Below are 223,761 nucleotides of genomic sequence, written 5' to 3'. Positions count from 1 at the left end.
CAGCCGGAAGCCTTCGGCCGGAGCTTCGATGTCCGACAACGGAAGCAGACTGGTATCGCCCTGCCCGGTCACCACCGCGTTCCAGCCGGCGATCGCCTGCTCGGCCGCCGCCGCATCGTGGAAACGTGTCGCCAGTTCCCGAGCGAGGCGAAGCTTGGCCTCGCGCGGATTGAGCGCGCCCGAGGCGACATCCGCCTTCATGACGGTCAGCTCGTCCAGCGACACCTCGAAACTCAGCAGCTCGAACCAGCGCCACATGAGGTCGTCGCCGATCTTCATCGTCTTGGTGACGATGTCGATGGCCGGCTCATTGATACCGATGTAGTTGCCCAGGGACTTGGACATCTTGTTGACGCCGTCCAGGCCTTCCAGCAACGGCATGGTCAGAACGATCTGCGGCGCCTGGCCGTGGTGCTCCTGCAGGGCACGGCCCATCAGCAGGTTGAACTTCTGGTCGGTTCCGCCAAGTTCGACATCGGCCTCCAGGGCCACCGAGTCGTAGCCCTGGGTCAGGGGATACAGGAACTCGTGGATGGCGATGGGCTGCTCGGACTTGTAGCGCTTCTGGAAGTCATCGCGCTCGAGCATGCGTGCGACCGTATGGGTGGCGGCCAGCCGGATCATGTCCGCCGCGCCCATCTTGCCGAACCACTCGGAGTTGAAGCGCAGCTCGGTCTTCTCCCGGTCCAGCACCTTATAGACCTGCTCGGCGTACGTTTCGGCGTTGGCCAGGACGTCCTCACGGGTGAGGGCCTTGCGGGTCACGTTCTTGCCCGTGGGGTCGCCGATCATCCCGGTGAAGTCGCCGATCAGGAAAATTACCTGATGTCCCAGATCCTGGAACTGGCGCATCTTGTTGAGCAGCACGGTGTGGCCGATATGAAGATCGGGCGCGGTCGGGTCGAAGCCGGCCTTGATGCGCAGTGGACGCCCCGTCTTGAGGCGTGCCTCGAGGTCTTCCTTCTTGATGATCTCGTCCGCGCCTCGCGCGATCAGCGCCAGGGCCTGCTCCAGCTCGTTCATGCTCACTCTCTATAGGTATGTAGGTGTGCGACCTTCACATTTGTGTGTGAAGACGCCGTGGCGGTTAATTGTGCGTTAACCCCACGATGCGTTGCAAAGCCTTGATGGAAAAGGCGTTGACGGCCTTTACACGAGGCCGTTATGGTACGCGACAACTCGGGGCGAGCGGATATAAGAAAGACAATGGCTGATTTGAACCGCGGAGCGCACAGCGCTCGCAAGCAGGCAATCCGGCGCAAGGCACAGCGCCGCCACGCGCACTTCTACGATACGCGTGCCCATTGGTCGTTCAGCCGCAACGCCTCGGCCGAGCCGCTCAGCTGGAGCCGCGAGCGCTGGATCCTCGCCGGTACCGCTTTCCTGCTGGTCATTCTGTCCGCTCTCGTGATTCCTGCCTGGGCCGGCGCGATGAAGAAGGAGACGGCGATCGTCGCCACCGCCGTCACCGTGCCCGCCGCGGCACCTGGAACGCCGACCGCCAATTCACTTGCGCATGCCGTCGTCCCGCTTGCCCTGCCCAAGATCGATCCCGCGTCGATCAAGCCGATCGCCCCGATCGAAGAATGGCAGACGGTGCAGGTCAAGGCCGGCCAGACCCTCGCCGACATCTTCCTTGCCCAGGGCCTGTCGATGACCGACCTGCAGCACGTCATCGACGGCGCGGGCGGTGCGAAGGTGTTCCACCAGATCAAGCCGGGCCAGGAGTTCCAGTTCCTGGTCGGCGCCGACCACACGCTCAAGGGTGTGCGTTTCGATCAGGACGAGGCCAACATCGCCACCCTGCGTATCGACGGCGACAAGCCGCAGCTCACCACCCAGACGCGTGACGTGCAGCGTCGCGAGCACATCGCGCACGGCGTCATCGACAGCTCGCTGTTCGGCGCGGCCTCGCAGGCCGGCATGAGCAACGCGATGGTGCTGAAGCTTGCGGAGGTGTTCAAGTTCGATATCGACTTCGTGCAGGACCTGCGCGTCGGCGACAACTTCACCGTCGTCTACGACGACGTGTACAGCGATGGCGCGTTCCTGCGGGAAGGCGACATCGTCGCCGCCGAGTTCGTCAATCAGGGCAAGCGTTACACCGCCTACCGGTACAAGAACGGCGACGGCAAATACAGCTACTTCAGCGAGGAGGGTCGTCCGCTCACCGGCTCCTTCCTGCGCATCCCGGTCGATTTCACCCGCATCTCCTCGCAGTTCAGCGCTGGCCGCATGCATCCGATCCTCGGCAAGATGCGCGCTCACAAGGGCGTCGACTACGCCGCACCCACCGGCACGCCGATCCACTCCGCGGGCGATGGCGTCGTCAAGTTCCGTGGCTGGATGAACGGCTATGGCAACTTCGTGGTCATCCAGCACAACGCCACGATCAGCACCGCCTACGGCCATATGTCGAAGTTCGCCAACCTGCGCGTCGGCCAGCGTGTCAGCCAGGGCAGCACCATCGGTTTTGTCGGTATGACCGGCCTCGCCACCGGCCCGCATCTGCACTACGAATTCCGCGTTAACAACGTGCAGCGCGATCCGCAGACGGTCACCCTGCCCAAGCCCGAGCCGCTTCCGGCCGCGCAGCTGGCCAGGTTCAAGAAGGAAGTGGTCGGTCCGCAGCTCGCCCGCCTGAAGCAGGTCGACAACAGCACCAAGCTTGCACGCGCCGACAACGGCACGAAAAGCACCGACTGATTCGTGGCCAACGCTGACGGCCTCTACATCGGCCTCATTTCCGGGACCAGCGCCGACGGCATCGACGCCGCGCTGGTCCGCTTCGAGAACGAGTCGCCGGCGCTTGTCGCCGGACTGACGCATCCCTGGAACGATGACCTGCGCCGGCTGATCCTCGCCGTGGCGCAGGACGAGGAGCGGCTCGACCTCGACCGCTATGGGCGGCTCGACGTCGCCGTAGGCCTGGCCTTCGCGGAGGCGACGCACGCCGTCCTAGGTATGGCGGGCGTACGCGCCGATGAGGTCGTCGCCATCGGTTCGCATGGGCAGACGATTCGTCATCGCCCTAGCGGAGACCACCCGTTCACCCTGCAGATCGGCGACGCCTCCGTGATCGCGGAGCGTACGCGCATCGATACCGTGGCCGACTTCCGCCGCGCCGACGTGGCCGCCGGCGGCCAGGGCGCGCCGCTGGTGCCGGCGTTCCACGCGACGGTACTGCGTCCCTCGGCCGGTTCGCGCGTCGTACTCAATCTGGGCGGCATCGCCAACGTGACAAGGCTGGGCGCGGACGGTGGCGTCACCGGCTTCGATACCGGTCCCGCGAACGGATTGATGGACGCGTGGTGTCTTCGTCATCGCGGCGAAGCGTTCGACAGGGACGGCCGCTTCGCGGCATCGGGCCAGATCGACGAACGCCTGCTTGCCGGGTTGCTGGACGACGCCTACTTCGCCCTCCCACCGCCCAAGAGCACCGGTCGCGAACATTTCCACCTCGCGTGGCTGGACATGCATCCGCGCGTGGGCGAACTGCCTCCTGAAGACGTGCAGGCGACACTGCTCGCCCTGAGCGCGGTGAGTGTCGCCGAAGCGATCGGGCGGCATGCGGCGGATGCCGTCGACGTCATCGCCTGCGGTGGTGGCGTGCATAACGTCGCGCTGATGGGCGCGATCGCCGCCCGCCTCGAAGGGCGCCCACTATTGTGGAGCACGCAGTTCGGGATCGATCCCGACATGATGGAGGCGATGGCGTTCGCGTGGCTTGCCTATCGCCGACTGCGCGGCGAGCCGGGAAACCTGGCGGCGGTGACAGGGGCGACTGGCCCCCGGCTGCTGGGTGCCCTCTACGCGGCACCGCTGAGCTGAATCCATCGAGCGACGGCTAGAACGTCTCGGACGGCTGTGACGCCTGCCGGGTCGCGGCGTCGGCGAGCGACGACGGCGAGGCTTGCGCCAGCGCCGCGAGTGCCTCCTGGAACGCCGCCTGCTCTTCGGCATCCCACGCACCGGTGAGGTGGGCGATGTCACCGGGTTCGAGCAACAGCTCGCTGAACACGTCGCCCGGACTCAGACCCAGCCCGTAACGCAACGCGTGGAGAATGACTTCATTGATCGACCAGCGGCGTTCCCGGGCGAGCGCTTTGATCCGCTCAGCCATTTGCTCGTCGATATGTCTTACAACAATATCTGGCACGTGCGTTACCTCCTCGCGCATGCCCCCTGTGCCGGAAATCTTACACAGTTTTGGCACGTTGCAAAGACAGGCCGTTCGGCCTAATCCGTGTTGACGGCCTCGGGACGCGGCATCTTACGCCACAGCAGACCCAGCAGAACGAGCGTCGGCACGATGGAAACCGTACTTACGATGAAGAGCGCCGCGTAACCGGAATCCTTGACCAGAAAGCCGGAAAGACCGCCCATCAGCTTGCCGGGCAGGTTCGCCAGCGCACTGAGCAAGGCGTACTGCGTGGCGGTGAACTGACGGTTGACCAGCCCCGACATGAAGGCCACCAGCACGGGGCCCGCGAAACCTTGCGCGAAGTTGTCCCCCGACAGCGTCGCCACGAAAGCCCACGTCTGCCCCGGATTCATCGCCATCAGCAGATACAGCAGGTTCGACAACGCGACACCGACAGCGGCGACGGCGAGCAGGCGCCGCATCTCGAAGCGGGTCACGGCCCAGCCGCCCAGCAAGGCGCCGGCGATGCCGATGATGACGCCATACACCTTGGAGACCTCGGCGATCTGCGTCTTGCTGAAGCCCGCATCCAGATAGAACGGATACGCCATGACGCCGAGCATCTGATCCGGTAGGCGGAACAAGGCCACGAAAAGCAGCAGCGCCAGTGCCAGGCCGAGGCCGTAACGGGACAGGAAATCGCGGAACGGACCGACGAAGCCCTCCTGAATGGCGACGCTCAGCGGCACGCGCTCGCGCACGCGGTGCTCCGGCTCGCGCGCCACCAGCACCGCCACGATGGGAATGACGAGCAGCGCGCATATCGCGACGTAGCCGCGCTGCCAGCCGAGCGCATCGGCCACGATCAGGATGCCCGCCCCGCCCGCAATGAGGCCGAGGCGGTAGCCGAGCGTGTACGTGGCCGCGAGGGCCCCCTGTGCTTCCGGCGGAGCGATCTCGACGCGGTACGCATCCACCACGATGTCGATGGTCGCGCCGGCGAAGGCGGCCACCAGCGTCACGCCCATGAAGCGCGCCAGCGAAAGGGTCGGCGGGAAGCTGGCCATGCCGAGCAGGCCGATGCCGAGCAGGATCAGGGCGAACAGCAACCAGCCGCGACGCAGTCCCAGTCGTCCGAATAAAGGCAGGCGCCACTTGTCGACCAGGGGCGCCCAGAGAAACTTGAAGTTGTAGGCAAACGTGACGTAACTGGCGACGCCGATGGCGCCGTAGTCGACGCCCGACTCCTTCAGCCACGCGGACAGCGTATTGCCGACCAGCAGGAATGGCAGGCCGGACGCCAGGCCGAAGAACAGCATGATGACCGCGCCCGGCTGGGCGAACGCGGCGCTGACGCCACGCAGGCCCTTGTAGCGGGACGCGCCTGGCGCCTGGCTCACTCGGCGTAATCCACGATGAAGGGGGCGTGGTCCGAGAAACGCTCGTCACGGTAGATCGAGCAGTCGCGCAGGCGGTCGCGCAGACCCGGCGTCACGATCTGGTAGTCGATACGCCAACCCACGTTGTTGGCGCGGGCCTGACCGCGGTTGGACCACCAGGTGTACTCGACGGCGTCGGGCTTCAGCGCGCGGAAGCTGTCCACCCAGCCGATCTCCTTGAAGAGCAGGTCGAGCCACGCACGTTCTTCAGGCAGACAGCCCGAGTTCTTCTGGTTCGACGTCCAGTTCTTGATGTCGTTTTTCGTGTGGACGATGTTCCAGTCGCCACAGAGCACGTACTCGCGTCCGCTGGCCGCCCACTCACGAAAAATCGGGGTCAGCCATTCCATGATCCGGAACTTGTACTGCTGACGCTCGTCACCGGATGAGCCCGACGGGATGTAGAACGAGACCACGCTGAGGTTGCCGTAGCGCGCCTCGATATAACGCCCTTCGCAATCGAAGTCCTCGCGACCCAGCGACACGCGTACTTCGTCCGGCTCGCGCTTCGAATAGATCGCCACGCCGCTGTAGCCCTTCTTGCTGCGCGCGTCGTGATAGAAGCAGTGATGGCCGTCCGGACGGAACATCGGATCGGTGAGCTGCGACTCCTGGGCCTTGGTTTCCTGCAGGCAGACGATGTCCGCATCCTGTGCGCGAAGCCAGTCGAAGACACCCTTCGTGGCGGCGGAGCGGATACCGTTGGCGTTCAGAGAAATGATGCGCATGGGACCTTGATCGGGTATTCGACGATCCCGCCATCATACCTGCGCCTACAATGAGCGCATGAGCCAGCCCGTCCGCGTCACGCCCGTCACCGCCGAACTCCGCCACGCCGTCCTCGACGTCGCGGTGCACCCGGCCCAGTTGCCCTTTGTCGGACGCGCGGTCGATTCGATGGCCGATGCCGCCGTCTGCCCGGGCAGCGAGGCCCTGGCCCTGCTGGTCGAGGATGATGTCGTCGGTTACGTGCGCATCGACCGTCGCGCGGTGGCCCTGGGCGACCATCCCCTGGTGGACGGCGCGGTCGCGCTGCGCAGCTTCATGATCGATGCCCGCTGGCAGGGGAAAGGCCTGGGCCGTCGCGCCCTGGATGGCATCCAGGCCTATGTCGAAGGCCGGCACCCGGACAAGGAGCGCATCCTGCTGATGGTGAACGTACGCAACGAAGCGGCGGTCCACGTCTACCGCAGCGCCGGGTACCTCGAACACGACGAGCTGTACCATGGCGGCCCGATCGGCCCGCAGTACGTGATGTGGCGCCTGTTGCATCCCTGGAACCCCTGAGAGAGACCGACGTGCACGACTACCAGCGCGAATTCATTGAACTGACCCTTGCCCGTGATGTGCTGCGCTTCGGCGAGTTCACGTTGAAGTCGGGTCGCAGCAGCCCGTACTTTTTCAACATGGGCCGGATCGACTCCGGTGCCGCCCTCGCCCGGCTCGGCCGTTCGTACGCCGCCGCCGCGACGCGCTCCGGCGTCCCTTTCGACATGCTGTTCGGCCCGGCTTACAAGGGGATCGCCCTGGCCGCCGCGACCGCGATCGCTCTGGCCGACACCCAGGACCGGGACGTGCCCTGGGCCTACAACCGCAAGGAGGCCAAGGAGCACGGCGAAGGCGGCACGCTCGTCGGCGCACCGCTCAAGGGCCGCGTACTGATCGTGGATGACGTGATGACCGCCGGCACCGCCGTGCGCGAATCGCTCGAACTGATCAGGTCGCAGGGCGCCGAGCCCGCCGGCGTGCTTATCGCACTCGACCGCCAGGAACGCGGTCAGGGCGAGCTGTCGGCGGCACAGGAAGTGGCGGCACAGTTCGGTATCCCGGTCATCGCCATCGCGACCCTCGCCGATGTGCTCACCTACGCGGGGGAGCGCCCTGAACTGGCCAGCGAACACGGTCGCCTGCTGGCTTATCGCGAACGATACGGTGTCAGCGCCTGACCGAAAACGGCGACTGCGTCACGCGTAAAAGGCCGCTTGCATCCGGCAAGCTGGTCTCTCCCCGCGCGCTGGCTATACTCAGCCAACAGGAGGGGGACATCATGCAGGCAGTTCGTTACATCCTCGCGGGAGCGGCACTGTGCGTTGGCACGACCGCGTTCGCCGCGGGTCAGGACAATACGAGAAACAACAGCGCGTTCCGTTACAAGTGGAAGGATGCGAGCGGCCAGTCGTTTTTCAGCGACAGCCTGACGTCCGATGCGATGAAAGCCGGCTACGACGTCGTCAACTCGCAGGGCGTCGTGATCAAACACGTCGACCGTCAGCTGACCACGGACGAACGCGCCGCCGCAAAGAAGCTGGCCGATCAGCAGGCAGCCGCCCAGGCAGCCGCCGATCAGCAAAAGCGCGACGACGCGCAGCTGCTCAACGCGTATCCCAATGAAGCCGCCTTCGCCACGGCGAAGCAAGCGGAACTGGACAACGTCGAACAGGCGGCGCACACCACGCGGTTGAATCTGCAGGGACAGGAGAAGGCACTGGCCGACCTGCTCAACCGCGCGGGCGACCTCGAACGCGGCAAGCAGCCCGTGCCGCCGTATCTCAGTTCCCGCATCACCGATCAGCGCAACACGGTGGCCGCCCTGCGCGCCACGTTGCAGCGCCAGATGACCGCGAAGGATGCGGCCCAGGTGAACATGGACGCACAGCTGAAGCACTACCGCGAACTGAAGGCCGCCGCCGGCCGCTGAGGCCGACGGCCCGGCGCTCAGAACGGCAGGGGCAGGTTCCGGTCGACCGCCAGCAGACGCTGGCGGAAGGCCTGCTTGATACGCTCGAGCGACTTCGCGTTGTCGGCATCGAAACGGAAGATCAGGGCCGGCGACGTATTGGATGCACGCACCAGCCCCCATCCGTCCGGCCAGTCGACACGGATACCGTCGATCGTCGTGACCCGGGCATCTTCGAAGCTGGATGCGGCGCTGAAGCTTTCCATGAACCGGAACGCCGCGCCTTCCTCCGCGACCGGCATTTTCAGCTCCGGGGTGGACACGCTCCTGGGCAGCGCATCGAACAGTTCCGCCACGCTGCGTTCCTCGAGATCGCCGGCAACGATCTCGAGCAGGCGGGCGGCGGCATAGATGCCGTCGTCGAAGCCATACCAGCGATTGTTGTCCGCGAAGAAGAAGTGGCCGCTCATCTCACCGGCCAGCGCGGCCCCGGTGTCGCGCATCTTGCTCTTGATCAGCGAATGTCCGGTACGCCACATCAGCGGCACGCCGGCGGCATCCTGGATGACCTTGCGAAGATGGCCCGTGCACTTGACGTCGTAGATGACGGTCGCACCCGGATTGCGGGACAGCACGTCCTGAGCGAACAGCATCAGCAGCCGGTCGGCGAAGATGATCTCCCCGCTGGCCGTGACCACGCCGAGCCGGTCGCCATCGCCGTCGAACGCGATGCCCAGATCGGCACCGATGGTATGCACCGCCGCGATCAGGTCGCCCAGGTTACGCGGGTCGGACGGATCGGGGTGATGGTTCGGGAAACGACCGTCGACCTCGCAGTACAGCGGAATGACTTCGCAGCCGATGTCCTCGAGGACACGGGGCGCGACGACACCGGCTGCGCCATTGCCCGCATCGACCACCACTTTCAGGCGGCGCTCCGCGGAGACGTCACCGACGATGCGGGCCACATACGGCTCGATGATCGACTGCTCACGCCAGGTGCCGACGCCGTCTTCCCGCAGCCGGCCGTCTACGATCCGGCGGTACAGATCGGTGATGGCGGCATCGGCCAGCGTCTCGGCGCCGACCACGATCTTGAAACCGTTGTGGTCCGCCGCGTTATGACTGCCAGTGACGGCCACACCGCAGCCGGTACCCAGATGGTAGGCGGCGAAATACACCAACGGCGTGGGAACCAGGCCGATATCGATCACGTCGATGCCGGCGGCACGCAGGCCGTCCGACAATCCCGCGGTCAGCGCTTCACCCGACAGACGGCCGTCCCGGCCGACCACGATCTCGTGCAGACCGCGTTCGGTCATCAGACCGCCGATGGCCTGACCGATACGGCGTGCCACGTCGGCTGTGAGCGACGTGCCGACCACGCCGCGGATGTCGTAGGCGCGGAAGATCGACGGATCGATCGCCGCCGAAGCGGCGGCCGGCGCACGCACCGTCTCGCGGACCATGTCGCCGCCCGCCGATGGCGTCGGCGGGAGGCGCGGTTTCCGCGGCACCTCGGCGACGAGGATCTCGGGCTCGGGCTCGGCTTCGACGACCGTCGGTTGACGACGGCTGGACCAGAGCAGGAAGCCACCGCCGCCCAGCCCGATCACGGTGAGCAACACGGCCAGGAGTTCGGAATGCGGAATGACGATGAAGGCTTCAGGCATCGCCGCCCTTACGTACAAGGAGGTGCCGGCGATGACGGTTTCCTGCCCCTCCAGCCCGACGGATCGCGCGCCTTTCGCAAGCAGCGTCGTGCCGGTGTCTCCTTCGCCTTGCCTCAGGGCCAGACGACCGCCGCCCGGCGAGGAAGCCTCGAACCGCGCCGCCAGGTCGTCGAACGGATATTCGAGCCATGCCCAGGCGCGCACCGTACCGCCGACCGAAATCGGTTCAGCGACCGAGAGATTGCGCTCGCTGCCATGCAGGGTCGTCGCCGCGACCGGCGGCTCGGACGAGCCGAGGGCCGCCATCAGCTGCGCCGCCTTGGCATAGCCGAATTCGCGGAAGTTGGCCCGGACCACTTCGTCCAGCCCGGCGCTGTACACCTCGACGACCTTCGCCGCCGGCAACAGGGCATGTAACCGCGCGGCCGCCGCGGCGTGATCGTCGATCACCGCTTCCACGGATGGGTCGGCGGCCGCGCGCAGGAACTGCTGACGTTTCGCGCCGTAAAGGCTGGCAAGCTCGCTCACGGTCTGCCGCTGCGCCGCACGCGTGCGCTCGGCCGCGGCGCTTTCGTCCGCGATCAGCCAGGCCTGCCACGCACAGAACGCACCCGCCACGATAAGCAGCGTCGCGCCGGCCAGCGGCAGCAAACGTCGCAGATCGGTCCGGGACCCCCGCCCTTCCCCACCCTCTTTCCCAGCCATGGTGCCCCTTGTATCCCTCGGCGAATCAGCCAATACCGGTCGAACCGAACCCGCCTTCGCCCCGCTGCGAAGGTGCGAATCCTTCCACTACGCGCAACCGCGCCCGTCCCACCGGAACCAGCAATAATTGCGCAACCCGGTCACCCGGCGCGATGGTCACATGTGCGTTTCCACGATTCCAGCACGAAATCATCAGCGGCCCCTGGTAGTCGGCATCGATGACGCCCACCAGGTTGCCCATGACCAGACCCTGTTTATGCCCCAGGCCCGAGCGCGGCACGATCAGAGCACACCAGGCCGGGTCGCCGATGTGAATGGCCAGACCCGTCGGTACCAGGAGGCTCTCACCGGGGGCCAGCGTCACGGGGGCATCCACCGCCGCCCGCAGATCCATGCCGGCACTGCCGCCGGTGGCCGGCTCAGGCAAGGGAATGGTGTCGCCGAGCCGCGGGTCGAGGATCTTCAGTTCGATGTCGATCAAGAGGTGTGTCCGTGTGCAGCCAGGAAATGATGGGCGACATGCTGGATCAGCTGGCGCGCCAGTTCGGTCTTCGGCATCTCGGGTAGCGCGATGTCGCCATCGGGCCAGTAGAGATGCAGTGCGTTATCCGCCACCTCGAAGCCCTTGCCCGCCCCCACTTCGTTGGCGGCGATCATGTCCAGGCCCTTGCGACGCAGCTTGTCCTGGGCGTAACCGGACACCTCCCGCGTTTCGGCGGCGAAGCCGACGAGGTACGGATGCACCGGTCGCGCGGCGAGCGCCCCGATGATGTCGGGGTTCTCGGCCAGTTCGAGGCGTAACGGCGCGCCGTCGGCCTTCTTTAGTTTGTGACCGGCGACATCGGCGGGACGGTAGTCGCCGACTGCGGCGGCGCCGATGTAGATATCCGCGCCGTCGGATGCCGCCAGCACGGCGTCGTGCATCTGACGGGCGCTGCGCACATCCACGCGTCGTACGCCGTGGGGTGTCGGCAGCGATACCGGGCCGGCAACGAGGGTGACGTCCGCGCCGGCATCACGTGCGGCGGCGGCCACCGCGAAGCCCATGCGGCCCGAGCTGCGGTTGCCGATAAAGCGTACGGGATCGATGTCCTCGTACGTAGGGCCGGCGCTGACCACGACACGACGGCCGCGCAGCGACTGATCGCCGAACGAGGCGACGAGGATGTCGCGGAGTTCATGCGGCTCGAGCATGCGGCCCGAGCCGATGTCGCCGCAGGCCTGATCGCCGTCGGCGGGGCCGAGGACGCCGACACCTCTGACCCGCAGCGTGCCGACATTCGCCTGTACGGCGAGGTTGGCCCACATCTGCTGGTTCATCGCCGGAGCGACGTAAACAGGCGCGGCGGTGGCGAGCACCACGGTGGTCAGCAGGTCGTCGGCATGGCCGTGCGCGAGCCGCGCGAGGGTGTCGGCACTCGCCGGGGCGATCAGGACGCGTTCCGCCCAGCGGGCCAGTTCGATGTGGCCCATCGCGGCCTCGCCCTGCTCGTCCCACAGGCTGACACGCACCGGCTGCCCCGAAAGCGCCTGGAAGGTGGTCGGTGTGACGAAATGCGTGGCGCCTTCGGTCATTACCACGCGCACCTCGGCCTCGAGGTCGCGCAGGCGGCGGACGAGTTCGCAGATCTTGTAGGCGGCGATACCACCGGTAACGCCAATGAGGATGCGACGCTGGCGAAGGCTCATGGCGAAACGGCGCGGTGGCGAGGGGTCATCAAGCTTAACGGACCGGCTCATGCCTCGCACCCATATTGCCCCGCATTTTCAGAATCGTTCTATCGCCATTCGTCCGCGACGCTCCTAAGTTGGAGGTCACACCGGCCGCGGGCTGGTCACCAGGAAGGACGACTCATGAAGCGGGGGCACCTCCATCGTTCGGCCGTGCGCGACAACGCACCGGCATTCAACGCGACGACCGCCGGCGCGCCCGTCGTACGCGGTCTGACCATCCGGGAGTGGCCGGTCGGCGACCGCCCTCGCGAACGCCTGCTGGCTCACGGCGCGAGCGCGCTGTCGGACGCGGAGCTGCTCGCCGTCGTCCTCGGTAACGGTGTCGCCGGACGGGATGCCGTCGCCACCGGCCGGGCACTGCTCGCCCAGGCGGGCAGCCTGGGCCGCCTGCTCTCGGATCCCGACCAGCTGCCCAGACTCAGCGGCGTCGGGCCGGCCAAGCGGGCACGGCTGGTCGCCACCATCGAACTGGCCCGCCGGTCATTGAAAGAGGAACTCACCGACCTGCCGGCCATCGGTTCCTCGGAAGACAGTGCCGCTTATCTCAAGGCGCGGCTGCGGCACCTTCCTTATGAGGTGTTCGCCTGCCTGTTCCTGGATACCCGGCACCGGGTGCTCGGGTATGAAGAACTGTTCCGCGGCACACTCGACGGCGCCAGCGTGTACCCGCGCGAGGTCGTCCGGGCCTGCCTGCGTCATCACGCGGGGGCGGTGATCCTCGCCCACAATCACCCGTCCGGCGTGGCCGAACCGAGCCGGGCGGACCGCGAGATCACCCGCGTGCTGGTCGACGCCCTCAAACTCATGGATATCCGGGTTCTCGATCACCTGGTGATCGGGCAGGGCGAGCCGGTGTCCATGGCGGACCGGGGACTGATCTGAGTCCGGATTCCAGGCAAAAAAAACGGCGCGAGTGCCGCTCGCGCCGTTGGGGTCACCATTTCGAGGGAGGGGCGTGGTGAGCCCTTTGTGCCGTTGGGCCGGGGAGACACCGGGCACACCAAGAATTGTGACGATGGGCGATGACAGCCCCGTGACGTGGCGGCGCATGACGTGTGACGCGTGCAGTGAAAGCGTCGGAAGACGCCGCCGCGGCACTTGCGGGATTCGACTTATGCACATTCCACCGATTTGCCACTTGGACGTCACAGCTGGTGTCTCGGCGCAAGTCAGTCTTGCAAGTCATTGTTTATACGATATTTTAGTTGTTACGCCATGATGTCAATGAGGCGCCATGTGGCGCGGGGTCGCAGCGCGTCGTTATTGCCCACAGAGTTATCCACAGGCTGTGGAAAACCGGGAGCTACCCTGGACGATCGGCCCATGTGGCCCTTCTGATAGGATTGCCGGTTCCATATCCGCGTCGCCCATCCCGTGAAAGCACAGCTGAAACAACTCGTCCTGCAGGCCATCGGGGCTATGCGTGAGTCCGGCAAACTGCCGTCCGATTTCGTCGCGCCCACGTTCGTGATCGAGCGCACGCGCAACCGCGAGCACGGCGACTTCGCCACCAACGTGGCCATGATGATGGCCAAGGCCGCCGGCCGTAAGCCGCGCGATCTCGCCACGGACCTGGTCGAAGCGCTTCCCGCCTCCTCCCTGGTGGGCAAGGTCGACATCGCCGGCCCGGGCTTCATCAACTTCTTCCTGGCTCCGGCCGCCTTCCACGCCGAGATCGATCGCGCGCTGGCCGAAGGCGACCGCTACGGGCACAACCGCGACGGCGGTGGCCGTACGGCGGGCGTCGAGTTCGTCTCGGCCAACCCGACCGGCCCGCTGCATGTCGGCCATGGCCGCGCGGCGGCGATCGGCGACAGCCTGAGTCGCCTGCTGGCCGCCAGCGGCTGGAAAGTGTTCCGCGAGTTCTATTACAACGACGCGGGCGTGCAGATCGCAAACCTGGCCCTGTCCACCCAGGCGCGCGCCAGGGGCATCGCCCCGGACGAAGCGGGCTGGCCGGAATCCGGCTACCGCGGCGACTACATCGCCGAAGTGGCCCGCGCCTTTCTGGCGAAGGAATCGGTCGAAGCCGACGGCGAGACCGTCGTCGGTACCGGTGACGCCGACAACCTGGACGATATCCGTCGCTTCGCCGTGGCCTACCTGCGCAACGAGCAGGATCTGGACCTCAAGGCGTTCGGTGTCGGTTTCGACGTGTATTACCTCGAGTCGTCGCTCTACAGCGAGGGCCGGGTCGACGAGACCGTGAAGGAGCTCGTGGCCCACGGACATACCTATGAGGAAGGCGGCGCGCTGTGGCTCCGCTCGACGGATTTCGGTGACGACAAGGACCGCGTCATGCGCAAGTCCGATGGCACGTTCACCTATTTCCTCCCGGACGTGGCCTACCACCGCACCAAGTGGCAGCGCGGCTACGAGCGCGCCATCACCGAGCTGGGTTCGGATCACCACGGCTCCCTGGCCCGCGTGAAAGCCGGCCTGCAGGCGCTCGACACCGGCATTCCGAAGAACTGGCCGGAATACGTGCTGCACCAGATGGTGACGGTGATGCGCGGCGGCGAAGAGGTGAAGATCTCCAAGCGCGCCGGTTCCTACGTCACCCTGCGCGACCTCATCGACGAAGCGGGCCGTGACGCCACGCGTTACTTCCTGATCGCCCGCAAGGCGGATTCGCAGCTGGTCTTCGACATCGACCTGGCCCGCTCGCAGAGTAACGACAACCCGGTCTATTACATCCAGTACGCGCACGCACGCGCCAGCCGCGTCTTCCGCGAACTGGCCGACCGCGGCCTGTCCACGGATCGGGGCAACGGTCTCGCGAAGCTCGACCTGCTCGCCACCGAGCACGAGTCGGCGCTGATGGTCGAGCTGTCGCGTTACCCCGAAATGGTCGAGTCGGCAGCCGCCAATCTGGAACCGCACCTGATCGCGCAGTATCTGCGCGAACTCGCGGGCGCGCTCCACAGTTACTATCACGAGCATAAGTGGATCGTGGACGACGCCGATCTGCGTGACGCCCGCCTCGCGCTTGTGGCGGCCACGCAGCAGGTGCTTCGCAACGGTCTGGATCTGCTGGGCATTTCGGCCCCGGAGAGCATGTAAATGGCAACACGCAAGAAGGCGACGAAAGGCCGTCAGGCCGTCCGCAACGGTTCGAGCGGCGGCATGCCCGGCTGGGGCTGGGCACTGATCGGCATCCTCGCCGGCGCCCTGCTCATGGCCTACGCCATGCGCGGCACGCTGATTCCCATGATGCAGAAGCAGCAGGGTCCGGCGCCGAACCCGGAAGCCACCGCGCAGAAGGGCAGCGACCCGGGCGTCGTCGAGCAGACCGCACCCGAGAAACCGAAGAAGCCGTCGTACGATTTCTATTCGGTGCTTTCGGAGAAGGAAGTCCGCATTCCGGACGCCGAGATCCGCGCCCAGGCCAGTGCCGAAGCCCAGCAGCAGAAACAGCAGCAACTGGCCGCGCAACAGACCCAGCAGGCGCAGGCTCAGCAGGCTGCCGCCGCCCAGCAGCAGGCTCAGGTGCAGCAAGCCGCGGCGAATCTGCCGAAGGCCGCGACGCAGACGGTCACCGCCGCTCCGTCACAGCCCGCCGCCCCCGCTGCCGCGACGGGCAGCCCGGGTTACCTGTTGCAGGTTGGCGCGTTCCCGAGCGCCGCCGATGCGGAGGCATTGAAGGCCAAGCTCGCGTTGCAGGGCTTCGTTGCCAACGTCCAGTCGGTGAAGGTCGGCTCGCAGACCTACAACCGCGTGCGCCTCGGCCCGTTCAAGTCCGCGACCGATCTGGAAGGCACCAAGCAGCGCCTGCAGTCGGCGGGCATAAGCGCCATTGCCCTGAAGGAAGGCGGCTGAGGTCACCCCCCGCCGCCGCGAAAAAAATCCCGCCGAAAGGCGGGATTTTTTTGAAGCGATGTACCCGCCTGTCAGTCAGCGCGTTTCAGGCGAATGAGTGCCGAAATGTCGTCATCACCGTAGCCCTGCGACATCAGTTCGGCGAAGTCGGCCAGCGACTGCTCGATGATGGTGTGGTTGGTACCCGCGTCCTTCGCGATACCGCGCACGATGCCGAGGTCCTTGTGCAGCAGCGCCAGCTTGAAGCCCACCGAAAACTCGTTGCGCAGCATCGTCGCGCCGCGCTTGTCGAGAAACCAGTTACCCGCCGCGCCCGCCGCCAGCGTCGGAATGAGGCGATCCGCCTGGAGACCGAGCGCTTCACCCAGCGCCAGCCCTTCCGTCACCGCGTGGGCAATGCCCGCGACCAGCACCTGATTGACCGCCTTGGTCGCCTGGCCACTGCCGACCGCGCCCATGTGCGTGATACGCGCACCGTAGGCTTCCAGCACCGGACGTGCCCGCTCGAGCACCTCCGCGTCGCCGCCGACCATCACGGACAGCTTGCCGTTCTTCGCGCCTTCGACGCCGCCGGACACCGGCGCATCCAGGAACAGCGCGCCCACATCGGCGAGCAGGCTGGCGGCCTTCTTCGCCGTGGCGGGAGCCACGGTCGAGTGATCGATGACGATCGCCCCCTTCTTCAATGACGGAGCCAGCGCTTCCACCACGCCGATGACGTCCGCATCCGCACTGACGCACAGGGCGATCACGTCACATGACGAGGCAATGCCCGCGAGATCGGGCGAGTCAACGCCAAGCTCCTTCGCCAGCGCATCGGCCTTCGCCTGTGAGCGATTGCCGACCGCGGCCAGCAGGCCCTTCGCATGAAGATGTCCCGCCATGGGGGCGCCCATCGCGCCGAGTCCGATGAATGCTGCCTTGAGGGTCATCCCGAAAACCTTTGTCCGATGTCTGAAAAGAGACGCGGCGCCCTGAGGCGCCGCGGTTGGAATCAACGCCCTGCGGTTTCCGCGAGGTACGTGTAGCCGGTGAGGCCCTTGTCCAGCGAGGCGGACAACATCTCCGCCTCGGCGCCGGTAATGCCTGCCGCGGCAAGCCGGTCGGTGTAGGACTGGCGCAGCTGCCTGAGGTCGTAACCCACGTAGTCGAGCATCAGGTCCGTCGTGTCGCCATGACGCACGTGCGCGAACTCGTAACCGTCGGCCGTCGCGCGGACATTCACCGCGTCGGTGTCGCCGAACAGGTTGTGGATGTCGCCCAGGGTTTCCTGGTACGCGCCGACCATGAAGATACCGAGGCGGTACGACTGGTCGTCACGCAGGGCGTGCAGCGGCAGGCTGACGTCCACGCCTTCGGCATCCACGTAATGATCGATACGGCCGTCCGAGTCGCAGGTGAGGTCGGCGATCACGCCCCGGCGCGTGGGTTCCTCGTCCAGACGTGAGATCGGCACGATCGGAAAGATCTGATCGATCGCCCAGATATCCGGCACCGACTCGAACACGGAGAAGTTCACGAAGTACTTGTCGACCAGCTTCTCGTCCAGGTCGTCCAGCGCCTGACGATGCGCGCGCTCCGCCGGCAGCAGGCGCGGACGCACCGCGTTGGCGATGGCGTAGAACAGGTCGTCGAGCTTCGCGCGGTCGCGCAGGTCGAGCTGACCCAGCGCGTAGAGCGCCTGGCCCTCGGCGAAGTGATGCTGCGCTTCGTGGAACAGCTCCAGCGGCGGCCGGCTGTCGAGCTCGGCGTGCGTCTCGCGAAGATGACGCAGCACCGTCGGCTCGTCCGCGCGCGGTGCGGGCACCGAACCCTCGGGTACCTCTTCCACCTCGGTGACGTTGACCACCATCACCGCGTGGTGCGCGGTCATCGCGCGACCGGACTCGGTAAAGATGACCGGCGCCTTCATGCCGTGCTCGGCGACGGCCTCGGCCAGCGGCTGCACGATGCTGGCGGCGTACTGACCCAGGCTGTAGTTGATCGAGTTATAGCTGCGCGAGCGGGTGCCTTCGTAATCCACGCCCAGACCGCCGCCCACGTCGACGACGTCGATGGGCACGCCCAGCCGGTGCAGTTCGACGAAGTAGCGCACGGCTTCGCGCATGCCGGCGGCGATATCGCGCACGTTGGAGATCTGCGAGCCCATGTGGAAGTGCTGCAGCCTCAGCGTGTGCTTGAGGCCCGCGGCGTCGAGGCGTTCGATCAGCTCCAGCACCTGACCGGGGCTGAGACCGAACTTGCCTTTGTCGCCACCGGTGTTCTGCCACTTGCCGGCGCCGATCGAGGCCAGGCGCACGCGCACGCCGAGCAGCGGCTCGACATCCAGCGCCTTCGCCTCGGCGAACACGTGGTCGAGTTCGGAGAGCTTCTCGATGACGATGTGGACGCGCAGACCGAGCTTGCGCCCGATCAGCGCGAGACGCACGTACTCGCGGTCCTTGTAGCCGTTGCACACCACCATGCTGCCGGGGCGGGCATAGGCGAGCACGGCCATCAGCTCCGGCTTGGAACCGGCCTCGAGGCCGAAACCCTCTTCGCCCGCGGCGACCAGTTCGCTGACGACGCCGCGCTGCTGGTTAACCTTGATCGGGTAGATGGCCGTGTAGGAACCGGCGTATCTGGCGTCATCGATCGCTTTGGCGAACGCCTGCTGCAGGCGCGCCAGACGGTCGGCGAGGATATCCGGGAAGCGGACGAGCAACGGCAGGCGCAGGCCCTGGGCCGTGGCCTGATCGACAATGGCCGGCAGGTCGAGGGCCGGGCCCTCGTCGCCGCGAGGGCGCATCTGCAGGTGACCATTGCCGGCCACATCCACGTAGCCATTGCTCCAGTGTGGGATCGCGTAAGTCAGCTTCGCGCGTTCGGTGGTCCAGTTCGTCATGGTGGCGACGATCTCCCTCGTGATTGTGTCGTGTCCCCGTGGGGGGCGCGGAACAGTCGCAGCGGCGAACTTTGACCTGAAGCGAGTCTGGCGACCGGGAGCCTCGCACGCCGCGGGGCCGACCAGACAGGGTCTGCGCCGTCCGGGGAGACGGGGCAGACCGCGTATTGTAGCGGCGACGGATGACATCCGTGTATCGCCCCGCCCGGGGCAACATTGCCGTCAGGGACGACCCACATTTGTGCCAGGGCAAGGACTTGGCCGATTCCGGACCCGGAGCCGGTACAATCCCGTGTTTGGTCCCTTACCTCTTTTCAGGATCCGAGTCATGTCGCAACAGCAGCTCAGCTGGTTTACCGAAGCCCACCAGGCCTCCGGCTCATCCATCGGTTTCCGTGTCGAGCGCCTGCTGCACGCCGAGAAGACCGAATTCCAGACCATCGAGATCTACCAGACCACCGACTGGGGCAATCTCATGGTGATCGACGGCTGCGTCATGCTGACCAGCCGCGACAACTTCCTGTACCACGAAATGATGACCCATCCGGCGCTGTTCACCCACGCCCGTGCCAAGCGTGTCGTCATCATCGGTGGCGGCGACTGCGGCACCCTGCGCGAAGTGCTCAAGCACGAGGAAGTCGAGAAGGCCACCCAGGTGGAGATCGACGAGCGCGTCACCCGCCTTGCCGAGCAGTACTTCCCGGAACTGTGCGACGCCAACAACGACCCGCGCGCCGAACTGCTCTTCATCGACGGCATCAAGTACATGGCCGAGGCGGATCCGGAGTCCATCGACCTGATCATCGTCGACTCGACCGACCCGGTGGGTCCGGCCGAAGGTCTGTTCAACGCCGCCTTCTACGCCAGCTGCTACAAGGCCCTGCGCCACGGCGGCATCCTCGTGCAGCAGTCGGAATCCCCGCTGGCCCACATCGAGCTGATCAAGGCCATGCGTTCGGCCATGCGCACCTCGGGCTTCAAGGCCGTGCGTACCCTGCCCTTCCCGCAGCCGTGCTACCCCACCGGCTGGTGGAGCTGCACCATGGCGCGCAAGGATGGCGACCTGTCCGGTTTCCGCGAGCGCGGCGCCATCAGCAAGGGCTTCCCGACGAAGTACTACAACGCTGAAATCCACAAGGGTGCGCTGGCGCAGCCCGAGTTCATGCGGACCGAACTGGGCGACTGACCGCATCTGTAAGAGCGCGCCCTGCGCGCGATGTAAGGGATTCGCGCGCAGGGCGCGCTCCTACAGGCGGTTCAATAAAAAAACGGGCGCCCATGGGCGCCCGTTTTTTTTGGCTCAATTCAGACAGGCCTATTGCTCGACCTTAGCCGGCTCCCATCCTGCCGGGGCTTCCGCCGGCATACCGTAAGCACGCAGCGAAGCCAGCACCACGCTCATCTCGGTGCCGCCGCTGCGCGCCAGCGACAGCAGCTTCTGCGCCGTCACCTTGTCACCCTGGGCCTGGACGTTGAGCTGCGCGAAGCGCTGCATCTGCCAGACCAGGTTCATGCGAGCGGTCTTCGCGGACTGCTGCTCGGCGGTGTCGGTGGACAGGGTTTCACGCAGATGCAGGCCCAGCGAACGACCGAGCGGACTGCTGCCCCACTCCAGAACCTTCGCGAGCTTCAGGCAGTCGCCCACCACGCCGGCATCGCTCTTGTTGTCTTCGCAGTACTTCGCGGTGACCTGGAACCCAGGCATCGGCTGCGCGCTGGCCAGACCGAAGACGATGACCATCTGCACGCCTGCCGCCCCCGCGCCCTGCAGCGGATTGAAGGTGTCCGGCGGTGGCGGCAGCTGGCTGACCGAGTTGGCCAGCGCCTTGAGGCTGGAACCGAGGTAGTCGTCGTAAAGCCGGGCGTTGGCGGCGCGGGCGAGATCGCTGCGCGTGTCCTTGCCGGCACCGTTATGGTCGTCGACGCCCAGCTTGAGCAACCAGACGGCCGCGTTGTCCGGCGCCTGCTTCTGCAGCGTGGCCAGGGCCTCCGCGTTCGGGCAGGCGCCCGCCTTGGCGTCACAGTCGGCCAGCGAGGCCCAGGTGACCGCCGGGCCCGCGTCGGCATTGCGCGACGCACGCTCGAGAAGGGCGTGGTAGCTCAGCACCTCGGGCGGATTGGCCAGCGGGCGCGCCAGCAGCGCGGCGCCCAGCAGCGGCTCGGCTTCGGTGCGCAGCGCCAGGACGCTGGCCAGATCTTTCTGGAACTGCAGCAGGGCCTTGGTCTGGTCCTTCTGCGCCACCGGCGCCTTGAGCGGCCCCTTCGCCGGACCCTGGGCACCGGCCCAGGGCGTGGCGGCAAAGGCCGGCATCGAGAGCAGACCCGCAAGGGCCAGGGTCAGCACGCGATATCCGCGCATCAGCCATCTCCATGAAATAAAACGACAAGAATACGGTTCAACCATGAACGCAGCCTGCGCCGTCCCGGGGTCATCGACGGCGGACATTGTTACCATCGACATCCAATGTGGGGATCGCCGACTCGACATCGAGCATGGCAGCGACACAATCCTGCGACAGAACAGGAGTTTACGATGGATCAATTCGCACTTTTTAACGACGCGCGCGCCGGCTTCTTCGTAGGCTGGGGTACGCTGTCGCTGATCAACGCAGGGCTGGCCCAGGGCAAGAATCGCGGCGGCCTGCTCTGGTGGTTCCTCTCGCTGTTTCTCGGCCCTGTCGCCACCCTCATTCTCGTGGTCATGCCGAAGGTTCGTACCAAACTGTTCTGATAGGCTAGAACCACTCCTATGGCAGGTGCTCGCGGATGCTTACGACGCTCGTGGCAAGCAGCAAGGGTGGTTGCGGAAAGACGACGCTGGTCACCCAGCTCGCGACCCACTGGGTCCAGTCCGGCAAGCAGACGGCGATCATCGATGCGGATCGCCAGCATTCCAGCCTGCGCTGGGCAGGCCGTCGTCCCGAGAACGTTCCCGCCGTCACCGCCATCGAGGGCAGTCGCAAGGCCTTCGACCGCCTGCCGGGCGACGTGCAGCGGGTGATCGTCGACACGCCCGCCGGCGTCGACGAAAAAGACCTCGAGCCCTATCTGGAGAAGGTGGACGTCATCCTCGTGCCGGTACTTCCCTCGCACTTCGATCTCGACGCCACACTCGATTTTCTTACCGTGCTGCGCGGCATCCCGCGCGTGAAGCGCGGCAAGCTGCCGGTCGGCCTGGTCGGCAACCGGCTCAAGCCGTGGACCAACGCCAGCCAGGCCGCCATCGCCGAACTTGGCGAGCGCGCGCCCTTTCCCGTCGTCGCGGAACTTCGCGACTCACAAGCGTACGTCTTGCTCACGGCGCTCGGTAAGGGCATCTTCGATTACCACTCGGAAAACGTACGCGGACACCAGGACGACTGGGGAAAACTGCTTCGCTGGATCAAACGAAGCACCTGAGCCGACGTGGGACGCGTCATGACCCGCCACGATACGTGGCCTAGCGGAGGACGGTACCCATGCACGAACTCATCCTGTTGCGCCATGCCGAGGCAGAGCCCGGCCATGACGGCAAAGACGACCGCGAGCGAAAACTCACCGAACACGGCCGCAACGAAGCCCGCGCGGCCGGCGAATGGCTCTCCAGCCATGGCGTGAAATACGACCGCATCCTGTGTTCCCCCGCGGAGCGCACCAAAGAGACCGCCGCGCTGGCCCTAGGCCAGGTCGAGCCCACTTACGTACCGGAAATCTACGACGCCACGCCCGGCGATCTGTTCGACGTGCTCGACACGCAGTCGGACGCGGAACGCATCGTGCTGGTGGGACACAACCCCGGCATTGAACAACTGGTCGCTTTCCTTGTCGAAGGACGGTCCGAGGATTACCGCGGCATGCCGCCGGGTGGCATGGCACGACTCGTCTTCACGGGCGAGCTGGGGCCGGGCAAGGCCAAACTCGAGACATTCTGGTCACCTCCCAACTGAGTCCCCCGTTGATGCGTCACCTGTTGTGGGCGATCGCCTTGCTCCTGTCGGCGGCTTCGGCTTCGGCCGCCGACCTGCGGATCGACCCGACCCGTTCGCGGGCCGAGTTCGCCGTTCGCCTGCTGTGGGTGAGTACCGTCTCCGGTAGCTTCGAGGGCATCCGCGGCGACCTGTCCATCGACCGCGAAGCGCGCACGGCCGTCGTGCGCGCCGTGCTCGACACCGAAAGCATCCGCATGGAATCGGCCCGCCTGCGCCGCTGGGTGCTGGCGCCGGAATTCTTCGACTCGGTGCACTACCCGCAGATCCTGTTCACGTCCGACCCGCTGCCCCTCGAACTCATCAGCCGCGGCGGCGAGATCAAAGGCAAGCTGACCATGCGCGGGGTCACCCGGGACGAAACCTTTCACCTGCAGGCCACCCGCTGCCCGGCCGACGCGCTGGCCGGTTGCGTGCTTCAGCTGCAGGGCACGATCGACCGTACGGATTTCGAGATGCGGGGCCGCCGTGGGGCCCTTTCGGACCGCGTGAACCTCGGCATGGCCATCGTCCTCGACCATCCCTGACGAAAACTCACGTGACGTTGGCGTGGGTCGCCTATGATCCCCGCCATGCGCCACCTCCGATTGTTCTTACTCCTTGCCGCCATCCTGGCTGCCACCGGCTGTTCGCTGTCCACGCAGCGCATCCGGAAGGCCGATGCCGTGGTCACGCTGACCGTGGACCGGCAGAGCAATTGCACGCGGGCGGACCACTGCGCCCAGCCCTCGGCGCTGCTCGATGCCGCCGTGGAAGCCGACGCCGCCTCGACCGACGCGCGCCCGGTGCACGTGGCCACGCTGCTGGAAGACGGCGAAACCGCCATGGCGGCGAGGATCAATCTGATTCGCGCCGCGAAGCGGACCATCGACGTGCAGACCTATATCTGGGAGCAGGACGACGCGGGCAAGCTGGTCCTGGACGAACTGGTTCAGGCCGCGCGCCGCGGTGTGCGCGTGCGGATCCTCGCCGACCAGTTGTTCTCCTTTCGCGACGCCGGCCTGCTGGCGGGGCTGGCGCGCGCCAGCGATCACATGGAGATCCGCCTCTACAATCCGACCTTCCACAGCGCGCGTACGCCGCCGCTGGAGTTCGCGGCGGGCATCATCTGCTGCTTCTTCAAGTTCAACCAGCGGATGCACAACAAGCTGATCGTGGTCGACGATCTGATCGGCATCACGGGCGGGCGCAACTACGAAGACCGTTACTTCGACTGGGACGGCACCTTCGACTACGTCGACCGCGACGTGATGATCGGTGGCCCGGCCGCGAAGGCCATGGGCGCCAGCTTCGAGCAGTTCTGGAACCACAAGCGCGCCGTGCGCCTGACCCACCTGCGCGACGTGAACAAGGAGCTGGTTCGCGACACCGACGACCCGCGCCACTGGACGACGCCGCAGTACGAAAACCCGGAACGTGTCGCCACCATGGTGGCGGACGCCGAGAGTCCGGACTGGATCGCCGACCGGATCCAGCGCGAAACCCTGCGCATGAACCGGGTGGAGTACCTGTCGGACCTGCCAGGCAAGACCGACGAGCCCAAACGCCGTGAAGCCCGCGCGCTCACCCGGCACATCATGGGCCTGGTGCGTAACGCCAGGAGCGAAGTGATCCTGCAGACGCCCTATCTGGTGATGAGCAAGCCGGCGAAGAAGATCTTCAGCGGGCTGCATCGGAAGCCGGTCCCGCCGCGCGTCGTCGTGTCGACCAACTCGCTGGCCTCGACGGACGCCTTCGCGGTGTATGCGATGTCCTATAAGCACCGCAAACGCTATCTCACCGACTACGGCTTCGAGATCTACGAGATGAAGCCGCGCCCGGCAAACGGGGATCCCGACGCCCTCGAAGGTCAGAGCAATGACGTGGTCACGCCGCCGCTGCTCACCGGCTCGGGGAGCGGCAGCGGCGCCAGCAAGACCGGACGTCGTGCCGGCAACCGGCTGGTGCCGGCGGGCCCACCGTCGGAATCCACGGGATTCATGGCCCTTGGCGGCCGCCGCGTACGTCAGGGACCGCGCACTCGTCCGGCACCCCTGCTCACGCAGGGCGTGCGCTTCGGCCTGCATGCCAAGTCGATCGTGGTGGACGACACGTTCGCCATGGTCGGCACGCACAACTTCGATCCACGCTCCGACCACTACAACACCGAGTCCGGCGTCATCGTGTACGACAAGCGCTTTTCGGATCGCCTGCGTGACTCGATCATGCAGGACACCCGCCCGGAAAATGCCTGGGTCATCGGACCGAGGGAGAAGAAGATCCCCGTACTGTCGTCGGTCAACGAGTTCATCGGCGACGTCTCGGAACGGCTGCCGTTCTTCGACCTGTGGCCGTTCCGCTATGCCACGAGCTATGAGCTCAAGCCCGGCTGCATTCCGATGCGCTGGACCGACCCGAAGTTCTTCGAATGCTACGAGCCGGTCGGCGACTTCCCGGAAGTGGACGTGTCGCTCAAGCTGATCTACACGCGCATGATCACCGCCTTCGGCTCATCCGCCTCGGGCATTCTCTGACGCTCAGTAAGGGCGGGTGAGCTCGAAACGGACCGGGAGGTCGGCGGTGTAGCGCGGGGCACGGTTCTCCGCACTGGCGAAGCGCCAGTTGCGCACGGCTTCTTCGGCCGCATGGTCCAGATCCATGTCGCCGCTGGAACGCCCCACGGACACCTCGGCGACATCGCCCTCGGGCGTGACGGTCACACTGAGGATGACCTGGCCTTCGCGATTGGCGCGCAGCGCCGACATCGGATAACGCGGCGACGGCGTATAGACCGGCACCAGCGCTTCGGGCACATGGCGTGGCGTGGCGGCGACGCGTGGCGGCATCGGCGCCGGGCGGCTCACCGCCGCGACGGACTCCGGCCGCGCGCGGGGCCTGGCGACCGGCCTGGACGACAAGGGCATGGCTTCGGGCATCACCACTTCGGCGAACGGTCGTGTGGCGGGCGCGCGCTCGTACGTGAGCGCGGTGAGCCAGCTCGTACCGGCGATGCCGAGCACGAGCCCAAGGGCACTGAGGGAAGTACTGGTGCGAAGTGCGAACATGCGGACTCTGGAGCAGGATCAGGGGCGTTCGAGGATCGCCGTCACACCCATGCCGCCCGCGGTGCAGATCGAGATCAGGCCACGGCCCGAGCCCTTCTGCTCCAGCATTTTCGCCAGCGTGGCGACGATGCGCGCACCCGTGGCCGCGAACGGGTGACCGGACGCGAGACTGGAACCGTTGACGTTGAGTTTTGCGGGGTCGATCGATCCCAGCGGACCCTCGAGGCCCAGCCGGTTACGGCAATAGTCGTCGTTTTCCCATGCACGCAATGTGCACAACACCTGGGCGGCGAACGCCTCGTGGATTTCGTAGAAGTCGAAATCCTGCAAGGTCAGGCCCGCACGCCTGAGCATGCGCGGCACGGCCACCGTCGGCGCCATCAGCAGGCCTTCGCCGTGGACGAAATCCACGGCCGAGACCTCGGAATGGGTGAAATACGCCTGGATGCTGAGGCCACGCGCGGCGGCCCACTCGTCGCTGGCCAGCAGCACGGCGGCGGCGCCGTCGGACAGGCCGGTGGAGTTGCCGGCGGTCAGCGTGCCCTGACCCGACGTCCGGTCGAAGGCGGGCTTCAGCGAGCCGAGCTTTTCCAGCGTGGAGTCCGGACGCAGAAAGCCGTCGCGCTTCAGACCGCGGAAGGGCACGACCAGATCGTCGAACAGGCCGGCGTCGTAAGCGGCGCCCAGCTTCTGGTGGCTGGCCAGGGCCAGCTGATCCTGCTCGAGGCGGCCGACCTTCCATTCCTTCGCCATCAGCTCGCAGTGGTCGCCCATGGACTTGCCGGTGCGCAGCTCGGCCACGCCGGGGAAGGACGGCTTGAGCTCCCTGAGCTTGAAGCCGCGCGTGGCGACCTGCAGCTTTTCTTTCAGGGTCCTGGCGCGGTTGAGCGCCAGCAGACGCTTGCGCAGCTTCTGCCCGTAGACGATGGGCACGTCGCTCGTGGTGTCCGAGCCCCCGGCGATGCCCGCTTCGATCTGGCCCGTGGCGATCTTGTTGGCGATCAGGATGGCGTTGTCCAGCGAGGTACCGCAGGCACGGGCCGAGGTAATACCCGGAGTGGTCGGCGCCAGGCCGGACGAGAGCAGCGCTTCACGCGCCAGATTCCAGTCCGAGGAGTGCCGGATGACCGCACCCATCGCGACCTCACCCAGCTCCACACCGTGCAGGCCGAACTTCTCGACCAGCGCGCCGAGCACCTTCACCGACATCCCGAAATTGCCGACATCCGCGTAGGCGGTGTTGTTACGACAGAAAGGAATGCGGACGCCGCCGACCACACCCACACGCTTTTGCGTCTTTTCCATGCTTTTGAGGGACTGTCCAGATCGAAGTGGGAGCCCGACCGGCGGGCCGGATCGAAGGCGAAGGGATCGCGGACGCCGACGATCGCCGACGAACGCGTATCGGCAAGGCTAACCCGCATCCCGTCCCGGCGAAAGCCCGCCGGGTCGCAATGATAGAATCGCGTTCCTTTGCCGTTCGGAAAACGCCGCCGTGAACGAGTCGCTGATCGCCTGCCCCGCTGTCCTGGCCCTCGAACTGGCCGGGGGCGAGATGCCCGATCGCCTCGAGCTAACGCGCGACGAAGCGCAGACCCTCGCCGCGCTGGTGGCCGACGACCTGCGCGCCCTGCTGCCCGGCGTCGAGGCCTCGCGCTTCGCGCTGGCCGGCGCCCTGTTCGACGGCGTCGAGCTGCTTCGCCCCGGCTTCCCGGTGCTGGCCACGCTGGAAGAACTGGCCCGTCGGGTGCCGCGCGTCGTCACCGCCGGTGGCGTGATCGCCTTCGGCACGCACGAAGGCCATATGCCGGCCCAGCCGCTGGTGCCGGACCCGCACTTCGCCGGCGGCCCGATGCGGCTGATTCCGTGGATGCTGCTCGTGCCCGCCGACCAGGTGGAAGACCTGTCCCAGGCCATGGAGCGCGAACTGGCCGCCAAGGGCGAGGCCGGTACCGCGACGTCGGATTTCCTGATGCGCACGCTGGGCATGCGCCTCGAGCACGCCCGCTACCTCACCCGCGACGACCTGCTGGCGCTGACCTGCGTGCAGTACGAGCACGTCAATCTGGCGCCGCTCTGGACGATGCTCGAAGCCGCGCTGCTGACGCCTTACAAGGACGAGACGGCCCTCGGCTCCCGCGGCCTGCCGCTGCGCTACACCGAAGGACGTGTCGAGATCCCGGGTCTGGCCGCTTGGTTCGCGCGCGACGCGAACAAGGGTAGCAACGCCGCTCACGAGCTGGCGGGCACGCTGTTCGAACTGCGCCAGTACGCCGCGCTGCTCGCCGCCCATCACGTGCACCTGGTGATGCAGGACATGCCGGCGACCGAGGGTTTCCTGATCGAAACGATGGCCGACGCGGACCCGTCCGCCGCCGCGCCCCGTATCTATGCACACGAGGCGGCCGGTCTCGGCATGGCGGCGATCACGATCGCCCAGCCGGTTCCCGGCAAGGCCCGCGTTCTGGCGCACGGCTTCCCGCTGGCGCCGGACGCGCTGACTCCGCTGCTGCAGACGCTGGCCGATCGGTACGGTACCGACAGTGAAGTGCACACGCTGGGCCGGATCATGCTGGACGCCGACGGCGCACTTACGGCACCGGCTCCGGCGCTGCATTGAAGGCGGCGGCAAGGCTTCACATTTAAGCCGAGTCCGAATATACGCGGGCAGTTCGACCCATTAGAGTGGGCGAACGTGAACACCCATACCACCGACTGGCCCGCGTACCTCCTCGACCGTGCACCGGCGATGATCGCTTACGTCGGTACGGATGGCTGCTTTCGTTATGCGAGCCCCGCGTTCCTTGCGTGGATGAACGTGACGTCCGATGGGATCACAGGGCAGCGCGCGGAAGATCGCCTGCCGGCCCCCATGAACGAGGCGATCGCGGGCGGCATCCGTGCGGTGTTGACCGGCGAGCCGCTGGTCGGCGACCTGGGCATTGCTCACACGACCCCGGGCCGCTACGCACAGGCGACGTTCTCACCCGATCGAGACGAGGCCGGGCAACTGCTCGGCGTGTCCATCGTGCTCGCCGATATCTCCGGACGTCGCGCGCTCGAGACACGGTTGCGTGAGAGCGAACGGCGGTTCGCGCTGGCGTTCCGATACGCGTCGATCGGTGTCGCGCTCGTCCTCCCCGACGGTCGCTGGCTGCAGGTCAACGAGGCGCTGTGCACCATGCTCGGTTACAGCGAAGACGAACTGCTGGCTTCCGCGTTCCAGGCCGTCACCCACCCCGACGACCTTGCAGCCGACCTGGCCCTGGTCAGGATGGTATTGGCCGGCGAACGCCCGTCCTACACGATGGAAAAACGCTACGTACATCGTGACGGTCACACCGTGCACGGCATGCTCAGCGTGTCGCTGGTGCGCGACGAACACGGCGAGCCGCTCTACTTCATCTCGCAGGTGCAGGACATCAGCGAGCGCAAGGCCTTCGAGGACGCGCTGTTCCGCGAGCGCGAGCTGGCCGAGGTCACGCTGAAGTCCATCGGCGATGCGGTCATCACGACCAATCCCGACATGATCGTGACCTCGCTCAACCCCATCGCCGAAGCGATGACGGGATGGACGAGTCACGAAGCGGTGGGGCGCCCGATGGACGAGATCTTCCAGTTACGCGAGACGCTGTCGGGCCTGCCCATTCCGAATCCGCTGATCGCCGCCGTGCAGAAGAACGCCATCGTCGGCCTGACCACCGATGCGACCCTCATTCATCGCAACGGCTTCGAAAGCCCGATCGAGGATTCCGCGGCGCCGATCCATGACCACACCGGTAACGTCGTCGGCGGTGTCGTCGTGTTTCACGACGTGAGCGAGACGCGCGCGCTGGCGCTGAAGATGGCGCACCTGGCGCATCACGACACGCTGACGGGTCTGCCCAACCGTGCGCTGCTGCAGTCGCGCATGGAGTTCGCGGCGACGGTGGCGTCACGTCGCAACCAGCGCGCCGCGCTGCTCTTCGTCGACATCGATCACTTCAAGCAGATCAACGACACCATGGGCCACGCCGCCGGCGACGCGCTGCTGCAGGAAGTGGCGCGGCGCATCCGTGCGGCAGTGCGCTCCGATGACACGGTCAGCCGCCTCGGCGGTGACGAGTTCGTCGTGCTGCTCCCGCTGATCGACGGACCGTCGGATGCGAGCCTCGTGGCGGAGAAAGTGCTCGCCGCCTGCAGCCAGGCGGTGAGCGTCGACGCCTCCGCGCTGACGATCAGCTTCAGCATCGGCATCAGCGTGTATCCGGACGACGCACCGGATGCCGAGTCCCTGCTGCGCAATGCCGACACGGCGATGTACGAAGCGAAGATGCAGGGCCGCAACGGATACCGGTTCTTCAACCCCAGCATGAACGAGCGGAACACCGCACGTGTGCGCATCGAGGTGGAACTGCGCAAGGCGCTCGCCCGCGGTGAGCTGAGCCTGCATTACCAGCCCAAGGTCGACGTGGACCTGGGTAGCATCGTCGGTGCCGAAGCGCTGCTGCGCTGGCAGGTCAACGGCGAGGATGTGTATACGCCAGAGCAGTTCATCCCGGTGGCCGAGGATTGCGGGCTCATCGTTCCGATCGGCGAATGGGCGTTGCGCGAAGCCTGCCGCCAGGCGGAGATCTGGACGCGCCGCTATCGGCCGCTGTCGGTGTCCGTCAATGTCTCGGCGTTGCAGTTTCAGCACACTCGCTTCTTCGAATCGCTCAGCGGAATCATTGCCGACAGCGGCATCCATCCGACGCTGCTCGAGCTGGAACTCACCGAGCGCACCGTCATGGAAGGCGGCGACCACATCGCGGCGCTGCTGCATCGGATCAAGTCGCTGGGCGTATTGCTGAGCCTGGACGATTTCGGTACGGGCTATTGCAGCCTGTCGTACCTCAAGCACTTCCCCATCGACACGCTGAAGATCGATCGTGCCTTTGTCCGCGATGTCGCCGTCGACAACGACAGTGCCGCCATCGTCAGCGCCATCATCGCGATGGGCAGGGGGATGAACAAGCAGGTGCTTGCGGAGGGCGTGGAGAGCAACGAGCAGGCGCGCTTCCTCAGCCATGCCGGCTGCCCGTTGATGCAGGGCTTCCTCTTCGGGAAGGGGGTATCCGCGAAAGAATTCGAGGCGCGGATCGCGGCGGTGGATACCGGGGATTTGCGGGTCACCGGCACCTGAAGCGGCTTTTGCACGAGCCAGCCTGCTGGCGATATCAGCCCGTCACCGCCCCAACGCCGCCTCATACATGAAGTAATGACACCGCTCCATCCCCAGTCCCGCGTAGGTCCGCTGCGCGCGCTCGTTCTCCAGCTCCACGTAAAGCCTGAGACCCACCGCACCCGCGCCTTCGGCCATCGCCTTCACGTGCCGGTATAACCCGGCAAACACCCCGTTCCGGCGAGCCTCGGCGATCACGTAAACGCTCTGCACCCACCAGAAATCGCCGCAGCGCCAGTCGCTCCACTCGTACGTGACGAGCAGGCAGCCCACGGCCACGCCGTTCAGTTCGGCAACAAGATAGAAGCCCCGCCGCGGCTCATCGAACACCGCGCGCACGCCTCGTCCGATCACCTCCGGATCGAGCCGCTTTTCCTCCGTCTCCCACGCCATGGCGATATTCCAGCCGGCGATCGCGTCGGCGTCTTCGGGACCCGCGCGGCGAATGTCCAGGCTCATGTGTCTTATCCGTTGGAGGGCCGTCGCTTGCGCGACGCACCGAGTTTGCGTGTGAGGGTATTGCGGCCGACACCGAGCGCCGCCGCGGCATGCTGCCGGTGTCCGTCGTTGGCGACCAGCGCCACCTGCAACAGCGTTTTGTCCAAAGCATCGCGGGCACGCGCATGGACGTCCACCTCGCCTTGCGCGAGCGCGTCCTGCGCCCAGAGGCGCAGCGCGTCCGTCCATTCCGCGCTACGCGTTTCGCGTGCCGGCAGGTTGCCGAGATCGCCCGCGAGGATTTCCAGCCCGGGTGCCACGACCGCCAGTCGGCGGCACAGATTTTCCAGTTCGCGGACGTTACCGGGATAGTCGCGTTGCTCGACGAGTTTCATGGCCCCGCGCGAGAAGCGCTTCGGCGGCACGCCGAGTTCGGCCGCCGCCCTGGCGAGGAAATGGCGCGCGAGCAGCGGTATATCGCCGCGACGCTGACGCAAGGAAGGCAGTTCGATACGAACCACGTCGAGGCGATGTTTCAGATCCGCGCGGAACAGGCCCTGCGTCACCCGCGCATCCAGATCCTGATGCGTCGCCGCGACGATGCGCACATTGCTGCGAATGGATTCACGCCCGCCCACGCGGTAGAACTCGCCGCCCGCGAGTACGCGCAGCAACCGCGTCTGCAGACCGATCGGCATGTCGCCGATTTCGTCGAGGAAGAGCGTGCCGCCTTCCGCCTGCTCGAAGCGTCCGGCGTGGCGGCGCGTGGCACCGGTAAAGGCACCCGCTTCGTGGCCGAACATCTCGCTTTCCAGCAGTTCCGAAGGAATGGCCGCAGTGTTCAGCGCGACATAGGGCTTGCCGTTTCGCGCACTCTCTTCATGCAGCGCACGGGCTACCAGTTCCTTGCCCGTGCCGGTCTCGCCGGTGATCAACACATTGAGGTCGCTGGCCGCGACACGACCGATCAGGCGAAACACCTCGCGCATCGCCATGCTCTCGCCAAGCAGGGCGTGCTCGTCGGTGCGCGGCGGCGGTGGGACGACTTCTTCATGCGCGGCGGCGAGTGTGCGCTCGACCGCTTCCACCGCCTGATCGAGATCGAACGGCTTGGCCAGATAGTCGACCGCTCCGGCGCGATACGCCGCCGCCGTCGTCGCCACGTCGGTATACGCACTCATGACGATCACGGGACCGATGTTCCGGCGCGTGAGGTCTTCGAGCAGGCGCAAGCCGTTCTCGCCCGGCATGCGCACATCGGTCACCAGCAAGGCGGGACGACTCTCGTGCAGCGCCGCACGTACCGCCTCGCCCGCGCTGAACTCGCGCACCGTATGACCCGCGTCGCGCAGGGCTTCCGCCAGGACGAAACGCACGCCGCGATCGTCGTCGGCGATCCAGATCTCAGTCATGGTGCCGCTCCATCGGAAGGTACAGGGAGAACACGGTCTCGCCGGGTCGGCTCGTGTAGCGCAGGTCGCCGCCGTGTTCGAGCGCGATTTCGCGCGACAGCGCCAGGCCGAGACCCGTGCCGTCGGCGCGCCCGGAGACCAGCGGCTGGAACAGGGAGTCGCGTAAGTCGTCGGCCACGCCCGGACCATCGTCCATCACGTCCACCCGCAGCGCCGCACGCACCGTGCGCTCGCCCAGACGCGCGCCGTGTTCGACACGCGTGCGCAGGACGACCGTCGACGCACCCGCTTCGCTGGCGTTGCGGGTGAGGTTGAGCAGGACCTGGAGCAGACGATCCGGGTCGCCGACGCTGTCCGGCAGGCTGGGATCGAAGTCGTGGCGGACGCGCGGGGCATCGACCTCCGCCACGACGAGGCCTTCCAGCCGTTCGAGCAGTTCGTGGACGTTGACCGGGCCGAGGCGCGCGGCACCACCGTGCCGGAGCAGGCCGTCGGCCAGTGCGGCGAGACGATCGGCCTCGGAGATCACCATCTGCGCCAGCTGACGGAGGTCGTGGTCGACGACGCGGCGTTCGAGCAGCTGGGCGGCGCCACGCAATCCGGCCAGCGGGTTCTTCACCTCGTGGGCGAAACCGCGCAGGGTGGCCGAGAGCGGCGTGCCGGTATTAGTCGACAGGTCGGGCGCCAGCGGGTGCACTTCGATCAGGACGCGACCGTCGTCGAGGGGCTGGAGGATCAGATCGGCGGTGACTTCGCGGCCCCGGGCCACGCCAAAGGTGACGGCGCGGAGGTTGTAGGCGCGCCGTTCCAGGGCGGCTCGGTCGATCTGGCCGGCCAGCGCGGGCTCGCGCATCAGTGCGGTCAGATGCTGGCCGATGGCGGTCCGTGGGCCGACTTCGAGGAATTCGCCGAGCGCGGGGTTGATCCATGCCACGCGGCCGTCGATGGAAACGACCGCCAGGCCGGTGCCCAGGAGGGTTAAGAGGTCTGCCTGATCGGGTGCATGCATTGCACCAATGTAGGGAGAGGCGGGGGTTGGCGCAATGGGATAAATTCCGGGGGATGACTGGACAAGACAGCAAAGGTTGAATGAGTGGGACCAACCTTGGTGTCAGATTCATAGAAATCGCGCCGCTTCGTCAGCCCTTCTGAAAAAATGGGCGCGGGCGCGCAAACCTTCGCTGCCGAAACCGCATTGTTTGCTTTGGCTACGCGATGAATGCTTCAACGAGCAGTGGCTTCTCAGACTTATGAATGCACTCAGGCGCCGCTGCCGGTCCCACGATTGAAGTGATAATTCCGCCGCGGCGCTGTTGTCCCATCGGGGGCCATGAGCGACTTCACTGCCCGCTACGTCGAGGTCTTTCGCGCGCGGCATGTGCGTCGGAACGCCCCTCGCTGTGAGCATGGGCGCGACCGCGCCGCATGCCCGGCCGGAGCCCCTTGCGCGCCCGATGTCCAGTAGGGCGCGTCGGCCGCGACGCACGAGCCCAGGACGCCATGACCGGCGCAGGTACCTCGCACGCCCAAAGGCCGTGTGCCGTTGCCGACCGCTGCGCCCGGGTCAACTTCCAACAGGTGCTGGCCCAACTGGGTCGCGAATGTCGCGGTACCCCGCAATCGATCTTAGTTCGGGATTTGTGGAACAGCCTCGGCCAGCGCCTTCGGGCTCATACCCGTGTGTCTGTGACACAAAGCAACGAAGCTGCTCACGCTGTCGTATCCCACGGACATTGCGGCGTCGGTAACTGACACCCCAGCAAGCAGGAGGTCCAGTCCGCGCATGAGCCGCGCAAGCTGTCTCCAGCGACCGGCCGACATCCCGGTCTCTTGCTTGAAGGAGCGGGTGAAGGTCCGGCGGGACATGTTGGACTCCTCAGCAAGGTCATCCAGCCCAGACATATCACCTGGCGCCCTTTGCCATCCGGCGGCGATGGCGCGGAGAGTGGGTGATTTAGGCATGGGAAGCACAATGGCCGCACTTCGAGCGACAGCCAGCTCGTCGAAAAGCACCATCAGCAACCGTTCATCCGCTGGAGACAGCGAGCTTACGAGGCCTGGTCGTTCCGCAAGCTTATCGATAACGGCGCGCATGAGCGGGGTCGAGGTCCAAACGCACGGGTGCGCTGGCAGCGACAGGCAAAGATTGTTCGCAAGGTGAATCCGGGTCCAGACAACGTTGACGCTGTCTGCGCCGTGCGGCGCGTGTGGAGGAATCCAGCAGACCTGGCCAGCGGGAATTAACCAGTGCCCAGTCTCGCTTTGGGACGTCAAATGCCCCGATCGGAGCAGAAACAACTCGCCGTGGGGATGAGAGTGCGCGAGGTTCATCAGCGTTTGGTCTGAGCTGCGCGCTATGTGCAAGGCGCCGTCGCTGAGCGAATCCAGCGATGGAAGGGGGGAAGGTGACGGTTGCGCTGGCATATGGCCCGAAATTGTACATTACGCGTCGTTTTCACGTCGCGGGCCGTTCGGCTAACGAAGACACTGAGCTTCCCGTCACCACGATGGACCTACATGCGCCCCCTCCCTTCCCGACTTCTCCATATGTCGAGCGTCGCCATAAGCGTTGCTTTTCTCGCCGGATGTGCGGGCACCAAAGTGCACGACATCGACTCCTCCGGCGACTCCATCCTTGCCTCGCCTCGAACCATTGCGGTGGTCACCGAGGTTGAGCTTAGTACCCCTCCACGCCACGAAACCCCTGAAGCTCAGCGTGCGTCCGCGCACGTGACGGCCGCAGCGCTAGATGAAAAGCTTACCGGGCTTTTTGGTGCCCACGCGTTGAGGGTCGTTCCGCCCGACGCGCATCCTGATTTGATCCTGAGAAACCGCATTGTCGACATCCGCACTGGCAGCAGAGCCCTGCGCCTTTGGGTGGGCTATGGTGCTGGAAAGGCGGAATTACGCGTAAACACCGCGCTTATGGACCCGAACCATGCTGTTCCAGTCAGCTTGCTGTCCTTTCAATCGACCAGCACGTCGGGCGGGATGCCCAGCGGCGGATTGATCGGCCCGGCGCTGCGGAGCTTGAGCCGAGACGGGCTGGATACCGAGGTTGCCGAGACGAGCGCCGCCATCGATAAGCAGGTAGCCCTGTATTTCGCGGAGCAGCATTGGCCGTATCCGGCTCGGGGTACCGTGTCTCCACAAGCCCCTGCGGGAGCCTCGTCGCCGTGATAACACCACCGCGAACCCTGTGTCTTCCTACCGCCTTCGTTGGGGGGCTAGATATTGGAGCTATTTTTCCCGCGTGCGTACTCCGATCTACAGGCGGCCTTCTTGTCGATCTCGGAGATCTGCGTGGCCGGGCTTATCTACTTTTCTACGCGATTGCGCTTCCGAAGGACATTTCGATCAGCGACGAATTGGACAGTGCATTTGCGATCCGGAGTGGAACGGACATGCTTTTGTTTTTCAATCAGGCGCTGCCACTGCTTAAGCGGCTCGGGATCGATGTGTACGGCATCAGCGTGCAGACAACAGGCATTCAGATGACTTCGGCCGAAAGGTTAGGCTTGCGTTTTCCGCTCCTGAGCGACGCGCGCTGTGCGTTGGCCGAGGCCATCAAGCTGCCCATGACTCTGCAGGGCAGGCGCAAGCGCTTTCCTGTCTTAGCCGTCGAGCTAAGAAATGGCGTTATAAGGCGCATCCTGGACCCCGAGCAACTGGTCGTCGCGAGCCGTTGATCTTTAGCGGCTATCGCCCAAGCCCGACTTTGGTGTCCATGTCGATCGAACTATGCTGTTTTGTCCAGACGGAACCCGCAAGGCCAATCCCAATGAACATGTCGCTCAACGACGAACAACTCCTGCGACGCATCGACGAAGTTCTGCACTACCACTGGGACCCACTCGGCGTCTCTGATACTCCCGAGGCCAGAGACGAATACGAAAGCTACGTCCCCCGGACCTTCCAGCTACTCAAAGCCACCACCGATGGCAGCGATGTTGCCGACTACCTGCACTGGTTGAATACCGAACAGATGGGCGTAGGCGCCAACCGAAAGCACGATGCGGAAATCGTCGATTTGCTTCTGCGTTGGCGCGACCAGCTGTCGGACTAGCGTTACACCGGTGGCAGCGACGCAAGCCCGTGCCGTCGCCGCTGCCACCGCTTTGTCTCCGACGCCTTACCTCGACGGCAGGCGCTTTGCCATCTCCAGGTGATGCTGGAGCGTCGGGAGGGTCGTCGTCGCGAAGGATCGGATCGCCCCGGCCCGCTCAGTTGAAGGTGCCGCGGAATTCCTCGGCGGCATCCGCGCGGGTGGTGAATTCGACCATCACCCCGCCCGGCGCGCGCAGGAAGAAGCGCGATCCGCGATCGTTATTGAAGATCTCGGTTTCGGCATCGAAACCATCCGCGGCGAGCTGGTCGCGTAACGCGCGGACATCGTCCAGGGTCGGGAGCTCGAGGCCTATATGAAAGGCCATCGGCCATGTTGCTTCCGTCGGACTTTCACCAACGCAATCGGCGAACGCGTTGCTCCGCGAGGCGCCAAGAGCCTTCACGGTAGGCGCATCCGATGCCGCGCGCTCGATCACGATGTCGAAACCAGGGCGTTTCAGGATCGCGAAGTTCGGCGTCGTCATCGATGCGGAAAAGCCGAGATAGCGCTCAAAAAAGGTCGAAGTCGCAAGGACGTCCTGCGTGGGAAAGCTCATGTGGTTGAACTTGGTGGGGGTGCATACGGGGGTCATGACGATCTCGCTTTCTTTTTGCTGCTGATGCGAGAAGGATGCGAATATAAGCTCGCTTCAGCAACTCGCGTTCGAAAAGGGAGCAGCGATGACCACGCCGCGCGTCAAACCCCGTAAAACACCTGCGCAGGCGCGATCCGCCGAAACCGTGAGGGTCATCCTAGAGGCCGCGGCTCGCATTTTGGAGACTCGTGGACTCGACGGCTACACCACCAACGCGGTGGCCGAGCTGGCAGGGGTGAGCGTCGGTTCGCTCTACCAGTACTTCCCGGGGAAGGATGCTCTGACCGCCTCATTGTTGGATCGTGAGACCGGAATCTTCCTCGCCAGCATGGAATATCCGGACCCGGTGGCCGATAGTCGTGCGGCTCTCGATCACCTGATCGGAGCTTGCGTGAAGCACCAGCTTCGTCGCCCCGAACTGGCACGTATTCTCGACTTCGAGGAACAACGTCTTCCCCTCCGCGACCAGCAGGAGGGACTGGCTGCGCGGCTGACGGGCACAATCACGGAAATATTGACGCGCTTGCCGGTCGACACGGAAGAGGCGCCGAGAGTGATGGCAGGGGACATCTTCGCAATGACACGGGGTATCGTCGATGCCGCGGGCGAACGCGGCGAAACCGACGAAGTGCGTCTGCGTCTGCGCGTTGCGCGCGCTGTCTACGGCTATCTGGGGTTGGCACAGGCGAGATAGCGCCGCCAGGCATGGTCGGGCTTGATCCGTTGGACGGCCGCGTCCAATATCCTGAACCTCGGGCCGTTGATCGACCGAAGCAGAAGGGCGTTCTCGTTCAGACGATGGTTGCGGGCGCAAGGCAATAGGCACGCGAGCGCGGTTCAGATCGCATGCGGATGACGACCATCAACGCCCGCGAAGTGACGCATCGCCACGACGGATCGCGAGATCGCCGAGCGAAGGCTAGCCGGCTGTAACTATCCGATGGCTGGCCCACGACATCGAATACAGCCAGCGCGTGATCCACTCACACTTCGCCAGCTAGGACGCAATCGTGACAGTGGCTGCAGCTGAAACCGCACGGGCCACGAGCGTACGGTTTTAAACATAATCCAGCTTTGCTTCCCAGCTGAACCTTGGATCTGGAAGGCTGTAAAATCAGCCCACGTCCTAGCCCCGGAAGGTCACATATTGAAAGCTGCAGTCCTTGCCGATTTCGGCGCGCCACTTGAGATCCGCGATTTACCCGATCCTAAACTCGGGACGGGCGAGGTTATCGTGGATGTCGCCGCTGCCGCCGTGACGAGCTACGCCTCGCGCGTCTTCAATGGCTCTCGCAACTATCTCTTGGAAACCCCCGTGGCGCCGGGAGCCGGCGGCATCGGTCGCGTGCGCCAGACCGGGCCAGACTCAACCAAGCTAAAGGCCGGGGACTGGGTCTATATTGATGCTACGATTCGCTCGCGCGACGAAATCGCGGAGCCTGAGCAGATTCTTCTTGGCTGGACCTACCGTACCGCAGCCGCGCTACCGCTCCATCGTTTTTATCATCACGGTACCTTCGCCGAGCAGGTACTGGTCCCGACAGAGAACGTGACCCGCATCGGTGACATCGACGCGGCCGACGCGGGAAAGTGGACTGCACTGGGCCAGTTCCTGGTGCCCTATGGTGGACTGCGTGCCGGCGCGCTCTCGGCGGGCGAAACCCTGGTTGTGAATGGTGCTACCGGTGGTTTCGGCAGCGCGGCTGTCGCGGTGGCGCTTGGCATGGGCGCGGCGACAGTGGTGGCAACCGGTCGCAATGAGCAAACGCTAGCCGAACTGGTTAGTCGCTTCGGCCACAGGGTCAGGACAGTGGCAATGACAGGCGTCGAAGAAATCGATCGTCGCGCGATAGTCGTAGCCGCGGGCGCGCCGATTGACATGGTGTTTGATATCCTGCCGCGCGAAGCCTCGGCAACGCTGGTGCGCGCGGCTGCGCTGTCGGTGCGGCTCGGCGGTCGCGTTATTTTAATGGGCGGGCTGCGCGGAAAGGAAGGCGATCTGGGTATCAACTATAATTGGCTGATGCACAACGAAACGACTTTGCGTGGCGTTTGGATGTACTCGCGTGAGGCGATCCCCGCGATGATCCGGATGGTGCGCGCAGGGCTTGTCGATCTGGCACATATCGACGTGACGGAGTTCGCGCTCGACGATGCTAACGCAGCAGTCGCACACGCCGCCGAAGTCTCGGGTCCGCACAAACTAACGGTGCTTCGTCCGGACCGTGGAGGAACGGCCTGACGTGGCGGTACCCACGTCGACGGCCTGCCTGAGCGCGTAGGCAACACTAAGACGGTCGCTATCTACTAGCGCGCCTCATTTCCGATATCAGGTGTTATGGATGATTTTATGATCATTCGACAGGCTACTAACGCCGACCATCCGCAACTGCTCAACATTTGGCTGCTCTCCGTTCGCGCCACGCATCACTTCCTGCAAGAATCCGATATTGAGGTATTGCTTCCTCAGCTCCGTGATATTTACCTACTCGCTGTTGAACTATGGGTCGCGGTAGATGCCGAGGACTGCCCGCTAGGGTTCATCGGGCTCAATGAAAACCACGTAGAAATGCTCTTCATCGAACCAGATCTGCGAGGCAAAGGGATTGGACGTGCGCTGCTGGATCATGTCCGCAAGTCGCACAGTCAGATGAGTGTTGATGTGAATGAACAGAACCCCGAAGCGGTAGGGTTCTATTTACACTACGGGTTTATTCAAACAGGTCGTTCTCCGTTGGACGGCGAGGGCCGCCCCTTCCCCTTGCTGCACCTGAGCCTGCCCGGCTAGCGCTGTAATGGTGAATCGCCCCTAAGCTTTTGCTTCGGGGAAAACGGCGGAACGTCGACTCTAGCCTGTGCCGACGGTAGCAAGTGGCAAGGACCCGTCACCCATCTCGACCGTCCTGCCATCTTCCGGGCAGATCACAGGAACCTGGCCGCCATGCCGGAGGCAGCCAGCGGCTCGACCGTTTGTCTGCATAGCGGCTGCATCGCCGTGATGGATCGCGCACATCGCCGCTGCTACTGCTGTCTCTCCCGATTCGGAGACATCATGGACATCGCCGCCCACCTTATGAGCCCGGAGCCGCTTGGCTGGCTCGCCTCCCTGATACTGCTCGGGACGATCGGGCGACAAATCTGGCGACAGGCGCACGCGCCCACCGTCGAGGGCGTTTCGAAATGGCTTTTCATCGGGCAGATGGCGGCTTCGCTGCTTTATCTCGTCTACAGCGTTCTCGTGAAGAACCCTGTGTTCATCGCGAGTAACGCTGCCTTGCTGATCGCCGGCATCACCGGTCAGATCATTTACCTCAAACGAAAGCACAGGGACGAAGCCGCCAGGGAGTGACTAAGCTTTACTTCGACGGCAGCTGCTTTGCCATCTCGAGGTGATGCTGGAGCGTCGGGAGGGTCTTCGTCGCGAAGGCCTTCAGTTCGGGGTCTTTGCCGGTGCTGGACTCCGTCGTGAACAGCTTGATGACCTTTTCGTGGTCCGCGACCATTTTCGTTTTGAACGCCGTGTCGAAAGCCGCGCCGTCCTTCTTACCGATCGATGCGGCCGCCGTTGCGTCCGCGGGCATCGGCGCGGTCGATACAGGAATGGACTTGGCCGCGGCGATGGTCTTGAGTTCGTCGCCCGCCTTTGTATGGTCGTCCACCATCGTCTGGCCGAACGTCTTGACGTCGCTGGACGCGCCCTTTTCCGCCCCGAGCTTTCCGAGGGTGACTTCAGCAAGCCCTGCCGCGCTGGCCTTCTTCACGAAGGCCGCATCCGGCGCTGTCGACGCTGCCGTGTCGGCAGGGGGTTGGGCGAACGCGGCCGCGCCGAATGAGATTGAAACAGCGGCAGCAAGAATGAGGACGCGCGAACGGGACTGGCTCATGATGAAACTCCGTCGGAAGGTGCATACGGTTTGGCACCTATGGCATGAAGCACCCGTGCACGAACGGTCGTGGCCTGTGACGCGGACGCTCGGCGAATATCCACTCACACAAAGTGAGCCGGCGCAACCGTACCTTTACCTACCGTATTTCATCCATGTCCATGGCGCCGTCACGCGCGTCGTCCCGGTTGAACACACGGCATGGCGGACACTCGGTGCTCAGTCAGCCAGCACACAGGTGCAAGCCAATGTTCAGTCACAACAAGCGACTCCAGTACACCGTTCGCGTTTCGGAATCCAATCCTGCCCTTGCAAATCTGCTTCTCGAGCAGTTTGGCGGACCGCAGGGTGAGTTAGCCGCCGCTATGCGGTACTTCACGCAGGCTCTGGCTGAAGAAGATATGGGCCGAAAAGACATGTTGCTCGATATCGCCACCGAGGAACTGAGCCATCTCGAGGTGATTGGTTCGCTCGTCGCCATGCTCAACCGGGGCGCGAAAGGCAGGCTGGCAGAAGCGGTCGAATCGGAAGCCGAGCTTTTCCGCTCCCTGCAAGGCGCTGGCAATGACAGCCATGTCACCCAGGTGTTGTTCGGCGGCGGTCCCGCGCTGATCAACTCCGCCGGTGTGCCGTTCTCGGGTGCTTATGTCGACTCCATCGGTGAGCCAACCGCCGACCTGCGATCGAACATCGCTGCGGAAGCGAGGGCCAAGATCGTCTATGAGCGCCTTATCAACGTGACCGAAGACGTCGGCGTCAAGGATGCGCTGACTTTTCTCATGACCCGCGAAATCGCGCATCAGAAATCGTTCGAAAAGGCGCTCTACTCCATGGACAAGAGCTTCCCGCCGGGTAAGTTGCCGGGCGATCCGCGCTTTACCAGCCTGTACGTCAACACGTCTACGGGCGAAGGCGACGCGGCGGGTCCCTGGAACCGCGGTGAGCAGTGGGAAGTGATGACGCCGGATGACACGAACATTCCCGTCGATGGTGGCAATGGGAAGGCGTCGGTTGACCTGTCGAGTGACGAGGAATCAGTGGTCGGGCTCTTCGCCACCCGCGGGGCGTCGGATCCGTCGCGGGATCCAGTGACGGGTGCCGATCTGGGCGTCCTTCAGCAGGAACCGAAAAAGTAAGCGCGCGTTCCTCACGTTTGCTTTAAGCGACAGCGCGAAAAAAGGTGCCCGCGATATCGCGGGCACCTTTTTTACATGAGGAGCTGTCCGATATCGGCCGGTGAGCCGTCACTCGATGACGTAGTGGATGGGCTTGAACCGGAAGTTGTTCGACATGCCCGCCGAACATGCGGTCAGTCCGATGATGAGATCCATGTGCGCTCTGAAGCGCGTCTTATCACCTGGTTTACTCAACGGCGGCTCGACAGTAAGCGTACCTGTCTCGCCGTTGACGGGAACATTCATGAAGACGTTGAAGGCCGTCGGAATCTGATCTCCGACGATGCCGTGTGGCTCAAGTGCCGCGCGCAGATTGCCGAAGCAGCCACGATGAGGCTCGGTGTGTCCGTAAAGCTTCCGGAACATCTCCGCCGAGCATGGCGCAAGCAAGAAATCGTGACGCCCCACGTCGTCCTCGGTGATTTCCAGCATCACCGAGCTGCGGTTGGAATAGAGAAGATCGCCGGTGGACAGGTAGATCTTGCTCGCATAATCGAGCGTCCGACCCGATGACAGGACCTCGGCTTTATCCGCCAGGGCAAAGGCGATCAGATCCGCCACCTGCTCACCCTCGGGATCGATGACGGTCAGCGTCTGCCCGGCCCTCAACACGAAGGCGACACCGCTCTGAGGTTCGATCACCGTCGTCATTGCTTGCTCCCCACTGGCTTGAACGGGCACTCCCATGGCCCCTCGATGTGGCGGCCGCTGTATTGCAGGGCCTCGGAGCTCTCGCCATGGACAGCGAGCATGGGGTTTGCGGAGCCATTCAGTTCCACGTCTCGCTCGATGATGGCTTCGCGTAGCCTGTCGTAGCGTCCCTGCTGGCGCAGGAATTCAAATTGAGCGTGCAGATTGAACACCATGGCCGGATGCGCCAGGCGTCGCGCCGCACGACTGGCGCCCGGGTGAAGACCGATCACGTAGAAACTCTTGCCGCCAACGCTCATGGAAAACTTCTCGGAGGTGGGGTCGGCACTGACCGTCTCGTCCCACGCGAAGCGCTTGCTGTCGACCTCATGAATACCCTGAAGGCGCGCGAACAAGTGCGTCTCGAAGGCTTCTTCGTCGAGCGACGGCGTCCGGGGGAAATGCACCACCAGGCTATGAAACACGTGCTCGGGCTTGCGACGCGTGGCAAAGTCCTCGATCGCTGCGGCGATGGCCGCATCGTCTTTGCCGCAGCGCAGGTCGGTCGCCTCGAAGTGAGTGACCTGATCGCGGGCATGTGCCGTTTTTGCGGCAAGACACGGGAACTGCTGGCTGGAAAGGTGCGCTGCGAATACTGAAGTTACTGATGAGACCGACATGAGTGCGCCCGCTTCTGTAAGGTTCTCATGGTCAGGCTGTGCCCGTGAAATGGCGGGCGGCTCGTCGTGAGCGCATCGCGATCAATGTGGTCGCACGCTTTCATCAGGGGCACGCGCTGTTCACATGGGCCGATGCTCTGAGCCGCGCCCGCGTTGCCTCCTCGCGCCCCGGGCAGCATGCACTTCTCCGCCCGTCACGGCCACGGCTGAACAAGCAACCTAGTCTTCTTCCGCCGCCTCACGTCCCTGCTGGCGGATCAGCGCCTCTTCCCGGGCGTCATTGATCGACTGCCGGATACTGTCGAGATCGACTTCGCTTTCGTCCGGCTCGAAATGGCCCGTCAGCTCGGTATCGGGCCGGAGCTCGCCAGCCTGGAACAAAGCCCACATCTCCTCGCCGTACCATGTTTCCAGCAACTCCGGCGCCGAACGCCCAAGGTAGGCCGTGAGATTGTTGACGTCACGCAGGAGCATCGTGCGCGCCGCATTGTTGCCCGCCGCACTGACGACCTGCGGAAAATCGATAACGACCGGGCCATCCGGCCCGATGAGAACGTTGTACGCGGAGAGATCGCCGTGGATCAGTCCGGAGCACAGCATCAACACGACCTGCCGGACCAGAATCCGGTGATATTCCAGGGCATCCGCGGTGCTGAGATCGACCTCGCCCAGGCGGGGCGCTGACAGGCCATCGGCATCCGTAACCAGTTCCATCACCAGCACGCCGTGGAAATACCCAAACGGTTCGGGGACGCGAACGCCTGCTTCGCGCAACTGGTAGAGCGCGTCGACCTCGGCGTTCTTCCAGGCGACTTCCTGCTGCTTGCGGCCGTACTTGCTGCCTTTGCCGATAGCGCGCGCCTCGCGGCTGCTGCTTACCTTGCGGCCTTCCTGATACTGGACACGCTGCTGAAAGCTGCGGTGCGCCATGTCCTTATAGACCTTGGCGCAGCGCACGTCGTCGCCACTACGGACGACGTACACCGCCGCCTCCTTGCCACTTTTGAGGGGCCGGAGCACGTCATCGATGATGCCGTCGTCGATCAACGGCTGCAGGCCTTGGGGGATCTTCAATTTATTTACGGGTCGGTGGCATGGCGGAGACTGCCATTAACCCCTAATTCTCACATTTTCCTGTACTTAGCGCCAATTCACCCCGCGGCGGTGGCGCGGCGCCCATTCAGCCGTTCAAGGCGTCCCTTGGGGGAGCGGCGCTGGCCAGCGAAGAGAGCAGGCAGGTCACGACCAGGACAACCCGGCGGTATCGGCGACAAAACGGCATACTTCCGACCTTGATCTGGCGGTGCGTTGAGCGCGGCTATCGCGCAAATCAGGCGAATCATGCGAACGCGGGTAAATCTCGACATCGATGTGCTACGGACGTTCGTCACCGGCATGGAGCTGGGAAGCTTCGCGCGGGCTGCAACCCGACTGGGCCGGTCGCCATCGGCGATCAGCGCCCAGCTGCGCAAGCTGGAGGACCAGATCGGCCTCCCGCTGGTACAGCGATCCGGCCGGGGACTGGTCCTGACGGAGCCGGGCCATGCCTTGCTGAGCTACGCAAAACGGCTCGTCGAGCTGAACGATGATGCGGTGCGTGCGGTGCGCGCGCCGGACCTAGAGGGCTCGGTCCGGCTTGGCTTACCCGCGGACTTCGCGGAGCGATGGTTGCCTTCGGTGCTCCACCGTTTCGGAAAGACGTATCCACGCGTCAAAGTCGAAGTGCACATCGAACAGAGTGCATCGCTGATAGAGCGGATAAGCCATGGAACGCTCGACGTGGCGCTCGCATGGAGCAGCCACCCGACCTCGAAGCACGCGCGACAGATCGCGGACGTGGATCTGTCATGGGTGGGTCCGACGAGCGGCACGCCCGCGCGGGGCGGCCACTCGGAGCCGGTGCTGCTGGTGGTCGCCGATGGACCATGCGCGATCCGCGCGACCGCGACGTCCCTTCTCGACGACGCGGGCATCCCCTGGCGCATCGCCGTCGCGACGCCGAGCCTTGCGGGCGTCTGGGCGTCCGTGGAAGCCGGCCTTGGGATCACGTTGCGCGCCACGATGAGCGTACCTGCGCATCTCAGCGTCATCGACCCCACACCTGCCGACCTGCCTCACGCCCGGACGCTTCCTCTCTTTCTTCACGTCGCCGACGGGCAGCTGCAAGATGCGGCGGAAGGGCTCACCGAGATGGCGGTCGATGAGGCGCTGCGACTGGTGCTTCCGCAAGGCGCCGCGGTACCGCGCGATCCATGAATCCGAGAACATACCCGGCGATCTCGGCATTCGCCTCCTCCCACGGCCAGTGGCCCGCATCCAGAAGGTGAATCTCGGCCTTGGGCACGTCGCGTGCGAAGGCCTGCGCGCCCGCTGCGACGAAAGACGGATCGTTTTTCCCCCACACCACGAGTGTCGGCGGCTGGTATTGCCGAAGCCACGCCTGCCATGCAGGATAGCCCGCGACGTTGGTGCGGTAATCGAATAAAAGGCTCGCCTGAATCGCGTGCTGACCAGGCAAGGAGAGATGAGTGTACTCGTCGGTCCATGCGTCGGGATCGTATCGCTCCGGATGACGCGTTCCCAATGTGTGACGCTCCCGCGTGGCCTTTTCCGAGAGGAATGCGTCGACCACGTCCTCGTTCGCGTCCGGACGTTCCCAGAACTGAGCAATGCGCTCCCATTTCTTGCCGAGGCCCTCGGTGTAGGCATTCGCATTCGAGACGATGAGTGCCTCGACACGGTCGGGATGGGCTGTCATCAGTCGGAAGCCCACGGGCCCGCCGTAGTCATGGAGGTAAAGCGAATAGCGAGACAGGCCCAGCTGCTCCAGCAGACCGTCCATGGTCTCCGCGAGATGATCGAAGGTGTATGCGTAGTTCGCGGGGTCTGGCGTATCGCTTTGCCCGAATGACGGATAGTCGGGGGCGATCAGGTGATAACGGGGGGCCAATAACGGCATCAACGCACTGAACTGCCGCGAAGACGAAGGAAAGCCGTGCAGCAGGACAATCGTCGGGTTCGATGGCGAGCCGGCTTCACGATAGAAGATGCCGACGCCGCCGACCACCGCTCGATGATAGGTAATGCGCGTGCTTTCTTCGCTTACCGCATGGGGCGACGCGATCATCGCCGCGGCAAGGACTAGCGTGGAAAGCATGGGGTTCACCAGCGTCGTGAATGGGCACCGTCAATGATGACCCCAATTGCTCATCGGTAAAATTCGAAAGTATCGGATGAACACTTCAGATAAATGGAAGCCCGGTTTCAAGGCCCAGGCGACTGGTGGCGAGTGCCTTTACTGTCATGGCTGTGTCCGTCAATAAGAAGGATGGGAGGGGTTCACGCACCACGACAACCTTGCCGATCATGCTTCCGGCTTCGACGAGGGCATGCGCCTTGATCAGACCCGCGGCATCGAAACCGTCGATGCGCTGCGTGAGCGTGTGCACCAGATCACCGCGATCGACGAGCTCGGCGACACGGCGAAGCAACGCATGCTGTCGCGCGATGGTTCGGGTGGTGAAGATCGGCCGGGTGTACATCAGCTCCCAGTGGATCGAGATGGACTTGTTCTTGAACGGTCCGATATCCAGGGCCTTGGGATCGTCGATCAGCGCAAACTTGCCTTCCGGACGCATGACGGCGGCAATCTGCGGGACGTAGGCGGCGCTGGCATTCAGACCGGCGACGTAGTCGACGCTCTCGATACCCAGCGCTTTGAGCTGGTCTTCCCACGGCTGGCTGTGATCGATGACGTGATGCGCGCCATGCTGCAGAACCCAATCGCGTGTTTCAGCGCGGGATGCCGTACCGATCACCGTCACACCGGTCAGCCGACGCGCGAGCTGGGTCAGGATCGAACCGACACCACCGGCGGCTCCGGTCACCAGCAGCACCTGATTCTCGGTGGGGTCGGTCTCGTGGATACGCAGGCGGTCGAACAGCAATTCCCATGCGGTGATCGCGGTCAGCGGAAGCGACGCCGCCTCGGCGAAGTCCAATGACGTCGGCATCGGGCCGACGACCCGCTCGTCGACGGCCTGCAACTCGCTATTGCTCCCCGGACGCGTGATATCACCCGCGTACCAGACCCGGTCGCCCGGCTTGAAGCGTGTGGCCAACGGTCCGGTCGCACGAACGACGCCTGCCGCGTCCCAGCCGATGATGCGCGCACCGTCCGCGGGGATGTCGCCATGCTTGCGGACCTTGGTATCGACCGGATTGACCGACACGGCCCGCACCTCGACGAGGATGTCGTGGTCACGCAGCGTCGGCTCGAGGACCTCGATGTCCTGGAGCGCTTGCGGATGGTCGATGGCCTGATTGCTGTAGAAGCCGATGGCTTTCATGGGTGCACCCTTCTGTTAGCGAGGGGCACATTGTGTCTTTACGTGGATTCAGGAAAAATCCCTAAACATCGTTAACACTTTCTGCGAAATCACGATAATGATCCGGCTCGATGATGTGCAGATATTCGTTCAGACTGTGGACGCGGGCAGCTTCTCCGAGGCCGCCCGGCAGCTCAATATCGCGCCGGGTCTGGCGAGCGTGGCGGTGCAGCGACTGGAAAAGGCCATCGAGGCCCGGCTCTTCACCCGCTCGACCCGCAGCATGCAGCTCTCTGAAGACGGCGAACGCTATCTCCCGCATGCCCGGGCGATGCTCGAAGCGCAGCTTCAGGGCAAGCAGGCCCTGGCGCATGCGCAGGAGGCGCTGTCGGGAACGCTGCGTCTGTCCGTCTCATCCGACCTGGGCCGCAATCTGCTGCTGGGCTGGCTGGACATCTTCCAGCACAGGCACCCCGGCCTGTCGTTGCACGTGCGCCTGAGCGACCGACTCGCCGACCTCGTGAAGCATCCCGTCGACGCCGCCGTGCGCTACGGCCCGTTATCGGACTCGTCGCTGGTGGCCATGCCACTGATCGAGAACAATCGGCGCGCGCTCTGCGCCTCGCCCGCTTACCTGGAACGTCACGGCATACCCTCGGGCGTGGACGACCTGCGCAGGCACAACTGCCTGCGTTTCGTATGGAGCGAGCAGGTCCACGAACGCTGGCGGTTCACCCTGCCTGGCGGCGATAAGACGGTGACCGTAACGGGCAACCGCGTCAGCGATGACGCGGATGCCGTAAGACGCTGGGCCGTGGCGGGTGAAGGCCTGCTCTATAAGTCGCGACTGGACTTGATCAATGACATTGCATCCGGTCGTCTGCGCGAGATATTCCCGCATGCCCACTGCGAGCCGTCACCGCTCAATCTCGTATGTGCGCACCGATCACGACTGACCCCGGCGATCACGCAGTTGAGGGATTTTCTGCGTGATCGATGTGAGGAGCTGGCGGCTAGCCTTTCTCCTGCTGTCTAGTCGGAGTCGCGAGTCAGAGGTGCCGGACACCCCCGACCCGCTAACCGTTACCCATTCAAGCACAGTTGCTCATACATCGAGCGAGGATGTTGGCTGCGCAGCATTCGCCTGTCGCAGCGCCGGCAGCATGTCCTGCGGGTCCGGACGACGCGTGTAATCCGGATTGACCTCGGCATACAGGATCGTTCCGTCGCGGTCGATGACGTAACGTGCCGGCATGGGCAGCGTCCAGCTCGGATCGCCGTTGAACGCGGGGAGGTCATTCTTGAGACCCCGGTACAACTCGATCAGATAGTCCGGCATCTGGAAACGCAGGCCGAACGCATCCGCCACATCGTTATGGCCGTCCGACAGAATCGGAAAACTCAGCTCGTTCTGCCGCGACGATTTCCGGCTGCTGGCAGGAAGCTGCGGCGAGATGGCGACCAGTTTCGCGCCCAACGCCGCGAACTCCGGCAGCGCGGCCTGCAGCGCCTGCAATTCCATATTGCAGTACGGGCACCACACGCCCCGGTAAAAGCTGATCACCAGCGGCCCGGTACGAAGGAGGTCGTCCGAGGACACCGGCCTGCCATCGGGATCGGGAAGAGTGAAGGCCGGCGCTTTGTCGCCCGCCTTCAGGGCGCGGGTGGCTGCGCCGGATGCGATCAGCTCGGCGGTGGCGCGATGCATGGTTTCAATGACCGTATAGGGGACGCTATACGGCGGCTTGCCGGCTTCGAAGTCGGCCTTGAAGGCGTCGAGTCGTTCTTGCAGGGACATGGCGTTGTTCTCCTTAAGCCTGAGCCATCGAACGGGCGACTTCCGCCGCGCTGATACCTTCCAGTGCCAGACCGTAGCCCGCACCTTCATCGACGATGCGGCGCAGTTTCTGGGTCAGCGCGATGCGGGTATAACGCGCGGTCAGTGGCGGCAGCGCGGCCAGCGACTCGGCGATTTCACGTGCACGCGGCAGAAGGTCGGCGGCGGGGACCACCTCGTTCACCGCACCCCATTCCTTCGCGGTCTTCGCGTCGAGCACCTGGCGGGTGAGCACGAAGTAGCGGCCGCGCACGCTGCCGATCACTTCGGGCCAGAGCAGGTTCACGCCGTCCCCCGGGACGATGCCGAAATCGAAATGCGGTTTGTCCTGGAAAACGGTCTCGGGCGTTGCCAGTACGATGTCGGCGAGCAGCGCGTATTCGGAGTGCAACAGCACCGGACCATTGAGTGCGGCGATCAGCGGCACCTCGATGTCGAGGATGTTCATCAGGACCTTTTTCCCCTCACGGAAAATCTTGTCGTACCCGAGCGGGGTGAAGAAGTCGAAACCCTCCGGGCTGATCGCGTCCATGAAGGCATCGCCACTGCCGGTAAGAATGACCACGCGGTTCTCCGGATCGGAACCGATGTCGTGGAAGAGATCGACGAACTGCTCATGGGTGTGACCGTTGAACACCAGTTTGTCGCCATCGGTGTGCAATGCGACTTCGAGGACGCCGGTGTCGGACCGGGTCAGGCGAGCATTGGCGTAGCGGTTGCGGTACGAATCGAAGCGGGACATGTCAGCGTTTCCTGTGGTGTGTGAGTCGGGAGAGTTCAGGCGGAAGGCACGAGGGCGTTGATCTTCGCGATGGCGCGCTGAGTAGCGGGTCGGCTTGCAACGGCGTCGTACCAGCGGGCTACGTGTGGCGTGGTGTCGAATGAGACACCGGCGAATTCGCGGCGCCAGAGCCAGCCGAAGTGCGCGATGTCGGCAATGGAGTAGTCGTCACCGGCGACGAAGGGGCGCAGCGCGAGCACGCTGTCGAGCATGCCCAGCGTGCGCTGCGCTTCTTTGCTGAAGCGCTCGATAGCGAGGGGCTGCGGCTCGGCCGCCTGGCGCTGGAAGAAACCACTCTGACCGAAGGCCGGGCCGAGACCGGATGCGTGGAAGAACAGCTGCTCGAAGACGCGGGCTCGCGCTTCGCCCGTCGCCGGGAGAAGCTTGCCCTCACGTTCGGCGAGGTAAACCAGGATGGCGGCAGACTCGGTCAGCACCAGCGTCTCTCCGGCCCTGGCGTCGATCAGCACCGGCACCTTGCCGTTCGGATTGAGGGCGAGGAAGGCGGGAGCGCGCTGCTCGCCCTGTTTGACGTTGACGCCATGCAGTTCGTAGTCGAGCCCGAGTTCCTCAAGGGCGACAGGCACCTTGATGCTGTTGGGGGTGGCGAAGGCGTGGACGTGAAACATGCGATGGGCTCCTCGGAGGGTCCTGAGCGGCATCGGTTGCCGCCGGATGAGCACATGGTGGCCCTGCGCCCATCGACACGGCAGATGGCGCGAAGCGATAATGCTCATTCCTTTGAGGAATACCCATGGATCGCTTTCAGGCCATGACCGCGTTCGTCCGGGTAGTCGACACCGGCTCGTTTTCCGCCGCGGCGCGCCTGCTGCACGTCGGCCAGCCCACTGTGTCCAAGACGGTGGCGCAGCTGGAAGACCGGCTCGGCGTCCGCTTGTTGAACCGCTCGACCCACGGCCTCAGCCCGACCGAGGCGGGCCTTCGCTTTTACGAACGGGCTACCGCCTCGCTGCAGGAGGCTGACGAGGCGGAACTGGCGGCGCGCGACGCGAGCCTCGGGCTGTCGGGCCGGTTGCGCGTTTCGGCGGCGACGACGTTCGCCCGTCTGCATGTCGTGCCTCACCTGCCCCGTTTCCTCGCGGACCATCCGGAACTGCAGGTCGACATGATTCTCGACGACCGCGTCATTGACCTCGTGGCGGAGGGCGTGGATCTGTCGCTGCGCATGGGTACGCTGAACGACTCCGGCGCCGTCGCACAGAAGCTGGCGACGGGTGGACGCTCGCTCCTCGCGACACCGGCTTACCTCAAACGTGCGGGCGAGCCGAAGCGACCGGCCGACCTGGCGGACCATCAGGTCATCGCTGGCAGCCAGTTCGTCGGGGCATGGGCATTCACGCGTGACGGTACCGAAGTTTCGGTGCAAGTCAGCGGTCGCGCGCGCTTCAGCGCCGCCGAAGGTATCCGCGCTGCCGTGCTCGCGGGCATGGGGCTGACCATCGCCTCGGACTGGATGTTTGCCGACGAGATCGCCAGCGGCGTGGTCAAACGCGTGCTGACCGACTGGACACTGCCATCCATCGATCTGTGGGCCGTCTATCCGTCGGGCCGGCTGGCCAGCGCGAAAGCCAGGCAGTTCGCTTCGTTCGTGCAGGGAGCACTGGCTGGCCATTAGCGAAAGCGCGTGCGATCCTTCGCCCACGAAGACCGCGAAAAACGGCTGCCACGTCCCGATCGGGGCAGCCGAATACACGTCACCCCGCTTTCGCGTGGTCGGCCAGCGTTCCCACCGATATCCGTCGGCCTCAGGAGCGCGCCATGACTATCCAGCACACCTCACGCATCGCCATTGTCGGCGCCGGCCTCGGCGGTCTCACCCTCGCGCGCGTGCTGCACATCAACGGCATCGCTTCGACCATCGTCGAAGCCGAAACCTCGGCGACGGCGAGAGCTCAGGGCGGCTTGCTCGACATCCACGCGTACAACGGTCAGATCGGCCTGAAGGCGGCAGGTCTCTACGAGGCGTTTCTCGCGCTCGCCCTCCCGGGAGAGGATGCGAAGCGCATCGTCGACAGGAACGGCGAGGTTCTGCTCGATAAACCGGGATCGCCCGACACGGCGCGGCCCGAGGTCGATCGTGGCGCGCTGCGCCAGCTGCTGATCGATTCCTTGCCGGACGACACCATCCAGTGGGGCCGCAAGCTGACGCGGGCGAGCCGCCTTGGCGATGGCCAGCACGAGCTCGTCTTCGCGGACGGTTCGACCATGACCACCGACCTGTTGGTCGGTGCCGATGGCGCCTGGTCGAAGGTCCGGCCACTGCTGTCTTCCGCCAGGCCCGCGTACGTCGGTACCACCTTCGTCGAGTTACGCCTCTTCGATGGGGATACGACACACAGAGTCAGCGCCAAGGCCATCGGCAACGGTACGCTGATGGCGGTTCAACCAGGCAAGGGCATCCTCGCGCACCGATATGCCGACGGAACGCTGCATACCTATGTCGCGTTGAACCGGCCGGAAACATGGATCGACGCTCTCGACTTCACCGAGCCAAAGGAAGCGCTCCGCCGTGTGGCGGAAGCCTTCGAAGGTTGGGCGCCGTCGCTGAGAGCTCTGGTCACCGATAGCGACACGCTTCCCGTGGTGCGCGCGATCCACGCATTGCCGATCGATCACCGCTGGGCGCGCCTCGAAGGCGTGACCTTGCTGGGCGATGCCGCCCACCTGATGTCGCCCTTCGCGGGCGAAGGCGCGAACCTCGCCATCCTCGACGGCGCCGAGCTGGCTCTGGCGCTACGCGAGCATCGGGGTGACATCGAGGCCGCGCTCACCGCCTATGAAGCAGCGCTCTTCCCTCGCAGTGCGCACTTCGCCGCGCTGACGGCACACAACCATCGGCGCTTCTTCGGTGACGACGCACCACACAGCGTCGTCGAGCTGTTCAGCGCACACTGACCGCCTCAGAACGCGAGCGCCAGCGACGCCTGCGCCACGTTGTCGTTCAGCCCCTTACCCGAGTGTTCGTGGCGCACGTCGAGCCGAAGATGCAATCCGTTGAGGAACCGGGCCTCCGCGCCCACGGTATAGCGGCTGACGTTGCGCATCGCGCGCGTCGACAGACTCGTATCGTCCATGGCGATCCGCGGCGAGTGGTTGTTGTGGATACGGTCGTAACCCGCATACGGCATCCAGTGCGTATCGCCGATCTGTCGCAGGTCGCCCGCCACCTGCAGGCCCGCAAGCAACTGCGTGTTCGGACGGCTGTCGAACCGGACGCGCGTAGCGCCCGCCTCGACGTGCTGCTCGCGCTGCAGCCGACTTTGCACGGCGGCCAGATGCGGACGGAACACGATCGCCTTGTCGCCGCCCATCGGCCAGCGACTGTCATAGCCACCCTCGACCGTGAGATCGGTGGAGGTGAGCCGGTAGCTCTCGGACGGCAGACCTTGTCCGTGCACTTCGTTGCGGTAGCGTGCGCCCGAAAGTTCCGCCGTCGCCGAGAAGCCGGACAGGCCCTGCGGCTTCTGTCGGTAATCCGCGTAGACGCCCAGCTGCGTCCCCCTGGTTCGACCTGTGGCGTGGAAGCCGGTCAGCGGCGAGCGCGTCGACGTATGGGTATCGCCGAAACCGACGCGAGCGCCGATCGCCAGATGGTCACCGACCATCGCACCCGCGCCCGCCTGGACGACATTGTCCTGTGCCGCGATCGTGCCGCCGTCGGCACTGGCCTCGTAACGACGGTCGCTATGCTGGTTTGTCATCCATACGGAGCCACGCATATCCCAGTCTTCCGGCATGGCACCGACCAGACGGTTGCCCAGCCAGCGACCCTCCTGAAACATTGATCGCGCGGCGACGGACTGGGCCAGGTAAACGTTGCCTTCGGGGCGGATCGCGTTGATCTCCGGAGGCTGCGGGGCATCCGTCGGCGATACGGGGGGCGTAGCCGGTGTGACGACAACCGGGGGCGGCGTCGCCGTGTCGCCGGGCGGCGTGGGCACTGCCGGTACATCCGGTGTCGAACCGGCGCCGGGATCGGGCGTCGCAGGCGGCGTGACCGGCGTCGTGGGCACCGGCGTCAGCGTGCTGCTCAGGTACCAGTTCTTGCTGGCGGCCACACCATGGGTGGTACCGCGCCGCACGAAGTAATCGTATGCGCCCGCGACGACGCGGCCTTCCTGCACGAACTCGCCGCCGGACGTACCGTCGACCTGCGCCAGAAGGTGGCCGTCCTGGCTCGAAGGCGTACCCGCGATCAGTCCGCCCGGACCGCCCGCGTTCGCGATGGCGACGATGGACGTGCCCGTGGTGTTGCCGTGGACGTGCAGCACCGGCGTCCGGGTCGTCGTGTCGTCGCCCAGATAGGTGTTGATCAGCAGCAGGCTCAGATCGTGGCCGGTGTAATCGCCCATGACGTCGAATGTCGTGCCCACGTGCCGCAGCGCGAGGGTGCCCGCATTGTCCAGCGACCCGACCGACATGCCGGCGGTGTTGTCGCCGGACTGGAGGATGGCGCTCTTGCTCACCGCGAACGCCGCGTTGTCGTTGCGCCCATTGACGACGACCATGCCGCCCAGCACGTTGCCCCTGCCGTGATAGGTGTTGTCGCCGTTGAGCACGAGCGTGCCGTCGCCGGACTTGTCGAAGCCGCCCGCGAGCGTCGTGCTGACGTTACCCAGCGTGGCGGCATCGTTGTTGTAGATGCCGGTGGTGACCGCGTCGGCGCGTTCGTCGCCGATATCGTTGTCGAAGTACGCCACCTGTCCCGCGGGAATGACCAGCTTGCTCTGGCCCCAGGCGAACTGTTTGTAGCCGCCGATGGCGGCGTCACGATTGACCTCGCCCCAGCCGGTGTTCTCGTCGATATTGTCGGTACCCCGGGGATCGGCCGTCCCGAGGATCACTTCCGTGAGGTTGCGCGCCGTCATCCACGGATAGCGCTGCACGACTTCGGCGGTGACGCCGTTCGCGTTGGGGGCGGACCAGGACGTGCCGGCACCGTTGCTGTAGAGGTACCGTCCGTTGGCGGAGCGGATGGGGTTACCGTCCGCGTCGCGTTGCAAGGTGCCCTGAGGGGCCGCCACGCAGTAGTACTTCGCGCCGTGGCACGAGGTGAGGTTGGTCGAGAAATCACCCGTGTACTGATTGGTCCCGGTGACCGGGATGACGTGCCCGAAGTATTTGATGTCATAGCTCGGCGACATGCCGACAGGAACCGTGCTCGCCCACGATGGGTCGTTGCCGGCGGCAAGCAGCAGCAGGCCGTCGTTGGCCACGACCTTGTCGAGCGCGGCGATTTCCGAAGGCTGGAGCGAGCCATACCAGACGAGTTCCGACGCGCTCATCACCCTTGCGTGATACCCGTTGGGATCGCTGGCGACGGCGAAGGTCTGCGCCCAGTTGCTGGTCCAGCCTGTCAGCAATGTCACACCCGGCGCCTGCTGGAGCAGGGTGTAGTTCATCCACGGGCCGTGATTGTTCTTCCTGGCGAGCGCGCCGTAGCCAATACCGCCGGGATCGCTGGCGCTGTCGTAAAGCCCGACGTAATTTCCGTCGACCTTGTAGACATTGTTCTTATAGGCGGACATGTCCGGGTAGTCGCCCTGCGAATCGACGACACCCGGCCCATTGAACGACAGCGGGTTGATACCGCCGTCGTAATGAAACACGCGCACGCCGCTGCCATCGATATGCGAGCGCCCGGCATCCGAAGCCTGCTGGTAAATCGACGTCGTCGTCGCGCTCCAGGCGCTGGTCGGCACGGTCGTGGCGACCGCCGCCGTGACGACCAGGCACGCGCCGAGATTGACGGGGCGGCGTGGCGCCTCGGGCTCCTCGGGTGGCTCCCCCGGTACGTATTCGGTAATGACTTCCATGCGCCGCGTTTCGCGGTTCCACTCGATCCGACTGCTGATGTACATGTCGCCCCTGTCCCCTGCCCCTGACGCCAGCCACCTTCACGCCGGACAACAGCGGCGGGGACTTTGCGCATTTTCGGCAAAGTTAGCAAAAACTTGCCAACCGGTACGTGACGGACTGGGCGAAATCGCAACCTGCCCGGACGGCTACGCCAACAGGGAGGCATCGGTGTCGGACATCAGGGTCTGCCGCCGACGCAGCCCAGGGAACCAGTGCATCCACAGCGCCGTAACCAGCAGGGTACCCACGCCGCCGACGATCACCGCGGGCACGGCACCCACCCACGCAGCGAGCATGCCCGACTCGAATGCGCCCAACTGGTTCGATGTATTGACGAAGATCGAATTGATCGCGCCTACACGGCCGCGCATCGCGTCGGGGGTTTCGATCTGAACCAGTGCACTGCGAATCACCATGCTGACCATGTCGAAGCCGCCGAGCAGCACCAGCGCCAGTAAGGACGTCCACAGTTGCGTGGACAAGGCAAACCCGATGGTGGACAGACCGAACCCTGCGACGCAGCCGAACATGAGGTGACCGATGCGCTTGTCGAGCGGATAACGCGCCAGCCACAGACCCACCGCTACCGCTCCGATGGATGGCGCCATGCGCAACATGCCCAGACCTAACGGACCGGTATGCAGGACGTCCTTCGCGAACACCGGCAGCAGGGCCGTCGCGCCACCGAGCAGCACCGCGAACAGATCCAGCGAAATGACACCGATGATGTCGGGACGAGCGCGGATGAAGTGCACGCCGGCGAAAAGGTCCTTGCGCGTGACCGGTATGCGTGGCGCCAGCGCCTGCTGGTAGGGAAGCCGTGTGACCAGCACCCCCGACACGATCGTCAACAGCGCGGCGATCGCGTAGACGGTCGCCGGCCCCGCGAGGTACAGCAGCCCGCCGAAGACGGGCCCCGCGATCGACGCGAACTCATCCACCGCCGCGCTTGCCGCACTGGCACGGGCCAGTCCGCTTGCGGGCACCAGGCCAGGCACCATGCTCTGAAACGCCGGGCCGCGGATCGCGGCGGCGATGCCACTGATATTGACCAGCGCGAGAACGTCGAGGCGGCTGACCGCACCCGTCGCCGAGCATGCCCACAACCCGGCCAACGCAAGGCAGGCGATCGCCTGTGCCGTCCCCACCAGCAGACGCCGGTCGTAACGGTCGGCCATATGCCCGGCGGGCAACACGAAAATCAGCGACGGAAGAAACCGCGCAAGGCCGATCAGCCCCAGGTCGGACGCACGGCCGGTGGTGGCGTAAAGCTGCCAGGCCACCGCGGTCGCGGCCATCTCGATGGCCACGCCCGAACAACAGAAGGCGATCAGGAAGGCGATCAGCCCTTGGCGGGCAGCCTGCGGAGGAAGGTCTCGGATCATCGGATCGACTCAATGGCGTGCTATCGACGCATCGTGAGGCGTGATGTTAGGGTGCCCTTTTCCAGCCTTCGCGCGGCAAATGGGCACTACCTATCGCAAAAAGGACATGGTCCAGTGCCAGCGGCAGCACTACCCTGCGGGAACGGTGATTCCGGAGCATCGCCACGACTACCACCAGTTGCTATACGCAAAGGACGGCCTGCTGGTGGTGCATTCGCCCGTGGGCCGCTGGGTCGTTCCACCTACCCGCGCCATCTGGATGCCTGCGGGCACCACGCACTCCTCGCGCTGTGTGGGCGACGTCCAGCAACGTAACGTGTCGGTCGAGCTCGAGGCCGGATTCGAGCTGCCCTCCACGCCCTGCGCCGTCGAAGTGGGACCGCTGCTCCGGCAGCTGATGCAGGCGGCGGAGACGGTCACCTACCCTTATGACGAGGACTCCCGGGACGGCCGTGTCATGCGGCTGATCGTGGACGAACTGCAGACGCTGGCCGTACTTCCGCTGCACCTGCCCCACCCTACGGACGAGCGCCTCGCAGCGATCTGCGCGCACATCTCGGCGCACCCGGATGACACCGCGACACTCGAGCAGTGGGCCACGCATACGGCCCTGCATGTAAAAACGATTCAGCGCCTTTTTACCCGCGAGCTCGGTATGACCTTCGGGCAATGGCGGCAGCGATCCCGCCTGCTCGCCGGACTGGAGCGTCTGGCGCAGGGCCTGCCGGTGATCGACGTGGCGCTGGGCCTGGGCTATGACAGCCCGAGCGCGTTTTCAGCCATGTTCCGCAGGCACTTCGGGTTGTCGCCTAGTGCGTTTTTCAAACCGACCGGACGGCTTCGTTAGGCAACGGCCCTGGGCCGCGACAGGCGCCTCCACGCTGGCGGCGAGCTCGCCCCACTGGGTTTTCACCGCATGGGTACCCATAGAACGCTGATGCCACGTAGCCAGTCGTGGCCCCCAATCCAGCGGAGCACCATATCCATGAGTGACACTACACCGTACGTACCGCCCAAGGTCTGGACCGTGCCGGACACCGGCGGCGGCGCGTTCGCCAACATCAACCGGCCGGTGGCCGGCGCCACGCATGAAGCGCCTCTGCCGGTCGGTGAGCATCCGTTGCAGCTCTACTCTCTGGCTACGCCCAACGGGCAGAAGGTCGGCATCATGCTCGAGGAGCTGCTGGCCCTGGGTCATGCCGGGGCCGAATACGATGCGTGGCTGATCCGCATCAACGAGGGCAACCAGTTCGGTTCCGGCTTCGTCGAGGTCAATCCCAACTCCAAGATCCCGGCACTGGTCGACCGCAGTACGCCCACGCCGACGCGCGTGTTCGAATCCGGCGCGATCCTGGTGTATCTGGCCGAGAAGTTCGGCGCGTTGCTGCCGACCGAACCGTCGGCCCGTGCCGAAACCATGAGCTGGTTGTTCTGGCAGATGGGGTCGGCACCGTTCGTCGGCGGCGGTTTCGGTCACTTCTATGCGTATGCGCCGGAAAAGCTGGAATACCCGATCAACCGTTATGCGATGGAGACCAAGCGCCAGCTCGACGTGCTCGATCGCCAGCTGGCGACGCATCGCTACGTGGCGGGCGACGACTACTCGATAGCGGATATCGCCATCTGGCCGTGGTACGGCGGCCTCGTGCTGGGGCAGTTGTATGGCGCCGCGGAGTTCCTCGATGTCGGCAAGTACACCCATCTCCAGCGCTGGGCCAGGGAGGTGGCGTCGCGCCGCGCGGTGATCCGCGGCCGGAAAGTGAACCGCGTGACGGGCGATCCCGCCGGCCAGGTGCCCGAGCGGCACCAGGCCAGCGATCTGGACTGACGATGAGGATGCGGAGCCTTGGCCGATGGGGCGACGCCTTCACATAGTTTTCACCCATGTCAAAGTGGCGCGTTTGATGTGGGAATGCCGGACTCTTTCGGGCAACATAAAGCGCTTAGCCGTTGACGCTGCATCAGCTGATTAAGGCCATCGCGGCGGGTGCCGCGTGGTCGGTGTTCTCCACGCGCGGGGCGTGAAGACGATCGGTGGCTGGAGTTTTTATGCAATCGCAAATCGCGACCGCACCGGCGCTGGACTTGTCCAACTGTGCTGACGAACCGATTCGCACCCCGGGCGCCGTGCAGCCGTACGGTGTCGTGCTGGTCATCGACCCCGAAACGCTCACGGTCAGTGAGTGTGCCGTCGCTGACGCCCGCATCGTGGAGGCGTTCGGCGATCCGCTGGGCGCGGCGCTGGACAGCGTGCTGGGCGGCCACCTGTCCGGGTGGTCGGAGTCGATCACCGCACTGGACGTCGGTACGTCGAGCTATCTGGGCATGGTGGCCCTGGGCAGCCATGGCCAGCATCACGCTCTCGCGCATCGCACCGATGCCAATCTGCTGATCGTCGAACTCGAGCAGTCACTGCCGGGTGAGTCCGGCTCGCTCGAGGCGCTGTATCCCGTTATCCGCCGTTTCATGAGTGAGATCGAGCAGGCCTCCAGCGTCGGTAAGCTTTGCGAACTGGGTGCGCAATACGTGCGCCAGCTGACGCATTTCGATCGCACGCTCGTTTACCGCTTCGACGAGGAATGGAACGGATCGGTTATCGCCGAGGACCGCAACGACGTACTGCCGTCCTATATGGACCTGCGCTTCCCGGAATCGGATATTCCGGCACAGGCCCGGGAGCTTTACCGGCGCAACCGCGTCCGCCTGATCGCGGACAATAACTACCGGAGCACCCCGCTCGTTCGCGCGCCACAGTACCGGGCCGCGCCGCCCACGGACCTCAGCCCGTGCGTGCTTCGCAGCGTGTCTCCCATGCACCTGGAATACATGCGCAACATGGGCACGGGCGCTTCCATGTCGATATCCCTGCTGCATGACAGCCACCTGTGGGGTCTGATCTCCTGCCACAACGAGGCGACGAAGCGTGTTCCGTACCATGTCCGTACCGCATGCGAGCTGATCGGGCAGATCCTCTCGCTGCAGATCGCGGAGAAGGAACGCGTCGGCAACGTCGAGGAGCGCGCCATGCGCCGCGCCTCACAGATGCACCTGCTGGGTCGCATGTCGGGTGAACAGGACTTCATTCTTGCGCTCAAGCGCGACCAGAAGAGCTTCCTCGCCGTGACCGGCGCGTCCGGCGCCGCCATCGTGCAGAACGATGAATGCATCCTCATCGGCGAATGCCCCACCGACGACGAAGTGCGCGCGCTGATTCCCTGGCTCACCGAACGCCGGGGCAACGACGATGTCTTCAGCACGGACCGTCTGCCGACCGAATGGCCGGCGGCCGAAGCGTATGCCGAGCGCGCCAGCGGCGTGCTGGCGATTACCATCTCGCAGTTGCACGACAGTTATCTGATCTGGTTCCGGCCGGAGGTCATCCGGACGGTACGCTGGGGCGGCGAGCCACGCAAAGTCATTTCTGGCGAGAAGATTTCGCCGCGACTGTCGTTTGAAGCATGGAAAGAGACGGTGCGACTTCGTTCGCTGCCGTGGACCGATGTCGATCGCGACGCGGCCATGGATCTGCGCGTCGCCATCGTCGACATCGTGCTGCGCAAAGCCGAGGAAATGGCGCTCCTCAACGAGAAGCTCACACGCAGCAACAAAGAGCTGGAAGCCTTCTCGTATTCGGTGAGCCACGATCTGCGGGCACCCTTCCGTCATATCGTCGGCTACTCGGAGTTGCTGGCCTCGGCCGCGAACGACCGGCTGGACGACACGGAGCGACGCTTCCTCGACACCATCGTGGATTCGGCCAAATCGGCGGGCCGGCTGGTTGACGATCTGCTGAGCTTCTCGCAGCTGGGCCGTTCGACCATGGGCACCATGACGATCAACATGGGCACTCTGGTCGAGGACGTCAGGGAACGTCTTGAGATGGAGGCGCTCGGCCGCAACATCCGATGGACCATCGCGCCGTTGCCATCGGTCAAGGCCGACCCGGCCATGCTGCGACTGGTATGGCAGAACCTCATCTCCAATGCCCTGAAGTTCACTCGGGACAGTCCCGAGCCAGCCATCGAAGTGGGCCACGAGCGTGGCGACGAGGAGTCGATCTTTTTCGTGCGCGACAATGGTTGCGGCTTCGACATGCGCTACGTCGACAAACTTTTCGGCGTCTTTCAGCGCCTGCATCACGTAGAAGAATACGAAGGAACAGGCATCGGTCTGGCGCATGTGCGTCGGATCGTCAGCCGTCATGGAGGCAGGACCTGGGCGGAGAGCGTACTCGGCCAGGGAGCGACCATTTATTTTTCCATTCCCGATTCAGTAAGAGGCCATTCGTGAGGGATCTCAGACCCATTCTTCTCGTTGAAGACAGCCCCAAGGACGCGGAGCTCACCCTGGCCGCCTTGTCCCGCTGCCAGCTGCTCAACGAAGTCACTCATGTGCGCGACGGTGTCGAAGCGCTCGAATACCTCCGCAGCGAAGGCAAGTATGTGGACGCCACCCACGGCGGTCCCGTCGTCGTTCTTCTCGATCTGAAGCTGCCCAAGCTCACCGGCCTGGAAGTCCTTGAGGAGGTGCGTCGCGATCCCAAGCTGAGCAGCACGCCGATCGTGATGCTTACCTCGTCCCGCGAGGAACAGGACCTGGTGGCCAGCTACAAGCTGGGCGTAAACGCTTTCGTCGTAAAGCCGGTGGACTTCAAGGAATTCTTCGAGGCCATTCAGGGACTCGGCATGTTCTGGGGCATCACCAACCAGCCGCCGCCGCCCATCCGTCCCATTCTCCCCTCGAGCCGCGACGCATGATCGAAGCGGTACCCGGCACGCCGATACGTATCCTGCTGCTGGAAGACAGCGCGCTCGATGCGGAACTGATCACGGCCCAGCTGCACCTTGCCAGGCTCAGCGTCGCCATCCACAGGGTGTGGACGCGCGACACGTTCCTTGCGGCGCTGTTCGAACGTCGTTTCGATGTCATCCTCTCGGATCACCTGTTGCCCGGCTTCGATGGAGACAGCGCGCTCGTGCTGGCGCGCGAACACGCGCCCGAGCTGCCCTTCATCTTTGTGTCCGGCACCCTGACCGAGGAACTCGCGGTCCAGGCACTGAAACGCGGCGCCCGCGACTACGTGGTGAAGCAACGGCTCCAGCGATTGCCCGATGCCATCCTGCGCGGTCTTCGCGAAAACGAAGAGCTGAACAAGCTTCGCCTCGCAGAGGAAAATCTGCGACTGAGCCAGGAACGCCTGCAGTCGATCGCGGATGCGCTGCCCGCCCTGATCGGACACCTCGATGCCGGACATCGCTATCTGTTCGCCAATGACGCGCACAGGCACTGGGTAGGCCTCGCGCCTGACCGGCTGGTCGGCATGCATGCCGGCGACGTCTTCGGAAGAGACTGGTTCGCCGGCGCCGAGCCGTTCCTCGTACGCGCTATCGCAGGCGAACGCACCACCTTCGAGATCGAGCTGCCCGGACATGCTGGTGAAGCCGCCCGGCACGCACAGATCGACTGCGTGGCCGAAATCGCATCCGACGGCACGATTGCCGGCTATTACATGCTCGCGCGCGATATCAGTGAGCTCAAGCGTGCCGAGCTCGCGCTCAAGGAAACCAACGGCTCGCTCGAGCGCCAGGTGATCGATCACTCCGTGGCCTTGCAGGGCAGTGAGAGCCGGCTGGAGGCCATCTTCGAGTCCAGCTTTCAGCTGCAGATCCTGCTTGCGCCCGACGGCACGATCATCGATGCGAATGTCGCCTCGCTCGCCGCGGTACTGCTGGAAAAGCGCGAAGTGCGCGGCCAGCGGCTGAGCGAGTCCGCCTGGTTCGCGTCGACACCCGGATCGGCGAGCGTCGTGGAGACGGCCATTGCCGGCGCCGCGGACGGTAGATCGTCGCGTCAGGAGTTCGAGCTGCAACTGGCGACCGGCTTGCGCAGTTTCGAGTTCTCCTTCCGTCCACTACGCGACCCCGCGGGCGCGATTACCGCCATGGTGGCCGAGGCTGTGGAAACCACCGCGCGCCGCGAGGCCGAGCGCGCACTGCAGCAGGCTCAGAAGATCGAGGCCATCGGCCAGCTCACCGGTGGCATTGCTCACGACTTCAACAACATCCTGACGATCATCACGGGCAACATCGAAGTCGTGAAGATGCTTCTCGACCGTCCGGACTCGGCGGAGAAGTCCGGGCGGGCGCTCGATAATGCGCTGAAGGGGGTATCCAACGCGGCAAGCCTCACACAGAGGCTGCTGGCCTTCGCTCGCAGGCAACCGCTGATCGCTCAGCCCGTCGACTGCCGGGCCCAGGTACTCGGCATGGGCGACATGCTGCGGCGTGCGCTCGGCGAACTCGTCCAGCTGAAGATCGTTGCGCCGGAGGTGTGGTCCGTGGAACTCGACCCGGCCCAGTTCGAGGCGTCACTGCTGAATCTCGCGGTCAACGCGAGGGATGCGATGCCGTCGGGCGGCGCGCTCACCATCGAGCTTGGCAACGCGCACCTGGGCGAAGGCGATACGGCCCGTCTTCCCGGTCTCGATCCGGGTCAATACGTCATGTTGCGCGTCAAGGACACGGGCGAAGGCATGTCCGCCGAGACCATGGCCCGCGTGTTCGAGCCGTTCTTCACGACCAAGGAAGTCGGCAAGGGGACGGGGCTGGGCTTGTCGATGGTGTACGGCTTCGTCCAGCAGTCGGGCGGGCAGGTGCTCCTCGAGTCGACAGTCGGTGTCGGCACCGTCGTCACCCTGATTTTCCCGCGCTCCATGAGCGCGCTGCCGGTGGCGCACGATGGCGGCATCGGCAGCGGTGAAAACGAGAAGCGGGAGGCGACCATCCTGGTGTCCGAGGACAACGACGATGTCCGTGCCTATGTCGTCGAGGTACTGCGGGATCTCGGGTATCGCGTGCTGGAAGCTCACGATGGCGAGTCGGCCATCAGGCTTCTCGAACGCCCCGACGTCACCGTGGACCTGCTGCTCTCCGACGTGGTGATGCCCGGCATGTCGGGATGGGAACTGGCGCAGCGGGCCCGGCGCATCAAGAGCGGACTGAAGGTGCTCTTCATGTCGGGCTACCCGCGAAACCTCGCCGCGAACGAAGACACGGTCAGGGACGCGGGTATTCTCGCCAAACCGTTCACGCGTTCCGATCTGGCGCATGCGGTAGGTCTCGCTGTCGACGGTGCGCAGGAAAAGGATTCACGGCGATCCCAGCAGAGGGACGCGCGCTGACGAGCGCGCGCCTGCACCTTATGCGACGGTGACCGACCGTGGCGATTTCCTGAAGGTCAGCCACAGCGCCGACAGCAGGAAGTAAAAACCGCCGAAGGCGGCGTACGGAGCGATCTGCGCCACGGACGGCGCGTTGTCGAAGGCCTTGAACACGAAGTGCACGCCCGCGAGTGCCGACTGGGCGCCGCTGATCATCATGAAGGCCTGGCCGCCCAGCTTGCGGCGACGGATGCCCACGGCCAGCTGGAACAGGCCGGCGAGCAGTGCCCACATACCGAAGACCAGCACGCCACCCTCGTTGCCGCGCAACGTAAAGGCGACGGCCATGGCGACCGCCGTGATGATGCTGGTCAGCGCGTTGAACCGCTGGCCCGGATTGGCTGCGAGACCGCCGCTGCGCCGCGCGTCGATGACATTCGCGATCGCGTCCCACGCCGGGTAGATGACCAGCAGAGTGCCGGCGACCAGGGGGGGCGCCTTGGCGGCGGCAAAAACGATGGCGACCCAGGCAAAAGCCACGATGGCGCGGAGATAGTAAAAATTGCGAAGCGTATTCACGGGGAAGTCCATGGCGGGAGAGTCGCCACCCTACTAGTAGGATGGCTGACCGTCAATGTGCCATGCCTAAACCAGCGCGCGCTACCTACCAGCTGGTAGACTTAGCCGATGACTACGCAGCAGAAACTCGTCGATTCCGCGCGCCAGCTGATCCAGATGCGGGGCTACAACGGCTTCAGCTACGCGGACGTGGCCGAACAGGTGCAGGTGAAGAAGGCCAGCATCCACCACCATTTCCCGTCCAAGTCCGATCTGGCGAAAGCCGTGGTCGAGCGGTCGCGCGGCATCATCGCCGAGCAGACCCGGTCGCTCGCCGCCGGGGCGTTCGATCCGGAAGAACAACTGGCGATGTACACCGGTTACTGGGAGAAGTGCATCGCCGATGCATCGGCGCCCTTCTGCGTGGCGGGCATGCTCGCCACCGAGCTGCCGACGCTGCCGGGCGATCTCGCCGACGCCGTACGCGCGCACTTCCGCGACCTGTCGAACTGGCTCGAGACGCTGTTGACCCGCGGCGCGCAGATGGGACGCTTCACGCTCCAGGGATCGGCTCGCCTGGAGGCCGAGTCGTTCATGTCGCTCGTATACGGAGCGATGCTCACGGCCCGCGCGTACGGCGAGCCGAAGGTGTTCGCGGATATCGTCGACAACGGTCTCAGAAAGCTGCTGTTGCCCGAGGCGGGGCGATAGCTCTACCCGAACGGCGTTCCCGCCATGGCCGCCTTGACACCGAGCGTGCCCTGATCGATCAGCGCGAGAAAGGTGGCTGCCGCCCTCGCCGCATCCTGATCGCGACGATACCGGCGGTGTGACTGGACGAGTGCGACGGACCACGTCGCCAGCAGCATATCCGCCGCCAGGTGCGCGTCGGCGTCGTCCGCCTCCCGTCCGGCCCCCTCGGCCATGACCACCGCGATGAGCTGGGCGACCTCGTCGCGCAGGGCGCGCACGCGTGCCTTCAGGGTCTCGCTGGCTTCGATCGTCTCCACCGAACGCTGGCCGCCGGGCGTAAAACGGATATACGGACTGCCTTCGGCGACCAGGTGATGAGCGAGCCTCCGCAACGCCTCGCCCGGGCTGACGCCAGGAGCGCGCTCGCGGAGAATGGTGCGAAGGAGTTCACGGGCCTGTTCGTCGTGATCGAAAAACATGTCCTCCTTGCGCGGGAAGTGATTGAACACCGTCATGCGGCCGACTTCGGCACCGGCGGCGATCTCTTCCACCGTCACGTGGTCGAAGCCCCGCTCGAGAAAAAGGCGGTTGGCAACGCGGGAAATGGTGTTCCGGATGACGAGCCGTCGGCGAGCGCGGAGGTCCATGGTCGCGGAATCATTGGACGTAGACATAGGATATGGATATCACAAAATATGTACTAAGTACATAATGTTACGAAACCTTTCAGCGCGCCTTCCGGCGAGCGGCGCGGCCGGCGGCTAAAACAACTCGCTCTGCTGCGACACCAGCACGTCGAACCGGCCACCTACCTGCGGAAGGATCGCGTCGGCGATCGGCCTCAGCTGATGCTCGAGGTAGTGCTCGTAGTCGATGGAAGAGCGCCTCAATTCTACCGGCTCGGGACCGTTGAGCGTCATGACGTAACGGATCCAGCCACCGTTCTGGTACTGCTGCTGCCGACCTGTCCGCGCATTGTGCTCGTCGGCCATGCGCGCCGCACGAACCTGCGGGGGCGTGGTGCGGTCGTACGAATCGAGTTTTCCGCGAAGACGCTTGCGGTAGACGAGCTGACCGTCCAGACGTCCTTCCCGCATGTCGCGAACGTAGGACTTGATGAAATCGTCGTACGGCTCGCCGCGGAAGATCCTGCGGAACAGATCCTGCTGAAAACGCTTCGCCAGCGGGGTCCAGTCGCTGCGTACGGTTTCGAGACCGCGGAAGACGAGCTCCTCCTTGCCGTCATCATCGACGACCAGCCCGGCGTACCGTTTCTTGCTCCCCATCTCGCTATTGCGGATGGTCGGCATGAAAAACCGCTGGTAGTGCGTGTCGAACTCGATCTCGAGGAACGAGTCGATGTCGAACTCCGCTTTCAGCTTCGCGGCCCACGCGGCATTGATGCGTGACACCAGCCCATCGGCGATGGCTTGTGCGTCTGCTTCACCGTATCGGCGCCCCAGCCAGATGAAGATGGAATCGGTGTCACCATAGATCGCCTCGTAACCTTCGGCTTCAACCCATGCGCGCGTCTGCCGCATGATTTCGTGACCACGCAGCGTGATCGCCGATATCAACCGGGGATCGAAGAAGCGTGCGTCCGGCGAACCCAGCACGCCGGTGAACGCATTCATCAGCAGTTTGAATGCCTGCGACAACGGCGTGTTGCCATCCCGCTTCGCCTTGTCCCGACCCGTCCATAACTGGGCGATCAGGCCCGGCAGACAATGCGTCGTCCGCGAGAAGCGGGTGTCGAGCGGACCGGGAATCGAGGCCGTCGGGTCGGTCGTCAACATGCCCTCGACGAGGCCGATGGGATCGACCAGAAACGTCCGGATGATCGACGGGTAGAGACTTTTATAGTCCAGCACCAGGATCGAGTCGTAGATGCCGGGACGGCTGTCCATCACGAAGCCACCCGGATAGGACTCACCGGTGGGCCTGCCCATCCGCGGCGCGACATAACCCTCGCGGTGCATGCGCGGCAGGTACAGATAGGTGAAGGCGGCGATCGAGCCACCCGAACGATCCACCTGCAGGCCGGTGACGTTGGCGCGCTCGAGAAGGAAGTCCATCAGGCGGGTCTTTTCAAAAATGCGCGTGACGAGTTCGCAGTCGTGCAGGTTGTAGCGGGCCAGTGCCACCTTGTCCTCATGGAACCGGCGCTCGATCTCCGCCATGCGACTGTACGGATCGTCGATGTCCTTGCCCTCGCCGAGCAGTTCCTGCGACACGGCTTCCAGGCTGAATGAGGCAAAGCTCCACGAACCCGACCGCAAGGCTTCGATGCCATCGATGGGAACACGTCCGGGAATGGATGCGAAGACGTAGTTGTCGCGCCTGCGATGGTCACGCCAGTCGATCGGGGTGCCACCCCTGCCGAGCGTCAGTACGAGTCCGGAGCGGTCCGCACATGTCTGCAGCAGGCGCAGGTCGAACTGGATCAGGTTCCATCCGATGATGACGTCGGGGTCGTAGTGTCGGAACCAGTTGTTCAGTGCGGTGATGAGCTGCGACCGGTCATCGACATACACCAGGTCGAAATCATCGGGCGCGGCATCGCCGTCCTGCGGACGGCCGAGCATGTAGACCTGCCGCTGGCCGCAGCCTTCCAGCGCGATGGAGTAGACCTCGCCTTCGGCGCTGGTCTCGATATCCAGCGACACCCATTTCAACGTGGGACGGTATGTGTCGCCGGGGCGAAGACGCGGATTGACGAGCGTCGCCGCCTCGCCGTCTTCCGCCTCGATCGTCACCGCCGCGGTGATGAAGCGCTCCATCAGGTAGCGATCGTCCGGACGGATATCCGCTTCGTGCAGCGCGATACCGCGCTCGGCGAGCTGCTTTTCCAGCGCGAGCATCGTCCGGTAGCCTCGGACGTAGACGCCGAGTACGGGATCCTGGCCGAAGGTTTTCAGCGGGAAGGGCGTCAGTTCCACCGATGCATCGTTGCGCACGACCGCCTCGATAGCATCGCGCGCCGAAGCTGCCGCGAAGGCGACGCTTCGCTGCCCGGTGATGACGATGCGACGCGCACCGGCCTCGGTGGCGACCCACAGTTCGACCTCGCTGCCGTCCTTGGTGTCACGCCAGTTGCGGGTGAGGATGTAGCCGTTCTGGAGGGGCGTGGTCACCGGAATAGTGTAGCGGTAGCATTTGCGGTTTCGGAAACGGAGTCGGTGCATGACCGACGGCGTAAAAATCCCCGAGCGGGTGGTGCCTTTCCCCCGGTCCATCAGCGAAGAGGCCCAGGCCGCGCTGCGGCGGCTGGTCGACGCACAGGGCGTGCCGGTGAATTCGCTGCACGTGATGCCAGCGCCTGAGGATCGCGACGCCTGGATGCAGGTCAAGGCGGCCGCCGACCGGCAATATGCGGCGGGCATGAAAGGTCTCGCCGGCACGCTCAAGGCCAGCGTAGAGACCCGTACCGTCGGCGATGCCACCGTACATGTGGCCACACCGGAAGACATGGCTTCCGCCGAGCGTGCCTATATCGACCTGCACGGCGGCGCCCTGGTATTCGGTGGCGGAGAGGCGTGCCGCGTCGGCGCGCAGATGCAGGCCGTCTTGCACCGTGTGCGCTGCTACGGAGTGGACTACCGCATGCCTCCGGAGCATCCCTGTCCTGCCGCGCTGGACGACTGCATGGCGATCTATCGCCATGTACTGGAGCAATACGCGCCCCACAACATCGTTATCGGCGGACGCTCGACGGGCGGCAACCTCGCCGCCGCCACCGTGCTCCGGGCGCGAGACGAAGGATTGCCGCTGCCGGCTGGCGTCGTACTCCTGTCGCCCGAGCTGGATCTCACCGAGTCGGGTGACAGCTTCGAGGTCAATCGCCTTGTCGACGTGATGCTGACCGGGTCGCTGATGCCGAACAACCTGCTGTATGCCGGCGGCGCCGACCTGACTCATCCTTACCTGTCGCCACTGTTCGGTGATTTCGGCCAGGGATTCCCTCCGGTATTTCTGCAGAGCGGGACGCGCGATCTGTTCCTGTCGAACGCGGTGCGTATGCATCGACTGTTGCGCCGTGCCAACGTGCCTGTGGAGTTGCATGTGTTCGAGGCTATGCCCCATGGGGGATTCATGGGGGCGCCGGAGGACCGGGAGCTGGCTGGGGAGGTTGCGCGGTTTGTGGGCGACCGCTGGGCTCCATCCCAGGAGGGCGATCTGGCGTCGTAGGTTGGTGGCCATCGCAAGTCGCACTCAACTAAGTGAATGATTCAAAATGGACTTCGTTTCAGACCGGTGAGATTCCTAGGACACAACCAGGATCGACTCGGAACCAGATTCAGCAAATCGAAGGAACGGTCGGCAGCGGAACGTCCCAAATCGCGCAATTTCGTGTCACGTCTCCTGCCGAAATTTCGCCTACTATCACGGGATGAACACATCCCTAACGACACAGAACGAGAAACGCCGCGGCAGCATCGCCTGCGTCGGCATGGGTATCACGCTGGGCTCGCATCTGACGCCGCTGTCGCGGAGTCATATCGAGCAGGCGGATGTGGTGTTTGCAGCGTTGTCCGACCATGTGGTCGAGCTCTGGTTAAAGCGCCTGAACCCGGACGTCAGGAGCCTTCAGCCCTACTACAAGCCGGGCAAGTCGCGCATGCGGACTTACCGGGAATGGGTGCAGCTGATGATCGCGGAAGTCCGCGCGGGCAAGAGCGTCTGTGCCGTCTTCTATGGCCATCCCGGCATCTTCGCGTGGTCGACTCATAAGGTGGTCGAACTCGCGCGAGCCGAAGGATATAAGGCGCACATGGAGGCAGGCATTTCCGCGGAAGATTGTCTGTATGCCGATCTGGGGATCGATCCAGGTCGAGTGGGCTGCCAACATCTTGAAGCAAGCCAGCTTCTGTTCTTTGAACGCAACCTCGACACGACGAGCCATGTGATTCTTTGGCAGCTCGGTGTCGTCGGTGACCGATCGCTGGGTCGCTTCCGTACACCGGACGCGTACAGAGAGCTCCTTGTAGAACGCCTGCGGGACGATTACGCCGAAGACCATGAGGTGATCGTCTATCGTGCGCCCACGCTTCCCATTGAGAGCGCGCATATTCAACGAATGCCGTTGAAAGACTTCGTCAATGCCCAGTTCACAGGTCAGGAGACACTTGTGTTGCCCCCGGCGGAGGCCCTCAAACCGAATGTCGTCATGCGGGCCAGGCTTGACGCGCTCGACGCGATCCACGGCACCGGGGCGGAGGTGTCGGTTCCTGCGTAAGCGCGTCAAGAAATCGCCGGTCCTGCCGCTAATGCGTACGGACGGCGAGGATCACCTCACCGGTACAACTGGTCGAGGAAAAGTGTGACCAACTATCAGGGGGAAAACATGCGCGACACTGTTGAACTATTGGAGGCGATTGGCCGGGACGCACGCCTCAGGCACGCATCGCCAGAAGAACTGGCCAAGGCACTCGAAGAGGCGAATGCCTCTGCCGGCCTACGTGACCTCGTCGCCAGTGGTGATAGCAAAGCGCTCACCGAAGAGCTGGGCATCGTGCAAATGCACGTCGAACACCAAAGCCAGACCAGCGGTCACGAGGGCGACGACGACGATCGCCGTCACCATCCGGATCAGGACGACAAGGACGACAAGGACGACAAGGACGACAAGGACGACAAGGACGACAAGTCTACCGACGATTCCGACGACACGTCTCCAACCTGAGAGTACGGCAGTATGGAATTTCGCTGCCCGCGCATCATGCGGTTCTGGCCGGTGTTGGCAGGACTCATGCTGTGTGCGTCGGTCAACCCCGCTCACGCGGGCAGCGCACCCTCAGACGAAGCAGGTAAAAGCCGCCTCGCACAAATCGATGCCATCCGCCTTTCGGATCATCCTCGCTTCGTAGAAGCACTTGCTGAGGTACATCAAACGTCGGCCAATCTATCGGCCCGCGAGAAATGGTATCTCCGTTATCTCGACGGCTGGGAGCTAAACTTCGAGGGCATATACCCGGAGGCGGAGTCTAATATCCGGGATGTGATTGCGCATGCCGACGACGATGCCCTGGTGACGCGCGCTACCGCCATGCTGATGAACAACCTCAGCGAGCAAGGCAAATACGCTGAGGCCTATGCTGTCGCGACTCGCGCCGCCGACACTTTGCCCACCGTCACCGACCCGTTGGCTCGATTCATCCTGCTGGCCAATCTGGCACAGATGCTGACTTTCGCTGGACAACCCGAGCTAGGTCTGAAATATGCCGATATGATGTTGGCTGCCACGCCAGCCGGTCAGTCGCCTTGTCAAGCCATGGTCCAGCAAGTAACGGCGCTGGAAGGGGCGCGCTCCCTCACCTCCCGCAGCCCGCAGCTGTTGAAGACCATCGACGTGTGCACGACAGACCATGAGCCGGTGTTTGCCGACACCATGGCACTGATACTCGTGGACCGGTTGCTCGACGAGCACAAACTCGAAGATGCAATGGCAACGATAGAACGTATTACCCCTGTCATTCAGACGACACGCTATTACCAGCACATTCTCAGCCTGGCAAGTCAACGGGCGCAGATCTTCGAACAGCTTGGCAAGACCAACGAGGCAAAGAAGGCGGCACTCGACGCCGTCGCAATGAGTCATCCAGGTGATATCAACGAGGCTCTTCGCTTCGCGTATCGAGTGCTCTACACAACAGAGAAGCGTCAGGGCCGGTATGCGGCAGCGCTGAACTACTACGAACACTACGTCATCCAGGACCAAGGCTACCTTCGTGACGCCAATGTCAGAAATGTAGCCTATGAAGCTGCGCGCCAGCACTTCCTGGCCGAGAAGCTCGAAACCGAGGGCCTCAGCAAGGAAAACCGCATTCTCCGCCTGCAGCAAGCCCTGGACGGCAAAGCCGTAGAAACCAGCCGCCTCTACATCGTGATGCTGGTGCTGGCCTTGCTGTCGATCGTCTTCTGGATGGTCCGCATCAAACGCTCTCAGCTGCGTTTCAAATGGCTGTCCGCCTGCGATGGCCTTACCGGCATCTTCCACCACCAGCACTTCATGACCGAGGCCGAACGTTCGCTTCGCATCCTGGAAAGGCGCCGTGGTCACGGATGCTTGGTCTCCTTCGACCTCGATCATTTCAAGCAAGTAAACGACACGCACGGCCATGCCGTGGGCGATGCGGTGCTCAAACACGCTGTAGCGATCACGAAGGCACATCTCCGTCGCGCCGACATATTCGGTCGTCTCGGTGGCGAAGAGTTCGGCATCCTGCTGGTGGATGCGCCCTGCCTGCAGGGCATGGTGATCGCAGAGCAGCTGCGCGCAGCGTTCGAGGCGTCGCCGCTGATCGTGGATGACCTCGTCGTTCCGTTTTCCGCCAGCATGGGTCTGGCCAGCACCGAGACACTCGGCTATGAGTTGTCCCCGCTGTGCCGTGCCGCCGACGCGGCGCTTTACGAGGCGAAGCGCGCCGGCCGCAATCGCGTCGTAATCAACGGCGATACGGGCGACACGGCTACCCTTCCGCTTCCTCTTCCCTTCGGACTGCCTGCTCGCCGCGGCACCGCATGACCGGTCGTTTGTGCTTTGCGCTGATAGTTCTGTTGGCCTGTTCCGGCATGGCTGTGGCCGCCGCCTCACCAGGTGACATCGACACGCGCATGACGCAGGCGGAGAAGCTTCGGCTGAAGGATCACGCCCGCTTCGTGACGCTGCTGGAGAAGCTCCACCACGATCTTCCGCAGATGGACCCGAAGCAGACGTGGCGACTGCGCTACAACGATGCCTGGGAAAGCATGTTCGAGGGGCACTATCCGGCCTCCGAAGCCGATTTCCGCGAGATCATCGCGCACTCGGGTGATGCCGCGCTTGTCGCCAAGTCGACGGCGTTGCTGATGGACAATCTCGCGCTTCAGGCGCGTTATGCCGATGCCTATGTCGAGGCGAATCGTGCGACCGACATGCTCCCTCGCGTCACGGATCCGCAGGCACGCTTCACCCTGCTGTCGCACCTTTCGCAGACGCTCAATTTCGCCGGACAGCAGGACCTCGCGCTTAAATACGCCGAGATGATGGTACCGGCGACACCGCCCGGCGAATCGCCCTGCCCGGCCCTGTACATGAAGACCGCCGCGCTGGAGGGCCTCAAACGACTGACGTCGACGAGTCCCGAACTCGCGGAAGCCATCGCCAGCTGTACGGCGAATGGCGAGCCTGTGATCGGAAACGCGGCATCCCTCATCCTTGTCGACATGTACATCGCCGAGCGCGCGCCGACGAAGGCAATGGCGGTGCTCGACCGGATCGAACCGTCCATTCGGGCGAGCGGTTACTTTCCCGCGCTCGTGGCGATGACCAAGCATCGTGGTCAGGCGTACCAGCAGATGGGTAACCTCGCGGAAGCGCGAAGCTGGGCACTGCAAGCCGTCACCATGAGTCACCCTGGCGACTTCAACGAGTGGCTCAGGGATGCGTACCAGGTGCTCTACGAAGTGGAGAAGGCGTCCGGAAATGCCGCTGCGGCACTCCGGTACCACGAGCAATACGTCAGGCAGGAACAGAGCTTTCGCCACGATGTCAACGCACGGGCGATGGCCTATCAGGCGGCACGCCAGCGCGTGCTCGCACAGCGCATGCAGGCGGCGCAACTGATCGAGGAAAACGACATCCTGCGGCTGCAGGGCGAGCTGGACGAAAAGGCGCTGGAGATGAGCCGGCTGCATATCGCCCTGATGGTCATTGCGCTGTTGGCGCTCGGGCTCTGGATGGTCAGGCTGAGACGGTCGCAGCTTCGGTTCAAACGTCTCTCCGCCCATGATGGCCTGACAGGAATTTTCATCCAGCAGCACTTCATCGGCGAGATGGAGCGCATGCTCGGTAAGCTGAAGCGGCGACAGGCGACCGCCTGTTACGTCACGCTCGACCTCGATCACTTCAAGGTCGTCAACGATACCTACGGCCACACCGTGGGCGACGCGGCCCTGAAGCACTCCGTCGAGGTGTGCAAGGCGCAGCTTCGGCCGGTCGACCTGTTCGGGCGACTGGGCGGTGAGGAGTTCGGTATGGTGCTTCCGGCCACGTCACGCGAACAGGGCCGAGCCGTGGCCGAGCGCATGCGATCCTCCATCCATGGCAACCCTATGCCAACCGCGGAAGGTTCGGTCACGCTGGCCGCGAGCATCGGCGTCGCCTGCACCGATACCATCGGTTACGACGTGCAGCGCCTCTGCCGCGCGGCGGACACCGCGCTCTATCGTGCCAAGGGCGAGGGCAGAAACCGTGTCGTCGTCGACGGCGATCCCGAGCCAGACGACGGGTCGCCCTGAACGTGCGGCGCCATCAGACGAGGTCCGTGGCGAAGTATCCGAGATAGTCGAGTCCGGCGACCGCCATGCCGGCGGGCGACGCGTGCGATGCGCCGATCTCGGCCAGCGCATCATGGGTGGGCAGCCGGTTCGTCACCAGCTGCCATGACGTGTCGTCGCCCGGAAAGCGATCGCCATCGGCACCGAGCGTCGCGTTGAGCGCAGCGAGCAGCGCCTCGCGCGACGGCGAATGAATCACCATGCCCTCATTGGACAAGGCTGCCGTCGCGCAGCCGAGCATCGCGCACAGCTGCGGCTTGAGTGCCGCATCGTAGGCATCCGCATCGCGCGAACACACGATCGTCGACGCAAGGTCCGCATTGGCCCAGCGCCCGTCGTCCGCGATGATCGGCGTCTCGCCTTCCCAGGCCTCCGGTGGGCAGAGCTTGGCTCGAGGATCCAGCGCGATGAACGGATTCACCTCGGCGGGATAGATACGGCACGTCGCCGGCCGGCGGTCGTAGATACCGCAGCGCTTGTCCGGCAGCAAGTTGGGGCACGGCCCGTCGAACGACGCCATCAGCGTCACGATGACCCGGATCGGCAGGGAGCCGCTAATCGCCTCGAACGAACGTCGCCGTTTGTGCATGGCCGGAAGGTTGTCGTCGGACGGTTCCGACGGCCAGGGAATGGCTTCGCAGAAGAGCTGCACCTCGTGACCGTCGCGCAGCCAGCCGACGGCCTCCGCCAGGCTCAGTGGCAGGCGGAGGCCGTGGCAGCAGCGGCCACACATCGTGCAGTCGAACCGGACCATCGCTCGATCAGGACATCGCAGGGAGACTGTCGAGGAGTTTATCCAGCGTGACGGGGTATTCGCGAGTGCGTACGCCGGTGGCGTTGTGAACGGCGTTGGCGATCGCCGCTGCGACACCGCACAGACCCAGCTCGCCCACGCCCTTGGCCTTCATCGGTGACGAGATCGGATCGGCCTCGTCGAGGAAGACGACTTCCTGGTGCGGGATATCGGCATGCACCGGAACCTCGTAGCCCGCCAGATCGTGGTTGACGAAGAAACCCAGGCGCTTGTCGACGACCAGCTCTTCCATCAACGCCGCGCCCACGCCCATGGTCATCGCACCGATCACCTGGCTGCGCGCGGATTTGGGGTTAAGGATGCGCCCCGCCGCGCAGACGGCGAGCATGCGCCGCACACGGATCTCACCCGTCGCGGCGTCGACACCCACCTCGACGAAGTGCGAGCCGAAGGTCGACTGCTGGTACTTCTTGGCGAGGTCGCCGTATTCCATGGTGTCTTCCGCGACCAGTTCGCCGTCGCGCGTGGCCTGTGCCAGCGGCAGCGTGCGGCCGCCGGCGGCGACGTGGCCGTTCTCGAACACAGCGGTGGCGGGATCGAGACCCAGCTTTGCCGCGATGGCTTCGCGCAGCTTGACGCAGGCCGCATAGACGCCGGCCGTCGAGCTGTTCGCGCCCCACTGTCCGCCGGAACCGGACGATACGGGCAAGGACGAGTCACCAAGCGTGACGTTCACGGCGTCCAGAGGCAGCCCGAGCATCTCGGCCGCGGTCGCCGCGATGATCGTGTACGAGCCCGTGCCGATGTCAGTCATGTCGGTTTCGACGGTGGCCCGGCCGTCCTTCCCCAGACGAACGCGTGCGCCGGACTTCATCACCAGATTGTTGCGGATGGCGGCGGCGACGCCCATGCCCACGATCCAGCGGCCGTCACGTACGCTGCCCGGGGTCTGGCTCCGTTTGCTCCAGCCGAACCGTTGGGCACCGTCGCGCAGGCACTTGACCAGCTGCCGCTGGGAGAACGGGCGCTCCGGATGCTCGGGGTCGACCTGGGTATCGTTGAGGATGCGGAATTCGACCGGATCCATCTTCAGCTTCTCGGCCATCTCGTCCATGGCGATCTCGAGCGCCATCAGGCCGGACGCCTCGCCCGGCGCGCGCATGGCGTTACCCTCGGGGAGGTCGAGCACGGCGAGACGTGTCGCCGTCATGCGGTTGGCACCCGCGTAGAGCAGGCGCGTCTGCTGGACGGCCGTTTCGGGGCCACCACCGGGCAGATCGCCCGACCAGCCTTCATGGGCGATGGCCTGGATCTTCCCCGCCGTGTCCGTGCCGATGCGAATACGCTGGATCGTGGCGGGGCGATGCGTGGTGTTGTTGAACATGACCGGACGCGGCAGGGTGACCGCGACGGCACGCCGGGCCGCTCGCGCGCCCAGCGCGGCGAGCAGGGCGTCGGAACGGACGAACAGCTTGCCGCCGAAGCCACCGCCAATGTACGGAGAGATCAGACGCACGTTTTCCTTGGGGATGCCGAGCGTAAGCGCGACATCGCCCTTACCCCAGTTGATCATCTGGTTCGATGTCCACAGGGTGAGCTTATCGCCCTCCCACTTCGCGATGGAGGCATGGGGCTCCATCATCGCGTGCGCATGGTCGGGCGTGCGATAGGTCGCATCGAGCTTGACCGGCGACGCGGCGAACGCCCCGTCGAAATCGCCCCGCGAGGTGTCGGCGTCGGGATCGTCCGGTTTGATGGCACCGTCTTTCATCGCGGCCAGATCGAACTGTCCCGGCGTGCGCGCGTAATCGACATGCACTAGCGACGCGGCGGCGCGCGCCTGTTCGAAGGTCTCCGCGACCACGACGGCGATCGCCTGGTGGTAGTGCTGGATCTCCGGGCCACCCAGCAAGGTGGCCGTGTTGTATTTGCCCTTGCCAAGTTTTCCCGCGTCGGCCGCGGTGACGATGGCGAGCACGCCTGGCGCCCGTCGCGCGACGCTGGTGTCGATGTTGACGATGCGGCCGTGGGCGATCGCGGCGGGCACGATGTAACCGTAGGCGTGGTCCGGCGTGGCGGCATGCTGCTCGTAGGCGTAGGGTGCCGTGCCGGTCGTTTTCAACGGTCCGTCGATCCGGTCATGCGGCTGGCCGACGACCTTCATGCGATCGATCGGATTGGTCGTGGCGGGTTTATCGAATTTCATGGCTCAGCCCCTCGCCTCGGCCAGTACCGCGCTTAGTGTGCGCTCCACCAGCGGAATCTTGAACGCGTTCTCCCCGGTCGGTTGCGCGCCGGCAAGCAGCGTTGCAGTGACCGCCTTCGCGCCCTGCGGCATCGCCGCCTCGGCCGCCTCCACGCGCCATGGCTTGTGCGCCACACCGCCCAGCGCCACACGGCCGCTGCCATCCTTCTGCACCACGGCGGCGACGGAAATCAGCGCGAATGCGTACGACGCGCGATCGCGTACCTTGTGATAGATATGCGTGCCGCCTGGCGGCTTTGGCAGTGTCACCGCGGTGATCAGCTCGCCGGGCGCCAGCACGTTCTCGATGTGCGGTGTCGCACCGGGCAGCGTATGAAAGTCCGCGATGGGGATACGTCGTGTCTTGCCGTCCGGCTGAACGGTTTCGACGGTGGCATCGAGCGCCCGCATGGCGACCGCCATGTCGCTCGGATGGGTCGCTATGCAGGAGGTGCTGACACCGACGATGCCATGCGACCGGCTGAAGCCACCGATGGCGGCACAACCGCTGCCCGGCAGGCGCTTGTTGCATGCCTGATTGGTGTCGTAGAAATACGGGCAACGCGTCCGCTGCAGCAGATTGCCGGCCGTCGTAGCCTTGTTACGCAGCTGGCCCGACGCACCCGCGACGAGTGCGCGCGTCAGCAGACCATAGTCACGCCGCACGCGTGTATCGGCGGCAAGATCCGTATTGCGTACCAGTGCACCGATGCGCAGTCCACCTTCTTCGGTCGCCGCGATCGTATCCAGATCGAGACCGTTGACGTCGATGAGATGCTCGGGCTGCTCGATCTCGAGCTTCATCAGGTCGAGCAGGTTGGTGCCGCCGGCGATGAATTTCGTATTCCGCTGGCGAGCCGCGGCGGCAGCGGCGGAGGCGGGACTGGTGGCACGCTCGTACGTGAAGGGCTTCATGCCTTGCTCCCCGCGACTTCGGTGATCGCTTCCACGATGTTCGAGTACGCGCCGCAACGGCAGATATTGCCGCTCATGCGTTCGCGAATTTCGGTCGCACTGACCGTGGCCCGTGTGGTGAGGCTGCCGCTCACGTGACTGGGAATGTCATCGTGAATTTCGTCGAGTACGGCGACGGCGCTGCAGATCTGTCCGGGCGTGCAGTAGCCGCACTGGTAGCCGTCGTGTTTCACGAAGGCGGCCTGCATCGGGTGAAGCTTTTGCGGCGTGCCGAGGCCTTCGATGGTCGTGACCTTTGCGCCCTCGTGCATCACCGCCAGGGTCAGGCAGCTGTTGATGCGGCGTCCGTCCACGATGACCGTGCATGCGCCGCACTGACCATGGTCGCAGCCCTTCTTGGTACCGGTGAGGTGCAGATGCTCGCGCAAGGCGTCGAGCAGAGTGGTGCGCGTATCCAGCGTCAGCGATTGCGGCTTGCCGTTGACGTGCATCGACAGTGTTGCCGTGACCGGCTGCCGGGGCGGTGCCGGCGTCGCGGCCCTGGCGACGAGGGGAGGTACGGCGGTTGCGCTGGCGGTGGCCGCACCCAACTTGAGGAAGGTGCGGCGGGAAAGCTTTGGTGCGTTCACTGTGTCCACTTGGGTGGGCCTCTGTCAGTGTCGATGCGATCGACCGGGATGGCCTGCCTTACTCGCCTGATGTTAAGGCGTAAAATGTCCTGTGATTGATAACAAATTTCGAATGACGCGATGTATGGGTTTCATGAAAGCGGTGGCGCTTCTCGCGTGCCTGACGCTATGTAGCGCGTCATATAGCGCAAGGGCGACCGACGCCACGCGCACGCTCGCCCAGCTGCAGCACACCGCGTTGCGCGGCGAAGACGGCGCGCCCGCCGGCGCGACTGCCATGGCGCAGACCGAGGATGGCTGGCTGTGGCTCAGCACGCCGGCGGGGCTGTATCGCTACGACGGCTTCTCGTTCGAGAAAGTGCCGTTGCTGCCACCGATGTCCAACGAGACCAACGCGACGTGGAGCCTGTTCGCCGCGCCCGGCGGCGACCTCTGGGTCGGACTCGCCAATGGCGGCGTCGCGCGCCTCCGGCACGGCGCCGTCACGCTATACGACCAGGCGGATGGATTGCCGCACGGCGTCGTCGTGCTCGGTATGCGTTCGGCGAGTGACGGCGCGATATGGGGTGTGACCGAAGTCGGCTTGTTCCGCTTCGACGGCGTGCGCTGGAAGCACGTCGATGCCAGCTGGGGTGTGCCCGACAGGCCTAAGCAGCTGTTCGACGACGGTCGCGGCGGGCTGTGGATCGGCGCGCCGGCGGGCTTCTACCGGTTGGCACCGCATGCACGGCACTTCGAACGTATCGAGCTTTCGCCTCACGGCGGCGGCATGTTGTTGCGCGGACCGCAGGGCCGGATCGTGGTCATCGACCATGGCGGCGGTCAGGTACGTCTCGCGGAAGGCGACTGGGGCAAGCCCCATGCCGTCGACCAGGAGCGGCGCGCGAACAGCGATACGGTGACGTTCGACCGCGACGGCAACCTCTGGACCGTGGCGTGCGCCGCCGACCTCTGCCGTGGCAGCTGGCAGGACGTGCAGCGCGAGGGCATTCACGGATTCGACGCCTCGGTGCCGCAGACGTTCGGCGAATCGGCGGGCCTCAGCTCCGAGGCGACGATGACACTGATGGAAGATCGCGACGGGGACGTCTGGGTCAGCACGAAGATGGGCGTCGACCGCTTCCGCGACAGCTGGCTCGCGCGTGTGCGGTTCCCCAGCACGGAGTCTTACTTCGCGCTGGTCGAGGATGGCGACGGCCACGTGTTTACGGGGACATCGGCGCGTAGCGTGCACATGGACCGCCTCTGGGCACTGACGCCCGATCCGGTGGCGCTGTCCGGCTTCGGTGGCGCGGTGGTCAGTGCGTTTCGCGATACCGACGGCACGGTCTGGCTCGGTGGCACCGGCAAGCTGTGGCGCATGCGCGACGGGCGACCCGTGGCCGTCGACCTGCCACGCGGTGCCGCGGCGCGCGATGCCATCGTACAGGCGATCGCGCGGGACGGCGCCGGTCGCCTGTGGATCTCCATGCGCCTGATGGGTGTCTTCGCGCTGGACGACGACGGCTGGGTGCCGGCGGCGCAGATCGCCGCGTTCCCCGAACTGGCCCCCGCACTCATCCACGTGGACCGCCAGGGGCGACCGTGGTTCGGTTACCTGGACGGGTCGGTCGCCCTGCTGGACGGCACGAAGCTGACGCGGTACGGCGCCGACCAGGGCCTTGGACTGGGTCCGGTGACGGCGATCGCCAGTGTGGACGGCCATCTGGTGGTCGCGGCCGAGCACGCGCTTACCTTCCTGGACGGCGACCGGTTCGTGCGCGTCGTGCCCGACCGGGCGGGCGCGCTGGATTCCGCCACCGGCATCGTCGAGAGCAAGGACGGCGGCATCTGGATCTACGGTACGGCCGGTGTCACACACTTTACGCGCAGCGAGTGGCGGGCGGTGCTTGCTCATCCGGAGCGTCCCGCGCATGTCGACCCGCTGACGATGGAAGATGGTCTGGGCGGCCCCGCGCAACTCGTGCGTCCGCTGCCCACCGCCCTTGCGTCGCGTGACGGCCGCCTCTGGTTCGCCGGCGCGCAAGGCCTGGCCTGGCTCGATCCCACGCGGCAGCCAGCGCCAAGGCCGCCGCCGCCCACGGTCATCCGTCGCATCGTGTCCGGCGGCAAGAGCTTCGATCCCGATGCCGTCGTCGTCATGAAACGGAACCGCGACCTGGATGTGTCCTATACCGCCATCGCCCCGGGCTATCCCAATGGCGTGACGTTCCGCTACCGGCTGGACGGCGAAGACGCGGGCTGGCACGACGCCGGATCGCGTCGCGAGGCGTCCTACGGGCAATTACGACCGGGACGCTATACGTTCATCGTCGAGGCCTCGTACGACCGCGTGCGCTGGAATCGCGCGGAGACGGTCGACATCGAAGTGCTGCCGCGTTTCATCGAATCCGTGTGGTTCAAGCTGCTGTGCGTGCTCGTGCTCGGCGCTTTCATCTGGTCGGTGCATCGCTGGCGTGTCGGCGCGCTGACCAGCCAGCTGCGGCTGCGCCTCAACGAACGCCACAACGAACGGGAGCGCATCGCCCGCGAGCTGCACGACACGCTGCTGCAAGGCGCGCAAGGGCTGGTCCTTCGCTTCCAGGCGCTGGTCGACCGCCTGTCCGACGACGACGCATCGCGTGCTGCGCTGGAGCGGGCCATCGACCGCGCCGAGCATCTGCTGGTCGAGGGTCGCGATCGCGTACAGGGTCTGCGTTCGGGACGCACGTCGGGTGGCGAGCTCGCGGACCGTCTGGCCATGCTCGCCCGCGACATGGACGAGACCATCGTCGTGCACGTCTCAGGCAAGCCCCGCAACGTCAACGGCCTGGTGCAGGACGAGATCTACAGCATCGTGCGGGAAGCACTGGGTAATGCGATTCAGCACAGCCACGCGCGGATCATCGCGGTGTCGCTGCAGTTTTCGCGACGGGTCCTGCGCGTCGCGGTGCACGACGATGGCGTGGGCTTTCTGGAAAGCGTTGTCGTACCGCACGAGGACAAGCGCTTCGGTGTCATCGGGATGCGCGAACGCGCGGCGCACATCGGTGCCCGATTCACCCTGCGCACGGCGCCGCTTCGCGGCACCGAGATACGCCTCGCCGTGCCTGCACGGTTCGCGTACCTGCACGGCACTGCCGGCATCCTGCCGCGATGGCGGTCTTCTTGGCGGGCACGACGGGCACGACGGCATCGCGATAGTTGAGCCTCGCCGCCGTCGTTCTACCCGGACATAATAGGCTCATGAGCCGAATAGTCGGCCTATTCGGCTCATTTCGTGAGCCGAATAGGCCGTATAATCGGCTCATGACAGCGTACTCGCCCTGCTGGATCTGGCAGCAACCCGGATGGCCCACCTTCCACTGGGACGAACAGGCGCTGTCCACACCGCTGCGCGAATGCCATCTGCTGCAGGGCAAACTGCTCGGACTTGCAGGCACGGTGGCTGACGATGTCGAAGCCTCTCAAGAACTCGACAGCCTGCTCCGCAACGTCATCACCTCGTCCGCCATCGAGGGTGAGACTCTCAACGCGGCGTCGGTCCGCTCATCACTCGCGCGACGGCTCGGCGTGGTCACCGATACCAGGGGCGCGACGCCACGTAGTGAGGGCCTCGCCTCGTTGATGGTGGACGCAACGCACGGGTACGACTCCCCACTCGATATGGCTCGCTTGCTTCGCTGGCATGTCTGGCTCTTTCCGACGGGCGATTCGATGCTTCCGTCGCGTATTCATGTGGGTGAGCTGCGCGGCAAGGAGCCGATGCAGGTGGTCTCGGGCCGGATCGATCGCCCCATCGTTCACTTCGAGGCGCCGCCCCGCGATGGCCTCGAAGAGCAGCTCACCGCCTTTCTCGCCTGGTTCGATGCCAGCCGCGAGGACCGCACGCTGGATCCGCTGCTGCGTGCCGGCCTCGCGCATTTCTGGTTCGTCACCCTGCATCCTTTTGACGATGGCAACGGCCGCCTGACCCGCGCGCTCACCGATCTGGCACTCGCACAAGCCGGCCATGAGGCGATTCGTTTTCATGCCATGTCGGTGAGCATCCTGGCCGACAGGCAGGGCTATTACGACATCCTCGAAGCGAGCCAGAAGGGCGGGCTGGACATCACCCCATGGCTGCTCTGGTTTCTGACCACGCTGAAGGACAGCCTGGAGCGTGCCCTCGCACAGATCGACCGCGTGCTGGCGAAGGCCCGTTTCTGGAACCGGCATCGGGCCGACCATCTCTCAGCGGAGCAGATCAAGGTGCTCAACCGCCTGCTCGATGGCGGTGAGCGCGGATTCGCGCACGGCATCAGCGCGTCGCAGTACGGCGCGGTCGCCGGGGTTTCCAAAGCCACCGCCACGCGTCATCTCGCCGAGCTGCTCGATAAAGGCTGTCTCGTCCGTCTCCCGGGCGGTGGCCGCAGCACGCGCTACGCCATCCCCTGACTCGGGTATAAGCAGAGCCATGAACATCACCCTCGACGAAATCCAGAACTTCATCGCAGTCGTCGATACCGGGTCGATCACCAGCGCCGCGCAGCAACTGGACCAGACCGTGTCCGCGGCGAGCCGCACGCTCGCACGGCTGGAGCAGAAGCTGAAGACCACGCTGTTGCGCCGGACCACACGGCGGCTGGAACTCACCGATGAGGGCGAGGCGTTTCTCGAACGTGCCCGCGAGATCGTCGCCGCCGTGGAAAACGCGGAAGAGCAGATGGCGACGCGACAGAGCCGACCGGCGGGCCGGCTGCGCGTCGATGCCGCCACGCCGTTCATGTTGCACGTGGTGGTACCGCTGATCGCGGGCTATCGCGAGCGGTTTCCCGACGTCGAGCTCGAACTGCTCAGCAGCGAAGGCTTTATCGACCTGCTCGAGCGACGCACCGACGTGGCCTTGCGCATCGGTCGCCTGAAGGACTCCACCCTGCACGCGCGACCGATCGGAACGAGTCAGATACGTTGTCTCGCCAGTCCGGCCTATCTCGCTCGCCATGGCGAGCCAGGCACGCCCGCGGATCTACCGAAGCACTCATTGCTCGGCTTCACCGAGCCCGAGTCGCTCAACGAGTGGCCGCTGCTCGACGAGAAGCACTTACCCGTACGCATCAAACCGACTATCCGTGCCGCGAGTGGTGAGACCCTTCGTCAGCTGGCGATCGAAGGCAACGGCATCGTCTGCCTCTCCGACTTCATGACGCACGCGGATCGCGCCGCGGGCCGGCTGGTCGAAGTACTGCCGCAACACCGTACCGAGTTTCGCCAGCCGATCAACGCCGTGTATTACCGGAATACCGCGATTTCGGCACGCATCGCGTCTTTCGTGACCTATCTCAGCGAAGCAATCGGCGAGAACGGATTCTAAGAATGACTACCCGAAGTGGGACGCGCATCCCACTTTCAGCATACGGGTGTCCCACGCACGTCATCTGACGTGGCAAGAATGACACCGCTCGCGAACAGGGGAAATCTCCAATCGCCTGGGGAATCAACATGCTCGATCGCTTCGCACGCGTACTCTGCGCCGTCGTCGTCTTCACCGTCGCCGGTGTGGTCCACGCTTCCGACACCGCTTGCCCACAGTTTTTTCAGGGGGAACAGGCGCCCGACCTCATCGACACGTCGCTCGCCGAACGCACCACCGTCGTCTGCAACGATGCCTATGCATTGATCGCATCGGGCGTCACCAAGGGGCCGCTCTGGTCCGCCGAACACCTCACCGCCGCTCAGATCGCCGATGCGCAGAACACGCCGCGAAAGGACGCGTTCCACGCGGAAACCGCCATTCCCGAGGAGGATCGCTCCGAACTGGCCGACTACAAGGGCAGTGGCTACGACCGGGGCCACATGACACCATCAGGCGATGAGCCCAACGCCGCGGCGCAGAAGCAAAGCTTCTCGCTCGCGAACATGGTGCCGCAGAACCACACGCTCAACACGGGCAAGTGGGAGCGCATCGAAACCAGCCTGCGCACGCTGGTGACGGAAGACGGTGAGGCCTGGGTCGTCACGGGTCCCGCCTTCGATGGGCCCACGCCCGATACGATCGGCGCGGATGCCGTGATCGTGCCCAACTACACCTGGAAGGCGGTTTACATTCCGGCCGAGGGCGGCGCCGCCGTATGGCGCTGCTCCAACGTCGACACACCGGTCTGCGCGGTCGTGTCGGTCGACACGATCATCGACGAAACCGGTATCGATCCGTTCCCGACGCTGAGCGCCACGGTGAAGAGCAAGGCGATCTCGTTGCCTCTGCCCAACTGAAGCGCTTCGCGTCAGACGCCCGGCGGGTTCGAGTCGATCACCTCGACCTTCCCGCCGGTGCTCGCCGGCGACACGCTTTCGTCGGTCGCAAGCAACACGGAGCCGGGCGTCAACAGCGGCAGCAGTTTTTCCATGAATTCGCGCGGCACCGCGACGCGGTCGGCGAGGGCGTCATCCACGACCTTGCCCGCTTCGTCGCCGTGCCCGGGGATGCCGATGGTGATCCAGTTGGGCATCCGCAGGCCCGCGCGGTTCGGCGTATCGGCCATATAGCCCTGCCCGACGATGAAGGCGTGCGTACCGGTCAACGGGTCATTGACTTCCACGCGGCTGCGACCGATCTCGATGCCGTTGCGGAAGACCACGACGCGGCCGTCCGGCACGCTGAGCACCATCGAGATGGGCCCCGTGGGCGAGGCATCGGGATTCCAGCGGTATGGCTCGCCCTCGGCCAGCGGTGGCAGATCGAGGTCCGCGCCGTTGCGCGGATCGATCGGGATCACCGCGCTCGGGTGGACGACGGTCACGGGCGCGGTGCCTTCCTTCGCGACCACCACGGTCATGCCCATGTTGGTCGACTCGAACAGCAACCGCGCGAACTCCGTCGGCAGATGCACGCAGCCGTGCGATTCGGGATAACCCGGCAATCCGCCCGCGTGCAAGGCGACGCCGTCCCAGGTAAGGCGCTCCTGGTACGGCATCGGTGCGTTGTCGTACTTCTTGGAGTGGTGGTCCTTGTCCTTCTGCAGGATCGTGAACACGCCGGTGGGCGTCTCGTAGCCTTTTTTTCCAGTGCTCACGGTACTGACACCGATGAGGATGCCGTTGCGATACGCGTACGCGCGCTGCTCTGTCAGGCTCACGATCACGGCCATGGGCCCGGGTGAGGCACCTCGCCCACCCCATATCCATTCGCCCGGTTTCAGCTGCGACGGCGGCACATCGGCCGCGCTGGATTGCTTCGCACCCCACACCGGCACGGCCGCCGTGGCCGTCGAAGCGAGCGACAAGGACAACGCCGTGGTCAGCAGCACACGTTTCATGCGAATTTCCGGTTTCCCGCGCCCCAGTGGCGGAATATATATCTAGCCCGAATGTAATGGCGACGGTTTGGTCCCGCTTGTAGCGGGTGACCGCCGCCGATGCCCCGCTTCGCCGGTGAGGATGCTGAGCATGGGCCGGCGAGCGCCGGGGGCCTTGCCCAGCGGACCGAAGCAGAGGTCGCGCCACCACGCGAGCACCGTGTAATCGGACTGGAACAGCGGGGTCAGCCAGCGGCTCATGCGCTGATATATGCGGACATGCGCGTGGCGCTGGCGGCGGTACGCCTCGAGCGCTTGCCCGACATCGGCTTGCTCATCCAGGCACTCGGCGAGGGCCGCCGCGTCCAGCAGCGCCATGTTGACGCCCTGCCCGAGTTGCGGACTCATGGCATGCGCCGCATCGCCGATGACGACGAGGCGGCCGCGATGAGGCTGACGCAGCACCACGTCGCGATAGCGGGCACGATTGAGTTGTTCCGCCCGGTCCAGATGCGCGATGTGCGGTGTGAGCTCGGGCCACAGCGTGGCGACCTGCGCCTTCAGCCCATCGATGGCACCATCGTCGAACCGTTCGACCGCGTCTCCGGGAAGGCTGTAGTAGAACGTGACCCAGCGCCCCTCGTGCCCTGGCCGTTCACCCACGGGGAGCATGCCGATCATGCATTTCGTGCCAGCGTAGCGCTGCAGCAGGTGTGTGGGCGAATGCCAGTCGTCGATACGCAGGAGGCACCACACAGCGCCCCATGGATACATGCGTTCGCGGCGAACGTTGCCTTCGCAGTGTGTTCGCAAGGCGGAATGCGCGCCATCCGCTGCGATCACCAGGTCATAGGGGCCGTGTACCGTGCCGGCCTCGTCGCGAATCGTCCCCGCCGTCGTGTCGTACGCGACGATACGATATCCCGTACGTACCTGAGCTGCGCCGACATGCGCCTCGCGCAGCAACTCGAAGAGGGCGCCGCGCGTCATACCCAGGCCGAAGCATTCCGCACGACGATCGGCATAGCGCATGGCCATGACCGCCCGCCCGCGTGGCGTGGCGCCGTGGAGTTCGTCGATACGCTGACCCAGCGCGAGCGCGCGTGGAAGCAGGCCCATCCGTTCCAGTATGGCGAGGCCCGTCGGCTGCAACAGAAATCCCGCGCCCACGGGACCCAGTAACGGACTCTTTTCGAAGACGGTCACGTGGTGCCCGCGCTCCGACAAGAGGATGGCGCTGGCCTGTCCGGCCGTTCCGTAGCCCACGATGCCGATCTTCATGCGTCCCTTCCTTCCGATGACGTGAGGATACACGACGAAATGTCCACACTGGACTCGATGTATTGCCGCGGGCGATGATCCGCGCATGTCCGATTTTCTTGCCGCCTTCGTCCCCGTTGCCGATGCGATCGCCACCGTGCTGCGTCCACATGCCGAGGTCGTGATCCACGATCTCGGTACGGGAACCATTCGTCACATCGCCAACCGTCTGTCGCCGCGTCATCCGGGCGATGACTCGCTGACGGAACTGGACGATATCGAATCGCTGGACGAAGCGGTGATCGGCCCGTATTCCAAGACGAACTGGGACGGACGCCGACTGAAGTCGATCACCGCCGTGCTTCGCGACGGGCGCCGACGCGCCGTGGGACTGCTGTGCATCAACGTCGACGTCAGCATGTTCGAGTCGATGCAGGCCATGGCGAAGGACTTCCTGCGGTTCGGTGAAACCGAGGCAAAGCCCTCCGCGCTCTTTCGCAACGACTGGCGCGAGGAGGTCAACGATCTCGTCGGGCAGTTCCTCACGGATCACGGCACGACGCTGGCGGTGATGGCGATCGAGCAGCGCGAGGCCCTCGTGCGACTGCTCGAGAGCCGCGGCCTGTTCGACGTGCGTAACGCCGCTTCCTATGTTGCGCCCCTGCTAGGGCTGTCGCGCGCGACGTTGTACAAGACCCTGAAAGCGGTCCGCGAGACCGTCTGACGGACCACCGGTTGACGTCGGGACCAGGATGCGCTTAGATACTTAGCAACTTTGCTAATTAGCGAAATACATGGCCATCGACAAAGTCTTCGAAGCGCTCGCTTCCCGGCCTCGCCGCGAGATCCTGGCGTACCTGTCCGCCGCGGAGCTGAGCGCGGGCGAGATCGCCAGCCGTTTCGACATGAGCGCGCCCTCCATTTCGCGCCACTTGTCGGTGCTGGAAGGCGCCGGTCTGGTGACCAGCGAGAAGCGCGGCCAGTTCGTCGTTTATCAGCTCAACCGGGACAGCCTGGTCAACACGCTGACCGGCTTCGCCTTCGAGATCTGCCCGGTGGGCAAGCCGCTCAAGCGGGAATCGCGCAAGTTGTCCACGAAGAAAACCGCGGGCTGATCGCCACCGTCACGGGATACAGGGGAGTTTCCATGTCGCATCGTTCGCACGCCGTCGCATCGTTTCCCAGCGTCACCCTGCCCTCGCCGGCGGGTGGCGTACCGGTCGAGATCTCATTGATCGCACAGCTGGGACACGGTGCGGGGAGCCAGCTGGTAGCCGCGTCCTCCGCGCGTCAACGGGCGCATGCCGCGTTCGTCGACGAACTCGACGAACCCTCGGCCAGGCTGGGCGGCACGCATTTCGAACACGGCGACCCGACTTCCCTTTATACCTTCGCCGTGGGCGCGGACGGCCACCCCTTCCACCGGCACGCGGGCCACCGCGTTTTCACGGCGATATCGGGAAGCAGCGGTGCACTGCTGCGCTTCTGCACGGCGACGCCCGCCCAGCTCGAGGCCGACCCGGCGCACTTTCTGCGTGCTCTGCGTCATGTGGAGATCCCGCCGGACTCGATGTTCACCGTGCGCTTCGGCGGTGGTACCTGGCATCAGTTTCTGCCGCTGCGGGCGGGTTCCGGTCACCCGGCCTTCTTCGCGCTGTCGTGCCATACCAACGAGCTCGGTGGCGACCTCACCGAGGAGGCGCGTCGCCGGGTGCTGGCCGATGACGCGACCATCCCCTCACTGACCGAACTGCTTCCGGATGCCGTGCTGGCCCTGCTCGAGCGGACGCCGGCGGCGAGCATGCACGTTCCCGAGGCATCGCTGTCACTCGAGGCGCCGCCCGGCTCGCTACAGGTCACCCTGTGTGGATTCGCCCGCCGCGTCGTGGGTGCGGCGCGCGCCGCGCTCGCCCGCTGGACTCGCCCGGGCGGCTTTCTCGCCAGGACCGACGGTTGGCATACCGTCATCGAACTCGCCGAGCCGGAGGCGGACTCGCTGCTGCGCGACCAGTTCGCCGGACGTATGGATCACCAGGACAGCTTTCGCCTTGCGCTGGCGGACGTGCAGCCCCTCCACGCCAGGGCGTCGGTGCTACTCGCCGATCTGCTCGAAGCCTTCGTGCAACATCCACCGGCGGGCGTCTCGCGGCTGATGGCGCTCCGCAACCTGCTGGTCCGGCCGCTGGGACTGCGCCGCTCGCCGCTGGCATGTCCGGTCTCGTCGCTGCTCGCGCCAGCGGACAAGCATGTCTTCGCCGGGCGCTTTCCGGTACTCGACCAGCGCGTCGACGCAGGCGATACGTTCGCCCAGGTGGTTCTGGGCGCCGATGACAAGCATCTCGCCTTCCGCTCCTGCGTATCGCTGCGCGTCATCGATGGGCGCGTCGACATCACGCTCGGCACCCGCGTGCGCTGCCGCAACGCCTTCGGCCGTGCGTATCTGCGACTGATCGATGGTGTGCACCGGCGCTACGTCAGCCCGGTCGTGTTGCGCAGCGCCGTGCAGTATGCGTTCGCAACGGCCGGCAGGCAGGAGCCGGCCGCGCGTCGGGCGTCCATGCCCGCGGGATGGTGAGCGAGCGTTACGCCGCCTCGCTTTCCAGCACGAAGTAGGCGACCTCGCGGCGAAGGATTTCCGCGCTCTCGCGCATCGCGTGACTGGCCGAGGCCGCCTGCTGCACGAGCGCCGCGTTCTCGCGTGTCGTCTCATCGATGCCACGAATGGCCCCACCGATGCGTGCGATGCCTTCGCTCTGTCCACGGGTGGCGTCCATCACCGAGGCGACGAGACCGCTGAGGGTCACCACGCGGTCCGCGATGCTGTGCAGCACCTGGCCCGCGCGATCCACCGACACGACGCCGGCTTGCACCGCCTCATCGCTGGCCGCGACCAGGGCACGAATGTCCCTGGCGGTTGCGCCGCAGCGTTGCGCCAGTGCGCGGACCTCGGAAGCGACCACAGCGAAGCCACGGCCATGTTCGCCCGCCCGCGCCGCCTCGACCGCCGCATTCAGCGCGAGCAGGTTGGTCTGGAAGGCGATCTGCTCCACCAGATCCAGCATCTCGCTCATCTGCTCGCTGGTGCGCTGGATCTCGCGCATGTTGCCGACCGCATCCTGAGCCACACGGTGGCCCTCGTCCGTCATCTCACGGGTGTCGATGACGGCACGGCTGGCGGCGGTCGCATGGACTAGGCCGTCCGAGACCGCGCCAGCCATCTCGCTCATCGAGGCCGTGGTGAGGTCGACGTGCGCGGACTGCGTGCGCGTGCGCTCGTTCAACGCCTCGTTACCCCGGGCGATGCCGGTGGCCGCGTGAGCGACGTGGTCGGCGCGGTCGCGCACCTGGGTCACCACGTTGCCGAGCTGGGCATCCATCGCCGCCAGCGACGACAGCAGCTTGCCGATCTCATCGTCGCGACCGATCTCGACGCGTGTGCCCAGGGTACCACCGGCGATGGAGGCTGCCACGTCCGCCGCCTGGCGCAGGCGCCGGCCAAGCGAGCGGATGATCGCGACATCCATGACGCTGGCGATCAGCAAAGCGATACCGAGCAATACCGCGGAGAAAACGCCACCCTTCGCAATGTCGGCGCGCTGTGCCGCGGCTTCGGCCTTGCCGTTGTCCAGCGCCAGCGCGAAGAGGTTGGAGAAGTCGCTCTTCAGGGGGCCGACGGCCGACTGGACGTCGTTTGAAAGCTGTAGCTGCGCCAGATCGAACTGCTCCGTCTTGAGCAGCTCGATGACGTCGTCGACCGCCTTATCGGCCGCCTTGCGGTGTTCGGCAGCCAGGGTGACCAGCTTGGCCTGCGCCTTGCCCAGGCCGCTGGCCGTGAGCGACTTCCACTGTTTGTCGATGTCATGGCGGTTGCTGCCGATCGCGGTGACCGCGTCGTCGACGGCGGAGGGCAACCGCATCAGCGTCGCATGCACCAGCGCATCGAGCAGGTCGTTGTAATCGTTCTGGATGTGACCGACATCGGCGACGGGCGCCAGCGTGTCTGTCACCACGGACTGCAGGCGGTCGTCGGCGGTGCGAAGCTGCACCCCGCCGACGATCCAGAGCGTCAGCAGCAAAAAGATCGTGCCGGCGAGACGAAGCGAAAGACGTGCACGCAGGGTGAGCGTCGGCAGGGCGAAGCGAGGAAAGGGCATGACACACTCGGGGAGAGCGGGGGTGCCTCCCTATCGGCTCCGCGTGCCGGGACTTTAGCGAAAATCCGAATATTATGGTTTTATTTCAATGACTTGAAGATGTCATGACAGCACCCGGGGGTGGCTCGTTCTGGCAGTCGCCACGTTCACGCCGTTACGTCGTCGTCGGCGTCGTATGCGCCACGTTTCTGCGTGCGAAGTTCCTCGAGGCGCGCGCTGAGTCCGGCCTCGACGTGGTCGTAGGCGTCGCCGCCCAGCACCAGCCGGCGTGGTGGGTTGTCCAGGTCCACGGTTTCGATCATCGCGCGCGCCATCTTTTCGGGATTGCCACGGATGACGAAGGCGCCTGACACGATGCCGCGGCGAAGCTCGCCCACCGGGGTGTCATCGTAGATGGCCATCGGCTCAGGCGTCACCAGGCCCTTGCCGAAGTCGGTCTTCGACGGACCCGGTTCGACGATGAGGAAATCGATGCCGAACGATGCGACCTCCTGCAGCACCGCTTCAATGAAGCCTTCGATGCCCCACTTCGATGCGTGGTACAGGCTGAAGTTGGGATAGGCGATCTGGCCGCCTTCGGACGACACCTGCACGATACGGCCACCACCCTGCTCACGCAGCCGGGGGATGGCGGCACGGATGACCTGGATGGATCCGATGAGATTGGTATCGATGATGCGCTGGATCTGCTCGTCGGTGACTTCTTCCGCCGCACCGAAGAGCCCGTAGCCCGCGTTGTTGACAACGATATCGACGCGACCTCCGTCGAAGGCTTTCTGGACGCCTTCGCGGATCGACGCGGTGTTCGTCAGGTCCATGATGACGACATCGAGCGCGTCGCCATACCGCGTCTTGAGATCGTCGAGGGCGCCGGGTTGGCGCAGCGTGCCGACGACACGGTCACCTCGCGCCAGCAGCATTTCGGTCAGAAGGCGGCCGAAGCCGGAGGACGTGCCGGTAATGAACCAGGTCTTGCTCATGGTGCCCACCTCGGAGTGCGTCGTCGCGATGCGCGACGGGTCGACTACCAAGCTAGGGGTGGAAGCGAGTGAAGACTATCCGACGAGATGCGGATGAGACGATGCAGGATCCGGGATAATCAGGCCGTCGCGACCTCGACCGGACTGATGTTCCACCGGTCGACGATGAATCCGTCCGAGTTCACCCCCAGCGGCGTGTATCCGCAATTGCCATGCCGGTAACTCGCGTACTCGCCACCGTTCAGAAGCGCACCCAGCGTCGCCGTCATGCAATGCCCGTGCGTCACCACCGCCACGCGCCGGTACGGCAACGCACGGATATCCGCCAGCGCGTCAAGCACACGTGACGCCACCTCATGCAGCGACTCGCCGCCCACGGCGGCGACGGCGGGATCGTGGCCACGCAGCACCGCGACCATCGCCGGATCTTCCTCGAACACGTCCGCGACCGAACGACCCTCCAGCACGCCGAACGCCCGCTCGACCAGACGAGCGTCCACGGTGATGGTGCAACCGACGATGCCCGCGGCGACTTCACCCGTGTGCATGGCCCGCCCCAGCGTGGATGTCACGATGTGCTCCACGCCCCGCGCGGCGAGCACGCGTCCCAGCGACCGTGCCTGTTCGATGCCCGCCACGGTAAGTGGGCTGTCCGCGCGGCCTTGTGCGCGTCCGGCCACATTCCATTCGGTTTCGCCGTGACGGGCGAGGATCAGGTGTTCGAGCATACGGATGTCTGCCGGTACTGCGGGGGAGCCCGCGATTGTACCGGGCGCGGTCAACGCAGCTGACTATCCTTGCTGCCGCGGCGGTTGTAGCCGCTGAAGCTGGCTTCCTCGCGATCGGCCTCTTCCTGGCAGGCCACGCACAGGCGTACGCCAGGCACCGCTTTGCGGCGCGCGTCCGGAATCGGTTTGTCGCACTCCTCGCAGTGCTCGAGACCCGGGCCGCTGGGTATATGGCTGCGCGCCCGTTTTACGGCGTCTTCGATGGTCGCGTCGATCTGGTCCTGTACGGCGGTGTCACCCGCCCATCCGGTTGCCATGACTCACCTCCGGGACTGGCCCTCAGCCCGCTTAGATGGTGGCAAGTGACTGGTTTTAAAGGTGTGAAGGGTATCGCTCCTGCGGCCGGACTCAGTCAGCGCGGCTCGTCGTACAGACCCAGCTCCGTCACCCCGGGCTGCCTGCCGAACACCGTCAGTCGCACCCGTTTCGCCGTGACCCGCCCGATCTCGTGAAACTGGTAAGGGGCCGGGGTACCGCCGGAGGCGATCTCCACCCAGCCACCGTCACGCTCCATCTCCACCTTGTAACGGGTGATCCTGGAAGTATCGCCATAGCCATCGGCATGTATCGGCTCGACGATCGATATCGTATTGAACGACACCGGCTGTTCAGATCGAATCTCAATCCAGCCGTCGGTCTTCCCCTTGTCCGCCAGCCAGTACGAGCGGTAATCATCGTCGAACGCGAGATCGGGACCCACCGCCTCGTCACTGGCGCTGGCCCAGGCGGGCTTGCCGGCGGCCAGGTCGGGCGTGGTGATGAGCACCGCGCGACCCACCTTCGGCGCCGGGCCCGTGTTCTTCCACAGTGAACCGATCTCGGCGAGCCGCGCCACCGCGTTGTCGTCGAACCGGCCGTCGCGATTGGGCGCCACGTTGAGGATCAGGTTGCAATGGTTTTCGTTGAACGGCACCAGCCACTCGTCGACGATGGTCTTCGCCGAGGCGAGCTCGGAGGTGGGGTAGGCCTTCTTCCAGAACCAGTCGCTTTGCAACGTCGTACCTGACTGCGACGGCACCGGACTGTCCGCGGGAATCTTCTGGCCCGCGTGCTGCTCGTACTGTTTGATATCCGTGTAGTAGAGCGCCGTGCCCGGATAGCTTCCCGCGTTATGGTCCGTCACCAGGCAGTCCGGCTGCAGGGACTTCACCAGGTCGTAGATCTCGCGATACGGTAACTCAGCATAAGAAATGCGCGACCACGATGCGTTCCACCCATCGAGAATCAGCGCGGTGAGCGGCCCGTAGCCCGTGAGCAGCTCGGTGAGCTGCGCCTTGATCAGCGCGATCTTCTCGGGTGTGACGGTGCGCGCGCGGATGTCCTGACGCAGGTCGAGGATCGAGAAATACAGGCAGACCTTGAGCCCGGCCTTTCGGAACGAATCGACGTAGCGGCGCACCACATCGTGCGGATACGACGACTGCATGACGTTCGCGCTGCCGGTTTTCGTAGGCCACAGGCAGAAGCCGTCGTGGTGTTTCGTGGTCAGGCACGCGTAGCCCATGTTCGCGGATGTCGCCGCGCGCGCCCACTGGTCGGTGTCGAGATGCTTCGGATCGAACAGCTTCGGCGAGAGCAGCGGATCGCCCCATTCGCGTTCTTCGAAGGTCGCCATATTCAGATGGATGAACATGCCGAAGCGAAGGTCGAGGAAGGACTGCTGCAACTGCTGCATGTGGACCGGATCGACGATGACGCCCGCTCGCGTGCCGATGAGCGGAGCCCCTGTCGACCTGGCAACCGGCCAGAGGCCGCTCCCGATGGTGCCGGCGAAGGCAAGCGCCTTCGCGAAGTCACGACGATTCAAGGGCGCGCTCCCGACATTGGATGACGGTCGACTTTCGTCGGTACAGCGCCACGTGTCAACGCACCGGGGTCTCAGATATCGTCGAAGTGCGACGGCGACGCATCCCTGAACTGCTCGACCAGCATGCCGATGAAGGCGGAGACTTTACGGGAGACATGCCGCTGCGGCGGGTACAACGCCCAGACCTCCAGACCGCGCCCGTCGAGACGCCCCCACTCGACGAGCCTGCCTTCCTCGAGGTCCTTCCGGATGAGCGACGCGGGGAGGATCGCCGCGCCGATTCCCTCGAGCGCGGCGTCGTAAATCATCGCCATCGACGAAAGACGAAGCACCTCGCGCGGCGTCAGCGTGGACACGCCATCGGTCACCCTCACGCGCCAGGGCTCGGCACCCTGGGCCGCGCGCAGGACGATGGCCGGGAACTCGCCGCCGTCGGCCGGGCGCGTCAGCGACGGCACCGCGGCGACCGTCGGCCGGTCGCGAAGGAAGCAGCGTCCGGCCAGATCCGTGCTGGGCTCAGGGTTGGCCCGAATGACCAGGTCGAAGCCATCCTTCAGCGGGTCGACGAAGCGATCGTCGATCACGACGTCCAGCTGCACGCCGGGGTACCGTTGTGCGAAGCGCGCCGCCAGCCGACCCAGCCCGCGATGGGCGAACAGGACCGGCGCGCTGACCCGGAGTTTTCCGCGAGGCGCGCCGGACGCCGATGCGAGGTCCGCCGCCACGTCGTCGATCCGGTCCAGCATGGCGCGCGTCTCGGCATGCAGGGTCGCTCCCTCATCGGTCAGGCGAAATGGCCTTGCGCCGCGATCGATCAGCCGGGCTCCCAGTACATCCTCCAGTTCGCGTACCCGTCGCGACAGGGTCGCCTTGGGTCGCCCCGTGGCCCGGCTGGCCGCACCGAAGCCACCATGCAGCGCGACGGCGTTGAAGTCCGAGAGGGCGTGCAGATCCATGGTGTTCCGCTGACGAGACAGGATGTCCCGATGTTGCGCCTTTCGTCTCATATGCGAAACACCGAGATTAGTGATCATCCCAACCACCAAGGCATCGATCATGAGCATTCTCGTCACTGGCGCCACCGGCAGCATCGGCTCCGCCGTCATCGAACGTCTGGCCGCCGAAGGCGCGCCGGTCCGCGCACTCACCCGTGCACCCGGGAAGTACAAGGCACCCGCCGGCGTCCAGTCCGTCGCCGGCGATATGACCGACATCCCATCCATGCGCGCCGCGCTGCAGGGCGTCGACACCCTGTTCCTGTTGAACGCCGTGGTCCCCGATGAACTCACCCAGGCCCTCGCTACCCTCGGTCTGGCGCGCGAGGCGGGCATCCAGCGCATCGTCTACCTGTCGGTGCTCAACGGCGACCGCTTCACCGACGTCCCGCACTTCACCGTGAAGTACGCCGTGGAGCGCGCGATCGAGCAGTTCGACCTGCCCGCGACCGTGCTGCGACCGTCGTATTTCATGCAGAACGACGCCAACATCAAGGACGTCATCGCCCAGCACGGGGTTTACCCGATGGCGCTGGGCAAGGTGGGCGTTTCGATGGTGGATACCCGCGATATCGCCGACGTCGCCGCCGCGTCGTTGCTTCGCCGTAGCCGCGCATCGGGCGCCCTGCCCCGTGAAGTCATCGAGCTGGTCGGTCCCGACGCGATCACGGGCGAAGGCGCCGCGGCGATCTGGAGCGAGGCGCTGGGACGTCCCGTCGCCTACGGTGGCGACGACCTGGATACCGCCGAAGCCAACATCGCCCGCCAGCAGCCGTCGTGGGCGGCGTACGATCTGCGCCTGATGCTCGCGAGGTTCCACGCGGACGGCATGCTGGCCAAGCCCTCGGCGAACGGCATCATGACCTCGGTGCTCGGCCGCGCACCGCGCAGCTATCGCGACTTCGTCCGTGAAACGGTGGCAGCGATGCAACGCGGCTGATCAGGCGTGGTTTGCCCTACGTTCCAGGGTCCGTAGGTCAACGATCGACGGGCTTATGCTGGGGGTCGCCCGATCCCGTATTGACGGGTTCATCGGGCGATTCTTGCTCACCGTGGCCAGGATCGCCGGAGCCCGTGGTGGGTTCGTCGTACGTTTCGCGATGCGTCATGGCCGCACTCCGGGTATCAGGTCTGGCGAGCAGAGCACTCGCGCCGTCAACAGAGTGTCCAAGATACGGCCTGGTGGACGCGCTACCCTTCGCACATGATCCCGACCGACCATCCCTCCGGAGACGAGGTCGACGCCGTCCCCTGCTCCGCGGCGGCGCGACGCTGGACCCTGGTCGCCGCTATCGTCGGTTCGGGCATGGCCTTCGTCGACGGCACCATCGTCAACGTGGCGCTCCCTGCGATTCAGCGTGCCATGCAGGCGAACACCGCGGATGCGCAGTGGGTCATGGAAGCCTATGCGCTGCTGTTGTCGGCACTCCTGCTGGTGGGCGGCGTACTGGGCGATCGCTTCGGTCGACGCCGCGTGTTCGCGCTCGGCGCCATCGTATTCACCCTCGCCTCCGCGGCCTGCGCGGCCTCGCCGGGCATCGGCTGGCTGGTCGGGGCCCGGGCGGTGCAAGGCCTGGGCGCGGCATTGCTGGTGCCCGGCAGCCTCTCCCTGATCACCTCGGCCTACCCGAAAAATCTGCGCGGTGCGGCGATCGGCACATGGTCGGCCTTCAGTGGCGTCACCGCCGCCATCGGTCCCGTGCTCGGCGGCTTTCTCGTCGAACACGTGTCGTGGCACTGGGCGTTTCTGATCAACCTTCCGCTGGGTATCGCGCTGGTGGCGATCTGTCACGCCCATGTGCCGGAAAGCCGTGGCGCGACGACGGGCCGGGTCGACATCGCGGGAGCGTGTCTGGCGACAGTCGGTCTCGCGGGTATCGTTTATGCGTTGATCGAAGCACAGATAGAAGGGTGGACGGCCGTCGATGTCGTGCTGGCGGCACTCACCGGCATCGCGGCGCTGATCGCCTTCGTCATCGTCGAGCGACGCGTCGCCGCGCCCATGCTGCCACTCGGCCTCTTTCGCGACCGGCGGTTCGCGGGTGCCAATATCCTGACCCTTCTGCTGTATGCCGCGCTGGGTGGCAGCATGTTCTTCGTTCCGCTGAACCTGATTCAGGTGCAGGGCTACGGGGCCACCGCCGCCGGTGCCTCCTTGCTGCCCTTTGTCGCCATCATGTTCGTGCTGTCGCGCTGGAGCGGGCGCCTGGTGGACGTGGTCGGCGCGCGCCTGCCGCTGATCGTCGGTCCGACCGTGGCTGCCGCCGGCTTCGCGCTTTACACGGTTCCCGGTGTGGGCGGCTCGTACTGGACGACCTTCTTTCGGGCGGCCGTCGTGCTCGGCCTCGGCATGAGCATCACCATCGCGCCACTGACCACCACCGTGATGAACGCGCTTGCTCCCTCGCTGGCCGGCACGGCGTCCGGCATCAACAACGCCGTGTCGCGCGTAGCGGGGCTGCTCGCCATCGCCCTGTTCGGTGTCGTGCTGACGCATGGGTTCGACATGGCGCTGGAGTCGGCACGCATGCATACGCGCCTGCCCAGCGAGCTCGTCGAAACGATCTTCGCGCAGAAGGCGAAACTCGCCGGCATCGAGCTGCCGCCCGGTTCGGCCGCGGCCCGCCGTATGGTGGGCGAGGCCTTCGTCGTCGGCTTTCGCCACGTCATGTGGCTGTCGGCGGCGCTCGCCGTGATGGCGGCGGTCGCGGCCGCCATCACGATCCGCGACACGCCGGACGAGCGTCAGAAGCCCTTCTGAATCTGTACCCAGGCGCGGACGTCGTGCGTCTCGCCGACGATCGCGGGACGAGCGCCGATCGGGTGGGCGACGTCGGCGCTGACCGACCACTGGTTCTCACCCTGCCAGCGCAGACCCAGACCGGCGTCCTGCGTGTGAACGCTGTTGGTACCCGGCGCGAACGTGTCCTTATAGATGGATACGCGACCGCCGTCGACGAAGGCCATCGCGATCCACGTACCCGGCATGCCGGGATGCAGCGTACGGCGATATTCCAGGTTGAGCATCTGACCCTGCGTGCCGGCCAGTGCGCCGGTGTCGTAGCCGCGGACGTTGTTGGCGCCACCGAGATAGAACTGCTCGGCGGTGTCGACGTTCTTGTTCGCCCACTGGCCCTGGAAGCCGACGTAGATCGCGTTGTTCTCCGACAGCTGCTGCAGCCGGGCGATGGACAGCGAGTACTTCAGGTAGTGGCCCTTGGTCTGCGCGCTGATCGCGTCGACGAACTCGGCGAACGCGTCGTCGAAGCCCAGCCGGCCGTAGGTCGCGGCCAGGCTGAAGTTGGTCACGCCATGCATGTCGCGCTGGTCGCCGGCGAGCGTGGCCGTCCAGCCGTTCGTGTGACGCCGCGTACGCACGTCGACGATGTCGATCATGTCGTTGAGGCGGCGGCGGTCGTAGCCGAGCTGACCGTACAGGTTGCCTTCCGTGGAACGGATGATGGGCTGGCTGACGAATACGCTCGCCACCTGGGCCGTGCCGTGTGCGTCGAGCACGCGCAGATCGCCCTTGAGCTTGTAGTCGAGCGAGGAGACCGCCGCGCCGACCACGGTGCCCTGGCCATTGAGCAGGTAGCGGTAGCCCAGGCGTCCGTAGTTCATGTTGGAGCCGGCGCTGAGCGCCGTGGCATCGAGCACGTCGCCCTGGTGCAGCAGGCTGTTGACGCTGAACGTACCGGTCGCCCGCGCGCGGCCGGTGTATCGGTTGCCGTAGTCGTCGAGTGCGACCAGACCCGTGTAGCGCGGACGGTCATCCGCACGTACGGCCAGGTCGGAGGTGCCCGGCTCGTCGCCCGGACGCAGCACCGAGCTCTCCGTCACACCCGGAATGTCACCGAACAACAGCAGGCTGCGATCGAAACCGTGCGAGGAGATCGGCATACCGCTGCTCAGCGGATCGAGCGTCGCCTGCAACGGACCGTCGTGCGTGGTGCTGTGATTCTCCAGCGTGACCTTGCCCAGCCGTGCTTCCTGCACGGCGATGCGCACCGTGCCGCCCGACAGCGTCTGCGCCGGCACATAGGCGATCGTCAGCGGGTAACCCTTGTCGCGATAGGCGGCGGTAATCTTCGCCGCCAGTTCGTTGAGCTGGGACAGCGTGAGATCGCGGCCCTCGCCCGGCGCGACCAGGGCGTGCACATCGGCCGCCGGAAGCAACGTGGCACCGGTCACCTCGATCGTCGTGACGTGGAACGGTGCGCTGTCGCTGGTGGCTTCGGCGACGACCGGGGCGACTTTCAGGCCGGTGTCGTCGCTGCGCGTCGGCTGCGGCGGCGCCGGCAGCTGACGCAGCAGGTCGCCGGTCTGAGGCGCGCGCGTCTGTGCCTGCGCGCCGCCGGCCAGAGCAAGGAGAATGCACGCACCGAGAACGTGCGCGGTGCCGCGGGGAAACGAGACTGTCTTCATCGATAAGCCGTTACAAAAGGAAAAGGGAGGTCGGAGGCGGCGGAGCGACGCATCAATGCATCGCATCCGCCGGCGCGCGTACGCCGCCCTCGACCACCTGCAGGGAGAGGCCCGGCACGAAGTCCGCGCGCTGCGCGTTCTTCTCCACCGGCTGACGCGTCTTCTTGTGGTTGCCGCTGTACTGACCCACGGTGACGTTGGAGGCGACACCGTAAGGCGTAGCGATCGCGTCCGGATTGAGCACCGCATCGATCTGCGTCAGCGCGGTAGCCGAGGCACCCTGCGACGAGTTCTGGTTGATGTTCGCCACCGTGTCGGCCGTCGTGTTGAACGCGTAATTGCCCGCATCCACGCCGGTCGCGCCGATATCGCTGACCGACACCGGCTTGCGCAGACCGACCGCCGGATCGGCGAAGAGCGCGCTTCCCGCGACGAAGTTCACCACGTCACCCGGCAGGATGCCGCTGGCACCGAGCAACGCGCGGTCGGTGCTGTTGCCATCGAAGTACTTGTCGGTACCGACCGCGGTGACGACGACGGAACGCTTTGTGATGCTGGCCGTGGCCTGCGGATTGAAGGTCAGCGCGTAGTTCGATGCGTCGCCGCCGGCGATACCGCTGGTCACGTTCACCGTCTTGCCGTTGCCCGCGTTCTTGTCGACGAAGCTCCCCGAGGTCGAGAGGCCGACCTGGTCACCGGCGAGCACGCCGGTGAGCGTCCCATGCGTCACCGCGCCGGTGCCGCCGTCATAGACCTTGTCGTCGGCAGCGATGCCGGCGGTGATGCCCAGCGGCGTGACCGTCGCCACATCGCGGCCACCGACCAGCGTGTAGTTGTCGGCGAGCGTGGTGCCGTTGCCCGTCAACGCGAGCGTGCCCAGACCGGACAGCGCACGCTGGGTCGCGACGTTTTTGCTGGCCAGCACGCCGGCGCCGGAGAGCGTCAGCGACTCACCCGCGATACCGGCGATCACGCCCTGGTTGCCGAACATCGCGGCACCGGCGATGGCCGTCGCGTCGTAGACGCGGGTACCGGTCAGATCGAGCACGACCTTGCCGATGTCGGCGGTGGTCGTGCCGTTGCTGCTCAGCGTGTAGTTGCCCGCATCGACACCCGTGAGGGTACCGGCGACGTTCACCGTCCTGGCCGTGCCCGCGTTCTTGTCGACGAAGTCGCCGCGGGATGCGATACCGAGATCGTCGCCGGCGAGTACACCGGTCAGCGCTCCCTGCGTCTGCGCCGTGGTGGTCCCGTCGTAGGTCTTGTCGTGAGCGCCGATCGTGCCGAGCACGGTCAAGGGCGTAATGTCGCCGGTGGTCAGCGCCGTCGCGTTATACGTGTAGTTGGCGGCGTCGGTACCGGAGGCCGAGATGCCGGTGACGGTAACCGTCTTGCCAGTGCCGACGTTCTTCGTGTCATAGAGCGCGCCGGTGCCGTTGAAGACCACCTGATCGCCACCGATGACGCCCGTGGACGACAGCGCGGCGGTGGCCAGCGTATTCGCGTCGTAGACCTTCGTGGAGCCCTGCGCGTCGACGGTGATCTGCTTCGGCGTGATGGTCGCCCAGTGCGAACCACCGACCAGCGTGTAGTTGGTCGACAGCGCGCTGCCGTTGCCCTGCAGGCCGAGCGTACCCAGCGACACGAGGCCCTTCCCGGTCCCGACATTCTTGTCGGCGACCGACCCCGCGCCCGAGAGCGTAAGGGTGTCGCCGTTGATGCCGTCCACCTGGAAGTCGCCGGCGAACGCGCTGGCGGCGATGACGGTCGAGCCGTCGTAGACACGCTCGCCGTGCAGATCGATGACATACGGCGTGACCGCCGCGAGCGTCGTCGAGCTCGTATTCCAGATGTAGTTGCCCGCGTCGGCGCCGCCAGCGGCGATACCGCTGGTGGTCACGGTCTTGCCGGTACGCGCGTTGGCGTCGTCGAAGCTGGCCCCGCTGCTGGAAAAGGTGACGACGTCGCTGCCGAGCACGCCACTGGCGGACAGTACGCTCGAGGCGCCCGTGTTGCCGTCGTAAACCTTGTCGCTCGCGACCGTACTCACGATGACGCTGGCCCTGGCGATCGACGCCGTCGTCGTCGTGTTGGCGGTGACGACGTAGTTGTTCAGATCGTTGCCGGCCAGTACGCCCGATACGGTCACCGTCTTGTCAGCGCCAGCGTTCTTGTCCGCAAAGCTGCCGGTGGTCGAGCTGTACGACAGGCTGTCGCCGGAAATGACGCCGGTGAGCGTACCGTGCGTGGTCGCGTTCGTCGTGGTGTCGTAGGTGCGGCTGTCGGCGACGATGCTGCCCGTGATGTTCTTCGGGCTGATCCTGGCGATGGCGGATGCCGTGGTGTTCACGGTGTAGTTGCCTGCATCGGCTCCCGACGCACCGATCCCCGTCACGGCGATCGACTTGTTCGCGCCGGCGTTCTTGTCGCTGAACAGCGCACCCGTGTAACCGAGGCTCAGATCGTCGCCGCTGAAGATGTGATCCCCCGCCAGCGACACCGACGCGGTGCGCGAGGCATCGTAGACCTTGTCGACGCCCGTTGCCGTCACGGTCAGCGCATACGGCGTGATGACGAAGCGATCCACACCACCGGCGAGCGAGTAGTTGCCCGCGCTCGCCGTATCGATGCCCGTCAGCGCGAGGCTTCCCAGCCCCAGATTACCCGTGCCATCGGCCGCCCGGTTATAGGTGCCGACGTTCTTCGAGCTGGTCGTGCCGGCGCCGGTGAGGACCAGCTTCTCGCCGTTCACCCCGTTGACCACGCCGTTGGTACCGAAAAGACTCGCCGCCACCGACGTCGTCTGGTCGTAGGCACGCGTGCCCGTCAGGCTGATGATGTAAGGCGTGATGTTCGCATGCGTCGTGGCCGCCGTATTGCTGAGCGTGTAGTTGGCGGCGTCGGCGCCACTTGCGGTGATGCCGGTGAGTGACACCAGCTTGCCGTCGCCCGCGTCCCTGGTATCGAAGGTGTTGGTCGACGCACTGAACGTCACCTTGTCGCCCGGTGCCAGGCCAGCGCTGCCGAGCGTGGCGCCCGACGCCGTGGTGCCGTCATAGACCTTGTTCACGCCGGTGGCGGCCACCGCGATCGCCTTCGCCGTGATGTCGGCGCGGACGTCCGTGGGCTGGACGATCGTGTAGTTGTTCTTGTCGGCGCCGTCGATACCGATGGCCGTGGTCACGACCTTGTTGGTGCCGACGTTCTTCGTATCGAACGTACCGAGCGCCGTGTTGGTCATCGTGACGACATCGGCACCCAGTACGCCTTCCAGGACGGAGCCGTGCAGCGCCGCATCGCGGGTGCCGTCATAGGTCCTGCTGTCCGCGAACGTACCGGTAACCCTCAGTGTCGCCTTGTTGACGGTGTAGTTATACGTGCCGCCGGTCAGCGTGTAGTTCGATGCCAGGTAGGCGCCATTGTTGCCGAGCGTGAGACCACTCGCATCGAAGCCGGCGCCGTTCTTGTAGGTGCCCACGTTCTTGCTGCTCAGAGTACCTGCGCCACCCAACACCAGCGATTCGCCGGAGACGAGGTTGCCGAGGCTCAGCGTACCGGCCGACGCGGTCGTCGTGGTGTCGTAGGTCCGCGAACCGGACAGGTTCAGCACGCGCGGAGTGATGTTGGCCGTGGCCGTCGCGCTGTTGTTGCTCAGCGTGTAGTTGCCGGCGTCTCCGCCGCCCTTGGTGATGCCGTTGACCGTGACGGTACGGCCGTCCTGGACATCCTTGCCGTCGAAGTTGCTCGAGGTGCTGGCGAACGTGACCGTGTCGCCCACGACCACACCGGCGGACGCCAGCGCCGTGGTCGCTGCCGTCGTACCGTCGTACTGCTTGTTCTGCGCGGTGGCCGTGGCGGTGATGGCCTTCGCCGAGATCGTCGCCGAGATATCCGTCGGCTGAATCACGACGTAGTTGGTCGCGTCGTTGCCGGTCACCTGCATCGACGTCGTGACGCCACGCGTGCCGACATTCTTGCTGGCGAACGTACCGGTGGCCGTGGTCGCCCCATCGAGTGTCACGGCATCGCTGCCGAGCACACCCTGGAGCGTCGCACCGCTCAACTGCGCGACGGTGTTGCCGTCGTAGACCTTATCCGCGGCCGTCGTGTTGATCACGGTAAGCGACGCGGGCGTAATGGTCACCCAGTCGATACCGCCGGCAAGCGTGTAATTGCTGGCCGTGCTGCCGCCGCTGGCACCCAGGGTCAGTGTGCCGAAGTCCGCGAAGGCACGCTTCGAGCCGACATTCTTGGTCACCAGGTTGCCGGAGCCGGTCAGCGTCAGCTTCTCGCCGTTGACACCGGCGACCGTGCCGCCGGAGGTGAACAGGGAAGCGTCCGCGCCGACGGTGGCGTCGTAGACCCGCGTGCTCATCAGGTTGATGATGAACGGCGTGATGGTGCCGAGCGTGCCGGTGGCCGCGGTCGGCAGCGAGTAGTTCGAGAGATTGGTACCGCTGTCGGCGACGAAATCAGAAACCGACAACGTGGATTTCAGACCGATATGGCTGCCGGCGTTCACCGTGACGTAATTCGCGGTGGACGACTGCGGGATGGTGGCGCCCTGGCCGGTGACGAAGCCGTCGAGGGTGTAATCGCTCGCCAGCAGGGTCACCGAGTCCGAGCCATCGTACGGCTTGGTCGGATTGCCGGTGATGGATGCCGTCACGGCGCGCCTGGCGATATCGGCGGTGAGACCGCTGAACTGGTCGATACGGTAGTTCGACGCACGACTGCCGCTCAGGCCGAGGCCCGTCACGGTGACCGCCTGACCGGAGATCGCGTTCGCGGAGCGAACGGTGCCGGTGGCGCCGGTGGCGTCGAGCGCGACATTGCCCTGATCGCTGGAGAACACGCCGCCGAGGACGGCGCCGCTCGAGTTCAGGCCGATCGTGGTGTTGCCGTCGTAGGTCTTGTTGATCGCCGTGATGCCGGTAAGCGTCAGGGTGTACGGATTGATCGTTGCGGTCAGGCCCGTAAGGGGCTGCAGCGCGTAGTTACCGGCGTCGCTGCCCGAGATCGAGAAGCCGAGCGGCGTCACGGCCTTGCCGGTGCCCGCGTCGGCGGTGGCGAACGTGCCGGTCGTTCCGCGGGTCAGCGTGACCGTACCGTTCCTCGCGTCGTCGGCGACCAGGCCGACAAGCGATGCGCCAGCGCTGTTGAGCGTGGCGGCGGTCGTCGTGTCGTAGGTCTTGTTCACCGCCGACACGCCGAGGATGTACAGCGGCGCCGCCGTGATCGAACCCGGACCGGTGGCGGTCAGATCGAGCGTGTAGTTGGACAGGTCGGTGCCGCTGTTGGCCAGGTACGACGTGGTCGCCATCTGGGCCGTGATGGTCTTGCCGGTGCCGACGTTGCGGTTGTCGAAGTCGACGAACTTCGAAGGAACGATCTGCGCGCCCTCACCGTTGGCGAAACCGGAGATCGCGTAGTCGTCCGCCGTGAGCGAGATATAGGTGGTGCCGTTGTACACCTTCGTCGGCGTATTGATGATCGCGGCGGTCAGCAATGCCGGCGTGATCTCGCCCGTACCGTAGGCGGCGGTGGGCAGCGGCGTGTAGTTGGACAGGTCGGTGCCGCCGTAGGGCGTGTAGTCGGCGTCGGCGAGCGAGACGCTGACCGGCTGCCTGCCGACGTTCTTGCTCGCGTACGTTCCCGTGGTCTTGGTGATGTAGACGCCCTCGCCCGGCGCGAATGCCCTGGCAGGGTCGTTGACGGTAATCGTGTAATCGCCACCACTGGTCGGGCTGCCCGCGATGAGCGTCGCCAGCAGGGTGCCGTCGTAGGCACGGGTCGGGTTGCCGCTGATCACCACCGACAGCGCACCGAGGTCGCGCTGGGTGATCGTGCCGTAGCCACTGATGCTGGTAGGCAGCACGTAGTTGGAGAGCAGCGTGCTCCCGGTCGCTACGAAGTTGTTCGTGCCGACGGCCGCGGTGACGTCGCGCGTGCCCACGTCCTTGTCGCTATACGTACCGACGGTCTGATTGACCGTGGCGCCCTCGCCGGCGATGAAACCGTACACCTGATAGTTGCTGGCGTTGAGCGTGGCGGCGGTCGTACCGTCGTACTGACGCGACGGGTTGCCGACGATGGTCCAGGTGAGCGGCGCCTTGGCGATCGTGCCCGCACCCACGATGTCGCTGGTGAAGCTGTAGTTCGACAGTGACGCGCCGTTGCCCAGCGTGAAGTCGGAACCTTCCAGGTGCGCCGTGACGGTACGCGAACCCGCGTTGGCACTGTCGTAGGAAGCCGACGACGCCTGCTTCACCGTCGCCGTCTCGCCGCCCTGCAGGCCGACGATCTGCACGTTGCCTTCCACCAGGTTGGCCGTCGTGGTGCCGTTGTAGAGGCGTGTCGGGTTGCCGATGATGCTCAGGTCGAGGTGGCGCTGGGCGATATTGGCGGAAAGGCCGGTCGGCTGGGTCAGTGTGTAGTTGCCCAGACCGTTGCCCGCCAGCGAAAAGCCGCTCGCCGACACAGCGATGCCCGTGCCGACATTCTTGCTGGCGAAGGTACCCGTGCCGCCCGTGGTCACCAGCGAGACCGTGGCCGCGTCGGAACCGACGACGCCGACCAGCTGGGGATTCTGCAACAGCAGAGCCGCCGCCGTGGTGGCGTCGTAGTCCTTGCTCACGGCGGACACGCCGTTGATGGTCAACGCCCTGGGCGTGATCGACGCGGTGATGTCCGACTGCAGTACCAGGTCGTAATTGGACGCCTTGCTGCCGACCAGCTGGAAGCCGGTCGCGGTGACCGACTTGCCGTTGCCGGCATTGGCGTTCGCGAACAGGCCGGCGCCGGCGCTCGTGTCGAGCGTCGCGTCCGCCGTGTCGCCCGAGATCACGCCGAAGATGGAGGCGCGCGACTTATCCAGTGTGTCGACCGCGCTGCCGTCGTAGATCTTGTCGGTACCGATCAGGCCTGAGAGCTGAACCTTGGCCTTGTTGATGGTGCCCATGCCCGTGGCGACCGTGGGCAACGCGTAGTTGGCCAGGTTGGTACCGTTGGCGGCGACGAAGTTCGATGCCACGAAGTTGGCGGTGATGTTGACCGCACCCGCACTGGCCGAATCGTATAGCACGCTGTTCGGCTGGCTGAACGTGATGCTCTCACCCGACACCAGGCCACTGGTCAGGTAGTTGGACGACGTCAGTGTCGCCGTCTGCGTCCCGTTGTATGTCTTGGTCGGGTTGTTGACGATCGCGATGCCGAGCTGCTTCGGATCGATCAGGCCGATGCTGGCCGTCTGGCCCGTCCCGGTGACGGTATAGCCGTAGACGGGGATCGCGCCGGTCGCGTCGGCGAACGTATAGGCCGACGTCGCGGAGGGCGCGGTGACGACGATGCCGCTCGCGGCGTCCTTACTCGCATACGTACCGGCCACCGCGCGCATCGTATTGCCATCGACGAGGCCGGTCCTCGTGAAGTTGGCGTCGGTCAGACTGGCGGCCGTGGTGCCGTCGTACGCTTTCTCGACCGTACCGGTCAGCGCCGTGATCGCGACCGTCGGCGCGAGCTGGTAGAGGAAACCGTTGCCGGTGCCCTGGGGCGTCGCGCCCGCCCCGGCGTTGTACTGGATGAACTGCGGGGTGAGACCGCCGCGCGTGTCGCTCGTCGGGCTGGCCGAATACACCAGCCACTTGCCGGAAGCGGACGACAACGCACTGGCACCCGCGTTGTTGATGAACTGGTTCGCCGCGGTCAGCGTGACGCCGGTGCCGCCTGCGATCGTGCCCGCCGTGCCCAGGGTGATGTTGCCGTTGCCACCGTTGCCGTTGGCCTTGATCACGACGCCACCCGCGCCGGTGATCGCGCTGTTGACGTTGACCGCCCGGTAGGCGTCGAGGGTGAGCGTGGCGCTGGCGTTGGTCCAGGCGATCGGCGCGTTGACGGTGATGTCGCCCGAGCCGGAGGCGTTCGTCACGCCCTGGCCGCTGGCGCCGGTGGCCGTCGTCTGCTCGGTAACGCTGGTGCCGCCGTTGAGCGTGGTGGAGATCGTATTCGCGGCGGTCGCGTCGATGGTCAGGTCATAGGGATCGACCAGCCACGTGCCCGACTTGCCCTTCGGCGCACTGGCGGTGATGGCCGCCGCACCGATGTGCGCGTAAGCGCCGGAGGTCTCGATCGTGCCGCCATCGCCACCGTTCGGCGCGCTGGCGTCGAGCGTGCCTTCCACGTTGACGTGGCCGGCTTTCATGCCACCCAGCAGAACGATCTGACCGTTGTGGTTTTCGACGGTCTGCGCGCGCACGACGCCCGTGTTGTTCACGGTGCTGGCCAGCAGCGAGTCCGCCGCGCCCGCCGTCATGAAGACGCGACCGCCGTCGGCCTGCACCAGCTGACGGTTCTCGACCAGGTTGTCGAGCGTGCTGCGATCCACCTGCAGATGCATCAGGCGGCTGCCGTCGAAGGTCAGCGTGATGGCGCTGCCGCCGCCCATCGCCACCGTACCCAGCTGAGCCGAGACCGTGCCCTGGTTGGATACGCTGTTGCCGAGCAGCGCGATGTAACCACCGCTGGCGGCGCGCAGGCTGCCCTTGTTGACGACGCTGCCCTTACCGTTGCCGCTGAAGGTGCGGGTGCCGGACGTGAGCGCGTCATCGGAGGTGTCCAGCGTAGACGCCACCAGGCCACCCACGTTGACCTGCGCACCTTCACCGAACAACACGCCGTTCGGATTGATGAGCCAGACCTGTCCGTTTGCGTTGAGGTGACCGTAGATATCCGACGCCTTGTTACCGAGGATCCGGTTCACGGCGATGGCGTCGCTGCCCGGCTGGACGAAATTGACCGTTTCGTTGGCGCCGATATCGAAGGTCTGCCAGTTCAGCGACAGGCGCTGGGTGGTCTGGTTGATCGTCGTGGTCGTGCCGTCCGTATGAATCGTGCCGATGCCGGCCGACACCTGACCGCCCGTCTGCCCCGCCTGCGCGGCGCCGGTGGCGCTCAGTGCGAGCGACACCGCCACGGCGATGGCCGCGAGGCGCGGTGCGCGCGAAAGGCTGCCGCCTGCGACGGCGGGGCGGCTGTTGCGGGCGAGTTCGCTGGCGGCGACCCACTGGCAGGTGGCGACGTTCCAGCACAGACGATAGATACGGTTCATTCGGGCGGTCTTCCTTAGAGCGCATGCAAACGCAGGGGCGCACCCGGCATCGGAACCGAGTGGAAAAGACAGCTATCGGGAAGCCCCCCTGAGGACTCAGCGCGGCGACGACGTACGTGGCCTGCGCTTTTTCGGCATATTAAACGAGGCGATGGCGCCTTGTCTCGGGCGGGTTGTGAAATGCCGACTTAGTGCTCGTTTCGTCCGGGTAGAATATCGTTATTCGTGACGAGGGACACACAAAAGTCCACGAATGCCCTGACCTTTGGCGGTGCGTGTCGGCGCGAGGGGTAGAAGGCATAGAGAGGGAAGGTTTCGCCGTTCCACTCGGGAAACAGTTCGACGAGCCGGCCGTCAGCCAGGGCGCTCTGGACACTGGCGGCGAGTACCTGCGCCACACCCGCGCCGGCCAGGCACACGGCGTACATCGTTCCCGAGTCGTTGACCAGCAAAGGGCCGGTCGTCTGCACGGGCACCACCTTGCCGCGCCGATGAAACTCCCACTCGAACGGGCGCCGGGTGACCGGATCTCGGAACTGGATGCAGCGGTGTGCCGCGAGCTCGGACGGGTTCGACGGCCGACCGTGCTTTTTGAGGTAGGACGGCGCGGCAACGGTCAGCACACGGGTATCGAGCAGTTTGCGCGCCACGAGTGAAGACGAGGGTGGTTCGCAGAAGCGTACGGAGACGTCGATGCCCTCGCCAATCAGGTCGCCAAGGTCGTCGCGCGTCACGATCTCAACCTCGAGACCGGGGAAGCGCGAAAGGAAGGCCTCCAGTCGCGGTGCCACGATCTGCCAGGAAAACATCGGATCGAGACTGACCCGAAGGCGTCCACGTACGGCCTGTGCATCGCCGGCGGCCGACCATGCCGCATCCTCGATCCCCGACAGCAGGGGGCTTACGCGGTCGTAGAGACGCTCGCCTTCGTCGGTCAGGCTCACCGAGCGTGTCGTCCGGTGCAGGAGGCGTACGCCCAGGCGCGTCTCGAGCCGGCCGATGGCGCGGCTGACGCCCGAAGGCGACAGCCCGAGCGCCTCGGCGGCGCGGGCGAAATTGCCGGTCTCCACGACCGAGACCAGCACGGAAAGGTTGCCGAGAAATCGGCCATCGGTGGACATGGGGGGCACCTTGCGGGTGAACGCACGGTCGGAGGATGCCACGTTCACTCATGACATAACATCATGAAAGAACTGCACACAGGTCGCTTCAGTCACGACTGGCCACTCACTAATCTTCTCCCGGTCCCCTACGCCCCAGGAAAAAGATCATGTACGCCATCACCGGAATCACGGGCCAGGTCGGCAGCGCGCTGGCCGATGCCTTGTTCGCCGCAGGGAGGCCGGTCCGCGCCGTCGTGCGCGATGCGAGCAAGGCGGAGCCCTTCGTCGCGCGCGGCGCGGAAGTCGCGGTCGCCGAGCTTCATGACACGGCCGCGTTGACGCGCGCCTTCAGCGGTGCCGAAGCCGTGTTCATCCTGCTCCCGCCGGTCTTCGATCCCGCGCCCGATTTTCTGACGGCCGAGGATCCGGCCATCGCGTCCATCCATGACGCGCTGCTGGCCGCCCGGCCGAAACAGGTGGTCGCACTGTCGACCATCGGTGCCGACGCGACGCAGGAGAACCTGCTGTCGCGGCTCACCCGCATGGAACGGGTGCTCGGCGGCCTGCCCGTTCCCGTCACCTTCCTGCGGGCGGGGTGGTTTCTCGAGAACGCGCGGTAGGATGTGGCCTCGGCCCGCGATGACGGCGTCATCGACAGTTTCCTGGCACCTCTGGACCGGAAGATCGCGATGGTTGCTACCAGGGATGTGGGCCAGTTGGCAGCGTCCCTGCTCGACGAACGTTGCGAAGGCCATCGCGTGGTGGAGCTGGAAGGAGCCGGGCGTGTCAGCCCGAACGATATCGCCGCGGCATTCTCCAGGGCCCTCGGACGTGACGTGCGTGCGCGTCTGGTGCCACGCGCCACGTGGGCCGCGCGATTCACCGCCGACGGCATGAGCAACCCAACGCCGCGGATGCGGATGATCGACGGGTTCAACGAGGGCTGGATCGATTTCGGCGCCGACGCGATCAAGGGGACCACCAGCCTCGACGTCGTCATGGCCGGACTGTTGTCGAAGCCGGTCGGCTGAGTGCCTAGAACCAGAGACGAACGCCGGCCACCCAGCGGCGGTCGGTGATGCGTTGACCGCGGCCCGAGGCCAGATCCGCCGTGCCGCCGGTCAGGTGCTCCCAGGCGACACCCACATACGGGGCGACGGACCGGCGGATTTCATAGCGCAGACGCAGGCCGCCGTCGACGCTGGAGATGCCGGATCGAATGCCACGGGCGATGTCGTTCTTGCCGTAAGCGTTGAGCTCGATTTCCGGCTGGAGGATCAGCCGCTGCGTAAGCAGCAGCTCGTACTCCACGCGAACCCGTGCAGCCGTACGCCCGCCCTGGCCCGCGTACGCGGTGGCCTCGACCTCGAACCAGTACGGCGCGAGGCCCTGCACACCGAACGCCGCCCAGTTCCGTTTCGGGCCGGCGCCGATGTCACGCCGCACGCCAAGCTGCGTATCCCAGAACGTCGCGACGGCGTGGCTCCAGAGCACTTCCACATCACCGTCCTGCGGACGGCCGTCGCTTCGATCGCCCTCGCTCCGAACCCAGAGCTTGTCGCGATCGTTGCCGTACCAGCCCTCCGCCTCCCACGATTGCCCGTGACCACCCTGCCCCGCATAAGCCTCGAGGTTGTCGATCAGCAACATGCCCGTGGATGACGTGTCGTCCATGTCCATCATGCGCATATCGTGCGCCGACATCGGGGCCACGCCGTCGGACCAGTCGCCACTGCGCGCATCGGCCGGCGCCTTGCCGCCCTGCATGGGGCCCATTTCCATCCCCGCGTTATTGCTCGTGTGGCCCATGCCCGCCATGCCGCTCATGTCGTGACCGGCGTGGTCCGGCGAGTCATGCTGGTCCGCAGGCGATGCCGCGGGTGCGGACGCGGCCGGCGGCGGATCGTCATGCATCGTCGACTGATCCATGCCCTGCATGTCTTTCATGGACTGGGCCGCGACGATACCCGGCATCATCGCCAGCGCCACCAGCGCGGCACGCCACGTCATGACACCACCACTTCGCGGAACATGCCCGCTTCCATGTGATAGAGCATGTGACAGTGAAACGCCCAGCGTCCGGGGTTGTCCGCCGTCACCGCATAACTCACCTGCTGCGCGGGCTGGATGTTGACGGTGTGTTTGCGTACCTGAAACGCGCCGTCGGGAGATTCGATCTCGCTCCACATGCCATGCAGATGAATGGGGTGATTCATCATGGTGTCGTTGACCAGCGTCACGCGAAGACGCTCGCCCGAGCGGAAATGCACCGGCTTCGCCTCGGAATATTTCAGGCCATCGAACGACCACATGAAGCGTCCCATGTTGCCGGTAAGGTGAAGTTCGATCGTACGCGAGGGCTCGCGCGTATCGAGCGCGCCGCCGAGGGTATGCAGGTCCGCATAGGTCAGGACGCGATGCGCACGATCGCGCAGGCCGACGCCCGGGTCGTCCAGGTTGGTGCGCGGCATGTCCACGCGCATGTCCACGCCGGCTCCATACTCGGAACGCGCGTGGTGAGCCATGACCATGCCGCTGTCATCGGCGGCGTCATCCCCCATCGAACCCATCATGTCGCGCATGGCCAGCCGTGGGCGCGGATCGAGCGGCGGTACGGCGGCCGCCATACCTTCTCGCGGCGCAAGCGTGGCGCGCGCGTAGCCTGAGCGATCGATGGACTGAGCGAAGATCGTGTAGGCGCGATCGTCGCCCGGCTCCACGATAACGTCATAGGTCTCGGCCGCCGAGAGTCGCAATTCATCCACGAGCACGGGCTCGACGTCCTGACCATCGGCTGCGATCACACGCAGGCGCAGCCCGGGAATACGCAGGTCGAAAATCGAATTGGACGAACCGTTGATGAGCCGTAGGCGCACGCGCTCGCCGGGCCGGAACAGACCTGTCCAGTTGGCCGCCGGAGTCGCTCCATTCACCAGGTACGTGTAGGTCGCGCCGGATACGTCGGCAAGGTCGCTCATATTCATGCGCATGCGATTCCACATGCTGCGCATCGACGCGGCCTCGCCCAGGCCTTTGGCGCGTGCATCCCGGAGGAAATCGGATAGCGTCGGCTGTCCGTAGTTGTAGACGTCGCTTCGGGTCCGCAGCTTTGCATAGACGCGTTCGGGATCTTCGTCGGTCCAGTCGCTGATCAGGAGAACATAGTCCCGATCGGCGACGTGACGCTCACCCTCTTTCGGCTCGATGACGATCGCGCCATAGAGGCCGCTTTGTTCCTGAAATCGACTGTGCGCGTGGTACCAGTACGTACCCGACTGCCGGACCGGAAAGCGATAGGTGAAGCTGGATCCTGCCGGGATGCCGTCGAAACTGATGCCAGGCACGCCGTCCTGATGGGCGGGCACGATCAAACCGTGCCAGTGGATCGATGACGTCCTGTCGAGATGGTTTTGCACGTGCAGGCTGACGGTCTCGCCTTCCTTCCAGCGCAAGGTGGGACCCGGAACGCCGCCGTTGACCGTTACCGCACGGCGCGCCCGGCCCGTGAAGTCCGCGGAAGCTTCGCGAATCTCCAGGTCCATGGCGTTGCCGGCCAATAACGACGCCGGCGACATCGGCTCCGTGGCCCAGGCTGGCCGGATCAATCCCAACCCGAGACCGACGCCCGCCGTAGTCAGCCCCTGCACAAACCGGCGGCGCGGCAGAAGGATCGAAGGGACGTCGGAACGGCGCATGTCGGTGGGCTTTTTGGCGGTCGAAACCGCAGCCTAGCGATGGCACGACCTGATCGACAACTCTGGACGTGGCTCCTGGCGGTTTCGACCTCAGCGATAAGCCACATTGACGGTGATGTGAGCATTGGCGACACCGGGAGCGATGTCCGCCCCCGTCGTCCGGTACCGCGCCCGAAACCCCAGCTGCTGCCCTTCCGTGCGGACAGGCAGGACGAGCGGAGTCGGGTTATTGGGGAGGGCCTGGGCGTCGGGGTCGTCGCTGCGTAGCTCGATGGCGACGCCTGTCGCCGCCCCCGAGCCGCTCAGCTTGAACAGCGACGCCTCGTTGGCGTCGGGCGTGCCGGTAAAACTCATCAGCATCTGCGTGGCGTTCGTGCATCCTGTAACGACAAGCGACTGCGTCGCCCAGTGACTGCTGCCCGCCAGCTTGAGATCGCGTGCGTCGACATTGCCGAGTGCGAAGACGAGGTGCCTGGAGGCAAAGGCGCAGGTCGGTCGTTGCGGCTCGATACGCGCGTCCATAAGATCGACCCAGACCTGAGACTGGTCGTCGTATCCGGCACGTGCCAGCGTCCCGGTAGACAGGTTACCGCCCGTGGTGACCTCGCCCGTCTTGATCAGCTGCACGCGGAAGTGAGCGTTCGACAGCTGACCCTTGAAGGTCCAGGGGATGAATTCGCGCTCCGGAAGGACACGCTCACCGTAGCTGCTGTTGAAGAAATAGACCCGGATGCCGACACCGGGCACGTTGGTTTCATAGATGTTGTCGCCCAGGGCACTGGGTGAGCCGAACAAGGCCAGGCTGCCCGTACGCGTCGGCTTGATGCATTTGAACTGGGGTGCGTTCCACGCGGCTGTGCTCTTCTCCGCGAGCACCGTACCGCGCGCGGTCCCGGCCGGCACGGATACCGTCCCGAAGGAAAGGGCCTGACCGACACCCTGCGATGGATGCGTTATGCAACCTGCCGATGCCATCCCAGGTATGGTGGACGCGGCGACGGCCATGACGACGGCGAGAAAGGAGGCGCGGCAGGGGCAGGAGCACATGAGGGGACTCGCTCGGGAATGGGCCCGGCCACTCTGCCTGTCAGACCGACCGGACCCCATACGGCGATTCTGAAAATGGGATGTCGGCGCCCTGCCCGCTCCACGGCGCATTCACCGCACCTCATCAATGATCGCGGGATGAGCCTGCACGAGTACAAGCGCAAGCGAAACTTCGGACGTACGCGCGAGCCGGCTCCCGAAGGCTCCGCTCGCGCCGGACGTGCCATCTTCGTCGTCCAGCTGCACCATGCTTCACGTCGTCACTTCGATTTTCGTCTGCAGGTAGGCGATACGCTGCGCAGCTGGGCCGTGCCCGAGGGCCCGAGTTATGACCCGAAGGTGAAGCGCCTCGCCGTGGAGGTGGAGGATCACCCGGTGTCTTACGCGGACTTCGAAGGCGATATCGCCGAAGGGTATGGCAAGGGTCATGTCGATCTTTTCGACCGCGGCGTATGGGCAACCCGTGGCGACGCCGAGGCTCAGCTGCACAAGGGACATCTGGTGTTCGAGTTGTTCGGCGAACGGCTCAAGGGAACGTGGCACCTGGTACGCAGCGGCAGGAAGGAACGCCAGCCCGCATGGTTCCTGATCAAGGCCGAGGACGCGTATGCCGGCGATGTCGAAGCCGACGACCTGCTCGATGCGACGATGCGCGAAAGCACGCGTCGTGCCGCGAAGACCCCGGCGAAGCGCAGTGCGGCCGCCCGGTCCACGGCTCGCGACAAGGTCGTCCCGAAGGTCCGCAAGGTGTCCACGGCCGTGCTGACGACGGCGGCGGTGGCGCTCGACGGCTCACGCAAGGCAAAGGCGTCCGGCGACTTCTTCGCTCCTCAGCTTGCGCGTCTGCGCGAGGTGCCACCGCAGGGCGACGCGTGGCTGCACGAGGTCAAGTGGGACGGCTATCGCATCGTTGCGACACTGCTCAAGGGGAAGGCAAGGCTGTGGTCGCGTAACGGGTTGCCATGGAACGAGCGCCTGCCCGAGATCGTGCAGGCGCTGGAAGCGCTCGGCCTGGACAGCGCGCGCCTCGATGGCGAACTCATCGCACTGGATGGCGAAGGCCGCAGTGACTTCAACGCGCTGCAGCGCACGCTGTCCGGTGAGGCGCAGGCGCCGCTGGTCTACATGCTGTTCGACCTCCCCTTTATTCAGGGACACGACCTGAGTCGCGTGCCGTTGATCGAGCGTAAGGCACTCCTTCAGCGCCTGCTCGCTCATGCACCCGCCCACCTTGGTTTCAGCTCGCATACCGTGGGCCATGGCGACGATGTCTTCGCCATGGCGATGGAGCAGAAGCTCGAAGGCATCATCGCCAAACGTGTCGACGGGGGTTACCACGGCGGGCGCGGCGACGACTGGCAGAAGATCAAACGGCTGGAGAGCGACGAGTTCGCCGTCGTCGGATACACGCCGGCCAAGGGCTCGCGACTTGCGTTCGGATCGTTGCTTCTCGCGCGACCGAACGGAAAAGGAAGCTGGACCTACGCAGGGCGCGTGGGCACGGGTTTTACCGATGCGATGCTGCGCGACCTCGGCGACACGCTGGCCAGAGGCGGCACGAAAAAACCCGGGGTGCGCATCGAGAACATCGACCCGATGCTGCGTGGCGCGTTATGGGTCCAGCCCGCTGTCGTCGCCGAAGTCTATTTCCGCGGCATCGGCAACAAGACACTTCTGCGTCAGCCTAGCCTCAAGGCCCTGCGCGTCGACAAGTCCGTCGAGGATCTGGGCGACAGCGATCGCGCGTCGTCGGAAAAACGCAGTGCCGACAAGACGACGAAGCGAACCGGGAAGAAGGCGGCGTCGAAACCCGCTCCCGCCAGGACGATTACCATCACCCATCCGGACCGTCTCGTCTTTCCCGCTGACAAGATCAGCAAGCAGGACGTCGTCGACTACTACAAGCACGTCATGCCATGGCTGCTGCCCGGCATCCATGACCGCCCGACCTCGACCATCCGCTGTCCCGGCGGCATCGATTCACCGTGTTTCTTTCAGAAGCACATGGTGGCCGGCCTCGAACATACGGGTCAGGCGAAGCTCAAGGAGGAGACGGGTGCGCAGGCGGTCTATCTGTATCCACGTGACGAGACGGGCGTCATGGAACTGCTGCAGTTCGGCGCCGTGGAGTTTCACCCCTGGGGCTCGCACGTCGACAGTCCCGATGTGGCGGATCGCGTCGTGTTCGACCTTGACCCGGGTGACGACGTCGCGTGGTCGCGCGTCGTGGCCGCGGCACGGATGACGCGCGGTTTCCTTGCCGACCTCGGACTGGTGTCGTTCGTTCGCACCACAGGAGGCAAGGGCCTTCACGTCGTTGTTCCGCTGAATCCCGGCGTGCCGTGGAAGGAAGTGAAGGCTTTCGCACGCGGGTTTGCCGAAGCGCTCGCCGCGCTGCATCCGCTGGAGTTCGTCGCCACCGCGACCAAGCGATTCCGGCAAGGCCGGATCTATGTCGATTATCTGCGCAACGGGCGCGGCGCCACCGCCGTGGCGTCGTACTCGCTACGGTCGCGGACCGGCGCCCCCGTGGCGGTACCGCTGCGCTGGGAGGAGCTTGGCAAGGTGCGTTCAGGCGCGGCGTTCGACATCCGGTCCACACCTAAGCGGCTGGCCCGACTGAAGAAAGACCCCTGGGAGGGAATCGACAGCGTGAAACAGAGCCTGGATTCGGTCACCCGCAAGCTGGCGGGTCAATGAGCGCGCCGACCCTGTAAACTGCGCCATCTCCACCAAGCCGGCCCTTCATGCTCGCCTCGCTTCCCGCCTTCCTGCGCATACCCCTCGCCTGCGTGCTGCTGCTCGCCAACACGGTGCTGCATGTGACGCCGTTGTTCCTGCTGACGCTGGTGCGCCTGATCCTGCCCTTGCAGGTCCTGCGCCGGGGCGTTTCGAGAATGCTGGTGTGGATCGCCGAGAGCTGGCTTGGCTTCAATGGCTGGATGTTCGGCGTATTCACTCGCACGCGCTGGCTGGTCGAGGGCGACCAGGACCTCAGTCCACGTGAGAATTATCTGGTCGTGTGCAATCACCAGAGCTGGGTCGATATTCCGGCGCTGCAGAAAGTGTTCAACCGCCGCATTCCGTTCATGCGCTTCTTCCTGAAGAGCCAGCTGATCTGGGTGCCGCTGCTCGGACCCGCCTGGTGGGCGCTCGATTTCCCCTTCATGAAGCGTCATTCACGCCAGGAACTCGAGGCCAGGCCGGAGCTGCGCGGCAAGGATCGCGAGGCGACGCGTCGCGCGTGCGAAAAGTTCCGTCACCTGCCGGTCGCGATCATGAACTTCACCGAAGGCACGCGATTCACGCCGGCGAAGCACGACGCGCAGGGTTCGCCGTACAAGCATCTGCTGCGTCCCAAGGCGGGTGGCGTCGCGTTCGTCATCGACGCGATGGGCGATGCGATACGGCAGATTCTCGATGTGACCATCGTTTACCCCGATGGTCCGACCTCGATGATGGACATGATCGCGGGACGCATCCGCGAGATTCGTATCCACATCCGTCGCATCCCCATCCCGTCCGCCATGCGCGGCGATTACGAAGGCGATGCCGTGTTCCGCGAGCGCTTTCAGACATGGGTCAACGAGCTCTGGGCGGAGAAAGACGCGCGCATCGCATCGATGCTGACGCGGCAGGTGTAACGGCCCTGCGGCAAGTGGCGACGGAGATGCAGCGTCAGTGAGCCGTCTCTTTCGCCAGGCGCTCTTCCAGTTTCCGCCTGCCTGCATCGGCGTAGGTGGCGCAGGTCTTGCCTTCGGCCTGTTCCGGGTGCGGCGCGAGCAGCACATCGCACGGTTGTAACGCCCCGAGGCGCTGGATGGATAGCCGGTAAGCCGTGACATACGCGGGATGATCCGCAAAGCGATAGCCGTCCGCGGCGAAGGCGCCGAGACTATCCGCGAACACGATCTGCTTGCAGGCCGCGCCCTCGCACGATTGCCATGTCCACGCCGTGCCTCCCGGCGTGTGTCCCGGCGTGAGGTGCGCCGTCAGCGTGAGTGAGCCAACGCGGACGACGCTGCCTTCCACGATGTCTCCCTTCGCTTCTACCGCGGGATACAAGGGTGCTTCCCCATGCTGCGGATCGTCCACGTCGTTGCCGCCAAGAGCAAGTTCCCTGGCGGCCGCCGCCGTGGCTCGCACCGGTGCGCCGGTATCGCGCGCCAGCCTGGCGATACCGCCCGCGTGATCGGCATGCGCGTGCGAGTTGAGGATCAGCTTGATGTCCTCGATGCGGAAGCCGAGCTTGCGGATATTGGCTTCAACCAGCGTCGCGTTCTCCGGCAGCGTCGCATCGATCAGCACATGGCCCTGCGGTGAGGTGATCAGGATCGAGGACAGTCCCCTGGTGCCGACGAAGTACGTGTTGCCATAGATGACATGCGGCGCGACCGGCTCGGTCCACGCCGGGTTCATGGCCGCGGAGGCGGGCAGGGCGATACAGGCGGCGAGGGCGGACAGGGTGCGGCGCATGGTGTGATTCCCTGGGACTGGAGATCCGCAGGATAGGGCGCCGCGCGGGACCGTGGAGGGGCGGGATTCTGTCGCGGCGATGGCACGGAATGCGCGGTGCCGCGGCTTACCGGTCCCTGGCTTTAGGCCTTCGCTGACGTGCCCGCCAGAACAGAAACCCCGTCACCAGCAGAAACATCGGCAGCAGGCCGGTGAAACAGGCAACGACGCGCCAGAGCAAGCCACCCACGGCGGCGGAATGGATCGGGAACAACGCGTTGGCCAGGCGGCCGCCTGGCCCCAGCTTCGTCGCATCGTCGCCGCCCAGCACGGTCGCCGTGGCAGGGTCGATCCACAGCGAGCTGCGGCCGGCGCGATTCCATTCCCCGGGACGGCGGATACGGGCCACCACGGTACCGCTTTCCTTCGACGGCAGGATCAGGCGGGTGATCACGGCATCCGGCGCGGCGGCCTGCGCCGCCACGAGCACGCGGGCCCAGTCGATGCTTACGGAGGCCGGGGCGACCTTCGGTGGTTTCGGGCGCGCCGGCTCGCTGAAGGCGGCGGCGAGACCGTTACGCACGGCGCCGCGGTAAGCCATCGTGGTGCCGGTACCGATCATCACGATGAGCAGGGGCAGGGCGATGACACCCACCGCACGGTGGAAGCTTGCCCAGCGAAGGGTGGGCGGATTCGTGTGCGGCTGCAGATGCCTGATCGCGCGCTGGCGGCCCGGCCAGTACAGCCACACTCCGGAGAAAAGCATGAAAAGGCCCGTGAAGGCGACCACGCCCAGCACGGTTTCACCGACCTCGCCCGTGAGCAGGTGCGTGTGCCAGTCGAGCAGCATCAGCAGGGGATCGCCAGCGAGCTTGCGCTTCAGCAGCAGCTCGCCCGTGCCTGCGTCGTAGTACGCGCGATTACCGCCGCGTTCCTGGGCTTCCCACACGGGAAGTTCGGCGTCGGGCAGCGAGACGCCGCGCATGCCCTTGCCCGCGGGTGAAGCGAGGATGGCCGAAAGCCCATGCCCCTGACTGGCCAGGTCGGGCAGGGGCCGGTCGGCGAGCGCGGGATGGCTGCCGACGAACAGCGGCTCCTCGAAGAGCAGCACGCTGCCGGACAGAGTCACCAGCGCCAGCAACAGGCCCAGCGTGAGCCCGAGCCAGAGGTGCAGCGTTTTCAGCCAGGCACGAAAGCGGCGCGGGCGAGCGGTCATAACGAGAGGGCCACCGGGCGTGCGGAAAAGCGGCCATCGTAAGTGCGAATGATTCTCAGATCAAATTCATCGAAGGATAGTCCCCGGGCTGACGCCTCAGAGTTCGATGATGCCGCGCCGAAGCGCGATGGCGACGGCATGGGTGCGGTCGTTGGCCTGCAGCTTCGCCAGGATGCTCTTCATGTGCGCCTTGACCGTTTCCTCGGCGATGCCGAGTGAGGCGGCCACATCGCGGTTGGCCTCGCCGCGGGCCACGTGGGTAATGACCTGGGTTTCGCGCGGCGTGAGCTCATCGTCCCCGGCATGACCGGCCATTTCCTGGGCGATCTCTTCCGGCACGCGTCGCTTGCCGTCCATGATCTGATGGATGGTGGTCAGCATCTCTTTGCGCAGCTCGCTCTTCAGCAGGTAACCCTGCGCACCCGCGCGAAACGCACGCAGTGCCTGCACGTCGCCGCGGTAGGTCGTCAGTACCAGGATGCGGGCGTCGGGGAACTCGGCGCGGATCGCCTCGATCGCCGCGATGCCGCCGATACCGGGCATCTGCAGGTCCATGAGGGTAAGGTCCGGGCGATACGCCCGGTAGCGTTCGATGGCTTCTTCACCACTACCCGCCTCGGCCACCAGGGTGAGCCCGTGCTGGCCTTCGATCACGGCCGCGATCCCCTCACGGAGGAGCGGATGATCGTCGACGGTCATGATTCGGATGGGTGTCATCGTCCCAGTATCGCCGAAGCGTATGCGCCGGCGCATGTAAAGACGTGCTCTCCACCATGGCCTTGCGAGCATCGCCCGATGGCGACGAAACGTTCCAAACCGACGAAAAAGGCCCCGGGCCGCCTGTATACGGGCATGGGCGGTTGGACGTTCGCGCCCTGGCGCGGGCCGTTCTATCCGGAGGGGCTGGTCCAGAAGCGGGAGCTCGAATACGCCAGCAGGCAGGTGTCGGCCATCGAGATCAACGGTACCTACTACCGATCGCCCGATATCGACACGTATCGACGCTGGGCTGCGGAAACGCCGGACGATTTCGTGTTTTCGGTGAAAGCGCCGCGGCATATCGTGCAGAGTCGCGCCCTCGCCTCGACGGGCGAGCGGATCGGGCGGTTTCTCGATGGCGCCATCGGCCTGGGTGACCGGCTGGGAGCCGTGCTATGGCAGTTCCTGCCCACGCGCAAGTTCGATCCCGACGATATCGCCGGCTTCCTCGACGTGCTGCCGGATCGTCATGAGGGCGTGGCATTACGCCACGCTGTCGAGGTGCGCCACGAGAGCTTCATGGACGAGCGCTGGCTGACGCTGGCCCGGGACCGTGGCGTCGCCACTGTGTTCACCGATTCTCCCGATCACCCCTCATTCGCGGATCTGACCGGCCCCTTCGTCTACGCGCGGCTCATGCGCAGCCGGGCCAGGGAGAAGCACGGCTATCCTGCGAAGGAACTGAAGGCATGGGCTGCCCACGCGGCGGCGTGGACGGCAGGCGACGACCCGGCTGACCTGCCGCATGTCGTCGAGCCGCAGGCGTCCGGCCAGCCGCGCGATGCCTTCGTCTTCTTCATTTCCGCCGCCAAGGAACGCAATCCGGCAGCCGCTGTCGCGCTCGGCAAGCTCGCCGACGACGCATAATTACCCCATTCCCCGAACGGACGAACCATGGACCGTCTTATCCAGAACCACCTGATCGACCTTTTCGCCGAACACGAGGTAGGCCTCGAGCCGGACGAAGACTGGCTGCTGACCGAGGGCGACGACTTTCCCGCGCTGCGCGGCATCTGGCATGAAGGCAAGGATGGCGGCATGGGCCGCCTGGACATCGACATCGTCCTGGACGAAGAGCGCACGATCGAAGAGAGCTTCGGTGGCATCGGCACGGGCAAAGCGGGTTGCCGCGATGCGCTGGACAGCTTCGCGCGTAACGATTTCTACGTCGTGCTGGCCGCGTGCTGGCACCTGGTCGACAAGCGTAAGCTGGCCGTGCATGAGCTGACCGCCGGCGCGCATCGGTTTACCGTTTACGTCGGCGATTTCACGCTGCGTGGTGAGCAGGATGCGCCAGTGGAGATTCCGGAGGACGGGTTGTCGGCTCTCGAGGCGGCGATCGCCACCGCGCCGCTGACGAACGACGTGCACTGGATTCGCGTGTTTTACGGCAACGTGGGCGACGGTAAGTCGCAGGTCGAGGTGTTGCTCGACAACGAGCCATGGACGGCGGGGCACAAGGCGATCGCGTCCGTGGAATGGCCGAGGCATGAGGCTTATTACAGTTTGCGGAATTTTATCGCGCTGGTGCCGGTGGACTGAGGTAGACGGGCTTTCGCGCGCGGGGCGCGCTCCTACGGGGTGCGTTGCCAGTCTTCGGGCTTCATGATCTGGAACCAGCCTTCGCGCGCGGTACGCTTGCCGAGCTTCAACACCTCGGCGTCGCGGGAGAACAGCACCGCGGCGCCGGATGCCATCGCCAGCTCGAGAAACTTCTGGTCGTCCGGGTCGCGGCAGCGGGGCGGTTTCACAGCGGGCACTTCCGTGGGCAACACCGCGACGAGGCGATCGAAGAACATCTCGGCCGCCATGCGTCGCGCCTGTTCCAGCTTCAACGCCCGATAGTCCAGCACCGCCAGCCATTCGTTGCGGCAATCCGCGCGCGTCACCGCCTCGACGTCGCCTGACTCGATCGCCGCAAGCAGCGTCGCGGCACGCGGATCGCCGAAGACGAACGCGTCGAGGCAGACGTTGGTGTCCAGGACGACGCGCACGTGAGCCTCAGGCCGCGGCGCGAGCGGCCAGCACCGCGTGCTGCGCGGACACGATGCTGTACGAGCGCTTGCGTGCTTCGTGATCGAAGATCTGGGCGGTGATAATCAGCTCGTCGGCACCGGTGCGCGCGATGAACGCCTCGAGCCCGTCGCGGACGCTGTCGGGCGAACCGACCACGGCACACGACAGCGCATGGTCGACCTGCGCCTTTTCCATCGGCGTCCACACGCCCTCCATCGAATTCACCGGCGGCGGCAACAGACCCGGTGCGCCACGACGCAGATTCCAGAACGCCTGCTGTTGCGAGGTGAACAGCTTGCGTGCTTCCTCATCCGTGTCGGCCGCGACCACGTTGATGCCGAGCATCGCGTAGGGCTTATCGAGCACGGCGGACGGACGGAACATGTGCCGGTAGACCTCGAGCGCCTTCATCATCATGTCGGGCGCGAAATGCGAGGCGAAGGCAAAGGGCAGGCCGAGGTGCGCGGCGAGCTGCGCGCTGAACAGGCTGGAACCCAGCAACCAGATCGGCACGTTGGTATCCATGCCCGGCACGGCACGCACCGTCTGACCAGGCAGCTGCGGGCCCAGGAACATCTGCAGTTCCTGCACGTCGTCCGGGAAACGGTCGTCGCTGGGCCCCATGGAGCGACGCAGCGCACGGGCCGTGCCCTGATCGGTGCCCGGTGCGCGACCCAGACCGAGGTCGATACGACCCGGGTATAGCGAGGCCAGCGTACCGAACTGCTCGGCGATCACCAGCGGCGCATGGTTGGGCAGCATGACGCCGCCCGAGCCTACGCGAATCGTGCTCGTCCCTTCCGCGATATAGCCGATCACGACCGAGGTGGCCGCGCTGGCGATGCCGGTCATGTTGTGATGCTCGGCCAGCCAGTATCGGTGGAAACCCAGTGACTCCGCGTGGCGGGCGAGATCGCGCGAGTTGCGCAGCGATTCGCCCGGGTTGGAGCCACGGGCAACGGGGGACAGGTCGAGCACCGAAAACGGAATCATCCGCGAACACCTCAGAAAGTGGGGAGGCGGACGGACCGCCCATGCGTTCCAGATGGGCCGCGGGGGCCCGGATTGCAACCCTCAAGAGGTCGTCCGGGAAACGATCCGTTCCGGTGAACGATGCGCCGCAACGCGTGCGGAAGAGGAAAATACACCCATTCACTCATCCAGTCCGGTAATCCCGGGGGAGCACGACATGATCGACGTCCGCAGCTTCGCCAGCCTCGGCGGCGCCAACCACGGTTGGCTCGACGCGAAGCACCACTTCTCGTTTGCGTCGTACCACGATCAGAAACGTATGGGCTGGGGCGCGCTCCGCGTCTGGAACGACGACACCATCGCCGCAGGCACCGGTTTTCCGGCGCACCCGCATTCGGACATGGAGATCATCACCTATGTGCGTGAAGGCGCGATCACCCATGAAGACAGCCTGGGCAACAAGGGCCGTACCGAAGCCGGCGACGTGCAGGTCATGAGCGCCGGCACAGGCATCCGTCACGCCGAGTACAACGCCGAACCGGACGCCACCCGGATCTTCCAGATCTGGATCATCCCGGACGGCGAGCGCAAGGCGCCGTCGTGGGGTACCCGTCCGTTCCCGAAGGGCGAGCGCTCGGGCCAGTTCGTCACCCTGGCCAGCGGCATGGCCGGCGACGGCGACGCCTTGCCGATCCGCACCGACGCCCGCGTGCTGGGCGCCAGCGTCAAGGCGGGCGAGACGGTGGAATACGCGCTGGGCGAAGGTCGCTACGCGTATATGGTGCCGGCGGCCGGTAGCGTCCAGATCAACGGCCAGGCGCTGAACAAGGGCGATGGCGCCGCGATCCGCGACGAGACCCGCCTGAGCATCACCGCGACGACCGATGCGGAACTGGTCCTGGTGGATACCGCGGCCTGAGTCGCGCCGGAGGTATGCTGTGGGTCATGACGACCCACAGCACCGCGTATCTCGACAACCCCGTTCTCGACACCGACAGCTACAAGGCCAGCCACTGGCTGCAGTACCCGCCCGGGACGGACGCCACGTTCTTCTACGTGGAATCGCGCGGCGGCACGTACGAGAGCACGGTGTTTTTCGGCCTGCAGGCCATCCTCAAGTCTCAGCTGGGGCGCATCGTCACCCACGCCCATGTCGACGAGGCGCGCGACTTCTTCGCCGCGCATGGCGAACCTTTCAATGAAGACGGCTGGCGCCGCATCGTGGATGTCCACGGCGGTCGCCTGCCTGTACGTATACGCGCCGTTCCGGAAGGCCATGTCGTGCCGACGCACCAGGCGCTCGTCACGATCGAATCCACGGACCCCGAAGCCTACTGGCTGCCGTCTTACCTCGAGACCCTGCTGCTGCGCCTCTGGTATCCGGTGACGGTTTCGACCATCAGCTGGCAGGCACGCCGGACCATCCTGCACTACCTGGAGAAAACCTCGGACGATCCCGCCGGACAGATTCCCTTCAAGCTGCACGACTTCGGCGCGCGCGGCGTCTCCAGCGCGGAATCCGCCGGCCTCGGCGGCATGGCGCACCTGGTCAACTTCATGGGCACGGATACGGTGTCGGGCGTGCTCGCCGCACGTGCGTTCTACGGCGAGCCCATGGCGGGTTATTCGATACCCGCCGCCGAGCACAGCACGATCACCAGCTGGGGTCGCGAACACGAAGTGGACGCCTACCGGAACATGCTAAGGCGCTTCGCGAAACCCGGGTCGCTCGTCGCCGTCGTGTCGGACAGTTACGACATCTATCACGCGATCGGCGAGCACTGGGGCAAGACACTGCGCGACGACGTCATCGCCTCCGGTGCCACCGTCGTCATACGTCCCGACTCCGGCGATCCGGTCGAGGTGGTCCATCGCTGCGTCAGCCTGCTCAACGACGCCTTCGGCAGCACGGTCAACGCGAAGGGTTACCGCGTGCTCAACCACGTCCGCGTGATCCAGGGCGACGGCGTCAACCCCGGCAGCATCCGGGCGATCCTCGAACGACTCAGCGCGGCCGGGTATTCGGCGGACAACCTGGCCTTCGGCATGGGTGGCGCGTTGCTGCAGAAGCTCACCCGCGACACGCAGAAGTTCGCCCTGAAATGTTCCGCCGCACGCATCGACGGCGAGTGGCGCGATGTCTGGAAAGACCCCGTCACCGATCAGGGCAAGATGTCCAAGCGCGGCCGCATGACGCTGGTGCGGCACCGTGAGTACGGCAGCTACCGCACCGTGGCGCTGCCGGACGGTGCGGTCTCGCTACCCGCCGATCAGCTGGAACACGGCTGGGAGGAAGCGATGGTCACCGTCTGGGAAAACGGTGAACTGCTGAGCGACTGGAGCTTCGCCGACGTACGCCAGCGCGCCGCATCGGGCCGCTGACGCGACCCATCGGTCGCGACACGGGGCTTGCGGGCACGCTGGTGTCGCGACCAGGGTCGCTCCTACAAGGAGCCGGGTGAGGTTGTCGCGGCCGTCTGGTGGGGCGCTCCGTGCTTCATCAAGCCGTTGGTAAACAGATACGCCGCCGACTGGTAGTACGTGATCGCCGCATCCGCGTCCGCCTGATCGAAGGTCTTCACCGGCGTGGCATCGCCCGTCGCCCGCTGCGGCAGCATTTCCTTTACCGGCTGACGCGGCACCAGCGAGGTCAGGGTCTCACCGTGCAGGTAACCCAGCTCCTGATAGGTGCTGATGAAGGCACGCTCGCGGCCCGGCTCCAGCTTGAACAGGTCATAGCCGTAGAAGCGCGACGCGTAACTGAAATGCAGCAGGCCGAGGATCGTCGGCGGGATATCGATCTGGCTCATGAGCCGATCCACGCGGCCCGGTGCGATGTGTGCCGGCGAGTAGATGTACAGCGGGATGTGGTAACGATCGACCGGCAGGCTCGTCTTGCCCGCGCTGGTGGCGCAATGGTCCGCGGTGATGACGAAGATCGTGTCCCTGAACCAGGGTTTCGTCGCGGCGCGCCTGAGGAAGTCACCCAGCGCCCAGTCGGTGTACGCCACCGCCGCGGTGCGACGGCCCTGGGGCAGGTTGACGCGCCCCTCGGGGAAAGTAAACGGGCGATGATTGGACGTCGTCATGACGTGGCCGAAATACGGCTTGCCTTTGGCATACGCGTCGTCCATACGCTTGATCACCAGCGTGAACAGGTCCTCGTCGGCCACACCCCAGACGTTCTCCGTGTGGATGTCCTTGCTGTCGATGGCATTGCGATCCACCGCGGTATAGCCATTGCTGGCGAAGAAGTGGTTCATGTTGTCGAAGTAGCCATAGCCGCCGTAGAGGAACTCGGAGGCATAGCCCTTCGCGTTGAACACGTCCGCGAGCGACCAGAGGTTTTCGTTGTCCGGCCGCTTGACGATGGATTCGCCCGGGGTCGGCGGCACGGACAGCGCCAGCGCTTCGAGCCCGCGCACCGTACGCGTACCGTTGGCATAGAGCTGGCTGAAGAACAGGCTCTTCGAGGCCAGCGCATCCAGGTTGGGCATCAGGTGCTTGTGCTTGCTGACATCGAGGCCTTCGACGTAGTCGCCGGAGAGGCTTTCGACGCTGATCAGCACGACATTGAGCTTCTGCTCGGGGCCGTCACCGGCGATGGTGCGCGTGATATCCATCGGATCGTCGCTGGTGAACGTCGCGTCCGGCGTCTTCAGCTGCGCGCGGAGGTTGGCGAACATCGCCTTGTCCGGCAATGTCGGGTAGTACTTGGCATAGTCGAGTTCGTTTTCGCGAAACGCGGCGAAGAACTGGTAAGGCCCGTTACCGGCCAGTTCGTTGACGTAGTTGTTGTCCGAGCGGTCCTTCATGGAGCCGTCGACGGCGAAGCTGACGACAACGGTCAGTACCAGCCAGACGCCGACCACCACACTGCGGGCGCTGAAGCGCGAACCATCGTCTCGCGCCGCCAGCGCGTGGCGGCTGAAGAAGATCAGGGCGATGGTGGCGGCCAGCAGCATGAGCGACCAGGTGACGATCGGGTACGACTCGCGGATGTTGCCGACGACCTCGTGGGTGTAGACCAGATAGTCCACCGCGATGAAGTTGAATCGCGCGCTGAACTCACCCCAGAACACCAGCTCGGCCGCCGCCAGGTAAAGCACGAAGAAGGCGAGCACGAAACAGAAGCCGAGGAAGATCCGCTGGCCCCAGCGCGAGACGTAGGCGCGCCGCGGCAACAGCCAGAGCACCAGCAGCATGGGCCAGGCGAAATAGACGAACTCGACCACGTCGTAGCCGAAGCCGATCAGGAACAGGTACAGCCACTTGGCCGGGCTGGCCGGAACCTCGTGTCCCGTCTTGATCAGGAGGACCAGGCGGACGAGGAAGGCGACGCCGACGAACAGGATGCCGAACCACAGCAACGGCCGGAAGCGCTGGCGAAGGGCGCCTGGCGCGGAGGAAACAGGGGTCATGACGCCTCGCAAGAAAAAGCCGGCCGGTGCACGGCCAGGATCGGCCATGAGCGTATGCACGCGGGCTTACGTCTGGCTTTCCCGGAGCTTAGTTCCAGCTTCGCAGGATAAAGATGCGATTCCGGCCTCGCAGGAAAAGCCGATCTGCCGCGAGAACGCGCCTTGTGGCAACCTACGCAGTCTTAGGATCGATACGACTGGGAGCCACGGCACCGTGGGAGAAGAAACAAGGGCGGAGCTCCCGACGACCGATCAACCCCTGGCCACCAAGCCTGCGCTGTACGCGACGCTGATCCGTCGTGCCGGCGGCCCGTTGCTGTCCGTCGTACTGCTCTGCCTCGCCCTCTGGGCGCTCAAGTCGATGGCCAGCGAAGTGACCTACCGCCAGATCGGCGGCTATGTCCACGCGCTGCCCAACAGCGATATCGCCCTCGCCGTGCTGCTGACCGGCGCCGGTTTCGCCGTGATGACGCTTTACGACTGGTTCGGTCTGGCCAGCGTCGGTAAACGGCTGCCGCCCAAGCGCGTGGGGCTGATCTCGTTCATCAGCTATGCCTTCTCCAACGCGCTGGGCATGTCGCTGCTCGTTTCCGGCTCGATCCGCTACCGCTTCTACGTGCAGGCGGGCCTGACGCCGGGTGAGATCGCCCGCGTGGTGCTCTATACGACCCTGAGCTTCTGGCTCGGCCTGTGCGCGCTGACGGGCGTCACCCTGCTGCTGGTGCCCATTCCGCCGGACGTGCCGCTGTCGGGCCTGCGCATCCCTCTGGCCATCGTCCTGTCGCTGGTGCCGCTGGCCTGGTTCGTCGCCTCGGTCACCGTGCGCCGCCCCATCCGTATCTGGCGCTGGGCGATCAACACGCCGACGCCGGCCATGGCGGCACGGCAGATTCTGATCGGCGCGCTCGACTGGGGCCTGGCGGCCGGTGTGCTCTACGTGCTGATGCCGCAGGAGATCTCGGCGGGTTTCGGTCACTTTCTGGCGATCTTCGTGCTGGCCCAGATGGCCGGCCTGATCAGCCATGTGCCCGGCGGGCTGGGTGTGTTCGAAGCGGTGATGCTGGCCGGCTTCGGCGCGACGGGTAACCACGGGCTCGAGGCTCCGATCCTCGGCTCGCTGACTGTCTTCCGCGCCGTCTATTACCTGTTGCCGCTGTGCGCGGCGACCGTGCTGGTGGTCTGGAGGGAGATCCGCGCGCTGCGCCACGCCGCCCTCATCACGCCGTGGTTCAGCGGCCTGTTGCCGCCGTTCTTCGCCGGGCTGACCCTGGTTGCCGGCGCGGTCCTCCTGTTCTCGGGTGCCACCCTGGCGATCCCCGGGCGCATGGAAATCCTGCGCGGCTTCGTCCCGCTGCCACTGGTGGAGGTCTCGCACTTCCTTTCCAGCGTCGTCGGCATGATGCTGCTGATCCTCGCGCGCGGTCTGCAGCGCCGCCTGGACGCGGCCTACGTCCTGACGCTGGTGCTGCTGGTACTCGGCGCCGTCCTCTCGATGCTCAAGGGCATCGACTACGAGGAGGCCACGCTGCTGTCGTTGCTCGCCCTGGCGCTGGCACCGGCCCACCGCCATTTCTACCGCCGTGCGTCGCTGTTCCGCGCCAGCTTCTCGCCCGGCTGGGTGCTGGCGATCGGCGCCGTTCTGGCGTGCTCGACCTGGCTGGTCTTCTTCAGCTTCAAGCACGTCGAATACAGCAACAACCTGTGGTGGGAGTTCAGTTTCCGCCACGGCGGTGCGCCGCGGGCACTTCGCGCGCTGGTCGGCGCCATGGCCGCGCTGCTGTTGTTCGGTCTGGCCAATCTGATCCGCCCGGCGCGTACCCGACGCACCCGTCCCGGCGAGGCGGAGATCGCGCGCGCCTTGCCGCTGGTGAAGTCGTTCGACTCCGCCCAGGCCCATCTGGCGCTGGTCGGCGACAAGATGCTGCGGTTCGCACCGGACGACCGCGCCTTCATCATGTACGACGTGGAAGGACGCAGCTGGGTCGCCATGGGCGACCCCGTCGGCACCGACGAGGACGCGCGCCGTGAACTGGTGTGGAGCTTCCGCGAGGAATGCGAGCGCGCCGGCGGCTGGCCCCTGTTCTACCAGGTGCGCCCGGAAGATCTGGACCTGTATCTCGACGTGGGCATGAGCCTGCTGAAGATCGGCGAGGAAGCACGGGTACGGCTGGAAACGTTCAACCTCGACGGCAAGTCGAAGAAGACGCTGCGCGGCACCGTGAACAAGTTGCAGCGCGACGGCCTGCGCATGGAGATCGTTCCCGCCGAGGGCGTACCCGCGTTGCTGCCGCGCCTCAAGGCGATTTCCGACGCCTGGATGCACGACAAGAAGGTCCGCGAGAAGCGTTTTTCCCTCGGTCTGTTCGACGAGCGTTATCTTTGTCGCACACCGATGGCCGTCGTCTGGCAGGGCGACGAGCCGGTCGCGTTCGCCAACATGTTCCTCACCGAGTCGATGGAAGAAGCCTCCGTGGACCTCATGCGCCACCTTCCCGACGGTCCCTCCGGCATCATGGACTTCCTGTTCATCGAGCTGATGGTCTGGTCGAAGGCTCAGGGCTATCGCTGGTTCAATCTCGGCATGGCGCCGTTGTCCGGCTTGCAGAACCGCCGTACCGCGCCGCTCTGGAGCCGTTTCGGCGCCATGGTGTTCGGCCGCGGTGAGCGCTTCTACAATTTCCGTGGCCTGCATCGCTACAAAGACAAGTTCGACCCCGAATGGGAACCGCGCTATATCGCGGTGCCCGGCGGTATCGCGCTGCCGCTGGCCCTGGCCAACGTCGCCAGCCTCATTTCCGGTGGCATCGGCGGCGTGGTCCGCCGGTGAGGAAGATCGTGAAAAAAACCCTGCGTTATGTGCTGTCCGCCATCGGCGTCCTCCTCGTGCTCGGCGTGCTGGCATGGCACCCGTGGACGCGTGCGTCCATGGAGAAGTCCACGGTCGAACTTCCCGCCCTGACGGCGCCGCCCAGGGGCCAGGAGGATCTCCTCGTCGTCATCTACTCCGGTGACGGCGGCTGGTGGGATCTCGATCAGCGCCTGGGTGCCGTGTTCACCGGCCGGGGGCTGCCCGTGGCGGGAGTGAGCACGTTCACCTACTTCTGGCGTTATCGCTCGCCGGATGAGTCCGCCCATGACCTCGACGGGCTGCTGGACCGTTACACCAAGCTCTGGAACAAGCAGCGCGTGCTGCTGATCGGGTACTCGTTCGGGGCGGACGTGCTGCCGACCATCGTCGGTAAGCTGAGGCCGGACAACCGGGCCAGGCTGACCCAGCTGGTTCTGCTTTCAGCCAGCCGCGACGTCAACTTCGAGATCGAACTCGAGGGCTACATGCAGCAGGGCTGGTGGACGACGCACACTCACAATCTCATGCAGTGGATGCATCCCGTCGTGCATACGGACGCGTTCCCCCCCATGGCCGCGCTGGGTGGCCACCCGCCCATGGCGTGCTACTACGGGACGGAAGACGCGGACGACAGCGGCTGCACCGATCCCAGGCTGCCGGCGTTCGTCACCGTGTACAAGAAGCCCGGTTCGCACCACTTCGATGAGAATTACGACGTCCTGGCGACGGAACTGATCGAACGGATGCCGGCGAAGGCGTCGACATCGCCTTAACGGCTTTTTCGGCCGACGGCTCCTGAAACGCTGTCACAGAACGTTCACCGCCCTGCCACCGAAAGTTTCCTCCTGAGCGGTCAACCTGCCGACTCGGGTGGGAAGTACGGCAGGAGACGATCGATGCAACGCACACCGGGACAACGGGACTACGGATCCTCCGACGCCGCTCGCCTGCGCAGTCTGGCCAGCCGCGGTGTCGCTCTGTCGCCGCCGCAACCACGGCCGGCGACGAGCAAGCACAAGGAGCGCTCGGACGGCAGCCGGTCGGGATCGGGATCGATGAATCCGTCGCACGGTCGTCGCTCGCCCGCCTGAGCGCCGCGCGGGCAGCACCCGGCCCGTGTAGGGCAATCCGGTGCTAATTTTAAGAATCCTCCTATATCCCTCGTCGGATCAGGTACGGAAGATAGCGTCATGTCCCACCGGCCCCGTGCCGCGACGGACTAACGAATCGCCGATGACCGATCCGACGGCAGGATGCCGTCTGTCCCTAGAATCAGGATCGATCCCCCCCTTCATCGGCGGTGGTGCTGCGCCGGCTTCGTCGGGCCGCATCCAGGTGGTTTACCACCCGACCCAGGGACGGTCGTCATGGCCCTCCGCGTGAGCGCGAGGGCCATGTTTTTTTGTAGGCTTGCCCCATGGGCTGCCTACCGATTCCTCTCTTCGCGCTGCTGGGCTTCGGCCTTGGCTACCTTATCGACAACCGTCCGGGCTCGCTGTGGGGCGGCGGAGTCGGGCTGCTGATCGGTCTGGTCGGCACGGCGCTGGTGATACGCGCCATGCGGCGAGCCAATCGATCGCCTTAGGCCTTCTTGCCGAAGAAGACGGAAATTCCCAGGCCGCCGATGAAGGAAGGACCGTGGCCGCCGATGCGATGCAGGGCATACGCATCCAGTTGCGCATGGTCGCCGATGGTGTAGGCCACACCGCCACCGGCCTGCAGTTCGTTGCCGTCCTCGGCGTCGTGAATGGCGTCGGCTTCGAGGTAGGCCATCCAGTTTTCACCGAACTTGCGGCCGAACGTCGGTGCCAGCGTCCAGCTGTTCCTGCCCTTGAGGCGGTCGACATTGGCGTAAAGCGTATTCTGGTGGTTGTCGTCCGGCTGCCACTGGCCGGTCGCGCCCAGGCTGTACTGCTTCGCGCCGTTGCCGAAATCCTCGTCGCCGTTGGCGAAGGTGACGTTGGCCAGCGCGGCCCAGCTGAAGCCGTTGCCGCTATCGGACGAGCCACCCGGTGCGATCTTCACACCGACGTTGGTGTCGCCGTGGCCGACGGCATGGCGACGCGAGCCCATGCCGCGTTCTTCCAGACGGTTCCACGCGGAGCCACCGACCTGGAATTCAGCCGGACCACCGAGGCCGATGCGGATGAGGCTATCGGCGGTGTACGTGCGATCGAGATAGCCGTCCTGACGCTGGCGTTCGTAGGTCGGCAGGCCCTGTTCGAGCGCCAGCGTGCCGGCGGGGAGGACGCTGGTGGCGAAGCCGGCGCCGGGACGGTCGAAGTCCGGCGGATCGGCGAACGCCGGACCGGCGAGAGACAGGAGTAAAGCGGCGGTGAGGACGGGGCGCAGGTTCATGCGTGCATTTTGGCGATCGGGTGTCGCGACGCCGTGCAGGCCGTCGCGACCGGGCTCCCCAGCAGCGCCGGCTCCCACCAGCGCCTCGCCCCTTCGCCGACCTCAGGGTGCCTTGACGACCGGAAAGCTCTCACCGATCGTCACGACCTTCTCGCCGGCAACATCCGTCGCCGAGCGGGCGAGCCGCACGGTGTAAGCACCGGGCGCCACGCGCCAGCGCTTGCCGGCGTTGTCGTAGCGCGCCAGCGCGAGCGGCTCGAGCGGGATGTCGACGCGACGGCTCGCACCCGGCCCGAGCGCGACCTTGCTCCACCCGGCCAGACGGCGCGTGGCCGCATCGGGCGCGGTGACGTAGATCTGCGGCACATCGGCGGCGGCGACCTTGCCGGTGTTCTTCACCGTGACATGCGCCACCGGGTTGCCCTTCGCGTCCTTATCGACCGCGAAGTCGCTGTAGGCGAAGCTCGAGTAGGTCAGGCCGTAGCCGAAAGCGAACAGCGGCTCGCGCTTCGTCTTCTCGAACCAGCGGTAGCCGACATCGGCCCCTTCGATGTTGTAGTCGATGCTGTCCGCCGGCGCGTCCTTGTTACCCAGGCCAGCCGCCTGAATCACCGGGCGCGGCAGCTGCGATTCGTCCTTCGGCCAGCTGACCGGCAGACGACCCGAGGGCGAGACCTCGCCGTACAGCAGGCGCGCGATCGCATCGCCGCCGCCCGAGCCCGGGTACCAGGCCTGCAGCACACCGCCGACGCTGTCGAGCCACGGCATCTTCACCGCGCCATTGGTTTCCAGCACGACGACGGTCTTCGGATTGGCTTTCGCCACGGCGGCGACCAGGGCGTTATCGGCGGCGGAAAGCCCCATGTCTGGCGCGTCATACGATTCGGCAGCCCACTTGCTGACGAAGACCACCGCCACGTCGGCGGACGCGGCGGCCTTCGCGGCGGCCGCGGCATCGGTGCCGGCGTCGAAGCTGACCTTCTCGCCCAGCTGCTTCATGAAAGTCAGCGGCGCGGAGGCGTGATAGCGCACGGGACCCGGCCAGCCCGTGGGCTCCAGGCCCGGCACCGGATCGCCGCCTTCATCGGTGACGGTCGACGAACCACCGCCCGCGAGCACGCCCTTGTCGGCGTGGGCACCGATCACCACGACCGACTGGCCCTTGCGCGACAGCGGCAGCAGGCCACCCTCGTTGCGCAGCAGGACCGCGCCGGCTTCCAGACCGTCACGAGCGATGCGACGGTCGGCCACGTAGGGGACCGGCTTCGTCGCCCTGGTGGGGATCGGGTCGTCGATGACGCCGTGGGCGAACAGGCTGCGCATGATCCGCTTCGCCATGTCGTCCAGCCGCGCCTTCGGCACCTCGCCCGAGGCGACGGCCTTCCGCAGCGGCTGATCGAAGAACACTTCCTTGTCGAACACCTCGCCCGCCGATTCCTGATCCAGACCGGCCAGCGCGGCCTTGGCGCCGCTGTGAACGCCGCCCCAGTCGGACATGACGAAGCCCTTGAAGCCCCATTCCTGCTTCAGCACCTGGTTGAGCAGCCAGTCGTGCTCGCCCGCGAAGGTGCCGTTGATGCGGTTGTACGAAGACATCACCGAGGCGGGATCCCCGTGGGCGATGGCGATCTGGAAGGCCAGCAGATCGGACTCGCGCAGGGCGACCGGGTCGATCTCGGCGCTGTGCGTGTTGCGGCCGGTCTCGAGGTCGTTGATGGCGAAGTGCTTCACCGTCGCGACGATCTTCGCCTCCTGCACACCCTTCACGGTCGCACCGACGATGGTGCCGGCGAGCACCGGGTCTTCACCCGCGTATTCGAAGTTGCGGCCGTTGCGCGGGTCGCGCACGAGGTTCACGCCGCCGGACAGAAGCACGCCGTAGCCCTTGCCGCGCGCTTCGCCACCGATCATCCGACCGCCGGCATGGGCGATGGCCGTATCGAAACTGGCCGCGGTGGCAAGGCCGGCCGGCAGCGAGATCGCGCCCTTACCGTCGATGCCGGGCTTGTTCACGCCGAGGCCGGCATCCGTTTCGTTGATGGCGGGCAGACCGAGGCGGGGCAGGGCCGGGACGTAGCCGGCACCGCCGACCGCACCCTCGGGCACGCCATGCTTGTCGCTGGCCAGGCCGAAGTCCGAACGGATGATGCGGAATTTCTCATCGTCGGTCATGGCCGAGACCAGCAGCTCGGCACGGCGGTCCGGCGACAGCGAGCGGTCCATCCAAGGGCGCCCGGGCGGCGTGGCGGCGCTGACAGAGGCGGAGAGGCCCGCGGCGACGGCGAAGGCGAGGGCGGAGCGGCGCGCGATATCGGACATGGTTTTCCATTCGATCCGGGGGAAACGAGCAACCATCGCCAAGTAACGTTTTCATCGCAACCGGCGAGACGGGTGAGGGTTAGTCTAAAGGCTTGTCCGGCAAGCCGTCGGCCCCCACTTAAGTGGTTCAATGAATTCACAAAAGTCGACGCCGCTCGCCGCTTTTCATCCGGCCGTCGCGGCCTGGTTCGCGAACACGTTTCCGGCGCCCACGGAGGCGCAGGTCGCCGCGTGGCCGGCGATCCGCTCGGGGCGCCCGACGCTGGTCGCCGCGCCCACGGGTTCGGGCAAGACACTGACCGCCTTCCTTTCCGCCATCGACGCGCTGGTGCGCGAAGGCGTGCGTGACGGCGGTCTGCGCGACCGCACCACCATCCTGTACGTCTCGCCGCTCAAGGCCCTGTCGAACGACATCCGGATCAACCTCGAGGCGCCCCTGGCGGGCATTCGCGAGCAGTTGCGCCAGCAAGGCCTGCCCGACCTCGAGATCCGCACCGCGGTACGCACCGGCGACACCCCGTCGTCGGACCGCGAGCGCATGAAGCGCCGGCCGCCGCACATCCTGGTGACCACGCCGGAATCGCTCTACGTACTGCTGGGCTCCGACTCGGGCCGGACGATGCTGCGCGACGTGCGCGAGGTCATCGTGGACGAGATCCACGCGGTGGCCGCGAGCAAGCGCGGCAGTCATATGGCGGTATCGCTGGAGCGGCTGGAAGCGCTCGCGCAGCGTCGCATTACGCGTATCGGCCTGTCCGCTACGCAGAAGCCGATCGAGAAGGTCGCCGCCTTTCTGACCGGGGGCGCGCACGACGACTGCGCCATCATCGACATCGGGCATGCGCGCAAGCGCGACCTCGCCCTCGAAGTACCGCCCGTACCACTCGAAGCGGTGATGTCCAACGACATGTGGGAGCTGGTCTACAACCGGCTGGCCAACCTGATCGAGCAGCACCGCACCACCCTGATTTTCGTCAATACGCGGCGCATGGCCGAACGTCTCTCGCGCCATCTCTCCGAGCGGCTGGGCCGCGACGCGGTGACGGCGCACCATGGCAGCCTGTCGCGCGATCAGCGTCTCGACGCCGAGCAACGCCTGAAGAAAGGTGAGTTGCGCGCCCTGGTGGCGACCGCGTCGCTCGAGCTGGGTATCGATATCGGCGACATCGATCTGGTCTGCCAGATCGCGTCGCCGCGCTCGATCGCGGCGTTTCTGCAACGCGCGGGCCGGGCCAGCCATAACGTCGGTGGCACCCCGAAAGCCCGGCTGTTCCCCACGTCGCGTGACGACCTGATCGAGTGCACGGCGCTGCTGGATTGCGTACGCCGCGGCGAGCTCGACGCGCTGATCATGCCGCACGAGCCACTCGACGTCCTGGCCCAGCAGATCGTCGCCGAAGTGTCGTGCCAGGAATGGGACGAGGACGCCTTGTACGATCTCATCCGTCGCGCGTATCCCTTCCGCGAACTGAGCCGGACCACCTTCGACGAGACCGTGCGCATGCTGGCCGAAGGCTTCACCACGCGCGTGGGCCCGCGGGGGTCGTACATTCATCGCGACGCGGTCAACAAACGCCTGCGTGAGCGTCGAGGTGCCCGGCTGACCGCCGTGACCTCGGGCGGTACGATCCCCGAGACGGGCGATTACAACGTCATGCTGGAACCGCAAGCGACCGTGGTCGGCACCGTCAACGAAGACTTCGCCGTGGAGAGCCTCGCGGGCGACGTCTTCCAGCTGGGCAACCGTTCCTACCGGATCATCCGCGTGGAGATGGGCCGCCTGCGCGTCGAGGATGCGCAAGGGCAGCCGCCGAACATTCCGTTCTGGCTGGGCGAGGCACCGGGCCGTACCGATGAGCTGTCCATCGGTGTGTCGCGCCTGCGTACCGACATCTCGGCGAAGTTCGACGAAGGCGGTCGCGAGGGCGCGCTCGACTGGCTGATGTCCGACCTCGGCCTGTCGAAAGCGGCCGCGGAACAGATCGTGGACTACCTGTTCCGTGCACGCGCGGCGCTGGGTGCGTTGCCTACCCGCGAAACGCTGGTCATGGAGCGTTTTTTCGACGAATCCGGCGGCACGCAGCTGATCATTCACACGCCTTACGGCAGCCGGATCAACCGGGCGTGGGGCCTCGCCCTGCGCAAACGTTTCTGCCGCAAGTTCAATTTCGAACTGCAGGCGGCCGCCACCGAAGACGCCATCGTGCTTTCGTTGTCGACCAGCCACAGCTTCCCGCTCGATGAAGTCGCGCGTTACCTGCACTCGAATTCGGCGGAGCACGTGCTGATCCAGGCCTTGCTCGATGCGCCGCTGTTCGGTGTGCGCTGGCGCTGGAACGCGACCACCGCGCTGGCGTTGCCACGCTTCACCGGCGGCAGGAAAGTCGCACCGCAATTGCAGCGGATGAAAAGCGAAGATCTGCTGGCCACGGTGTTCCCCGATCAGGTCGCCTGCGCGGAAAATCTGGTCGGCGAGCGGGAAGTGCCCGACCATCCGCTGGTGAAGCAGACGCTGGAAGACTGCCTGCATGAAGCGATGGACAGCGAAGGATGGCTGACGATACTTCGCGGCCTCGAATCGGGAGCGATCAGGATGGTGGCGCGCGACCTCGCCACACCGTCGCCCCTGGCCGCCGAGGTGCTTAGCGCCGCCCCCTACGCCTTCCTCGACGACGCGCCGCTGGAGGAGCGTCGTACGCAGGCCGTGCAGTCGCGGCGCTGGAACGATGCCGAGACCGCCGACGATCTCGGCCGGCTCGACGCGGACGCCATCGCGTCGGTGCGCGAGGAAGCATGGCCGGAGGCGCGCAGTGCCGATGAGATGCATGAGGCGCTGGTGCAGCTCGGCGCGGTGACCGAGGCGGAAGTGTCGCAAAACACGAGCTGGGCGAAGCTGCTCGCCGCACTGGCGAAAGATGCGCGCGCGACGGCCTTGTCGACCGGCACCACGACCCTGTGGGTCGCGGCGGAACGCCTGCCCGCGTGGCGCGCCATCCACCCGGACGCCAGACTGACACCCGCCATTGCCGCGCCGGCCGAGTTCGAGTCGCCGCTGTGGACGCCCGAATCGGCGCTGATCGATCTGGTACGCGGACGCCTCGGCGGTCTCGGCCCGGTCCCGGCGGGTGTGCTTGCTTCATCGCTCGGGGTCTCCACAAGCGACGTGGATCTCGCGCTGACCTCGCTGGAAACCGAGGGCTACGTCATGCGCGGGCCGTTCTCGCCCGGCGTGACGGACACCGAGTGGTGCGAGCGTCATCTGCTCGCACGTATCCATCGGTACACCATCGGGCGCCTGCGTCGCGAAATCGAACCGGTCGCACCGCGCGACTACCTGCGCTTCCTGCTCGACTGGCAGCACCTGACCCGGGCCACTCAGGTCGCCGGTCCGGACGCGCTGGCGGGCGTCATCGGCCAGCTCGAAGGGTTCGAGGCGGCCGCTGGCGCGTGGGAATCCGAACTGCTGCCCGCGCGCGTCGGTGATTACGGTATCGGCTGGCTGGACGACCTCTGCCGTGCGGGCCGGGTCGTATGGAGCCGGCTCCGTCTGAGCACGGGCAGTGGCGGCCCCGTGCGCGCGACACCCATCGTGCTGCTGCCGCGTCGCCAGCTGTCGGTGTGGTCCGCCGCCGCACCACCGCCCGATGTCGAGACCGTGCTGTCTTCACGTGCGGAGGCGGTAGCCGATGCGTTACGCGATGAAGGCGCGTTGTTCTTCGACGAGATCGCGACGACGACTCGTCTCCTGCGTACCGAACTGGAGGATGCACTGGGCGAACTGGTCGCGGCGGGCCGCGTCACGGCGGACAGCTTCGCCGGCTTACGTGCGTTGCTGCTGCCCGCGGCGAAGCGTAACGGGAGCCGTCAGCGCCGCACCCGGCGCCACATGCTCAGCGGCATCGAAGACGCGGGCCGCTGGTCGCTCGCGCGCCGGCCCAGCGAACAACGCAACGATGCGGATGGCCTGGAGCACATCGCACGCACGCTGCTGCGTCGCTACGGTGTGGTCAGCTGGAAGATTCTCGAGCGCGAGGCCGCGTGGCTGCCGTCATGGCGCGAACTGCGTCGTGTGTATCACCGGCTGGAAGCGCGCGGGGAGATTCGCGGCGGGCGCTTCGTCGACGGCCTGGTCGGCGAGCAATTCGCCTTGCCGGAGGCGTTGCCGGCGTTGCGGCAGATCCGTCATCGCGAGCACGACGGCGAGATCGTCTGCATCGCGGGGACGGACCCGGCGAATCTGGTCGGCAACGTCGTGGCTTCGGTGAAAGTGCCTTCGGTCATCGGCAACCGCATCGCCATCCGTGATGGGATTCCGCTGGCGGCGATGGTGGCGGGGAAGTTCGTCACGCTCACGCCGCTCGAGGGTGATGACGAGCGGGAAGCGCGCGGCGCGTTGCAGCGCCACGCGACCTTCCCGACCGCGTTGTCGTTTTAATCAGCGCAGCTGGATATCGCCGATCACCCAGAGCTTCGGGCCGGGCTTGCCCGTGACCACGAAGCAGAGATCATGCGTACCCTCGCGCTTGGGCAGGATGCCCTGCAAGGTGGCGCGGCTGTCCTTCGCGGGCGCCAGCGGGATGGTGCTCAGCTTCGGGCCGTCGCAGGTGTCCTGATGTACTTCGATCTCACCAGCCGCCGAGCGCGCCTTGCGTGACACGATGCCCGCCGTGTCCTTCCACAGGGCGTAGTTGTACGGCAGGCGGTCGACCGTGACATCGACGCCATAGCGACCATCGAGCCTGACCCCCTTCCACACCCAGCACGTATTCATGATGTCCACCTTGTAGACCGGGCGGACGCCATCGACGGCGTTGGCGGCCTCGAGGCGCAGCACGAGCTTGTCGCCGCAGGTGTCGAGCTCATCGCTGGAGCGGTGCAGCAGCGACTTCGCATCGATCGCGCGATCGCGCGGGCCGGCAAGACCGAAGCCACCCGCGAAGGCATTCGCACGCACCGTCGTCGGCAACGCGACGTCGAAGGGCGCGCTGTACGCGGTGGACTGCGCGGTCGGTGCCGAACCGTCGGTGGTGTAGCGGATCGTGCCGTAGCCGCTCTGGGTCGAGAGCGTGACGCGCGCCTTGTCGTCCGCGGCGGCCTCCGTGGCGATCGCTACCGCATAGACGCTGTCCGCCGGGACGATACCCGCCGCGCGATAGCGCGACATCTGCGCCGGCAGCCTTGCGATGAAGCTGTTCCAGTCGGCCTTCGGCGACCAGGTGCGCTCGGCGACCGCGGCGATACGCGGGAAGATGGCGTGCTGGATGCGGTACCAGTTGGGCTGGTACTCGGTGAAGAGCGTGACCTGCTCACCAAGCACGTGGTCGGCCTTGTCGGGCGCGATATCCGACGGCACCGGTTCGAAATCGTAGAGGGTCTTCAGCGTCTGGCCGGACGGGCGGCCCGGCGGCTCGTCCGGCAGCGTGGACTGCAGCTGGTCGAGGTACAGCGTCGGCGACGGCGCCATGACCACATCGTGGCCGGCATTCGCCGCCTTGATCGCGCCCCTGGTCCCGCGCCACGACATGACGGTGGCGGTGGCCGGCACCTTGCCGTCGAGGATCTCGTCCCAGCCGATCAGGCGGCGACCGTGCTTGTCCAGGTAGTCGCCGATGCGGGCGACGAACCAGCCCTGCATCTTCTCTTCATCCGTGATGCCCAGCGACTTCATCTTCGCCTGCACCGCCTTCGAATGTTCCCACTCGTCCTTGGCCGCCTCATCGCCACCGACGTGGATATACGTCGACGGGAAGATCGCCATGACCTCGTCGAGCACGTCCTGCATGACCACGAAGGTGGCGTCGTCGGTATTGAACAAGGCCGTGTTGACGCCCCAGTCGCCGGAGACCGCCAGTTTCTTGCCGTTGCCAAGCTTCGGATAGGACGCGACCGCCGCCTGCGCATGACCGGGCATTTCGATTTCCGGCACGACGGTGATGTGGCGCTCGGCGGCATAGGCGACGATCTGCTTCGCCTCGTCCTGCGTGTAGAAGCCGCAGTACGGCTTGTCTTCGCCACCGGTGAGGGCGACGTCCGGCCCGATCGCCTTGCGGCAGGCACCGGTTTCGGTGAGCTTCGGGTACTTGTCGATCTGCAGGCGCCAGCCCTGGTCGTCGGTGAGGTGCCAGTGGAATGTGTTGAGCTTGTGCATCGCCATCTGGTCGAGCAGGTGCTCGATCTCGCTCACCGACTGGAAATGCCGGCTGGAGTCGAGCATCAGGCCGCGCCATTCGAAGCGGGGGGCATCGACGATATGCACGCCGGGCACACCGCCCTGGGCCGCCGGATCGGTCAGCAGCTGCCAGTAGGTCACCGCGCCGTAGAAGAGACCCGTTTCATCGTTGGCGGCGATGCGCACGCCCTTGCCGTCGACGTCGAGCGTATAGGCCTCGCGGCCCTTGATCGCCGCACTGGTGGCCAGGCTGATGCCGCCCGACTTCGGCTTGCCCTCGACGATGGCGAGAGTGATGCCGCGCGCCTGACGAACCCAGCTCTGCAGCTGAGCGGCGACGTGCTTCGCCGCGGTATCGCCGGGCGTCACCGTGATGGTCGCCGTGGCGTCGAGCTTGAAGCGGCCCGGCGTGCGCTGAAGCTGCGCAGGCTGCGGAATGAGGGAAAGCGGCATGTTATCGACGGGACCCGTCTCGCGTTTCGGCTGCTGATCGGCACAAGCGGTGAGGCCGACGGCCAGGGCGAGCAGGAGGGTACGGCGCATCGATGACTCCGGAGGTCTGACGTTCGGGCCACGATTGTGGCGAACCATCGTGACGGTGGGAAGCAAAAAAAAGCGGGCCCGATAAGGAGGATCGGGCCCGTGGGGAATGGAGCTTCAGAGGGGTTGGCGGCCATCCATGGCCGCCCGGACGTACCGCGTATCAGAGGTCGAAGTGCACCGAGGCCATGTAGCGGCGACCGGTGGTGTACTTGGCGACCGGCATCGAGGTGACGGTCAGGTACTGCTTGTACTTCTCGTTGGTCAGATTCATGCCTGCGAGCGTGAACGAGACCGCCTTGTTGAGTTTCCAGCCGAGCGTGGCACCCAGGTCGCCATAGTCGGCCGTGGTGGCCGGCGGCGCACCGGCGATGTAACCGCCGGCCAGATACTTGCTGCGCCAGTTGTACGTGACGCGGGCACTGAAGGGACCGTTCTCGTAGTACGGGCTGATCGAGTAGGCGTTCTGCGAGTTGTACGGCAGGGCGCCGCCGGAATCGAGCGTACCCTTGGCGTAGGTATAGCTCGCCGTCGTGCCGAAGCCGGTATCCCAGAACGCCTGCTGATAGCTGATGCTGCCGCCGCGAACCTTGCCCGAGCCGGTATTGCGCGGACGGCTGATCGAGTACGTGCAGAAGCCGTCGGCGGTGCACAGACCCTGCGCGACCTGACGTGCGAACGTCGTCGGATCGTTGACCAGGCCGGAGTTGAACTGCGTCTCGTTGGCCGAGTCGACGACCGTGTAGTTGTCGATCTGCTTCAGGAAGCCGGTGACGGCCAGGTAGGACTGCGGTGCGAAATACCATTCGGCGGAGACCGAGTAGTTCTTCGACTTATAGTCCTTCAGGTCCGGGTTGCCACCCGAGCCGGTCAGCACCGAATCGTTGAGGAACAGGTTGTTCACCTGCATGTTGTACGGCGGACGTGCGATCACCTTGGCGGCTGCGGCACGCAGCACGACTTCATCGGTCAGGTCGTACGCGACGTTGAGGCTGGGCAGCCAGTTTTTCGACGTACGCGACGAGGTCTGCCACGAACCGGCCGGTGCCGGGAGCACCGGGGCGCCGCTGTAGTTGAAGCCCGAGCCGTCGGTCTTGGTGTCGACGTAGCGGATACCGAAGTTGCCGTGGAAACCGCCACCCGCGAAATTCGCCTGGGCGTAAGCGGCATTGGTCTTTTCGACCAGGTTATACGTGCCGTTGAGGTACGTACCCGGGTCTTCGTTGCCACCGTTGGTGTTACGCACCCACGCGTACTGTGCTGCCTTGTCCGGCATCACGTGGCTCGCGGAACCGTCGAGGCCATCGAGAGCGTCCAGCGTGTGGGTGAAACCGCCGAAGCCGAGCGCGGCAAGGTTGGTCGGTGCGTTGCCACCATAGACATGCGCCTGCATGCCTTCTTCATGACGATTCCAGCGGTAGCCGACGGCCACTTCGTTGATGAAGGAATCGAAATACTTCGAGAAATCGAGCTGACCGTACGTATCGCGTGACGATGCGGAATAGTTGCCGTAGTTGCCCGGCCAGCCGCCGAGGCCGTCGACGTCACCCATGTGCCAGTTGGCCGGATCGCGTGCGGCGGCGGGGCTGTCGAAATTGAAGCCCTTGTTGATGTCCCAGGTGTAACCGCCGGCGTACACCGGCTCCATCACCGCCTGAGAAATGCTGTTGTTTTCGGCCTTGCTGTAACCGGCGGCGCCGGACACCTTCCAGCTGTCGCCACGGTACTCGGATTTCAGGTCGAACGCCGAGGTGCGCACGACGGACTTGCGAATATTGCTGTCGAACGTGTCCTGCGCGATGGCCGGGCAGTTCGGCGAGTCGTTGCCGCAGACATGGCCGCCCGTGACGACGCCGTTCGGACCCTGGTTGAAGCTGGTCACGTTACCCGGCGTGGCGCCCGTGAACGGATACAGCGACTGGTTCCAGTTGTCGAAGTTCTCGCGGACGAACAGGCTGTTGATGTCGATGTCCCAGTTGTTCGTGGGACGAATCTGGAAACCGAGCGTCGCGGTGTCGCGCTTGCGCTTCTGCTGGAACCACGCCGAGTTGATCTCGTCGGGCACCTTGGCATTCGGATCGAGCGTGCCGTTGGCGATGCCGGCGGCGACGGCCGGGCTGGCGGCCCACTTGGATACCGGGCTGTAACTGAAGATCTCGAAGCCCTGGCGGTCGATCTTCTCTTCGTAATGCTGGATGGAACTGATGATGCCGAAGGTCTTGCTGTCGTTATGCCAGCTGTACAGCGCCGAGCCGTTCGGGCGCGAGCCCGCCGTGCCCTGGTCGTTGTAGTTCAGACCGAACGAACCGCGAACGGTGTTGGCCGGCAGGTCGAGCGGCTGCAGTGTGTGCAGGAGCACGGTACCGCCAAGGCTGCCTTCGGTCAGGCGTGCTTCGGGCGACTTGTAGACTTCCAGGCGACCGACGATTTCCGGCGCGAGCATGGTGAAATCGAAGCCACGGTTCGGCTGCGCGCCGTACTGCCACGGCGTCTGCGACACGGGCTGGCCGTTCAGGAACGTCAGGTTGAGACTGGGATCGGTGCCGTCGATCGACACGCGGTCGCCCTGGCCGAACTGACGGTCGATGGTGACGCCCGGGATCTGCGTCATCGCTTCGGCGACGTTGGTGTTGGGGAACTTGCCGATGTCTTCGGCCGTTACGGCCTCGACGATCGCGTCGGCATTGCGCTTGGTGTCCAGCGACTTCTCGAGACTGGCCCGGATGCCGGTAACGGTGACGCCCTCGAGCTGCGCGGCCTTGGCGGCGTCAGCTTTTTCCTGGGCGGTCTGCGTCTTCGCAGGTGCTGTCGACGCGTCCTGCGCGGCGGCCATACCCGTGAAACAACACAATCCGGCGATGATGCTCGCCGCGAGCAGGTTTCTACGATGCGACATGGTGTCCTCCCCTCAGAGGAAAAGCTTTCGTTGCTATCGAAGGGTCTTGCGACCCGGTGGCTTACTGAGCCTGCGTTCCTTTCCCGCTCTTCACTGAGCGGTCGAACCGTGCAGGTAGAGACCGGCGGCACCGATCACTCCCAACTGTCCGTGGTCCATCAGACGTACCGGCACTTGCTGGAGAAAGGCGCGCATGACGCCCTTGTTGAAGAACCTGTTGGCAAAGCTGCTGGCGAGCAGGTGATCGCGGACCTGGGGCAGGATGCCGCCAGCCAGGAACACACCGCCGCGTGCGCCGTAGAGCATCGCGAGATCGCCGACGAAACTGCCGAGCACGCCGCAGAACACATCCAGCGCTTCCACGGCGGCGGGGTCGCCTCCGCTGAGTGCGGCGCTGGTGACAGCGGCCGGTTCGGTCAGGGTCGCGGGCGTCCCGCGCAGCGTCGAAATGGCTTTGTAGAGGTTGACGAGGCCCGGGCCCGAGAGGGCGGTCTCGTACGACACGTAATCGCGGCCGCGGGCGAGTTCGCCGAGGATGGCGACCTCGCGCTCGTTGCCCGGCGCGAAGGAAATCTGACCGGCCTCGGTCGGCAGCACGGTGGCGTGCGGCGAGCCCGGCAGGAGCACCGCCGATCCCAGGCCCGTACCCGGACCCATCACTAGGATCGGACCGACGGCCGGCTCGGCGCTGGTCTCGATGATGGCGGTGGTTTCGTGGCTGCGCAGGAACTGGCAGGCGTAGGCCACCGCTTCGAAATCGTTGACCACGGCCAGGCCGTGCAGTCCGAGGGTTTCACGGATGTCACCGATGGAGACCGGCCAGGGCAGGTTCTCGTTGACGATGGCGTCGCCCAGTACGTAACCGGCGCTGGCCACGGCGCAGTGTTCGATCGCTTCATGGCCGTCGAGACGGCCGATGAAATCGCCGAGCACGGCGGTCAGGCTGGGCCAGTCGGCGCAGGCATAGCGCTCGTAGCGCAGGACATCGATGGCATTCGAACCGGACGAGCGACGGACCAGGCCGATACGGGCATGCGTTCCGCCCACGTCGGCGGCGATGAACGCCCCGGACCGCGACGCACGCAGAAGATCCCGCTGTTTGGCCGATTCGCCCACGCCCTGCCCCTTGATGCCCCTGATTCGTTTTCAGTCTGTGATTGAAATGACAACGTTGTCAACAGGACAAATGGCTAGGACATTGCGCAATCGATCACGCACTGCAGCAGGAAACGGTTTCACATGACGTCGACGGGCTCCACGACCTTGCGTCGCACGGCCTCGCGGCGGGCATAGGGTTGGCGCGCAAGCGGTTTGACGCGCCGCGACATCGAAAGTCAGAAACGGGGCCGGTCGTTTTCGTCGCGCGATTCTTCCGATTGACAACGTTGCGCACACGAGTCAATAAAGGGACAAATTAGGGGCATACCACGTGAGGGGAACATCCATGTCATCCACTGCAGGTGCTGTCGAAGAGACACGCCATTCCAGCCTGGTACCGATGATCATCATCGGCGTCCTGTTCTTCATCTTCGGCTTCGTGACCTGGCTCAACGGGCCGTTGATCACGTTCGTCAAGCTGGCCTTCAACCTGGACGACGTCAACGCCTTCCTCGTACCGATGGCGTTCTATCTCTCGTACTTTTTCCTCGCCCTGCCCTCGTCCTTCATCCTGAAGAAGACCGGCATGAAGAAGGGCATGGGTCTTGGCCTGTTCGTCATGGCCATCGGCGCCGTGATGTTCGGCCAGTTCGTCACGATGCGTATCTATCCGGGCGCACTGACCGGTCTGTTCGTGATCGGCGCCGGCCTCTCGCTGCTGCAGACCGCGTCCAATCCGTATATCTCGATCCTCGGTCCGATCGACAGCGCGGCCCAACGCATCGCGTTCATGGGCATCTGCAACAAGATCGCCGGCGCGCTCGCACCCTTCGTGTTCGGCGCCGTGGTCATGAGCAACATCGGCTCGTTCGACAAGCAGATCGCCGCCGCGGCGACACCTGGTGAAAAAGACGCGCTGCTGGCCGCGTTCGCGGCCAAGGTGCACATGCCCTACATGGTGATGGCGGCACTGCTGGTCGTGCTCGCGGTCTGGGTGGTGCGTTCGTCGCTGCCTGAAATCAAGGCGTCGCACGACAATTCCGAGCGGGCCATCGGTCACGACAAGGGCAGCGTTTTCAGCTTCCCGCATCTGTGGCTGGGCGTGCTCTGCCTGTTCGTGTATGTGGGTGTGGAAGTGATGGCCGGCGATGCCATCGGCACGTACGGTCAGGGCTTCGGCATGACGCCCGAGGACACCAAGCACTTCACCTCGTATACCTTGTTCGCCATGCTGCTCGGCTACGTCGCGGGCCTGCTGCTGATTCCGAAATTCGTGTCGCAGCAGCGCTATCTTGCGATTTCGGCGATTCTCGGTGTGCTGTTCTCGATCGGCACGTACGTGACCACCGGTTACACCTCGGTCGCCTTCGTCGCCGCGCTGGGTTTCGCCAACGCGATGATGTGGCCGGCGATCTTCCCGCTGGCGATCAAGGGGCTCGGCCGCCTGACCGAATTCGGCTCGGCCTTCCTGATCATGGGCATCGCCGGTGGTGCGCTCATTCCGCAGATTTTCGCGCACCTCAAGCAGGTCTATGACTTCCAGGCCGTGTTCCTCTGCGTCATGGTCCCCTGCTACCTGTACATCCTCTACTACGGCGCGGCCGGCCACCGGGTCGGCCAGCACGGCGGCAGATAAGCCGGTATCTTCGCTCCGCGACGGCCATCCAGTAGGATGGCCGTCCTGCTATCGAGGGTCGTAGATTGCGAAGCCCTACCATCAAGGACGTGGCCGAACGGGCCGGCGTGTCACTGAAGACCGTCTCCCGTGTCATCAACCACGAGCCGTCCGTCCACGCCCGCACCCGGGAAAAGGTGCAGCGCGCTATCGATGCGCTGGATTACCAGCCCGACCAGGCCGCCCGTAGCCTGCGCAGCCAGCGCACGTATGCGCTGGGTCTGGTGTATGACAATCCCAATGCCCACTACGTCATCGCCATGCAGAACGGCGTGCTCTCGGTCTGCCGCGAGCGCGGTTTCGGCCTGCAGATCCATCCCTGCGATTCGTCGCTGCCCAAGCTGGCCGATCAGCTGTGCGATCTGGTCCGGCGCAACCGGCTGGCCGGCCTCGTTCTTTGCCCGCCGATGTCCGAGCAGCCGAAGCTGCTCGCCGCGCTGACCGAGCAGAAGGTCCCGTTTGTGCGGATCATTTCCGCGCGACAGGATCCCCAGGACGGCTGGCCGTGCGTTTTCGTCGACGACCGTGACGCGGCGTATGCCATTACCGAGCATCTGATCCAGCTGGGCCATCACCGCATCGGCTTCCTCTGGGGTGGCAAGGAGCACCGGTCGAGCCCGGAGCGCTATCAGGGTTATGAGGATGCGCTGCGCGAATATGGCCTGCCGGTCGACAAGAAGCTGGTGGTTGAGGGCGACTATTCGTTCGACGATGGTTTTCGTGGCGCGCGCAAGCTGCTTGCGCTGAAGGAGCCGCCTACCGCGATCTTCGGATCCAACGACGAGATCGCAGCCGGTGTCCTTGCTGCCGCGCGTTCGGGCGGTGTCGACGTGCCGTGGGAGCTGTCGATCGCCGGTTTTGAGGACAGTCCGTTTTCGAAGCAATCCTGGCCGGCGCTGACCACCGCGCGGCAGAACACCGAGGAAATCGGCCGGCATGCGGCGCAGCGGTTGATCGCGGAACTCGAACACGACGATCCGGCGCATGTGCTGGCCAACGAGGGCTTCAGTCCGGATCTGGTCGTGCGTGGATCGACGGCGCCGCGGCGGCTCTGAGCGGTTCGGGTTCGGGCTCGGGCTCGGCTTCGCCTTCGCGGCGGCATTTGCGCTGAGGGCAAGGCGCCGTCGGGTGCCATTCTCGTCGCTAGGTCCTCCTTCGGCCTTCGCCTACGTGCGGAAGCGCTCCGAGAACGACACCCGACGGCACCCTCCATGCCGTGCGGTTTATGGGCGGCAAGCGCAAAGCGGCGTCCCGACTCAGAACCGCGCTTTGCTCGCGCCGAAATGCGATGCCACGTATGGAGGGGAGTCGTTGGCTGCTGTTCCTGGAGCGCTTCCGCACGAAGGCGAAGGCCGTAGGAGGACCTAGCGACAGGAACAGCAGCCAACGGCTCCCCCGCCACCACCCCCCATCTACAGCTATTTAACACCTTTTTTCCTATAATTCTGGCGTTGTCCGCGCCGCGTCGTGCTTCGATGCATCTTGCCGGCAACCACCGAGTCCCTTTAGCGGACCGTTCGCGCGCCGCCGTCTGGCCTGGCGCTTCCCTTTCGATGGGCGGTATGCACCGGCTGCGTATGCGTGTGCCCGCTCGCGTGACAGGATTTATCTCCATGCAGGATCGACACGGGCACGAAGCCCATTTCGGCTGGTTTACCCGCCGCCGCAAACATCTCAAGCCCGATGATCTGACCATCGTCGACGAGTCCATGCTCAGGCGTGCCGTGGGTGCCGCCGCACTCGGCAACGCGATGGAATGGTTCGATTTCGGTGTCTACGGCTACCTCGCCGTGACGCTCGGCCATGTCTTCTTTCCAGGGAGCAGCCCGACCGCACAGGTGATCGCGACCTTCGCGACGTTTACCGTCGCTTTTCTCGTGCGGCCGATCGGTGGACTCGTCTTCGGGCCACTCGGCGATCGCTTCGGGCGCCAGAAGGTACTAGCGGCGACGATGATCATGATGGCGGCGGGGACGTTCGCCATCGGCCTGATTCCCAGCTACGCCACGATCGGTTTGTGGGCACCGGCGCTGCTGTTGCTTGCACGACTGCTGCAGGGATTCTCGACCGGTGGTGAGTATGGCGGTGCGGCGACCTTCATCGCCGAATACTCGACCGATGCGCGACGCGGACAGATGGGCAGCTGGCTCGAGTTCGGAACGTTGGGCGGTTACATCGCGGGTGCCGGTGTGGTGACCGCGCTGACGACGCTGCTCACCACCGGGCAGATGCTGGACTGGGGTTGGCGCGTGCCGTTCCTGGTGGCGGGTCCGCTGGGCCTGCTCGGGCTTTACATGCGCATGAAGCTCGAAGAGACGCCCGCATTCAAGGCGCATGCCGATGCGATGGAGGCGGCGGGCGACATGCCGCGCGTATCGTTGAAGGAGCTCGTCTCCGTGCATGGCCCGCAGCTGCTGAAATGCATCGGCCTCGTGCTGGTCTTCAACGTCACCGACTACATGTTGCTGACCTACATGCCGAGCTATCTCACGGTGACGATGGGATACAGCGAGGCCAAGGGCCTGTTGCTGATCCTCATCGTGATGCTGGTGATGATGCCGCTCAATGTGGTGGGCGGGTTCTTCAGCGACCGGCTTGGCCGTCGTCCGATGATCATCGGTGCGTGTACCGCGATGTTCGTGCTCGCCGTCCCTTGCATGTGGCTGGTGGGCACGGGCAACGACTGGCTGATCTTCGCGGGCCTCATGGGACTCGGCATCGCGCTCGTCTGCTTCACCAGCACGATGCCCGCCACGTTGCCTGCGCTGTTCTATACGCCGGTGCGTTACAGCGCGCTGTCCATTGCGTTCAACGTCTCGGTGTCGCTGTTCGGCGGCACGACGCCGCTGGTGACCGCATGGCTCGTCGAGCGCACGGGCGATCCGATGCTGCCGGCGTATTACCTGATGGGCGCGGCGGTGATTGGCATCGTCACGATGCTCTTCGTACGCGAGACGGCGGGGCTGCCGTTGCGTGGGTCGCCGCCGGCGGTGGCGGACCATGCGGAGGCGAAGGAGTTGCTGGCCGGAGATGCGCCGTTGACGGTGGATGAGACGTTGCCGGTGGCGGCGGTGTCCGGGGGTCATGCGGAGCCCATTGCTCGCTGATGAGCGTCGCCAGCAGGGCTGGCTCCTACCCGGTCGCGACGGACGGGTGGGAGCTCACGCTGTTGGCGATCGGGATCAGGTCCCGGTCATGATCCCGATCGCCGCGATGGCGATGGCCAGGCCCGTCCAGTTCAGCCAGGTCAGTTTTTCGCGGAAGGCGATCGCGCCGACCAGCGCGCCGAGCACCATCACCCCCACGTTCATCGACGCGAACACCAGCGACGGATCGTTGGGCAGCGCGATATGTCCGCGGATATAGAAAAGAATGTTGGCGAAGTTGGCGGCACCCAGCAGCACGCCGAAGCCGATGCTGCGCGGCGAGAGGGGCGACTTACGCGCGATCGCCCGTCCGATGACGACGATCCAGCAGAGCACCATGGCGATCAGAAACGAGGCGAGCATCGCGCTGGGGAAGGGTGCACCGGCCTTGGCGAGCATCTTGAAGCAGATGTCGATCACACCGAAGCCGACGAAGACGGCAAGCGGTGCGGTCCAGCCGGCCCGATCGGTCTGCCCGCGATCCCGGCGCCAGAGCACGCACAGGACGGCGACGAAGGCGAGGGCGATGCCCAAGCCCTTGCGCTCGGTGATGACGTCGCCGAGGAAAGCGAACGCGGCGATCAGCGAGAAGAACAGCGACAGGCGCTGGGCGACGTCGGTGCGAACGATGCCCGCACTGCGGACGGATCGCGCCAGCATCACGAAGATGGCGGGGAGAAAGACGCCGAGCAGGAGGAGGGGGACGTAGGTCTCCGCGACGGCGGCCTGCGGCGTAGCGCCGAGCAGCCCGTACGCCATGGCGGCGGCCACGATGTAGTTGGTGGCGACGGCCTGGACGATGTCGACGTTCGCGCGGCGCGCGAGTTTGAGCAGCACGGACACGGCCACGCTGAAGGCGATGGCGAGGAGGATGTAGAGCATGGCTGGGAGCGCCGGTGAGGCTGGGGGGTGCGAAGGATCGCATGTGGATGGGGCGGGCTACGAGCCGGCCGCCGCTTTGTGGGATCGGACAGCTGGCTCGTTGCGGTGCAAAGCCTCATTCGCGATAAGGCGGGTGAGGGTTCGCGCGCGGGGCGCGCTCCTACGTACGTACGGCGTGGGGCGAGTCAGGCGCGGGGCGCGCTCCTGTGTCGGGCGCGCAGTTGCGTCAGGCGCGCAGTTGCGCCGCTTCTCGCGCGAGGGCTTCGATGGCGGCCCAGTCGGAGGTGGCCAGGAGGTTGGCGGGGGTCAGCCACGAACCGCCGACGCAGACGACGTTGGGCAGCGCGAGGAACTCGGGTGCGTTGGCGAGGCTGACGCCGCCGGTGGGGCAGAAGCGGATCTGCGGCAGCGGGCTGGCCCAGGCACCGATGAGCTTCGGGCCGCCGGCCGGAACGGCCGGGAAGAACTTCTGGAAGCGATAACCACGCTCCAGCAGTTCCATGGCCTCGCTGGACGTCGCCGCGCCGGGGAGCAGCGGCAGCTCGTGATCGTCGGCGGCATCGAGCAGACGCGGCGCGCTGCCCGGCGACACGGCGAACTTCGCGCCGGCCTTGTAAGCGTTCTCGAGGTCGCGAGCGGTCAGCACCGTGCCCACACCGACGAAGGCCCCTTCGACTTCCGCGGCGATCGCGCGGACGGCGTCGAGTGCGGCGGGCGTACGCAGGGTGACTTCGATGGCGGGGATGCCACCGGCGACCAGCGCGCGCGCCATGCCGACCGCCTTCGAGGCGTCCTCGATGATGACGACCGGCACCACCGGCGCCAGGCGCAGCGTGGACTCGACACTCTGTTGCTTCGCTTCGTTACTCATCAGGAACTGCTCCAAAGGATCAGAAAACGCCGGCACCGAGGTCGGCCGTGACGGCGGACTGACGGAACATGGCGAAGAGCTCGCGGCCCATGCCGGTGTGGTGCATGGCCAGATCGATGTTGTCGGGGATGCGGCTGTTCCACTCGTCCGCGTCGACCAGAACTTCAATGGTACCTGCCACGGCATCGAGACGAACCATGTCGCCCGTGCGCACGCGGGCGATGGGACCGCCGGCTTCCGCCTCGGGGGTCACGTGGATCGCGGCAGGCACGCGCCCCGACGCCCCGGACATGCGACCGTCGGTGAGCAGGGCGACGCGATGCCCGCGATCCTGCAGCAGGCTCAGCGTCGGCGTGAGCTTGTGCAACTCCGGCATGCCACGCGCGCGCGGCCCCTGAAAGCGCACCACGGCGATGAAATCGCGATTGAGCTCACCGCGATCGAACGCGGCTTTGACCTCGTCCTGCTCGTCGAAGACGATCGCCGGTGCCTCGATGATCATGCGATCTTCCGGCACGGACGAGATCTTGATCACGCCGCGACCGACATTGCCCTTGAGCATGCGCAAGCCACCGTCATGACGGAACGGCTCCGCGATAGTGCGCAGTACGCCGCGGTTGCCGCTTTCCTTCGAAACCGGTTTCCAGACCAATGCGTCGCCTTCGAGGACGGGCGTGGTGCGATAGGCCTCGAGGCCGTGGCCCATGATGGTGTCCACGTCGCCGTGCAGCAGGCCGGCATCGAGCAGCTGATCCATCAGGAAACCCATGCCGCCGGCTTCGTGGAAGTGGTTCACGTCGGCGTAGCCGTTCGGATAGACGCGTGCGAGCAACGGCACGACCGCGGACAGCGCATCGAAGTCGTCCCAGCGCAGTTCCACGCCGGCCGCGCGTGCGATGGCGACGAGATGCAGCAGGTGGTTGGTCGAGCCGCCCGTCGCATGCAGTCCGATCACGCCGTTCACGATGGAGCGCTCGTCGACGATACGGCCGATCGGCAGGTATTCATCGCCCAGCGCGTCGATCGCCAGCACGCGCTCCACCGTGGCACGCGTGAGGGCGTCACGCAGCGGCGTATCCGGCGCCTCGAAGCTCGCGCCCGGCAGGTGCAGGCCCATGATCTCCATCAGCATCTGGTTGGAGTTCGCGGTGCCGTAGAACGTGCAGGTACCCGACCCATGATAGGAACGCGCTTCCGCGTCGAGCAGTTCCGCGCGTGTCGCCTTACCGGCGGCGAAGGCCTGACGGACCTTCGATTTCTCTTCGTTCGGAATACCGGACGGCATCGGACCCGACGGCACGAACGCGCTGGCGAGATGGCCGAAGCTCAGCGCGCCGATCAGCATGCCCGGCACGATCTTGTCGCAGATGCCGAGATACAGCGCGCCTTCGTACATGTCGTGCGACAGCGATACGGCGGTCGCCATGGCGATGAGGTCGCGCGAGAACAGCGACAGCTCCATGCCCGGACGACCCTGGGTGACGCCGTCGCACATGGCCGGCACGCCACCGGCGACCTGCGCGGTGGCGCCGAAGTCTCGTGCGATCCGACGGATCAGTTCCGGATAGCGCTCGTACGGCTGATGCGCCGAGAGCATGTCGTTGTACGAGGTGACGATGGCGATATTGGACGCGTGGCCGTTGCGCAGCGCGTCCTTGTCGTTCTCACCGCACGCGGCGAAACCGTGCGCGAGATTGCCGCACGACAGGTGATGGCGTTTGGCGCCCGTCCCGCGGGCGGCGTCGATCCTGGCGAGGTACGCGGCGCGCGAGGTGCGACTGCGCTCGACGATACGCTGCGTCACCTCGGCAACGATGGGATGAAGGGTCATGGCGTGTTCCTGAGGCTTTGACCGGGCGGTCGGTGCCGCGCGCCTGACGCGCGGCGGTTGAACGATGGATCAGGCGGCCCAGTAGACGTCCACGGGCACGCGGTCCTGCTTGAGCACGGCGGCGATCGGAAAGTCTTCGCCGGCCTGAGCCCTGGCGAGCACGTCTTTCTTGTCCGCACCTTCGATGTGCAGGTAGAGCGTGCGCGTATCGAGCACGCGCGGCAGGCTGAGCGTGATGCGCGGCTCACCCGCACCGCCGGCACGCATCGACAGCACGCTCCGCGTACCGTTGAGGTCGAGCGCTTCGGCGAGGTGATCGCCGCCGGGGAAGAACGACGCGGTGTGGCCGTCCGGACCCATGCCGAGCACGACGACATCGAACGGCTTGCCGAGCGCGTCGACCTTCTCGCCCACGCCCTCGAGCGCGGCATCGACATCGTCGGCATGCGCCTTGTCGAACAGCGGCAGGAAGGCGGCGACATGCGCTTCGTGCGCGATCAGGGTGTTCCTGACCATGCGCGCATTGGAACGCTCGTTGTCTTCGTCGACCCAGCGCTCGTCGACCAGCGTGATGGTGACCTTCGACCAGTCGATCTCCTGCTCGGCGAGCACGGCGAACATGACCTTGGGCGTGCCGCCGCCGGAAACGGCGATGCTGGCCTTGCCGCGCGCCTTGATCGCGGCGTCGAGCTTGCCGGCGATGTCGCGCGCCAGCGCATCGGCGAGAGTGAGCTTATCGGCGAAATCGTGCTGATGGATCTTGGCGTTCATGCTGCGTCCTCGGCCCAGGTACGGCCATCGCGTTCAATGAGCGCCACGGCGGCGCTCGGACCCCAGGTACCCGCGGTGTACGGCTTCGGCGTATCGCCGCTGCCCTCCCAGGCTTCGAGGATGGGACCGGCCCAGTTCCATGCGGCCTCGACTTCGTCGCGGCGCATGAACAGGGTCGGGTTACCACGCACGACGTCGAGGATCAGCCGCTCGTAGGCATCGGGCTGCTGCACGCCGAACGCCGCCGCGAAACTCATGTCGAGCGGCACGTGGCGCAGGCGCAGGCCACCCGGACCCGGATGCTTGATGGTCAGCCACAGCTTGACGCCCTCGTCCGGCTGCAGGCGCAGCGTCAGGCGGTTGGGCAGCAGCGGACCGTTGGTAGGATCGAAGATGGAATGCGGCAACGCGCGGAACGTGACCACGATCTCCGAGATCCGGTTAGGGAGGCGCTTGCCGGTGCGCAGGTAGAACGGCACGCCCGCCCAGCGCCAGTTACCGATCTCCGCCTTGAGGGCGACGAAGGTTTCGGTCCTGGACTGGTCGCTGCCGAGTTCGTCGAGATAGCCCGGGACGCCCTGACCTTCGGCCGCACCAGCGCGGTACTGCCCGCGCACGGTGAGGTTGCCGGCGTTGCTGGCGTTGATCGGGCGCAGCGAACGCAGCACTTTGAGTTTTTCGTCACGCACGGCATCGGGCGCCAGCGACGAGGGCGGCTCCATGGCGAGCATGCAGACCAGCTGCAGGATATGGTTCTGGACCATGTCGCGCAGCGCGCCGGCACGATCGTAGTAACCCGCGCGATGACCGACGCCGACCGTCTCGGCGACGGTGATCTGCACGTGGTCGATATGCTGGGCGTTCCACAGCGGCTCGAACAGGGCGTTGCCGAAGCGCAGCGCCAGCAGGTTCTGCACCGTTTCCTTACCGAGGTAATGATCGATCCGGTAGGTCTGCGACTCGTTGAAGACCCGGGCCACCGCGTCGTTGATCGCGTTGGCGCTTTCCAGATCGCGACCGATCGGCTTCTCCAGCACCACGCGCGAGCGCTCGCCGTTGAGACCGAGCGACCCGAGGCGCTGGCAGATGTCGGTGAAGATGTCCGGCGCGGTCGACAGGTAGAACACGCGGATGTGCTGCGCCTGCTGCTGCATCAGCGCGGCGAATTCATCCCAGCCTTCTTCCTTGCGCGCGTCGAGCGAGCGGTAGGAAACCATCTGGATGAACGCGTCCAGCTGGGCCGGAGCCACGTGGGACACGCCTTTCTCGACCGAGGAGCGGACCAGGTCGCGGTAGCCCGCATCGTCGAGGGCCTCGCGGGCCACGCCGATGAGGCGGCTGCTGGGCTGGATCTGGCCGTCCACGAAGCGATGGAACAGCGCGGGAAGAAGCTTGCGGACGGCGAGGTCGCCGGTGCCGCCGAAGATGACCAGATCGAAAGGTTCGATCGGGAGGAGATGAGCGCTCACGACAGTGGCCTGCTGGGATCGATGGGTATGCCGACGGATCGTACCAGTGACATACCAGGACATACCAGCCCCGTACCACTCAAGGCGGCGTTTTCCGTCACGATATGAGGCGATGACGCCGCAAAAACGTTTACGGGCCGACTTTGCATCGTGCAAACGCCCGTTTGAATCGCTCACTGGTATTCGCGGGCTTGGACGGTCTTGCCGCAGTGGTCGTTGATTGGTATCTTCTCGACCATGGAAAGCGCTCTCGTCGCCGAATACCAACGCCTGCAGTACGACCCGGCCGCGCGGCAGCCGCTGGCGTACATGCGCCTGCGTCGCGCCATCCGCAACGTGATCGAAAACGGCGAGGTGCAGGTCGGCCATGCACTGCCCAGTGAGCGGGACCTGGCCAGGGCCCTCACGCTGTCCCGGGTTACCGTGCGCAAGGCCATCGGCGGCCTGGTCGAGGATGGTCTGCTCACCCAGCGTCATGGCGCGGGCACCTTCGTGTCCGAGCGCATCGTCAAGCCGCTGTCGCGTATGACCAGCTTCACCGAGGATCTTCGCGCGCGCGGGCTCAATCCGCGCTCGGAGTTCTTCGAGCGGGCCATCGGCGAGGTCACCCCGGAAGAAGCCATGGCGATGAATCTCTCGCCCGGCACCCAGGTGGTCCGCCTGCACCGCCTGCGCTACGCGGGCGACGAGCCGCTGGCGATCGAGCGCAGCGCGGTGCCACTCAACCTGCTGCCCGACCCCAGCCTGGTCGAGGACTCCCTGTACGAAGCGCTCGACACGCTGGGCAACCGCCCGCGACGTGCGTTGCAACGCCTGCGCGCGGTGGTGCTGGGCCCTGCCCAGACCCGGCTGCTCCGGCTCGGCGCCGGCAGTGCCGGGCTGAATATCGAGCGGCGCAGCTTCCTCGACGACGGCCGCATCGTCGAGTTCACGTGTTCCTGGTATCGCGGGGACATCTACGACTTCGTCGCCGAACTGCAGAGCGACTGACGGACCCTTCTTCATGACGATCCAGCCGCAAGACACCCTGATGTACCGCGAAGCGCACGAGACCGCCGAGGTCGTCGAGCGGCAGCTTGCCCTTAACGAAGCCGTGATCGGCGCCCTTGCCGAGCGCCTGCGCGCGAACCCGCCGCGCATGGTGATCACCTGCGCCCGTGGCAGTTCGGATCACGCGGCGATGTACGCGAAGTACGTGTTCGAAACGCAGCTTGGCGTCGTCACCGCCTCGGCCTCGCCGTCGGTCACCTCGATTTACCACGCCGCGCAGCGCCTCGATGGCGCGCTTTACGTCGCCGTATCCCAGTCGGGCAAGAGTCCGGATCTGGTCCGCAACGCTGAAGCCGCGAAGAAGGCCGGTGCGTACGTCGTGGCGCTGGTCAACGTGACCGACTCGCCGCTGGCGGACGTCGCGGACGTGGTCGTCCCGCTGCACGCGGGCCCGGAAACCAGCGTCGCCGCGACCAAGAGCTATCTCGGCGCGCTGTTCGCGATTCTGCATATCGCCGCCCGGTGGAGTGGCAAGGCCGAGATCGCCGACGCCCTGGCCGCGTTGCCCGCGCAGCTGCGCCAGGGCTGGGATGCCGACTGGTCGTCGCTGACGGAAGGCCTCGTCGATGCGCACAACCTGTTCGTGGTCGGTCGTGGCTTCGGCTTCGCCGGTGCGCTGGAAGCGGCGCTCAAGTTCAAGGAAACCTGCGGCCTGCATGCCGAAGCCTTCAGCGCGGCCGAAGTGAAACACGGCCCGATGGCGCTGGTCGGCCCGGACTTCCCGGTGCTGTTCTTCGCGCAGAACGACGACACGCTCCCGGGCGTGCTCGATGTCGCCGCCGAGTTCCGCAAGCGTGGCGCCAATGTCTGGATCGCCGCGCCGGGTGCGACGGGTGAGGGTGTGCTGCCGCTGGTCGCCACCGCACCGATCGCCGCGCCGCTGATCACGGTGCAGAGCTTCTACCGCGCCACGGCGGCGCTCGCGCTGAAGCGCGGCTTCAATCCCGACGTGCCGCCGCACCTGAATAAAGTCACCGAGACCGTCTGACCGTCACCCTCAAGGAATCGCCATGACTCTCGCCCTCGTCAACGGCCGTGTGCTCACCGACAATGGATTCCAGAGCGGCTTTGCCGTGCTGGTCGACGATGGAAAGATCACCGGACTGGCGCTGCCATCCGATCCGCGCGTGCGCGCGGCGGAGCGCCATGACCTCGGTGGTCGCACCTTGCTGCCCGGCTTCATCGACTGCCAGGTCAACGGCGGGGGCGGCGTACTGTTCAACGATGCACCAACGGTCGACGCGATCCGCACGATCGGCGAGGCACACGCGAGATTCGGCACCACGGGTTTTCTGCCCACGCTGATCAGTGACGACGCGGAGGTCATGGCGAAAGCCATCGATGCCGTGAACGACGCGGTCGCCCAGGGCGTGCCGGGCGTGCTCGGCATCCATCTGGAAGGCCCCTTCATCGCCCCTGAGCGCAAGGGCGTGCACGACCCGGCCAAGTTTCGCATCGCCGATGCCGACGATGTCGCGATGGTCGCGCGGCGCCACGGCGGCGTGACCCTGCTGACGCTGGCTCCCGAGCGCGCTTCCGCGGAAGTACTCCAGGAGCTGGTCGCCAACGGCGTCATCGTGGCCGCGGGCCACACGGCCGCCGACTACGAGACCACGCGGCATGCACTGGCGACGGGCGTGCGCGGCTTCACCCATCTGTTCAACGCGATGACACCCTTCACCAGCCGCGAGCCTGGCGTCGTCGGTGCCGCGCTCGAAGACCAGGCCAGCTGGTGCGGTCTGATCGTCGACGGCCACCACGTGCACCCGACCTCGCTGCGTGTCGCCATCGCGGCGAAGGCGCCAAGGAAGATGATGCTGGTCACCGACGCGATGCCGCCCGTGGGGTCGGACAATCCGAACTTCGTGCTCAAGGGCGAAACCATCACCGTGCGCGACGGCGTCTGCCAGACGGCGGACGGCACGCTGGCCGGCTCCGCGCTGGACATGGCCACGGCGGTGCGCAATACGGTCGACATGGTCGGCGTAGCCTACGATGAAGCCGCGCGCATGGCGTCAACGTATCCGGCCGCGTTCCTCGGCCTCGGCGCCACCCACGGTCATATCGCCGCCGGTTACCGCGCCGACTTCGTCGTGATGGACGAGACCCATACGGTGATCGAAACCTGGATCGGCGGCGAGCGCGTTTACGCCGCGGGCTGATCGGGCGGTCGTGACAGCGCCCCACCCTCCGGTTAAAGTCGCGGGGTTCGGGTGTCCCCGGGGCGTCGCGCCACGGGGATGAAACGGGAAGCCGGTGCGCCGCCTCTGCGGCAAGGCCGGCACTGCCCCCGCAACGGTAAGCGCCCGGGGTCGTCACGGCCCCTCGGACACGGCTTCAGCCACTGCGACAGCGGGAAGGCGCCGGTCCGACACCCCTCGGGGACGGCGTGAGTCCGGAGACCGGCCCGACGACGCGCCCCGTGAGCCATCCCGGGGCGTCGTCCCGTTTCGGGCGATTCGCGGAGGGCGAATCCGGACAGTCATCCGGGTTCCGCCCGTGTGCCGTTCGCCGTATGTCCTCCTCGCGCGCCCTTTGAGCTACGCATTGCCGCGCTATGCGGCGGAGGAAGACCGTTCCATGAAGAAGACCCTGCTCGCGGCAGCCCTGCTGTCGTCGATCGCCGCTGCCCACGCGGCCGACGCCCCGGACGCCCTCGATCCCGTGATCGTCACCGCGACCCGCACGGCCACGCCGCTGGACGAGGTACTCGCCCCGGTGACCGTGATCACCCACGAAGACATCGAGCGTCTGCAGCCGCGTAACGTCCAGGACCTGCTCGCCGGGCTGCCCGGTGTGGTCATGGCCAACACCGGCGGTATCGGCCAGCAGACCTCGCTGTTCATGCGTGGCAGCAACTCCTCGCACACGCTGGTCCTCGTGGACGGTGTCCGCGTGGGTACCGTGGGCGCGGGTCTGCCGGCTTACGAGCAGCTGCCGGTCGAGCAGATCGACCATATCGAGGTCGTCCGCGGTCCGCGCTCGAGCCTTTACGGCTCCGACGCGATCGGCGGCGTCATCCAGATCTTCACCCGCCACGGCCAGGCCGGCGAAGCGCCGACCCCGAGCCTCTCGGTCACCGGCGGCAGCCACGGCTACACCGCCGGTCAGGTCGGCGTGTCGGGCGGCACGACCCACGGCTGGTACAACGCCAGCCTCGGCGGCCAGTACACCTCGGGCATCAACGCCTGCCGCATCGGCGCGGGCACGGCGTTCAAGGGCTGCTTCACCGACGAGCCGGACCATGACGCCTATCGCACGTACAACGGCGCGCTGTCGGGCGGTTATCGCTGGGACGACGGCACCGAGCTCACCGGCAGCTGGCTGCGCAGCAAGGGCGATATCGAATACGACGGCGACTACCAGAACCTGACCCGACGCTCGCAGCAGGTCGCCGGCGCGAAGCTGGCTTTCGACGTGCTGTCCACGTGGCGCATGTCGGTCAGTCTGGGCCAGAACCAGGACCGCGCCGACAACTACCTCAATGGCGCCGACAAGGGCTATTACGACGCGGACTTCAACTACGTCACCGGTGCCGACAAGCTGCGCGTGGGATATCTGTACTCTAAGCGCAATCAGGGTTCCTGGCAGAACGACTTCACGCTGGCCCCGGGCCAGACGCTGAGCGCCGGCGTCGACTACCAGCAGGAAAAGCTGAGCAGCGACACGGATTATCTCAAGGACACCCGCAACAACACGGGCGTGTTCGCGCTCTACCAGGGCGTGTTCGGCCCGCATGAGATCCAGCTGTCGGCCCGCCACGACCACAACACCCAGTTCGGCAACCACACGACCGGCTCGGCCGCCTATGGCTTCCGTTTCGACAACGGCATGAAGGTCACGGCCTCTTATGGCACCGCCTTCCACGCGCCGACCTTCAACGACGAGTACTACCCGTACGGCGTGCCCACGGTGAACCTCAAGCCGGAGAAGTCGCGCACCGCCGAGATCGGCCTGTCGGGTCGTCCGGGCATCTGGAACTGGGCCGTCAACGCCTACCAGAGCCAGGTCGACGACCTGATCGGCTACGACGCGAACTTCCTGCCGGTCAACGTCAGCAAGGCCCGCCTGCGCGGCCTCGAAGGCCAGGTGGGCGCGGACGTCGATGGCTGGCACGTGCGCGGCTACCTGACGCTGCAGCAGCCGCTGGACCGGGACAGCGGGCTCGAGAAGGACAACCTGCTGGCCCGCCGTCCGCGTCGCACCGGTCGCGTGGATCTGGACAAGGACCTGGGCGCGTTGACACTGGGTGGCTCGGTCTACGCCTCGGGTTACAGCTACGACGACGCGGCCAACACGACGCGTCTGGGCGGCTACACGACCGCGGATCTGCGTGCCACCTGGCACATGGACGATGCCTGGAGCGTGCAGGGCCGGGTCGCGAACGTGGCGGACAAGCGGTACGAGACGGCGGCGTATTACAACCAGCTGGGGCGGACCTACTATGTGACCGTGCGGTTCTCGCCCGTACGCTGAGGGAGCACCGTGTAGGAGCGCGCCCTGCGCGCGATGTTTCACGGCATCGCGCGCAGGCGCGCTCCTACCCCTGGCACCGGGCTCGGGCAAACGCCGCACCCCTGTCTTCCGGCAGGGCCCCCACTAAAGGCACACGCCACGGACCGGCGCGGACGTCATAAAGTCCCCGGGCGCGGGTATGCTTCCCGCGATCACAGGAAGTGTCGTGAACGTTTTTGCACCTTTCATTCGCCGGCCGATCGGAACCTCGCTGCTTGCGGCGGGGCTCGTGCTGTGCGGCTCCATCGCCTACATGCTGCTCGGCGTGGCGGCCCTGCCGTCCATCGAAGTGCCCGCCGTCTTCATCCAGACGCAGATGCCCGGTGCGAACGCGCAGACGATGGCCTCGACCATCATCGCCCCCCTGGAGCGCCACCTCGGCCAGATCCCGGGTGTGGACCAGATGTATTCCAACAGCTCGGAAGGCAGCGGCTTCGTCCGCCTCCGTTTCAGCATGGACCGCTCCACCGATGCCGCCGCGCGTGACGTGCAGGCCGCGATCAACGCGTCCGCCGCCGACCTGCCGGCCGGCATGCCCAGCCCCCCACAGTACTTTAAGTTCGACACCGGCCAGATTCCCGTTCTGCTGGTGTCGTTCACCTCGAAGTCGCTGCCGCCGGACAAGCTCTACGACGTCGTCGACACCCTGATCCGGCCCGCCGTGGCGCAGATCGATGGCGTGTCGCGCGTACAGGTCTTCGGCGGGACCCCGCACGCCGTGCGCGTTGAGCTGGATACCCGCGCGTTGTCGTCCAAGGGACTCACCGCCAACGATGTGTCCAATGCGCTGCACGCCGCCAACGTGACCTCGCCGCAGGGCCTGCTGTCCGACGGCAAGGCACAGATGACGGTCGTCGCGAACGACAGCATTCGCGACGCGAAGGATTTCGGCGACATCCTCATCGCGATGCGCAACAACGTGCCGGTGCGCCTCTCGGACATCGCCCGCGTCTACAACGGCCAGCAGGACCAGTACCAGGCCGCATGGTTCCAGGGCGAGCGCTCGGTCACCATGCAGATGAGCAAGCGTCCGGAGGCGAATTCCATCGCCACCGCCGACGCGATCCGTGCCGCGCTGCCGCGCTTCCGTTCGCTGCTGCCGGCGGACGCGAAGGTCACCCCCATCTTCGACCTGACCCAGACCACGCAGTCCGCGCTGCACGAGGTCAAGGTCGCGCTGCTGATCAGCATCGTCATGGTCTTCCTGGTCATGATGGTGTTCCTGCGCCGTCTCGGTCCGACGCTGATCGCAACGCTGAGCGTGCCGTTGTCCCTGGCCGGCGCCTTCGTCGTGATGTGGACACTCGGCTATACGCTAAACACGATGTCGCTGATGGCGCTGGTGCTGTGCATCGGCTTCGTCGTCGATGACGCCATCGTGGTCATCGAGAACATCGTCCGGCACATGGAGAACGGCAGCAAACCGATGCCGGCGTCGCTCGAGGGCGTGCGCGAGATCGGCTTCACCGTGATGTCGATCACGCTGTCGCTGGTGGCGGTGTTCGCGCCGCTGCTGTTCGGCAACAACATGATCACCAAGTTGCTGCGCGAGTTCTCGGTGACCCTGGCGGCGGCCGTGCTGATTTCGGCCATCGTGTCGCTGACGCTCACGCCGGCCCTCTGTGCCCGCTATCTCAAGCACGACGAGCCCGACCGCCAGCCAGGCCGCGTCGAGCGCGCGCTGGAACGCTTCGATCGCGGGTTTCTGCGCCTGTATGAGCGCGGACTGGACTGGGCGATGCGCCATCGGCGCGTCATGCGCTGGCAGCCACTCATCCTGCTTTTCGCCACCTTCGCGCTGGGCTTCGCCGTGGTGAAGACCGCCGGTGGCAATTTCATGCCCGACGAGGACACGGGCATGCTGCAGGCCGATGTCACCGCGGACGCCAACATTTCGCCGGACGAGATGTCGCGACGGCTCAAACGCGTCGGCGAAATGATGCAGAACGACCCGGCCGTCGCCGATGTCACCACACTGCTCGGCAGCGGTAACGATGGCGCGGCCGTCGGCAACAGCGGCACCATGTTCATCGATCTGAAGAAGAAGGGGAGCGGCCCGGACCTGCGCCATGAATCCATGAAGGAATTCATGGATCGCAAGGGCAAGGAGTACGACAAGCTCTCCGATGTCCAGGTCTTCATGAATCCCGTGCAGTTCCTCGGCGGGAGCGGGGGCAACAGCAACCGCGGGCAGTACTCGTTCCAGCTGATCAGTACCGGCGGCGAACCGTTGCAGCCCTGGACGCTGAAGCTGGTGCGTCAGATGCGCAGCATGAAGGAGTTCCGCGACGTCGGCAGCGACTTCGACATCGTCGGCAAGCAACAGATGCTGAAGGTGGACCGCGATGCGGCGGGCCGCCTGAACGTCGGCATGGGCGATGTCGATTCGGCGCTGTACAACTCGTTCGGCCAGCGCCAGGTGTCGATCATCTATTCGGACATCAACCAGTACTGGGTGGTGCTGACCTCGGCGGCCGCGCAGGAGCTCAGTCCCGGCGCGCTGCTCAACACGTACGTGAAGAATTCACTCGGCACGATGATTCCGCTCTCGGCGGTGGCGCACATCGAGCCCGTGGCGACGCCGAGTGCGGTCACCCACCAGAACCAGCTCGAATCGGCCGACATCACCTACAACCTCGCGCCGAAGATCACGCCCGATAAGGGCAACAGTCTGGCCGAGGAGGCCGTACGCCGGATCAATTTGCCGGAAGGCGTGCGCATGGACGTCACCGGCACCAATCAGCGCATGCGGGACGCGCAGTCCAACGGCATGGTGCTGCTGGTCGGCGCGATCCTCGCCGTCTACATCGTGCTCGGAATTCTCTACGAGAGTCTCGGCCATCCGTTGACGATCATCTCGACGTTGCCGGCGGCGGGTGCCGGTGCGTTCCTGGCGATGCTGGTCACGCAGACACAGCTGACCCTGATGGCGATCATCTCGGTCTTGCTGTTGATCGGTATCGTCAAGAAGAACGCCATCTTGATGGTCGACTTCGCACTCGTGGCCCAGCGTGAACACGGCATGTCGCCGGTCGACGCGATTCGTCAGGCGGCCCTGGTCCGCTTCCGTCCGATCACCATGACCACCCTCGTCGCGATGGGTGCCGCGCTGCCGCTGGCGATCGGGTTCGGTGTCGGCTCGGAAATGCGGCGGCCGCTCGGTATCGCGATCGTCGGCGGCTTGCTGGTCTCGCAGCTGCTTACGCTCCTGAGTACGCCCGCGATCTACCTGTGGAATCACGACCGCAAGGAGCGCAAGGTGAAGCGCCTACACCGGCGCATGCTGAAGCGTCGGTACAAGCGCTGGATCAAGATCCGCAAGGCGCGCAAGACCCGATAGCCTTCCATGAATACCGGCTTTTTGCAGGAGCCAGCCCTGCTGGCGACAGGAGTTACGGCAAGCTCCCATCGCCAGCAGGGCTGGCTCCTACCGAAGCTGGCGTCGCCGGAAGCATATGCGCCTTCTTCCAGCTTCCGCGCCGGTAATACACCGTCGTAATCGCGATCGACACCAGCGACCCGACCGGAAAGCTCCACCAGATGGCGTCCGCGCCCCACCTCGGTTCCAGCAGGGCGGCAAACGGATAGCGCACCAGCCACATCGATATCACCAGCACGATCAGTGGCAGCATGACCGCGCCCGTGGCCCGCACCACGCCGAACATGACGAAGGTGACGCCGAACAGCAGGAACGACCACACCACGATGTGGTTGAGATGCTGGGCGATGCCGATGGCCGAACTGTCCTCCCCGAGGAACAGCGCCAGCGCGGTGCGGTTGAACAGGTAGATGACGAGCACGAGCGTGCCGGTCAGCGTGAAGTTGGTCAGCACGCCTGCGCGGCCGATGCCCGCGACGCGATCCCAGCGCTTCGCACCCACGTTCTGCGCGACCATCGACGACACCGCCGAACCGATCGCCAGCGCGGGCATCTGGATGTACGTCCACAACTGGGCCGCCGCGCCATAAGCCGCCGTGGTCTGCGAGCCGTGGCGGTTGACCAGCGACATCATGATGATCGCCGAGGACGAGATGACGATCATCTGCGCACCCATCGGCAGGCCCTTCATCACCAGCTGCCTGAGCAGGACGGGTTCCGGAATCAGCAGGCGCAGTTCGTGCCGGTGAATGCAGAGAAAGTGCTTGCGGTGATAAAGCCACGCGATCAGCGCCAGCAACGAAACGACCTGCGCGATCAGGGTGGCCACGGCGGAGCCCGCGATACCCATCGCGGGGACCGGTCCCAGGCCGAAGATGAAGAGCGGATTCAGCGCGACGTCGAGCACGACCGAAACCAGCATGAAGGCGAAGGGCGTGCGTGAGTCGCCCGCACCGCGCAGCGTCATCATCAGAAACGTGTACAGATACATCGCCGGCAGAGCGACGAAGATGATGCGCAGGTAGTCGGTCGCGAACGGCAGCGCATCGTGCGGCGTGCCCATGGCGCGCAGCATGAGCGGTGTCGCGATGAAACCGCCCAGCGCGACGAGCACCGACAGCACGACGAAGAAACCGAGACCGGTGCCCACCACACGCCGCGCCTCGGGCACGTCGTGCGCGCCGAGCGTCTGGCCCACCATGATGGTCGTCGCCATGCCGACGCCGAAGACGACTCCGAGCAGGAAGAACAGGATCAGGTTGGCATTGGAGGTGGCCGCGAACGCTGACTCGCCGAGAAAGTGCCCCACCCAGATCGCATTCACCGATGCGTTCAGCGACTGCAAGACGTTGGCGCCCAGGATAGGCAGGGAAAAGAGCAGCAGGGTCCTGGCAATCGGCCCTTCCGTCAGCGCGCCACGCGGCGGCGTCATGTCTCGTCGCCGGCGCGCGACACCAGCAGGCGCACGTAGTGGCGTACATCGGCCGGCCATGCGTCGGTCAGCGCGGTGAAGCGAGCGGCGTCCTGACGGTGGAAGGCGCGGGAGGCTTCCTCGTAGCCGGGAAGATCGCCGGCCAGCGTCAGCATGACGCGATCGACCGCCTCGCGCGCCGCACGGACGCGGTCGGCCGGTGCGCCCTCGCGGCTTGCCGCTTCCACCAGACGACGCAGCGCCACGGAGGCGCCGCCCGGCTGCGCCGCAAGCCACTCCCAGTGACGCGGAAGCAGCGTGACCTCCCGGGCGACCACGCCAAGTTTTGGACGCCCCGGCCCACGGCGGGCTGGCGGCTCGGCGACGGGGAGGCGCGCAAGCACATCGTGGACGGTGCCCCGGTAGTCGATGTCGACGACACGGCCGGTCGCATCGTCGTAGACGGTGGGCGTGACGTGCGGGTCGGCGTCGAGGCGGACCTTGCAGCGTTCCGCGACCGCCGCCAGCGATCCGTGGGCAATGCGCTCGGTAGCGATGAAAGCGGTGTAAGTCGACATGGAGGTGGCCGGGACAAGAGCGAAGATCAATTTTTACCCGGATCAAACGTGTCGTCAATAGTCTCCGGGTAAAACCGATCCCGATTCTGCTGCGGCGATCCGCCTGGGCAGGGCTTCCGACAGCCAGTCGACGAATGCCCGAAGACGCGCGTTGTGTCGGCGGGCGGGTGGATAGACGAGATAGATCGGCAGAGCCGTGGGTCGCCAGTCGTCCAGCACCGACACGAGCGCGCCGCGGGCGATGTGCGGCGCCACGGTGAAGGCCAGCGCCTGCGCTATACCCAGACCAGCGAGCGCCGCAGCCGTATGGGCATTGCTCTCGTTGACCTCGATAGCTGCCGGCACATGCACCTCGACGTCCCGGTTGTCGCGCCGGAAGCGCAGCGGGACAGGACGCCCCGTGCGGACCGCGGCATAGCCGATGACCTCGTGACCATCGCGCTCGATCGCCTCAGGTGTATCGGGCGTGCCGCGGCGCGCGAAGTAGCCGGGCGTTGCGCAGAGGGTGATCGAGGCATCCGCGATCTTCTTAGTCACGAGGTTCGGATCGTCGGCGGTGCTGCGGATCGCGCAGTCGATGCCTTCGCCGATGAGGTCCACCGTGCGATCGGTCACACCGACCTGCACACGAATACCGGGATAGCGGGCACGGAAATCGGGCAGGTCCGGAAGGATCAGGCGGGCGGCGACGGAGCCGCCCGTGTCGATGCGCAGGTTGCCGACGGGACTGGCCTGACCGCCGGCAAGCGTGGTCTCGAAAGCGTCGAGCTCGCCCAGTAACTGCTGCGTGTGTTCGTAGTAGGCGGCGCCTTCGGTGGTGACCGTCACCCGCCGGGTCGTGCGCTCGAGAAGGCGGACGCCCAGTTCCGCCTCGAGGCCCTGGATCAGCTTGGTCACGGTGGACTTGGGCATGCGCAAGGCGTCCGCCGCCCGGCCGAAGCCGCCGGTCTCGACGAGACGCCCGAACACTCTGATAGCGAGGAAGTGATCCATCTTTGTTTCCGTGCGGGAATAATCAAATCGCGATTCGATTATTTATCCACGCAGCGCAAATAGCCAGAATGCTCTCCAACGGCCGCACCGCGGCCATCGGAGCGCAGTCATGAAAACCCTCGCCACCAGCAACATCCACACCACCCGTCACGCCGGCAAGATCGTCCTGGTCACCGGCGGCAGCTCGGGCCTCGGGCTTGCCACCGCGGAGCGCTTTGTCCGCGAGGGCGCCACCGTGTACATCACCGGCCGCCGCCAGGCCGAGCTGGACGAGGCCGCCGCGAAGCTGGGTGTCATCGCCATCCAGGGCGACATCGCGAAGGCCGCCGATCTCGATCGTATCTTCGCCACGATCCGCGAGAAGAGCGGTCGCCTCGACATCCTGTTCGCCAATGCGGGCGGCGGCGAGTTCACTTCGCTGGACCAGGTGACCGAAGCGCAGTTCGACAAGTACTTCGGGATCAACGTCAAGGGCACGCTGTTCACGGTGCAGAAGGCGCTGTCGCTCATGGGCCCGGGTAGTGCGATCGTGCTCAACGGTTCGGCGGTGTCGATCAAGGGCCCGGCCGCGTTCGGCGTATATGCCGCGACCAAGGCGGCCGTGCGCTCACTGGCGCGGACCTGGGCGAGCGATCTGAAGGGTCGCGACATCCGCATCAATGTGGTGGCGCCGGGCACCGTCGTGACGCCGGGCTACAAGACGGAGCTCGGCATGAACGACCAGCAGATCGCCGACTTCACGGCATATACCGCAAGCATCACGCCACTGGGTCGCACGGGCACGCCGGATGAGGTCGCCGCGGCGGTCTCGTTCCTCGCCTCGGACGATGCGAGCTACATCACCGGTGTCGAGTTGTTCGTGGATGGCGGGCAGACGCAGATCTGACCGGTGAACGTCGCCTGCAGGCTGGCCGCCAGTCTGCAGGCGATCCCGCGGCGGCGTGTGGCTTACAACGGCATGTGCACGGTGTCGGAAACGGCCAGCTCCAGCGCCTCGATCGGCACCGGCCGGGAGAACAGGTATCCCTGCATGGACACGCAGCCCTCCGCGAGCAGCCAGCGACGCTGGCTCTCGGTCTCGACACCCTCGGCGACGACTTCGAGATTCAGGCTGCGCGCCAGAAAGACGATCGAACGACAGATGGACGCATTGCCCGCGTCGTCGAGCAGACTTACCGTGAAGTGACGGTCCACCTTGATCTTGTCCAGGGGCAACCGCGACAGGTAAGTGAGATTGGAATACCCGGTGCCGAAGTCGTCCAGCGAGATGCTCACGCCCATCGCGCGCAACTCGTGCAACGTGCGAATGGCCCGCTCGGGTTCCTGCATGAAGGCGCTTTCGGTCAGTTCGAGCTCGAGCGACGACGCACTCGCCCCGGTCTCCGCAAGCGCGAGTTTGACCTCGGCCACCAGATCGCTGTGCACCAGCTGTTGCGCCGAGATATTCACCGCGATCCGGCAATCCGGACCCAGCCGTTCGGTGACCCGACGCTGTTGACGGCATGCCTCACGCAGCACCCATTGACCGATCTGCACGATGGCGCCGGTCTCTTCCAGGAGCGGCACGAGCTTGTCGTTACCGGCGAGGTCCGCCGGCGCCGATGGCCAGCGCAGCAGCGCCTCGACACCGATCACGCGCCCGTCGTCACCGGCGTGCTGGGTCTGCCATGCCAGCGCCAGCTCATGGCCCAGGTTCGCACCGGACAAGCGGGTAAGAACGGTCAGACGCGCCATCGCCGTGGCATGCATATCCGCCGAATAGCGTTTCCAGGTGTGACGGCCCGACCGCTTCGCGTCGTACATGGCCGTATCCGCGTTACGGATGAGCGTGTCCGCGTCGCTGCCATCGCGCGTGGCGAAGGCGACACCGATGCTGCACTTCAGACGCTGCATCGAACCGCCGACGGTGAGCGGCTCTTCGATCGCTTGCTGGATCACCGGCAATACGGCAAGTACTTCGGCGGGCGGGCAGGTGAAGGGGAGCATCGCCACGAACTCGTCGCCACCGAATCGGCCGACCTGTCCCACACCGTCCAGCGCGTCGCCAAGCCGCAAGGTCACGTCGCGCAGCACCTGATCGCCAAGCGCATGACCGAGCGCGTCGTTGATCACCTTGAAGTGGTCGAGGTCGATGAACAGTACCATCAGCCCTGATCCGTCGCGGATGCAGTCAGCCACCAGCTCGTCGAGCCGCTCGCGCAGGGCGCGTCGGTTGGGCAGCCCCGTCAGTTCGTCGTGCATGGCCTGATGATTGAGGCGCTCTTCGTAAAGACGCTGCTCGGTCACGTCGCGCATGATCACCAGGGCGCCGGTGCCTTTCGTGTCGCGGTAATTGGACAGCGCCAGTTCCGCCTCGAAGGGCATGCCGTGATCCGGGTTGAGCCAGGCCATGATGTTGGCGCCTTCGGGCGGCCGCGCACCCAGCGCTTCGAGCGCCTCCTCATCCATGAAGCTGGCCGCCAGACGGCCGACCAGGCTGTGTCCCACGCTGCCCATCCGCTCTTCCGCCAGCGGGTTGGCGTAGTCGATGCGCCCGTCGCGGACGATGGCGAGCGGCAACGGTACGCGCGCCAGCAGCTGACGGTAGGCCGTCGCGCTGGCGGCCAGATCGCGGTCCGTGCTTTCCAGGCGCTGACGGGTCTCGTGCAGCGCGGTAATTTCAGTGATCGTACCGGCCACGATCGCGTGGCCTTCTTCGTTGGTGATTCGTTCGGCGCGCAAATGGACACGCACCTCCCGCCCGTCCTCGCGGCAAAGACGGTGCTCGAATTCAAACGGACCCTCTTCCGATCTGAAACGCTGAACCCACGCATCGATGCCGGGGCGGTCGTCGGGGTGGACGAGTTCCCGGTAGGCGCCATCGAAGGAAATGCGCTCGTGAGGAGAACCCGTGATCTCGTGGACCTGGCCCGACCAGACGACGGATCCCGTATCGAGGTCGCTCTCCCACAGCCCGATGCGCCCCGTTCGCTGCACGTCCCCCAGGTGACGGGCCGAGCGCGACAACGCATCGACGAGCCGCGACTGGCGGCGGTAGGCGCGATCGAAGGCGGCCGCGAAGACCTGGATCAGGACGATGAGAGCCAGCGCGGCCAGCAAGGTCTCCCGTGACTGGCGCCACCAGTCGGCGCGCAGGAGTGCGCGGTCCAGCGAGGAACGGGCGACGAAGGGATAGGTGGTCGATACGGCCCACGCGCCCAGCCGCCGGTCATCGTCCGCGGAGCCCGCGGCGCCCAGCGTCACCGCGCCTTGCGTCCATCCAGGCACGTCCCGGTCGACGTTGCTGGTGAACCGCTGTCCGGACACCGAGAACACCGCGATCTCGGCGCTGCTCCCAAGCATGGTTCGGCGCATGGCGTCACGCAGGCGCTCCGCGTCGATGACGGTACCGAACGCGGCCGGCTGCGCGACGCGTGCGTCCACGGTGACACGGACGCTGGAAGGCCGACCGGGCTCGCCGGCGACGACGGCCACCCGTACGCTCGCACCGAGTGCCCGCTGCCGCGGCGCATCGAGCACGTCGCGCCAGGCCGCCCAGGGCGCCGAGGTAAAGGCGACGACGTTACCTGCGCCATCCAGGGCGACAAAGGATGGCAATTCCGGGTGGCGCACCTGCACCTCCCCCAGGCGCATGTGCAGCGGGCCCGGGTCGGGACCGTCGACGGCGTTGCGAAGGGCGAGCAGCGGACCAAGGCTCCAATTGACCTGTTGGTCGAGCAGGCGCACCACGGCTCCCGCGGATGCCGCGAGCTGCCGCTTGTGCGTGGCCAGCATGCGGGAGTAGGCCTGCGATTGCAGAAGGGCGACCAGCGCGGCGATGCCCAGGGACAGGACGGCGGATACGGCCCAGATCGCCAGACGAATCCGGCGAGCGCGCACCCTCGTCGCTCCCTTTACCGTCGCGCCTCCCACCGTGCCTAGCCCCCTGATGTCGTGCGGGCGCCGCCCCCGGCCAGGCCCCGTCGCTCTGTAACGGCAACTCGGGGTGTGCCTTGAACGCCACGGTGAAAGAAACTGGCGGCACGGTCCGACAAGCCCGGGAAAGATACGGCGCGAATAATTGCAGGAGCGCCCCTTTTTTCACGCCGACTCAACACTATTTACCGAACCATCCGGTTCATAAAAATACGTCCCAGCACAAGGACCACCCCCCGCCATGCGCTCTTCCCGCTTCGCTCTCGGCGCCCTCGCCGCGTTCTCCCTCGCCGCCGCGGCCTTCCCCGCAGCGGCCGAAACCCACCTGGAAGTGCAGGGGGGCCGCAGCTACATGGACGACTACGGCACCAACGCTTTCTTCGTGGAGTCCGTGTTCGACGCCCGTCAGATGGGCCAGAGCTGGTTCACCTGGTCCCCGGACGTCTCCATCGGCTACATCAAGGGCCGCGACATCGGCCGCTATGAGAACTCCCATCCCGGCGTGACCAGCAACGTCTGGGTCGGCGCCGCCGGTGCCCGCTTCCATTACGGCAGCGAAGGCGACTGGTACCGCCCCTTCTTCTTCAGCTTCCAGGTCGCGGGCACCGCCGGCGGTCGCACGCAGGCGCTGTCGAGCGGCTACGAGTTCGTCAGCACGCTCGGCTGGCAGTACAAGAACGTCAGCTTCCAGGTCCGTCACATCTCTAACGGCAGCTTCCAGGAGCCGAACCGTGGCGAGACGATGGCGCTGGTGGGTATCGGTTTCGATATCTGAGTGCGTTGGTATCAAAAAAGAGCCGGCGCTGCGAAGCGCCGGCTCTTTTTTATTTCCCGATGGCCGGATCAGTGTCCCGAAGCGGCCGGCCCTGCCTTGGCCGCGAACGGCGGCTTCGCCAGCCATACGACGAAGATCAGTGCGACGAACACGAAACCGAGCAGGTAGAACACCTCGTTGAACGAGATCTGATAGGCCTGATTGGTGATCATCGCGTTGACCGAAGACACCGCGTACTGCGGGTCGCCACGGCCGATCTGGGTGAGCGCATCCTGCGTCGTCGGATTGAACGGTGTGAAGTTCTCCGCCAGCCGCTCGTGGTGGACGATGGCACGGTGATCCCACAGGAACGTGGTCAGCGACGCCGCGAAGCTGCCGCCCAGCGTGCGCAGGAAGGTCGCCAGACCGGAGCCCGCCGCGATCTCACGAGGCTGCAGGTCCGACAGCAAGATGCTCAGCACCGGCATGAAGAACAACGCCACGCCCAGGCCCTGAATCAGCTGGACCATCGCGACACTGTAGAAGTTGATGTCGAGATAGAAGTCCGAGCGCATGAAGCACGTCGCACCCATGACGATGAACGCACCCGAGGCCAGCACGCGCAGGTCGAACTTGTGCGCATAGCGTCCGACGAACGGCGTCAGGATCACCGGGATGATGCCGAGCGGCGCCGCCGCGAGACCCGCCCATGTCGACGTGTACCCGACGTTTCGCTGCAACCACTGCGGCACCAGCAGACCGATGGCGAAGAACGCCGCGTACGCCAGCACCAGACACAAGGTGCCCATCGCGAAATTGCGATGTCTGAAGAGCTTCAGATTGACGATCGGATCCTTGTCGGTGAGCTCCCAGATCAGGAACACGGCCAGACCGATCGCGGCGATGATCGCGGTGACCACGATGAAGGTGGATGAGAACCAGTCCTCGTCGTTGCCCTTGTCGAGCACCACCTGCAGCGCGCCCACGCCGATGATCAGCGTGATGAGGCCCACGTAATCGATCTTGGGCTTCTCGGTGACTTCCGGCCTGCCCTTCATCTGGTTCGCCACGACGAAGCTGGCGAAGATGCCGATTGGCACGTTGATGAAGAAGATCCACGGCCAGGTGTAGTTGTCGGTGATCCAGCCACCGAGGATCGGACCCGCGATGGGCGCGACGACGGTGACCATCGCCAGCAACGCCAGCGCCATGCCTCGTTTGGCCGGTGGGTAGATCGAGATCAGGAGCGACTGCGTGATCGGGTACATCGGTCCCGCGACCGCGCCCTGAATGGCGCGGAACACGATCAGCATGGTCATGCTCTGGGCGATGCCGCACAGGAACGACGCGAGCGAGAACAACAGCGTCGCCCATACGAACAGCTTGGTCTCACCGAAACGACGGGTGAGGAAGCCGGTCAGCGGCAGGGCGATCGCGTTGCTCACCGCGAACGAGGTGATCACCCAGGTGCTCTGGTTGGAGCTGACACCCAGGTTACCCGCGATGGTCGGCAACGACACGTTCGCGATCGTCGTGTCGAGCACCTGCATGAAGGTAGCGAGCGATAACCCGACCGTGGACAGCGCCAGATTGGGCGGTCGAAATTCGGTGCTCATGAATAAACCTTACCTGGGAGCCTGCTGCTCGGCACCTTCACCGGCGGACGCGTTTTCATGGATCACGCGGGCGATGTCCTTGTCGGCATCGGCAAGCTGCTTGTCGTAGATCGGCGTCGAGAACTCGGGCTTCGTGGGCGACTGCTTCGCCAGCAACGCACCGCTCTGGTCATGCAGCGACACGGTCACCTTGGTCGACAGGCCCAGGCGCAGCGGCTTGTCTTCCAGCTGCTTCGGCTCGGTGAAGACGACGCGGACCGGCACGCGCTGCACGATCTTGATCCAGTTGCCCGTGGCGTTCTGCGCCGGCAGGATGGAGAACGCGCTGCCGCTGCCGACACCCAGGCTGCGGATCTTCGCCTTGTATACCGTGTCGCCACCGTAGACGTCGGCGGTGACGTCGACCGGCTGGCCGATACGCATTTTGGTCAGCTGCGTTTCCTTGAAGTTGGCATCGATCCAGACTTCATGCAGCGGCACGACGGCCATCAGGGCGGCGCCCGGCTGGACCCGCTGACCGACCTGTACGCTGCGCTTGGCGACATAGCCGTCGACCGGCGCGACCAGCGTCGAGCGGACGAAGTCTAGGTAGGCGGAGCGAAGCTTGGCGGCAGCGGCACGCACGTCCGGATGCGAGGACACCACGGTGTCGTCGACCAGCACCTTGTTGCTGCTGTACGACTGCCTGGCGGACGCGAGGCTGCTCTCGGCGGAGGTCAGCGTATCGGCGGCGTGCGACAGTTCTTCCGCGGAGATGGCACCCGACTTCGCCAGATCGCGACGGCGGTTGTAATCCTGGCGGGCGCGGTCGACGGCGGTCTGGCGCACCGCGACGTCGGCCTGCGCCGAGGTCACGTTATTGTAGAGGCCACGCACGCGACGCACGGTGTTGGCGAGGTTGGCGCGCGCGCTTTCCAGGTTCACTTCGGCGTCGCTGGGATCGAGCTTGACCAGCACGTCGCCCTGGTGAACGAGGTCGCCGTCGTCGGCGCCGATCGAGGTGACCGTACCGGCGATCTGCGGGGTGATCTGCACGACGTTGCCGTTGACGTAGGCGTCGTCGGTATCTTCATACCAGCGGCCGTCGACGAAGTACCAGATCACCCAGCCGATGATGGCGAGGACGATGACGAGTACCAGCAGCTTAAGGAAGAAGCCGCGGCGGCTCTTCGGCGGCGGTGCGACGACGGCGCCGGCGGGGGCGGTGGTTTCTTGTGACATCGGAAGAGGCCTCGAGATGAATGCTTAGTGGGTTGCCGGCGCTGCGGTGACGACCGACGGGTCATCGGCCGCGGGGCGGAAGCCGCCACCAAGCGCCTGAATGAGTTGGACGGACGTGTCGACCTGCTGGGCCTTCAGCGATGCCATGCGCTGCTCGGCTTCGAGCAGCTGCTGGCGAACCACGAGCGATTCCAGGTAGCTGCCGACACCGGCCTTGTAGCGCTGCTGCGACAGGTCGTAGGCCTGCTGGGCCGCATCCTGCGCGCGCTGCTGCGCCTGAATCTGCGTGCCGATCGAGTCGAGCCCGGACAGGTCGTCCTGCACTTCGTTGAGCGCGCCGACCAGCGTCTTGTTGTACTGCGCGACCGCCAGATCGTAATCCGCATCCTTGCCGGCGAGATTCGCGCGAAGGCGACCGCCGTCGAAGATGGGCAGCGAGAACGCCGGCAACACCTGCCAGAAGCGCGCCTGCGAGGCGAACAGGTTTTCCGTGCCACCGGCGAGCTGCGCGGCGAGTACGCCGAGCGTCACGTTGGGCAGAAATGCCTTCTTCGCCGAGACGATGTCCTTCGAGGCCGCCTCGACGCGCCAGCGCGCGGCGACGAGGTCGGCACGGTGACCGAGCAGATCGGCCGGCAGGTTGGCCGGGATGGCGACGGCGGCCGGCGTGAGCGCGGCGGGGCGGGCGATGTCGAGGCCACGATCCGGGCCCTTCCCGAGCAGCACGCTGAGCGACGTGCGCGAGCTGTCGATCGCACGCTGCGCCACCGCGATCTCACGTTCGGCCGAGGCCACTTCGCTGTCGGCCTGCTTCACCTGCATCTGGTTGTCGACGCCGGCGGCCACGCGCTGCACGGTCAGCTTCTGTGATGCATGCGTCCGGTCGAGTTCGGCGTTGGCGACGTCGAGCTGCGTGAACGCGTAGCCAAGCTGCGTGTAGGCACGGGCAACGTTGGTCGAGATTTCGATGCGTGCGGCGCGCGCATCGACCTCAGCCGCACGCTGCGAACCCACGGCCGCTTCGAACGCGGCACGCTTGCCGCCCCACAGGTCGAGGTCCCAGTTGAAACTGCCGTAGCCGTACTTGGTCCACGAGAAATGGTTGCCCGGGGGATCCGGCAGCAACGAGCCCGGCAGATGCGCACCGGCGACACCGCCACCTACGTTGAACGTGGGATCGCGCGCTGCGTCAGCCGAACCGGACTGCGCCTGAGCCTGACGCACGCGGGCGTCGGCGGTGGCGAGGTCGGGGTTGTCTTTCAACGCCTCTTCGATCAGCGAGGAGAGCTGGCTGTCACCCAGTCCGGTCCACCAGTCGGCGGCCGGCCACCCCGCCGGAGACACGGGGACGTTCGCCAGGCTGCGCTCGGCGTGGAGGGAGGACGGGTCGGTCAGGGTGCCTTGCGGATCCAGGCCACGGCTGGTGACACAGCCGGAAAGGATCAACGCGGCCCCGACGGCCGCCACGAGAGTGTGCAGACGCATTGCGTATTGCCTCGGACGTTTAGTTCAGTCTTTTTCGCGAAGCGCGTCGAGCACGCGCCCCAGGTAGTCGTGCAGCTTCTCGCGCTCGTCCTCGGTCAGCCCCTTCTGGGCGCGCTCGAGGGTCGCGAGGTTGCTTTCGTGCAGGTGCTTCCACAGCGCCACGCCGGCCTCGGTAAGGTCGATGCGCAGCGCGCGGCGGTCCTGCTCATGCGGCTGGCGGCGGAGGTAACCCTTCGCTTCCAGCTGGTCCAGCTGCCGGGTCATGGCGCCGCCGTCGAGGTCGACCGAGCGGGCCAGTTCGGTGGCGGTCATCGCGCCGCAGGTCGCCAGGCGCTTGAGCACATGAAACTGGGTGAATTTCAGATCCGCGCCCTGCGCGGCAAGATCGGACTCGATAGCCCGGACGATCTCACTACGCACCATGCCGACGAGGGCACCCAGGCTGTCGGGGTTGTCGTAGACGGGGCAAGGATTGTTCATGGACGAGCATTCTATTGCCCGAATTATAGTTGTCAAGGCAAATATGCTTTCAGCATATATTGCCGTGTGTGAATCAGTTCATCCTTCGTCGGCCAGGAGGGCCGCGAGCGCAGGGTCGCGGACCGCGAAAAGGTCGAAGACGCCGAGCGCGCGGAGGGTCGGAAGCTGTGCCAGGAGCCTTGGCTCCAGCCGCCGGCGCTGTTCTTCCGGGGTGCCCGGATCGAGCATGGCGTGCGCGCAGGCGACGAAGGTCACCAGGGCATCGCCGGCTTCGCGGCCTTCAGTGGCGTCGCGGAAATCGTTCGTGACGAGACGGATCATGCGGGTCTCCTTCGTCGAAACGGGACAGATACTTGGGGAAGCAGATATTAGCCATGACGGGTATAGGCCTGATATCGTTAGTTGGCCAAGTTATGTCGAGGAACGGCCAAGATGGATCATGATGCAGTCCACGCCCTGCTCGAAAGCGCCGAGGGTCCGCCGCTGGTGGCCTACGAGGTTCGCGGCCAGATCCCAAAAATGGAAAGCGACTGGCACAGCCATGTGCGAGGTCAGTTTTTCTATGTGGAAGAAGGCTTTGTCACCAACCAGACGGAGCACGGCTCCTACCTGCTGCCTCCTCATCGCGCCGGCTGGATGCCCCCGGGCACGCTGCATACCATCAGCATGACCGGACCGATGCACGCCTGGGGTGTCTTCATCGCGCCCTGCGCGGCGGGAGGTCTGCCCGATCGCCCCTGCGTGGTCGGGGTCAACGACCTGATTCGGTCGATCATCCGGCGCGCCGCGAGCTGGCCGGTGGACGTCGCCGAGCCCGACCCGGCTCGCGACCGCTTGCTGGCGGTGCTGCTCGATGAGTTGCACGGCGCTCCCGTCGAGCCCCTCCATCTGCCGATGCCCACGGACCGGCGCCTCCGTCGCGTGGCCGTCGCGATGTACGAGCACCCGGAGGACACGCGCGGCATCGAGGACTGGGCGAACTGGGCAGGCATGTCGACGCGTACCCTGACGCGGCTGTTCCGGCAGGAGACCCAGTGCAGCGTCGCGCAGTGGCGGCAGCAGGCAAGGCTGACTCGGGCGCTCGAGCGCCTGGCGACCGGCGAGCCGGTCTCGGTGGTATCCGACGCGCTGGGCTACGCGACGCCCAGCGCGTTCGTCGCGATGTTCCGCAAGGCGTTCGGCGATTCGCCGGGGCGTTATCTGGCGAGGCAGGCGGCTCTCACCTGACGCCGTTTGCCCAGAACGCCTCTTCCTCGACCGGCTTACACATCCACAGCCCTTCGAACGTATAGCTGTCGCCGCCGTCCCGGGTCACGACATCGACGGCGACCCGGCCGTAACGCCAGGGCCCGCGCTGCCCCGGGTCGCCTTCGTCATGACACGCGTGCGTCGCGGTGTAGGTGCCCGTCACCGGATCTGTCATCGCGGCTGCCTGCTCCCGGCACTTCGCCATGGCTTCGTCGTGGCTGGGCAAGGTGTGGTCGCCGGAAACGAAACGTTCTTCGCCGCATTCCACGGCGGCGGCGAAGACGGGAACGAAGACGAGCAGGGCGCCCACCAGGGTGAGGACGTGGGAAACGCGCCGGTTACAGAAACGGGGATACGAAGACTGCACGTGTATGCCTCAGGCGTGGGGGACGCCGAGGCTGCGCAAACGAGCGGGGTAAAAGAATCCGAAAATTCTGAAAGATCACGCCGCTTCCAGCCGGTGCGACGCGGATCACACGGAGGCGCCGGTCAGCCTGCCGGAAACCGGTATCCCACGCCGGGTTCCGTCCTCAGCCAGCGTGGCGTGGTCGGATCGTCGCCCAGTTTCTGACGCAGCTTGCCCATCACGATGCGCAGGTAGTGCGTGTCCTGCGTATGCGTCGGTCCCCAGACCTCACGCAGGATCTGCTGCTGGCTGACCACGCGACCCGGATGGCGGACCAGCAGCGACAGCACCGCGAACTCCTTGCGCGTGAGCGCCACCGGCGCACCGTCCAGCAGCACTTCCCGGCGGGCAAGGTCGATCGCGAGACGGCCGTCGTCGTAACGCACCGCGGCCTCCGCGTCGCCGCCACGGGCGGCTTGCCGAAGCAGCACGCGCAGGCGCGCCATCAACTCCTGAATGCCGAACGGCTTGGTCACGTAGTCGTTGGCGCCACCGTCGAGCGCGCGGACCTTTTCCGCTTCGGTATCGCGCACCGAGAGCATCAGCACGGGTACCTGACTCCACTGACGGATCTCGCGAAGCACGTCATGACCTTCGAGGTCGGGCAGGCCGATGTCGAGGATGACCACATCGGGCGACTGCGTCGCCGCGAGGCCGAGGCCTTCCTGACCGGTCGAGGCCAGCAGCACGTGATAGCCCTCGGCGCGCAGACCGATGTCCAGGAAGCGGCGGATCTGAGCTTCGTCGTCGATCACCAGCACACGGGGGGCCGAGGCATTCATGGGGCTTCGTCAGGAGGCGGCGGCAAGGGCAGCGAGACGCGAATGGTCGTGCCTCCGCCGACGTGGGGCAAGGCCTCCACGCTGCCGCCGTGCGCGCCGATCATCCCCCGGCAGATCGCCAGGCCCAGTCCGGTGCCGTGTCCGCCCCGGTCGCCACGCGACACCGAGTAGAACATGTCGAAGATCCGCGCCCGCTCGTCCTCGGGAATGCCGGGCCCGCGGTCGGCCACATCCACCAGCAGCCGACCCGCTTCGGTACGCACCGTCACGCGCATGGGCTCGCCGGGCGGCGTGAACCGCGCACCGTTTTCGAGGATGTTGAACAGCGCCTGCTCGACGAGCGCGGGGTGGACGTGCAGGAGGACGGTGTCATGTGGCAGGTGCATGTCGACGCGCACCTCCGGAAACAGCTTGCGCATGCGTGATACGGCGGCCGCGACGATCTCGCCCGCGTCGACCCAGTCGCGATTGAGTTTCAGCGTGCCGTGGCCCAGCCGCGTCATGTCGAGCAGGTTCTGGATGTAGCGGTCCAGGCGCTGGCCTTCACCGAGGATCGCCTGCAGCAGCTCCTGGCGCTCGCTGTCGGGCAGCTGCTTTTCGTAGCTGATCAGCGTACCGGCGGAACCGATCATGGAGGCGAGCGGAGACCGCAGGTCGTGCGAGACCGAGGAGAGCAGTGCGTTACGCAGGCGCTCGGTCTCCCCCTGCACGCGCGCGCTTTCCAGTTCCGAGGCGAGGCGCGCGCGGTCGAGCGCCTGCCCGATGTCCTGCACCATCGCCAGCGCCAGGCCGCGGCGGTCGGCATCGGGTTCACGCATGCCCGGCGGAAAGCGCAGGGCTGCCACGCCGCCGCGCTGATGCTCGCTGCCCAGCGGCAGCATCCAGCAGGAAGCGCCGTTGAGGGTGTCGGTGTACCGACCGGCTGGCTCCGCGTGTCCATCGGACCAGTCGGCGGCGGCGAGATCCTGGGCGGAGAGCGGAAAGGCCGAGGGTGCGGTGCTGGCGACGCCGAGTTCGCCACCGGCTTCCCGCGCAAGTATGGCGACGTCGATGTCCAGCGCCCTCGCCAGCGCCTGCGCGCCGGCCGCCCTCACGCTCTCGGCATCCGCGCTCGTCGCCAGCTGTTGTCCGAGCGCGACGAGCGCGCGGGCGCGAACCTGGGCCGCACGCAACGACGTCACCTGTCCGGCGAGGCGGGTGGCCAGGCGGCTGCAGACCAGCGCGGCCACGAGAAACAGTGTCACCGCGAGCACGTCATCCGCGTTGGCGATCGCCAGCGTGTAACGCGGCGGCGCAAAGAAGAAGTTGTAGCCCAGGAAACTCAGCAGCGCCGCATACACCGCCACCGCCATGCGGGTGCGTACCGCGACCACCAGCACCGCCGTCAGAAAAATCAGCGAGAGGTTGGCCACCGACAGGAACCGGTCGGCGACGAAGGACAACGCCATCGCGATCGCGGTGGCGAGTGTGGCGAACCCGTAGTCACGCCGCGAGCCGCCGTCTTCGATACGCAGCCGCAGGCGCGACTGGGCCCGCTGCGTCGGCGTGGCGACGATGGTCAGTTCGAGGTGAGCGGCGCGCCTCAGCAGTTGCTGGGTCAGCGAGTAGCCGAGCCGGCGGGCGATGGGCCGCTCTCGCGTACGGCCGACGATGATCTGGCCGGCGCCTTCGCGATCGGCCCAGGCGATCAGCTCCTCGGCAACCGCATGGCCGCGCAGGATCACCGCCTCACCGCCAAGACGGCGAGCCAGGCGCATCGCGGCGTCCACACGTTCGCGACGGGCGCTGTCGGGACCGCCGCGATCGACGAACAGCACGCTCCACGGGGCACCGCGACGCTCCGCGATACGCCGGGTGATACGCACGAGGTATTCGCTCTGATCGTGACCGTCGATCGCGGCCATGACCCGTCGCCGTACGGGCATCGCATCGCCGCGGGCGAGCATGTGCTCGCGCAGGTCGCTGTCGACGTGGGCGGCGACGGTTTCCACGGCAAGCTCGCGAAGCGCGGCGAGATTGGTCGGTGAGAAGAACGCGTCCAGCGCCACGGCCGCCGTTTCCGGCACGTAGACCTTGCCTTGCTTGAGCCGACCGATCAGCTCACGCGGCGGCAGGTCGACCAGGACGATATCGCGTGCGCGGTCGAGGAAGACATCCGGAACCGTTTCGCGCACGGCGACGTTGGTGATCCTCCTCACCTGGTCGTTGAGGCTCTCGACGTGCTGCACGTTGAGCGCCGTGTAGACCTCGATGCCGGCATCGAGCAGTTCGGCGATGTCCTGCCAGCGGCGCGTGTGCCGACCGCCAGGGAGATTGGTGTGCGCGAGTTCGTCGACGAGGATGACCGCCGGCTTGCGCGCAAGCGCCGCCTCGAGATCGAATTCCCTGAAATCGCGGCCGGCATAGCGGACCGGACGGGTCGGGAGTATCTCGATCCCTTCGAGCAGGGCCGCGGTCTCGCTCCGACCGTGGGTCTCGACCAGGCCCACTACGACATCGATACCCTGCCGTTTCAGATCGCGCGCGGCGGACAGCATCGCGTAGGTCTTGCCCACGCCGGGGGCGGCGCCGAGGAAGATCTTGAGGCGCTGGCCGTCCTCCTCCTTCACCGCGTTGAGCAGCGCGTCGGCGCGGGCGTCTCGGACATCGTTCATGGCGTGGGGCCGCAGGAGTTGAGGAAAGGGTAGCCGAAGTGCCACCGGCTCCGGTGGGAGCCGGCCCTGCCGGCGATGCGTTGTTACCTCTGTGCCTGATCAAGCGCGAGGTTCAGCCGCAACACGTTGACCCGGGCCTCCCCCAGCACACCGAACTGACGCCCCTCGGTGTTCGCCGCGATCAGCTCCCGCACCTTCTCCGCGGGGATACCCCTCTCCCGGGCCACGCGCCCCGCCTGAAACTCCGCCGCCGCCGGACTGATCTCCGGATCGAGGCCGCTGGCCGAGGCCGTCACCAGATCCACCGGCACGGGCGCCCGGTTCTCCGGGTCCGCGGCGCGCAGCGCGGCGATACGCTGCTTCGCCGCGTCCGTCAGGGCCGGATTGGTCGGACCGAGATTGGAGCCCGTGGATGCCGCCGCATTGTTCGGCCCGGGCGTGGTCGCCGAAGGGCGCCCCCAGACATAACGCGGTGCGGTGAACGACTGCCCGATCAGTGCCGAACCGACCGGCTTACCGTCGCGCTCGATCAGGCTGCCGGCCGCCTGCTTCGGAAACAGCACCATGGACAGTCCGCCAACCACGACGGGATAGGCCACGCCGGTGACCGCGGTCATCATCAGCAGCAGCACGAAGGCGTTACGCAACAAGGTAGTCATGGCCATGATCCTCAGTAGTGCCAGATCGCATCGACGATCGCGCTGAGCTGGTAACCCTTGCGGCCACCGTCGTAAGCGTCGACGTCATAGGATTTCTCGTAACGGATTTCTGGGCGGATCTCGACGTCCGGGCTGACCCAGTGGGTCATGCCGAGCGTGTGCGTCGTGTAGCGCGTGGCGTAACCGGTACGCTGACCTTTCTGGTCGTTGTACCACTCGTTGCGGAACGAGATCATGTTGAGCGGATCGATCGCCACGTTGATGTAGTTGACGATGCCGTACTCGCCCGCCTTGCCGGCCACCGGCGACGAGCCGACCACGCCGGGTTCGCCGCCGGGGCCATAGCCCGCGATGTTGCGGCCGTACATGTAGTAAGCCTCGGTGAGGATGTGGACGTCGTCGCTGAAGCGGTGACCCCAGGTGGTCACGTACATCTGCACGTTGTTGTAGTTGTAGTCGTCGGTGTTGAAGCTGTTCACGCAGGGATACAACATGTCGTCGTTGTCTTTCGACACCCAGCGCACGCAGGCCTGCAAGGTCGGACGCGACGAATGGTTCCACACGGCGGTGTCGTTGCCACCGTTGATACCCAGCTGCACGGTCCACTGCGCGTTGAGCCGCGTGGTCGTCATCACGCCCATCTGCGTATACGGATCCGCCGTGTAAAGCACCGAATGCGTGACCAGGTAGTTGTTGGGCGAAAACTGCGCCTCGATGTCCGGCAGCGACAGATAGCGTCCCACACGCACGACCATGCCCTCGGCGATATGCGGCAGGTAGAGATCCGCATAGAACAGCATGGGATCGTAGCCATAGGTCTTGCCTGTCTGCGGCTGATCGGCACGGGGATTATTCAGCAGCTGATTGCTGAAGACGCCCTTCATGGTGGTGTAGTGGTAGTCGTAGCCGTAAAGGTTGTCGAGGTGGAAGCCCCAGTCGATATGGTCGGTCTGTACCGTGTCGGGGATACGCTCGATGCGCAGCAAGGCCTGGTTGAACTCGGCGCGGTTGGGGCGCGTCGCGTACGACAGCGGGTAGTTGGTGTGGGACGAGCTGCTCGCATTGACCGACCCGTTCAGCCAGCCGTAGATCTCGATGCGGTTATCGGTCATCCATTTGCCGAAGCGGTTGCACGCCAGCGCCTTCTCCAGCGGGTACCTCGAATTGAGGTTGGGCACGCCGATCGGATAGGCGACACCGCCGAGCTGCCATTCCGCCGAGGGGAACGGCGGTGACGGGAGCGGCGAGGCCATGGCACGGCGTGGCGCCGCCGGTGCATCGGGGTCGGCGGGCTGGGCGTCTTCGCGGTAGGCGGCGGCGAAGCGCGAAGCAAAGCCCTGAGAGCAGTCGCCGCTGCCGGAAGCCATCGCACGGGTGACGGGGGCGATGGCGAGACAGGCGGCGAGAAGAGCATAACGAGTGGTGCGCATGGCGTTGTTTACCGATCCCTTTCGGGACCCCTTTTCGGTGAGTAGGAGAGTGGTGCTTTGAATCAGATACCGGCGTAGCCGCCGAGCGCGTAGTCGTCCTCGTCCCGCGTCGCGGTCGTCACGACGACACGCGGTCCGGTGACCCTGGCAGGCACGCTGGCGACCGTCGCGGGGATGTCCGGGGCGACGACGCGAACTTCCATGTCGAGGTCGGCGCTGTCTTCGATGAGCACGGTGAGCTTCACGGAATGCATGGGATGACGCCTCTTTTTCAGGCCAGTCCGATCAGGACCAGCAACATGTCGATCAGCTTGATGCCGATGAACGGCACGACGATGCCGCCCAGACCGTAGACCAGCAGGTTCCGGCGCAGCAGGGCGGCGGCACCCAGGGCGCGATACGCGACGCCCTTCAACGCGAGCGGAATCAGGAAAATGATGATCAGTGCGTTGAAGATCACCGCCGACAGGATCGCGCTCTGCGGTGTGGCCAGGTGCATCACGTTGAGCGCATCGAGTGCGGGATACGTCGTGGCGAATGCCGCGGGGATGATCGCGAAATACTTGGCGATATCGTTGGAGATCGAGAACGTGGTGAGCGCGCCGCGCGTGATGAGCATCTGCTTGCCGATACCGACCACTTCGATCAGCTTGGTCGGATTGGAATCCAGATCCACCATGTTGCCGGCTTCCTTCGCCGCCTGGGTGCCGCTGTTCATCGCCACGGCGACATCGGCCTGTGCAAGGGCGGGCGCATCGTTGGTGCCGTCGCCACACATCGCCACCAGACGGTTCTCGGCCTGCATGTCACGGATCAGCTTGAGCTTCGCTTCCGGCGTCGCCTCGGCCAGGAAATCGTCCACGCCCGCTTCGGCGGCGATCGCCGCGGCGGTCAGGGGGTTGTCGCCGGTGACCATCACCGTACGGATGCCCATCTTGCGCATCTCGGCGAAGCGCTCCTTGATACCGTCCTTGACGATATCCTTCAGTTCGACGACGCCGAGCGTGAGCGAGCCGTCCACGACGATCAGCGGTGTGGCGCCGCGACGTGCGACATCCTCGGCCATACGACGCACCAGCGGTGGCATGTGGCTGTCCTGGGTGTCGAGGTAGCGTTCCACGGCGTCCATCGCACCCTTGCGGATATGCCGCGTACCGACGTCGACGCCGCTCATGCGGGTCTGCGCGGTGAAGGGCACGAAGACGGCGCCGCGATCGGTGGCCGGACGCCCGGCCATGGCGACGAAACGTGCCGCGAGCGTCACGATGCTGCGGCCTTCCGGGGTCTCGTCCGCCCGCGAGGCGAGCTCGGCGGCTTCAGCCAGTTCGCGCTCCTCGATACCCGGTGCCGGGTGGAAGGCGACGGCCTGGCGGTTGCCCAGCGTGATGGTGCCGGTCTTGTCGAGGAGCAGGACGTCGACGTCACCGGCCGCCTCGACGGCGCGACCCGACGTGGCGATGACGTTGGCGCGGATCATGCGGTCCATACCGGCGATACCGATCGCCGACAGCAGGGCGCCGATCGTGGTCGGAATCAGGCAGACGAGCAGCGCGATGAGGACCGTGAGGGTGATCGGATGGCCGACACCCGCGGCCTGCACGCTGTAGATCGAGTACGGCAGCAGCGTGGCGCAGGCGAGCAGGAAGATCAGGGTGAACTTGGCCAGCAGAATCGTCAGCGCGATCTCGTTCGGCGTCTTGCGACGCGAAGCGCCTTCCACCATCGAGATCATGCGGTCCAGAAAGCTTTCACCGGGGTTGCTGGTGATGCGCACCACCAGCCAGTCGGACAGCACCCGGGTGCCTCCGGTCACCGCGCTGCGGTCACCACCGGATTCCCGGATGACCGGTGCCGATTCGCCGGTGATGGCGCTCTCATCGACGCTGGCGGCGCCGACCACGACTTCGCCATCGCCCGGGACGATGTCGCCCGCGTCGACCAGCACGAAGTGGCCGGTGCGCAGTTCACTCGACGGTGTGAAGACGATAGCGGCATCACGGTCCGCCGAGGCCAGCTTCTTTGCCGCGACATCGCGGCGCGAACCTCGCAGCGCATCGGCCTGTGCCTTGCCGCGGCCTTCGGCCAGCGCTTCGGCGAAGTTCGCGAACAGCAGGGTGAACCACAGCCAGAGCGCAACCCAGAAGATGAAGGTCGTCGGCGCTTCACCGTGTCCTGTCAGCGCCTGGATCCAGAGAAGGCTGGTCAGGACGCTGCAGACGAAGACGACGAACATCACCGGATTACGGAACTGCAGGCGCGGTGAGAGCTTGCGGAACGCGTCACCGAGGGCGCGTGTCACCAGCGCGCGGTCGAAACCGCGCGGGGCGTTATGGGCTTGGGTAGTCATGTATCAGTGGCCCGTGGCGGACATCAGTTGTTCGGCGATAGGCCCAAGGGCCAGTGCCGGGAGGAAGGTCAGCGCGCCCACGACGATGACGATGCAGGCAAGCAGCGTGATGAACAGCGGCGTGTGCGTGGGCAGTGTCCCGGCGCTCTCGGGGACATGCTTCTTCGCCGCGAGCGAACCGGCCATGGCCAGCATCGCGATCGCCAGCGGGAAGCGGGACAGGAACATGCAGATACCGAGCAGAACGTTCCAGAACGGCGTGTTTGCCGACAGGCCACCGAACGCGCTGCCATTGTTGTTCGCCGCCGAGCTGACCGCGTAGAGCATCTCGCTGAAGCCATGAGCGCCTGGATTGGACACCCCCGCGACGCCGGCCTTCGACATCACCGCGATGGCGGTGCCGATGACGACCAGCGCGCAAGGCAGAAGCACCGCCAGGCTGGCCATCTTCATCTCGTGCGCCTCGATCTTCTTGCCGAGGTATTCCGGTGTGCGTCCCACCATCAGGCCGGCGATGAAGACCGCGACCACGGCGAAGGCAAGCATGCCGTAGAGGCCCGAGCCGACACCGCCGAAGATCACCTCGCCCAGCTGCATGAGCCACATCGGTACGAGGCCGCCCAGCGGTGTCAGCGAGTCGTGCATCGTGTTTACGGCGCCGCAGGACGCGGCCGTGGTGATCGCGGCGAACAGGCCCGAGGCGGCGATACCGAAGCGGGTTTCCTTGCCTTCCATGTTGCCGCCCGCCTGCAGGCCGGAGGCCTGGGCGTCGATGGCCAGACCGTGCAGCGCGGGGTTGCCCGCCTGCTCGGCGGCGACCAGACCGACGGTCAGCGGCACGAAAATGAGCAGCATGGTGGCGAGGATCGCCCAGCCCTGGCGGCGATCGCCGACCATGCTGCCGAAGGTGTAACAAAGTGCCGCCGGAATCAGGAAGATCGAAAGCATCTCGACGAAGTTGGAGAACGGTGTCGGGTTCTCGAACGGGTGCGCGGAGTTGGCGTTGAAGAACCCGCCGCCATTCGTGCCGAGCATCTTGATCGCGATCTGCGAAGCGGCCGGGCCCATCGGCAGCGTCTGTGTGCCCTGCTGCACCGTGGCGACGTCGAGGTAGGGCGCCAGGTTCTGGACGACACCCTGCGATACGAGGAGCAACGCGATGACCAGCGAAAACGGCACCAGCACGTAGAGCGTGGCGCGGGTCATATCGACCCAGAAGTTTCCGACGGCGGACGCGCCCCGGCGACTGAAGCCGCGGATCACCGCGATCAGCACGGCGATACCGGTGGCGGCGGAGAGGAAGTTCTGCACGGCCAGGCCGAGGGCCTGGGTGAGGTAACTCATCGTCGACTCACCCGCGTAACCCTGCCAGTTGGTGTTCGTGGCAAAGCTGATCGCGGTATTCATCGCCGAATCGGGCGAGACCGCGCCGAAGTGCTGTGGATTCAGCGGCAACCATGCCTGCGCACGCTGCAACAGGTAGACCACGGCAAGGCCGGCCACGTTGAAGGCGAGCATGGCGATGGCGTAGCGCGTCCAGCTCATGTCCTCGCCGGCGCGGATGCCCGAGACGCGATAGAGCACGCGCTCGATGCGACCACCGAAACGGGTGACCTTGTTCGGTTCGTCGGCGAAGACCAGCGCCATGTACTGGCCGACCGGCTTCACCAGCACCAGCAGGACCGCCAGGAAGAGGCCGATCTGAAAGATGTCGTTGGCACTCATTCGAACCACTCCGGCTTGAGGAGGGCCACGCAGAGGTAACCGGTCAGCGCCACCGCGATGGCGGTGGCTACGATGTAGACGAGAGACATAGGGGTTTCCTCAGCGCCGGCCGAGCCGGTCGCAGATCATGAGGAAGCCGATCGTCATGGCCGTGAGCACGATGACGAGAAGGACGTACAGGAGTTCCACGGGTGCGTTCCGTCGAAGAGGACGGTGCGCATTGTTCGCTTTGCGCGATATTTACGGTGTATCGGCCAGCCCCCCGGGCGTAACGTTTGCGTAAAGAAACACGTGAGTTGACAGTTGCCAGAGACGAGCTCAAGAATCCATGGGCGCTCCGAGCGCTGAACGGACCCTTGCACACAGAGGAGCAGGATGCTCATGGACCCGGCATATATCGACACGGTGAGAGCGCTGTGCGGACGAATCTCGATGTCAGCCTTTGACACCGTGTTCCGGCTTCGCATCGAGCGTGACGTCAAGGCGCCCAAAGACGGCCGTGTCTTTCTCCAGGTGGAATACGACACGCCTTGCGCGAACACGGGCGAGCGCCGCGCGTTTCGGGGGCGGAAGTGGTACCTCTCCGACCACATGATCGACGACGAAGTGGTCAAGACCGCCCTGGCCGCCTTCGAGGCCACCATGCGCCACGAGTGCCTCGAGGGCTTCAAGGTCGACGGCGTGACGCTGGTCAATCCGCATGTTCATTTCGAGGAGCTTTTGCGGATTTCATCGAGAGAGGTCTCGCGAGCCGATCCTGCCGCCGCCGAAGATACCTAGGGTAAGTCGCGGCTTTCGTCCGGTTCGGCCGTATTCGTGCAGACGGCGCCTACAACGGATGGCCGGTGCCCCGGTACCGAAGGCCAGCGTAGGGTGGATTGGGCGTAACGACGCCCACCGCAAAAGGACTTGCCGATGTCTGCCCCGACTTCCACCGCGACGCCCCGGCCCAATACGTTTGCCGCGGACTACCCGTCTCTGTTCGGAGACCTTTCCGTCGACCAGTGCCTTCCGGACGCGCTACAGAGCAAGCTGGGGCCTCTGGCCTATCTGAAAATGTTGTTCGACGTCGCGAGTTCCCTGGAGAAACGGTTCGACGACGCACCGAAAAGCCCGCTCGAAAGGCGTCGTCCGGACATCCCTGCGTTGCTTCTGGACGAGCCCGCGTTGAAGCGCCGCGTCCCCCGGCTCACGCTGGTCAACGACATCCTTGAAGCCTTGATCGTGGGTACCGCCAAGGCCGATCGAACGAACCGCGCAGCGTGCGCGGACATCCTGGCGGAGGCCAGCTGGCCACCGACGCTGCCGTTCGACGGTGCCTGGGACAGGATCATGCAGGTCCATTGGTACAAGGATCTCCTGCGCTGGGACACCTTGAGGCAGGTCGATCGCGACTATCCCGGCTTTGCCTGCGGTGCGCCCGCCGCCGTCGGTATGCGCGAGGTGCTGCCGCTGTGCACCCACCTGTCGCCCGCCCAGATACGTAACCTGGTGGTTCCGGAGTCCACATCGCTTGATGCCGCTCCCGGGGACACCGCGCCCTCTTCCGCCTCACTGCGGACGCGTCTCGGACTTCCGGCCGACGTGTCCGTCGACAGTCTCACGGCGAGCGCCTCATTCCTGAAGGCGACCGGCCTGAACCGCAAGCGGCTTCGGCAGCTCCTTGCGGTCAATGGTGTAGCCGGGGCAGGCGACACCGCCCAGGTGTCCTCCGTGCGGGTGAGCGACGCGGGAAAGCCAGGCGCATCGCCGGATAGCAGCGCGTTCGGTGCAAGCTACCTCAACGACGGCGCCACAGCGCCGCTGCGTCTCGTCCGCGCCGGCAGCGACAGCGGGTCGGCGGTGACGATCGAAGGGCTGACCGCCGCCCATCTCGACCGGGTCTGGCGAATCCTGCGCATTCAGGCAGGCATGGACCTGTCCTTTGCGCACATCGACCGCTTACTCCAGGCGGCCTTCGGTGCCCAGCGGGTCGAGAAGGGGCGACGCATCGACCTCAACGTCCTTCGCGTGCTGGGTCTCTACGCGCACTTGCGCGATAGCCGATCCGTGGATCTCGACGCCTACGCGGCGGTCGTACATGAGATATCGCCCTATGCCACCGGGCGCGACACATCGTATTTCGATCGGTTATTCGCGCCCGGACGTGCCCATGCGCCGCCGGTCATGGATGGTGCGCCCTTCGCGATCGAGGCGCCGTCCGCCGAAAGTTCTGCTGCCGCGCCACTGGTCGCCGATGCGACCGTGCGCGCGCTATGCCTGGGACTGGGTCTTCGTGAAGAGACCTTGCTTCGCTACCTTGGCTGGATCCGGGATGCGCGAGGCGAGCGCGCACCCACCCGCACGCTGGATTTCATTTCCGCCTGCCATCGTCTCGCGTTACTGCCGCGGTGGCTGGGCATAGCCGATGAGACTGAAGCGTCCGCCCTGCTGGAACTCTTCCGGAGCACGCAAGGCACACTCTTTGCGCAGCTGGCCCAGCCGCGGCTGAACACCGAAAAAGGGACCGACGCTCCTGACATCGTCGATGCGATCGTCACGCTGATGAACATGCGGGACTGGTTGCGCGAGCACGAACTGCCTCCCGCACGCCTCTTCGCCGTGCTCGCACCGGGCGCCGCCCGGACCGCGACCATCGATGCCGCGGACCAGGTCGTCACATACCATCGGGCCGGCGGAACCACGGGCCTGATCCACAAGACCGACCTGGCGCCCATCTTCGACCGCCTTGCTTTTGCCGTTGACGCGGACGACGAGGACACCGACCCCTTCGTGCTGCTTGCGTCGCTGATTCGACCGGACGGCAGGCTTCAAAAAGCCGCCTTTCTGATGACCGACATGGAGAGCATGCGCGCGGCGGTCCACGACCTGCTGGCCGAGGCGCCCTTCCGGCTCACCCGGGAGGATGTGGCGACGGGAACATACGCGGCCACGCTGGATAGCCTGTTTCCGGAACACTTGCTTGAAGAGGCAGACGCCGAGTCGCGGTTCGACGAAGCCGTCCGGAAAACGAGCGACATCCTCTGGGCAGCGCGACGTAACCAGATGGATCGCGCAAGCGATGTGCTCGCGGCCATCGTGCCCGGCATCAAGGATGCGAAGCTTCGGGAGTGCGTCGGGCGCTGGATCTCCGTGAGCCAGGAAGACCTGCTCGCGCTATACCTGGAACACGCTGGACGCACACAGATCGGCCGCCTGGCGGGCGCGTTTCGACAACCCGGCGAACTGGTCGCCCTGCTCGGCCTCACCGCGGACGATGTAGATGCCGTCGCCGCGCTTCCACGGAAGTTCGGGCTCGATGAGCGTACGGAAGATGGATCCCCGGGCGTCATCGACCTTCGCACGGTCTACCGGCTGACGGAGTGGAACCTCGTCGTGAGCGAAGCGGCACGCCGGGCAGGCAACGCACCATCCGATACGGCCTCGCGGCTGATCGCATGGCTGCGCGGTGACCCGGTCGCACTGGAGGCCACCCTCGGTGTACCCAAGGAATTATTGAAACTGGGCAACGCCGTCCCAGCCGACGTGCACGACCTGGCGTGGCTTCTCCGCGTTCTGGCGCTTGCCGATCGATCGGGTATCGCGCCGGGTGCGATCGTCGCCCTGTCGGCCTCGCATGCGGGCAGCAACGCCGCGTGGCTTTCGGCGGTCGCCAATCAACTCATGACCAACTTCGGTGAAGCCGACCGGACGACGATGATCGGTCGGCACGACGCATCCCGTCGCGATGCCATGCTTGCCTGGCTCCACGTTCATGCGAAGGACGCCGATAACCGGCCATTTGCCGACCGGGATGCACTGGCCGACTGGCTGTTGACGGATATCTCCGTGGGTGTCGAACCGCAGACGACACGTGTGGATGCGGCGGTAAGCAGCCTTCAGCTATATATCCATCGGTTGCTGAGCGGGCTGGAGAGGCGCCTCGATACCGCCAAAGACATGAAGGCGGTTCGGGAAGCCTGGACGACATACCAGGCGCGTTACGAGGACTGGCGCTCTCGTGAAGAGCGAGCGCTCTACCCCGAGAACTACATCGAGCCGGGCCGCCGGCAACACAAAACGCGCGCTTTCAGCGACCTCGAAACGCAGCTTGCCCAGGGGCAGGCACGTCCTGCCGACATCGAAACGAACCTGCTTTCGTATCTGACGACGTTCGAGCGCGTCAGCAACATTCAGGCCATATCCGGTTATCACGAAGGCATCGATCCCGCCAGCAACAAGCTGCATATCATCGGGCAGAGCAACGCCGAACCGCCGGAATACTTCTGGCGCACCGCGGATATGTCGGTCAAGGCACCGGGTGATCAGTTCTCCATGCTTGCATGGAGTGACTGGCGAGCGATCGATCTTCCACTGGTAGGCGAACTGGTCACGTGCAAGTTGCCACCCAGGCCAGACAAGGCGCAACTCGATAAAGCGACTGCCGACCTGGAAGCGGCGCGCGAACGCAAAGACGCAAGTCAGAAAGCCGAAGAGACTGCAACGGCGAAGGCGGTCGCATCGCAAACCGTCGCAGCCAGGCCTCAGCCCACCAAGGCGGAGATTGACCAGGCTACCGCCGACGAAGCCGCATCCTCTGTTGCCATCGAACAGGCGAATAAGGCAGCCGCGGATTTCCACCAGGCGGAATTCTCATTGAAGGCCGCGCATGCGAGAGCCAACGACCCCCGGGATGAAGTGCCGGTCATTCGTCCGCTGACCATCGACGGGCGCCCTTATGTCGTCTGGGCGGAGCGGGACGTTTCACCCATCGTCTTCGACGATCAGGACCGCGCGAGCGCCTACTACGTCATGAGAGTGTGCTTCTGCTATCAGGAATCGGACGGACACTGGAGCTCGGCAAACAAGCTTCTCGAACTGAATGGGCGGTCCGCCGACGGCAATCGACGAAAACCCACGAGCGACGACCAGATTCACGGCATGTGCAAGGAGCGTCTCAACCTCGTCACCCGTGAGTACCAGCCGACGTTGGCCGTCATGGAGAACCGCAAGGGTAAGCGGCGTAGGCATGAGCCTTTGCTGGTGGCACTGCTGCTCGACAGCAAGATGGCGGCTTCCGATGTGTTCCTCGTCCGCGCCGTCGACGAAGGCGCGGCTTCCCTCGATATGTCGAACAAGGTCGAGCGAGAGCGCCGCACGCAACTGAAGTTAGCCCCGCCGGCAGCATACAGTCCTTATTTCATCGCCGTGCGTGATCTTCTGCTCGTCGACAAGCGACGGCTCGACGCGGACGCCTCGGACAAGCTCGAGCGGAAGCTCGTTTTAAACTGGCAAAAGCTCTTCAGCGACCCTCGCGTCGTACAACATCCCTATCTTGGAACACGCTATCGCCTCACTTCAGGGAAAGATTCGGTAACCTCGGACGCGTACGTGAGGGAAACCGTTGCGAAGAAGGTGGTCATGCTGGACTTGCAGCCATCGACGCTGACCGCTGTGCTCTCCGAAGATGGCGAGCGCATGAAAGTCACGGGGACCGTCGACAGCGTGTGGCGCAACCGCGAACGCGTCATCGTTGAAGACAGGGATATTCACGGTCCTGAGGATGTCGCGGAAATCATCGTCGACGACAGCATGGTGGTCACTATTGAGTCGGCGCCGGGAGAATTCCCTGAGACGCTAGCCGAACGTGTCCATGGCTATCCTGCCCCCGGTGGAGAGTTCACCACGAGCGGCGCCATTTCATCGCGAAGCATCAATGTTCGCTTCACAGCAAACGCTCGACCCGGTACCAGGATTGCTGTCAATTACCGAATCGCTCCAGGGCACCCGACAAGCACGCCAAGATTTTATGCATTCGCTTACGAAGAGAGCCACGCTATCACTGGCGACCATAGGAGTCTTTCTCAATACTCAAGAACTGGCGACGGACAAAGCGAAAAAATCGATGCGATATCACTATACCTTGCTTTTCTTATTGGTAGATCTGATCCGGAGTACGACCGAAGGACCTATCTCGGAGATATACAGTTCGCCCCAGTTCTGCTCGATGTAGATTACGAAACGAAGCGAATTCCGTTCGACACATCGCATTGGATCGGCGCGGTCGTTTACGTGTATACCGGTTCGGGTTGGGTCCGGTATACCGTTAAAGACCTCGCGCAGACATCCAGCCAATATCTTGCCTCCATTTTCGTTTCAAAGCCTCGCCCTGGACAGGGACGCACGAATACATACGTCCCTCTGCCCATCATCGCAAAGCTTCAGTCCGAAACGACGAACACCGCCACGTCTAACGACACCAGCCTCTTCGGCGACCTGCAGAATGTGCATCTGGATGCACTCCACGCTTGTGCCGAAGCAGATAAACAGGCGGCCAGAACATGGCTGCCGAAACTCGATCCTTTTACGTGGCGTGTCGACAACCGCTCCTACGATAAGGCGATGGGTCGCCCTGGAGCCGAGCAGGAGACGAACGCCGCCGTCGCGCTGAAAGGTTCAGTACCATTCCTCCGGGCGGTTCAGTCGCTGAACCGCGAACAAAAAGAGGCATTGCGCGTAGCCTTCTCCGCATCCCTCTTTCGAACCGTATCGGACGCCGGAGGGGCTGAACTGGGCGCGCGAGCGGTCGAAGAGATCGTCAGCTTCGCCATGAATCATGCCGAGTCCTACGGTAACCTTTACGCTCGTCTGATCGCCGCCTTCGGTAGTGAAGGCACGAGGCGCAACGAGCCCTTCAAGAAAAAGCTGTACATGGAGAAGATGGGCCGAAAGAAGATCGAGGCATATTTCCCCGTCGATCCCGACACCAGAACCTATCCGATCACCCTGTCGCTGGAGGTTCCAGACGATCCTGCCAACGATCCGGATGGCAAAGCGAGCACGTGGCTCACGCTGAAACGCACGTTTACCCTGGTCGACCGGGCCGAGGAAGCATCGTCGCCGGACGATCGCGTGCCGACCGTCTACATCTGGCACAACACTTCGAATGCGCAATATCTGGACCTGGATGAGTCCCGTCGGCCGCCAGTGCGCCTGAACACCTTGTTCGGAAAACCGCTCGTCGGTCGGGCCGCTCGCTCGATGGACGCGGTTCTCTCGTTCGACACGCAGACACTGCCGGAGCCTGCCCTTCGCAAGGGTGAAAGCGGCGGTTTCGTCGATTTTCGTGGAGCCAACGGACTTTATTTCTGGGAGTTGTTCTTCCATGTCCCCTGGCTGATCGCGTGGAACCTGCGCGAGAAGCGCGAGTACGCAGCGGCGTGGCGCTGGTGCAGTCAATATCTGTTCGACCCCTACCGCGGACAGACGACGAGCGCGACACCCCCTCGCCCGTTCTGGAACAGCATGCCACTCGTGTATCCGATGTCGGTAGCCTCCGATACGGGCGAGGCACCGGAGCTGGCAGGTTACGCGGACCACGTGCATTTCCAGAAGGCGCTACATGCCTTCGCGGTCGGCCTGTGGCTGATGCAGGGCGATGAGCTGTTTCGCAAGCTGACGCCGGAGAGCCTGCAGGAAGCATGGTTGTGCTACCAGCGTGCCTTGCGGCTTATCGGTCCGCTGGAAGAGCCAGGTGACGCCGCGCCCTGGAGGCCAGTCACGTTACGCTCGCTGGGTGACGCCTTTGTCGCGCCGGTCAACCTGCGTCTTCGGGAGACACGGGATCTCATACTCAGTCGCCTGTCCAACCTTCGCCACGGCCGGGCGATCGATGGGACGTTGCTACCGTACATCGGCCGCGGTGTGGATGAATCGCTGACGTTTAGCGGTGGCCGGGGTGGCACCGGCGCCATGCAGGACCTCCTGCGAATGAACCAGATTCCTCATCACCGGTTCCGCGATGGGCTGGCTTTCGCACAAGCCGCGGTGGAGCGGCTGACCGATCTGGGGCGCTACCTTTTCCACATCGCGGAACATGAAGCGGATAACGCGTACGAGGTTGAAAAGCAGACGACGCTGATGGCGGTCGCGGATTTCGATGTGTCGTTGCGCAGGCAGGCTATCCTGACGGTCGAGCGCGAAGGTATGACCTTGAAGGCCAGCCGACGGAATGTGGAAAAGCGAGTCAGGCACTACACCGAGCAAGTGGGTCGCAATCCACTCGAAATTCTTGCTTCGACGACCGGATACGGCGCTGTTGCAACGCTTTACGCGACAAGTGCTCCCGTTCTGGCAAAGGTTCCCCTTAGATCCCTGATGAATGTGTTTGGAATGTCGACGGGCGGTAATAAGTGGGACGCTGCCCCCGACGCCATCGAAGAAAAGCTGGAGACCTTTGCCGAAGCGACCCGCTTGCTTGCCGAGGATCTGCGCACAGAGGCTGCCTACAATCGCCGGGATGACGAATTCAGGCATGAGATCGAACTGGCGCGAGGTGACCTCGAGATCTTGTCCGCTCAGGAGGCGGAGCAGGCGTCACGCCTCGCCACCGCCAAAAAGGAACTCGACCAGGCCGTCGCACAGCAAGGTCGCCTGCGCACCGAGTTCGCGACACTGACCAGCGGGTTTGCCATCGCGGACACCTATACCTGGATGCTCGGACGCCTCGGCGAACTCTACGCGTCCGCCTACCAGTCCGTATTGAGCCTGTGCCTTTCGGCGGAAGCCAGCTACATGTTCGAGACCGGCGACTTCGGCACGCGCCATGTGCGGCTGGATGCTTGGCAGGGTGCCTGGCGGGGCATGTTCGCCGGCGAGGCGCTACAGAACGACCTGCAGGCGATGCAGAGCTCGTACCTGCGTGTACACGAGCGACGCCCGCTGATTCACAAAGACATCTCCATCGCCACGCTCGCTGGCGGTGGGCCCAGGACGACACCGGGCAAGGATGCCGAGGGCAGGGAGATTTCGGTGAGCACGTTCGACAACAGACAGCTCGCCGAAGGACTGAAGAAGAACCGCCTGTGGATCCGTTTAACACAGAAGATGTTCGACGAAGATTACCCCGGCCACTACCTGCGGCAGATCCGGCACGTGTCGGTGGAGTTCAAACTGAAGCCGGACGCAAAGACGCTCACCGAAACGAGCGTCCTCCGCGCGGTTCTCACCCAGCGCGCCAACAACCTGCATGTCACCCCCGACATAGAAGGCGCGAGATGGCTTCGGGCGCCGGGTTCCGAGACCCCTTCCTCGATTCGGCGCAACCTGCGAGCCAACCAGTACATCCTGATTTCATCCACAAAGCCGCGCGTGCACGACGATCCGATGACGACCGTCGTACTGCGTAATGAATTCATGGATGGCCGCTATACGCCCTTCGAAGGTACGGGCGCGGTTTCCGAATGGACGCTGACGCTTCCCGGCGATGAGGCGATGAGGGCGGCTTATGCCGAGGACATCGAGGATATCGTTCTGCGGCTGGACTACTCTGCCGTCTGGGGCGGTGGGGCTTTCACCTTTCAGGTGAAGGAGCTCATGCAGGAAAATACCAAGGCACCGCCGACGACCAGGGTGGTTTCAAGCCATGCGCCTGCCGAACCGGGTTCGGACGCCCGGAGCGAAGCAGGTATCCGTCGTTTCATCGCGAACCTCGCTATCGCGTGGCGGGCATCGAAGGCTTCGGCTAAAGAGACGCGGGACGAAAAGCTGAAATTGCTTCAGACCTTCTACGTCCTGAAGGACGGCAAGGGCATCGACATAAGCAGTGAGAACGAGCAGCACAGACTAGGTCGGACCGCATTGCAATCCGCGGATTGCGTCGTCAGCGACCCGGGAGAGTCGCCGACCGTCACCCATGAGCATCCGTACGATCTTGGCGGCATCAAGGAACAGCTCAAGCTGCGGTGGACACGCAACGGTTACGAGGTTGTCGAACATACCGTGGGAAATTCCCCGGCACAGCCGCCCGGCGAACCCGGCAGCCCGGAAGCACCTGGCTCGCCACAGACGGCCGATGAGCCCGACAAGCCGCAGGCGCCCGATGTTCCGGGTGTCCCGGGTGTTCCTGGAATTCCGGACGTGCCGGATGTCCCGCCTGTCCCGCCTGTCCCGGATGTCCCGGATGTCCCGGATGTCCCGGATGTTCCCGATCAGCCCGCTGAGCCGGAGGATACCCAGCCCCGATCGGCCGACCTCTCGTGGCCCCAGCGCAGTAGCAAAGGTGGCGAGGCACCAGACTGGGATACTGCCGAGGAGATCAGTGCGAAAAAAATGATCGAGACGTTCTACGCAATCTGGCCTGGCACCACCGGCGACGAAGCTAAGGCCAAGATCAACGAGCTCTTCCCTCTACAAGACATCGACGACGTCGTATCCGCTTTTCACAACACATCCATCCTGGCGATCTCCCGATACAGCGTGAGCATCTTCCGCGCTGGCACGCCAGAGCGTTTGTTTGCCTTGGAGCTCTTCGTCGACGTCAAGGAAGGCAACAGACTCTTCTACAAACGACGCGACCACTTCCAAGTCCAGGCAGGCAAACTCAACTTCGCAATGCGATATTGGGAGCCCAGTTAGCCTTCAGGGGCTGCGCTCCAGCCGCTCCCGAAACAGCTCATCGATCCGCCGATACTCGTCGTACCAGGAGTCGGCATGTACGAACCCATGCCGCTCCATCGGATACAGCGACATCCAGAAATTTTTCTTGTGCAGTTCGATGAAGCGCTGGTACAGACGGATCGAATCGCTCGCCAGCACGTTGTCGTCAATCAGGCCGTGCTCGATCAGCAGCGGGTCGGCCAGCTTGTCGGCATAGTTGATCGGCGAGCTGGTCGCATACGCCTCGGGATCGATCTGCGGATCGTTGAGGATGTTGGATGTGTACTCGTGGTTGTAGCTGGTCCAGTCGGAGACCGGACGCAGCGCGGCACCGGCAGCGAACTCGCCCGGCGAGCGCAGCAGGGCGATCAGCGTCATGAAGCCGCCGTAGCTACCGCCGTAGATGCCCACGCGCTTGCTGTCCACGCCCTGGTTCTTCACCAGCCATGCCTTGCCGTCGAGCAGGTCGTCCAGTTCGGGGTGACCCATCTGGCGGTAGATCGCGGTGCGCCAGTCGCGACCGTAGCCCTTCGACGCGCGGTAATCCATGTCGAGCACGACGTAGCCGCGCTGCACGAGCAGGTTGTGGAACATCTGCTCGCGGAAGTACGCGGGATACGACAGGTGCACGTTCTGCAGGTAGCCCGCTCCGTGCACGAAGATCACGGCAGGGCGCGATGCGGCTGCCGCAGCGTCGGCCGGCCCATAGAACTTAGCGTAGATGGTGCCCGCGCCGTGGCTCGACGGCACTTCGACGATTTTCGGCGCGATCCACTCGCGCGCCTTGTAGCCCGGCTTTCGCGTGTCGGTGAGTTCGCGCGGTGCGCCGCCGTCGACGCTAACGGTCGACAACTGCGAAGGCACGTACGGCGACGAGTGCAGCACCGCCAGCGAACGTCCGTCCGGCGACAGCGAGAAATCGTCGAGACTGCCGTACTGCGTGACACGGCGCAGTTCGCCACCCGTCGACGGCACACGGTAGATGTCGTAGCTGTACGGCGCGACCTTGTTGCTGCGCACGTAGAACGTACCGCCATCCGGGCTGAGCACCGGGTGGTCGACCTCGAAGCGGCCGGAGGTCAGCGCCGTGGCCTTGCCGCCCAGCGGACGGGTATAGAGCTGCGCAAAGCCGGATTCTTCGCTCAGGTACCAGAGCGTACGGCCATCGTTCAACCAGCCGAAGTCGTTGCCATCCCAGTTGATCCATGCCTTGTCGGTCAGGCGGTGCTGGCTGACCAGTGTGTGCCTGCCGAAGTCGACCGTGGCGATCCAGCGGTCTTTGTTGTCGATCGCACGGAGCTGCACGGCGACGTTATGGCCATCGTCGCTCCAGACGATGCCGGGGCTGTATTCACCGTTGACGATGACCGGGCGTGTCTTCGGAGCGGCCAGCGCGTCGGCTCGGTCGTTCTTGCCGTCCTTGCGCAACGCGGCCACGGTCTTCGCGCGCAGGTCGGCCAGCGGGTCGTCGCCGATGCCGGGCAACGTCTTCGTGTCGAGGTCGTAGCTGGTGTGCGTGCTCAGGTCGAGCAGACGCAGCGACTGCGGCGCGGGGTCGCTGCGGCCGACGTACGCGCGCGTCGCTTCAGGCTCGGCGTAGCCCGAGTCGGTCACGTAGTGGGTGAGGTCGGCGATCTTGCCGGCGTCCGCATCCTTGGCCTGGGTGACGACGAGGAGCCAATGGCCGTCGGGCGAGATCGAGGTATCGGCGACGCTGACGTTCTTACCCAGCCAGAAGGGCGCGGGCGCACGGCCGGGGTCGGCGGCGGCGAGGGCGTCCTTCTCGGCCTTCATTGCCGCCTCGTCGGCGCGCAGACCGCGCAGGGTGGAGAACAGCTTTTGCTGATCGTCTTCGAGGTCGTCGGAGGTCTTTGCCCTGGGGTCGTCCTTTTCCTCGAGCACCGCCGCTTTGCCAGCGGGGCCACCGGCAACGGCATAGGCGAACCAGTCGTTGCCCGCGCGGAAGGTCAGCAGGCGGCCATCGAGGGAAAAGCGCGGCTGACTTTCGGTCGCTTCGGTACGCGTGACCTGCACCGTGGCGCCCGTGCCAAGGTCGCGGAGAAAGACGTCACCGTGGCGGATGAAAGCGGCATGGCGACGGTCGCGGTCGAACACCAGCTTCGTGCCGTCGGCATTCGCCGCTGCCCTCGGATCGAGGCCCTCCGGCACTCCGCCGTTGGCGCCGACGCGGTAGAGGTCGCGCACCGGCGTGCCGTCGTGTTTCAGCGAGTAATACACCTCGCGGCCATCGACACCCCAGTACGCGTCTTCCACCGCCGGCCCGATCCAGTCCGGGTTCGCCATGATCGTCTCCATGTCCAGCGGAGGCGGCGGCGCGGCCAGCGACGGCGCGGCGGCAAAGGCGGTGAGCAGGGCGGCGGCAAGTACACGCATCGGGCGGATCCCGGGAATGGCAAAGCGGACGAGCATAACCCGCCAGCCACCCCTTTCGGCACGGCGAGTCCTCCCGCCCGGTTTGCTACGCTCGACGCCTTCCCACCCTGGAGTCGATCCCATGCGCGCCTTTGTCCCCCGCCTGCTCGCCGTGAGCCTGTTCGTCGCCTGCGGTGCCCATGCCGCCACGAGCCAGGCCCCCGCGACGCCGAAGCGCATGGTCTCCGAAACCCTGGCCGGCCAGCCGGTCAACGACCCCTACCGCTGGCTCGAGAACCCCGAAGCCGCCGACGTCAAACAGTGGATCGATGCCCAGAACGCCTACACCGAAGCCACCATCGGCGCGATGCCGTTGGGCAAGGCGCTGAGCGCTCGCGTGCGCGAACTGGCGATCACGTCGACCACGCGCAGTTCGCCGACGCTCGCCGGCGGCACCCTGTTCTACTTCGAGAACACGCCGCCGCAGGCACAACCGCTGCTGGTGGCGAAGGCGTGGCCCGATGGTCCGACGCGCACGCTGGTCGACCCGAACCAGGGTGACGGCAGCACCGCGATCACCGAATACTGGCCGTCGCCCAGCGGCAGGTACCTGGCCTATGGCACGGCGGAAGGCGGCAGCGAACTGACCACCATCCACATCCTCGACACCACGACCGGCAAGGCGTTGCCCGACCTGCTGCCCCTGGCCGGCGGCGGCACCACACCGCAGGCACTCGCCTGGGATGCCGATGAGAAGGGCGTGACCTACGCGCGTTTCGAGACGCCCGCCGCGGGCCAGGCGCTGCGCGAGTTCGACGCGGTGCTCGCGCATCACACGATCGGCGAGGCCGCTACGAAGGACCGCACCGTTTTCGGCAAGGGCTACTCGCATGTCGCCGAGTACATCCTGCTCGAGGGCAAGGGAGGTGCGTCCACCGCGCTGCTCGCCAATGAAGGCGACGGGGGCCCGGCGGAGGTGTACCTGCGGCAGGGCAAGGGTGAGTTCAAGCGTGTGCTGGGCCGCGATGCGGACGTGCGCTCCGCCGCGTGGGTCGGCGACCGCCTGATCGTCGTCGCTTTCGACGATGCGCCGCGTGGCAGACTCGTCGCCGTCGGCGCCGATGGCAAGCGCAGCGATGTGCTCGCCCAGGGTGACGGTGCGATTCAGCGTGTCTCCGCCATGGGCGACGGGTTTCTCGTCGTGCGCAGCGCCGGCCCCGACTGGTGGGCCGATCAGTACGACGCGAAGGCCACCCTGATCCGCCGCGTGCCGTTGCCGGCGACCGGCATCACGATCGGCGGCGTCGCTTCCGAAGCCGGACAGAACAAGGCCTTGCTGAGCTACGGCGGCTGGACCACCCCGACCCGCTGGGCGGAGTACGACGGCGCCAGCGGCACGTTGAAAACCGTGTTCGAGGTAAAGCCCGCCGCGGACTACTCGAAGGTGAAGGTGTCGCGTATCGACGGCGTCTCGAAGGACGGCACGAAGATTCCCGTCACCGTGATTTCGATGGATGGGATCACCCCGAACGGCAAGCGGCCGACCATCCTCTACAGCTATGGCGGTTTCGGCCTTCCGGTAACGCCGGGCTTCGTCGGCGCCAACCTGGCCTGGCTTGAGCGTGGCGGCGTGCTCGCTTACGCCAACATTCGCGGCGGCAACGAGTTCGGTGAAGCGTGGCACGAGCAGGGCCAGAAGCAGCGCAAGCAAAACGTGTTCGACGACTTCTACGCCGCATCGCAGGCGCTGATCGACACGAATTGGACCGACCGCGGCCACCTGGGCATCCTCGGCGGCAGCAACGGCGGCCTGTTGATGGGTGCCGCGCTGACGCAGCATCCGGAGCAGTATCGCGCCGTGGTCGGTGCCGTCGGCATCTATGACGTGCCGCGTCACGAGACGGCTTTTGCGAATGGCCCATACAACGTGAGCGAGTACGGCAGCACGACGGATCCGGTGATCGCGAAGGCGATGCTGGCGTATTCGCCGCTGCACAACGTCAAGGCGGGGACGAAGTATCCGGCGGTGCTGCTCACCACGGGCGCCAACGATCCACGCGTCGCGCCGTGGCAGTCGCGTAAGTTCGCCGCCGCGTTGCAGGACGCCTCGACTTCCGGTCAGCCGGTGCTGTTGCTGACGCGGATGAATGCGGGGCATGGCATCGGTGCGCCTTTCAGCCAGCGGGTGGGTAATGCGGCGCTGCAGCTGACGTTCTTTGCGACGGAACTGGGGCTCGGCGAGTAAGCGTTCGCCAACGGGGCTGGCTCCCACCGGGTAGCCAGCCTATCCTTGCGAGGCGGCCAGGGGAGGCCGCCTCAAACAAGGATGCCTGCGTGATCGTGTCGGACCTGTTCACCCTGCCCGCTTTCGTGGCCTACCTGGCCCTGGGCGTGTTTTATTTCGTCGCCTTCGTGGTGACCTACATCTGGATCACCCCGCAGCGTGAGATGGCGCTGATCCGCGAGGGCAATCTCTCGGCGGCGATCAGCCTCGGCGGTGCGGCCATCGGCTTCGTACAGCCACTGGCGAGTGCGATCGCGCACAGCGTGAGCCTCGTCGATCTCGCCCTGTGGGGTCTGGTCGCCTGGGTCGTCCAGTTGTTGACCCACCTCGTCCTGCGCCTCGTCGTGCGCGACCTGCGTGGCCGGATCGAAGCGGACGTCCGCTCCGTGGCACTGTTCGTGGCGATCGTGGCGGCCTGTGTCGGCACGCTCAACGCCGCGGCGATGACGTACTGAGGACGGCTCATCATGTCCGAACGTCCTGAGTCCGATCATCCTGTCAAACCGGCCTCCTGGTCCATCGATCTGCCGCGCGGTTATAACGCTCCGACACGCCTCACGGAGGAGCCGTTGACCCGGCGCCGGTCGGTTGCGATCGCGCTCGGCCTCCTGGGTGCGACGGTGGCCGGCTATGCCGCCTTCGGCGGCAAGGATGTCCAACGCAACAGCTACGCCTCGCTCGAGGACTGCGAGCACGACTACGCCACCGGGCAGTGCACTCAGGACCAGCCCGTGTCGGGAAGCGGCGGTGGCCATTCGGCCGGCTATCACTACTACGGCCCCTGGTATCGCAGCGACTGGCGCGGCAACGCGTTCAAGGGTGACCCGGGTCCGGGGCGCACCGCCGCGGGTGGCGGCGGCTTCGCCAGCCACGGCCCGACCGGCTTCGATTTCGGCAGCCGCGGAGGGTTCGGCTCGAGCGGACGCGTCTCGGCGCGGGGCGGCTGATGCGTCGCGAGACCATCGTCCCTCGCAAGGACTGGCAGACGCACGTCGAAGCCGTCGGCTTTGGTTTTCACACCATCGACGGCAAAACGTACTGGCGCGAGGATGCCTGCTACGTCTTCGACGAAGCGCAGGTCGACGTGCTCGAGGCCGCCACGGCCGAATTGCATGCGCTGTGTCTCGAAGCCGTCGACCGGATCGTGCGCGACGGCCGCTACGCCGAGCTCGGCCTCGATGACCGCGCCGCGCGCCTGATCGAGCGCAGCTGGTTCGATCACGACCCTGCGCTCTACGGTCGCATGGACCTGTCGTACGACGGTCGCTCGGCGCCGAAGCTGCTCGAGTACAACGCGGATACACCGACGTCGCTGTTCGAAGCCTCGGTCGTGCAGTGGTACTGGCTGGAAGAAGTCGCCTCCGACGCGGATCAGTTCAATTCGATCCACGAGAAGCTGATCGACCGCTGGCGCACCGTCGGAGGTGGACCGCGTGTGCACTTCGCGGCGTGTTACGACAACCCTGAAGACGCGACCACGACCGACTACCTCGTGGACACCTGCCGGCAGGCCGGGCACGACGTGCAGGCGCTGGACATCGAGGACATCGGCTGGTCGGGCAAGACATTCATCGATCTGGCCGACCGTCCCATCGACCGGCTGTTCAAGCTGTATCCGTGGGAATGGCTGATGAGCGAAGCGTTCGCGCAACACATTCCCGCAAGCGGCATGCGCTGGCTCGAGCCGCCGTGGAAAATGCTGCTGTCGAACAAGGCGATTCTCCCGTTGCTGTGGGAGTTCTTTCCGGGGCACCCGAATCTTCTCGCAGCGAGCAGGCGGCGCGAAGACATCGTCGGCGCGGCGGTGGCCAAGCCTTACTGGGGTCGCGAAGGCGAGGGCATCGCGGTGCTCGATGCCCATGAGCGTGGTGCGCAGACGCCGCTTACCGTGTATCAGGCGCTCGCACCGCTGCCGGTATTCCAGGGTCGGCACGCGTTGGTCGGTTCCTGGGTGATCGGCGATGAGCCGGCCGGCATCGGCATCCGCGAGGATGACGACCGGATCACGCGCAACACCAGCTGCTTCGTGCCGCATCTGTTTCGTTGACGGCGGTTGCTCGGGGACGCGCCGCTCTGATGGGAGCCAGCCGGCGCAGGCGCTACGTAGCGGCGGGCAACACCCGGTCGAGATACGCCTGCAATGCCTCGGCCTCCGCGGCAGGGAAGACGCCGGCCACATAACCGTCCGGCCGGACCAGCATGGCCGCACGATCCGGCACACCGTAGAAGGCGGCGAACTGACCGAGATGGTCATCGAACTCCAGTCCCGGTCCGATCCGGTGGATGTGCATACCGGCGCGTGGAGTGAACGGCGCCGACCCGCTCACCAGCAACGTCCAGTGCGTTCCCCTGAACAGATGAAAGAGCCGCGTCGCGCCGCCACCCGCGCCACGCACGTTGGCGTCCGGTGCGCGACCCCCCGGTGCAAGATGACTCGTGGCGCCTGACAGGAAGGACAGCGGCGATTCGGCGTAATCCAGATCCAGCTGCTGTACCTCGCGGCCCCGGCGGTTATCTCCTTTTTTGAATCCGTCGAGCAGACGCGTGGAAAGGCCCAGCATCCCGGCGGCGATCGGACGGCGTTCGGCCTCGTACGTATCGAGCAGCGACCCGGGTGCGCCGCGAAGCACGGCCGCCAGTTTCCAGCCGAGGTTGTAGGCATCCTGGAGACTGGTATTGAGGCCCTGGCCGCCGGTCGGCGGATGGATATGCGCCGCATCGCCTGCGAGAAAGACGCGGCCGTCGCGATAGCGATCCGCCAGCCGCGCGTTCATGGTGTATGCCGAGGCCCAGGACACCGAACGCAGCACGATGTCCTCACGACCCGTCGCCTCGACGACACGGCGAGTCAGCCCTTCGGCGGAAAGATCGATGTCGCCTTCCAGCGGAATGGGGCCCTGAATCTGGAACAGGTCGCTGCCCGCAAGCGGACAGATGCTGAGATGCTTACCATCACCGCCGTCGAACCGATGCCAGACGTCGCGCGACAGACCTTCCAGAATCACGTCGGCCACGATCGCTCTCACGCCCAGTGTCTTACCGGGAAAGTCGATGCCCAACGCACCGCGGACGAAGCTTCGTCCGCCGTCGCATCCGATCAGATAGCTTGCGCGGATGACCTCGTCGCCTCGTTCGCTCCGCACGGTGGCTTCAACGCCCGTGTCAGTCGCCGCGAAGCCGGTCAGCTCCACACCGAATTCGACCGCCGATCCGAGCTCGAGAAGACGCTCGCGCATCAGCTTCTCGGTGAGCAACTGCGGAAGCATCAGCGGCAGCCGGTACGGCTCCGCTGGCGTCGGGGGGTGATCGGCCCCGACCATTTCCTCGTCGACGAACGAGCCGTCGGCGGCGTACTTGCGCACCGGAGGATAGACGCCGCCCGTCGCCATGGTCCGGTCCAGAAGGCCTAAGTCTTCGAAGACCTCCAGGCTGCGCGGCTGAATACCCTTGCCACGGGAGCCCTGGAAGGGCGAGGGGAGCTTTTCGATCAGGCGAAAAGCGATGCCACGGCGGGCCAGATCGATAGCCAGGGTCAGGCCGGCCGCTCCGGCACCGCAGATCAGGACGTCAACGGAATCACGCATGGGGAACCTCCGAATCGTGTGCAATATGCACATATCGGAGGCGAGGCTAAGCCTGCACCAAAGAAAGTGCAAGATACACATATCTCGTCAGATCCAGGCGTCCGCGCGTATCTGGCGTCGGCGCCGATCGATCTCCGGGGGAATATCGGGGCTGGTAGGATTCGGAGTCCTCGAATACCGGAACACCTCATGCTGCCTACCGTCGAACAGGAAACCCGTCCATCGCCCGTCTGGTCGGTGATCTGGCTGCATGGGCTCGGCGCGGACGGGAATGACTTCGCGCCGATCGTGCCTGAGCTGGCCGATCCGTCGTGGCCGGCGATCCGCTTCGTGTTTCCGCATGCGCCGGTCAGGCCGGTGACGGTGAACAACGGCGTGCCCATGCGCGCCTGGTACGACATCAAAGGCTTGTCGATCGCGGACAAGCAGGACGCCGAAGGCATCCGCGCTTCCATCGACGAAGTCGAGGCGCTGATCGCCCGTGAGGTCGAGCGTGGCGTGCCCGCATCGCGGATCGTGCTGGCCGGCTTTTCGCAGGGCGGCGCGATGGCGTTGTCGGCAGGCCTGCGTCATCGCGAAGGTCTGGCCGGCCTGCTGATTCTTTCGGCCTACCTGCCCCTGCACGACACCATCGAAGCCGAGCGCAGCGGCGCCAACCACGCCACGCCGATCTTCTGGGGCCACGGCAGCGCCGACCCGGTCGTGCCGATGGCGCTCGGCGAGCACTCGCGGCAGGTGCTCGAGCTGCTCGGCCATCGCGTGGACTGGCACAGCTATCCGATGGCTCATCAGGTGAGCCTGCCGGAGATCGTCGACATCCGCGCCTGGTTCTCCGGGCTCTTCGCGAACGCGTGATCCCGCGCGCGTCGGCGCGTGCGGGCATCCGGCATACTCGCCGCATGTCCGCCGCCCCTACCGACTCGACCCAGGGCTTGCGCCCTCCGTCGGCGCCTCTGCCCGACTTCTGCAGCCTGCCGCTGCTGTTCGCGTTGCTGGTGGTCGGCTCGCTCACGGTCACCCTCATGTGCCTGGCACCCGGCAGCCACGCCGACTGGCGCGACTATGGAACAGCGGTGCTTTTCACCAGCTGGCTGTCGGTTCTGCTGACGGTCGCGCTGTGCAAACTGCGGCCATGGATGCAGCGTCTCCCCGGCATGGCACCGTATGCCGCGGTGTGGCTCGTACTCGTCCTGCTGGTGGCGGCGAGCGCCGCTTTGCTTGGCTGGGTCGACCACAGCATCAGGACAGGCATGACGCCGGCGTCGCGCACCGGCTTCGTGCGCGACGCCAGCATCGCCACGGGGCTGCTCGGTGCCGGCTTGCTCCGCTACTTCTACGTCGTCGCACAATGGCAGGCACGGGTCGCCGCTGCCGCACAGGCACAGGTCGCCGCGCTGCAGGCACGCATCCGCCCGCATTTCCTCTTCAACAGCATGAATGCGGTGGCCGCGCTGATCCGCGTCGATCCCGACGCGGCCGAACGCACCGTCGAGAACCTGGGCGAGTTGTTCCGCGCGGCGCTGGGCAGCGATCATCATGCGGTAGGCACGCTGGGTGACGAGTGGACCCTGGTCGACCGTTATCTGGAGATCGAGTCCCTGCGCCTGGGCGACCGGCTGCGCGTCGAGCGCGACATCGACGTACCCGCCGATCTGCCGTTGCCGCACCTGCTGCTGCAGCCGCTGGTCGAGAACGCGGTTCGTCACGGCGTGCAGCCCAGCCGCACCGGTGGAAGCATTCGCCTTGCCGGACGACGTGTCCCCGGTGGCGTGGAGATCGTGATCGAGAACTCGCTCTCCGATGCTCTGCCGACGCCCGGCACCGGACATGGACTGCGCAACGTGCGCGAACGCGTCGCCTATCATTTCGGCCAGCGCGCCAGCGTGCGTGCGGAACAGCGCGAGGGCCATTTCATCGTCACCGTTTTTCTGCCGGAGTCCGCGCATGCGCGTCCTGATCGCCGATGACGAGCCGCTGGCACGGGCACGCCTGAAGGCGTTGCTGGCGCCGCGCAGCGACGTGGAAATCGTCGGCGAGGCCGCCGACGGCGATGCGGTGATCGCCGCCTGCGCGTCGTTGCGACCGGACCTCGTGCTGCTCGACGTGGAAATGCCGGGCTTGTCGGGCACCGCCGTCGCCGTGCAACTGGCCACGCTCATCGAGCGTCCGCAGGTCATCTTCTGCACGGCCTACGAGCAACACGCGCTGAGCGCTTTTGACCTCGGTGCCACCGACTACGTGCTCAAACCCATACGCGCGGAGCGTCTGGCCGAGGCGCTGGATCGTGCCGCGACGCGCACGGTACGCGCCCCTCAGCCGTCGCGTAACGCGTGGCTCCGTGCGCGCAGTGGCAACGACGAAGTTCGTGTGGCGCTCGACGACGTGCTCTATCTCCTCGCCGACGAGAAGTACGTCGCCGTGCATCATGGCGGCGGGATGTGGCTGATCGATGAGTCGCTGCGCCAGCTCGAGACCGCGCATGGCGAGCGCCTGATCCGCCTGCACCGCAACTGCCTGGTGCCGCGTACACGTCTGGTAGGTCTGAAAACGTTGACCGACGGTCGCGTGATGGCGCGCCTGGCCGGTACCGAGGTCACACCCGAAGTCAGCCGGCGCAACCTGCCCGCGGTGCGCCAGCTGCTTCGCGCGGAGGCCGGCTGAGGCCGCGTGACACGTCGCCGCGCTGCACGCCGGGTTGGATTGCGGGACAATCACGCTTTCGACCGAGCCAGCGCCAGGATCCCATGACCGCACCGCTTCGCATCGCCACGCGCAAGAGCGCGTTGGCCCTCTGGCAGGCCGAACATGTGGCCAGCCTTCTGCGCCAGGCGCATCCCGGCCTGGTGGTGGAACTGGTTCCGCTTTCCACGCGGGGTGACGAGATCCTCGACCGCTCACTGGCGACCATCGGCGGCAAGGGCCTGTTCCTCAAGGAGCTCGAAGTCGCGATGCAGGACGGTCGCGCCGACATCGCCGTGCATTCGCTGAAGGACGTACCCGCCGAGCTCGAACCCGGCTTCGCGCTGTCGGCGATCCTGCCGCGTGCCGATGCCGCCGACGCCTTCATCAGCAATGACTACGCCACGCTGGTCGACCTGCCGAACGGCGCCCGGGTCGGTACTTCGTCATTGCGGCGTCAGGCACAGCTGCGCGCCGTCCGCGGCGACCTGCAGCTGCTGGACCTGCGCGGTAACGTGAACACCCGACTGGCCAAGCTGGACGAGGGGCATTACGACGCCATCATCCTGGCCTGCGCAGGCGTCGAGCGGCTCGGCCTCGGCCACCGCATCACGACGCGTCTGGCGAGCCCGGACTGGCTGCCCGCACCGGGGCAGGGTGCCATCGCGGTGGAATCCCTCGCCAGCGACGTGCGCGTCAACGAACTGCTCGCCGCACTGACGGACGAAGAGACGCTGCTGGCCGTCAACGCGGAGCGCGCCATGAACGAGCGGCTGGGTGGCAGCTGCGCCGTGGCGATCGGCGCGTGGTGCGTGGTCGCGGAGCACGGACTCACGCTTCACGGCATGGTCGGCAATGCGCTCACTGGCGAGTTGCTGCATGCGCAGGCCGACAACGCCTCGGGCGATCCGGTGACACTGGGCCACGAAGTGGCGGCGATGCTGATCGGCCTGGGTGCCGAAGAGTTTCTGAAACCGCAGCGCTAGCGGCGGCCGACGCTGGCAACGGCTCACGCTTGCTGCCGCTGACGCTGGCCGCTGCTGTCGTAGGAGCGCGCCTTGCTCGCGAAAAGCCAACGAAGCGAAGATGCGGCAAGGCTACCGCTTCACCGCTCCGTTGGCTTTTCGCGCGCAGGGCGCGCTCCTACAAACGCGCTCTTACAAAAAAGGGCGCTGCTGCAACGAGGCGCGCTTCGCTTAGAAGTTGTAAACCAGGTTAGTCGTCGTCAGCTTATCCGTGCTGACGGTACCCGGCTGCGTGTCGCTGTTGTAGCGGATCTGGTAGCCGATCTTCAGCGCCAGCTTCTTCGTCATGCTGACCGAGAGACCGATGTCGTTCTGGTAGTACTGGTTCTTCGAGCCCGCTTCCACCAGCAGCGTGTCTTCCAGTGCCGTGTTGTCGGTCAGGCGGTATTTCGCGTTGATCAGGCCACGGCCGACCACTTCGCTTTCAGCGTCGGGCTTGTATTCCTCGGTCGCCGTGGTGCCATCGGCATTCAGTACCGGTGTGCCGTCGGCGTTGACCAGGTCGCGGGTCGACTTCGCCGGCTGATAGCGCTTGAAACCGGGACCGATTTCGAAGGACAGCTCGGCTTTCTCGTTCTTCAGAGCGATATAACCGTAGCCGACCGACACGATGCCCTGCCAGAGATTGGCGCCGAAGTCGTCGTGCTCGTAACGCGCCGCCGTGACCACGTAGCTGCGCGGATCGAATTTGTAGCCCACCGACGCACCGGTGTCGTAACGGTTCGCCGTGGTGCTGAACTGACTGTTGCCGTCCCCGTCATCCACTTCGCCCTTGGAGCGCAGGCCGTTGAGGTAGAAGTTGTTCTTCCACAGCTCGTTTTCCTGATTGAATCCGATCTTGGCGTTGGCATTTTCCGAGCGGGAGTTGCCCCGCGAGGACGCGAAGCCGAATTCGCCGTTGCCGGTCCACCCGCCGTTTTTCGCGGCGTCGGCGTTCTGGTCGGGAGTGGCAGCCGGATTGGCGGTCGCGTCCTGGGCCGACGCGGTGAACGGCAGCGCGGCAAGGACGAGCGTGGCGAGAAGGAGTTTTTTCATCGTCTACCCGTAGATGGAATGGAAGGTGGCGTCAGCCGTGAACCCACTGTGCGTAAGCCCGGCCATAAAGCCGCTGCTCGAGACATTGACCGATAATGCAGCTTAACGCGGCCAGACCGGCGGCCACCGGCAGCAGCGGTCCCGCGGGGTGCGAAACCAGCAAAACGCAGGGCAAACCGACCGAGAGCACCGCGACGGTGAAGCGCCAGGCCAGCAACGAGACCGCCGTCCGCCCCGTCGTGAAGTACCCGGTGGCACCGCTCTCTTCGGCAAGCTGGCGCAAGGCACGCCAGCGCATGCCCTCGACGACGCCCAGCGCGAGCGCCACCGCGAGAAGCGCGAGTCGCCACGGATTGAGCGGATTGATCGGGACCTCGCTCTGCAGCGCGACGCAGAGCCAGAACCACAGGCCGCCGGCGAACAACGCCGATACGGTGCGGCCGAGGGGCAAGGCATTGGCGACCGACGCCACGGAGAGCGGCAGATGGCGTGAGGCACCTCGCGCCGTATAGACCAGCGTGGCGAGGCTGCAGAGCATCAGCGCGGCGCCTGCCAGCCGCGTCGCCCAGAAGTCGTTGCCACCCCGCGCCAGCCCGGCAAGCGCCAGCATCGGCAGGTAATTGGCCATGGCCACCATGCCCTCGGCCGTGGGCATCATGCGCTTGACGGGGTCCCAGCCATGCCACGCCGGCGCGAAGGGAAGGCGCAGGCACGTCGCCACGAGGCCGAGGCTTACCAGTACCAGGCCGATCGAGAGCGGCACCAGCACTTCGCCCCGACCGTCCGGATACAGGCCGAGCGCCAGGGCCGTGCCCAGCACCATCCACAGGCCATAGCCGGCCGCCATCGCGGTCTGGACGACGACACCGGGCGTCGAGAAGAGGCTCTGGACGGGCGTGACTTCGCCAGGCCGGTCCAGGGGATCCAGCGCGACGGAAGGGGCGTCGTTGGGTTCCGCCATGGTCGGGGAGGGCCTTCGGCGAATCGCAAAGCGGCATTTTTGCGCCTTATGGCGCCCGGCGCAAACGGGCATGTCGCGACGCCCGCGAGACTCCCTTGCGGACGGCTCCCGGCGACGCCATGCTTGGCCCGCGTAGATACGGGCGTCACGCCCGCGCGGACACACTTTCCGAAGCTCCATCCTGCCGGCGACACACATGGACCGCTACGAGCGCATTCTCACCCTGCACCGACTCCTGAAGTCCGCCCATTACCCGGTACCCCTGTCCCGGTTGATGGACGAGCTGGAGTGTTCACGCGCCACGCTATACCGCGATGTGGCCTTCCTGCGCGATGCGCTCGGCGCGCCCGTGCAGAGCGTCGCAGGCGAGCAGGCGTCGTTCCGCTACGAGGCGGGCGAGGGCGATTCGTTTGAATTGCCCGGCTTGTGGCTGACCAGCGACGAGCTGGCCGCCCTCATGGCGCTGAACGAACTGATCGGCCGCTCCGACCCAGGCGTGCTCGCCGGCGCCCTGGCGCCGTTCAAGGCGCGCATCGAACGTCTGCTGTCCGATCACGGCAGCGGCAAGGCGCTGCCGGTCGATCGCATCCGGGTGATTTCCTGGGGTGCGCGGAAGATGGACCAGCAGGTCTTCCGCATCGTCGCGGGCGCCACGCTGGAGCGACGTCAGGTCAGCTTCCGCTACCGCGCGCGCACCACCAATTCCGACACGAAGCGTACGGTCTCGCCGCAGCGCCTGACCCACTATCGTGACAACTGGTACCTCGATGTCTGGGACCACGACCGCGAAGCGCTGCGCAGCTTCGCCGTCGACCGCATCGCCGATCCGCAGGCGCTCGACGCGAAAGCCAGGGATGTCGAGGATGCCGAGCTCAACGATCTGCTCGCGTCCAGCTACGGCATCTTTGCCGGCAAGCCGAAGGCCTGGGCGACCATTCGCTTCTCGTCGCATGCCGCACGCTGGGTGGCCGACGAGCACTGGCACTCGCAGCAGAAGGGCGAATGGCTGGGCGACGGCCGTTACGAGCTCAAGGTGCCGTATTCCAACTCCCGCGAATTGCTGATGGACGTGCTGAAGTACGGTCCCGACGCCGAGATCGTCGCACCGCTGCCGTTACGCGAAGAAATGAAGATCCTGCTGCAACTGGCCTTGTCCGGTTACCAGAACGGTTCGAACCACTCCCACTGAGCGCCGCCGTTACATGAGTGACTTCGATATCGCCGAAACCGGCGCCCTGCCCGCTCTCAGCACCGAACCCCGTAAACCCCGCGTCGCGCTTGCCCTCGGGGCGGGCGCGGCCAAGGGTCTGGCCCACATCGGTGCCATCGAGGTCCTCGAACAGCGCGGCTTCGAGATCGTCGCCATTGCCGGCACGTCGATGGGGGCGCTGATCGGCGGCATCTACGGCATGGGCAAGCTCGACATCTATCGCGACTGGGTCTCCACGCTGGCCCGCTTCGACGTGCTGCGTCTGGTCGACTGGAGCTTCTCCGGCGGTGGCTTCATCAAGGGCGACCGGATCATGGCCGCGCTGCGCGAGCTGATCGGTGAGGTCAATATCGAGGAGTTGCCGATCGCCTATACGGCGGTGGCGACCGACATCGACCGGGAACGCGAAGTCTGGCTGACGCGCGGGCCGCTGTTCGACGCCATACGTGCATCGATCGCCATTCCGACGCTGTTCCGGCCCTATACGCATGAAGGTCGTCGTCTGGTCGACGGCGCCTTGCTCAACCCGTTGCCCGTCCTGCCGTTGATGCGCGAAGAGGCCGATTACGTGTTCGCGGTAAGCGTCGATGGCGCGGCTGAAATGCAGAAGCCGCCCGAGAAAAACGTCACCGCCGTGGCCGATCATGGCTACACGGCGAAGCTGGGGCGGCTCTTCGGACGGGTGTTACCCGCCGGCGACGGCAAGCCGAAGCTCAAGGACCCCGGCGCGTTCGACCTGATGACCCAGTCGATGGACCTGATGCAGGCCAACCTGTCGCGCCTGCGTCTGGCGGCCTATCCGCCCGACCTGCTGATCGAGATCCCGCGCAACGTGTCCACGGTGTACGAGTTTTACCGGGCGCGCGAGCTGATCGAACTGGGTCGCGTGCGTACCGAGCAGATGCTCGACAGCTGGCAGCCGCGGCATATGCAGGTTCGTTAGAGTTCTTCGGTACGCGTGACCTTGGCGCGACGCATGAGCCACGCCACGCCACGCAGGTCGGCAAGGCCGACCCAAAGGCGGTCCAGCATGCCGTACTTGGAGGTGCCCGCCGTACGCGGACGATGACCGACCGGCACGCTCTGGCTGGCAAACCCCGCACGTTTCACCAGCGCCGGCAGATACCGGTGCATATGGTCGAAATAGGGCAGCCGCATGAAGGTCTCCCGCTCGAACAGCTTGAGGCCGCAGCCGGTATCCGGGGTGCTGTCCTTGAGCATGCGCGAGCGCACGGCGTTGGCGACCCTGGACGAGATCCGCTTGTTGAAGCTGTCGCGACGGGTCACGCGCCATCCGGCGAACAGCTTCAGATCCGGTGCCGCGCCCGCCCGCGCCTCGAGCAGCTTCGGAATATCGGCCGGGTCGTTCTGGCCGTCGCCGTCGAGCGTGGCGATCCACGGCGCGCGCGCGTTGCGCACACCGTTCCAGACGGCCGTGCTCTGGCCGCTTCGGGTAACGTGGCGAATGATCCGCAGTTCCGGGTACTGAGCGCGGGCGGCGGTCAGCACGGCGACGCTGTCGTCGGTGCTGTCATCGTCGACGTAGATGATCTCGAAGTCGATCCGGCCACGCAGTGCCGAGGCGATCTCGGCGAGGAGGGGCGGGATGTTGTCGCGCTCGTTGAAGACGGGCACGACCACGGCGAGGTCGGTCATCGCTTTTCCGGGGCTGGAGGATTCGGGGCGGCATTATCGCCCAAGCGGCGGCCCATGGGGCCGCGAAAGCGGCCGTTCGTTCAGATCTGGCCGACGCTGGGGGCGATCGGTCCCTCGATGGCCTCGCGCCAGCCGCGGGCCACGGCGTCCATGGTGTTGCGGCTCGCGCCTTGCGCCATCACCACCAGGGTACCGCCGCTCAGGGCGATCTGCCGTCCATCCCAGCCGTCGCGGTGGAAGTCGCTGTCGGCATCGCTCATCTTGCCGGGCATGTAGAGGGCGACCACGGGCTCGTCGTTCATCCGCGTCACCAGATGCACCGCCGGGTACGGCCCCACGGTGCAGTCGTGCACATAGGTGACGCCAGCGGGGGCGGGCCCCTTCAGATGGGCGGAACGGCCGACAAACCCAGCTTCGACCTGGGCATCGGTCATGGGGCGAGTCATGTTCAGGGAATCCATTTCCCAGGGCATGTGCGCCACGGCGAGCGCGGGCAGTGAGGTGCCATCCATGTGACGCCACACCAGGCCGACACCGCCGAAGGCGATCAGGACGGATGCCGCCATGGCCATCCACGAGCGGCGTCGGCGCACCTGTCCGCGACGCTCGTCGGTCGCATGGGCGAGCAGAATGCGATCGGCCAGCCCGTCGGGCACGGGAATGCCCGCCAGCGCCGATTCGACGTCGTCCTCAAAACGCTGTGCGCGCTGCCAGAACGGGGCGCAACCTTCCTTACAGCTGTCGCGATGAGCCAACAGGTCGGCATCGCGGGAACGCGGTTCGGCGGTGATCCGGCGGCGGAAGTCGAGGCAGTTCACGTCCGTCCCCCTTCGGCCGCAGCACGTCCGCCAAGCATCGCCTTGAGGCGCTGACGGGCGCGAAACAACTGAGTCATGACCGCGCCCGGCTGTTGCTGGGTGGCTTCGGCGATCTCGTCGCAGCTCATCCCGCCCAGTACCTGCATGGCCAGCGGCTCCCGATATTTTTCAGGCAATTTCAGCATGGCGTCGCGCACCTGGGCGGCGTCGCCACTCCGTTCGGGGCTGGCAAAGGCAGCATCCTCGGGGACGCTGTCGTCCAGCTCCACCGTGTCGAAACGTTTGCGCTCGTAGAGCCGGGCATGCTCCCGGCGCAGGATGGTGATCAGCCACGGCTTGGCCGATTCCGCGTCGCGCAGGGCGTCGAGGTTCTTCCACGCGCGCAGGAAGGTCTCCTGGACCAGATCCTGGGCGACGGTTTCGGAGCGCGACAGCCAGAAGGCGAACCGGTAAAGGTCGGCCGACAGGGCGCGCACCATGGCTTCGTACTGGCGCTGCTTCGGGTTCACGTCCTTATGGACCGGAGGCATACGGATTTCCTTTCAGGCCGGCCGCTCAGCGGACCTTCGTCAGGATGCCGTCCAGCTCGTCGAGGCTGTGGTAATGAATGACGAGCTTGCCCTTGCCACCACGACCGTGCGCCAGCTCGACACGGGTGGCGAAGCGCTCGGCCAGCTCGCGCTCGAGGTTGGCGATGTTCGGGTCGACCGCGTTGGTTTTGGCCTTGCCCTTCGGCGCCAGCTGGGCCTTGCGTGCCGCTTCTTCCAGTTCGCGCACGGTCCAGCCGTGGCGTGCCGCCTCGAGCGCCAGCGGCTCGGCAATGCTGGCGGGCAGGGTCAGCAGGGCGCGGGCGTGGCCCATCTCGAGCTTGCTCTGATCGAGCAGCTGCTTGATCGACTCGGGCAGGTCGATCAGGCGCAGGAGGTTGGAGACCGCCGCGCGCGACCGGCCCACGGCATCGGCCGCCTGCTGGTGGGTCAGGTCGAACTCGTCGATGAGGCGCTGAAGTGCCTGGGCTTCCTCGAGCGGTGTCAGCTCCTGGCGCTGGATGTTCTCGATCAGCGCCATGGCCAGCACGGACTGCTCTGGCACGTCCTTCACGAGCGCCGGGATCTCGCTCATCGAGGCACGCTGTGCAGCGCGCCAGCGGCGCTCACCGGCGATCAGCTCGTAGCTGTTCTTGCCGATGGCGCGGACGACCACCGGCTGGATCAGGCCCTGAGCCTTGATTGAGGCGGCCAGTTCGTCGAGGGCTTCGTCGTTCCAGTGACGGCGCGGCTGATACTTGCCCGCCTGGATCTGATGGATGGGCAGCGTACGCAGCTCGCCTTCCTGCTCGATCACCGAGGGAGGCGCCTCCGGACCGGTGCCGCCGCCAAGCAGGGCATCCAGGCCACGGCCGAGACCACGTTTCTTAGGTGCTGCCATGGGGGTTCCTCAGGAAGTCGTCGGGGCGGCGTCGGAGGCGCCGGTCGCCGCTTCGTCGACAGCGGGCTCCGCGGCGACGTCGCCGCCGGCCGCCGCGTTGCGGGCGCGCTCGCGGCGGATGATCTCGCCGGCAAGACCGATGTAAGCGATGGCGCCGCGCGAACCGCGGTCGTACAGATGAATGGGCTGGCCGTGGCTGGGCGCCTCGGCAAGACGCACGTTGCGCGGGATGATCGAGCGCAGCACCTGGTCGCCGAAATGCTGGGTCAGCTGGGCCGACACCTCGTTACCGAGGTTGTTGCGCACGTCGTACATGGTGCGCAGCAGGCCTTCGACCTCGAGCTGCGGATTCAGGCGCTGGCGCACGGCCGAGATGGTGTCGAGCAGGCTCGAGAGTCCCTCGAGCGCGAAGTACTCGCACTGCACGGGAATCAGCACGCCGTCGGCGGCGGTCAGCGCGTTCAACGTCAGCAGGTGCAGGGACGGCGGGCAGTCGATGATGATGGTGTCGTAGTTATCCGACACCTTGCCCAGCTGTTCTTTCAGGCGGTGCTCGCGCGCCAGACCGTCCATCAGCTTCAGCTCGGCGGCGGTGAGGTCGCCATTGCCCGGAAGAAGATCGAAGGCGGCTTCGGTACGGACGAGAACGTCGGCGATACCGACCTCATCGAGCAGCACTTCGCAGCCATTGGGCTTGGTTTCGTACTTGTCCACACCCGAGGCCATGGTCGCGTTGCCCTGCGGATCCAGGTCGACGAGCAGCACCTTACGCTTCGCGGCGGCCAGGGCCGCGGCAAGGTTGACGGAGGTGGTGGTCTTGCCAACGCCGCCCTTCTGGTTAGCGACTGCGATGATGCGGGCCATGGGCTGTGGTTCGCTGCCGTGCGCGGAAAGGGCGTTAGCGTAGCATCGACGGGTGGTTTCGCCCTAGACAGCCTGCAGGCGGTTCAGTCCCGCCGAATCACCACGAGATGCCGCTCACCTTCCACACCCGGCACGGTCAGCGCGTGAATCGCCTCGACCTTGAACCCATCGGGCACGCCGTCCAGCTCCTCGGCGGGATGCTTGCCCTTCATCGCCAGCCACACGCCACCCGGCGCCAGCAGGTGGCCGCCCCAGCCGAGCATGTCGGCCAGGCTGGCGAAGGCACGCGCGGTGATGCACTCGAACGTGCCCTCGACCTCTTCCACGCGGCTCTGCAGCGCGCGGCCGTTGGTCAGCTTCAGCGAACGGATGGCCTCGCGCAGGAAGCGGACCTTCTTCCCGTTGGAGTCGACCATCAGCACCTCGCGCGCCGGCTCGGCGATGGCTAACGGAATACCGGGCAAGCCTGGGCCGGTGCCGAGGTCGGCAAGAGTGCGGCCTTCCACGAAGGGAATGATCGCCAGCGAGTCGAGCAGGTGCCGCGTGACCATCTCGTCCGCGTTGCGCACCGCCGTGAGGTTGTACGCCGAGTTCCAGCGCTCCAGCAGCTCGCGGTAGTCGAGCAGACGGGAGACCGCATCCTCCGGGAGGGTGACACGGAGGGCGGCGATGCCGCGTTCGAGCTGGGTTTGCAGGGCTTCGCGCGCAGTCATACTGATAAAACTTGCTGTCCGGGAGACCGAAGTATGCTGACTATCCCGGCT

The 223,761-nt window shown here is 65.5% G+C and carries 177 protein-coding genes, 2 pseudogenes and 1 riboswitch (1 of these 180 running past the window's edge); of the genes and pseudogenes, 84 read left to right on the top strand and 95 right to left on the bottom strand.

Going from position 1 to position 223,761, the window contains the following annotated elements:
* A protein-coding gene (gene tyrS / locus FA85_RS11310; protein WP_036116638.1) for a tyrosine--tRNA ligase crosses the window boundary here: on the bottom strand, nucleotides 1–1,023 show its 5' portion. Its footprint begins 183 nt before the window's first position; 1,023 of the gene's 1,206 nt are visible here — the first part of the coding sequence; the start codon lies at nucleotides 1,021–1,023; the stop codon falls past the left edge of the window.
* 183 nt (nucleotides 1,024–1,206) lie between these two features.
* Here tyrS and FA85_RS11305 point away from each other — a divergent pair, with 183 nt between their 5' ends.
* Together FA85_RS11305 and FA85_RS11300 are read left to right on the top strand one after the other, a co-directional pair.
* Complete coding sequence (locus tag FA85_RS11305; RefSeq protein WP_036116639.1) at nucleotides 1,207–2,706, top strand: OapA family protein; 1,500 nt, start codon at nucleotides 1,207–1,209, stop codon at nucleotides 2,704–2,706.
* 3 nt (nucleotides 2,707–2,709) lie between these two features.
* Nucleotides 2,710–3,831 carry an anhydro-N-acetylmuramic acid kinase gene (locus FA85_RS11300; protein WP_036116641.1) on the top strand — a complete coding sequence of 374 codons (1,122 nt, stop codon included), beginning with the start codon at nucleotides 2,710–2,712 and terminating at the stop codon, nucleotides 3,829–3,831.
* 16 nt (nucleotides 3,832–3,847) lie between these two features.
* Here the strand turns inward: FA85_RS11300 and FA85_RS11295 are convergent, their stop codons facing one another.
* From FA85_RS11295 to FA85_RS11285, 3 genes are all read right to left on the bottom strand, one after another.
* On the bottom strand, nucleotides 3,848–4,159 hold the full coding sequence (locus FA85_RS11295; RefSeq protein WP_051944325.1) for a ribbon-helix-helix protein, CopG family: 312 nt from the start codon (nucleotides 4,157–4,159) through the stop codon (nucleotides 3,848–3,850).
* 80 nt (nucleotides 4,160–4,239) lie between these two features.
* The gene (locus tag FA85_RS11290; protein ID WP_036116644.1) at nucleotides 4,240–5,544 is read right to left on the bottom strand and encodes an AmpG family muropeptide MFS transporter; all 1,305 of its coding nucleotides are present in this window, start codon (nucleotides 5,542–5,544) and stop codon (nucleotides 4,240–4,242) included.
* On the bottom strand, nucleotides 5,541–6,311 hold the full coding sequence (locus FA85_RS11285) for an exodeoxyribonuclease III (RefSeq protein WP_036116645.1): 771 nt from the start codon (nucleotides 6,309–6,311) through the stop codon (nucleotides 5,541–5,543). Before FA85_RS11285 ends, FA85_RS11290 begins: the two co-directional genes overlap by 4 nt.
* A 58-nt stretch (nucleotides 6,312–6,369) precedes the next feature.
* Here FA85_RS11285 and FA85_RS11280 point away from each other — a divergent pair, with 58 nt between their 5' ends.
* The 3 genes from FA85_RS11280 (at nucleotide 6,370) to FA85_RS11270 (ending at nucleotide 8,281) form a co-directional block, all read left to right on the top strand.
* Nucleotides 6,370–6,870: a GNAT family N-acetyltransferase gene (locus FA85_RS11280; RefSeq protein ID WP_036116648.1), complete on the top strand. Its 501-nt coding sequence runs from the start codon at nucleotides 6,370–6,372 to the stop codon at nucleotides 6,868–6,870.
* 11 nt (nucleotides 6,871–6,881) lie between these two features.
* Complete coding sequence (pyrE, locus tag FA85_RS11275; protein ID WP_036116650.1) at nucleotides 6,882–7,529, top strand: orotate phosphoribosyltransferase; 648 nt, start codon at nucleotides 6,882–6,884, stop codon at nucleotides 7,527–7,529.
* 101 nt (nucleotides 7,530–7,630) lie between these two features.
* Nucleotides 7,631–8,281 (top strand): hypothetical protein, encoded by a 651-nt coding sequence (locus FA85_RS11270; RefSeq protein WP_036116651.1) that lies wholly within the window; start codon nucleotides 7,631–7,633, stop codon nucleotides 8,279–8,281.
* Nucleotides 8,282–8,298: 17 nt separating this feature from the next.
* Here the strand turns inward: FA85_RS11270 and FA85_RS11265 are convergent, their stop codons facing one another.
* Genes FA85_RS11265 through coaBC form a run of 3 tightly spaced genes read right to left on the bottom strand, consistent with a single transcriptional unit; the run spans nucleotide 8,299 to nucleotide 12,327 of the window.
* Complete coding sequence (locus FA85_RS11265) at nucleotides 8,299–10,638, bottom strand: phosphomannomutase/phosphoglucomutase (protein ID WP_036116653.1); 2,340 nt, start codon at nucleotides 10,636–10,638, stop codon at nucleotides 8,299–8,301.
* 25 nt (nucleotides 10,639–10,663) lie between these two features.
* Nucleotides 10,664–11,119 (bottom strand): dUTP diphosphatase, encoded by a 456-nt coding sequence (gene dut, locus FA85_RS11260; protein ID WP_036116655.1) that lies wholly within the window; start codon nucleotides 11,117–11,119, stop codon nucleotides 10,664–10,666.
* A complete protein-coding gene (gene coaBC, locus FA85_RS11255) occupies nucleotides 11,116–12,327 on the bottom strand; it encodes a bifunctional phosphopantothenoylcysteine decarboxylase/phosphopantothenate--cysteine ligase CoaBC (RefSeq protein WP_036116656.1) in 1,212 nt (403 codons plus the stop codon). The genes dut and coaBC overlap by 4 nt, the downstream gene beginning before the upstream one ends.
* A gap of 255 nt (nucleotides 12,328–12,582) precedes the next feature.
* On the opposite strand from coaBC, the gene radC reads away from it, so the two are divergent.
* The 3 genes from radC to FA85_RS11240 all read left to right on the top strand — a co-directional run bounded on the left by radC (nucleotide 12,583) and on the right by FA85_RS11240 (nucleotide 16,191).
* Nucleotides 12,583–13,254 (top strand): RadC family protein, encoded by a 672-nt coding sequence (gene radC / locus FA85_RS11250; protein ID WP_036118650.1) that lies wholly within the window; start codon nucleotides 12,583–12,585, stop codon nucleotides 13,252–13,254.
* 492 nt (nucleotides 13,255–13,746) lie between these two features.
* Nucleotides 13,747–15,435, top strand: a complete 1,689-nt coding sequence (argS, locus tag FA85_RS11245; RefSeq protein WP_036116658.1) for an arginine--tRNA ligase — start codon at nucleotides 13,747–13,749, stop codon at nucleotides 15,433–15,435.
* Complete coding sequence (locus tag FA85_RS11240) at nucleotides 15,436–16,191, top strand: SPOR domain-containing protein (protein WP_036116661.1); 756 nt, start codon at nucleotides 15,436–15,438, stop codon at nucleotides 16,189–16,191.
* A 71-nt stretch (nucleotides 16,192–16,262) separates the two neighbouring features.
* Here FA85_RS11240 and FA85_RS11235 read toward each other — a convergent pair whose 3' ends face one another.
* On the bottom strand, nucleotides 16,263–17,123 hold the full coding sequence (locus tag FA85_RS11235; protein ID WP_036116663.1) for an NAD(P)-dependent oxidoreductase: 861 nt from the start codon (nucleotides 17,121–17,123) through the stop codon (nucleotides 16,263–16,265).
* A gap of 62 nt (nucleotides 17,124–17,185) precedes the next feature.
* Entirely contained in the window at nucleotides 17,186–19,075 is a 1,890-nt protein-coding gene (speA, locus tag FA85_RS11230) for an arginine decarboxylase (protein WP_036116665.1), read from the bottom strand.
* Nucleotides 19,076–19,403: 328 nt separating this feature from the next.
* Between speA and speE the strand changes: the two genes are divergently transcribed.
* Nucleotides 19,404–20,261, top strand: a complete 858-nt coding sequence (gene speE, locus FA85_RS11225; protein WP_036116666.1) for a polyamine aminopropyltransferase — start codon at nucleotides 19,404–19,406, stop codon at nucleotides 20,259–20,261.
* Nucleotides 20,262–20,390: 129 nt separating this feature from the next.
* On the opposite strand, the gene FA85_RS11220 is transcribed toward speE, so the two are convergent.
* A complete protein-coding gene (locus tag FA85_RS11220) occupies nucleotides 20,391–21,434 on the bottom strand; it encodes a hypothetical protein (protein WP_197056531.1) in 1,044 nt (347 codons plus the stop codon).
* Nucleotides 21,435–21,608: 174 nt separating this feature from the next.
* Between FA85_RS11220 and FA85_RS11215 the strand changes: the two genes are divergently transcribed.
* From FA85_RS11215 to FA85_RS11195, 5 genes are read left to right on the top strand one after another with little or no spacing between them, the layout of a single operon-like run.
* Nucleotides 21,609–21,806, top strand: a complete 198-nt coding sequence (locus tag FA85_RS11215; protein ID WP_036116669.1) for a hypothetical protein — start codon at nucleotides 21,609–21,611, stop codon at nucleotides 21,804–21,806.
* Nucleotides 21,807–21,841: 35 nt separating this feature from the next.
* Entirely contained in the window at nucleotides 21,842–22,474 is a 633-nt protein-coding gene (locus tag FA85_RS11210) for a ParA family protein (protein WP_036116670.1), read from the top strand.
* Nucleotides 22,475–22,533: 59 nt separating this feature from the next.
* Nucleotides 22,534–23,001: a SixA phosphatase family protein gene (locus FA85_RS11205; RefSeq protein ID WP_036116672.1), complete on the top strand. Its 468-nt coding sequence runs from the start codon at nucleotides 22,534–22,536 to the stop codon at nucleotides 22,999–23,001.
* An 11-nt stretch (nucleotides 23,002–23,012) separates the two neighbouring features.
* The gene (locus FA85_RS11200) at nucleotides 23,013–23,567 is read left to right on the top strand and encodes a YceI family protein (RefSeq protein WP_036116674.1); all 555 of its coding nucleotides are present in this window, start codon (nucleotides 23,013–23,015) and stop codon (nucleotides 23,565–23,567) included.
* Nucleotides 23,568–23,612: 45 nt separating this feature from the next.
* A complete protein-coding gene (locus tag FA85_RS11195; protein ID WP_036118656.1) occupies nucleotides 23,613–25,553 on the top strand; it encodes a phospholipase D family protein in 1,941 nt (646 codons plus the stop codon).
* 3 nt (nucleotides 25,554–25,556) lie between these two features.
* Here the strand turns inward: FA85_RS11195 and FA85_RS20935 are convergent, their stop codons facing one another.
* Complete coding sequence (locus FA85_RS20935; RefSeq protein WP_051944093.1) at nucleotides 25,557–26,084, bottom strand: energy transducer TonB; 528 nt, start codon at nucleotides 26,082–26,084, stop codon at nucleotides 25,557–25,559.
* Nucleotides 26,085–26,102: 18 nt separating this feature from the next.
* On the bottom strand, nucleotides 26,103–27,389 hold the full coding sequence (locus FA85_RS11185; protein ID WP_036116676.1) for an acetyl-CoA C-acetyltransferase: 1,287 nt from the start codon (nucleotides 27,387–27,389) through the stop codon (nucleotides 26,103–26,105).
* A gap of 190 nt (nucleotides 27,390–27,579) precedes the next feature.
* On the opposite strand from FA85_RS11185, the gene FA85_RS11180 reads away from it, so the two are divergent.
* Both FA85_RS11180 and FA85_RS11175 read left to right on the top strand, forming a co-directional pair.
* On the top strand, nucleotides 27,580–28,704 hold the full coding sequence (locus FA85_RS11180; RefSeq protein WP_036116680.1) for a hypothetical protein: 1,125 nt from the start codon (nucleotides 27,580–27,582) through the stop codon (nucleotides 28,702–28,704).
* A 75-nt stretch (nucleotides 28,705–28,779) separates the two neighbouring features.
* On the top strand, nucleotides 28,780–31,248 hold the full coding sequence (locus FA85_RS11175) for a sensor domain-containing protein (protein WP_051944095.1): 2,469 nt from the start codon (nucleotides 28,780–28,782) through the stop codon (nucleotides 31,246–31,248).
* Nucleotides 31,249–31,290: 42 nt separating this feature from the next.
* On the opposite strand, the gene FA85_RS11170 is transcribed toward FA85_RS11175, so the two are convergent.
* From FA85_RS11170 to FA85_RS22740, 5 genes and pseudogenes are all read right to left on the bottom strand, one after another.
* Complete coding sequence (locus FA85_RS11170; RefSeq protein ID WP_036116682.1) at nucleotides 31,291–31,746, bottom strand: GNAT family N-acetyltransferase; 456 nt, start codon at nucleotides 31,744–31,746, stop codon at nucleotides 31,291–31,293.
* 5 nt (nucleotides 31,747–31,751) lie between these two features.
* A complete protein-coding gene (gene ntrC, locus FA85_RS11165) occupies nucleotides 31,752–33,137 on the bottom strand; it encodes a nitrogen regulation protein NR(I) (RefSeq protein ID WP_036116684.1) in 1,386 nt (461 codons plus the stop codon).
* Entirely contained in the window at nucleotides 33,130–34,146 is a 1,017-nt protein-coding gene (locus FA85_RS11160) for a two-component system sensor histidine kinase NtrB (RefSeq protein WP_051944097.1), read from the bottom strand. The genes ntrC and FA85_RS11160 overlap by 8 nt, the downstream gene beginning before the upstream one ends.
* A gap of 617 nt (nucleotides 34,147–34,763) precedes the next feature.
* Nucleotides 34,764–35,231, bottom strand: coding sequence for a helix-turn-helix transcriptional regulator (locus tag FA85_RS22160; protein ID WP_197056530.1), 468 nt, complete (start codon nucleotides 35,229–35,231; stop codon nucleotides 34,764–34,766).
* A 105-nt stretch (nucleotides 35,232–35,336) separates the two neighbouring features.
* A pseudogene (locus FA85_RS22740) lies at nucleotides 35,337–35,468 on the bottom strand (AraC family ligand binding domain-containing protein); the annotation flags it as partial.
* A 216-nt stretch (nucleotides 35,469–35,684) separates the two neighbouring features.
* On the opposite strand from FA85_RS22740, the gene FA85_RS11150 reads away from it, so the two are divergent.
* The 3 genes from FA85_RS11150 (at nucleotide 35,685) to FA85_RS11140 (ending at nucleotide 37,203) form a co-directional block, all read left to right on the top strand.
* Nucleotides 35,685–36,317, top strand: coding sequence for a DUF4410 domain-containing protein (locus FA85_RS11150; RefSeq protein WP_036116686.1), 633 nt, complete (start codon nucleotides 35,685–35,687; stop codon nucleotides 36,315–36,317).
* Between the two features lie 224 nt (nucleotides 36,318–36,541).
* Nucleotides 36,542–36,826, top strand: a complete 285-nt coding sequence (locus tag FA85_RS22660; protein ID WP_051944101.1) for a redoxin domain-containing protein — start codon at nucleotides 36,542–36,544, stop codon at nucleotides 36,824–36,826.
* A gap of 92 nt (nucleotides 36,827–36,918) precedes the next feature.
* Entirely contained in the window at nucleotides 36,919–37,203 is a 285-nt protein-coding gene (locus tag FA85_RS11140) for a hypothetical protein (RefSeq protein WP_036116689.1), read from the top strand.
* Nucleotides 37,204–37,360: 157 nt separating this feature from the next.
* Here the strand turns inward: FA85_RS11140 and FA85_RS11135 are convergent, their stop codons facing one another.
* The gene (locus tag FA85_RS11135; protein ID WP_036116691.1) at nucleotides 37,361–37,837 is read right to left on the bottom strand and encodes a VOC family protein; all 477 of its coding nucleotides are present in this window, start codon (nucleotides 37,835–37,837) and stop codon (nucleotides 37,361–37,363) included.
* 88 nt (nucleotides 37,838–37,925) lie between these two features.
* On the opposite strand from FA85_RS11135, the gene FA85_RS11130 reads away from it, so the two are divergent.
* The 4 genes from FA85_RS11130 (at nucleotide 37,926) to FA85_RS11115 (ending at nucleotide 41,189) form a co-directional block, all read left to right on the top strand.
* A complete protein-coding gene (locus tag FA85_RS11130; protein ID WP_036116693.1) occupies nucleotides 37,926–38,534 on the top strand; it encodes a TetR/AcrR family transcriptional regulator in 609 nt (202 codons plus the stop codon).
* Nucleotides 38,535–38,987: 453 nt separating this feature from the next.
* The gene (locus FA85_RS11125; RefSeq protein ID WP_036116695.1) at nucleotides 38,988–40,082 is read left to right on the top strand and encodes a zinc-binding dehydrogenase; all 1,095 of its coding nucleotides are present in this window, start codon (nucleotides 38,988–38,990) and stop codon (nucleotides 40,080–40,082) included.
* A gap of 108 nt (nucleotides 40,083–40,190) precedes the next feature.
* Nucleotides 40,191–40,628, top strand: coding sequence for an acetyltransferase (locus FA85_RS11120; protein ID WP_036116698.1), 438 nt, complete (start codon nucleotides 40,191–40,193; stop codon nucleotides 40,626–40,628).
* Nucleotides 40,629–40,781: 153 nt separating this feature from the next.
* Nucleotides 40,782–41,189 carry a hypothetical protein gene (locus FA85_RS11115; protein ID WP_239739918.1) on the top strand — a complete coding sequence of 136 codons (408 nt, stop codon included), beginning with the start codon at nucleotides 40,782–40,784 and terminating at the stop codon, nucleotides 41,187–41,189.
* 7 nt (nucleotides 41,190–41,196) lie between these two features.
* On the opposite strand, the gene FA85_RS11110 is transcribed toward FA85_RS11115, so the two are convergent.
* A complete protein-coding gene (locus tag FA85_RS11110) occupies nucleotides 41,197–41,724 on the bottom strand; it encodes a DUF4142 domain-containing protein (RefSeq protein ID WP_036116700.1) in 528 nt (175 codons plus the stop codon).
* Nucleotides 41,725–41,972: 248 nt separating this feature from the next.
* Here FA85_RS11110 and FA85_RS11105 point away from each other — a divergent pair, with 248 nt between their 5' ends.
* Nucleotides 41,973–42,860 carry a manganese catalase family protein gene (locus FA85_RS11105; protein ID WP_036116702.1) on the top strand — a complete coding sequence of 296 codons (888 nt, stop codon included), beginning with the start codon at nucleotides 41,973–41,975 and terminating at the stop codon, nucleotides 42,858–42,860.
* Between the two features lie 108 nt (nucleotides 42,861–42,968).
* Here FA85_RS11105 and FA85_RS11100 read toward each other — a convergent pair whose 3' ends face one another.
* The 3 genes from FA85_RS11100 to FA85_RS11090 all read right to left on the bottom strand — a co-directional run bounded on the left by FA85_RS11100 (nucleotide 42,969) and on the right by FA85_RS11090 (nucleotide 45,283).
* Complete coding sequence (locus tag FA85_RS11100) at nucleotides 42,969–43,550, bottom strand: DUF1989 domain-containing protein (protein WP_036116704.1); 582 nt, start codon at nucleotides 43,548–43,550, stop codon at nucleotides 42,969–42,971.
* Nucleotides 43,547–44,209 (bottom strand): guanitoxin biosynthesis heme-dependent pre-guanitoxin N-hydroxylase GntA, encoded by a 663-nt coding sequence (gene gntA, locus FA85_RS11095; RefSeq protein ID WP_036116707.1) that lies wholly within the window; start codon nucleotides 44,207–44,209, stop codon nucleotides 43,547–43,549. The genes FA85_RS11100 and gntA overlap by 4 nt, the downstream gene beginning before the upstream one ends.
* Nucleotides 44,210–44,428: 219 nt before the next feature.
* The gene (locus FA85_RS11090) at nucleotides 44,429–45,283 is read right to left on the bottom strand and encodes a PA4780 family RIO1-like protein kinase (protein ID WP_036116709.1); all 855 of its coding nucleotides are present in this window, start codon (nucleotides 45,281–45,283) and stop codon (nucleotides 44,429–44,431) included.
* Nucleotides 45,284–45,550: 267 nt separating this feature from the next.
* Here FA85_RS11090 and FA85_RS11085 point away from each other — a divergent pair, with 267 nt between their 5' ends.
* Nucleotides 45,551–46,465 carry a LysR substrate-binding domain-containing protein gene (locus FA85_RS11085; protein WP_036116711.1) on the top strand — a complete coding sequence of 305 codons (915 nt, stop codon included), beginning with the start codon at nucleotides 45,551–45,553 and terminating at the stop codon, nucleotides 46,463–46,465.
* Here the strand turns inward: FA85_RS11085 and FA85_RS11080 are convergent.
* Together FA85_RS11080 and FA85_RS11075 are read right to left on the bottom strand one after the other, a co-directional pair.
* Nucleotides 46,392–47,366 (bottom strand): alpha/beta fold hydrolase, encoded by a 975-nt coding sequence (locus FA85_RS11080; protein ID WP_036116713.1) that lies wholly within the window; start codon nucleotides 47,364–47,366, stop codon nucleotides 46,392–46,394. The two genes, FA85_RS11085 and FA85_RS11080, sit on opposite strands and share 74 nt — an antisense overlap.
* 190 nt (nucleotides 47,367–47,556) lie before the next feature.
* Nucleotides 47,557–48,558, bottom strand: a pseudogene (locus FA85_RS11075) (zinc-binding alcohol dehydrogenase family protein); the annotation flags it as partial.
* 97 nt (nucleotides 48,559–48,655) lie between these two features.
* Here FA85_RS11075 and FA85_RS11070 point away from each other — a divergent pair.
* Nucleotides 48,656–49,573, top strand: a complete 918-nt coding sequence (locus tag FA85_RS11070) for a LysR family transcriptional regulator (protein WP_036116715.1) — start codon at nucleotides 48,656–48,658, stop codon at nucleotides 49,571–49,573.
* Between the two features lie 69 nt (nucleotides 49,574–49,642).
* Here the strand turns inward: FA85_RS11070 and FA85_RS11065 are convergent, their stop codons facing one another.
* Genes FA85_RS11065 through FA85_RS11055 form a run of 3 tightly spaced genes read right to left on the bottom strand, consistent with a single transcriptional unit; the run spans nucleotide 49,643 to nucleotide 51,784 of the window.
* A complete protein-coding gene (locus FA85_RS11065; protein WP_036116717.1) occupies nucleotides 49,643–50,335 on the bottom strand; it encodes a peroxiredoxin-like family protein in 693 nt (230 codons plus the stop codon).
* A gap of 13 nt (nucleotides 50,336–50,348) precedes the next feature.
* Nucleotides 50,349–51,116 (bottom strand): enoyl-CoA hydratase/isomerase family protein, encoded by a 768-nt coding sequence (locus tag FA85_RS11060; RefSeq protein ID WP_036116719.1) that lies wholly within the window; start codon nucleotides 51,114–51,116, stop codon nucleotides 50,349–50,351.
* Nucleotides 51,117–51,151: 35 nt separating this feature from the next.
* Nucleotides 51,152–51,784 (bottom strand): glutathione S-transferase family protein, encoded by a 633-nt coding sequence (locus tag FA85_RS11055; RefSeq protein ID WP_036116721.1) that lies wholly within the window; start codon nucleotides 51,782–51,784, stop codon nucleotides 51,152–51,154.
* A gap of 125 nt (nucleotides 51,785–51,909) precedes the next feature.
* On the opposite strand from FA85_RS11055, the gene FA85_RS11050 reads away from it, so the two are divergent.
* On the top strand, nucleotides 51,910–52,791 hold the full coding sequence (locus FA85_RS11050; RefSeq protein WP_036116723.1) for a LysR family transcriptional regulator: 882 nt from the start codon (nucleotides 51,910–51,912) through the stop codon (nucleotides 52,789–52,791).
* 143 nt (nucleotides 52,792–52,934) lie between these two features.
* Nucleotides 52,935–54,071, top strand: a complete 1,137-nt coding sequence (locus FA85_RS11045; protein ID WP_036116725.1) for an FAD-dependent oxidoreductase — start codon at nucleotides 52,935–52,937, stop codon at nucleotides 54,069–54,071.
* 5 nt (nucleotides 54,072–54,076) lie between these two features.
* Here FA85_RS11045 and FA85_RS11040 read toward each other — a convergent pair whose 3' ends face one another.
* Together FA85_RS11040 and FA85_RS11035 are read right to left on the bottom strand one after the other, a co-directional pair.
* Entirely contained in the window at nucleotides 54,077–57,037 is a 2,961-nt protein-coding gene (locus tag FA85_RS11040; RefSeq protein ID WP_036116727.1) for an autotransporter outer membrane beta-barrel domain-containing protein, read from the bottom strand.
* A 144-nt stretch (nucleotides 57,038–57,181) separates the two neighbouring features.
* Complete coding sequence (locus tag FA85_RS11035) at nucleotides 57,182–58,420, bottom strand: MFS transporter (protein WP_036116729.1); 1,239 nt, start codon at nucleotides 58,418–58,420, stop codon at nucleotides 57,182–57,184.
* Nucleotides 58,421–58,499: 79 nt separating this feature from the next.
* Here FA85_RS11035 and FA85_RS11030 point away from each other — a divergent pair, with 79 nt between their 5' ends.
* The 5 genes from FA85_RS11030 (at nucleotide 58,500) to FA85_RS11010 (ending at nucleotide 65,600) form a co-directional block, all read left to right on the top strand.
* Nucleotides 58,500–59,267 (top strand): AraC family transcriptional regulator, encoded by a 768-nt coding sequence (locus FA85_RS11030; protein WP_239739920.1) that lies wholly within the window; start codon nucleotides 58,500–58,502, stop codon nucleotides 59,265–59,267.
* Nucleotides 59,268–59,405: 138 nt separating this feature from the next.
* On the top strand, nucleotides 59,406–60,248 hold the full coding sequence (gene yghU, locus FA85_RS11025; RefSeq protein WP_036116731.1) for a glutathione-dependent disulfide-bond oxidoreductase: 843 nt from the start codon (nucleotides 59,406–59,408) through the stop codon (nucleotides 60,246–60,248).
* Between the two features lie 221 nt (nucleotides 60,249–60,469).
* Nucleotides 60,470–62,710 (top strand): ATP-binding protein, encoded by a 2,241-nt coding sequence (locus FA85_RS11020; protein WP_036116733.1) that lies wholly within the window; start codon nucleotides 60,470–60,472, stop codon nucleotides 62,708–62,710.
* Entirely contained in the window at nucleotides 62,707–63,177 is a 471-nt protein-coding gene (locus FA85_RS11015) for a response regulator (protein WP_036116735.1), read from the top strand. The genes FA85_RS11020 and FA85_RS11015 overlap by 4 nt, the downstream gene beginning before the upstream one ends.
* Nucleotides 63,174–65,600 carry a response regulator gene (locus FA85_RS11010; protein ID WP_051944103.1) on the top strand — a complete coding sequence of 809 codons (2,427 nt, stop codon included), beginning with the start codon at nucleotides 63,174–63,176 and terminating at the stop codon, nucleotides 65,598–65,600. The genes FA85_RS11015 and FA85_RS11010 overlap by 4 nt, the downstream gene beginning before the upstream one ends.
* Before the next feature lie 18 nt (nucleotides 65,601–65,618).
* On the opposite strand, the gene FA85_RS11005 is transcribed toward FA85_RS11010, so the two are convergent.
* On the bottom strand, nucleotides 65,619–66,158 hold the full coding sequence (locus tag FA85_RS11005; protein WP_197056527.1) for a hypothetical protein: 540 nt from the start codon (nucleotides 66,156–66,158) through the stop codon (nucleotides 65,619–65,621).
* A gap of 108 nt (nucleotides 66,159–66,266) precedes the next feature.
* Between FA85_RS11005 and FA85_RS11000 the strand changes: the two genes are divergently transcribed.
* A complete protein-coding gene (locus FA85_RS11000) occupies nucleotides 66,267–66,848 on the top strand; it encodes a TetR/AcrR family transcriptional regulator (protein ID WP_036116739.1) in 582 nt (193 codons plus the stop codon).
* 2 nt (nucleotides 66,849–66,850) lie between these two features.
* On the opposite strand, the gene FA85_RS10995 is transcribed toward FA85_RS11000, so the two are convergent.
* A complete protein-coding gene (locus tag FA85_RS10995; protein WP_197056526.1) occupies nucleotides 66,851–67,477 on the bottom strand; it encodes a TetR/AcrR family transcriptional regulator in 627 nt (208 codons plus the stop codon).
* A 114-nt stretch (nucleotides 67,478–67,591) separates the two neighbouring features.
* Nucleotides 67,592–69,964, bottom strand: coding sequence for a DNA polymerase II (locus FA85_RS10990; RefSeq protein WP_036118678.1), 2,373 nt, complete (start codon nucleotides 69,962–69,964; stop codon nucleotides 67,592–67,594).
* Between the two features lie 49 nt (nucleotides 69,965–70,013).
* Between FA85_RS10990 and FA85_RS10985 the strand changes: the two genes are divergently transcribed.
* The 5 genes from FA85_RS10985 (at nucleotide 70,014) to FA85_RS10965 (ending at nucleotide 76,109) form a co-directional block, all read left to right on the top strand.
* Entirely contained in the window at nucleotides 70,014–71,018 is a 1,005-nt protein-coding gene (locus FA85_RS10985) for an alpha/beta hydrolase (RefSeq protein WP_036116742.1), read from the top strand.
* 202 nt (nucleotides 71,019–71,220) lie between these two features.
* Nucleotides 71,221–72,066: an SAM-dependent methyltransferase gene (locus FA85_RS10980; RefSeq protein ID WP_051944107.1), complete on the top strand. Its 846-nt coding sequence runs from the start codon at nucleotides 71,221–71,223 to the stop codon at nucleotides 72,064–72,066.
* 84 nt (nucleotides 72,067–72,150) lie between these two features.
* Entirely contained in the window at nucleotides 72,151–72,513 is a 363-nt protein-coding gene (locus FA85_RS20925) for a hypothetical protein (RefSeq protein ID WP_051944109.1), read from the top strand.
* A gap of 12 nt (nucleotides 72,514–72,525) precedes the next feature.
* The gene (locus FA85_RS10970; protein ID WP_051974348.1) at nucleotides 72,526–74,355 is read left to right on the top strand and encodes a GGDEF domain-containing protein; all 1,830 of its coding nucleotides are present in this window, start codon (nucleotides 72,526–72,528) and stop codon (nucleotides 74,353–74,355) included.
* 47 nt (nucleotides 74,356–74,402) lie between these two features.
* Complete coding sequence (locus FA85_RS10965) at nucleotides 74,403–76,109, top strand: GGDEF domain-containing protein (RefSeq protein ID WP_051944113.1); 1,707 nt, start codon at nucleotides 74,403–74,405, stop codon at nucleotides 76,107–76,109.
* A gap of 13 nt (nucleotides 76,110–76,122) precedes the next feature.
* Here FA85_RS10965 and FA85_RS10960 read toward each other — a convergent pair whose 3' ends face one another.
* Genes FA85_RS10960 through paoA form a run of 4 tightly spaced genes read right to left on the bottom strand, consistent with a single transcriptional unit; the run spans nucleotide 76,123 to nucleotide 80,691 of the window.
* The gene (locus tag FA85_RS10960) at nucleotides 76,123–76,902 is read right to left on the bottom strand and encodes a YkgJ family cysteine cluster protein (RefSeq protein ID WP_036116745.1); all 780 of its coding nucleotides are present in this window, start codon (nucleotides 76,900–76,902) and stop codon (nucleotides 76,123–76,125) included.
* Nucleotides 76,903–76,909: 7 nt separating this feature from the next.
* A complete protein-coding gene (paoC, locus tag FA85_RS10955) occupies nucleotides 76,910–79,108 on the bottom strand; it encodes an aldehyde oxidoreductase molybdenum-binding subunit PaoC (RefSeq protein WP_036116747.1) in 2,199 nt (732 codons plus the stop codon).
* Nucleotides 79,109–79,111: 3 nt separating this feature from the next.
* Nucleotides 79,112–80,062, bottom strand: a complete 951-nt coding sequence (locus FA85_RS10950) for an FAD binding domain-containing protein (protein ID WP_036116749.1) — start codon at nucleotides 80,060–80,062, stop codon at nucleotides 79,112–79,114.
* Nucleotides 80,059–80,691 carry an aldehyde dehydrogenase iron-sulfur subunit PaoA gene (gene paoA, locus FA85_RS10945; protein WP_197056525.1) on the bottom strand — a complete coding sequence of 211 codons (633 nt, stop codon included), beginning with the start codon at nucleotides 80,689–80,691 and terminating at the stop codon, nucleotides 80,059–80,061. The genes FA85_RS10950 and paoA overlap by 4 nt, the downstream gene beginning before the upstream one ends.
* A gap of 124 nt (nucleotides 80,692–80,815) precedes the next feature.
* On the opposite strand from paoA, the gene FA85_RS10940 reads away from it, so the two are divergent.
* From FA85_RS10940 to FA85_RS10925, 4 genes are all read left to right on the top strand, one after another.
* A complete protein-coding gene (locus FA85_RS10940) occupies nucleotides 80,816–83,878 on the top strand; it encodes a sensor histidine kinase (protein WP_036116752.1) in 3,063 nt (1,020 codons plus the stop codon).
* 101 nt (nucleotides 83,879–83,979) lie between these two features.
* Complete coding sequence (locus tag FA85_RS10935) at nucleotides 83,980–85,107, top strand: Fic family protein (RefSeq protein WP_036116753.1); 1,128 nt, start codon at nucleotides 83,980–83,982, stop codon at nucleotides 85,105–85,107.
* Between the two features lie 19 nt (nucleotides 85,108–85,126).
* Complete coding sequence (locus FA85_RS10930; protein WP_036116754.1) at nucleotides 85,127–86,023, top strand: LysR family transcriptional regulator; 897 nt, start codon at nucleotides 85,127–85,129, stop codon at nucleotides 86,021–86,023.
* 128 nt (nucleotides 86,024–86,151) lie between these two features.
* On the top strand, nucleotides 86,152–86,922 hold the full coding sequence (locus tag FA85_RS10925) for a DNA/RNA non-specific endonuclease (RefSeq protein WP_036116755.1): 771 nt from the start codon (nucleotides 86,152–86,154) through the stop codon (nucleotides 86,920–86,922).
* Nucleotides 86,923–86,933: 11 nt separating this feature from the next.
* Here the strand turns inward: FA85_RS10925 and FA85_RS10920 are convergent, their stop codons facing one another.
* A complete protein-coding gene (locus FA85_RS10920; RefSeq protein WP_051944115.1) occupies nucleotides 86,934–87,965 on the bottom strand; it encodes a L,D-transpeptidase in 1,032 nt (343 codons plus the stop codon).
* A 42-nt stretch (nucleotides 87,966–88,007) separates the two neighbouring features.
* On the bottom strand, nucleotides 88,008–89,225 hold the full coding sequence (locus tag FA85_RS10915; protein ID WP_051944118.1) for an FAD-dependent oxidoreductase: 1,218 nt from the start codon (nucleotides 89,223–89,225) through the stop codon (nucleotides 88,008–88,010).
* An 85-nt stretch (nucleotides 89,226–89,310) separates the two neighbouring features.
* Between FA85_RS10915 and FA85_RS10910 the strand changes: the two genes are divergently transcribed.
* The 3 genes from FA85_RS10910 to FA85_RS10900 all read left to right on the top strand — a co-directional run bounded on the left by FA85_RS10910 (nucleotide 89,311) and on the right by FA85_RS10900 (nucleotide 91,779).
* Nucleotides 89,311–89,928 (top strand): helix-turn-helix transcriptional regulator, encoded by a 618-nt coding sequence (locus FA85_RS10910; RefSeq protein WP_036116757.1) that lies wholly within the window; start codon nucleotides 89,311–89,313, stop codon nucleotides 89,926–89,928.
* A gap of 70 nt (nucleotides 89,929–89,998) precedes the next feature.
* On the top strand, nucleotides 89,999–90,319 hold the full coding sequence (locus tag FA85_RS10905) for a metalloregulator ArsR/SmtB family transcription factor (protein ID WP_036116759.1): 321 nt from the start codon (nucleotides 89,999–90,001) through the stop codon (nucleotides 90,317–90,319).
* Between the two features lie 32 nt (nucleotides 90,320–90,351).
* A complete protein-coding gene (locus FA85_RS10900) occupies nucleotides 90,352–91,779 on the top strand; it encodes a DUF2867 domain-containing protein (protein WP_036116761.1) in 1,428 nt (475 codons plus the stop codon).
* Between the two features lie 7 nt (nucleotides 91,780–91,786).
* On the opposite strand, the gene FA85_RS10895 is transcribed toward FA85_RS10900, so the two are convergent.
* The 6 genes from FA85_RS10895 to FA85_RS10870 form a co-directional block, all read right to left on the bottom strand.
* Complete coding sequence (locus tag FA85_RS10895; RefSeq protein ID WP_051944120.1) at nucleotides 91,787–93,358, bottom strand: methyl-accepting chemotaxis protein; 1,572 nt, start codon at nucleotides 93,356–93,358, stop codon at nucleotides 91,787–91,789.
* 146 nt (nucleotides 93,359–93,504) lie between these two features.
* Nucleotides 93,505–94,338, bottom strand: coding sequence for an SDR family oxidoreductase (locus tag FA85_RS10890; RefSeq protein WP_036118698.1), 834 nt, complete (start codon nucleotides 94,336–94,338; stop codon nucleotides 93,505–93,507).
* 119 nt (nucleotides 94,339–94,457) lie between these two features.
* Nucleotides 94,458–95,066, bottom strand: a complete 609-nt coding sequence (locus FA85_RS10885; protein ID WP_051944122.1) for a histidine phosphatase family protein — start codon at nucleotides 95,064–95,066, stop codon at nucleotides 94,458–94,460.
* Between the two features lie 50 nt (nucleotides 95,067–95,116).
* Nucleotides 95,117–95,383, bottom strand: a complete 267-nt coding sequence (locus tag FA85_RS10880; protein ID WP_036116763.1) for a DksA/TraR family C4-type zinc finger protein — start codon at nucleotides 95,381–95,383, stop codon at nucleotides 95,117–95,119.
* Between the two features lie 95 nt (nucleotides 95,384–95,478).
* Complete coding sequence (locus tag FA85_RS10875) at nucleotides 95,479–96,933, bottom strand: alpha-L-fucosidase (RefSeq protein WP_036116765.1); 1,455 nt, start codon at nucleotides 96,931–96,933, stop codon at nucleotides 95,479–95,481.
* A gap of 71 nt (nucleotides 96,934–97,004) precedes the next feature.
* A complete protein-coding gene (locus FA85_RS10870) occupies nucleotides 97,005–97,889 on the bottom strand; it encodes a LysR family transcriptional regulator (RefSeq protein ID WP_036116767.1) in 885 nt (294 codons plus the stop codon).
* Nucleotides 97,890–97,989: 100 nt separating this feature from the next.
* Between FA85_RS10870 and FA85_RS10865 the strand changes: the two genes are divergently transcribed.
* Entirely contained in the window at nucleotides 97,990–98,868 is an 879-nt protein-coding gene (locus FA85_RS10865; protein WP_036116768.1) for an NmrA/HSCARG family protein, read from the top strand.
* Between the two features lie 37 nt (nucleotides 98,869–98,905).
* Here the strand turns inward: FA85_RS10865 and FA85_RS22545 are convergent, their stop codons facing one another.
* Nucleotides 98,906–99,037: a hypothetical protein gene (locus FA85_RS22545; protein ID WP_255349728.1), complete on the bottom strand. Its 132-nt coding sequence runs from the start codon at nucleotides 99,035–99,037 to the stop codon at nucleotides 98,906–98,908.
* 95 nt (nucleotides 99,038–99,132) lie between these two features.
* Here FA85_RS22545 and FA85_RS10860 point away from each other — a divergent pair, with 95 nt between their 5' ends.
* Nucleotides 99,133–100,689 (top strand): DHA2 family efflux MFS transporter permease subunit, encoded by a 1,557-nt coding sequence (locus FA85_RS10860; protein ID WP_051944124.1) that lies wholly within the window; start codon nucleotides 99,133–99,135, stop codon nucleotides 100,687–100,689.
* On the opposite strand, the gene FA85_RS10855 is transcribed toward FA85_RS10860, so the two are convergent.
* The 3 genes from FA85_RS10855 to FA85_RS10845 form a co-directional block, all read right to left on the bottom strand.
* The gene (locus FA85_RS10855) at nucleotides 100,674–102,353 is read right to left on the bottom strand and encodes a ShlB/FhaC/HecB family hemolysin secretion/activation protein (protein ID WP_036116770.1); all 1,680 of its coding nucleotides are present in this window, start codon (nucleotides 102,351–102,353) and stop codon (nucleotides 100,674–100,676) included. The genes FA85_RS10860 and FA85_RS10855 overlap by 16 nt on opposite strands.
* A gap of 52 nt (nucleotides 102,354–102,405) precedes the next feature.
* The gene (locus tag FA85_RS10850) at nucleotides 102,406–111,459 is read right to left on the bottom strand and encodes a YDG domain-containing protein (RefSeq protein WP_036116772.1); all 9,054 of its coding nucleotides are present in this window, start codon (nucleotides 111,457–111,459) and stop codon (nucleotides 102,406–102,408) included.
* Nucleotides 111,460–111,647: 188 nt separating this feature from the next.
* Complete coding sequence (locus FA85_RS10845; RefSeq protein ID WP_036116774.1) at nucleotides 111,648–112,580, bottom strand: LysR family transcriptional regulator; 933 nt, start codon at nucleotides 112,578–112,580, stop codon at nucleotides 111,648–111,650.
* A gap of 149 nt (nucleotides 112,581–112,729) precedes the next feature.
* Here FA85_RS10845 and FA85_RS22155 point away from each other — a divergent pair, with 149 nt between their 5' ends.
* Entirely contained in the window at nucleotides 112,730–113,182 is a 453-nt protein-coding gene (locus tag FA85_RS22155) for an NAD(P)H-binding protein (protein WP_197056524.1), read from the top strand.
* Nucleotides 113,183–113,251: 69 nt separating this feature from the next.
* The gene (locus FA85_RS22150; protein ID WP_197056523.1) at nucleotides 113,252–113,593 is read left to right on the top strand and encodes a Rossmann-fold NAD(P)-binding domain-containing protein; all 342 of its coding nucleotides are present in this window, start codon (nucleotides 113,252–113,254) and stop codon (nucleotides 113,591–113,593) included.
* Nucleotides 113,594–113,597: 4 nt separating this feature from the next.
* Here the strand turns inward: FA85_RS22150 and FA85_RS10835 are convergent, their stop codons facing one another.
* The 3 genes from FA85_RS10835 to FA85_RS10825 form a co-directional block, all read right to left on the bottom strand.
* The gene (locus FA85_RS10835; protein ID WP_197056522.1) at nucleotides 113,598–114,572 is read right to left on the bottom strand and encodes a copper resistance protein B; all 975 of its coding nucleotides are present in this window, start codon (nucleotides 114,570–114,572) and stop codon (nucleotides 113,598–113,600) included.
* Complete coding sequence (locus FA85_RS10830) at nucleotides 114,569–116,257, bottom strand: copper resistance system multicopper oxidase (RefSeq protein WP_036116777.1); 1,689 nt, start codon at nucleotides 116,255–116,257, stop codon at nucleotides 114,569–114,571. Before FA85_RS10830 ends, FA85_RS10835 begins: the two co-directional genes overlap by 4 nt.
* Nucleotides 116,258–116,347: 90 nt before the next feature.
* Nucleotides 116,348–117,232, bottom strand: a complete 885-nt coding sequence (locus tag FA85_RS10825; protein ID WP_428977062.1) for a fimbrial protein — start codon at nucleotides 117,230–117,232, stop codon at nucleotides 116,348–116,350.
* A 210-nt stretch (nucleotides 117,233–117,442) separates the two neighbouring features.
* On the opposite strand from FA85_RS10825, the gene ligD reads away from it, so the two are divergent.
* Nucleotides 117,443–120,004 carry a DNA ligase D gene (gene ligD / locus FA85_RS10820; protein WP_036116781.1) on the top strand — a complete coding sequence of 854 codons (2,562 nt, stop codon included), beginning with the start codon at nucleotides 117,443–117,445 and terminating at the stop codon, nucleotides 120,002–120,004.
* Nucleotides 120,005–120,051: 47 nt separating this feature from the next.
* A complete protein-coding gene (gene yihG / locus FA85_RS10815) occupies nucleotides 120,052–120,948 on the top strand; it encodes a 1-acylglycerol-3-phosphate O-acyltransferase, YihG family (protein WP_036116782.1) in 897 nt (298 codons plus the stop codon).
* Between the two features lie 34 nt (nucleotides 120,949–120,982).
* Here yihG and bla read toward each other — a convergent pair whose 3' ends face one another.
* From bla to FA85_RS10800, 3 genes are all read right to left on the bottom strand, one after another.
* Nucleotides 120,983–121,780 (bottom strand): subclass B3 metallo-beta-lactamase, encoded by a 798-nt coding sequence (bla, locus tag FA85_RS10810; protein ID WP_036116783.1) that lies wholly within the window; start codon nucleotides 121,778–121,780, stop codon nucleotides 120,983–120,985.
* A 106-nt stretch (nucleotides 121,781–121,886) separates the two neighbouring features.
* Nucleotides 121,887–122,975 carry a PepSY-associated TM helix domain-containing protein gene (locus FA85_RS10805; protein WP_036116784.1) on the bottom strand — a complete coding sequence of 363 codons (1,089 nt, stop codon included), beginning with the start codon at nucleotides 122,973–122,975 and terminating at the stop codon, nucleotides 121,887–121,889.
* Nucleotides 122,976–123,071: 96 nt separating this feature from the next.
* Nucleotides 123,072–123,692: a response regulator gene (locus FA85_RS10800; RefSeq protein WP_036116785.1), complete on the bottom strand. Its 621-nt coding sequence runs from the start codon at nucleotides 123,690–123,692 to the stop codon at nucleotides 123,072–123,074.
* Nucleotides 123,693–123,770: 78 nt separating this feature from the next.
* Between FA85_RS10800 and FA85_RS10795 the strand changes: the two genes are divergently transcribed.
* Together FA85_RS10795 and FA85_RS10790 are read left to right on the top strand one after the other, a co-directional pair.
* Complete coding sequence (locus FA85_RS10795) at nucleotides 123,771–124,601, top strand: DUF72 domain-containing protein (protein WP_036116786.1); 831 nt, start codon at nucleotides 123,771–123,773, stop codon at nucleotides 124,599–124,601.
* Between the two features lie 27 nt (nucleotides 124,602–124,628).
* A complete protein-coding gene (locus tag FA85_RS10790; protein WP_036116788.1) occupies nucleotides 124,629–125,276 on the top strand; it encodes a DUF6348 family protein in 648 nt (215 codons plus the stop codon).
* A gap of 32 nt (nucleotides 125,277–125,308) precedes the next feature.
* Here FA85_RS10790 and FA85_RS10785 read toward each other — a convergent pair whose 3' ends face one another.
* Both FA85_RS10785 and FA85_RS10780 read right to left on the bottom strand, forming a co-directional pair.
* Nucleotides 125,309–125,728 (bottom strand): putative toxin-antitoxin system toxin component, PIN family, encoded by a 420-nt coding sequence (locus FA85_RS10785; RefSeq protein ID WP_036116790.1) that lies wholly within the window; start codon nucleotides 125,726–125,728, stop codon nucleotides 125,309–125,311.
* A 7-nt stretch (nucleotides 125,729–125,735) separates the two neighbouring features.
* On the bottom strand, nucleotides 125,736–126,743 hold the full coding sequence (locus FA85_RS10780) for an LLM class flavin-dependent oxidoreductase (RefSeq protein ID WP_036116791.1): 1,008 nt from the start codon (nucleotides 126,741–126,743) through the stop codon (nucleotides 125,736–125,738).
* A 196-nt stretch (nucleotides 126,744–126,939) separates the two neighbouring features.
* Here FA85_RS10780 and FA85_RS10775 point away from each other — a divergent pair, with 196 nt between their 5' ends.
* Nucleotides 126,940–127,641, top strand: coding sequence for a pirin family protein (locus FA85_RS10775; protein ID WP_036116793.1), 702 nt, complete (start codon nucleotides 126,940–126,942; stop codon nucleotides 127,639–127,641).
* Nucleotides 127,642–127,667: 26 nt separating this feature from the next.
* On the top strand, nucleotides 127,668–129,104 hold the full coding sequence (locus tag FA85_RS10770) for a nicotinate phosphoribosyltransferase (protein ID WP_036118708.1): 1,437 nt from the start codon (nucleotides 127,668–127,670) through the stop codon (nucleotides 129,102–129,104).
* A 62-nt stretch (nucleotides 129,105–129,166) separates the two neighbouring features.
* Here the strand turns inward: FA85_RS10770 and FA85_RS10765 are convergent, their stop codons facing one another.
* Nucleotides 129,167–131,143 carry an LTA synthase family protein gene (locus tag FA85_RS10765; protein WP_051944328.1) on the bottom strand — a complete coding sequence of 659 codons (1,977 nt, stop codon included), beginning with the start codon at nucleotides 131,141–131,143 and terminating at the stop codon, nucleotides 129,167–129,169.
* Between the two features lie 214 nt (nucleotides 131,144–131,357).
* Here FA85_RS10765 and mprF point away from each other — a divergent pair, with 214 nt between their 5' ends.
* From mprF to FA85_RS22145, 4 genes are all read left to right on the top strand, one after another.
* Complete coding sequence (mprF, locus tag FA85_RS10760) at nucleotides 131,358–133,970, top strand: bifunctional lysylphosphatidylglycerol flippase/synthetase MprF (protein WP_239739922.1); 2,613 nt, start codon at nucleotides 131,358–131,360, stop codon at nucleotides 133,968–133,970.
* Between the two features lie 8 nt (nucleotides 133,971–133,978).
* Nucleotides 133,979–134,764, top strand: coding sequence for a virulence factor (locus tag FA85_RS10755; protein WP_239739924.1), 786 nt, complete (start codon nucleotides 133,979–133,981; stop codon nucleotides 134,762–134,764).
* A 123-nt stretch (nucleotides 134,765–134,887) separates the two neighbouring features.
* Nucleotides 134,888–135,082, top strand: coding sequence for a hypothetical protein (locus FA85_RS21885; protein WP_156108820.1), 195 nt, complete (start codon nucleotides 134,888–134,890; stop codon nucleotides 135,080–135,082).
* A gap of 326 nt (nucleotides 135,083–135,408) precedes the next feature.
* Nucleotides 135,409–135,576, top strand: a complete 168-nt coding sequence (locus FA85_RS22145) for a hypothetical protein (RefSeq protein WP_197056521.1) — start codon at nucleotides 135,409–135,411, stop codon at nucleotides 135,574–135,576.
* Here the strand turns inward: FA85_RS22145 and FA85_RS10750 are convergent.
* Together FA85_RS10750 and FA85_RS10745 are read right to left on the bottom strand one after the other, a co-directional pair.
* Complete coding sequence (locus FA85_RS10750; RefSeq protein WP_036116795.1) at nucleotides 135,573–136,349, bottom strand: transporter; 777 nt, start codon at nucleotides 136,347–136,349, stop codon at nucleotides 135,573–135,575. The genes FA85_RS22145 and FA85_RS10750 overlap by 4 nt on opposite strands.
* 102 nt (nucleotides 136,350–136,451) lie before the next feature.
* Nucleotides 136,452–138,668 (bottom strand): glycoside hydrolase family 3 protein, encoded by a 2,217-nt coding sequence (locus FA85_RS10745; RefSeq protein WP_043691517.1) that lies wholly within the window; start codon nucleotides 138,666–138,668, stop codon nucleotides 136,452–136,454.
* 130 nt (nucleotides 138,669–138,798) lie between these two features.
* Between FA85_RS10745 and FA85_RS10740 the strand changes: the two genes are divergently transcribed.
* Nucleotides 138,799–143,103, top strand: a complete 4,305-nt coding sequence (locus FA85_RS10740; protein ID WP_036116799.1) for a DEAD/DEAH box helicase — start codon at nucleotides 138,799–138,801, stop codon at nucleotides 143,101–143,103.
* On the opposite strand, the gene FA85_RS10735 is transcribed toward FA85_RS10740, so the two are convergent.
* The 3 genes from FA85_RS10735 to glk form a co-directional block, all read right to left on the bottom strand.
* Nucleotides 143,104–145,380, bottom strand: a complete 2,277-nt coding sequence (locus FA85_RS10735; protein ID WP_036116801.1) for a family 20 glycosylhydrolase — start codon at nucleotides 145,378–145,380, stop codon at nucleotides 143,104–143,106.
* A 160-nt stretch (nucleotides 145,381–145,540) separates the two neighbouring features.
* The gene (locus FA85_RS10730) at nucleotides 145,541–148,273 is read right to left on the bottom strand and encodes a TonB-dependent receptor (protein WP_036116803.1); all 2,733 of its coding nucleotides are present in this window, start codon (nucleotides 148,271–148,273) and stop codon (nucleotides 145,541–145,543) included.
* A gap of 90 nt (nucleotides 148,274–148,363) precedes the next feature.
* Nucleotides 148,364–149,389 carry a glucokinase gene (gene glk, locus FA85_RS10725; RefSeq protein ID WP_051944126.1) on the bottom strand — a complete coding sequence of 342 codons (1,026 nt, stop codon included), beginning with the start codon at nucleotides 149,387–149,389 and terminating at the stop codon, nucleotides 148,364–148,366.
* A gap of 328 nt (nucleotides 149,390–149,717) precedes the next feature.
* Between glk and FA85_RS10720 the strand changes: the two genes are divergently transcribed.
* From FA85_RS10720 to proP, 3 genes are all read left to right on the top strand, one after another.
* Nucleotides 149,718–151,007 carry a sugar MFS transporter gene (locus tag FA85_RS10720; protein WP_036116805.1) on the top strand — a complete coding sequence of 430 codons (1,290 nt, stop codon included), beginning with the start codon at nucleotides 149,718–149,720 and terminating at the stop codon, nucleotides 151,005–151,007.
* Nucleotides 151,008–151,072: 65 nt separating this feature from the next.
* Nucleotides 151,073–152,101, top strand: coding sequence for a LacI family DNA-binding transcriptional regulator (locus FA85_RS10715; protein WP_036116807.1), 1,029 nt, complete (start codon nucleotides 151,073–151,075; stop codon nucleotides 152,099–152,101).
* Nucleotides 152,102–152,659: 558 nt separating this feature from the next.
* A complete protein-coding gene (gene proP / locus FA85_RS10710) occupies nucleotides 152,660–154,153 on the top strand; it encodes a glycine betaine/L-proline transporter ProP (protein ID WP_036116809.1) in 1,494 nt (497 codons plus the stop codon).
* Nucleotides 154,154–154,228: 75 nt separating this feature from the next.
* Here proP and FA85_RS10705 read toward each other — a convergent pair whose 3' ends face one another.
* The 5 genes from FA85_RS10705 to zwf form a co-directional block, all read right to left on the bottom strand.
* Complete coding sequence (locus FA85_RS10705) at nucleotides 154,229–155,074, bottom strand: EamA family transporter (RefSeq protein ID WP_036116811.1); 846 nt, start codon at nucleotides 155,072–155,074, stop codon at nucleotides 154,229–154,231.
* A gap of 226 nt (nucleotides 155,075–155,300) precedes the next feature.
* Nucleotides 155,301–155,945, bottom strand: coding sequence for a bifunctional 4-hydroxy-2-oxoglutarate aldolase/2-dehydro-3-deoxy-phosphogluconate aldolase (gene eda / locus FA85_RS10700; protein ID WP_197056520.1), 645 nt, complete (start codon nucleotides 155,943–155,945; stop codon nucleotides 155,301–155,303).
* 19 nt (nucleotides 155,946–155,964) lie between these two features.
* Entirely contained in the window at nucleotides 155,965–157,776 is a 1,812-nt protein-coding gene (gene edd, locus FA85_RS10695) for a phosphogluconate dehydratase (RefSeq protein ID WP_036116813.1), read from the bottom strand.
* A gap of 69 nt (nucleotides 157,777–157,845) precedes the next feature.
* Nucleotides 157,846–158,547 (bottom strand): 6-phosphogluconolactonase, encoded by a 702-nt coding sequence (pgl, locus tag FA85_RS10690; protein ID WP_036116815.1) that lies wholly within the window; start codon nucleotides 158,545–158,547, stop codon nucleotides 157,846–157,848.
* Nucleotides 158,544–160,079, bottom strand: coding sequence for a glucose-6-phosphate dehydrogenase (zwf, locus tag FA85_RS10685; protein ID WP_156108822.1), 1,536 nt, complete (start codon nucleotides 160,077–160,079; stop codon nucleotides 158,544–158,546). The genes pgl and zwf overlap by 4 nt, the downstream gene beginning before the upstream one ends.
* 174 nt (nucleotides 160,080–160,253) lie before the next feature.
* Here zwf and FA85_RS10680 point away from each other — a divergent pair, with 174 nt between their 5' ends.
* The 5 genes from FA85_RS10680 to FA85_RS10660 all read left to right on the top strand — a co-directional run bounded on the left by FA85_RS10680 (nucleotide 160,254) and on the right by FA85_RS10660 (nucleotide 168,921).
* Nucleotides 160,254–161,006: a GntR family transcriptional regulator gene (locus FA85_RS10680; protein WP_036118723.1), complete on the top strand. Its 753-nt coding sequence runs from the start codon at nucleotides 160,254–160,256 to the stop codon at nucleotides 161,004–161,006.
* Nucleotides 161,007–161,019: 13 nt separating this feature from the next.
* The gene (locus FA85_RS10675) at nucleotides 161,020–162,054 is read left to right on the top strand and encodes an SIS domain-containing protein (protein ID WP_036116816.1); all 1,035 of its coding nucleotides are present in this window, start codon (nucleotides 161,020–161,022) and stop codon (nucleotides 162,052–162,054) included.
* Nucleotides 162,055–162,076: 22 nt separating this feature from the next.
* Nucleotides 162,077–163,228 (top strand): N-acetylglucosamine-6-phosphate deacetylase, encoded by a 1,152-nt coding sequence (nagA, locus tag FA85_RS10670; protein ID WP_036116817.1) that lies wholly within the window; start codon nucleotides 162,077–162,079, stop codon nucleotides 163,226–163,228.
* A gap of 32 nt (nucleotides 163,229–163,260) precedes the next feature.
* Nucleotides 163,261–163,490, top strand: a riboswitch (cobalamin riboswitch).
* Nucleotides 163,491–163,646: 156 nt separating this feature from the next.
* Nucleotides 163,647–165,542: a TonB-dependent receptor domain-containing protein gene (locus tag FA85_RS10665; protein WP_036116818.1), complete on the top strand. Its 1,896-nt coding sequence runs from the start codon at nucleotides 163,647–163,649 to the stop codon at nucleotides 165,540–165,542.
* A gap of 205 nt (nucleotides 165,543–165,747) precedes the next feature.
* Nucleotides 165,748–168,921, top strand: coding sequence for an efflux RND transporter permease subunit (locus FA85_RS10660; protein WP_036116819.1), 3,174 nt, complete (start codon nucleotides 165,748–165,750; stop codon nucleotides 168,919–168,921).
* Nucleotides 168,922–168,973: 52 nt separating this feature from the next.
* On the opposite strand, the gene FA85_RS10655 is transcribed toward FA85_RS10660, so the two are convergent.
* Genes FA85_RS10655 through FA85_RS10645 form a run of 3 tightly spaced genes read right to left on the bottom strand, consistent with a single transcriptional unit; the run spans nucleotide 168,974 to nucleotide 171,942 of the window.
* Complete coding sequence (locus FA85_RS10655; RefSeq protein ID WP_051944128.1) at nucleotides 168,974–170,392, bottom strand: MATE family efflux transporter; 1,419 nt, start codon at nucleotides 170,390–170,392, stop codon at nucleotides 168,974–168,976.
* Nucleotides 170,389–170,949: a DUF2239 family protein gene (locus FA85_RS10650; protein WP_036118728.1), complete on the bottom strand. Its 561-nt coding sequence runs from the start codon at nucleotides 170,947–170,949 to the stop codon at nucleotides 170,389–170,391. The genes FA85_RS10655 and FA85_RS10650 overlap by 4 nt, the downstream gene beginning before the upstream one ends.
* Before the next feature lie 54 nt (nucleotides 170,950–171,003).
* Nucleotides 171,004–171,942 carry a LysR family transcriptional regulator gene (locus tag FA85_RS10645; RefSeq protein WP_051944129.1) on the bottom strand — a complete coding sequence of 313 codons (939 nt, stop codon included), beginning with the start codon at nucleotides 171,940–171,942 and terminating at the stop codon, nucleotides 171,004–171,006.
* A 109-nt stretch (nucleotides 171,943–172,051) separates the two neighbouring features.
* Between FA85_RS10645 and FA85_RS10640 the strand changes: the two genes are divergently transcribed.
* Entirely contained in the window at nucleotides 172,052–172,828 is a 777-nt protein-coding gene (locus FA85_RS10640; RefSeq protein WP_051944131.1) for an SDR family NAD(P)-dependent oxidoreductase, read from the top strand.
* A 62-nt stretch (nucleotides 172,829–172,890) separates the two neighbouring features.
* On the opposite strand, the gene FA85_RS20920 is transcribed toward FA85_RS10640, so the two are convergent.
* A complete protein-coding gene (locus FA85_RS20920; RefSeq protein WP_051944133.1) occupies nucleotides 172,891–175,821 on the bottom strand; it encodes a putative bifunctional diguanylate cyclase/phosphodiesterase in 2,931 nt (976 codons plus the stop codon).
* 277 nt (nucleotides 175,822–176,098) lie between these two features.
* Between FA85_RS20920 and FA85_RS10630 the strand changes: the two genes are divergently transcribed.
* Nucleotides 176,099–176,632 carry an acyloxyacyl hydrolase gene (locus FA85_RS10630; RefSeq protein WP_036116821.1) on the top strand — a complete coding sequence of 178 codons (534 nt, stop codon included), beginning with the start codon at nucleotides 176,099–176,101 and terminating at the stop codon, nucleotides 176,630–176,632.
* Nucleotides 176,633–176,700: 68 nt separating this feature from the next.
* Here the strand turns inward: FA85_RS10630 and FA85_RS10625 are convergent, their stop codons facing one another.
* The 5 genes from FA85_RS10625 to FA85_RS10605 form a co-directional block, all read right to left on the bottom strand.
* Nucleotides 176,701–178,227 carry a DHA2 family efflux MFS transporter permease subunit gene (locus tag FA85_RS10625; RefSeq protein ID WP_036116823.1) on the bottom strand — a complete coding sequence of 509 codons (1,527 nt, stop codon included), beginning with the start codon at nucleotides 178,225–178,227 and terminating at the stop codon, nucleotides 176,701–176,703.
* 9 nt (nucleotides 178,228–178,236) lie between these two features.
* The gene (locus FA85_RS10620; RefSeq protein WP_036116825.1) at nucleotides 178,237–179,448 is read right to left on the bottom strand and encodes an HlyD/EmrA/EmrK family protein; all 1,212 of its coding nucleotides are present in this window, start codon (nucleotides 179,446–179,448) and stop codon (nucleotides 178,237–178,239) included.
* Between the two features lie 24 nt (nucleotides 179,449–179,472).
* On the bottom strand, nucleotides 179,473–180,933 hold the full coding sequence (locus FA85_RS10615; protein ID WP_036116827.1) for an efflux transporter outer membrane subunit: 1,461 nt from the start codon (nucleotides 180,931–180,933) through the stop codon (nucleotides 179,473–179,475).
* A 24-nt stretch (nucleotides 180,934–180,957) separates the two neighbouring features.
* Entirely contained in the window at nucleotides 180,958–181,413 is a 456-nt protein-coding gene (locus FA85_RS10610; protein WP_036116829.1) for a MarR family winged helix-turn-helix transcriptional regulator, read from the bottom strand.
* A 78-nt stretch (nucleotides 181,414–181,491) separates the two neighbouring features.
* Complete coding sequence (locus tag FA85_RS10605; RefSeq protein WP_036116831.1) at nucleotides 181,492–181,734, bottom strand: hypothetical protein; 243 nt, start codon at nucleotides 181,732–181,734, stop codon at nucleotides 181,492–181,494.
* Between the two features lie 111 nt (nucleotides 181,735–181,845).
* Between FA85_RS10605 and FA85_RS10600 the strand changes: the two genes are divergently transcribed.
* A complete protein-coding gene (locus FA85_RS10600) occupies nucleotides 181,846–182,640 on the top strand; it encodes an AraC family transcriptional regulator (RefSeq protein WP_036116832.1) in 795 nt (264 codons plus the stop codon).
* Here FA85_RS10600 and FA85_RS10595 read toward each other — a convergent pair.
* From FA85_RS10595 to kdpF, 9 genes are all read right to left on the bottom strand, one after another.
* Nucleotides 182,633–183,028 carry a hypothetical protein gene (locus tag FA85_RS10595; RefSeq protein ID WP_043696954.1) on the bottom strand — a complete coding sequence of 132 codons (396 nt, stop codon included), beginning with the start codon at nucleotides 183,026–183,028 and terminating at the stop codon, nucleotides 182,633–182,635. The two genes, FA85_RS10600 and FA85_RS10595, sit on opposite strands and share 8 nt — an antisense overlap.
* A gap of 122 nt (nucleotides 183,029–183,150) precedes the next feature.
* A complete protein-coding gene (locus FA85_RS10590; RefSeq protein ID WP_036116834.1) occupies nucleotides 183,151–183,849 on the bottom strand; it encodes a response regulator in 699 nt (232 codons plus the stop codon).
* On the bottom strand, nucleotides 183,846–186,503 hold the full coding sequence (locus tag FA85_RS10585; RefSeq protein ID WP_036116836.1) for a sensor histidine kinase: 2,658 nt from the start codon (nucleotides 186,501–186,503) through the stop codon (nucleotides 183,846–183,848). The genes FA85_RS10590 and FA85_RS10585 overlap by 4 nt, the downstream gene beginning before the upstream one ends.
* A gap of 83 nt (nucleotides 186,504–186,586) precedes the next feature.
* Nucleotides 186,587–187,162, bottom strand: coding sequence for a potassium-transporting ATPase subunit KdpC (gene kdpC / locus FA85_RS10580; protein WP_036116837.1), 576 nt, complete (start codon nucleotides 187,160–187,162; stop codon nucleotides 186,587–186,589).
* An 11-nt stretch (nucleotides 187,163–187,173) separates the two neighbouring features.
* Complete coding sequence (locus FA85_RS10575; protein ID WP_081907628.1) at nucleotides 187,174–188,592, bottom strand: outer membrane beta-barrel protein; 1,419 nt, start codon at nucleotides 188,590–188,592, stop codon at nucleotides 187,174–187,176.
* Between the two features lie 62 nt (nucleotides 188,593–188,654).
* The gene (locus FA85_RS10570; RefSeq protein ID WP_036116841.1) at nucleotides 188,655–188,846 is read right to left on the bottom strand and encodes a hypothetical protein; all 192 of its coding nucleotides are present in this window, start codon (nucleotides 188,844–188,846) and stop codon (nucleotides 188,655–188,657) included.
* Between the two features lie 17 nt (nucleotides 188,847–188,863).
* Nucleotides 188,864–190,939, bottom strand: coding sequence for a potassium-transporting ATPase subunit KdpB (kdpB, locus tag FA85_RS10565; RefSeq protein WP_036116842.1), 2,076 nt, complete (start codon nucleotides 190,937–190,939; stop codon nucleotides 188,864–188,866).
* Between the two features lie 3 nt (nucleotides 190,940–190,942).
* Nucleotides 190,943–192,664: a potassium-transporting ATPase subunit KdpA gene (gene kdpA, locus FA85_RS10560; protein WP_036129152.1), complete on the bottom strand. Its 1,722-nt coding sequence runs from the start codon at nucleotides 192,662–192,664 to the stop codon at nucleotides 190,943–190,945.
* Nucleotides 192,661–192,753, bottom strand: coding sequence for a K(+)-transporting ATPase subunit F (gene kdpF / locus FA85_RS21480; RefSeq protein WP_081908594.1), 93 nt, complete (start codon nucleotides 192,751–192,753; stop codon nucleotides 192,661–192,663). Before kdpF ends, kdpA begins: the two co-directional genes overlap by 4 nt.
* A 343-nt stretch (nucleotides 192,754–193,096) precedes the next feature.
* Here kdpF and FA85_RS20915 point away from each other — a divergent pair, with 343 nt between their 5' ends.
* Both FA85_RS20915 and FA85_RS10550 read left to right on the top strand, forming a co-directional pair.
* Nucleotides 193,097–193,444, top strand: coding sequence for a hypothetical protein (locus FA85_RS20915; RefSeq protein ID WP_156108663.1), 348 nt, complete (start codon nucleotides 193,097–193,099; stop codon nucleotides 193,442–193,444).
* Nucleotides 193,445–193,579: 135 nt separating this feature from the next.
* Nucleotides 193,580–203,059 carry a Tc toxin subunit A-related protein gene (locus FA85_RS10550; protein WP_036108870.1) on the top strand — a complete coding sequence of 3,160 codons (9,480 nt, stop codon included), beginning with the start codon at nucleotides 193,580–193,582 and terminating at the stop codon, nucleotides 203,057–203,059.
* A 3-nt stretch (nucleotides 203,060–203,062) separates the two neighbouring features.
* On the opposite strand, the gene FA85_RS10545 is transcribed toward FA85_RS10550, so the two are convergent.
* Nucleotides 203,063–205,474, bottom strand: coding sequence for a S9 family peptidase (locus FA85_RS10545; RefSeq protein WP_036116846.1), 2,412 nt, complete (start codon nucleotides 205,472–205,474; stop codon nucleotides 203,063–203,065).
* A gap of 121 nt (nucleotides 205,475–205,595) precedes the next feature.
* On the opposite strand from FA85_RS10545, the gene FA85_RS10540 reads away from it, so the two are divergent.
* From FA85_RS10540 to FA85_RS10525, 4 genes are all read left to right on the top strand, one after another.
* Nucleotides 205,596–207,698, top strand: coding sequence for a prolyl oligopeptidase family serine peptidase (locus FA85_RS10540; protein WP_081907248.1), 2,103 nt, complete (start codon nucleotides 205,596–205,598; stop codon nucleotides 207,696–207,698).
* Between the two features lie 89 nt (nucleotides 207,699–207,787).
* Complete coding sequence (locus tag FA85_RS10535; RefSeq protein ID WP_036108873.1) at nucleotides 207,788–208,192, top strand: DUF350 domain-containing protein; 405 nt, start codon at nucleotides 207,788–207,790, stop codon at nucleotides 208,190–208,192.
* 12 nt (nucleotides 208,193–208,204) lie between these two features.
* Nucleotides 208,205–208,684 (top strand): hypothetical protein, encoded by a 480-nt coding sequence (locus FA85_RS10530; protein ID WP_036108876.1) that lies wholly within the window; start codon nucleotides 208,205–208,207, stop codon nucleotides 208,682–208,684.
* Nucleotides 208,684–209,784 (top strand): glutathionylspermidine synthase family protein, encoded by a 1,101-nt coding sequence (locus FA85_RS10525; protein WP_036108879.1) that lies wholly within the window; start codon nucleotides 208,684–208,686, stop codon nucleotides 209,782–209,784. The genes FA85_RS10530 and FA85_RS10525 overlap by 1 nt, the downstream gene beginning before the upstream one ends.
* A 52-nt stretch (nucleotides 209,785–209,836) precedes the next feature.
* Here the strand turns inward: FA85_RS10525 and FA85_RS10520 are convergent, their stop codons facing one another.
* Nucleotides 209,837–211,321, bottom strand: coding sequence for an FAD-dependent oxidoreductase (locus FA85_RS10520; protein ID WP_036108881.1), 1,485 nt, complete (start codon nucleotides 211,319–211,321; stop codon nucleotides 209,837–209,839).
* Between the two features lie 189 nt (nucleotides 211,322–211,510).
* On the opposite strand from FA85_RS10520, the gene FA85_RS10515 reads away from it, so the two are divergent.
* The 4 genes from FA85_RS10515 to hemC all read left to right on the top strand — a co-directional run bounded on the left by FA85_RS10515 (nucleotide 211,511) and on the right by hemC (nucleotide 214,986).
* Complete coding sequence (locus tag FA85_RS10515) at nucleotides 211,511–212,176, top strand: alpha/beta hydrolase (protein WP_036108882.1); 666 nt, start codon at nucleotides 211,511–211,513, stop codon at nucleotides 212,174–212,176.
* Between the two features lie 44 nt (nucleotides 212,177–212,220).
* Nucleotides 212,221–213,288 (top strand): sensor histidine kinase, encoded by a 1,068-nt coding sequence (locus FA85_RS10510; protein ID WP_036108885.1) that lies wholly within the window; start codon nucleotides 212,221–212,223, stop codon nucleotides 213,286–213,288.
* Nucleotides 213,266–213,982 carry a LytR/AlgR family response regulator transcription factor gene (locus FA85_RS10505; RefSeq protein WP_036116848.1) on the top strand — a complete coding sequence of 239 codons (717 nt, stop codon included), beginning with the start codon at nucleotides 213,266–213,268 and terminating at the stop codon, nucleotides 213,980–213,982. The genes FA85_RS10510 and FA85_RS10505 overlap by 23 nt, the downstream gene beginning before the upstream one ends.
* A gap of 83 nt (nucleotides 213,983–214,065) precedes the next feature.
* Entirely contained in the window at nucleotides 214,066–214,986 is a 921-nt protein-coding gene (hemC, locus tag FA85_RS10500; RefSeq protein WP_036108887.1) for a hydroxymethylbilane synthase, read from the top strand.
* 210 nt (nucleotides 214,987–215,196) lie between these two features.
* Here the strand turns inward: hemC and FA85_RS10495 are convergent, their stop codons facing one another.
* Entirely contained in the window at nucleotides 215,197–216,060 is an 864-nt protein-coding gene (locus tag FA85_RS10495; protein ID WP_036108890.1) for a DUF481 domain-containing protein, read from the bottom strand.
* 31 nt (nucleotides 216,061–216,091) lie between these two features.
* Complete coding sequence (locus FA85_RS10490) at nucleotides 216,092–217,021, bottom strand: hypothetical protein (protein ID WP_051943109.1); 930 nt, start codon at nucleotides 217,019–217,021, stop codon at nucleotides 216,092–216,094.
* A 196-nt stretch (nucleotides 217,022–217,217) separates the two neighbouring features.
* Here FA85_RS10490 and FA85_RS10485 point away from each other — a divergent pair, with 196 nt between their 5' ends.
* Nucleotides 217,218–218,210, top strand: a complete 993-nt coding sequence (locus FA85_RS10485) for a helix-turn-helix transcriptional regulator (RefSeq protein ID WP_036108893.1) — start codon at nucleotides 217,218–217,220, stop codon at nucleotides 218,208–218,210.
* Nucleotides 218,211–218,223: 13 nt separating this feature from the next.
* Nucleotides 218,224–219,174, top strand: coding sequence for a patatin-like phospholipase family protein (locus tag FA85_RS10480; protein ID WP_051943111.1), 951 nt, complete (start codon nucleotides 218,224–218,226; stop codon nucleotides 219,172–219,174).
* Here FA85_RS10480 and FA85_RS10475 read toward each other — a convergent pair.
* The 6 genes from FA85_RS10475 to rsmG all read right to left on the bottom strand — a co-directional run bounded on the left by FA85_RS10475 (nucleotide 219,171) and on the right by rsmG (nucleotide 223,710).
* The gene (locus FA85_RS10475; RefSeq protein WP_036108895.1) at nucleotides 219,171–219,887 is read right to left on the bottom strand and encodes a glycosyltransferase; all 717 of its coding nucleotides are present in this window, start codon (nucleotides 219,885–219,887) and stop codon (nucleotides 219,171–219,173) included. The genes FA85_RS10480 and FA85_RS10475 overlap by 4 nt on opposite strands.
* A gap of 80 nt (nucleotides 219,888–219,967) precedes the next feature.
* A complete protein-coding gene (locus tag FA85_RS10470; RefSeq protein ID WP_036108899.1) occupies nucleotides 219,968–220,705 on the bottom strand; it encodes a DUF3379 family protein in 738 nt (245 codons plus the stop codon).
* Nucleotides 220,702–221,235 carry a sigma-70 family RNA polymerase sigma factor gene (locus FA85_RS10465; protein ID WP_051943113.1) on the bottom strand — a complete coding sequence of 178 codons (534 nt, stop codon included), beginning with the start codon at nucleotides 221,233–221,235 and terminating at the stop codon, nucleotides 220,702–220,704. The genes FA85_RS10470 and FA85_RS10465 overlap by 4 nt, the downstream gene beginning before the upstream one ends.
* A 25-nt stretch (nucleotides 221,236–221,260) precedes the next feature.
* Nucleotides 221,261–222,133 (bottom strand): ParB/RepB/Spo0J family partition protein, encoded by an 873-nt coding sequence (locus FA85_RS10460; protein WP_036108901.1) that lies wholly within the window; start codon nucleotides 222,131–222,133, stop codon nucleotides 221,261–221,263.
* 9 nt (nucleotides 222,134–222,142) lie between these two features.
* Nucleotides 222,143–222,997 carry a ParA family protein gene (locus FA85_RS10455; RefSeq protein WP_036108902.1) on the bottom strand — a complete coding sequence of 285 codons (855 nt, stop codon included), beginning with the start codon at nucleotides 222,995–222,997 and terminating at the stop codon, nucleotides 222,143–222,145.
* A gap of 83 nt (nucleotides 222,998–223,080) precedes the next feature.
* Nucleotides 223,081–223,710, bottom strand: a complete 630-nt coding sequence (rsmG, locus tag FA85_RS10450; RefSeq protein WP_036108906.1) for a 16S rRNA (guanine(527)-N(7))-methyltransferase RsmG — start codon at nucleotides 223,708–223,710, stop codon at nucleotides 223,081–223,083.
* Nucleotides 223,711–223,761 lie beyond the last annotated feature (51 nt).

Origin of the sequence: Luteibacter mycovicinus (assembly GCF_000745235.1) — a bacterium.
GTDB lineage: Bacteria > Pseudomonadota > Gammaproteobacteria > Xanthomonadales > Rhodanobacteraceae > Luteibacter > Luteibacter mycovicinus.
Note: the sequence above shows the minus strand (reverse complement) of the source record. Positions and strands in the feature narration are given on the sequence as shown.

Bases quoted from the DNA above. Each gene is read 5' to 3' on its own strand.
- FA85_RS11305 (WP_036116639.1), top strand. From the start codon at position 1,207: ATGGCTGATTTGAACCGCGGAGCGCACAGCGCTCGCAAGCAGGCAATC.
- FA85_RS11285 (WP_036116645.1), bottom strand. From the start codon at position 6,311: ATGCGCATCATTTCTCTGAACGCCAACGGTATCCGCTCCGCCGCCACG.
- FA85_RS11280 (WP_036116648.1), top strand. From the start codon at position 6,370: ATGAGCCAGCCCGTCCGCGTCACGCCCGTCACCGCCGAACTCCGCCAC.
- FA85_RS11270 (WP_036116651.1), top strand. From the start codon at position 7,631: ATGCAGGCAGTTCGTTACATCCTCGCGGGAGCGGCACTGTGCGTTGGC.
- FA85_RS11265 (WP_036116653.1), bottom strand. From the start codon at position 10,638: ATGGCTGGGAAAGAGGGTGGGGAAGGGCGGGGGTCCCGGACCGATCTG.
- coaBC (WP_036116656.1), bottom strand. From the start codon at position 12,327: ATGAGCCTTCGCCAGCGTCGCATCCTCATTGGCGTTACCGGTGGTATC.
- FA85_RS11240 (WP_036116661.1), top strand. From the start codon at position 15,436: ATGGCAACACGCAAGAAGGCGACGAAAGGCCGTCAGGCCGTCCGCAAC.
- FA85_RS11235 (WP_036116663.1), bottom strand. From the start codon at position 17,123: ATGACCCTCAAGGCAGCATTCATCGGACTCGGCGCGATGGGCGCCCCC.
- speA (WP_036116665.1), bottom strand. From the start codon at position 19,075: ATGACGAACTGGACCACCGAACGCGCGAAGCTGACTTACGCGATCCCA.
- speE (WP_036116666.1), top strand. From the start codon at position 19,404: ATGTCGCAACAGCAGCTCAGCTGGTTTACCGAAGCCCACCAGGCCTCC.
- FA85_RS11220 (WP_197056531.1), bottom strand. From the start codon at position 21,434: ATGCGCGGATATCGCGTGCTGACCCTGGCCCTTGCGGGTCTGCTCTCG.
- FA85_RS11215 (WP_036116669.1), top strand. From the start codon at position 21,609: ATGGATCAATTCGCACTTTTTAACGACGCGCGCGCCGGCTTCTTCGTA.
- FA85_RS11210 (WP_036116670.1), top strand. From the start codon at position 21,842: ATGCTTACGACGCTCGTGGCAAGCAGCAAGGGTGGTTGCGGAAAGACG.
- FA85_RS11205 (WP_036116672.1), top strand. From the start codon at position 22,534: ATGCACGAACTCATCCTGTTGCGCCATGCCGAGGCAGAGCCCGGCCAT.
- FA85_RS11200 (WP_036116674.1), top strand. From the start codon at position 23,013: ATGCGTCACCTGTTGTGGGCGATCGCCTTGCTCCTGTCGGCGGCTTCG.
- FA85_RS11195 (WP_036118656.1), top strand. From the start codon at position 23,613: ATGCGCCACCTCCGATTGTTCTTACTCCTTGCCGCCATCCTGGCTGCC.
- FA85_RS20935 (WP_051944093.1), bottom strand. From the start codon at position 26,084: ATGTTCGCACTTCGCACCAGTACTTCCCTCAGTGCCCTTGGGCTCGTG.
- FA85_RS11185 (WP_036116676.1), bottom strand. From the start codon at position 27,389: ATGGAAAAGACGCAAAAGCGTGTGGGTGTGGTCGGCGGCGTCCGCATT.
- FA85_RS11170 (WP_036116682.1), bottom strand. From the start codon at position 31,746: ATGAGCCTGGACATTCGCCGCGCGGGTCCCGAAGACGCCGACGCGATC.
- ntrC (WP_036116684.1), bottom strand. From the start codon at position 33,137: ATGACTGAGATCTGGATCGCCGACGACGATCGCGGCGTGCGTTTCGTC.
- FA85_RS11160 (WP_051944097.1), bottom strand. From the start codon at position 34,146: ATGCATGCACCCGATCAGGCAGACCTCTTAACCCTCCTGGGCACCGGC.
- FA85_RS22160 (WP_197056530.1), bottom strand. From the start codon at position 35,231: ATGCGCGCCGTTATCGATAAGCTTGCGGAACGACCAGGCCTCGTAAGC.
- FA85_RS11150 (WP_036116686.1), top strand. From the start codon at position 35,685: ATGTCGAGCGTCGCCATAAGCGTTGCTTTTCTCGCCGGATGTGCGGGC.
- FA85_RS22660 (WP_051944101.1), top strand. From the start codon at position 36,542: ATGCTTTTGTTTTTCAATCAGGCGCTGCCACTGCTTAAGCGGCTCGGG.
- FA85_RS11140 (WP_036116689.1), top strand. From the start codon at position 36,919: ATGAACATGTCGCTCAACGACGAACAACTCCTGCGACGCATCGACGAA.
- FA85_RS11135 (WP_036116691.1), bottom strand. From the start codon at position 37,837: ATGACCCCCGTATGCACCCCCACCAAGTTCAACCACATGAGCTTTCCC.
- FA85_RS11130 (WP_036116693.1), top strand. From the start codon at position 37,926: ATGACCACGCCGCGCGTCAAACCCCGTAAAACACCTGCGCAGGCGCGA.
- FA85_RS11120 (WP_036116698.1), top strand. From the start codon at position 40,191: ATGATCATTCGACAGGCTACTAACGCCGACCATCCGCAACTGCTCAAC.
- FA85_RS11115 (WP_239739918.1), top strand. From the start codon at position 40,782: ATGCCGGAGGCAGCCAGCGGCTCGACCGTTTGTCTGCATAGCGGCTGC.
- FA85_RS11110 (WP_036116700.1), bottom strand. From the start codon at position 41,724: ATGAGCCAGTCCCGTTCGCGCGTCCTCATTCTTGCTGCCGCTGTTTCA.
- FA85_RS11105 (WP_036116702.1), top strand. From the start codon at position 41,973: ATGTTCAGTCACAACAAGCGACTCCAGTACACCGTTCGCGTTTCGGAA.
- FA85_RS11100 (WP_036116704.1), bottom strand. From the start codon at position 43,550: ATGACGACGGTGATCGAACCTCAGAGCGGTGTCGCCTTCGTGTTGAGG.
- gntA (WP_036116707.1), bottom strand. From the start codon at position 44,209: ATGTCGGTCTCATCAGTAACTTCAGTATTCGCAGCGCACCTTTCCAGC.
- FA85_RS11085 (WP_036116711.1), top strand. From the start codon at position 45,551: ATGCGAACGCGGGTAAATCTCGACATCGATGTGCTACGGACGTTCGTC.
- FA85_RS11080 (WP_036116713.1), bottom strand. From the start codon at position 47,366: ATGCTTTCCACGCTAGTCCTTGCCGCGGCGATGATCGCGTCGCCCCAT.
- FA85_RS11070 (WP_036116715.1), top strand. From the start codon at position 48,656: ATGATCCGGCTCGATGATGTGCAGATATTCGTTCAGACTGTGGACGCG.
- FA85_RS11065 (WP_036116717.1), bottom strand. From the start codon at position 50,335: ATGTCCCTGCAAGAACGACTCGACGCCTTCAAGGCCGACTTCGAAGCC.
- FA85_RS11060 (WP_036116719.1), bottom strand. From the start codon at position 51,116: ATGTCCCGCTTCGATTCGTACCGCAACCGCTACGCCAATGCTCGCCTG.
- FA85_RS11055 (WP_036116721.1), bottom strand. From the start codon at position 51,784: ATGTTTCACGTCCACGCCTTCGCCACCCCCAACAGCATCAAGGTGCCT.
- FA85_RS11050 (WP_036116723.1), top strand. From the start codon at position 51,910: ATGGATCGCTTTCAGGCCATGACCGCGTTCGTCCGGGTAGTCGACACC.
- FA85_RS11045 (WP_036116725.1), top strand. From the start codon at position 52,935: ATGACTATCCAGCACACCTCACGCATCGCCATTGTCGGCGCCGGCCTC.
- FA85_RS11040 (WP_036116727.1), bottom strand. From the start codon at position 57,037: ATGTACATCAGCAGTCGGATCGAGTGGAACCGCGAAACGCGGCGCATG.
- FA85_RS11035 (WP_036116729.1), bottom strand. From the start codon at position 58,420: ATGATCCGAGACCTTCCTCCGCAGGCTGCCCGCCAAGGGCTGATCGCC.
- FA85_RS11030 (WP_239739920.1), top strand. From the start codon at position 58,500: ATGGGCACTACCTATCGCAAAAAGGACATGGTCCAGTGCCAGCGGCAG.
- yghU (WP_036116731.1), top strand. From the start codon at position 59,406: ATGAGTGACACTACACCGTACGTACCGCCCAAGGTCTGGACCGTGCCG.
- FA85_RS11020 (WP_036116733.1), top strand. From the start codon at position 60,470: ATGCAATCGCAAATCGCGACCGCACCGGCGCTGGACTTGTCCAACTGT.
- FA85_RS11010 (WP_051944103.1), top strand. From the start codon at position 63,174: ATGATCGAAGCGGTACCCGGCACGCCGATACGTATCCTGCTGCTGGAA.
- FA85_RS11000 (WP_036116739.1), top strand. From the start codon at position 66,267: ATGACTACGCAGCAGAAACTCGTCGATTCCGCGCGCCAGCTGATCCAG.
- FA85_RS10995 (WP_197056526.1), bottom strand. From the start codon at position 67,477: ATGGACCTCCGCGCTCGCCGACGGCTCGTCATCCGGAACACCATTTCC.
- FA85_RS10985 (WP_036116742.1), top strand. From the start codon at position 70,014: ATGACCGACGGCGTAAAAATCCCCGAGCGGGTGGTGCCTTTCCCCCGG.
- FA85_RS10980 (WP_051944107.1), top strand. From the start codon at position 71,221: ATGAACACATCCCTAACGACACAGAACGAGAAACGCCGCGGCAGCATC.
- FA85_RS10970 (WP_051974348.1), top strand. From the start codon at position 72,526: ATGGAATTTCGCTGCCCGCGCATCATGCGGTTCTGGCCGGTGTTGGCA.
- FA85_RS10965 (WP_051944113.1), top strand. From the start codon at position 74,403: ATGGCTGTGGCCGCCGCCTCACCAGGTGACATCGACACGCGCATGACG.
- FA85_RS10960 (WP_036116745.1), bottom strand. From the start codon at position 76,902: ATGGTCCGGTTCGACTGCACGATGTGTGGCCGCTGCTGCCACGGCCTC.
- paoC (WP_036116747.1), bottom strand. From the start codon at position 79,108: ATGAAATTCGATAAACCCGCCACGACCAATCCGATCGATCGCATGAAG.
- FA85_RS10950 (WP_036116749.1), bottom strand. From the start codon at position 80,062: ATGAAGCCCTTCACGTACGAGCGTGCCACCAGTCCCGCCTCCGCCGCT.
- FA85_RS10940 (WP_036116752.1), top strand. From the start codon at position 80,816: ATGGGTTTCATGAAAGCGGTGGCGCTTCTCGCGTGCCTGACGCTATGT.
- FA85_RS10935 (WP_036116753.1), top strand. From the start codon at position 83,980: ATGACAGCGTACTCGCCCTGCTGGATCTGGCAGCAACCCGGATGGCCC.
- FA85_RS10930 (WP_036116754.1), top strand. From the start codon at position 85,127: ATGAACATCACCCTCGACGAAATCCAGAACTTCATCGCAGTCGTCGAT.
- FA85_RS10925 (WP_036116755.1), top strand. From the start codon at position 86,152: ATGCTCGATCGCTTCGCACGCGTACTCTGCGCCGTCGTCGTCTTCACC.
- FA85_RS10920 (WP_051944115.1), bottom strand. From the start codon at position 87,965: ATGAAACGTGTGCTGCTGACCACGGCGTTGTCCTTGTCGCTCGCTTCG.
- FA85_RS10915 (WP_051944118.1), bottom strand. From the start codon at position 89,225: ATGAAGATCGGCATCGTGGGCTACGGAACGGCCGGACAGGCCAGCGCC.
- FA85_RS10910 (WP_036116757.1), top strand. From the start codon at position 89,311: ATGTCCGATTTTCTTGCCGCCTTCGTCCCCGTTGCCGATGCGATCGCC.
- FA85_RS10905 (WP_036116759.1), top strand. From the start codon at position 89,999: ATGGCCATCGACAAAGTCTTCGAAGCGCTCGCTTCCCGGCCTCGCCGC.
- FA85_RS10900 (WP_036116761.1), top strand. From the start codon at position 90,352: ATGTCGCATCGTTCGCACGCCGTCGCATCGTTTCCCAGCGTCACCCTG.
- FA85_RS10895 (WP_051944120.1), bottom strand. From the start codon at position 93,358: ATGCCCTTTCCTCGCTTCGCCCTGCCGACGCTCACCCTGCGTGCACGT.
- FA85_RS10890 (WP_036118698.1), bottom strand. From the start codon at position 94,338: ATGAGCAAGACCTGGTTCATTACCGGCACGTCCTCCGGCTTCGGCCGC.
- FA85_RS10885 (WP_051944122.1), bottom strand. From the start codon at position 95,066: ATGCTCGAACACCTGATCCTCGCCCGTCACGGCGAAACCGAATGGAAT.
- FA85_RS10880 (WP_036116763.1), bottom strand. From the start codon at position 95,383: ATGGCAACCGGATGGGCGGGTGACACCGCCGTACAGGACCAGATCGAC.
- FA85_RS10870 (WP_036116767.1), bottom strand. From the start codon at position 97,889: ATGGATCTGCACGCCCTCTCGGACTTCAACGCCGTCGCGCTGCATGGT.
- FA85_RS10865 (WP_036116768.1), top strand. From the start codon at position 97,990: ATGAGCATTCTCGTCACTGGCGCCACCGGCAGCATCGGCTCCGCCGTC.
- FA85_RS22545 (WP_255349728.1), bottom strand. From the start codon at position 99,037: ATGACGCATCGCGAAACGTACGACGAACCCACCACGGGCTCCGGCGAT.
- FA85_RS10860 (WP_051944124.1), top strand. From the start codon at position 99,133: ATGATCCCGACCGACCATCCCTCCGGAGACGAGGTCGACGCCGTCCCC.
- FA85_RS10855 (WP_036116770.1), bottom strand. From the start codon at position 102,353: ATGAAGACAGTCTCGTTTCCCCGCGGCACCGCGCACGTTCTCGGTGCG.
- FA85_RS10850 (WP_036116772.1), bottom strand. From the start codon at position 111,459: ATGAACCGTATCTATCGTCTGTGCTGGAACGTCGCCACCTGCCAGTGG.
- FA85_RS10845 (WP_036116774.1), bottom strand. From the start codon at position 112,580: ATGTCCACCGATGGCCGATTTCTCGGCAACCTTTCCGTGCTGGTCTCG.
- FA85_RS22155 (WP_197056524.1), top strand. From the start codon at position 112,730: ATGTACGCCATCACCGGAATCACGGGCCAGGTCGGCAGCGCGCTGGCC.
- FA85_RS22150 (WP_197056523.1), top strand. From the start codon at position 113,252: ATGGTTGCTACCAGGGATGTGGGCCAGTTGGCAGCGTCCCTGCTCGAC.
- FA85_RS10835 (WP_197056522.1), bottom strand. From the start codon at position 114,572: ATGACGTGGCGTGCCGCGCTGGTGGCGCTGGCGATGATGCCGGGTATC.
- FA85_RS10830 (WP_036116777.1), bottom strand. From the start codon at position 116,257: ATGCGCCGTTCCGACGTCCCTTCGATCCTTCTGCCGCGCCGCCGGTTT.
- FA85_RS10825 (WP_428977062.1), bottom strand. From the start codon at position 117,232: ATGGCATCGGCAGGTTGCATAACGCATCCATCGCAGGGTGTCGGTCAG.
- ligD (WP_036116781.1), top strand. From the start codon at position 117,443: ATGAGCCTGCACGAGTACAAGCGCAAGCGAAACTTCGGACGTACGCGC.
- yihG (WP_036116782.1), top strand. From the start codon at position 120,052: ATGCTCGCCTCGCTTCCCGCCTTCCTGCGCATACCCCTCGCCTGCGTG.
- bla (WP_036116783.1), bottom strand. From the start codon at position 121,780: ATGCGCCGCACCCTGTCCGCCCTCGCCGCCTGTATCGCCCTGCCCGCC.
- FA85_RS10805 (WP_036116784.1), bottom strand. From the start codon at position 122,975: ATGACCGCTCGCCCGCGCCGCTTTCGTGCCTGGCTGAAAACGCTGCAC.
- FA85_RS10800 (WP_036116785.1), bottom strand. From the start codon at position 123,692: ATGACACCCATCCGAATCATGACCGTCGACGATCATCCGCTCCTCCGT.
- FA85_RS10795 (WP_036116786.1), top strand. From the start codon at position 123,771: ATGGCGACGAAACGTTCCAAACCGACGAAAAAGGCCCCGGGCCGCCTG.
- FA85_RS10790 (WP_036116788.1), top strand. From the start codon at position 124,629: ATGGACCGTCTTATCCAGAACCACCTGATCGACCTTTTCGCCGAACAC.
- FA85_RS10780 (WP_036116791.1), bottom strand. From the start codon at position 126,743: ATGATTCCGTTTTCGGTGCTCGACCTGTCCCCCGTTGCCCGTGGCTCC.
- FA85_RS10775 (WP_036116793.1), top strand. From the start codon at position 126,940: ATGATCGACGTCCGCAGCTTCGCCAGCCTCGGCGGCGCCAACCACGGT.
- FA85_RS10770 (WP_036118708.1), top strand. From the start codon at position 127,668: ATGACGACCCACAGCACCGCGTATCTCGACAACCCCGTTCTCGACACC.
- FA85_RS10765 (WP_051944328.1), bottom strand. From the start codon at position 131,143: ATGACCCCTGTTTCCTCCGCGCCAGGCGCCCTTCGCCAGCGCTTCCGG.
- FA85_RS21885 (WP_156108820.1), top strand. From the start codon at position 134,888: ATGCAACGCACACCGGGACAACGGGACTACGGATCCTCCGACGCCGCT.
- FA85_RS22145 (WP_197056521.1), top strand. From the start codon at position 135,409: ATGGGCTGCCTACCGATTCCTCTCTTCGCGCTGCTGGGCTTCGGCCTT.
- FA85_RS10750 (WP_036116795.1), bottom strand. From the start codon at position 136,349: ATGAACCTGCGCCCCGTCCTCACCGCCGCTTTACTCCTGTCTCTCGCC.
- FA85_RS10745 (WP_043691517.1), bottom strand. From the start codon at position 138,668: ATGTCCGATATCGCGCGCCGCTCCGCCCTCGCCTTCGCCGTCGCCGCG.
- FA85_RS10740 (WP_036116799.1), top strand. From the start codon at position 138,799: ATGAATTCACAAAAGTCGACGCCGCTCGCCGCTTTTCATCCGGCCGTC.
- FA85_RS10735 (WP_036116801.1), bottom strand. From the start codon at position 145,380: ATGCGCCGTACCCTCCTGCTCGCCCTGGCCGTCGGCCTCACCGCTTGT.
- FA85_RS10730 (WP_036116803.1), bottom strand. From the start codon at position 148,273: ATGTCGCATCGTAGAAACCTGCTCGCGGCGAGCATCATCGCCGGATTG.
- FA85_RS10720 (WP_036116805.1), top strand. From the start codon at position 149,718: ATGTCATCCACTGCAGGTGCTGTCGAAGAGACACGCCATTCCAGCCTG.
- proP (WP_036116809.1), top strand. From the start codon at position 152,660: ATGCAGGATCGACACGGGCACGAAGCCCATTTCGGCTGGTTTACCCGC.
- FA85_RS10705 (WP_036116811.1), bottom strand. From the start codon at position 155,074: ATGCTCTACATCCTCCTCGCCATCGCCTTCAGCGTGGCCGTGTCCGTG.
- eda (WP_197056520.1), bottom strand. From the start codon at position 155,945: ATGAGTAACGAAGCGAAGCAACAGAGTGTCGAGTCCACGCTGCGCCTG.
- edd (WP_036116813.1), bottom strand. From the start codon at position 157,776: ATGACCCTTCATCCCATCGTTGCCGAGGTGACGCAGCGTATCGTCGAG.
- pgl (WP_036116815.1), bottom strand. From the start codon at position 158,547: ATGAACGCCAAGATCCATCAGCACGATTTCGCCGATAAGCTCACTCTC.
- zwf (WP_156108822.1), bottom strand. From the start codon at position 160,079: ATGTCCTGGTATGTCACTGGTACGATCCGTCGGCATACCCATCGATCC.
- FA85_RS10680 (WP_036118723.1), top strand. From the start codon at position 160,254: ATGGAAAGCGCTCTCGTCGCCGAATACCAACGCCTGCAGTACGACCCG.
- FA85_RS10675 (WP_036116816.1), top strand. From the start codon at position 161,020: ATGACGATCCAGCCGCAAGACACCCTGATGTACCGCGAAGCGCACGAG.
- nagA (WP_036116817.1), top strand. From the start codon at position 162,077: ATGACTCTCGCCCTCGTCAACGGCCGTGTGCTCACCGACAATGGATTC.
- FA85_RS10665 (WP_036116818.1), top strand. From the start codon at position 163,647: ATGAAGAAGACCCTGCTCGCGGCAGCCCTGCTGTCGTCGATCGCCGCT.
- FA85_RS10655 (WP_051944128.1), bottom strand. From the start codon at position 170,392: ATGACGCCGCCGCGTGGCGCGCTGACGGAAGGGCCGATTGCCAGGACC.
- FA85_RS10650 (WP_036118728.1), bottom strand. From the start codon at position 170,949: ATGTCGACTTACACCGCTTTCATCGCTACCGAGCGCATTGCCCACGGA.
- FA85_RS10645 (WP_051944129.1), bottom strand. From the start codon at position 171,942: ATGGATCACTTCCTCGCTATCAGAGTGTTCGGGCGTCTCGTCGAGACC.
- FA85_RS10640 (WP_051944131.1), top strand. From the start codon at position 172,052: ATGAAAACCCTCGCCACCAGCAACATCCACACCACCCGTCACGCCGGC.
- FA85_RS10630 (WP_036116821.1), top strand. From the start codon at position 176,099: ATGCGCTCTTCCCGCTTCGCTCTCGGCGCCCTCGCCGCGTTCTCCCTC.
- FA85_RS10625 (WP_036116823.1), bottom strand. From the start codon at position 178,227: ATGAGCACCGAATTTCGACCGCCCAATCTGGCGCTGTCCACGGTCGGG.
- FA85_RS10620 (WP_036116825.1), bottom strand. From the start codon at position 179,448: ATGTCACAAGAAACCACCGCCCCCGCCGGCGCCGTCGTCGCACCGCCG.
- FA85_RS10615 (WP_036116827.1), bottom strand. From the start codon at position 180,933: ATGCGTCTGCACACTCTCGTGGCGGCCGTCGGGGCCGCGTTGATCCTT.
- FA85_RS10610 (WP_036116829.1), bottom strand. From the start codon at position 181,413: ATGAACAATCCTTGCCCCGTCTACGACAACCCCGACAGCCTGGGTGCC.
- FA85_RS10605 (WP_036116831.1), bottom strand. From the start codon at position 181,734: ATGATCCGTCTCGTCACGAACGATTTCCGCGACGCCACTGAAGGCCGC.
- FA85_RS10600 (WP_036116832.1), top strand. From the start codon at position 181,846: ATGGATCATGATGCAGTCCACGCCCTGCTCGAAAGCGCCGAGGGTCCG.
- FA85_RS10590 (WP_036116834.1), bottom strand. From the start codon at position 183,849: ATGAATGCCTCGGCCCCCCGTGTGCTGGTGATCGACGACGAAGCTCAG.
- FA85_RS10585 (WP_036116836.1), bottom strand. From the start codon at position 186,503: ATGAACGATGTCCGAGACGCCCGCGCCGACGCGCTGCTCAACGCGGTG.
- kdpC (WP_036116837.1), bottom strand. From the start codon at position 187,162: ATGACTACCTTGTTGCGTAACGCCTTCGTGCTGCTGCTGATGATGACC.
- FA85_RS10575 (WP_081907628.1), bottom strand. From the start codon at position 188,592: ATGCGCACCACTCGTTATGCTCTTCTCGCCGCCTGTCTCGCCATCGCC.
- FA85_RS10570 (WP_036116841.1), bottom strand. From the start codon at position 188,846: ATGCATTCCGTGAAGCTCACCGTGCTCATCGAAGACAGCGCCGACCTC.
- kdpB (WP_036116842.1), bottom strand. From the start codon at position 190,939: ATGACTACCCAAGCCCATAACGCCCCGCGCGGTTTCGACCGCGCGCTG.
- kdpA (WP_036129152.1), bottom strand. From the start codon at position 192,664: ATGAGTGCCAACGACATCTTTCAGATCGGCCTCTTCCTGGCGGTCCTG.
- kdpF (WP_081908594.1), bottom strand. From the start codon at position 192,753: ATGTCTCTCGTCTACATCGTAGCCACCGCCATCGCGGTGGCGCTGACC.
- FA85_RS20915 (WP_156108663.1), top strand. From the start codon at position 193,097: ATGTCAGCCTTTGACACCGTGTTCCGGCTTCGCATCGAGCGTGACGTC.
- FA85_RS10550 (WP_036108870.1), top strand. From the start codon at position 193,580: ATGTCTGCCCCGACTTCCACCGCGACGCCCCGGCCCAATACGTTTGCC.
- FA85_RS10545 (WP_036116846.1), bottom strand. From the start codon at position 205,474: ATGCGTGTACTTGCCGCCGCCCTGCTCACCGCCTTTGCCGCCGCGCCG.
- FA85_RS10540 (WP_081907248.1), top strand. From the start codon at position 205,596: ATGCGCGCCTTTGTCCCCCGCCTGCTCGCCGTGAGCCTGTTCGTCGCC.
- FA85_RS10530 (WP_036108876.1), top strand. From the start codon at position 208,205: ATGTCCGAACGTCCTGAGTCCGATCATCCTGTCAAACCGGCCTCCTGG.
- FA85_RS10525 (WP_036108879.1), top strand. From the start codon at position 208,684: ATGCGTCGCGAGACCATCGTCCCTCGCAAGGACTGGCAGACGCACGTC.
- FA85_RS10520 (WP_036108881.1), bottom strand. From the start codon at position 211,321: ATGCGTGATTCCGTTGACGTCCTGATCTGCGGTGCCGGAGCGGCCGGC.
- FA85_RS10515 (WP_036108882.1), top strand. From the start codon at position 211,511: ATGCTGCCTACCGTCGAACAGGAAACCCGTCCATCGCCCGTCTGGTCG.
- FA85_RS10510 (WP_036108885.1), top strand. From the start codon at position 212,221: ATGTCCGCCGCCCCTACCGACTCGACCCAGGGCTTGCGCCCTCCGTCG.
- FA85_RS10505 (WP_036116848.1), top strand. From the start codon at position 213,266: ATGCGCGTCCTGATCGCCGATGACGAGCCGCTGGCACGGGCACGCCTG.
- hemC (WP_036108887.1), top strand. From the start codon at position 214,066: ATGACCGCACCGCTTCGCATCGCCACGCGCAAGAGCGCGTTGGCCCTC.
- FA85_RS10495 (WP_036108890.1), bottom strand. From the start codon at position 216,060: ATGAAAAAACTCCTTCTCGCCACGCTCGTCCTTGCCGCGCTGCCGTTC.
- FA85_RS10490 (WP_051943109.1), bottom strand. From the start codon at position 217,021: ATGGCGGAACCCAACGACGCCCCTTCCGTCGCGCTGGATCCCCTGGAC.
- FA85_RS10485 (WP_036108893.1), top strand. From the start codon at position 217,218: ATGGACCGCTACGAGCGCATTCTCACCCTGCACCGACTCCTGAAGTCC.
- FA85_RS10480 (WP_051943111.1), top strand. From the start codon at position 218,224: ATGAGTGACTTCGATATCGCCGAAACCGGCGCCCTGCCCGCTCTCAGC.
- FA85_RS10475 (WP_036108895.1), bottom strand. From the start codon at position 219,887: ATGACCGACCTCGCCGTGGTCGTGCCCGTCTTCAACGAGCGCGACAAC.
- FA85_RS10465 (WP_051943113.1), bottom strand. From the start codon at position 221,235: ATGCCTCCGGTCCATAAGGACGTGAACCCGAAGCAGCGCCAGTACGAA.
- FA85_RS10460 (WP_036108901.1), bottom strand. From the start codon at position 222,133: ATGGCAGCACCTAAGAAACGTGGTCTCGGCCGTGGCCTGGATGCCCTG.
- FA85_RS10455 (WP_036108902.1), bottom strand. From the start codon at position 222,997: ATGGCCCGCATCATCGCAGTCGCTAACCAGAAGGGCGGCGTTGGCAAG.
- rsmG (WP_036108906.1), bottom strand. From the start codon at position 223,710: ATGACTGCGCGCGAAGCCCTGCAAACCCAGCTCGAACGCGGCATCGCC.